Source organism: Paenibacillus sp. FSL R5-0713 (genome assembly GCF_037973325.1).
Classification (GTDB): Bacteria; Bacillota; Bacilli; order Paenibacillales; family Paenibacillaceae; genus Paenibacillus.
Genome location: NZ_CP150229.1, coordinates 173015 through 403700 on the forward strand (window position 1 = coordinate 173015; position 230686 = coordinate 403700).

Sequence of the window (230686 nt, forward strand, 5' to 3'; positions counted from 1 at the left end):
GCTTGAACAGGAACCAGGTAATCTGCATGCACTCTGTAATCTGGCCATTTTCCATCAAAACGAGAACCGGGCCGATCAAGTGCTGCTTCTGATCAAAAAATTGCGGGTCATCGTGCCATTCCAGCACGAACAAGTCTACAAACTCGCGACAACGATGGGAATTCTGGGCCAACACGATACGGCTTATGTTCACTTCCGGCGTTTGCTCAAGGATGAAGAGACAGCTGCTGATCCGGCACTTGCTCATTATGCAGCAGTGGCGGCTTATAATACAGAACGTTATGATGCTGCTGAGCGTCTATGGCATCATGTGTCCAAGCTTGATCCGGGTTCCGAAGTATCCCGTTATTATCTGTCAGGTCTTGAAGCTGTAAAACAAGGCGAGCAAGAACCAGAGAAGCTAAGTTATCACTATCATCTGCCTTTCGATGAACAGTTCAGACAGTGGGAGAACTATGGTAACGGTATACCTGAAGAAATGAAGAATGATCCACTGATTCGTTCATCGTTCTTCTGGGCACTGCGGCATGGTGATCGGGCAACCAAGCTACAGGTTATTCATGCGCTCGGAATGATCGGTGATTATGAGGTGCAGCAGGCTCTGCAATCCTTCATTGAAGAGCCGGGAGAAGAACAGGATCTGCTTGAGGCAGCACAAGCTGTACTGAACGGATTGAAATCGGCTGAACATGAGGATGGGAATACTCAGGTGGTTCGTCCCTTTTCTCCTGTTGCCTTGAAGTCCATTGGGAAGGTTCAATCCACATCAGAACAATTGGACACTGGCTCGACCTCCCATTGGCAGGCTGTTGTTGATCGTGCATTACAGATGTCTGAAGCAAAGGCTGAGTTGCAGCAAGAGATGGAACGGCTCTGGACGGATTATGTATCCCGTGTACATCCAGAGGTTCCGGGCACGAAACAGATTGAGGGTTGGGCTGCTGGACTTGAATATTTGGCAGCGAAGAATCATAGTCGTCCCGTTACCTATCAAAGCATTGCTGAGCGGTATGGGATATCGGCATCAACGGTTAGCAAGTATGCTAAACAGATTCATGCGGTGTGTAACAGCAATCCACCACTTGTATAGAAAGTTGGCCCTCACTCGTTTTCAGAAAGACATCATGAGGTGAAGGATACAACAACCGGGAAAACGGGTAAACTTAACGAATGAGCCTTGTAAATGCCTGTAGGATATCATCTTGGCAAGTTCATCGCTAGTACAACACATTCTCACCTTAATTAAGGAGGCTGTATCTATATGTCTAAATACAGAACGATTGTGATCGGAACGGGACCAGCGGGTCTGACAGCAGCGATATATCTGGCTCGTGCTAATCTGAAACCACTGGTTATCGAAGGTCTTCAGCCGGGTGGTCAATTGACGACGACAACGGAAGTTGAGAATTTCCCCGGTTTCCCGCAAGGTATCATGGGTCCGGAACTGATGGACAACATGCGTAAGCAAGCTGAGCGTTTTGGAGCCGAATTCAAAAATGGTTGGGTGGAAGAAGTGGATTTCAGCAAACCGCCTTTCAAGGTCAAAGTTGGAGGAATCGGTGAACTGGAAGCTGAATCGATCATTATCTCCACGGGTGCATCCGCTCGTTATCTTGGTATTCCGGGCGAGCAGGAAAATGTGGGACGTGGTGTAAGCACATGCGCGACATGTGATGGCTTCTTCTTCCGGGGCAAAAAGATCGTGGTTGTGGGCGGTGGTGACTCCGCCATGGAGGAAGCGAGCTTCCTGACTCGTTTTGCAACAGACGTTACATTGGTTCACCGTCGGGATGAATTGCGTGCATCCAAGATTATGCAGGATCGGGCTCGCAGCAATGAGAAGGTGAAGTGGGCGCTGAACCGTACTCCACTCGAAGTCGTACCGGAAGCTATGGGTGTCAAAGGACTGAAGGTGCGCAACAACGAGACGGGGCAGGAAGAGTTGCTCGAAGCAGATGGCGTATTCGTTGCCATTGGTCACACGCCAAATACCGGATTTCTGGGTAATGCGATCACACTGGACGAACATGGCTATGTTGTGGTTAAACCAGGAACGACGGAGACCAATATACCGGGTGTATTTGCCTGTGGTGATGTTCAGGATACGAAGTATCGCCAAGCTATTACGGCTGCAGGATCCGGATGTATGGCCGCGATGGATTGTGAGAAGTTCCTTGAAGGAAGCATTATCCATGATTGGAGCGAAACGTTGGATAAATAAGCATGACATGCGTGAGGTTGGGCATATGCTAGGAATAAGAGACAACGGGAAGTCTCATGTAATGAGAGAAGCCGGAAGGCTTCTCTTTTTTTGAAACTACAGTGGGCATGAGTTCGTATACATATGGGGCATATTAGCTGTGAGGTGAAGATTTTGGGGGAAATGATAAAAGATTGGCTACAGAATGCGACAGTGAGACGATTTTTGATCCTGCTCTTATTCTGTTTGGTTTTGTTCAGTATGGGGAGTATGCTGCACATGATTCTGCTGTTGTTCCTGGTGACGTATGTCATGAACAGATTACAGCATTTCATTACAGGTGGTTTGAATCGGTTGTTTCCGATCAATTATAAAGTTGTGGTTATCCTGCTCTATATGATTGTTATCGCAGTAATTGTGCTCGGTATCTCCAGATATTCACCACGGATCGTGGATCAGGTCGTTCAGTTAACGAACGAGATTATGAAATTTTTGGATAGTGCAGATGGAGATAATTTTGCTTCCAAGATTGCGGGTTACCTTCAGTCCTTCGATATCAAAAATTACACCAATGATGCATTGAAATATATTTTCGCTTTGAGCAAATGGCTGGAGTTTATTCTGCTCGTTATCATTCTGAGTCTGTTCTTCTTGTTGCAGAAGCAGGAGATATCCAAGTTCACGTCCAAGTTCAAAACAAGTAAAATTGGATGGTTCTATAATGAAGTAGCTTATCTGGGAGATAAGTTCGTCTCTTCTTTTGGTAAAGTCATTGAGGCACAGCTTCTGATTGCGGTGTTCAATACAGTGCTGACCATTCTGGGCTTATGGATTCTGGGTTTCCCATATCTGTTCGCGCTGACCATTCTGGTGTTCCTGCTCAGTCTGGTGCCCGTTGCGGGGGTTATCATCTCGCTGGTACCGCTCTGTCTGATTGGGTATCAGATGGGTGGACTGAAATTAAGCATTATTGTGATCATCATGATTATTGTAATTCATGCTTTGGAGACGTACTTCCTGAATCCAAAATTGATGGCGCACAAGACCAAATTGCCAATGTTCTACACCTTTATCGTACTGATTCTGTCGCAACACTTCCTGGGAATCTGGGGACTGATCATTGGTATTCCGATCTTTGTCTTCCTGCTCGATATTCTGGATGTGAACAAGATGGAGAAGACAGAAGAGCCGGTACGTGTGGAGTCGAAGTTGTGACGTACAGCTGAAAAATGGCTGAGTGCAATCCAATTGAAAAACATTGATTTTATAAAAGTAAGGCGCCTTCCATCTGTATCTGTGGAAGGCGCTTTTGTGTTGGCTGTGACGTCATTCAATGGTCCTCTGCGTGAGAATGACTGGTGGTTAGTGGAGTGAAATGGGACACCACGTTGAGGGGACGATGATCATCTTTTATGAATGGAACGAGGGGAGATGCAATATCATGAGTTGAGGCTTCCTCTGCTATGGAGGAAGGAACAAAGCGTGCGTTCATAAATGAAGGTGATGAGATTGTATACGTATTCATAAATGCTATGTGATGTGGTTCACAACCCTGTCAAAGCAAGATGTATCCGAGGTCTTATCGTCTTGACCCAGGCGTATCCTTCAATTATAGTTGGTACGTAGGACTTAAACTATTTTAGATAGATAAAGGTGGCTTGCAGCATGTCTGAGAAAATCTACGTTGGGGTCGATCTCGGCGGAACAGCAATCAAGGTCGGTATATGCGATGAACAAGGTCAGCTAATGCATACGTATGAAGGACCGACTGAAGTGGATAAGGGCGTAGACACGGTCATCGCCAACATCGAGAAGTATGTCCGACATATCGTAGCCGAATCACCATACAGTTGGGAACAGCTTGAGGGTGTGGGTGCTGGAGTGGCCGGTTTCACGAATGTACGCGAGGGAATTATCGTTCATGCCCCTAACATCGGATTTCGGAATGTGGCCATTCGTTCGATTCTGGAAGAACGTCTGGGCAAGCCAATCAAAATAGATAACGATGCAAACGTGGCAGCACTGGGTGAAGTATGGGCAGGTGCCGGCAAAGGCGTAGACAATTGTGTATGTTATACACTCGGTACAGGCGTCGGCGGAGGCTTGATCTTGAATGGTAACATCTATCAAGGCTTCTCGGGTATGGCGGGAGAGCTGGGTCATATCAGTGTGGTTCCTGATCTGGAGGCCATCAAGTGCGGCTGTGGTAAAATGGGATGTGTAGAAACGGTATCGTCTGCGACAGGAATTATCCGTATGGCGAAGGATGCCGTAGAACGTGGTGATCATACGTCACTGGCACTCGTCGACAAGATTGCAGCCAAGGAAGTATTCGATGCTGCTAAGGCAGGCGATGAAGTAGCACAGCGTATTGTAAACCGTGCAGCATTCTACCTGGGCAAGTCCATGGCTACTGTAGCGGCTGTCATTAACCCGGAGATGTTCATCATTGGTGGCGGTGTGTCCAAAGCGGGCAATTTCTTGTTCGATGAAATACGTACCGTATTTGCTAAGCTGACACCGGAACCGTTGCAAGATGGGGTTCAGATTCTGGAAGCTACACTTGGGAATAATGCAGGTATTGTGGGTGCGGCAGGTCTTCTCTTGCGTTCCTAGTAACCTCGTAACAATATATGAAGACAGCAATATGATAAGGAGGGGACATTTATGCTTGAAGGTGAAGGCTCACCAGGCACAGGCGCCACGCTCATTATCATTACGGGCATGTCCGGGGCAGGTAAAACCATTGCAGTACAAAGCCTGGAGGATCTGGGTTTCTTCTGTGTGGATAATCTGCCACCGGTATTGATTCCAAAATTTGCGGAACTAATTGAACAGTCTAACGGCAAGATTGGTAAGGTTGCATTGGTTATCGATCTGCGCGGGCGTGAATTCTTTACGGCTCTGTCCGAGTCTTTGAACTATATTAAAGATCATTTTACCATTCATTGCGAAATTTTATTCCTGGATGCTACAGATTCTGTGCTTGTTCAGCGTTATAAAGAAAGCAGGCGCAGACATCCTCTGGCTCCTGAGGGCATGCCGCTGGACGGCATCCGACTGGAACGCAAGATGTTGGAGGAACTCAAAAACTCCGCTACCCAGGTACTGAATACAAGTACAATGAAGCCTGCCCAACTGAAAGAACGCATCATATCCCGCTTTTCTCATCTGGAAAGCCAAATGCTGTCAGTGAATATAACGTCGTTCGGATTCAAATATGGCATTCCGATTGATGCTGATCTGGTATTTGATGTACGTTTTTTACCGAATCCGCATTATATTGATCATTTACGACCGAATACGGGACAGAATAGTGATGTGTACGAATATGTTATGAAGTGGCCAGAGACACAGGCGTTTCTGACCAAGCTGCTGGATATGCTGCATTTCCTGATTCCGCAATACCGGAAGGAAGGCAAAAGCCAGGTTATTATTGGAATCGGCTGTACCGGAGGCAAGCATCGTTCGGTAGCGATATCGGAATATTTGGGCAAGATGTTGGGAAGCAGCGAGACAGAAGCTGTCACCGTAAGCCATCGCGACGCCGACCGGGACCGTCATTGAAGAGGGTGAAGGGATGAAAGAGGCCGGACCACGAAGAGAACGTCCGAGAATAGTTGTAATGGGCGGCGGAACCGGATTATCCGTGATGTTACGCGGTTTGAAAGAGAAGCCGCTGGATATCACGGCCATCGTCACGGTTGCAGATGACGGTGGAAGTTCAGGCATCCTGCGCAATGAGCTACAGATGCCGCCTCCGGGCGACATTCGCAACGTGCTTACGGCACTGGCTGATGTAGAACCATTGCTTTCAGATATGTTGAAGTACCGTTTCAATACAGGCGCGGGGCTTGCAGGCCACAGCTTGGGAAATTTGATTTTGGCTGCAATGACGGATATTTCGGGCGACTTTGTGACCGCAGTGCGGGAGCTTAGCCGCGTGTTTGCCGTTCGAGGTGAGGTATTGCCAGCAGCCGGGCAGGCCGTTGTGTTGCATGCCGAGATGGAAGATGGCACAATTATTACAGGTGAGTCCAAAATCCCTGAGGCAGGCGGACGCATCAAACGTGTTTTCCTTGAACCGGATCACGTGGAGCCGTTGCCAGAGGCAGTAGAGGCTATTCGTCAAGCTGACGCCATTCTGATCGGGCCAGGCAGCCTATATACAAGCATTCTTCCCAATCTGCTTGTGCCTAAGCTTGCAGAAGCTGTGGTAGAGGCTGATGCGGTGAAGATGTTTATCTGTAATGTTATGACACAGCCGGGCGAAACGGATAACTATACGGTAAGTGACCACCTTAAGGCGGTACACGAGCATATAGGTCATCAGCTCTTCGACTACGTTATCGTAAATAATGGTGATATTCCGCTGCAAGTGCAGAATAAGTATGCGGAAAAAGGAGCAAAACCGGTTGTACTGGATATGAATGTACTCGAAAGTGCCGGCTATCAGGTGGTTGCAGATACCCTTGTTCTGTTCAAGACTTATCTGCGTCATGATGCCGACAAGTTAAGTCATCACATCTACCAGCTGGTACAAAATTGGATGTTACGGAAGAGGTGAAGTCCCATGTCGTTTGCAGCACAGACCAAAAAAGAGTTAACCATGATCGAGAGCGAACCGTGCTGCGAAAAGGCGGAACTTTCAGCCCTCATCCGTATGCTTGGTGCAGTGCAGTTATCGAATAAAAAAGTGATCTTGGATATTTCGACGGAGAATGCCGCCATTGCAAGACGGGCATACTCTCTGCTTAAAAAGCATTTTCAAGTGCATACGGAATTACTGGTCCGCAAAAAAATGCGGCTGAAAAAGAACAATGTATATATTGTTCGTATTCCAACTATGGTACAGGAGATTCTCAAGAGTCTTCATATTGTATCGGAAGGTTTTCTGTTTACACCAGGGATTAATACGGAGTTGTTTCAGCAGAACTGTTGTAAACGGGCCTATCTTCGCGGTGCATTTCTGGCCGGTGGATCGGTTAATAATCCGGAAGGCTCCTCGTACCATCTGGAGATTGCGTCCATGTATGAGGAGCACTGTCAGGCACTCGTTGATCTCGCCAATGAATTTCATCTGAATGCCCGGTGTATAGAACGGAAAAAAGGATTCATCCTATACATTAAGGAAGGCGAGAAAATCATTGAGCTGCTCAGCATCATTGGTGCTCATCAGGCCTTGTTCAAGTTTGAAGATGTACGGATTATGCGAGACATGCGTAACTCCGTTAACCGGATTGTCAATTGTGAAACTGCCAACCTGAATAAAACCATTGGAGCGGCTGTAAGACAAATCGATAATATCCGTTTGTTGCAAAAAGAAGTTGGTCTGGAGTCACTGCCTGAGAAACTTCGCGAGGTGGCGGAGGTTCGACTGGCTCATCCAGATATCAATTTGAAGGAAGTGGGCGAACTCCTTAAAGGTACAGTTAGCAAGTCTGGAGTAAACCATCGGCTTCGTAAAATTGATGAGCTGGCTGAGAAAGTGCGCACAGAACGTTATGGTTAAGACGTCGCAGGGTAAGTAACAAGGTCGGCTGTTTCTACTGAACTGAAACGGTCGGGAAGGTCACCCGTTAAGGATCTGGGAGAACTCACTTAGGTCATTGGATGCGCTCTGCAAAAGATGAAATAGGGCAAGATAATGTCCTACAAAAGACCCTTAGTTTTTTCTTCTAGTGTCCTGCACGGGTTAATGGTATAATGTTGTATAAATATAATTGTGTATTTAATGTCCAGATTTCATAATAGGGGGTAAGTTTCCATGACAAAGCACCCGGTAGTTGTCCGTTTGAAAACGGGTCTCCATGCCAGACCTGCGGCACTGTTCGTTCAAGAAGCGAATAAGTACTCGTCTGAAGTGTTCGTCGAGAAGGACGACAAAAAAGTTAATGCAAAAAGTATTATGGGGATCATGAGCCTTGCGATTAGCACAGGTACGGAAATCCAGATTAGTGCAGAAGGCGCGGATGCCGAACAGGCTGTAAACGCTTTAGTTAGTCTGGTAAGCAAGGAAGAGCTCGAAAACCAATAAGATATGATCAATCCAATGAAGAAGTCCCGAAAGGGGCTTTTTTGCGTTATTGAGGTATTTGCTATCGTCAAGTGCAACATTATGGAATTTGTCCCGTCTGTTAAGGTATCAAATCGATTAAAGTTTGAGATGTTAACACATAAGGAGGCTATCGTGATGGGTAAACAATGGATGAAACCGTTTGGTGCAGTGCTGGTGGCAAGTACGTTGCTTGTAGGAGGAACCGCTTGGGTTGCGCCAGGGAGCTATGCTTATGCTGCAGAGGTTCAAGGCGTACAACAGAATGTGATTAATGTCGTGGGGAAAGGTGAGATTCAGGTGAAGCCTGATATTGCTTATCTGTCCATTGGTGTGAACAGTACTGCAGAGACAGCTGCATCTGCTCAAAAAGCGAATGCTGCCAAAGTTCAAAAAGTATCCAACTTGCTGAAGAATACGTGGAAGATCAGTGCAGACGACATTCAAACCAGTCAGTTCTCTGTACAACCCAACTATACGTATAGCGAAAAAGACGGACAACAAATTAAAGGATACACAGCGCATCATACACTGACAGTCACGTATCGTCAGATGGACAAGATCGGCGAACTGCTTGATGCTGCTTCAGGTGCGGGTGCGAACAATATTGAGAACGTGCGCTTTACTGTAGAAAATCCGGAAACTTATGAGTCCCAAGTGATTGAGAAAGCTGTTGCCAATGCAGATGTAAAAGCTGGCGCCATCGCAAAAGCAGTTAAACGTCAACTGGGTGCTGTTCTTTCCGTAAGCCAAGGCGATGCGAATGTACCTGTGTTCTATGCGAGTGAGTCATTGATGTCCAAAGCAGCAGATACAGCAGGTGGCACTGAGATTGAAACAGGCCAGGTTAAAGTAAGCACAATCCTGAATATCACGTATGAAATGAAATAAATAAGATCGAACTAATGATTGTAAACTCAAGTAACACTTTATAAGTGTCATTTAAAGGGTACAACGAAATAATGACAAAGACTTTGTCCTGTGGACAGAGTCTTTTTTTGTTGGAAAAGCAAACTTTAATGAAGTTAGATAGAAGTGTACCTTTTTGAAGCAACGTGAAATGCTGTTTATTGGTATCTTTTTTGTATAGTTGTTCGTGACAAAAAGGTCATATCCCCTTATATTTTGCGTCTGATATTCATCAACATTGTAACTCGAGCTGTAAACCTTTCCGAAATTGGGTTAATTATAATAGAGAGGTGAGCGTATGAGATATGCGATCAGGTCAGGATTACATACGCAATGATACCTAATTGTGAATTCAGAGAGGAGTTTTATATATGACATCATGGAAAAAATGTACAAGTGCGTTGCTTGCAGCAGGAATTATTGTAGGTAGTGGTTCGGTATGGCAGGAGAGTTCGGTACAGGCGGCTTCTGTATCCTCGAAAGTGACAACCCCAGCTGAGGTAACGCTGAAATCGGGTGGGAAAACACTGACTCAAAAAGGACTTCTTCAAGGTGGATCGACTTGGGTCTCGCTGACAGCAGTCAAAGATGTAGCGGGTGGAACGTTGAAATATGATGCTAAAACGAAGTCATATACGGTAACAGCAGCCAACAATGCGATGACCGTTAGCCTGATGGATGGACAACCAAACGTCTATATTAACGGGTATTACCCTCAGGTGGAAGCAAAATTGATTCAGGGTCGATTATATATTCCATTCTCGGCAATGCGAGATTATCTGGGTGTACAGGGAAATTGGGATGGCAAAACCAAAACGTTGACACTCAGCAAAGTGAAGCAAAATAATGTGCAGGTAAAATCGACAAAAGTAAACGTGACTGTGAAAAATGCGGAGGTGGATGTACAATATCCGCAGGTGAGTGGACTTGCCAGCAAAGAAGCTGAAGCGGCCATCAACAAAGTGCTCAAAGATGAAGTGGACACGGCTGTTGCTGCTTTCAAAAAACAAACCACTGAATTCGGCGGAGCAACCGCAAAACGTCCATATGCTTTTGAAACTTCGTATGTCGTGACCTACAATGAGAACGGCGTGTTAGGTTTGATCACTCAACGTTATGAGGACTATGCAGGAGCACACGGCATGACAACCCGTACGGGACACACCTTTGCTCTGGACACAGGCAAGGAACTTACGTTAGATGATGTGTTGCAAAATAACAAAACCATGCGTGAGACGTTGGGTAAAAAAGTGGGCGAGCAACTGAAAGCCCGCGGTGGATACCTGGAAGGTTACAAAGGGTTAAATAAAGACCAGGATTTCTATGTGACACCAACAGGTGCAGTTGTGTTCTTCCAGTTGTATGAATATACAGCGTACGCGGAAGGTTTCCCTGAAATGAAGTTCACTTACAAGGAAATTCTGCCTAAGGGCACGGAACCGTTTAGCAACGTAACATCAGACAAGTAAGTTCGCGTAGGGTAACTTTTAAGCAAGAGCACTCATATCACATTCTTCTCATGAAAAATAATAACAAGAATCCCCCGTCATCCTGCTTTGACGGGGGATTCTTGTTTATCCAGTCAACGCACTCCACTAACGGGTGTGATATTTGCCTGTTTAGTTGAAAATAGCACAGGGCGGGCTCACCTTTATATCGGTGAAGCCCGCCCTGTGATGTTACCGCTAGTCTCCAGGCAGCATATTAGATGCCTTGGGAACCCACGTTTTCAATAACTTTATCAATGATACCGTAATCGGCAGCTTCAGCAGCACTCATGAAGTAGTCACGATCTGTATCTTTCTCGATCCGCTCCAGAGGTTGACCTGAACGCTCAGAGATGATGCGGTTCAAGGTATCACGCATTTTCAGGATGCGGCGAGCACGAATTTCGATGTCCGAAGCTTGACCTTGAGCACCACCAAGCGGTTGGTGAATCATGATTTCACTGTTAGGCAACGCAAAACGTTTCCCTTTTGCACCAGCATTCAGCAAGAATGCACCCATGGAAGCCGCCATACCTACACAGATGGTAGATACATCCGGTTTGATGAATTGCATTGTATCGTAAATGGCCATACCGGCTGTAATCGATCCGCCTGGGCTGTTGATGTATAAGTGAATGTCTTTCTCCGGATCTTCCGCAGCCAGGAACAACATCTGTGCCATAATGGCATTAGCCACTACATCATTAACATCGCTACCAAGGAAAATAATACGATCCTTCAGCAATCTGGAGTAGATGTCATAGGCGCGCTCACCCCGGTTGCTCTGTTCAACGACCATTGGAATAAAACTCACGTGAAAAACCTCCTCGGAATGTAAATGTTATTGGTGCTTATATTTAAACTGTTACCGTATTACCCACATAATAAACAATTCCAAACAAAAAGTCAAAGAAAGTCAAACTAACTTGCAAAAAAAAGAAACCTTTCCGGTTTCATTGGTTAAAAGGGTTATGAGCTGTTAAATAAAAGTGGCGCGCCCGCCAAGAATCGAACTTGGATCTCAGGCTTCGGAGGCCTACGTCATATCCATTGGACCACGGGCGCACATTATGTGACAGCAATAATGATTATAGCTCATGAAATATTTAATTGCAAGCAATTCGTGATGTGTATTGGTTTGGATTAACCTAAAAATGATCATGATGAAGAAGAGTGGATAAAGAGTGCATTTAAGTAAATGCTATTAGAGGTTTTGGACATGCCCGATGAAATGTATTCTGAGCGATATGTAGATGGAATTCACATGTTTCTTCTATATATGGTATGCGTGAGCTAGTCCTTGATCATGGAAGTCTAGGATTGTGAAAATAGGCGCGTACAATCGCTGAATGTGTGTCGAAATAACACGTTGAAACACTTGCATGTCACGTCAGTTTTAGGTAGAATAGACGTGGGACTTAAAAAGTTAACCCGGGACGTTTTAGGGCCACGAAAGAGAGCTTGGAACGAGAACTTGCGGGAGTGGAAAGCATGCGAACGATTTTAGAAGTACAAAAGCAGCTTCTGCCTGATCTCATGGATGTCTTGAAAAAGAGGTATACGATTCTGCAGCAGATCATGTTATCGGATGTGATCGGACGGAGAACGTTAGCTAATTCCATGCAGATGACCGAGCGGGTTCTGAGGGCTGAGACCGATCTGTTAAAGGCTCAGGGACTTATTGAAATTGACAGTGCAGGAATGAAGATCAGCGAGGCAGGGTATGATTTGCTGCAGCAGTTAGAGCCCGTAGCCAAAGAGTTGTTCGGATTATCCGAGCTGGAAGAGCGCATCAAGCAAGCCTACGGTCTGCAAAAGGTAGTTGTGGTTCCTGGTGATTCGGACGTATCTCCATTTGCCAAAAGGGAACTGGGCAGAGCCGGAGCGAAGGCTCTCGGCAATATCATGAGTGACAACGACGTTGTCGCCGTTACTGGCGGATCAACAACGGCCGAAGTCGCAGAGCAACTGACTCCGCCAACATCGCTCAAAGGTGTCTGGTTCGTACCGGCACGCGGTGGACTTGGAGAAAGCCTTGAAATTCAGGCAAATACGATTGCATCCACGATGGCAAAACGGGTAGGAGCGCAATATAAACTCCTGCATGTACCGGATTTGCTTAGTGATCATGCCTATGAATCATTAATCCAGGACCCCAGTGTTCAGGAGATTCTGCAGCTGATTCGAAAATCGCGGATTGTTATTCATGGAATTGGTGATGCCGTGGAGATGGCGACAAGACGTAAACTTGCGACGGAGATCATAGATGAACTTCAGGAGCAGGGAGCCGTATCTGAATCTTTCGGTTATTACTTTAACGATCAGGGTAAGGTGGTACATACCATGCTTACACTGGGGATGCGACTTCAGGATATTGAACGAACCGATGTTGTGATTGGAATCGCAGGTGGCAAAAGCAAAGCTGCTGCCATACATTCCGTGTTACGATTTGGTCAGGAAGATATTCTGATTATTGATGAGGCAGCTGCCGAAGTCATCGTTGCTGAAATGGAATAAAGTTTTACTCTGCAACACAACTATTGTTGTCTTGACGGACTTCACCGTCTGTCTTGAATATATAAGTTTCATAAAAAATTAATCAAAACTTGGGAGGAACTTACTCATGATTAAAGTAGGTATTAACGGTTTTGGACGTATTGGACGCTTGGCATTCCGCCGTATTCAAAATGTAGAGGGCATTGAAGTAGTAGCAATCAACGACTTGACTGACGCTAAAATGCTGGCTCATTTGCTCAAATATGATACAACTCAAGGTCGCTTCGATGGCGATGTTGAAGTACACGATGGCTTCTTCAAAGTGAACGGCAAAGAAGTTAAAGTATTGGCTAACCGTAACCCGGAAGAACTTCCTTGGGGCGACCTGGGCGTAGATATCGTTCTGGAATGTACTGGTTTCTTCACAACGAAAGAAGCAGCTGAGAAACACTTGAAAGGTGGAGCTAAGAAAGTTGTTATCTCCGCACCAGCTACTGGCGACATGAAAACCATCGTTTACAACGTAAACCATGAAATCCTCGACGGTACTGAAACTGTAATCTCCGGCGCATCTTGCACAACGAACTGCCTGGCACCTATGGCAAAAACACTGCAAGACAAATTCGGAATCGTTCAAGGTTTGATGACTACAATTCACGCTTACACTGGCGACCAAAACACATTGGATGCTCCACACCCTAAAGGTGACTTCCGTCGTGCTCGCGCAGCAGCTGAAAACATCATCCCTAACACAACGGGTGCTGCTAAAGCAATCGGTCTGGTAATTCCAGAACTGCAAGGCAAATTGGATGGTGCAGCTCAACGTGTACCAGTAGCTACTGGTTCCCTGACTGAGCTCGTAACTGTTCTGGGTAAAAAAGTTACTGCTGAAGAAGTTAACGCAGTAATGAAAGAAGCTTCCGACCCACAAACTTTCGGATACACTGAAGACGAAATCGTATCTTCCGACATCCAAGGTATCACTTTCGGTTCCCTGTTTGACGCAACTCAAACTAAAGTTCTGACTGTTGGCGACCAACAATTGGTTAAAACTGTAGCTTGGTATGACAATGAAATGTCCTACACTGCACAATTGGTTCGCACTTTGGAGCACTTTGCAAAAATGATTAAGTAATATCTGCAATAACATAGAGCGGAAACAGATGCTATATTGTTTCCGCTCTTTATATATCAATATTTTGCAAATTTCTCAAAAACACCAGGATTGACAAGGGATTTCAGCCCTTGATCGGTCCACCAAATACATGGGTGCGGAGGAAATACAGATGAACAAAAAAAGTGTACGCGATATCGAATTGACAGGAAAACGGGCTTTTGTCCGTGTAGATTTCAATGTGCCGCTCGAAGATGGTAAAATTACAGATGACAAACGTATTCGTGCAACGCTTCCTACAATCAACTTCTTGATTGAAAAAGGCGCTAAAGTCATTTTGGCAAGCCACATGGGTCGTCCCAAAGGCGAAGTGGTTGAGTCTTTGCGTTTGACTCCAGCAGCTGAGCGTTTGTCCGAATTGTTGGGTAAAACAGTTGTTAAAGCTGACGATTCTGTTGGTGACGTTGTTAAAGCTCAAATCGCTGAACTGAACAATGGCGACGTATTGTTGCTTGAAAACGTTCGTTTCCACGCAGGCGAAGAGAAAAATGATCCGGAACTGGCAAAACAATTTGCTGAACTGGCTGACGTTTTCGTTAACGATGCGTTTGGCGCGGCTCACAGAGCACACGCTTCGACTGAAGGAATTGCTCACTTGCTTCCAGCGGTGTCCGGTTTGTTGATGGAAAAAGAACTTGAAGTGTTGGGTAAAGCAATCTCCAACCCTGAGCGTCCTTTCACAGCCATCATTGGCGGATCCAAAGTTAAAGACAAAATCGATGTAATCGACAACCTGCTGAACATTGCAGACAACGTGATCATCGGTGGCGGTCTGACTTACACGTTCCTCAAAGCACAAGGACATGAAATTGGACAGTCCTTGCTGGATGACTCCAAACTTGATGTTGCGCTCGGTTTCATCGAAAAAGCGAAAAAATTGGGCAAAAACTTCTACCTGCCGGTAGATATCGTAGTGTCTGACGATTTCAGCGCAAAAGCAAACACACAAATCGTTGATATCGATGGCATCCCAGCAGATTGGGAAGGAATCGACATCGGTCCTAAAACACGTGAGATCTATGCTGACGTAATCAAAAACTCCAAATTGGTTGTATGGAACGGACCAATGGGCGTATTTGAAATCGAGCCATTCTCCCACGGTACTCGTGCAGTAGCAGAAGCTTGCGCTGAGACAGAAGCTTACACTGTAATTGGTGGCGGTGACTCCGCAGCAGCAGCTGAGAAATTCAAATTGGCTGACAAGATGAACCACATCTCTACAGGTGGCGGTGCATCGCTCGAGTTCATGGAAGGTAAAGTTCTTCCAGGCGTAGTGGCATTGAACGACAAGTAAGTTTTAGTAGTCTATAGCATGAAGGAGTTGAAACCCATGAGAACACCGATTATCGCAGGTAACTGGAAAATGTTCAAAACGGTTTCCGAATCCAATGACTTCATTCAGGAAGTTAAAGGAAAAGCGGAAGTTGAAGGCGTGGAAACTGTAATCTGCGCACCGTTTACGAATCTGCCATCCCTGGTAGAAGCCGTTAAAGGCACAAACATCAAAATTGGTGCACAAAATCTTCATTTTGAAGACAATGGTGCATTCACAGGTGAAATCAGCGGTGTAATGCTGAAAGACCTGGGTGTGGATTATGTCATCGTTGGTCACTCGGAGCGCCGTCAATATTTTGCGGAAACCGATGAGACTGTCAATAAAAAGTTGCATGCAGCATTCCGTCACGGATTGACTCCAATCTTCTGCCTTGGTGAAACGCTTGAAGAGCGTGAAGCGAACCAAACAAAAGATGTATGCAAAGTGCAAACAGAAGCTGCTTTGGCAGGTCTGTCTGCAGAGCAAGCGGCACAGGTTGTTATCGCTTATGAGCCAATCTGGGCGATTGGTACAGGCAAATCCTCCACTTCCCAAGATGCGAATGAAGTTATTGCTTACATCCGTACATTGGTGAAGGATCTGTACAACGAGACGGTTGCGAGTGCAGTTCGTATTCAATACGGCGGCAGTGTTAAACCGGAGAACGTAACAGAATACCTCGGACAAAGCGACATCGACGGCGCGCTTGTTGGCGGTGCCAGCTTGCAGCCGGCTTCGTTCATCGCGCTTGTTGAGGGGGCGAAGTAAGATGACAGCTCCAAAACCTGTAGCACTGATCATCATGGACGGCTTTGGTCTGCGTAACACGGTGGAAGGCAACGCGGTAGCGCAAGCCAAGAAACCGAACTACGACCGTTTTATGAGCCAATTCCCACATACAACACTCACTGCTTGCGGTGAAGCTGTAGGTTTGCCAGAAGGGCAAATGGGAAATTCCGAGGTAGGTCACCTGAACATCGGTGCCGGCCGGATCGTATACCAGGATTTGACCCGTATCTCCAAATCCATTCGTGACGGCGAGTTCTACGACAATGAAACACTTGTCAAAGCTGTTCGCGAAGCGAAACAAAGCGGTAAAAAGCTTCATCTCTACGGCTTGTTGTCCGATGGCGGCGTACATAGTCACATCGACCACCTGTTCGCTATGCTGGATCTGGCCAAAAAAGAAGAAATGAACGATGTATATATTCATGCCTTCATGGATGGCCGTGATGTTATGCCAGACAGTGGTAAAGACTTCATGCAGAAGCTGATCGCCAAGATTGAAGAAGTTGGTGTGGGACAAATCGCAACGGTTCAAGGTCGCTATTACGCGATGGACCGTGACAAACGTTGGGAACGGGTGGAGAAATCATACCGCGCCATCGTTTATGGAGATGGACCGAAATACACTGACCCACTCAAAGCGGTTGAAGAATCGTATGAGAAATCCGTATTTGATGAATTCGTTGAACCAACGGTTATCGTCAAAGCGGATGGTGAGCCGGTAGGTTTGGTAGAAAGCGGCGATTCCGTTATCTTCCTTAACTTCCGTCCTGACCGTGCAATCCAGTTGTCGCAAGTATTCACGAACCAGGACTTCCGCGGTTTCGATCGTGGTCCGAAGTTCCCAGTGGGCTTGCACTTTGTATGTTTGACTTTGTTCAGTGAGACGGTTGAAGGTTATGTGGCTTACTCGCCGAAGAACCTCGACAACACCTTGGGTGAAGTTCTGGTACAGAACAATAAAAAACAACTGCGTATTGCAGAAACGGAGAAATACCCACACGTTACCTTCTTCTTCAGCGGCGGTCGTGATGTGGAGCTTCCGGGCGAAACTCGCGTACTGATCAACTCACCAAAAGTTGCAACGTATGATCTGCAACCAGAGATGAGCGCGTATGAAGTAGCTGACGCATGTGTTCGCGAAATCGAAGCAGACAAACATGACGCCATCATTCTGAACTTTGCTAACCCTGACATGGTTGGACACTCCGGCATGCTGGAGCCTACCATCAAAGCGGTAGAAGTAACAGATGAGTGCATGGGCCGTGTTGTGGATGCAGTACTTGCCAAAGGCGGCGTTGTACTGATCACTGCGGATCATGGTAACGCGGATATGGTGTTCGATGAGCAAGGACGTCCGTTCACAGCTCATACAACGAACCCGGTTCCATTCATCGTTACAGATGCTAACGTTACCTTGCGTGAAGGCGGAATCCTGGCAGATATCGCGCCAACGATCCTTGACCTGATGCAGTTGCCTAAACCGGAAGAAATGACAGGTACATCTGTTATTGCTACCCGTAAATAATTCGTTTTAATAGGTTGTCGAATAAGACAGAGTGGAACCTGGAACGAAGCGGGCAGAACCAATCTGAAGAAGCGTTAGCGTTCGCCTTTATCACATGATTCCAACTTATAAAAATAAGTTCAAAGGAATCAGGGGATAACAGCGATCGGAAGATGGTACTGCGTGCGGAGTGGCCTGGTGAAACTGAACTATTCTGAACGTATTAAAAATAAATTCAAATTTAAAGGAGATTATCACAAATGACTATTATTTCTGACGTGTACGCTCGCGAAGTCCTCGACTCCCGCGGTAACCCTACAGTAGAAGTTGAAGTATACCTGGAGTCCGGCGCAATCGGACGCGCAATCGTTCCATCCGGTGCATCCACTGGTGCCCACGAAGCAGTTGAGCTTCGCGATGGCGACAAATCCCGTTACCTCGGTAAAGGCGTTCTGCAAGCTGTTAAAAACGTAAACGAAACAATCGCTCCAGAAGTTATCGGTATGGATGCATTGGATCAATTGGGTATCGACAAATTGATGATCACTTTGGATGGTACGCCAAACAAAGGTAAACTGGGTGCTAACGCAATCCTGGCTGTATCCATGGCAGTAGCTCGCGCAGCTGCTGACGCTCTGGACCTGCCATTGTACGTTTACCTGGGCGGATTCAACGCTAAAGCATTGCCAGTTCCAATGATGAACATCATCAACGGTGGTGAGCATGCAGACAACAACATTGACGTTCAAGAGTTCATGGTTCTTCCAGTTGGAGCACCAAGCTTCAAAGAAGCTCTTCGCGTAGGTGCGGAAATCTTCCACAACCTGAAATCCGTATTGAGCTCCAAAGGCTTGAACACAGCTGTAGGTGACGAAGGTGGTTTCGCACCGAACCTTGGTTCGAACGAAGAAGCAATCACTACAATCATCGAAGCGATTGAAAAAGCGGGTTACAAACCAGGTGTTGACGTATTCCTGGGTATGGACGTAGCTTCCACTGAGTTCTACAAAGATGGTAAGTACACTCTTGCTGGCGAAGGTAAATCTTACACTTCCGCTGAGTATGTTGACCTCTTGGCTTCATGGGTTGAGAAATACCCAATCATCACAATCGAAGACGGTATGTCTGAAGATGACTGGGATGGTTGGAAATTGCTCACTGAGAAATTGGGAGACAAAGTACAACTCGTTGGTGACGACTTGTTCGTAACGAACACGGAGCGTCTTGGCAGAGGTATCGAAGAAGGTATCGGTAACTCCATCCTGATCAAAGTTAACCAAATCGGTACATTGACTGAAACATTCGATGCAATCGAAATGGCTAAACGTGCAGGATACACAGCTGTAATCTCCCACCGTTCCGGTGAGTCCGAAGACAGCACAATCGCTGATATCGCTGTTGCAACAAACGCTGGTCAAATCAAAACGGGTGCTCCTTCCCGTACAGACCGTATCGCGAAGTACAACCAATTGCTCCGCATTGAGGATCAACTGGGTGAACTGGCTCAATACAATGGTCTTAAAGGATTCTACAACCTTAAAAAATAAGCTGGATATCCAGCTTTTACGGGCAAGCCGGGTAACCGGCTTGTCTTTTTTATTGATGCGGATTAATCGTATAATGTATGGAGTATGTAGATGGTCAAATTTAGGGTATTGTATGAACTGCACTACTTGTATCACAACAATAGCTATGTTACAATTAAAGTAACTGTTTTTATGGTGAGATGTTATGCCCACATGGGTAGGAGGTGGAAAGAATGGATATTGCTTTGAAATTGCTGCTCGTTGTCTTCTCGATCGGTCTAATCACTGTAGTATTGCTGCAGCACGGGAAAAGCGCTGGTTTGGCGGGTGCCATCTCCGGTGGTGCGGAACATCTTTTCGGTAAAACGAAAGCGCGCGGATTGGATCTCTTCCTGCAACGTGCAACGGTGGTACTGGGTGCAGGATTTATGATTTTGTCTATTATTGTTACGGTGTTTTCCAAGTAAAATTGGAACTGCTGGGCAATGAATAGCTTAAGCTAATCGCTTAATTGATGAACCTTCGTTTCGTGGAGAAACGGGGGTTTTTTAATAATTTTTTACGCGTCCAAACTTTACCAACAATAATCTAATCTATAGACTCCATGATTTCGGTCTTCTTCTCACTTCTGTTCGGTTTTCCTTCCTTAACATGCAACACAACCCCTATCATGTATGGATATGTCCCTCGCTTATTCGTTACGCGCGAACGCACTCCCTATAATGAATGTCATGTGTACAGAAAATTTTCGGATGTAGTCCTTTGGCAGATGCGTACAGCATGGGTATCGCATAAAATGTCTGTAGAGATACGTGAAAGCGTGATTTTAGAGGAGCGCCCGGCAACTGTGGTTTTTTTACGAGGTACGGATGGGCTGGATTGAATTCGTGTATACTAGGGTATGAGATAGTATGGGTGCGCGACTATACTCTTCCCGACAGTGATTGCATGAAAATGGTAAGAATTCCGATACATAAACAGATGAGATCCGATTACACTTTTATGTTTCCCGAGGTGAATATATTAATGATAACAGAACAACAATTGCTCGACTTCATGCGGGAGACCGCTTATAAACCGATGACTTATCAGGAGTTGGAACAGCACTTCGAGATCGAAGACGCAGCTGATTTCAAAGCCTTTTTGATTATGCTGAATACGCTGGAGGAATCCGGAAAAGTTCTGCTGACCCGCAACAATCGTTATGGCATGCCAGAGCGCATGGATTTGGTTCGCGGACGTCTACAGGCTCATGCCAAAGGATTTGCTTTCCTTATTCCTGAGGATCGAGAGCACCCGGATGTGTACATTCACGCCAATGACATGAAGAGTGCGATGAATGGTGACACGGTATTGGTTAAAGTCACGTCCCAAGGCCCTTCTGGCGGTCGCCTGGAGGGTGAGATCGTCCGTATTGTTACTCGTGCGGTGACACAAGTTGTAGGTGTGTTCCAAAGCCATGAGGTGTACGGCTTCGTTATTCCGGATGATAAACGGATTAATCGCGATATTTTCATCCCGCGTACCAATTTTGCTGGGGCGGTTGATGGACAGAAGGTTGTAGCAAAGATCGTCAGCTATCCGGAGGGCCGTGCGGCAGCCGAGGGTGAAGTGATCGAGATTCTCGGTCATAAGGATGAGCCGGGTATTGATATTTTGTCCGTTATTCGCAAGCATCAGCTGCCAGAAGCTTTCCCGGATGAAGTGGTCGAAGAAGCGGAAAAAGCACCAGACTCTATTACCGATGAAGAAATCGTTCAACAAGGTCGCCGTGATCTGCGTGGACTGAACATTGTCACGATTGATGGTGAAGATGCCAAGGATCTGGACGATGCTGTAAATGTAGAGAAACTGCCTAATGGTAATTACCGTTTGGGTGTTCACATTGCCGACGTTGGCTACTATGTACAGGAGAATTCCAAGCTGGATCAGGAAGCCTACAACCGTGGATGCAGTGTATATCTGGTGGACCGGGTTATTCCGATGTTGCCTCAGCGCCTATCCAACGGAATCTGTAGTTTGAACCCGCAGGTAGATCGCTTGACCCTGTCTTGTGAGATGGAATTCAACGATCAGATGAAAGTTGTGAAACATGACATTTTCACAAGTGTAATCAAAACCAAAGAGCGGATGACGTATTCCAACGTCCGTAAAATCCTTGAAGGTGAAGAGCCGGAATTGCTTGAGCGTTATAAGGATCTGGTGGATGATTTTCATCTGATGAAAGAGATCGCTTTGAAACTGCGGGCTATGCGTATGCGTCGTGGAGCGGTTGACTTTGATTTTGAAGAATCCAAAATCATTGTGGATGCAGAGTGCAAACCGATCGATATCGTGAAACGGGAGCGTTCGATTGCAGAGCAAATCATTGAAGAGTTCATGCTTGCAGCCAATGAGACAGTAGCAGAGCACTTCCACTGGTTGAAGGTGCCGTTTATCTATCGTGTGCATGAAGATCCAGATCAGGAAAAACTGCAAAATTTCCTCGCCTTTGCGGCGAATTTCGGACACCAGGTCAAAGGACGTGGCAATGCAATTCATCCACGGGCCCTTCAATCGTTGCTTGAGGATATCAAGGAAACAAAAGAACAAACCGTGATCAGCACGATGATGCTTCGTTCCATGAAACAGGCGAAGTATGATTCTGAAATGTCAGGTCACTTTGGCCTCGCGGCAGAATTCTATAGTCACTTCACGTCTCCAATTCGTCGTTATCCCGATCTCGTCATTCACCGGGTGATTCGCGAAGTCATTGAAAATAATGGCGCTTTGCCGGAGAACCGTCAGGAGTATTTGGCAGCACGTATGGCCGATATTGCCCAGCAGTCTTCGGAACGTGAACGTGTGGCGGTAGAAGCTGAGCGGGATACGGAGAAAATGAAGAAAGCCGAGTACATGCTCGATAAAGTAGGCGAAGAGTTCGAAGGCATGATCAGCAGTGTGACCAGCTTCGGTATGTTCATTGAACTGGAGAACACGGTTGAAGGTCTGATTCGTCTGAGCGCGCTTACGGACGACTATTACCATTTTGATGATCAGCATATGGCTCTGATTGGTGAACGGACTTCAAAAGTCTTCCGTATCGGGGATGAAGTGAAGATCCGTGTGGCACGTGTCAGCATGGAAGAGTATACGATTGATTTTGAAATGGTGGATATGAAACCTCGTGCTGAACGTCCTGGCGGCTTCGGTGGCGGACGTGGCGGCAAAGGTGGACGTCCAGGCAGCGGCGGCGGACGCGGCGGTGCCAAGGGTGGACCAGGTGGATTCAGCGGATCGCGAGGCGGCAAAGGCAGCTCAGCCAGTGCTGGAGGCAACCGTGGTGGCAGATCACCGGAAGACAGCAAAGGTGGACGTGGCGGTCGCGGCGGAGCAACGAGTGCAGGTGCGGGAGCAGGCTCATCCGGTGGATACGGAGGTAAAGGCAGCGGCAAACCGAAAGGTGAGCGTCGTGCTGGTGATGCTGGCGGATCGACGGGTCGGGGTAAAGGCGCGGTGAGCTTTGGTTTTGGCTCAGGTAAAGGCGGTTATAGCTCTACATCGGGTGGTTCGGATAGTAATTCAACTGGTGGACAAGGAAGTGGCCAAAGCAACGGCAGCGGTCGCGGTGAAGGAAGCTTTAAGTCCGGCAAGGGCGGCGGTAAAGGTGGCAAGGGCGGAAGTGGACGTAAAAACACTTCGCCGAGCGGCGTATTTATCGGAGAAGCTGCAACACCTGGTGGCACTCAGGAAGGTGGAGCACCACGACGTAAGCGGAAGAAGAGCAAAGGTGCAGCTGGTAACGGCACGGCAGCTTTTGTGCGGAAAAAGAAAAAATAAAACTAACGTAACTTGGAGAGAAGAATTACGATTCGTTCCTCCAAGTTAAGCGTTGGAGAAATAGTCACTTTCTGCGGTGTGTTGTTTCGCACTGTCTGGAAGTGGTGTAATGAGGAGGGGCGGCAGAGGTCGCCTCTTTCTTGATTTTAACAGCCGTACTTGCTACAATTAAGGTCTGGCACGTGGTACCTTGGTGCAACAATGGGTGCGCTGCTACAGAGCATGGTACCGGCTTATTTTACGGAGAAGGAGTGAGGACATGGGCAAGAATGATGGACAGAGTAAAGTGCTCGCACAGAATAAAAAGGCTTCCCATGACTACTTCATTGAAGATACGTATGAAGCGGGCATGGTGCTTACCGGAACGGAGATCAAATCTCTTCGTAACGGCCGTGCGAATATTGGTGATGCATTTGCCACGATTCGGAACGGTGAGATTCATATTCATAATATGCATATTAGTCCTTTTGAACAAGGGAACCGAAATAATCCACTTGATCCGACACGTACGCGTAAGTTGTTAATGCATAAAGTGCAGATTCACAAGCTGCTCGGGCTGTCGAAACAGGATGGGTACAGCATTGTGCCACTGAAAATCTATATCCGTAACGGTTATGCGAAGCTGTTGCTCGGACTGGGTAAAGGTAAGAAGCAGTTTGATAAGCGTGAGACTGCAGCCAAGCGGGATGCACAACGTGATATTCAACGCGCAATGCGCGAGAAGCAGAAGGTTGCACGTTAAGTGGAGCGCTGGGTGTGAAAGTTTTACTTTAGGTGCATAAGTTAGGTTTTCGTGATGGAGTTAGGAAGGTTGATGTTCGAGTTAAGGAGTCTCAAGGTTTGTCCTGTTATGGGCAAGATTGAGGCTTTTTATTTGAATTAGCGAAGGTAATAGATGAGGTTTGTTGAAATGTGCTATGAACTGAATTTTTGTGATATGTGTAAAAGAAGTAATTAGGAGCATGGAATATGGCGTAGTGATGAATCAAAATTACTCGCTCTTGCGTAGTTTGCCTGATTCGTGGGTAAAATACTTAGGTGCCGTTGATTGTGATCTGATCTGGGTAAACTTTACTTCCGAATGGTGACGCGGTATAATATGTAGACGATTGAGCCTGTGTATTGGATAATTTTGTACACGTGCTCAGCCTGCTGGAATGTCTTCCAGCAATCTGTACTATATCGGCTTGCTGCTCTATGTTATGATTACTCATGTAGCAGACAGGAATGCCGAGTTTGAAAGAAGCATCTTTTTACCTTGGAGGAAAAAGATGTGCAGCACCTTTGCTCCGTATTCACGGATTAATCCTGGAGCCCTTCTTATATGAGGGGGCGTTTATGGATTCGACGGGGATAGTTCGAGCATGGGTAGCGGGTAGTGGGGACGCGTCCGCTTCATCAACGCTAAAGCCTATTAAACGGCAAACAACAAACAAACTACGCTTTCGCAGCCTAAGAAACTGTGTGCGTGCTTCTAACCTGCATCGCCCATGTGACAGGATTAGGGGCTAACAAGTAGTGGGATACGCTGTCACATCTCCGCCTGGGGTGTGCTGAAGAAGACAATCAGGCTGACCCAACGTATAGCCGGTTACGGGGCGATACTCGGGTGACATCAAAACTGTGACTACACCCGTAGAAGCTTATGTGTCGTTATCTTCGGACAGGGGTTCGACTCCCCTCGCCTCCATTAGAGTCAAGAAACCATCAACCAGTAATCTGGTTGGTGGTTTTTTAGTTTATGATATAATAAACAGAAATTTAGATTGGGGGACTCAAGATGTTCGAAAATCGAGAACAGCTCCAAGGAATTCTAAAGAAGGCAAATCAACATGCACGGAAACAAGCTAAAGAATCAGGTGCCTCTATTTATTATATAAAGAATAACAAACGCGTTCGTGAAGATGCTTAAGGTAATAAATTCGAAATTATGTTTGATTCTACTGGGAAACGGCAGGAGTTTGAGTATCATAAGTGAAACCAAACCAGTCATGACTGTGTTTGCCGGAACCAATGGCCGTTATCTTCGAGTCAAAGGTTCGATACCTCCTCAACTCCATTAAAGTTAGCAAATCCACCAACCATTGTTCTGGTTGGTGGATTTTTATTTTATGATATAATAACCTAAATTATATAAATAGAGGAAATTGAGGTATATGTAGGTCGGGAGTAACTCCCGGAAAGTATATCAGGTACATTTAGGCTCTGAAACGTATATAGGTATCTATAGCCTGCTTTAGCTGGGCCAAATTATGATAATAGAAAATACATACGGATCATCCATTGTTATGGGGATTTTAATAGCTTGTGGATCCCACTTGTGTGGAGACTATGCTGACTTGGTACGCGAATTTAGATCTAAGAGAGTAGAGTGGATACATCCAAACGGAGACTACTCCCCGCAGAACTTTGGAAGAGGTCCGACTCTCAGGGTCTTTTATATGAAAAACTAATTTTTAACATTAAATATCATATTTTTTGATGCTAACAGAGTAAAGGAGTAGTTATTTTGGATCCATACTTATATTTGTTTTTTCATGTTCTATCACATGCTCTTCTAGGGGCGGTAATTGCATACTGCTTTTTGCCAAGGGATACATGGAAAAATCTTATGATATGTCTATGTTCGGGTGCACTGTGTGGAATAATTCCTGATATTTTTGGGGATAGAAGTGTAGCTCCTTGGTCCCATTCTATATTGTTTACACCCCTTTTAGCTTTTGGAATAGCATATTTGACAAAACTGTTCTATAAAAAAACAAGTTTCAAATTAATCTGGGGATCCTCTATTTTGTCTGTCTTGTTTGGACACTTATTTTTAGACTATATGGGACATGATTTACCAGCATTCTATCCCCTTAGCGATAAATCATATATTATGGGAGCCATTACATTGGGAGATCCCTGGATATGGTTTCCGTTAATTATTGGTCTTGGATTAAGTGTTTTTTTGAGGAACAAGCCTAAATTACCTGTAATTACTTCGATACTATTCATATTGGTATATTTAGTTTTTCGAATAATATCAAAAGAAATAATTGAGCACAAAGTTCAAGTTCAACACCCAGTTCCTGAAAAGTCATATATTATAGTGGAGCCCGATAATCATTATGAATTTCCTCTAGATCCCAGAAAATGGTTAGAGTTCAGGTTTCGAGTCATCAGTCCTCATTTCTCTAAAGGTGGTGATGCGGGTATACTGGGAGAGAAATCAGACAAACTATTCTGGTACGATTTTTATCCAGTAGCCTTTGAGATAAATTTATCAAGAGGAAAGTATGTTTCAATAAATTTACAGGATTCTAAAGTTGTGATATCTGTTACTAAGGAATGGAAAGAAGCGGGTTCTAACTTTATTCAGGGAAAGTATGATGGAAACCTTCTTACCTACAAAGAAACCACCAATGGTCAGTGGGAAGAAGTTATACCGCAATAGTTTTCTACAGTTACAGTTTCTATCCACCATCAACCAGCGGTCTGGTTGGTGTTTTTTCTGTTTATGATATAATCTTTGTGAAATAAGCTGATGCAGGCCCGATATACTCTGTAATCTCCCAAAGGAGGCAAAAAACATGAGCCAAACGCAGCAACAGATCCGTGAGTTTGTTGCAGGGATACAAGCATATGTCTCGCCCGTAAATGTGATTAATCCTTGGAGAGATTATGTGAAGGGCTATGATATCGGCCCAGAAGCGGTAAAGATTCGGTCGGAACATTTGGTCAGGTATTTTGAACCAAGAATGTGCAAGGCTCGGTACATTTTTATTGCTGAAGCGGTGGGATATCAAGGGGCGAGGTTCTCCGGCGTACCCTTGACGTCTGAGCGAATGGTTACCGGGAATCACTCGCTGGTGGATCACCAGATGATTTTTGCAGGCAAGCCGGGTGTCAGAACAAGCCTGCCCAATATTGCCAAACCTAATCGGAGTCAGGCACTGTATGGATTTGCAGAACCGACAGCGTCCATCATATGGGGCGAAGTGTTATCCAGTACAAGGTGGAAACCAACGGACTTTATATTTTGGAACATCTATCCCTTTCATCCCTATCAATCTTCTGAGAACAGGATGACGAATCGAACGCCGACTTTGGTAGAGTTGGAGGATGGTGTGAGATTCGCCAGACAGCTTATGCAACTGAATCCTGATGCTCAGATTGTGGCGATTGGCAGAAAGTCAGCAGACACGTTAAGCGCCCATCTCATTAAACATCACCATGTTCCCCATCCTGCGAATGGAAGGGCAGTACAATTCCAAAAAGCAGTAAGGTCAATAATCTAGCCCATTTGGAACTGGAGAACGTAAGGCTGACATATGCATTTCATATCGTCTAAGTGCTCGCACATAACGTAAGGCCTATCCTATAAAGATTGGTTGGTGAAGCTAAATGAGTGAAAAATACTGGCTTGTGGTGCAATATCCAATGAAGAGCGCGCAGGGGAGCAAACGAGATCATTGGTTGAAGGAAAAGGTAATGGAATATCTGGAAACCGTTCTGACCCAGGCGGAGTTGGGAGAGGTGGATGGATGTGATATGGGTAGCCGTGTAGCTGATCCGAAGGAATATGTAATGAACATTTTCTGTGTGGTAACGGATGAAGATCGGAGCATAGCGCTAATTAAAAAAGTGCTGAGGGAGAGCCGCCTGGATTACACCCGCATCCAAATCGCTACGATGCCATATGGGACAGAAGGAAGCTACACGCTGAAATATGCCTCCAAAAAAGGCGTTACCGAATTCTTGCTTTGATCACGATTCGCTGTTTCTTACCATAACGAACGGTACTTCTCTTGTCCGAGGGCAGTTTGCCTCCGAAAATTTATACGAGAAAATGATGATAGGACTCCCCAAACTTAACCACTCGATCAACACACGCCCCATAGTAAGATTTGTGCATGCTCGTACATATCGTAATTCTGCTCAAAAGTATGCACATTTCAAGGTAGATATTCATCAGCGTCTCTTAATATTCAGATCTTCCGCGTCCCCCGCATCACTCTCCATCCAGCACAAACCACAACTTATTATCTGTACCTCCAAAGGTTTATAAAGCAGTGCTCCTTGGGTTTCAAGTCAGGGCCCCCCATACCCGAAGTATTCACAACCATCTGCTCCCCTAATCCTCATTCTACTTCACGCAGTCATACCATCCCCAAGCGATAAAAAGAATTGAGCCTCCTCCATACACCGTCCTATAATATACAATTGTATACAATCCAAGAGAGTGGTGGATAACACAACCGGTCATCCGATCCAAACCGTTAAACCCATCACACTTCGGAACCAAAGGAGGGTCAGAGTGAAAAACAGAGCAAAGGATGCAACAACAGATGCAGGAGCAACAACAGAAGGTGATGCAACAATTGAAGTGGAAGTAACAGCAACAGCATCAGATGTCGAGACCAATGCAGAAGCAAACGAAAATACGAAAGCAAACACAAGAGCAAACACAAGAGCAAACACAAGAGCAAACCCCAGTGCAATGAAGAAGAAGTGGACTCCCCGTTTCAAAGAGTTCATTCAACGCATGCCCAAGACGTTGGCTTTTAAAATCCCGTTTGCCTACTTTGTCATTATTCTGCTAACGGTGGCGTTCAGTGCGTTGGTGTTGAATCGAATCTCGGAAAATGACGCACAGCGAAAGATTAATGAAGCATCACTGCAGACAATCACATCCATTGAGACCAATGTTAATCTGATGATCGGGAACGTGAACAATTATTCGAAGATGATTTTCTCTGATCCCAACTTGCAGAACCTGCTGCGGCAGGGCAATGTGTACTCCAATTTACAGACACAGTCCAAGGTCAGCGCGTATTTGACCAATCTCATGCAAGCGGTTCCAATTATTGATTCAGTCTATATTTATGATAATTCGGGTCACCGATTCTCTGTCGGTACACAGGAGTGGCCCACGTTTATGGAAGCGAATGTGAAGGAAGCGCCGTGGTACGAACAGGCTTTGAAGCACAACGGACGATATCTTCTCAGGCTGAATGGTGGCAACAACGATAGCGGAGTCTCGGCGACGGGGGAGAATAATGGGCAAGAGGTGGTCTCATTTATTCGCCTCATTCGCGATTTGGATGATACGTCTCCACTTGGCTTTCTGGTCATGAACATCAAGGGGGCATCCATCGCGCAAGCCTACGCCAACCTGTCTGCACCGGATTCATTTCAGGTGGCCATTCTGGATGAGCATCAGCGGGTGATCGCAACCAACGCAACCGATGGGAAGAAGGGCGTGCCTGCGGTATCCGACGCATTCATGTCTGCGGCTTCTGGACAGGAAGGCATGCACGAGATGTTAGAGGCCAATCAGGCCAAGTTAAAACAAACATTTCAAGAGCAGCCCTCCGGCTTCATCACCTTGCAATCGGGTGGTCAGGAATATGCGGTGACCTATCGTTCGGCTGGTGATGATCAATGGAAATTCATCAGCATGAGTCCATACCGGGCTACCGATACCCGTAATAAATCCATGGTGCTGCTCGCATTGATCCTACTGGCGGTGAATGGAACTGTCTTTTTTGTAAGTTCATTCATCATCTCGCGCAGTGTCATCAAGCCGATTCACAAGCTGCTCCGTGCCATGCAGAAAGCGCCCAGTGGCAACTTCCGTAAAGTGACGGTTGAGCTGAACAGCTACGAGTTCGAACAGCTATATGGAGGATACAACCAGATGATTGAGCAGATTGACCAGATGCTGAAACGAATCATTCAGGAGCAGCAGACGATCCGCCGTGCAGAGCTGAATACACTTCAGGCGCAGATCAAGCCGCATTTTTTATATAACACACTGGATTCCATCACCTCCCTGGCCATGTCGGGCATGAACGATAAGGTATGTGAGCTGTTAGAAGCGCTCGGAAGTTACTATCGACTGAGTGTCAGCAAAGGCCGTGAACTGATTACACTGCACGAGGAGGTTGAGATTGTACGCAATTATCTGACGATCCAGCAGGTACGCTACCCCGGTGTATTTGAGGTGCAGTACGATATCGATTCAGACTGTGAGCGGGTGATGATTCCCAAGCTCGTGCTCCAGCCGCTGGTGGAAAATTCACTGTATCATGGCATTCGCCCCAAAGGCAGCCCAGGCAAGATAAGCATTCAAGCACGTCGATTCAAGGAAGGGGTACTTCTAACGATTACTGATGACGGAGTTGGCATGTCCGAGGAAGAGATACAGCAGGTTCAACGCAAAGAAATAAACCGTTCTAACCGTTTTGACTCAACGAACTCAATTAACTCAATTAACTCACAGAACTCAATTAGCTCAACGAACTCATCTATCTCCTCTAGTTCATCTAATCCTTCTAATCCTACCTATAACTCTAAACAAAATCCAAGCTTTGGCTTATGGGGCACGATGGAGCGACTTCGTATTTTCTACGAAAGAGAGGATGGACTCAAGCTGGAGAGCGAGGTTGGAAAAGGAACCACCATTATGATAACGATCCCGAAGGGAGCCGATGAATCATGGAAATAACTGTGGAACCGTTAAAGGTATTGATTGTGGATGACGAGTACCTCATCCGGAATCTGCTGCGCATGCGTATCGATTGGGAGCAGCAAGGTATGACCATTATTGGCGAGGCCTCCGATGCCGCGGAGGCTTTGGATCAGGTGGAGCTGTTGCGTCCAGACATCGTCTTCACGGACATATACATGCCAAAGATGGACGGCATTGAACTGAGCCGTATCCTCATGGAGCGTTACCCGAGCCTGAAAATCGTGGTTGTGACGGGACATGATGAATTTGAGTATGCTCGTCAGAGTGTGAAGCTGGGCATATCCGATTTTATTTTGAAACCCATTCGTGCTTCTGAGTTATTACAGGTTACGGCGAAGCTGCGAACGGCGATCGAACAGGAGGTCGGACGTGAGTACGAGCTGATGAAGTTGCGGGAGGAGATGGAGCAGAGCTTGCCTTATCTCAGGGAGAGGTTTGTGAATCAATGGTTAAGTCATGTGGTGCCTGAGGATGAACTACAGGAGAAGGCGCGATTCTTCGGCATTCCTATCTCGTCTGGTGAACCGGGATTACGCATCGCAGTAATAGAGGTGGAGGTTGCTGTACCGCAAGCGAAGATAGCTGCACCAGAGGTTTATCCACATCTACCCGACATATCTCATCAAGTTCATGAAGCTCATCAAGCCCGTCAACCGCACCAACTCAGCCAAGTTCAAGGAGAGCCCCAACACGATCAAACCCATTTAAGCCAGCATCAGACAGAAGCCCATCCACAACCCGCTGAGGAAATACATATTCTGCTGCGAATGGTAGGCATGAAGCAGGTGCAGGCTTTTTATGCGCAGGATTCACAAACCGTTATTGTCATGGACCCGCATAACCGAGTCGTTGTGCTCTCGCTTGGTGCGGATACGGAATTTGCCAATCAGGTACAGCAGCTTCAGGAAGAACTTCAACAGACGCTTAAGCTCGAAGGGTGCGAAGTGGATGTGACTGTAGGGATTGGGCAATGGCAATCAAGATGGGGAAAGGCTTGTGTGGGCTACCGGGAAGCTTGTCGTGCAATCGATTATCAAGCGTTTGTGGGGAAAAATCAGGTCATTTGCTTCGAAGATCTGGTCATCGAAGGCGGAAAAAATCCCTACCACTCGGATGCTCAACTGCTCCAACAACTGCAATTTTACGTCAGTGTTGGTGCGCGGGAAGAAGCGGTATTATTGCTGGAGCGAATGCTGTCTGTGCCATTCTCGGACGTTTCACAGTTTCGGATGGCAGCCTTGGATGTGGTTACGGAGTGCCAGCGTGCTGCCATAGAGCAGCAGCTTGAGGGAGAGCATGCATTGAACAAGGAGGCCGTTGCGGCCATTTTTACAGCAAATCATCTGCCCGAACTAAAAAGTATGCTAGAGCAGCATGTCCGCACCATATCGGATGTCATACAAGCCAAGCGACAGGCCAATGAAGGCAATCTGATCGACCGGGTGAAGGCTTATCTTGAAGAGAACATGGGCAATGCGGAAGTGGGTCTTTCCAGCACCGCGGCTGCTTTTTACGTAAGCTCGGGCCATCTGGGGCGGCTGATGAAAAAAGAAACCGGGCAGACATTTGTGGAATATCTCACCCAACTCCGCATGAAGAAGGCTGAACTGCTGCTGAAACAGACGGATCTGAAAGGATATGAGATTGGGGAGCTGGTAGGCATCCCGGACCCACACTATTTCAGCGTCTTGTTCAAAAAACATATCGGCCGATCCATGAATGAATATCGAAATGTAAAAACCTGAAAAATGAGAATGTAGTCGGGCGTGTTGGGGAGTGTGGGGAGTGCGGCGAAGGTCTGAGTGTAAACCCGCTTCGGTTGTAATTCCACATATGTTCGAAAATTACAAATCGATGCCTGTTTTCTAAATGGAGAACAACGCACAGTTTGCCTAAAATATGGGCTAGAACCAACGAAAACACATAGGGAGGTCTGTAGATATGAAAGCGCTATTAAAAAAATCAGCAAGTCTAATTCTGACGTTGGGCATTGTAAGTAGTCTGGCGGCATGTTCATCTGGCTCGTCCGGCGGCGCACAGGGGGAAAGTAACGGCAAGATCAAGCTGACGCTATGGGATCAATCGGTCGGCAATACCGATCCTTCAGCCAAGCTGCTGCCCGAGATTGTGGAGAAATGGAATAGCGAGCATCCAGACATTCAGGTTGAACGTACGGGCACCACAGGAGAACAGTACAAAACCAAAGTCAAAACATCGATTGCAGCTGGTGAAGCGCCGGACCTGTTCTATGGCATGGGAGGCGGCAGCTTCATGCAGCCGTACATCAAATCCGGTAATGTACTGGAAATCTCAAGTTACCTGACGGACGATATTAAAGAACGGATGGGCCCGGGTATGGCTGAGGCAATCAATATGGACGGCAAAATCTACACGTTGCCCGTGTACACTCATATCGCCAACCTTTACGTGAACACGGAATTGTTCGAGCAGGCGGGTGCCAAGATTCCGACCACCTATAACGAACTGCTGGATGCAATCGAAAAGCTGAAAGCGGCAGGAATTACTCCGGCTGTGATTGGGGAAAAAGACCGCTGGCCGGGCATGTACTGGTACGACATTATTGCGATGCGCCAGGCAGGCAATGCTGCGGTGATGGAAGCTTTTAAAGATCCGTCAAAGTGGGATTCACCCGACTTTGTTGCCGCCGCGACCAAAATGCAGCAGCTTGCGCAAGCAGGAGCATTCAACAGCAGCATGTTCAGCATGAGCTATGACGAGATGCTTGGGGCTTTCAATGCAGGTAACGGGGCGATGATGTTCCAGGCCAACTGGGTGAATGCAGGAATTGAGGATCCGTCCTCCGCAGTCAAAGGCAAAGTGAAAGTGATTCCGTTCCCGGTGTTTGAGGATGGAAAAGGCACAAATACCGAAATCTTCGGCGGAGCTGTCGATGGTTTCTACATCAATCAGAATACCAAACATCCGAAAGAAGCCGTGGAATTCCTCATGTATCTGAGCGAACAGCTCGGTACGCAAGGTTTCCTGGCCGGAGCCGGTCTGCCAAGCTGGAAAACAGATGCACTCGACACGTCCAGTCTGTCCTCCCTGGATCTGTCTGCGGCAGACATTATGAAAACGGCGACCTCATTCATCGCGTGGTGGGATAACATTCTGCCGGCTGAGTCTGCCGAAGCGCACAAAAACCTGATTGCCCAGCTGCTTGCCGGCGATATAACACCTGAGGAGTTCTGCAAACAAATGGCACAGCTCAAACCAACAGAACTAAGTCTGTAGGTTAAACAGCTAAAACCCAAACAAGGCGTGGTCCGGCATATCCCGGTCACGCCTTTGAGAGGAGAACAACAATGAACTCTGTATTTTCCAATAAAGGCACCATAGCTGTCTTCGTACTGCCCACACTGATTCTGTTCTGCGGAATTGTGCTTATTCCAATCTTTGTCTCCAGTTATTACAGTCTGTTGGACTGGAATGGCGTAGGCAGGGGGACATTTATCGGTCTGGACAACTATGTGGAGATGTTTAAGGATACGCGTGTACTGAATTCGATCAAAAACTCCCTGTTATTTGCGGGAGCTTCGGTGTTCATTCAACTGCCGATCTCGCTGGTGCTTGCACTGATTCTGGCGTCCAACGTCAAGGGGGAAGGGTTCTACCGGACCGTGTATTTCATCCCGGTATTGATCTCAACGGTGGTTATTGCCCAGTTGTGGTCAAAAATCTACAATGCGGATTACGGTCTGCTGAACGTGCTGCTGCAAAATATCGGCTTAGCCCATCGGGCGCAAGATTGGCTGGGTCAGAAGCACACGGCACTTGCGGCTTCTTTTATCCCAACCCTATGGCAGTACGTGGGGTATCACATGCTGCTGATGTACGCAGGAGCGAAATCCGTCTCGCAGGATGTGCTTGAAGCTGCAAGAATGGATGGTGCTTCACGTCTTCGCACGGCTTGGTCCATTATGATTCCTTTAATGAAGCCGATCTTGAAGGTAAGCCTTGTATTTTCGGTTATTGGCGCATTCAAGGTGTTTGACCTGATCTATGTGCTGACGGGCGGCGGGCCGTTCTATACCACTGAAGTGCCGAGCACGCTGATGTACGCCACCATTTTTGATACGTTCCGGTACGGATATGGCAGTGCGATCTCGGTATTTATCATTGTGGAGTGTCTGGTATGTACGATCCTCATTAATTCATTGTTCAAAACGGAATAGAAGGAGGCATGAGGCATGAGTACCGTAGAAGTCATGTTGCAAAAAAAGCCCAAGCCAAGGTCCATCTCCGGACCAATCGGGAAAGTGTTCCTGCAAGCGTTTCTGATCCTCGTTGCGATTGTGCAGATCTACCCGCTCATCTGGCTGGCGCTGTTTTCCTTGAAGGATAACAGTGAAATCTTCAGCGGCGATGTTGCCGGATTGCCGAAGGCGTTTCTGTGGAGCAACTACACCAAAGCCATGTCCGATGGCCATGTGCTGACCTATTTTATGAATAGCGTGCTGGTCACAGCTGCCTCCATTGTCTTGGTACTGATCTTGTCTTCGATGACGGGATACGCAATTACAAGAATGAACTGGAAGCTCAGTGGGCTCACGATGACGATTATTTTGCTGGGCATGATGGTGCCGATTCATGCGGCGCTGCTGCCATTGTTTATTATTTTGAAGAATCTGAGCCTGCTCAACAGTTATTGGTCTCTGATCATTCCCTATGTGGCGTTTGGCATTCCGATGGCGGTATTCATTCTGGGCAGCTTTTTCAAAGGTATCCCGCGAGAGATGGAGGAGTCGGCGGTGATCGACGGCTGCGGTATCTACCGGACGTTTTTCTCTATTATTCTGCCTCTGGTAACTCCGGCTATATCAACGGTAGCCATCTTCACGTTTTTGTCGTGCTGGAATGAGCTGATGTTTGCGGTCACGTTTATTAATAACACGGCTTATCAGACATTGACGGTGGGCATGATGTCGATGGTGGGGACGTACATTACGCAATGGGGCATCATTGGTGCGGGACTGATGATTACGACGGTGCCAACGGTGATCATCTATCTGCTGTTGAATAAACAGGTGCAGAAGAGCATGATCGCAGGTGCGATCAAAGGTTAGTTGGAGGCTGGACTAGACCGCGGTCTATGAACATGGAATAATAAGGGGTATGTAGCCAGTCAGTTGCAGAGAGGGGTCATTATTTATGGTCAATATCGCGATGGTAGAGCAGGAGTCTGTTCGGGAAAAGGTTGTGGCGTTTACGTTTGATGATGGGCCGCATCCGGTGTATACACCTCAAGTACTTGAGATATTCCGTCGTGCCGGTGGGCATGCGACGTTTTTCATGATTGGCCAAGAGATAGAGGCTCATCCGGAGATTGCGGCGGAGGTATACCGTGAAGGGCATGAGATCGCAAACCATACATACACGCATCCGGACCTGACCAAGCTGACGCTGGAGGAAGCCGGGGTAGAGTTGCAACGCGCAGAATATCTTGTACAAGAAGTTACGGGGCAACCTGCCCGCAGCTTCCGACCGCCGTATTTTGGCGTAAACGATGATATATTGTCTCTGGCAGCGGAACGCGGATATCGCACGATTGGTGCGGTCAACGGTGATGCGAAAGATTGGGATAATCCTGGCGTTGAGCATATCGTGGAGCATACCCGGTCTGCGGTGAAACCCGGCAGTGTGCTGATATTCCATGACGGGTACGGGGATCGTTCCCAGACGGTGGAGGCGGTTCGTGTTCTGGTGGAGGAACTGGTCACAGAAGGGTATCGATTGGTGACGGTGAGTGAGCTGCTGGACATTTCTCGTGAGCAGGATGAAAAGATAACATAATCAAGTGGACCCATCATTCTTTGAATGACTGGGTCCTTTTTTATATATAATTTGTATAGGAAGAACGGAGCAGAGGTATAAACTTTGCTTGCCCTCTCAAACTACTTTATAATAATAGGCTAAACTAGATTATGTCAGGAGGAAACAATGGACTTTATCAAAAATCAACTAGAAGAACTCGGCATGAGTGGACCCTCCATTGGTTATCTTTCAAACATCATTATGATTATTTTTATCGCACTAATCTCGATATTGGCGAATGTGATTGCCAAGCGAGTGGTACTGAAGACGGTGCATCGTATTGTAAGTAATAACCGTTTCAAGTGGGGCCACATCGTGGTTCAGAAAAATTTATTTCAGAAGCTGTCGCATCTTGTGCCGGCTATTATTATCTATTATTCGGCTTATATTTTCCCGTCTTATCAGGGCATAATTGAGAAAGCAGCAATGACCTACATGATTGTCATCATGATTACGGTAATGAATGCTTTGCTTAATGTATTCGATGATATCTATCGTACCTATGAGGTGTCGAAGATTCGCCCAATCAAGAGCTACATTCAGGTAGCCAAGATCGTTCTGTTCATTATCGGGGGCATTATCGTCATCTCCAGCCTGATTGGACAAAATCCGCTCATTATCCTCAGCGGACTTGGTGCATTATCGGCGGTATTGATGCTCGTATTCAAAGACTCGATCCTTGGTCTCGTGGCTGGTGTACAGCTATCGTCGAACGATATGGTGCGTGTTGGTGACTGGATCGAGATGCCAAAGTATAATGCAGACGGGGACGTTATCGACATTACATTGAACACAGTGAAAGTGATGAATTTTGATAAAACGATTACGATGATTCCAAGCTATGCGCTCATATCGGACTCGTTCCGGAACTGGAGAGGCATGCAGGTGTCCGGTGGCAGAAGAATTAAGCGGAGCATCTATATCGACATCAGCAGTATTCGTTTTTGTACGGAAGAGATGGTGGCTGAATTTGAGAAGATTCATTACCTGAAGGATTATGTCACTTCCAAACTTAAAGAAATTCAAGCGTACAACATGGAGCATCAGGTGAATACTGAAAGCAACGTGAACGGCAGACAGCTCACAAATATCGGTGTATTCCGGGAATATATCCATCAATATTTGAGGAACCATCCGAAGATCAATAAAGATATGACGATGATTGTGCGACAATTAGCACCGGAAGATCGCGGGCTGCCTCTGGAAATCTATGCATTCAGTAATGATATCAACTGGGGTGTATATGAGAACGTTCAGGCGGATATCTTTGACCATATCTTCGCGGTGGCGTCAACTTTTGGACTGCGGGCCTTCCAGAATCCAACTGGACATGACATTGTGCAACTGAAAGAGGATAAACAATTGGTGCGAGAGTACTAGGGGCTCATAACAGCTCTATCCTTTTCCAATATACTATTCATTCATAAGCCATTAACTCATCTGGGTTGATGGTTTTTTGTCTGTGATATAATAGGCATATTTTAAGAACGAAGAAGTAGGGGGAACGTGTATGGATTGGGAAGCTCATATCGAACAGTGGAGCCGAACGGCCGTTAGATTACTGGATATTCGGTATTATCGTGCGGAGCATGGAACGGTTCCTGAACACGATGTGGCGCATAACAGCTTCTTCTTAATCACTACGCATGGAGAGGCTAGGATAAGGATATCAGGCGAGGTCTACCAGACTCATTCAGCATACATATTGCACGGGGGAGCAGATGCTGGGCTAAGTATTACACCGTTGGAACAGGACTTTGCCTGTTATCTGATTTTATATACAGCCGAGTGTGCATCGCCGGAAGATCGAAAGGGTTTCCAGATGACGTATGGGTTTGCACCGTATGCATTACTCCCTGTTCAGGAAAAGTGTGAAGCCATGAACCGTCTGTGGCAAGAACCCGCCTCCATAGACAAGCTACAGGCACAGTCAGTTTTTCTTCCGTTGGTGTACGAGATCATGCGGCAGCAGATTCAGACATGGGCTAAAAAGGAAAACAGCAAACCCAATATCGTCACTGACGCAATCCACTATATTCACGATCACTATAGCGAGCTGATTACAGCCGAGGAACTAGCCAAGAGATACCATTGCAGCGCCAGCTATTTATCCCGTTTGTTCAAAAACCAGATTGGACTAGGACCGATTGAATATCTTATTCATGTGCGGGTTCACAGATCCAAGCAGTACCTTCTAAGATCCGAAGCCCGGATCCAGGAAATCGCGAGCAATGTGGGTTATGCGGATATGTATTATTTCAGTCGCTTGTTCAAAAAGCATACCGGCTTATCGCCAGTACAATTTCGTACACAATATCGGAAACAGGTTCAGGTTCAGTATAATCCATTACGTGGGTTAGAATCGTCTATTGTAACCCCTAACTCCGGTTCTCATAATGAGAATGAGACTTATTATCAACGGATTGGGGAAGGGGACACATCCATGTTTAGATTTTCAAGACCAGCCTTTGGGGCGATGATGTTATTATGCACATCCTTGCTTCTAAGTGCTTGCCAGACCAGCAGTACTCCAGGAGCAACGGCTTCCCAGCCGGCTTCATCAGATACGAATACTGCTGTAGCTACAGACAGCGCAGCTGTGGAAACGCGGATATATAAACATCTGAAAGGCTCAACCGAGATTCCTGTGAACCCACAGCGAGTCGTCAGCTTCTATCACTTGGGCGAATTGATGGCGCTGGGGGTGAAGCCGGTTGGCACAACGACATATATTTTGGATAACCCACTTATAGATGATACTTCCGGTATTTCAGATGTGGGCGTTCCGCCAGATGCCGAGAAAATCCTGTCACTGGAGCCAGATCTGATTGTGACAACGGCAGCATTCGCAGAAGCTGTGGAAGGCGGGTATGATGCACTGAGCCAGATCGCTCCGACCATTGTTGTCGAGCAGTATAATGATCCGATTAAAGATGTGGAGATGTTTGGGGATATTCTCGGGAAACAAGAGGAAGCACGGTTATGGAATGAGCAATTCAAAGCCAAAATCGCAGCGTACAAAACGAAAATTAGCCCTTATGTTCGTGCGGATGAAACGTATTCTATATTAAACGTGCGTCCAGATGCTCTTTTTGTATACGGAGATACCAATATGGGGGGCAACATTATTTATAAATATCTTGGGTTGAAGCCAGCGCCCAAGGTAGAGTCGGACGTCATCCATGGAGAAACGTGGGAGATTTCCACCGAGGTCATTCCCGAATTTATCGGTGACCGTCTGTTCCTGGCCGTCAATGAGGGAGCTGAGGACAAGCTCAAGGATGTGCAAAAGTTGATTGATGCCTCACCAGCCGGGAAAGCGGGTCACGTATACTCCATTAACTTTGATCAGTTCCTTCCGAGTGACCCTATTGCGGTAGAGAAACAGTTAGACATCATCACAGATATAATTGTAGGAGATGGCAAATAGGTGTGTATGTCTGTGATAGGTCCACCGAGTTGAAGTGTTATTGGATGGCCTAGATGTAGAGGAGTTCGCATTGATTCAAGCCGGCGTGAAGGGGTAGAATAACGAGAGGACGTTTATTTTCTAACAATCTAATCTCGGAACGAAAATCTAACCTTTTGGCAAAGGAGAGTTCTCACATGAACCATCAGATTCCGGAATATACATTGAACGATGGCTTGAAAGTACCTGCAATTGGATTTGGTACCTATAGTCTGAAAGGTGAAGAAGGCGTTAAATCGATCGTGACTGCCATTGATGCGGGTTATCGATTAATTGATACGGCGTATAACTATGAGAATGAGGCAACCGTGGGCAGAGCAATTAAGCAAAGCTCCATCGCCAGAGAAGACCTGCTGATTTCCTCGAAGCTGCCGGGGCGTTATCACGCTCAGGATAAAGCACTCGTGGCGATTCAGGAATCATTGTACAGAGCGGATCTGGACTATTATGACCTGTATCTGATCCACTGGCCCAATCCGAAGAAGGACATGTATGTCGAGGCATGGCAAGCACTGATCGAAGCCAAAAAGCGTGGATATATCCGATCCATCGGCGTCAGCAACTTCCTGCCTGAGCACAATGAACGCCTGATTAAGGAGACGGGGGTAGCGCCGAGCCTGAATCAGATTGAGCTGCATCCGTTCTTTGACCAAGCTGGTCAGCGGGAACAGGATGCGAAGCATGGCATCGTGAACGAATCCTGGAGTCCGATTGGACGTGGCAATGATGCTGTACAGGATATTCTGAAGGATGAGAACATTCTTCGGATCGCGGAAACGCATGGCAAAACACCGACCCAGATCATTCTGCGCTGGCATGTTCAGCTGGGCTCCATTCCAATTCCGAAAGCGGGCTCCTTACAGCATCAGCAGGAAAATATCAATATATTTGATTTTGAGTTGAGCACAGAAGAGATGCAGGTCATTTCTGCATTTAATCGTCCGGATGGACGGTTGTGGGATCAGGACCCAAGTGAGTACGAAGAATTTTAAAGAAGGACAAGCAATATCTGCCCAACTTTACGAAGCAATATGAAAAACTGTTCGTGTCACTTGCTGCCAAGTATGGATCAATATGAAATTAAATGTGATCCAGACTGTAAGTACGATGTGATTAAATGCCATTATAACCTGCGCACCTTTTGGAATAATTATTGGTCCCTCTGGGTTACCAGTGAAATTCCAAAGGGTGTTTTTGAGTGAATTGTATCTAGTCATAGCCTGCCTTATCGGGCTATATTAATAACGATAAGAGCATACATCTGTGGAATTCTGGATGGCAAGCAGCATAGCAATGGGGTCATAAGCAGGTTGTTCAGGGGAGGGCGATGTTTAGTGGTGGCTAACTGGTGGTTCGCGCTGATTATTATGGTTGTGGTGAATGGGATTGTAGCCTGGAGTTTATGGACGGGGGAACAAACAAGTAGAAGGGCGAAAAAGTGGTTTTTTATTGTGGCTAATCTTATCGGGGTAGGGCTTGCCATCTCTCAATTTTTCTGGATGGACTTCAACTAGGATGCAGTGGTGGTATGAGAATATAACGTGTAATACATAGAAAATAAGGAAGGGCTGCTCCCATGTCAGATATGACAGGAGGCAGCCTTTCCTTATTGGAGCATTTTAAGGGTTGTTGCAGTTTTCCGCGTTGCGTAAGTTCTGCTAGTGTCTCGCAGGAATACGGAAAGTTAGAATCTCATACGGTTTGATATCAAAAGAAATCCGACCATTTTCCACAGCGCATTCCGCTTCGTTATTCTCAAGCAAATCACACGTGTACGCCGTGGCACCTGCTCCTTCAGGCAATTGCAGGGAAGCACGGCTGCGGCGGCCATGTGCTTCATAGAGACGGATGATCATATCATCGTTATTCTCGGCTTTTTTGATAACCTCCAGCACGACATTATCCTGATCAACCGATGCGAGTGACCACAACCCAGGTAACGTGCCGGTTTGCGATGCAATCTCACGAGCAACCAGCGGACGGTTGAGATCATAAGCAGCTTGGATGACACGTCCTTCACGGAAATCGCCCTGATGCGGATAGAGCGCGTAGGTGAATACGTGCTGCTCTTTGTCAGCATTTTCATTCGGGTACGTTGCGCTCTTGATCAGCGACAATCGCATCACCGAGTTATGAATATCATATCCATATTTGCAGTCGTTCAGCAGAGCAGCGCCGTACCCGTTCTCCGCCAGATCGGCCCACTTCTGTCCGCATACTTCGAACCTGGCTTGATCCCAGCTTGTATTCCGGTGAGTAGCACGCTCCACGTTGCCGTACTGGATCTCGTAGACCGCTTTTTCACTCCAGATATCCAGCGGGAAGGCTGCTTTCAGCAGCAAATGCTCCTGTTTCCAATCCACTAACGTGCGGAAATCAATTCGGCGTGTATGCGCGTAGAAGATAATCGTTTGTTCAACGACAGAGTCCAGGAACTGTCGCTTCACTTGCAACACGGAACGCACCGGCCCGCTTTCAACCCACTCCAGTGACTGCAGGTTGTTAATCTCCCACATATGCTGTTCATAATAGTCGTCAATGTTCCATGCCTCATATTCCGCAGGTCGATCCTCGAACACTTGCAGCACATTACCACGCTTGCCAGACTGAAGCAGCTCACGCCCCTCCAGCTTGTCCCATACGGATATGAACTCGGCACGTTCATTCAGTTGAATATCGAACCAAGGTGTATGGATGTGACGCTGATTGGCTTCCCACTGTGCAACCGATACGCTCGCGACAAGTTCGTCTGTCAGATCCGGTGTGATTCGGAAGGATTTATACCCGGATGCCGGCACGTTCTCTGCAAGGAACACAAGTCCGCCTTCAGGAGTACGCTGGCTTGGTACAGGGCGATCTCCATCATGGACGGTCACTTTTCTCGCAAAAGCAGGCAGTTCAACCACATCTGTTCGTACGAATCCGGTGGTGTTGAATACGACAATGGCTTCGCCATCAGATGTAATTTGGCTTGCAATGCCGTTCAGTGCGCTGTCTTTCAGCTCATCCGTGACACGCAGCACTTCTTCATATTGCTCTTTGGAATCCACATATACCTGCTCAATGGAGCTGCCCGGCAGAATATCATGGAACTGGTTCAGCATCGTCAGCTTCCATGCGTGCTCCAGTGCATCGGTTGGATAGGCTGCCTGGGCATTCGCCTGACGATGAATCATGGCATACAGCTCGGCATCAGCCAACGCAAATTCGCTATGACGGTTGTACCGTTTGTTGCGGGCCATGGAAGTGTAGGTACCGCGGTGATACTCCAGATACAGCTCACCCGACCAGCGGGGAACGGAAGGCACATCCACCAGATTTTGCTCCAACTTCTCGAAAAACTCGCGTACAAAGGTACGTTTCACCGCAGGCACACCCGGCAATCCAACATCAAGTCGTCTGCCATGCTCCAGCATCTCTCCGGTTGGTCCGCCGCCGCCATCCCCGAATCCGAAACATTGCAGAACATCTGCATTAATGTTTTTGTTCTGGTATCGCTGCCACGTGCCTTTGACTTGGGAGGCGTTGAATCGTCCATTATAAGTCGTCTCGAAGCGGCGTTGTCTGAAATCGGGATGCTTGTCATAGTCTGTCGCTGTGATGAAATGAGTTAGAACTTCAGAGCCGTCAATACCTCTCCAGTACATCGTGTCGTTCGGAATTTGGTTCGTATCATTCCAGGCAATTTTGGTGGTCATAAAATAATCAATGCCACTCTTGCGCATAATCTGCGGCATCGCTGCACTATAACCAAATACATCCGGCAGCCAGAGCACACGGTTCTCTACGCCGAACTCTTCCTTGAAGAAACGTTTGCCGTATATAATCTGACGGATCATGGATTCGCCGGAGATCAGGTTACAATCGGCTTCCAGCCACATCGAACCTTCGGCTTCCCAGCGGCCTTCGGCTACCTTTTCCTTGATTTTTTCATAGAGAGACGGGTAGTCTGCTTTCAGGTACGCATATAATTGGGGTTGCGAGGACATGAACGTGTATTCTGGGAACTTGTCCATGAGATATAGTACACTCGCGAAGCTGCGAATGACCTTCTCCCGGGTCTGATCCAATGTCCATAGCCATGCCACATCGATATGCGTGTGTCCGATACAGTGAACGGTTGGGATGTGATCACCCGCAGGGCGAGCTTCACCATAGACATGGTCTTGCAGATATCGACGCGCTTCCAGCACTGAAGCATGGAATTCTGCGCTGTTCTCCTGACGCAAATCTAGCAGATTCACGGCTTTATTCAGATGTTCGACCAAATTCAGCCGCTCCAGATCATCCTCACGCAGCAGATCCGCCGCATCGAGCGCAGCCTTAAGATCGTAATATAGATCGGTGACAGGCTGATGATGCTCAGCTACATAGACATTGAGAAAGACATCGGCTGCCGAAGTACTACAGTACGCATATAAAGCCAGTTCGAATTCTTCGCCTTTTGCCGCAGCAGGAGTCAGGTCAATTTCCGTATGGTTCACATCCAGACCACAGATCAGTTCCCCATTGAGGAATGCCAGAAATTGTGGATTATCATAGTTCCAGATATCATCCGCACCGGTGACGATGGTACATACGACTTTTTTTCCTTCCATATGATCCGGGATGCGAATCCGGGTTTTGAAGCAGCTGTGTACATCTTTACCGCCCCAGCCATCCCCTTTACGAAATACGTTCCAGGAGGAAGGGTCTTCATGCACCAGTTCCCAGGAGTGGTAACCACTTTCTTTATGATAAAGCTCCGGTATATATGTCTTTGAGGTCAGTCGTGCACGTTCCAAGTGTTTAACTATGGTATGGATCCGAGTATACAAGGAATTCATTTTCATGTTGGTTTCCCACCTTGGTTTGTAGTAAGTACAGGCTGTAGTCGTCGTTGGAGCAAGAATACTGCAAGCGCTAACATATCAACTCTATCATAACAAAGGGGAAAGGGAGCAAACTACGTAATGTATGCTGAAAAAGACGTATTTTTATTGCATTTCATGCTAAAATAAAATCATTAGTATCGGGATAGGAGGCATGTCCATGACAACATCCGTTTTGACATACGAGCAGGGATATGTAATCCATGTCAATCAGCCTGGAGACGAACTCTTTTATCATCTGGACTATGACGAGCGTTCTCATGATCTGAATATGGAGTTTCAGCACTTTCATGATTTCTATGAAGTCTGTATTCTTCTGGATCGTACGGCTGCGCATATTATTGAAGGCAGTTTATATGAGATTCAGCCATTGGATATCGTGCTGCTGCGACCTTCTTTGCTGCATAAGACGCAGTATCCGAAAGGTACACCGCCAAAACGGTTGATGATTAATTTTGCGATGCCTCGCCATATGCCAGGACTTGAGAACGGTTACAATGAACTATTCTCCATTTTTGATGAAGAGGTTCCGATTTTCCGCTTTCCGGAAGAAAGGCGCAAAGAAATCCTCGCGCCCATCAATGATATTTTTGCCATATCCCAGCAGCGCTCTACACTTCAACCGGTTGTGATCCATCATAAATTTGTAGAGTTTCTGTGTGCCATTCATCGTTACGCGGCAGAGAACGGGTATGTGCGAGAAGAGACAGGATCATCGATGTCCCGCCGCATGTATGCCATTGCATCCTATATTCACAGCCATTATCAGCAGGATTTATCTTTGGAAGAGGTATCCAGGCGGTTTTATGTAAGTGCCCACCACTTGTCCCGCCAATTCAACAGGGTCACTGGTTTTACCTTCACGGAGTATGTACAGATGACCCGTATTCGAAATGCCCAGCAATTGCTGCTGAATTCGAGTGAAAAAATTACGGACATTGCTGCACAGTGTGGGTTCGCCAGCTTTTCCCAGTTCAATCGCATCTTCAACAAACAGAGCGGTATGTCACCAAGTGCCTATCGACGGAGCAGACCATCGCAGAGCAAACATGAAATGATGCTTGTGGGTGAAAGACACGAGTGACGATGGCGCCTAGCGTGAGATAACAAGCGGAGTGATGGACAGGCTTCTAGTTAACGGGCTATTTTTCTGGACAGAAGATTTTTATGAAAATAATAGTTAACGACATGGATAGGATTCAGTCCATATCTTTATGATTTGGCTAGGGACAGACCGCCATCATACATCCGATAGACCTTGTCACAATATTCAAGCATACGCTCATCATGGGTAACCATAATGGCCGCTTTTTGGCGTGATTTCACTTCTTGCGCGATTAGACTAACCACTTCATGGGCTCGTTTGGTGTCCAAACTGGCGGTTGGTTCATCGGCCAAGATGATGTTGGGATTATTCATTAAAGAACGCGCAATGGCTGTCCGTTGTTTCTCACCACCGGATAACTCTTCGGGAAAACTTTTTAACTTCAAACCCAGCCCCAGTTCTTCCAGCAGCTTGGTGGCAAATGCCTTATCCTCTTTTTTGACCGTTCCCGCCATTCTTTTTACAACTAACAGTTGATCGAGAACATTTAGATAGGGAACTAGATTGGAAGATTGCATAATAAATCCAACTTCTTGCAGCCGTATATTAGATAGCTCTTTCTCCGTAAGCTTCGAAATATGATTTCCGTTTAGTTGAATATCTCCTTCGGAGGCTTTCAGCATGGCCCCAGCAATAGACAAGAATGTACTTTTACCAGAACCAGAAGGTCCAACGACAGCAACAAATTCCCCCGGTTCCACGGATATGGATACATGATCGAGCGCGGTGATCCGATTATTTCCTTCGGCATAATACATGGTGACTTCCCGCATGTGCAATCCCTTACTCATTATTCAACCCTCCCGAGCGCCTTAAGCGGATCAATCTTCGTAATTTTGCGAACAGATACCAGTGAACTTAACATAGCGATAACCAGCAGGATAATAGAATAATTGAAGACAAGACTGGTCTCCAGCTTAAATGGCATTCCTTTTGGCATAATTGCTGCTGTCCCATAAGTCAGCAAGATTCCAACAACAATACTAGTCAGGGAAAGGACAAACACTTGCGAGATAATGGCTTTTCCCAAGAAACGGTTGCTGGCACCGATCGCTTTCATAATGCCAAACTGGTTGGTCTTTTGCATCGTAATGACATAGAAGAATACCCCGAGTACAAATGCAGAGATCGCGAGCAGAAAGGCAAGCATCATCAGAATCGTTCCGTTCTCTTCTTTGTATCCTGGCATGCCTTGCACAGCTTCCGACCGGGTAACGGTATCCGTACTGGATAACTCTTTATTTATAGCTTCTGGATCAATATTCTCGCCTTGTAACATGATCGCATTAACCGGTCCGGCAATTCCTTTATCTGAACCTGGAGCCGCAAAGGCAATCTTCCGCCATTCAGCCATTGGCGTAAATACGGATGCAACGTGGTTATAAGTCTGATTCTCCACAAATCCGATAATGGTCAATGATTCCGTCGTACCATCCAGTTGAAAGGTGTCCCCGATATTATAGCCCTCATCTTTTAGGGTCGAATTCACAACTACCCCGGTGGGATTCTCGGAAGACAGGCTTTCACCTTCTACAATTGCTGGCTCCAGGAAGCTTCCTGGGTTAATTCCTATAATCGCTATATCGACTTTATCTTCATTCTTGGTACTCGTTTCTTTCATTGCTGTTGCCATTGAACTACCCATAGGTGATGCAGCATCCACATTAGGAAGTTGTTCCGCCTCCGCCACCAGTTGATCTGACAGCAGTGACTTGCTCATGGAAGACTGAGCCCCTTCTTCAAAGATGACATAATCAGCCTTCATGGTCTTGAATGTTGATGCGGCTAGTGTAGACAATCCATTTCCCAGACCGGATAAAATAAATACCAACCATGCCATGAGTACGAAGATTATGATAATCATTAAAAACTTCATTTTACTATGCATTAGCTCCTTCATCGCTAAAAACATGATCTGTTCAACTCCTTCTCTTTTTTTGACACATGTGTCAAATTAGATGCGCGGCCACGCGGTCTTCATCATTAAACGACATAAATGACACTTGTGTCAAATTAAATCCAAGAACAAAGTTAGCTCTTGGCTCCTCCGATCCACATTTGGAACAGCAGCTTTCCCCAATCAGGCGTAGGGATATTCATCATGTTAGGCGTATTAATCAAGTTGAAGAATACACCAACAAGTACAGGTAGAGGGATATCTTGCCGGAGGGCCTGATCCTGCTGTGCGCGTTCAAATAAGCGAGATAATTGAATTTTGAGGGTCTGATGTGCTTCCTCAATGAATTCAAGATCTCTCGCTGCCGCAGCAGAATTAGTCGTATTAATTTTGCTGGCATCTCCCAAAAGTTGATGGAGCGTCGATTCTTCTGCGTAGATCAGAAGCAGTTGCTCAAGAGCATCCATGGGATCAGTCTCATCAACGGCCAATGAATTCTCCAACACGGTTGCTATTACACGCTTCATACAAGCAGCAACAATCTCTTCTTTATTAGCGTAATATTGATATATCGTGCTTCGGGCTCCGGAGAGATGCTGTGAGAGCAGCTTGAGGTGAAAACCGTCGTAGCCATGCTCCAGAATTAATTTCTTGGTCGTATCCAGTAGCTCTGTTTCGGTAAAAGATTGTTTTCTTCCCATTGAATCTCTTCCTTTTTCTCATCTATAAAATCTGTATTGTATTCATAATACCTTATATATGTGATGCTTTGGATTTCGCTGATATATATTCAGTTTAGCATAACATAACATAAGCTCCTATGTGAGCTGTTGAACATAGATTCACCCCTGTCCCTGTCAGGGTAAAAATAATCACTTCCCATAATGCTTGTAACTTGTAACAAAGGAGTGAAGATAAATCGTTTATAAAGCAGCACCTTATCTACTTATGTTAGGTATTTTTATCGTCATTTTGGATGGGTTGTGGATCGTGGATGTAGCTGACTCTTATGATCTCTACCCTGGATCAGCATGGGCCCTTTTGGCAATCGGATTATGCATGATGATATTCGCTTATATCATGATTCAGCATAAACGGAAGCAAGAGGCTCCAATGAAGGATGAAGTTCAAGAAATACATGCTGAGAGGGTGCTAGCACAGCAATTCGTGAATCGAATGTGGAAAGACCGAGAGGCTGTAGGCGGCAGACTGATTTTGTCTCTCCTAATCATCCATGCAGTTATCGCTGTCTTTCACCTCGGTCTGGCTTTACGTATGGTACAGATCACTATATTCGTGGGCATCATTTGCTTCTCGTTTTTCTACATTATGAATGATGACAGGGGAGACCTGAAGGAGCAAGAGGAGGATTTAAAGCCTGAAAGTCATTTTATGCAAACCTTTATGCGTCTGATTGATTACAGGCAACATCCTTTTAGTCTAGGACTTCTTGTGTTTCTACTCATTGTGCTTACATTCCTGATTTCAAAATGGTTCGGGTGGGAGATCAGCTTTGATACAGGCGGGAATCCGCTCTATGTCATGAGTCTACCGACTTCTGCCGTTATATTATCAGGTCTAGCCTTTGCTTGCGGACTGATCTATATCAATCAGCATTGTGATTTCTTCGGGCTTCGCCAAACAGATCAGGGTGCGTACAGGCTGTTTCAGATTCATTTCTATGAAATTATTGCTTGCGGGGCTTCCTTTTTCATCTGGCTGGGAATTATTATTCTAAGTTGGTTTTTTGCCTAGATGGTTGGGGTTGGATACGGTGGGTGATAAAAATAAGCGTATGTTGTTCCCTTGAGATAGGTTGGCGTGGATGACACATACAAAAAGGCAAACCCATGAACTAATAAAGGGTTTGCCTTTTTCTTCCTATTTATCGAATACCAACGATATACCGATACATCTGCAATTGATCTTACGATCACGATCAGACTCACGCATGTACCGGATGAATCTTGGTGTTATCCCTGATCCTTCGGTGCCAGCTCGATGGCGGAGCGAATGGCTGCCAGCATGCTTTTGTCATCGGCGATGTTCTTGCCAGCGATATCGAAGGCTGTACCGTGGTCAACCGACGTACGAATGATTCCGCCCTTCAGACCAACGGTGATATTCACGCCTTCCTCGATGCCCATTACCTTAATTGGCGCATGGCCTTGGTCGTGATAGCAAGCTACAACGATATCGAAGTCGCCGCGGCCAGCGCGGAAGAAGAGTGTGTCCGCCGGGAGTGGACCAACAACGTTAATGCCTTCCTGCTGCGCACGCTCAATGCCGGGCTGCAGTTTCTCTTCTTCCTCTCCGTTGCCGAACAGTCCGTTCTCTCCGGCATGAGGATTGATTCCGCATACGGCTACGCGCGGATTCTCAAAGCCTGCTTTTTTCAACGTATCATGGGCAAGCTTCACAACGGTGTAGGTTCTTTCCGGGTTAATACTCGCGATGGCATCAATCAGACCCATGTGTGTCGTCAGGTGAATGACTCTCAGATTAGGCGTCGTCAGCATCATCGAGAAGTCCTGCGTATCCGTCAGGTCCGCCAGAATTTCGGTGTGGCCTGGATATAGGTGCCCTCCTTGATGCAGGGCTTCCTTGTTCAAAGGTGCTGTGCAGATGGAGTGAATCTGGTGTTTTTTGGCCAGATCAATGGCTTTGGCGAGAAACTGGAATGCTGCATCCCCAGCCACGGCAGATACTTTGCCGTATTCCAAGTCCGCAGGGACAAGGTTCAAATCAATCACATCTACAGTACCGAATTCATACTTGGCTTCGGAAGGCTCTTGAATCGCGTTAACGTTCAGACTTGAGCCGATGATCGGCAGTACGCGCTCCAGAATCTTCGCATCACCAATCACGAGTGGATTGCACTGATCATACATCTCTTGATGACCCAGTGCTTTCATAATAATCTCCGGTCCAATACCTGCTGCGTCGCCCATCGTAATTCCGATTGTAGGTTTCATACGAGAATACCTCCTTTTAATTTTTGAATCGCATGGATAAAGACATCTGGTTTGCCGAATCCGCCTGCTTTGGTAATCACATGCAGATCATCAATGCCTATAAACTTGGAGATCGGCACGCCGATTTCAAGCTCATCCAGCAGCTCGAAGCCGCTAATATTCCATTTCAGACAGATTTGTTTTGCCGTATCGCCACCAGTCATGGAGACACCCTTGAACAGTCCCTCTTCCAATAGTCTGGCACAGATCTCACCCATCGCGAGTACAATTTCATTGCTAACTTCGGTGTGATTAAGTCCCCGAACTTCGCCCGTGGCACGAGCCAATTCAATATCAATCTGTTCAGCGGTGGAGTAAAGGACGACATCTTGTCCTTCCAGCGCTTTGTCGCGGACCTCGTTATAGACACGTTCCATCTCTTCTGCACGGTCTGCGGTCGCGGATACCGCTTTGAAGGAGTGGAAGGAGACAGAAGCCACGCGGGATTTGCGCAGCAAGCGACTCAACTGCTCGCGCGAATTTTTGTTTACACTGCCCACCACCGTCAGGATTGGACCCGGATTCTCGGGTATGGTTAGCGCGGTAGACTTGGATTCAAGTGCAAAGTGAGCAGGGAGGTAGTTGGCAATACCCGCTGAGCCTGCCCAGGCAAAGGTATAATCCAACTCGCGAGTCATCTGTAGTACCAGCTCCAGATGGCTTTCCTCGGTGGAGTCCACCAGGACGTAAGGAGTATTGTTTTCCTTCAACTGTTTCAGCTTGGCACAAAGATGATGCTGGCCGGCTTCCAGATCGGCGACGGTGATCTCGCCAACTTCGTACTTGGTTTGAAGTTTCAATAAGTCCGGAAGGTAGGAAATCGTTACAGGTGTCTTCGGATCATGGGCAATTTCAGTATCTGCCAGTGGAACGCCATTCAGGTAATGAATTCCGTCCAGAATAGTCCGGTTATTTTTCGGATATCCTGGAGCAATCATCATAAAATCAGGCTTAACTACATCATACACAGCATCAATCTCGATGCCGATATTGCCGCGCATGGTGGAGTCCATCTTTTTGAAAATCGTCTCAAATCCATTATTCGTTAGCAACTCAGCAGCCCGATATACACGTTCATACGCTTCCTGCGGAGATATGGAACGACTATCTGTATCAAAGACGACAGCATCGTATTGTGTAAGAGGTTCTTCATTCATATTAAAAAGAACACTGGTTTTCAAGCCATGGCGGGCAAGCTGCACCCCGCTGTCATTGGCACCGGTCAAATCATCTGCAATAATGGCTAATTTCATGCAGTCATCCCTCCTTATAAGCACAATTTTATAAAAAGTCCGTTCGTATTAGATTGTCAATTAAATTCATCAGATCAGATCAAAATCATTTATGTGGTTGGTCGTTGATTGTATTTCTCGACGCCACCTGATTTCTCCAGTCGTTTGGAGAGGAACCCGATGAAGATCGGTAACAGGATAGCTGTCGTTACAACGCTCGCCGCAATTTGCACCGTAGCAATCTCCGCAATCGGGCCAAATGAAGCATTAGCAGCCACGATGGCAGCAGGTGTACCTACCGCATTGCCGGCTGTTGAACCTTCGGAAGCACCAACAATCGGGTTCCAGCCAATGGCTTTGAACAAGAAGTATCCGATTCCGCCTGTGAGAAGCACGGTTAGAACACCAAGCAGAATGCCACCTAGACCACCTTGGATGATGGAGGAGAAGTTGATTCCCATACCCAGGGAGAATGCAAAGAACGGAACAAGTTTGTCACTGCCTTTGTAAAGCCAATCCCCCAGATTACGGTCCAGATTACCAATAATGACACCAACGATGAGTGGAAGCAATACAGCAACGAATGCCATCGGGGAGAACATGCCGTTCGCAAAGCCCATTGCACCAAAGATCGAGAGCGCTACCATGGTCAGGAATGGACCATCACTGAGCGCGAGGAAAGGGTAAGCTGCCTTGTCATCTTCTTTACCGTATTGACCAGCGAGTGCGATGTAAAGACCACCGTTAGAGTTGGTCATCGCAGCGATAATGGCAAGTGGGGCCAGACCCAGGAATAAACCGCTTGAATCCGCAAACAAAATAGCGATAAAACCAAGGCCTGCACCAATCACCCATTTGAACGTAAGCAAGGTCAAACCTTTGCCGACAGATGAACCTGCCGTTTTGAACGTAATCTGTGTACCGGCAATTAAGAGGAACAGCGCAATCAGCGTACTGGCACTATTAACGAAGAGAGCTTCCGTGAATCCACCAATGCGCAGAGCATTCGGGAAGAATGTATTGATCGTTGCACCAAGCAGCAGGGGGACAACCATCATACCGCCAGGGATGCGATCTAAAGTTGCTTTAATGTTCATAGTAGTTAGCTCCTTATGAAGTAATCGTTTTTATGAAGCGCTTGCAGGGATTATATTATCCCATATCGTTTAATATAGCAACAATAAATTATTGTAAATTTTAAATAAGTATTATAGTGTTTAAAAATGCAACACAACAAGGAGATAAAAAAGACGCAAACTTAAAGTTAATCTTTAAGTTTACGCCATAATGTGGCCCGGTTAATCCCCAGACGCTCCGCAGCCTTCGATTGATTGTTGTTTTCCTCCTGAAGCACAATCTGAATCACTTCTTTTTCGATCTCCTTCAGCGTACCGTTCAACTTCATTGGACTTGAAGAAGGTTGCTGATCCAGCAAGCGGGATAAGGTAGCGGTGGAGATGACATACTCCTGCTCATTGAGTGCAGCCTGCTTGATCAGATGTTTCAGTTGGTTGACATTCATATGTGTGATCTGTTCTTGGATCAGCTGCAGTGCATCTTCTTTTATTCTAACCGCAGTAGTTCCGTACTTCTGGTAATATCCCGTAAGAAAATGCTGCATCAGTGGAGCCAGATCTTCTGGTCTATCCGCAAGATTTGGCATCATGATCGTATTAAGCTCCAGATCGAGTGACCAATGTGGGTTCAATGCCTGCTCCCCGAGTATAAACACCCCAATCCGGTTATGAAGGCAGCTCTGGATAAAGGAGAGCAACTCCGGATCTTCCATACGTGTCTCCATGTGGTTAATCTCTACATTTCGAACCTTGGCGAGTGGTATCTTGTGCAAATGACCGGAAGGCACTTGTGAGAGATCGATCTGTAATAACAGTCCGCCGGCAGAGTACATCTGATGAATATGTTTGACTAGAAAAGATTTACCGGAATCCGCTTCACCTAGCAGATAGATCGGTTCATGATTCTCGTAAAGTGCCCGAATGTTCTTTAATACCGCCTGCATGGCAGGGGATTCGGCAACGATAGGCTCCATCGATGCGTCCGTGAACGTTGTTATGCCGAATTGTGCAAAGGCATAGGGTTGTCCTTTTTCCAGCATGTATACCTTGTAGTTCTTGTTGTCCAGGGTCGTTTCATAGGCGTTAACCGTGAGCTGGTAATCGTCCACCATGAACACATTTTGGACCTGGGATTGGTGGAATTCCAGACTCGTGTTGGTCAGATACATGTGATTTTCGGTCAGCGGATTGTTCTCAAAGTCGGTCAGGCTCTCGAATACGACTTCATTCCGCTCATTTAAAATAAGCAAATTCGGATGTTCCCGTGTAACCAGGTCATTCAGTATGATCGATATCGCATGATTTTTGCTCAAATAACGGTAGACCAACTGCGCATCTGCCATCGCTCTAAGGATGGATTCCTGACCGGATTGGATTAACAATCCCTCCAGACCATAGGTCTTCGCGGTGTTGACGGTGATCACATCCCCGACAATCTGGCGGTACCCGGAAGCTTTCAACTCCAGGAGCAATCGTGCCACATCTTCCGAGCTATGTATGGTATAGACCTTGAGAGGCAGATCCATCAGATCAATAATCGATTGTGCACCAGAGGTGATGTTGGAGAAACCAACAATCGCTGTTTGGCCGTTAAACTGGCTTGCCAGGGTGAGTGAACGAATCATATCATAACCCGATAACTGCACATCGATGACGGGAATGGTGACTGCTTTTTTAATCAATTGGGCGGTACCGCCGCGGCTGATGATAATCTCTGCCCCATTTTTCTCAGCTTGGATTGCTAGCTCCACGCCTTTCGCCAAGTCGCCCACGTCTGTCTGAATGGTTAACTGGGGAAAACGGGGAATGCACTCTTGTATAATAGGAATCATCGATTCGTAGGGAGCAATAAAGTGAACTCGTGTACGCATAATTTTCCTGCCTTTATCGAAAACTTTGATCCCCTTATTATAGCCAACTTGCGAAGGAATGGCACCTATGGGGGGAATCAACACGGCTACATCTGAAAAATGGATATGGATATGGCTTAACTCACCAAGTGAAATGTGATGAAGTGCACTGAATCGAATCCTTAACTATTTCAAAATTAATGGATCATTGCACACGCTAAGTATAGAGAAATGAGGAGTTTTATATGGGAGACATTCATAAAGTAGCTGAGCCAGATCACATCATTAAGGATGTTGTCGCAAAGTTCCCGTGCAGAGTCCTGTGGAGTGAAGGCCGTCCATGTCTGGAGTATCAGCGGGAAGAAGAGTTAGCCCAGATCGAAGAATACATTCGTACAGTGTACAATGTTGAGCTGTTGGATGTGTTTTTCACCGCGGTGGAGAGCCTTCCGGTTGAGCTATAGGCTAGTTCTGAAGTTAGGGCGTGAGACGACACTACAGGTGCTCGTCTTTTCTTATTTTGCGCTATGATCGTGTGAATTTGGATCGTATGGACTCCAATTGCCATCGTGAAATGTGAAACGTATGTGGGCGTATTCATGTATTATAGTATACATATGAACTTTTCGGAGGAGGAACACGTAATGGGAATCTTATCGAGGTTTAGAGACGTGATGAAAGCGAATGTGAACCACATGCTGTCTCGGGCAGAAGACCCGGAGAAGAGCGTGAATGAGTATATGCGCAACCTGAGCAGTGATCTGGGGCAGGTGAAGGCCGAGACGACGGCGGTGTTGTCGGATGAGAGCCGGGCGAAGCGAGCACTGGATGAGTGCAGCGCCGAGGTCAAGAAGTTACAGCGGTACGCAGAGAAATCGGCGGAGTCCGGAGACGAAGACAAGGCACGTAATTTTCTGGAGAAGAAAGTGAAGCTGGCTGACAAATTAAACGAATTACAGGCTGCCTATGAACGTGCTTCCGCCAAAGCCAAGATGATGAAGCATATGAACGATAAGCTGGTTGCCGATCTGGGGCAACTGGAAGCGCGGCATGCCGAACTGAAAGGACGCATGGCAGATGCGAAGGCGCAGCAACAGACCAATGAACGGAATGCATCTGCGGGCAAGGCTGATGCCGCATTGAAGGCCATGGAAGACAAGGCCAACCAGGCATTGAACGAAGCAGAAGCGTTGGCAGAACTGCGTGCTGGAGCACAGGAAGATGATCTGGACGAATTAATCGCCCAGCTTGAGAGGGACATGAACGCAGATGCAGGTAATAATGAACATGCTTCGCCAAGTGCGGATGAAGAACTCGCAGCGATTCAGGAGAAGCTGAAGAATAAATAATACGTTACACCATTTCGTTAACATTGAGGTGAGCAGATGCCGGTTATTGAATATAAATGTCCAAACTGCGGCAGTGGTATGATCTTTGACAGTGTGTCAGGTGCACTATCCTGTCCCAGCTGCGGCCGCCAGGACAACATAGAGCAGATCCCCGATCCATTGAAGAGACAGGTATTCACCGAAGATGAGGTCAAGGAATACCACTGTAACAGCTGCGGAGCTGACATTGTGACAGAGCCGGAGACGAGTGCGACAACATGCAGTTTCTGCGGTGCAGCGGTTGTACTCAGTGATCGGCTGACGGGCAATCTTGCCCCCGCGATGGTGATTCCCTTTTCGATCAACAAGGATCAAGCCAAACAGGCTTTCAAAAAGTGGTGCAAAAACGGCTTGTTAACGCCAACTGGCTTCATGTCCGCCGATCGAATTCAGAGCATTACCGGCATGTACGTACCGTTCTGGTTGTATGAGTTACATAACAAGATCGAAGTGCATGGCCGTGGCACCAAGGTCAGATCCTACACCCAGGGCGACTACCATTACACGGAAACACAGCATTTCGATATATATCGCAGAATTCGGCTGAATTACGTGAATCTGCCCATCGATGCATCGGAGAAAATGAAGGATGAACTGATGGATAAGCTGGAGCCTTTTCCATATAATCAGCTGAAATCGTTCAAGACCCCGTATCTGGCGGGGTATATTGCGGAAAAGTATAGCTATACGGACGAGGAACTTTTTCCACGGGCCAAGGATAAGACGAGATCTTACATTGATTCTTATATTGCCTCAACCGTATCTGGTTATAGCAGCGTGAGCTATACAGATAAACAGATTGATACCACGCTCAAACATGCGGACTATGTGCTGCTCCCGGTGTGGATGGTCAACTATGACTACAATCGGGCACAGTATACCTTTGCCATGAATGGACAGACAGGTAAAGTGGTCGGTAAACCGCCGATCAGCAAAGCCAAAGTCGCTGGATGGTTCGCAGGAGTATCTGCCGTCTCGTTGCTGTCACTGAAGCTGGTTTCCTGGATGATGGGAGGTGGATTCTTATGAGAAAAAGAACCCCTCTGGTTGTCGTGATGGCTACACTCATTTTACTAATGGTAACGCTTGTCGCTCCGTTGGTTCCCATGTCATCTGCATCCGCAGCGGAGAGCAAAAATCTCATCTACGATGAGGCCAACCTGCTAAGTGAACAGGATAAGGTTGAGCTGAATGCACTTGCGAATCAGTATGGCGCGGAACGGCAGACGGACTTTGTTATATATACCTCCAATAACGAGGAGCATAAAAGTGAAATACTGCTTACCGAGGATTTTTATGACGATCAAGGATTTGGTTACGATAAAAAGCATGGAAACGCAGTTATTCTTACAATAGACATGTACAATCGGAAGATGTATCTGGCTGGTTTTTACAAAGGGGAAGAGTATATCGACAATGGTAGAGCCGATAAAATTACGGCCAAAATTGCCCCAGATGTATCGGACGGAAATTATAGATTGGCTTTTGAAAAATATTTGGAGCTCTCCTACGAATATATGGATCTTAAACCCGGGGTCAATCCGGATAATATCCTCTTCAATACGTGGTTTCAACTTGCTGTATCCGTGGCAATCGGAGGAATTGTAGTTGGTGTAATGACCTATCGTTCTGGTGGGCGAGTCACAGTCAATCGTGCAACGTATGAGGATTCCAGTAATTCCAGTGTAATTGATCGTCAGGATCGGTACATTCGTACAACAGTCACCAAACGCAAGATTGAGAAAAACAATAACAACGGTGGCGGTGGAGGGGGCGGAGGCACAACCCGGGGTGGTCATTCCCATAGCGGTAGCAGCCGATCTTTCTAGCATCACGGACATTCGCAATAACTTAATGCAGGCATGTTGGGTACACAATGCTTTCTAATAGAAGGGATGGGAACAAGTATGGGATTTTTCAGAAATCAGTTTTCGAATGTGGTGGAATGGGAAGAGTTTAGAGATGACATGATATTTTGGAAGTGGAGCAACCGGGAGATCAAGAAGGGGAGTAAACTTATCATCCGTTCTGGTCAGGACGCCATTTTCCTGAATAACGGTAAAGTGGAAGGGATTTTTGAGGACGAAGGATCATTTAATATCGATTCCGAGATCATTCCGTTTCTTTCTACCTTAAAAGGGTTCAAGTTCGGATTCAACAGCGGCATGCGAGTCGAAGTATTGTTTGTAAATACCAAAGAGTTTACCGTGCGCTGGGGCACGCAAAGTCCGGTATTAATTCCGACACCACAACTCCCGGGTGGAATGCCGATTCGGGCCAATGGTACGTTTAACTTCAAAGTGAGTGACTATGTGACCTTGATCGATAAGATTGCAGGCATCAAGCAGAGTTATCTGGTGGAGGATGTCAAAATCCGAATTACTTCCGTGCTGGATCAGCTTCTAATGAAGTGGATTAGCCGTGAAGGGAAGGATATGTTTAACCTGCAGGCCAATGCATCGGATATTGCCAAAGGGATTCAGGAAGATCTGGATATGCAGATGATGGACATCGGCATTGGGATTACCGGATTCCAGGTAATGAGCTTCAATTATCCAAAAGAGATTCAGGATATGATTACGAAGACCGCTTCCCATGAGATGATTGGTAATCTGCAAAAGTATCAGCAGGTCAGCATGACAGACGGTATCTCATCCGGTAAAGTACAGGGCGGCGGCGCGGCCTCGGATATGGCAGGCATGATGATGGGCATGAACATGGCCAATGAAATGATGAAGAACATGAACCAGAACCAAAACCAAAACAACAACAATGCCAATTCGTCTCAGAATCAGAACGCGGACCAGAAGCCAGCGGGCAATAGCAACGGTGATGCAGGTAACTCTCCATCTACAGAGGGCAACAAGAAGCCTAACTTCTGTCCGAACTGTGGAGCCAAAAATGAAGGAGCCAATTTCTGTCCAAACTGTGGTCAAAAGCTGGGTTAATAAAATAAACACAGGTAGGGGTTAGGTTCGCAGGAAGTGAAATTACTGCGGAGCTAGCCCTTTTTTTTTTGGATGCATAGTTATTACAACAGGGTGATGAGCGGCAAGCCAATTCATTTATTGTAGTTTAGATAAAACAGTTGACAACTAATCACAAATCATATATCTTTAAATTAAGATATTTAATTTGAATATAAAACCCAACACAAACAAATATCTTTAATCCATTACATGAGGAGAGATCAAGATGATGATCCCAACATTGACCAGAATTAATGAACTTGCAAGAAAAGCCAAAGAGGGCGGATTGACGGAGATGGAGAAAGAGGAACAGGTTAATCTTCGCCAGGAATATCTGCAAACTTTTCGCGGTTCGGTCAACGACATTCTCTTGAATGCAACCATCTATGATCCGAACGGCGATGACGTGACTCCTGATAAATTGAAACAAGAACAGGCCAATCAAAATAACAAATAGAAATCATTCACCAGACCATATATCTTAATTTAAAGATAATACAAACTTACTATAAATGAATCAACGATTTAAACTATCTCATTTATCAAATGATCTCTAACACCTAGCAGATTCCAAACATGCTTACCAAACCAAGGAGGAATTAATCATGACTATTCAAACAGCAGGTATTCACCATATTACAGCTTTCGCAGGGGATCCACAGGCCAACGTTGACTTTTATGCCGGAGTTCTGGGACTGCGTCTCGTGAAAAAAACAATCAATTTCGATGCACCTGATGTATACCACCTATATTTTGGAGACGAACATGGAAGCCCAGGTACCATCATTACCTTCTTCCCATCCGCTGGATCACCACGGGGCAAAATTGGCGGAGGACAGGTCGGTATCACTTCCTATGTCATTCCTCCTGGGTCGATTGGCTTCTGGCAGAACCGGCTGGAACAGTATAACATTGAGGTAACTCAGACAACTCGCTTCAATGAAGAGCTGCTTCAATTCGAAGATAGTGAAGGCCTGCGGCTTGAGCTTGTTGAACGGGAAGAGGGAGCAACCAGCACTTGGGCACACGAAGGAATTCCAACAGATAAAGCCATCAAAGGCTTTGGCGGTGCTGTCCTGTTCAGTGTAAACCCGCAGAGAACGATGGATGCGCTTGAGAAAATTTTGGGATTTGTCAAAGTGGGTGAAAATGAAGAGTATGCCCGTTTCCGGTCGAGTGGAGACATCGGTAATGTTGTGGATGTTCCGGTGACCCGTATACCTCTGGGCATGGGTGGAGCTGGAACGGTGCATCATATTGCATGGCGCGCCACTGATGACGTGGAACATGCACAGTGGAGTGAAGCTGTACGTGATTACGGGTATCAACCGACGCCAGTTCGGGATCGTCAGTACTTTAACGCGATCTACTTCAGAGAAGCTGGCGGTATCCTGTTCGAGATTGCTACCGATCCTCCGGGCTTTGCCAAAGATGAACCTGCGGATTCGCTCGGACAAAAATTGATGCTGCCAGAGTGGTTCGAGAAATACCGCGCTCAAATCGAGGACAATCTGCAACCAATCGTGGTAAGAACACTCGAACCTGCTACAACTGCGAAATAAGAAGAGTTCTATTACTATAAAATCTAAGGAGCAACGAAGGATGATGGAGAAAAAGGTTACATGGCTGGAGCTGTTTTACGATCTGCTCTTCGTAGCTGCGGTCTCCAAGGCGGGTCATGTCTTGTTACATGCCGAACACGGAGTAATTACGTTTGAATACTTAATGAAGTTTGTGCTTATTTTCATCCCTGTTTGGTGGGCATGGGTTGGTCAGACCTTGTTTATTAACCGCTATGGTCAAGACATCCTGATTCATAGAATATTTCTCATCCTTCAACTCCTGTCCGTGATGGTCATGACGGCGAGCCTGTCTACCCATTTTGACCAATACTACCTGTCCTTCTTCGTGGGTTATATCGGTTCACGGGCATTTACGGCCATTCAATATCTGACGGTTCACAAGTCGAAAAGTGAGCATCAACAGCAAGCGGCTCGTTACTTGGGCACCTGTTTCCTCATTGGTATATTGATCTCATCAGGTTCACTATTCTTCGATTCCTGGCTGCGCTACTTAATTTTGTATGCAGGAATTGCAGTGGACATTGTGCTTCCGTTGATCGGACGTAAAAATCTGGTGAAAGTACCGGTTCAGACTCATCATTTGTTGGAACGTTTTGCGTTATTTACACTCATCCTGCTGGGTGAATCGGTGGTAAGCATTATCGCTGTGCTGCAAGCCGACCATTGGGATATGAAATCCATCCTGTTTGCCGCATTTACGTCCATCTTTGTCATTGCGATGTGGTGGCAGTACTTCGACAACGTGGAGAAAAAGGTTAGCAAAGAGATTCAGACTGCCGGTCAAGCGATCATATACGGCCATCTGTTCATCTACATCTCTATGAGTATGATCGCTGCTTCAATTCAGCTGTTATATCAGAACCAGTTAAACTATGTGTTCATGCTAGGGTTTGTGTTTGGATCGGCGCTACTGTATTTCTTGTCGACCTCACTTGTGTTCCATCGTTACAGACACGCACATCTGCGACTGGGTCCACGCCATCTGGCGTTCATGGTAGGGTTACTGGTGGCATTTGTCCTTGTGGATCTGGTCTACCGGGTTCCGGGTTATGTCATCATGGGCGAAGACATGTTATTCTTCCTGGTGTATGCGAAACTTACGACTTGATATAGTGTTCCAAAATGAAGAAAAGTCACGGACAGCAGGTGTCCGTGACTTTTTGTTATGCCGTTCATCGTGGGCAAGCCTTAATAATATAAATTAAGCACAAATCTAGTTTAATTTCTGCGATAGAATCTGTTAATATGAGACTATGTACAAGTGAATCTACCAGATCATATGGAATGGTCCTATTCGTTCGTAGATATGGGGATGACAATCAGGAGGGAAATCATTGAGCACACATCAAATCGGAGTTCCATTGGAAGGGTTTGCAGAGTTTAGTCGTACGGTTGCTGCTGAAGGAGCCGTTTTACTCAAAAATGAAGGGCAAGTGCTTCCACTTCGTGAAAACGAAAACGTTTCAGTTTTTGGACGGATTCAAGTGAATTATTATCGCAGCGGCACGGGTTCAGGCGGTAGTGTCCATGTAGCCTACACAACCAATCTGCTCGATGGTCTGCGCAGCAAAAAGAATATAACGGTGAACGAAGAACTGGCAGCTGTCTATGAGAAGTGGATTGAAGAGAACCCATTTGATGATGGTGGAAAAGTATGGGCGGCCGAGCCATGGAATCAGAAAGAAATGCCTTTGACGGATGAACTGGTTGCACAGGCCAGAAGCAAATCCAGCAAAGCCATTATCGTAATTGGACGTACAGCAGGAGAAGATCAGGATAATGCGGATGCGCCAGGAAGTTACCAACTGACCGAAGATGAGAAAGCGATGTTGAAGCAAGTCACTTCGCAGTTTGAACATACAATCGTAGTGCTGAATGTCTCGAATATCATCGACATGAGCTGGTTAAACGAAACGTATCTACATCCAATCCAAGGCGTAATTTACTCCTGGCATGGCGGTATGGAGGGTGGCAACGCGATTTCTGATGTGCTGGCGGGCGACGTTACACCAAGCGGTAAACTGACAGATACGATTGCATATTCCATCGAAGATTATCCTTCGACAAGCAACTACGGCAATGAGTTCAAGAACCTGTATCAGGAAGATATCTATGTAGGTTATCGTTATTTCGAAACGTTTCGACCTGAGCGTGTTCAGTTTGAATTCGGTTACGGCCTGTCTTATACGACGTTTTTGGCTCAGCATGAAGAAGCGAAATCTGTGTCCAAAGACGGCGAAACCTACATTGAGGTTCGTGTCAATGTGACCAACTCGGGTACAACATATGCGGGCAAAGAGGTTGTACAAGTCTATTATGAAGCCCCGCAAGGCAAACTGGGACAACCGGTGAAGGCTTTGGTTGCTTTTGGCAAGACAGGATTGTTACAGCCGGGTGAGTCAGAAATTCTGACGATCAGCTTCCCGATCCATGACATGGCATCCTACGATGATGCGGGTGTTACAGGTCATGCTTCCGCATACGTTCTGGAAAAAGGCACATATCGACTGCATGTAGGAACCAGTGTGAAACAAGTGCAGCACGTTAGCATCGATGGTCAGGATGGATATGTGATTGAATCCCTTCAATTGGTGGAGCAACAGCAAGAAGCGATGGCCCCAACGGAAGATTTTACACGGATGAAACCAGGTGCGCGCAAGGAAGATGGATCATATGAACTGACTTATGCAGAAGTACCGAAACGTAAGATATCCATGGCGAACCGGATTGAGCAGAATCTCCCGCAAACGCTGGAGCAGACGGGGAACCAGGGCCACAAGCTGAGTGACGTTAAAGCTGGTAAAGTGAGTCTGGAAGCCTTCATTGCTCAACTGAGTGATCAGGATCTGGCAGCGATTGTCCGCGGCGAAGGCATGAGCAGTCCACTCGTTACTTCGGGAACGGCATCTGCATTTGGGGGTGTCAGCGACAGCCTGTTCAACTACGGTATTCCGGTAGCATGTACGGCAGATGGCCCGTCCGGTATTCGTATGGATAGTGGAGAGAAAGCAACCCAGGTATCCATTGGTACGTTGCTTGCGGCGACATGGAACAAGGAGCTTGTTGAAGAGTTGTATGTGATGGAAGGACAGGAACTGCTCAGAAATCAGGTGGATACCCTGCTCGGACCTGGACTGAATATTCGCCGGAGCCCGCTTAATGGCCGGAACTTTGAGTACTTCTCTGAAGATCCACTGATCTCTGGTGTATTTGCCGCAGCGTGTACAAAAGGCATTATGAAGGGTGGCTCCAATGCCACACTGAAACACTTTGCCTGCAACAACCAGGAGAAACACCGCAGTAAAGTGGATGCTGTTGTCTCCGAACGTGCACTGCGTGAAATTTACCTGAAAGGGTTCGAAATCGCTGTAAAAGAAGGCGGAGCGAACTCCATCATGACCTCCTACAACCCGATTAACGGACACTGGGCAGCATCGAACTACGACCTGAATACCACAATTTTGCGCGGCGAGTGGAATTTTGAGGGTATCGTCATGACCGACTGGTGGGCCATTATGAACGATGTGACCGAAGGTGGAGAAGCGGATCGCAAATACACGAACTGGATGATTCGTGCGCAGAATGATCTCTACATGGTTGTACCGAACTACGGCGCAGAGATCAACGGCTGGGACGATAACACGATTGAATCCTTGGAAAATGGAACATTGACTCGCGGAGAACTGCAACGCTCGGCAATCAACATCTGCAGATTCATCATGAATGCACCGGTGTCCGATAGAAAACACGAGATCGTGGAGAACGTAGCTTCGTTCCAAGCGAATGCCTCCCTATCGGCTGCACAGGCCCAGGTTCTGGTTGAGAATGCACAGGTGAAACCTGCGGTAGCTGAACCGGTTTATATGAAAGTGGACGAGCCTGGCCATTATCGGATTATTGTACAGATCATGTCCCCTGAGCCGGAACTGGCTCAAAGTGCATGTAACCTGCTCCTGAATGACCAGTTGGTAACCACCATTCAAACGAATGGTACGGAAGGCAAATGGATCAGACAGAAGCTTGTCAAAGTAGACCTTGAAGCAGGACTGTATGAATTGAAACTGGACTTCACCAAACCAGGTCTCCAGATTGATTGGATCGAATTCAAGCAGGTGTAGAGATAATCAGAAATATCTTGTGATAGCAGCAATCATAAGATTGTTCTTCATCCAAAGCAGAATACGTGGGTACATGACAAAGGACACTGCTCGCGGTGTCCTTTGTTGTAACACGGAATAGCTGCTGTTATGATAGTGTTATGGGATTTTGGAGTTCTGAACAATGGGGTCAGGGGTGTTGCGAAGAATGAGAAATTATAATTTTATGAGTCCGATCCTGTTAGTTGTGGTGGCGCTGATTGTAAGAGGTCTGGTGACTAACCTGGGCGTTCTTTTTGGCTTATCACAAGAAGTGGCAAGTAATATTGCCATGATTGCCATGATCATTGCGGCACTGATTATGTTTAATCGAATGACGAAGGCTCGGCGTAAAAAATAGAAAAGCTCGGATAATCTTAAGTTTATCCGAGACATGAAGACACCCTAAGGGTGTCTTTTTTTTGTATTGACGTTCTGAACCTAACGTTTTAGACTATTGCTAATTGATAATAACATTGTAAATAACAAAAATAACAAAAATAACAAAATGATTCAACGAAGCACTTAAAATACGTTGCACTCTCTATTTGCTAACCCATTCCGGTCCCCCAAAGGAGAATCCATTCATGAATATCATTGCGGACAAACAATTTATCTTTCAGGAAGGTCAGCCTTTTCAGAGCAGTCATGCGTCCACGGTTGCTGTGTTACCAGATGGTGATTTGCTGGTTGCTTGGTTTGCAGGTCAGCATGAGAAGGCGAGTGATGTAGCGATTTGGCTCGCAAGGCAGAGTGGTAACGGAGCGTGGTCTGTTCCATGCAAAGTTGCAGATGAGGAAGGTATAGCTCACTGGAACCCGGTGCTATATGCACAGAATGATTCACTGATGCTCTTTTATAAAGTAGGGCATGAAATTACGGACTGGCATACCCGCTTCATTCAATCAGTAGACGGTGGGTACACGTGGACAGCTTCTCGGGAGCTGGTGCCCGGAGATATTGGTGGCCGTGGGCCGGTTCGGAACAAACCTATTCAGTTGGCGGATGGAACAATGCTGGCTCCTGGATCGATTGAACGATTGGACCCTGAGGTATCAGGCAAGCAGATCTGGGAGTCATTTGTCGATATCTCTACAGATCACGGGGTCACATGGACGAAGAGTGCGCATGTGCCGATGGACCTGTCCACCTATGTTGGGTCTGAGCATTGGTTTGCCAAGGGGCTGATCCAGCCTGCATTATGGTCTTCTGGTGGAGAGCACGTTCACATGCTTCTGCGCAGTACGGAAGGGTTTATTTATCGCAGTGATTCGCTAGATGGTGGACGCACATGGTGCGAAGCTTACGCTACAGAACTACCCAATAACAATAGTGGGATTGATGCCATACGCATGGAGTATGGCTTGCTTGCGCTTGTCTACAATCCAATCCGTGGATACACAACGGAGAGTCCTCGAACCCCGCTGGTGATTACTTTTTCAAGGGACAATGGTCAGACCTGGAGTGATGAATATGTGCTGGAGAATGAACCGGGGGAATACTCGTATCCGGCAATCGTATCCAAGGGGAAGGTTCTATATGTCACCTATACATGGAAAAGGGATCGGATTGCATGTTGGAAGCTGACCGTCACTCATAACGATGAAGAAGGGCCGCAGGAGCGCTGATGATGCACTTTGTCGGTCCTATATGTCATGGAGAGATGCCATGTACCCGTACAATAATGTTCATGAATGGTGGAACGGTCAGATGAGAAAGAGGGCTAACCATTTCCAATGTGCGCATGTCCTACGAATACGTATCATCTCTACATTTTATATGAAAGAAGGGAGTGAACTTTATGAACAGACAGCCTGTATTGGAAGTCATTGCTGTGGATGTGGAAGATGCCAAGGCAGCTGAGGAGGGAGGCGCCGATCGGATTGAGCTGGTGTCTGCGATGTCTGAAGGGGGACTTACCCCCAGTTATGGCGTCATGGCGCATGTGTTGTCCCAGGTATCCATTCCGGTGTATGTCATGATCCGTCCCCATAGCCGCTCGTTCCGCTATAGCGCAGATGACATGCACGCCATGGCCCGCGATGTTCGGGTGGCGAAGGAACTGGGAGCCGCTGGCATCGTAATTGGAGCCCTCACGGGAGAGGGTGAAGTAGATCTCATCAGCTTGCAATCATGTATGGCTGAAGCTGAGGGTTTGGGCGTTACGTTTCATCGTGCAATTGATGTGAGCGCAAGTCTGACTGGGGCGCTCAAGGCCATTAACACATTGGGCAATGTGGAGCGTGTGCTTACATCGGGAGGGAAACGGACAGCACCTGAAGCCATACTGGAGCTGAAACAGCTTCAGAATTTGGGGCAAACCTTGAACATCGCTGTCATGGCAGGGTCGGGAGTTACTTTAGAGGGAATTGAAACGTTAGTGAGTCAGACGGGCATCACGGAGATCCATATGGGATCAGGTGTACGCCGTGAAGGAAGCTTTGACCATCCCGCAGATTCGAAGCTTATCGCTCAAGCCAAGCAGCAGTTATTACAGGCATCACTGCCATTTATGGACAGTAATGCGTAATGCAATCCGTAACGGTCCAAAAAGCAAGGGTGGTCCAGTGACATAGAAATGCACGAAATAAAAGGAGGGATAACACCATGAACCAGGATATGCAAGCAGCCGAATGGATCAAGTTCGCAGCAGAGGTCAGCCCATCCGAACGCCAGTTGAAATGGCAGGAGATGGAGTTTTACGCGTTTATTCATTTTACGGTAAATACATTCACGGATCGGGAATGGGGCACTGGGGAGGAAGAACCGTTGATCTTCAATCCTTCTGAACTAAGCGCAGCGCAATGGGTGCAGGCGTGCAAGGCTGCCGGGATGAAGGGGCTGATTTTGACGTGTAAGCATCATGATGGATTTTGTTTGTGGCCAAGCCAGTATACAGCGCATACGGTCGCGGCCAGTCCATGGAGGAACGGTGCGGGGGATTTGGTTCGGGAAGTCGCCGATGCCTGCCGTGAGGGCGGATTGAAGTTCGGCGTGTACCTGTCTCCTTGGGATCGGCATGAAGCCACTTATGGAGATTCCGAGAGGTATAACGAGTTTTTCCTCCATCAGTTACGTGAGCTGCTTACGAATTATGGCGATATCTTCTGTGTATGGTTCGATGGCGCGTGTGGTGAGGGTCCGAATGGCAAAAGGCAGGTCTATGACTGGGACGCCTATTATGCGCTTATTCGTGAACTTCAGCCCGATGCTGTCATCTCGGTATGTGGACCGGATGTTCGTTGGTGCGGCAATGAGGCGGGGCATACGCGGGAATCGGAATGGAGCGTTGTGCCCGCGCATATGCAGGATAATGAGAAGATTCAGGAGCAATCGCAGCAGGTGGATGATGGCGAGTTTGCCACAAGGATCAATACACAGGACCGTGATTTGGGAAGCCGAGAGGTCATTCGTTCCCAAGGTGAGCAATTGATCTGGTACCCTGCTGAGGTGAATACCTCGATTCGCCCGGGATGGTTCTATCATGCAAGTGAGGATGATCAGGTCAAAACATTGGAAGAACTGCTCGCCGTCTATTACGGCGCAGTGGGAGGCAATGCCACCTTTTTGCTCAATCTGCCACCGGATACGCGTGGTCTCATTCATGAACGGGATGTAGAGCGACTACAGGAATTGGGAGATTCGCTACGTACCATTTTTCAGGAAAATTTGGCCTTGCAGGCGCTGGTAAAAGCATCGGAGACGATGGATGAACAACATGCCGTATCAGAGGTGCTGACGGAACGACGGGATACGTATTGGTGTCCTCATGAAAGAACGGAGCAGGCTTGGATCGAGCTGGATTTGCAGGAGGAAACGACGTTTGACCGGGTGGTGCTGATGGAACATATCGAGACAGGCCAACGGATTGAGCGTTTTACACTGGAGTCACAGAGGGCAGATGGGGGTTGGGAGGCGTTCTACACGGGGACTGTGGTGGGGTATAAACGAATTTGCTGTTTCCCCCAGGTCACATTAAGAAGGATGCGATTAACCATTCATGAATCCAGATGGTATCCTACGTTGTCCGGGTTAGGCATATATCTGAGCGAGCAGGGAGGGATGCTAAATGGCGCTGCTAACGTATAAAGGTTCACAATTCATGTATGATGGCGAGCCCATTCGGATTTTGTCGGGTGCGATTCATTATTTTAGAGTGGTCCCCGAATATTGGGAGGATCGGCTACTCAAGTTGAAAGCCTGCGGCTTCAACACAGTAGAAACGTATGTGCCGTGGAATGTTCATGAGCCGCAGCCGGGGCAGTATTGTTTTGAAGGCATGGCTGATCTGGAACGTTTTATTCGTATTGCGGGAGATGTGGGTCTGCATGTGATTGTACGCCCAAGTCCTTATATATGTGCGGAGTGGGAGTTTGGCGGATTGCCTTCCTGGCTGCTTGCAGCTGATGATGTCCGTCTTCGGTGTAATGATGCAACATTTCTGGCAAATGTGGATCGTTATTATGATGTGCTTTTGCCCAAATTGAAACCCCTTCTTAGCACGCATGGTGGGCCGATCATCGCGATGCAAATTGAAAATGAGTACGGCAGTTTCGGCAATGACGCGAGTTATCTGCAATATTTACGGGATGGCATGGTAGAGCGGGGGATGGATGTGTTGTTATTTACCTCCGACGGACCGACAGACCCTATGTTGCAAGCAGGATCGGTGTCAGGGCATCTGGCTACAGTCAACTTTGGATCAGGGACGCAAGGAGCGTTCGCCAAGCTGCGTGAATATCAGGCAGAAGAACCTTTGATGTGCATGGAGTATTGGAACGGCTGGTTCGATCATTGGGGTGAGTCGCATCATACCCGGGAAGCCGCAGATGTAGCAGATGTATTTGAAGAGATGCTTCGGGCAGGTGCTTCGGTTAATTTTTATATGTTCCACGGGGGAACGAACTTTGGATTTTATAACGGAGCGAACTGTCAGCAGAAAGATCAATATGAACCCACCATTACAAGTTACGATTACGATTCACTGCTCAGTGAATCCGGGGAGCCAACAGCAAAATTTCATGCCGTACGTGATCTTATTGCTCGGTATAACGATGAAGATCTGGATGAGCTCGTGTTGCCTGAATCGAAGGGGGCATTCGCATATGGACGAGTGGAGTTGAACCAGCAGGCGTCATTACTGCCACAGTTGAACCGGTTATCAGCCCCGGTGCAACGCACGAATCCGGAACCGATGGAGAAGCTTGGTCAGGATTATGGCTTTATTTGTTATCAAACCCGAATATCCGGACCTAGGGAGCGACAAGAATTGGTGGTTCAGGAGGTGCGTGACCGTGCGCTTGTGTTTGTTGATGGGCAATTTCAGGGCGTGCTGGAACGGGGGAATACAGCAGTATCGATTTCGTTTGAAGTGCCGCCAGAGGGCGCAGATCTATTGATCCTTGTTGAAAATATGGGGCGAATCAACTATGGCCCGTATTTGAGAGATCCAAAGGGGATTACGGAGGGAGTGCGGCATGGCTTTCAATTTTTATTCGATTGGACAATTCATTGTCTGCCTTTAACCGACCTGTCGTGTCTAAAATTTAGCGAGAAATTTTCGGCAGGTGATGAAAAAGGAGAGAGAGCGGGGGGAGGGCCAGCCTTTTACCGGGGAAGTTTTCAAGTAACGGGTGCAAGAGATACTTTTCTGCGTCTGGATAACTGGACCAAAGGTGTTGTCTTTGTAAACGGATTCAATCTGGGTCGCTACTGGAATATAGGACCGCAAAAAACATTATACGTACCTGCCCCACTCCTTCGCGAAGGTGAGAATGAAATTACTGTATTTGAACTCCACGAGACGGCTGATCTGGCCGTTACGTTCGTGGATACACCGGATTTGGGCTAGGAAAAGGAAAATAGGTGAGCCATACGATTATTGGCAATTGTCGTGTCTGCCGGAAAAAGGTATACGTTGGGTATGGACAGCAACTACAGGAGAGGATGAGGAAAAATGAAAGTTGGACTCAGCACCTACAGTCTGCAACAAGCACTGGATCGTAAAGAATTAACCGTACCGGATGCCATTCGCTGGATCGCTGATCAGGGCGGGGAACATGTGGAGATTGTACCGATGGGATTCAGTCTGATCGAACATCCGGAGTTGATTGATGAGATTAAAGCTGTGGCAAACGAGGTCGGGATCGATATTTCCAATTATGCTATCGGCGCTAACTTTGCTGTACAGGAGGACGCCGAAGCATTAGAGCAAGAGATCCAGAATGTGATGCGACATGTGGATGTGGCTGCTGCATTGGGTGTAAAACTGATGCGGCATGACGTGGCTTTCCGTCCCTCACCGGAAGGAACCGTAGCACAGTTCGAGATCGACCTGCCTGTACTGGTGAAGGCTTGTCAGCGGATAGCCGATTATGCAGCGGATTTTGGGATTACAACAAGTGTGGAGAACCATGGGTACTATGTGCAGTCGAGTGAGCGAATTCAACGTTTGCTCCACGAAACGGCGCGGAATAACTTCAAAACCACCCTGGATGTCGGGAATTTCCTCTGTGTGGATGAAGATCCGGTGAGTGCGGTGAAAAATAATATTCCGTACGCGTCGATTGTGCATGCCAAAGACTTCTATTGGAGACCTTCCTACCGGAACCCCGGTGAAGGCTGGTTCCAAACCTCGCATGGCAATTACCTGCGCGGTGCCATTGTGGGCCATGGCGATATCAACATGCCTGAAGTTATCCGTGTGTTAAAACAATCCGGGTATGACGGATATATCTCGGTTGAATTTGAAGGCATGGAGGATTGCAAAACTGCCTCACGCATTGCCATGGATAACGTCCGCTGCCTATGGGAAGAGGCATAGGGCTGAGTATTTGTTTTAAATGAAATATGACTTGTTATGTAGGGCTCAAAAAGAAAGTTAATTCATTCAGAAAAAGTAGTGAAGGGGGCGAAATCGATTCTGAAGAAGCGAAGCGTGCGCCTTTATCCCCGGATTTCCCCTTTACAAAAAGGTGAGTGAAGAAATCTGGGGATAAGAGTGATCGGAAGAACGATTCGCAACCGGAACGTCTACTCTGCAGAACTTTAATTTTATTTATGGAGGAATCAACACTATGTCCAAATTGAAAGTCGCCGTCATCGGTGCCGGATCCATATCCGATTGCCACTTGCAAGCCTATGCCAGTAATCCTGACGTTGAGATATACGCTATCTGCGACCTGAATGCAGAACGTGCCGCAGAAGTCGCGAAGCAATATAATGCACCTCATGTGTTTACCGACTACATGGAACTGCTCGCAATGCCCGAGATTCATTCCGTTAGCATCTGTACATGGAACGACTCCCATGCCGAGATTAGCATTGCTGCGCTGGACGCAGGCAAAAACGTGTTATGTGAAAAACCACTCTGCCAGACGGTGGAGGATGCCCTCGAGGTAGAGAAGGCCGTTCATCGCAGTGGGAAGCTGCTGCAGGTTGGTTTTGTTCGCCGCTATAGTGACAATGCACAGATTCTGAAGAGGTTCATCGACGAGGGTGAACTGGGCGAGATCTATTATGCCAAAGCCTCAAGTCTGCGCCGTTTGGGTAATCCGGGTGGCTGGTTCTCCGATATCAACCGCTCCGGCGGCGGCCCGCTGATTGATATCGGGGTGCATGTAATCGACATTTGCTGGTATCTGATGGGCAGACCGAAGGTGAAATCCGTCTCCGCTAACGTGTCCAACCGATTGGGGAACCGCTCGAACATTAACAATCTGTCGTTCTACAAAGCGGCGGACTATGACGCGCAGCAGAATACTGTTGAGGATATGGCAAATGCCCTGATTCGTTTCGAGAATGGTGCGAGCCTGCTCGTGGATGTCAGCTTCACGCTCCATGCCAAAGCAGATGAGACCTCAGTCAAGCTATATGGTGACAAAGGCGGTGCCGAGCTGGAGCCGGAAATTTCGATTATCGGCGAGAAATTCAACACCATTTTAAACATGACCCCACAGGTGGATTTCAAATCATTCGACTTTATGGGCTCGTTCCGCAATGAAATCAACCATTTTATCGATAGTACACAGGGCCGCAAAGAAACACTTAGCCCAGTTGAGGATGGTGTCGAAGTAATGAAAATGCTCTGTGCCATCTACGAATCAGCCCGTCTGGGACGCGAAATTTCGTTGTAAATAGTGGTATTGTATCGCGTGGATGTGGGTGCTCCATGTAGCTACTTCACGTTGATACTTAATTACTCCCATGGCATTAAAGGTTATGAGCATTTCGCTCCCTTCTCAATGAAAAGCTCCACTCCGGGCGAGATTCGGAGTCGTCCTATCCGCTTGCATTTGGAGCAGAGAGCAGGGTAGGGAGCGAGTGCTAACGAATCTGATCCGTCTTATTTAAGGATATGGAGCGCGAGCAGAAACCTAAAGAACCTGAGACACGCTATATGAGAATAAACAGCAGTTTACAGCATTATTATCAGCTAATTTCGGGAAATAACGTGTCTGAAGTTCCTTACGATTTAAAAAGAGGATCAAAAGGCTGAATAAGGCGCCCTGAGTTCCTTAGAAAGTTTCCTGCGATTCGCGAAGGTGCCAGTTTATATTCCTCTGGAGGCAAGCGGAGAATGTGGGATTCATAGGAATTGAAGATGGCACCGCAATCGAAATAACAAAGTTACTACGCCCCATAATAGTTAAACATACCGTTTACGCCATAACGAAGAGTGCAGAACCAATCTGAAGAAGCGAAGAACTCATTCTTCTCCTCACGATTTTCCAGAGGAAAGAGGAGGAAGTAAGGGATTCATAGGAATTGAAGATGGCACCGCAATCGAAATAACAGAGTTACTACGCCCCATAATAGTTAAACGTAGCGTTTACGCCAAAACGGAGAGTGCAGAACCAATCTGAAGAAGCGGAGCGCTCGCCTTTATCCCCGGATTTTCCCTCTAGGAAAATAATCAAAAAATCTGGGGATAACAGCGATCGAAAGATGGTACTGCACTCGGAGTGACCAGGCGTAACATGCAAGGTTTATCTTTTATTCTAATCCGAGGAGATGAATCAGGATGAGCGAAACCAAAGAAACCGTACTGGAGCAGGAAGAGCAGATTGTTGAAGCCGGGGTGCACAATTTTAGCAAAGAGGAAGAGTGGATCAGACCGGAGGATCCGCTGCTGAATGAACGGCTGGAGTGGTTCAAGGACCAGAAGCTGGGGCTGATGATGCACTGGGGGCCGTATTCCCAGCTTGGTCTCGTCGAGTCCTGGGCGCTGAGTGACGAGGATGGCGATTGGTCGCGTGATGACATTGACTGGACGGATGACATGGAAGACTTTAAACGGGAATACTTCGATCTGAACAAAACCTTCAATCCGATTCGTTTCCAACCCGAGGAATGGGCACAGATGGCGGCAGATAACGGGTTCAAATACTTCCTGTTCACCACCAAGCACCATGACGGCTTCTGCATGTGGGATACCAAAACGACGGATTATCGGATTACGGGCAAGGATACCCCTTTTCATACCCATAAGTATGCGGACATCTGTCGAGCATTATTTGACGCTTTTCGGGCTAAAGGGCTGGGCATCTCAGCGTATTTCTCCAAAGCGGACTGGCATACCCCGTATTACTGGGCACCCGGTATGGAGCGTGGGCGCCATATGTGGCGCGGTCCCTCGTATGATCCCCATAAGTATCCATGGCTGTGGGAGCAATTCGTAGAGTTCACACATGAGCAGATCATGGAGCTACTGACGAATTACGGACGGATCGAGTGTCTGTGGCTGGATGCCGGCTGGGTGCGCGAAGGTCGCCATGGGCAGGATATCAGGCTTGGAGAAGTTGTGGAGCGGGCACGTCAGACCACACAACCGTGGCTCCTGTCCGCAGATCGCACCGTGGGTGGGCCGTATGAGAATATCGTTACCCCCGAGCAGACCATACCGGAACATCCGATGAACATTCCATGGGAGAGCTGTATTACCGTGGGCAACTCCTTTGCCTTCGGATTCGATGACCAGTACAAAACGGGAAGACAGCTGGCACATATTCTACTCGAAGTCGTGTCCAAGGGTGGTAACCTGGCGCTGAATGTAGGACCACAACCCGATGGGCGTCTGCCCAAAGGGGCAATTCGAGGCATCAAGGGCCTCGGTGAATGGCTGGGTACTCATGGAGAAGGGGTCTATGGAACCCGGATCTGCGGGCCATATTTTACGAAAGATTGGGCCTTCACACAGAAGGAAGAGATCAACACCGTATATGCCTTCCGTTTATACCGAAACGAACATGAGAGCGTACAACCACAGCTAGTCATTCCTTATCTGGAAAAGGTAGAGCGGGTCGAACTCATCGGTAGCGATGACGTACTTACGTATCAGCATACGGAAGACGGACTTCTCGTGGAACTTCCACAATCGGTTACAACCAGTGCATTACCCATCACACATACGTTCAGATTGATCACAAGCGCATAGAGATTGTTTCCGTGTGTTCCCCTTCTCGGTGCTGAATCGGTAACTTTTTGAACATGCATGCACAGAACGCCATGTCAATTCCGGGGGAGATCTAACCACCTCCGGGATTTTTTTATTCATACATAAGGAACATAATTTCCACCCAAAACAGCTCGTAATCGCTTGCTATACAAGGGTTTATGGAATAAAGAGAAGTCGGAGAAAATTGCAAATTGATAAAAGTTTACCGTGCGATGTACTATCAAATCAAGAAAGCGCTACCTGATATGAATGTTTACATCAATTATGTTTTACAAGGAAATAAGATCAGGAAAAAGGTTGTTTAAGGGATGTAAATGTAATGTATTATTACACTTGAGGTGTAGAAGGAGTGACGCAAATGAGTCGAGTTACGGAAAGCATACCCGCTAAGTTGGAACTCCAGCAGAGGAAACATGTGGAGCCCAAGCGGCAGCATCCATTCATCAAAAGCCTCAAGAAGCACTGGGAGCTCTACCTGCTCGTGCTGCCTCCCGTGTTGTATCTGTTGATCTTCAAGTACATCCCTATGGTGGGTGTCCAGATCGCCTTCAAGGACTTCAGTGTAGTCAAAGGAATCTGGGGAAGCCCCTGGGTTGGCTTCAAACACTTTGAAGCCTTCTTCCAGTCTCCAAACTTCTGGCTGTTGATCAAGAACACGATAGGCATCAGTTTCTATTCCTTAATTGCGGGTTTCCCCATTCCAATCCTGTTGGCGCTGGCGCTGAATGAGATTCGTACGGGTTACTTCAAGAAGACCGTGCAGATGGTCACCTACGCTCCGCATTTTATCTCCACCGTTGTCATGGTATCCATTATCATTCTGATGCTCTCCCCACATGTGGGCGTGGTAGACAAGCTGTTCACACTGCTCGGCTTCCCAATGACCAACTTCATGGGCATTCCGGAATACTTCAAATCAATCTACGTCTGGTCAGGTGTGTGGCAGGGCATGGGGTATTCATCCATCATATATATCGCAGCTCTTGCTGGTGTTGACCCATCCCTGTATGAAGCAGCGAAGATGGACGGCGCATCAAGACTTCGGAAAATCTGGCACATTGACCTTCCAACACTCGTTCCAGTCACCGTCATCATGCTGATTCTGAGTCTGGGCAGCATTATGGGCGTGGGCTTCGAGAAAATATACCTGATGCAGAATCCGCTCAACACAAGCGCTTCAGAGGTCATCTCCACGTATGTGTACAAGGTGGGTCTGATTGGTGCGAATTTCAGTTTCTCCTCGGCAGTAGGGTTATTCAACTCCATTATCAACCTGATTCTGCTGGTTATCGTCAACGGCATATCGCGCAAAGTATCCCAGAACAGCTTGTGGTAAAGGAGGAGCTTATTCATGTTCAACCTGATTAATCGGAACCGGATCAAGGACCCGCTCGGTGATCGCATTTTTATGACACTTAACTATATCTTTCTGTTTGCCATACTGCTAACGGTGTTTTATCCGCTCTTGTATATCATCAGTTCTTCGTTCAGCTCTTCACGGGCCGTCACATCCGGTCAGGTGTGGCTGTTCCCGGTCGATTTTAACATCAAGGCTTATATCTCCATATTCAAAAGCCAACAGCTGATGCTCGGTTTCTACAACACAATCATCTACACCGTGGTGGGCACGTTCATTAACGTGGCACTGACCGTCATGCTGGCGTATCCCTTGTCACGCAAGTCATTCTATGGACGAGGTGCCATTATCATTTTCATGATGATCACGATGTTCTTTGATGGCGGTCTGATTCCCACCTATCTCCTGATGAAGGACTTGCACCTGCTGGATACACGTTGGGCGATGTGGTTGCCCGGGGCGCTCGCGGTGTTCCAAGTCATTGTAGCAAGGACGTTCTTCCAATCTTCCATCCCGGAAGAGCTTGGAGAGGCCGCAGAGATGGATGGTTGCCGGGATATCCGGTATCTGATCAGCGTGGTTCTTCCTTTATCAAAGCCTATTCTGGCGGTCATGACACTCATGTATGCCGTAGGTCACTGGAATGCGTACTTTGATGCACTGATCTACCTGCGTTCTGAGAAATTGTTCCCTCTCCAGTACGTGCTGCGCAATCTGCTTATCCTGAACGCGGCTGATCCGGCGATGCTTGCCAATACCAGCCAACAGTTGCGGGATCAAGGGTTTGAGCAGGTGTTGAAATATGCACTGATCGTTGTCGCGAGTATCCCCATTCTGATCATGTATCCATTTGTACAGAAGCATTTTGTTAAAGGAGTCATGGTTGGTTCCCTCAAAGGTTAATCCTTGTGAGTTAAGCCCGGTTGCCTCTTGAAAGGAGGTGGAAGGAACACGCCGGCTTCCGGGAGTGATTGGATACGTGTGCACTACAACCAATGGTTTGCCGTTATGAACAAAAAGGAGGAGTCAGATTGAGAAAATCTTGGATTTCGATGTTGTTTCTGGTCTTTGCTTCGATGGCTTTGTTGTCCGCATGTAGTTCATCCGAGGAATCGGGTGGAAGTAGCGACGATAGCGGGGAGAGCGGCGGTCCTGTAACCATGACCTTCTTTGCTCCGCAAGGCAAAGCGTCCATGGAAGAGAATGAATTTACCCAATTTATCGAAGACAAGTTCGACGTTACCCTAAAATGGGATCTGGCCCCTACAGACGCCTTGCAGGATCGCAGACAATTGCTGCTGGCCAGTGGTGATTATCCGGAAGTGTTTCTTCACGGCAAGTTCACCACTTCAGACCTTCAAACCTATGGAAAACAGGGCGTGTTCCTTCCGCTACAAGATCTGATTAAGGAGTATGGTCCGAACCTGACCAAGATTATGGAAGAGAAGCCATATTTCAAAGAAGCCATTACAGCACCGGATGGCAACATCTATGCACTGCCGATCTTCAATGAATGTTACCACTGTACGTATGCACAGAAATACTGGATCAACACAGAGTGGCTCGATAATCTGGGTCTGAAAATGCCAACAACAACCGATGAACTGTATACCGTTCTGAAGGCGTTTAAGACACAGGATCCCAACGGTAACGGGAAAGCGGACGAGATTCCACTTACGGGTGCACCGAACAAGTATGTATGGAATGGCAACATTGATGCCTATCTGATGAATAGTTTCATATACAATGACAACGACAAATACCTGATCGTGAACGATGGCAAGGTGAGTTTTGCCGCCAATCAGGAAGGATGGAAGAAAGGGCTGGAGTACATGAACAAGCTGTATGCAGATGGCCTGATTGATCCAGCTTCCTTCACGCAGAACGATCAGGCGATTGGACAACTGGGCAACAAAGAAGGCGATGAGGTGGTCGGCTCCATTACAACGGCGCTGGTCAGCTATCTCGTAAATACCTATGACAAAGACATCACTCGTCACCAGCACTGGGATATTGTCCCTCCATTAAAAGGGCCGGATGGCGTGCAGACAACAGGCGCCACGCAGAGCGTCGGTGAGTTTGAGTTTGCCATTACCAACAAAGCGACAGAAGCACAGCAGATTGCCGCTATCAAAATTGTGGACTACATGTTCAGTGAAGAAGGTGCACTATACGCGGAGTATGGACCAACCGAAGGCAAGGGCTGGAAAAAGGCAGATGCCGATGAGAAAAACATCAATGGCGAGCCTGCCAAATACAGTTACTACAACCTGCCTGAACGTGATCCAAACGTTGTTGTGAATGAGAGCTGGTCACAGATCGGAGCGCATGACTTGTCCAACACATTCCGTAATCTGTTTGCCGAAGGGCAGAACCCTTTGGAAGCAGAGGGTTATGGTACACGTCTAGCTCAAGCTACCAATGTGTATGAACCCTATGCACCAAAAGAAGTATATCCTGCGAACGTGTTTATCCGTCCAGAGGATACGGAATCAGCTGCACAATTGACTACGGCCATCAAGGATTATGTGCAGACGAATATGGCACAGTTCATTATCGGTAGCAAGAGCATTGATAAGGAATGGGATGCATATGTCAAAGGTTTCGATGGTCTTGGGCTGAGTAATTACCTTGAGATCTACCAGCGCGCCATTGAGAAGAATCAATAATTGTTGAAGGATTCCATATAGAGGCTGTCCCGTCTGTCACCCGTGACCGGGACAGTCTTCTCCTATGACAACCCCACGTCATCCGATATAATGTACTGAATATTTATGGGAAATTAGCGATCAGCACAAATGATTGTCGTCATTCAGCATGAACAGTAATGGTGGGGGGATCTCGGAGATGAACAACAATTGGTTTAGACGTTTGCTGTTATCGTATCTGCCTGTTTTCTTTATTGTGACGACCATTCTATTCTTTATTTTTTTCCAGGTCTTCAATGAACAGAACCGTAGAGAAGCGCTTAAGGCCAATGAATTCCTGGCCTCACAGGTCACACAATATCTGGACAACTCTTTGCGCTCCATTGATTTTAAGGTACTGCGTGAGATTTTGACCAACCCTAACTTGAAGAATTATTTCTCGGTATCTGGCAGCGATGATGTGTATGCCGGCATTCAGGCGGTCCAGGTGGTTGATGAATTGAAAATAGAGTATCCGCTGATTGATTCGATATATCTCGTTCGATATGGAGATGGCACGGTCTTCAGTAACGGGAAGGCTGTTCCGATTGAAGAGTTCCCGGATGCAGACTTTATTGCAGATAGCCGGACGAGGGATGAACAAAAGTGGGCAGGGGCACGAGCATTCCGGGCTTTCCCTTCACAAGCAACGGAGCAGGTAATTACAATTGTGCGAAGTGTAGGGAACGGCAAAGGACTTGTAGTCACCAACGTAGATCTGAGTACCCTGAGGAAGTCCATCATGCAGATGTATGATCCGGAATTTACGTTTGTGAACATCTTCAACCGTTCGGGCGGCAATCTTTGGGATAGCAGCAGACCAGAAGGGATTACAGCTTCCACTAAAACCACGTCGGGAGAAGTCTTTTCTGAATTTACGTCGAGTTATAGCGGCTGGAAGGTGCAGACGGGACTCAATAACGGCAAAATCGTCAAATGGGCTCTGCAATTTTATAATATCTGGTTTGCCTTTGCTGTAGTGGTTGTGTTGATTGGCGTGGTGTGGGTGATCTATGTGACCCGCAGAAACTACAAGCCGATTCAGCAGATTGTCACGTTAATTCAGACCGTCTCTTCGCAGAAGCAATCCGGACTGAACTATGGCAAAGAGAATGAGTTCCGCTTCATCCATACCACGCTGGAACGCATGATTGATCAGACGAGACAATATCAGGAGGAGCATGAAGAGAATCTGATTTTGCAGAAAAGGATGTTCTTTCAGGAGTTGCTGGAAGGCACACGAGACTTTACGAGCACGGAACTGACAGCAGAGATGAAGAAGTTCAAACTGCCTGAGCTGGAGCATCGTTGGGCCGTCATGGTAATTGAAATGGATCGGTATGATGCATTTGCGACGGAGTATCATCATCAGGACCAATCCCTCCTGAAATTTGTGTTGTCCAGTATTCTGCAAGAGAGTGCACGCCATGAAGGAACGGAAGTATGGGCTGAATGGATCTCCGATCAGCGTCTGTACGCCATCCTCTGGATGCCGGATATGGAACAGGCCGAGGAGATGGAGCATCGATTGCTGGCTGGTTATCTGGATAGAATCGATCAGTATCTCAACTTCACCGTAACCATTGGGGTGGGTCGAGTTGCTGTCGATATTCGGGGATTGAGAGCTTCATTGAAAGAAGCTGTGCACGCGCTGGAGTACAAGGCTGTACTGGGGATAAATCGCATCATTCCGTGTAGCGATGTGCCGAATTCGACCAATGATGTGTATGAGTTCCTGAAAACCATCTCACTGCTGGTACAGGCAATGCGTTTATCGGACGATGTCTGGGAAAAGCATTTTGAAAGACTGTTTGAACAAATCAGTGAGTCCGTCTTGTCCCGCCAGGAGATTATGAATACGATCCAATTGTTATTTCAACATTACAATCGGGAGTTCGCCGAACTTCCACGGGAGTACCAGGATTCGTGGGCCGCTATATTCACCCCGCTTCTCCCAAGGCTTGAGGGCTGGGAGACGTTAGACGATTTGCGTGAGCTGTGCTGGGAAGGGTTCCGGGAACTGGCCCTACAGATGAAGACGCTGCAATGTTCGCGTAAACACAGATCTCATATTCTAGAGATTCGCAAATACATCGAAGAACATTACAATAATCCCGATCTGTCGCTGAACTACCTTAGTGATCGATTCGATATTAATCCGAAGTATCTGAGCAAGCTTTTCAAGGATGAGATTGGGGAGAAGTTCGTGGATCTGCTCATTAGTCATCGCATCGAAAAAGCCAAATTGCTCATGCAGGAGACCGATAAGGCTATTCAGGAAATCAGTGAAGAAGTGGGATATACCAACTATAATTCCTTCAATCGGGCTTTCAAAAACGTGGTGGGTGTAGCGCCAAGTGACTACCGTAAGGCCATGTGATGTAAGTGCACGAGCCTAACTAATTCCGAACGCATAAGGAGAATGTGCATATGGACTACAAAGATGCTTCGCTTCCCATTCAGGAGCGGGTTCAGGATCTGATCGGACGGATGACAACGGCAGAGAAGATTGGACAACTCATACAGCCGATGGGCTGGAAGACGTATGTGAAGGCAGCAGATGGCACAGTACAGGTCACGGAAGAGTTCGAAGCGGACATGGAACAGGGCGGAGTCGGTTCTCTGTATGGTGTGCTTCGGGCCGATCCATGGACTGAAGTAACGCTGGAGACAGGTCTGACACCACGACAAGGAGCCGTTGCCACGAATGTCATCCAGCAGTATGCCTTGGAGCATTCCCGACTGGGCATTCCCATTCTGTTCGGGGAAGAGTGCTCCCACGGTCATATGGCGATTGGGGCGACTGTATTTCCGGTGCCTTTAACCGTGGGCAGCACGTGGAATATGGAATTATACCGTAAGATGTGTGAAGCCATCGCTGTGGAGACCCGGAGCCAGGGGGGAGCGGCAACGTATTCCCCGGTGCTTGATGTCGTGCGTGACCCGAGATGGGGACGGACGGAGGAATGTTTTGCCGAAGATCCCTATTTAATCGGTGAATTTGCTGTAGAAGCCATGAAGGGACTACAGGGTGACCGCCTCGATTCCAACCAGACGATTGTAGCTACACTCAAGCATTTTGCGGCTTATGGCAGTTCAGAGGGTGGGCGCAATGCGGCACCAGTGCATATGGGATTACGTGAATTGCATGAAATAGATCTGTTGCCGTTCAAAAAGGCAGTGGAAGCCGGGGCTTGCTCCGTGATGACCGCTTATAATGAGATTGATGGCGTACCGTGCACGTCCAGTACGTATCTGCTAAATGACCTGCTGCGCGAAGAGTGGGGATTTGATGGATTCGTCATTACTGATTTTGGCGCCATTCAGATGCTGGTCCATGGACATAACACCGCCGAGAACGGGGAGCAGGCCGTAGCGCAGTCCCTTCAGGCAGGTGTGGACATGGAGATGTCCGGTTACATGTACCGCAAACATCTCGGTCAGGCGCTGGAGCAGGGACTGATCGAAGAGAAAGATCTGGACTTGGCTGTGTGGCGGGTGCTGGAGATGAAATTCAGACTCGGGTTATTTGAACAGCCTTTTGTAGATCCTGACTTTGCAGAACGGGTCATCGGATGTGAAGATCATGTGCGGCTGGCGAGGGAAGTTGCGCAAGAGGGGATTATTTTACTGAAAAATGAAGGGGCGACATTGCCACTCTCCAAAACTGGCACGAAGCTGGCTGTCATTGGTCCGAATGCGAACCATATCTATAACCAGCTTGGGGACTACACCTCGCCACAGCCGAGAGAACAGATCGTCACCGTACTGGATGGCATTACGCGCAAGCTTGGCGCGAATTCAGGTCAGGTATTGTACGCACCAGGTTGCCGGATTAAAGGCGATTCCAGAGAGGGCTTTGCACAAGCGCTCGCCTGTGCGGAACAGGCCGATGTCATCGTGATGGTGATGGGTGGTTCCAGCGCCCGCGATTTTGGTGAAGGCACGATCGACTTGCGGACAGGAGCGTCTGTGGTAACGGATGACCCATGGAATGATATGGAGTGCGGCGAGGGCATTGACCGGGCTTCCCTGAATCTCATGGGTGTTCAATTGGAGCTGGTGCAGGAGGTACATAAGCTGGGTAAACCGGTTATCGTGGTGTATATCAACGGTCGTCCCATTGCTGAACCTTGGATTGATGAGCATGTTCAGGCCATTGTGGAAGCATGGTACCCAGGGCAGGAAGGTGGTAACGCGATCGCAGATATTCTGTTTGGCAATGTGAATCCATCTGGCCGTCTTACGGTTTCCATTCCCAAGCATGTTGGGCAGCTCCCGGTTTATTATCATGCCAAACGCACGCGTGGCAAGCGGTATCTGGAGATGGATCTTGCGCCGCAGTATCCGTTCGGATATGGACTGAGCTACACCGAATTCACATATGAGCATGTACGGGTAGTACCGGAAGTGATCGGGCCAGAAGATGAAGCGCAAGTGATGGTTGAAGTCACAAATACCGGAATGGCTGCGGGAAGTGAGGTTGTACAGTTGTATATCACGGATGTGTCGGCTTCAGTCACCCGGGCTGAAATGTCATTGAAGGGTTTTCGTAAAATCCATCTGGAGCCAGGAGAGACCCGGACCGTTACATTCCCTGTACAAAAAGAACATCTCGCACTGATCGACTCCCGTCTCCAGTCTGTTGTGGAACCAGGTGAATTCAGACTCATGGTTGGCCGCAATTCTGCTGACTGGACCGCTTGCAGTCTGCACATTCAGAAGGTGGGGGTGGAGGTATGATTCGAATTCAACGATTCATTGAGGATATGAACCGGTCGCAGTGGCTGGATACGATCGAGCTTCCAACGTGGGAGATGCAGAAGGCCAGATACATTCGGCCAGGGGAATACGAGTATGAGCAGGCGGACAAGGCAATGCAGAGCTTGAATCCGCTGAACAGCGTACACGGAACGACGTATTTTCTGAGTAAATATGTGGAGATTCCAGACAGTTGGCAGGATCAAGCCATTGGGTTGATTTTTGAGACTGGAGGAGAAGGGCTGCTGAAGGTGAATGGCTTGCCTTATCACGGACTGGATCGGAATCACGGATTCGTACCTCTTCCGAGAAGTCGAGTAGGCAATACGCCGCAGTTGGAGATTGAACTCTACGACCCGATCCCGGAGCCACATGATCCACTCAATCGACAAGCCGTGATTCAACCGCCTATTCAGGGCATTCGCACAGCCCTGGTTCATATCAATCAGCCCTTGCAGAGCCTGATGTACAGCGTGACGGTACTCGCCGAGTCGCTCCGGGCATATAACGAGAAGGAGCCCAAGCGGATGGCACTTGTTCAGGCCATTCACCAGGTGATGGATGAGATGTACAATAATCCGGACCGCTGGACGGATGCGGCATGGATACAGAATTTTGAACATGGACTGGTACAGTCAGTGCAGCAGGAAGACCCGGAGGAGTATCGAAGTGGCTTCATGCATCTGGTTGGACAATCCCACATTGATATTGCCTGGCTGTGGCCTGTACGAGAGACGGTTCGCAAGTCCAGTCGCACGTTCTCGACCATGTGTACCTTGATGGACACGTATCCGGATTTTGTGTATTCCCAGAGCCAGCCGCAGCTGTATGCCTTCGTCAAGGAGCATTACCCGGAGCTGTACGAGCGAGTTAAAGCACGCATTGCTGAAGGTCGCTGGGAGTTGGTCGGGGGCATGTGGGTGGAGCCGGATCTGAACATTCCGAGTGGGGAGTCGCTCGTCCGGCAGATTCTGTATGGACAGAACTTCTACCAGGCGGAGTTTGGCAGACGCTCCAACATCGAGTGGCTGCCCGATACCTTTGGCTACTGTGCTTCCTTGCCGCAGATGTTAAAGCTTGCGAATATTCCTTATTTTATGACGACCAAGCTGAATTGGAATGACACCAACGCGTTTCCTTATGACCTCTTCGACTGGGTAGGCATTGATGGAACTTCAGTGCTGGCCTATCTGAATCATGGTGTGAATGAGCATACGCGGCCCAAAGATGTGGATGAACATTGGCAATCGTACAAACAGAAGGATGTGCATCCTGAGCAGATGTTGCTCTACGGACATGGCGATGGTGGCGGCGGTGTGACGAATGAGATGGTGGAGTTTGCGGAGCGATCCCATTTGATGGTCGGGCAGCCAATCAGCAAATTCAGCACGGCAGGTGCTTTTTTCGAAGACATATCGTCCAATAATCCAACGTTGCCAAAGTGGCACGGGGACTTGTACCTGGAGTTACACCGGGGAACCTATACGACCCATGCGAGGAACAAACGTAGCAACCGAAAGGCAGAGGTATTGTACCGGGAAGCGGAGATCTGGGGGCAATTTGCCGGAGCTTGCGCTGCACACACGAAGAATGATCTGGATGAAGGCTGGAAGCTGATCATGCTCAACCAATTCCATGACATTATTCCGGGAACATCGATTCCTGAAGTATATGTAACGTCTACCGAGGAGTACACGAAAGTATTTACATTAGGTACATCCGCCTTGCGGGAAACGCTGGATATCCTTGCGGAGAACATTGCAACCGATGAAGTTGAGGGTCTTCCCTACATTATATTCAACAGCCTCGGTTGGGAACGTGGAGAAAATATCACCATTACAGGCGATGCACACCTCGCCGGGATGGCTGCATTCGATCGTCAAGGAAACCGTCTGGCCAGTGATCTGGAGCAAAAAGAAGACAAGTATACGCTGCTTGTGCATGTTCCATCGATTCCTGCTTTTGGGTATACAACCATATGGCTGCGCGAGGCACCGGATGTTATCCTTCCAGGAAGGGAAGAAGAACCCTTCCCTTCCACATGGGAAACTGAATTTTACACGCTTGAGTTCAATGACTTGGGAGAGATCACCCGATGGTATGACAAAGCGGTAGGACGCGACTGGCTGAAGCCCGGTGATCGGGCGAATGAGTGGCAGTTTTTCCATGACAAACCGACGTACTGGGATGCCTGGGATATCGATCCGCGGTTTGAATCCCAGCGGGCAGGTGCGGTGCAGTTAGTCTCCAGAGAGGTTGTACAGCGTGGAGCTACGCGAGATGTGCTGCGTTATGTGTGGAAGCTGAATCAATCGGAGATCAGCCAGGATATCATTTTGCATCACCACCAGCGGCGTGTTGATTTCCATACGAAAGTGAACTGGAATGAGAGCCATAAGCTGCTCAAGGTGGCATTTCCGGTGGATCTGGTGGCAGCGAAAGCAGCCTATGAAATCCCGTTTGGGGCGTTGGAGCGTCCAACCCATAACAACACCAGTTGGGAGCAGGCGCAGTTCGAGGTCTGCGGGCATCGCTGGGCGGATATCTCAGAAGGCAATAGTGGTGTCAGTTTGCTGAATGATTGCAAGTATGGATACGACATCAAGGATCGGACGATTCGCCTGTCCCTGCTTCGTGCCCCGAAATGGCCGGATGAACATGCTGATCAGGGCAACCATGAATTCACATATTCATTCCTGCCACATCAGGGGGATTGGCGACAAGCTGCTGTCGTTCGCCGCGCAATGGAGCTTAATCATCCGGTGGAAGTTGTTGCAGTGAGTCCGTCTTCGGGTCACTTGCCGTCTGAACACGCTTGGGTTCAGTTCCATAGTGAGCATGTCATTCTGGATGCAATCAAACCCGCGGAAGATGGCTCGGGAACGGTGCTGCGTTTCTACGAATCTTCAGGAGGTCGGGAAACGGTACATGTCGAATGGGTTAAAAGGGAAATTAAGGCGTCTGTCATTAATCTGCTGGAGGATGAGATCCATCCGTTGGCTTGTCCGAACGGCACATTCGAACTGACATTTAAACCGTATGAAATTAAGTCAGTGAAACTTGTTCCAGTGAATCCAAATACGTAATCTTCAGGAGGTATGACATGAAATTAACGAATAAGATCGGTGTCATCGTGGATAGCTTTGGCGTAGGTGTACGGGAAGGGTTGAACAAGGCGAAGGACGTAGGTGCAGAAGGTGTGCAGATATACGCCGTCAAGGGAGAGATGGACCCTGAAAATTTGTCACCTGCGGCGCGCAGGGAGCTGAAGAGTTACATCGATTCATTGGGCCTCGAAATTTCAGCCCTGGTTGGTGACCTTGGCGGACATGGTTTTCAGGTCAAGGAAGATAATCCGTGGAAAGTGGAAAAATCGAAGCGGATCGTGGATCTGGCCCTTGATCTGGGCACCAACATCGTCACGACACATATCGGCATTGTTCCACATGACCCTTCATCGGAAGTCTACGCTACGCTGCATGCTTCTTGTGAGGAACTGGGTCAGTACGCCAAAAGTGTTGGCGCTTATTTTGCCATTGAGACAGGTCCGGAAACGGCAGCTGACTTGAAAGGGTTCCTGGATACACTGTCGACCAACGGGGTATCGGTGAATTTTGACCCGGCAAATATGGTGATGGTGACTGGAGATGATCCGGCGCAGGGCGTTCGTCTGCTTAAGGATTACATCGTACATACCCATGTGAAGGATGGTGTGCGGTTGAAGGAAGTCGACCCACGAGACGTATACGGAGCGGTCGGTTATGCGCCTATGGATCACGATAAGATCGCTGAGATGGTCTCATCCGGGACGTTCTTCCGTGAAGTGCCACTGGGCGAAGGTGGTGTTGATTTTGACGGATACTTTGCAGTGCTTCAGGAGATTGGTTACACCGGTTATCTGACGATTGAGCGTGAGGTAGGCAATCAACCGGAGGAGGATATTCGCAAGGCGGTTCGATTCATTCAACAATATCGATAGGGAGCTGAGCAGATGAAAGTGGGCCTGAGCACGTACAGTTTGTTGAACGATTTGAATTCCGGTGAGATGACGGTGCTGGATGTGATTGACTGGATTGCGGCAAACGGCGGAGAGCATATGGAGATGGTACCTTACGGTTACACCGTGGAGGACAATCAAGATCTGGCGGATACGATTCGGGAACGGGCAGCGTCTGCAGGTATTGAACTGTCCAACTATTCGATGCCAGCCAATTTCGTTCAGGAGACGGAAGAGGCGTTTGAAGAAGAGATGGCCCGTGTCAAAAGGCATGTGGATGTCGTACACCGGATGGGTGTCAAACATATGCGTCATGACGTCACGGCGTTTACTCTGCCAAAGGAGAAGATGACCATCGCCTGGTTCGAGGAGCATCTGCCTCTGATGGTACGGGGAAGCCAGATCATTGCGGACTATGCAGCGCAGTTTGGGATCACCACAACCATTGAGAACCATGGCTTCAGTGTGCAGGCGAGTGACCGGGTGCAGCGTGTACTGCATGCGGTGGATCGTCCCAACTTCAAGACAACACTCGATATTGGCAACTTCATGTGTGTGGATGAGAACCCGATCATTGGCGTCATGAAAAATCTGCCGTACGCTTCTCTGGTTCATTTCAAAGATTTCTACTTCCGTCCTTATGATGAGCATCCGGGTGAAGGGGAATGGTTCACGACAGCTTACGGTAACTTCCTGCGAGGGGCGATCGTTGGGCAAGGGGATATTCCGATCCGCAAAATTGTAAAGCTGATCAAAGACTCCGGTTATGATGGCCACATTACGGTGGAGTTCGAGGGCATGGAGGAATGCAAATCTGCATCCAAAATTGCCATGGACAACCTGCGTCGCTTCTGGGAAGAGGCGTAACGAACATTATGGAGAGCAATCAAGGGCCGCGTCCAGACGTGGCTCTTTTTCTCATACTACAGCAAGTGAAAAAGCCTATCAGAATATGGTTCTGCGCAAGGATTAAGTTACGAGCATCCCAAGTGTGGTATACTGAATATATTCAGCCTGATAATAACTGGCTATGGATAGGAGAGGTCACTGATCTATGCAGGTATTCGAGGACTGGAATCAGAAGGTAAAGAAGACGTTTAATGCTACGAACCCAGAGGTAGTATTGACGGTATCGGAAGCTGGAAGTTTGCTTGGATTGACCAAAGACCAGATGAAACTGTACGTGGACAAGAACAAACTTACGAAGGTCCCGATCATGAGAAGTGTTCACCGATACCTCTTATTGAAAAGTGAAATAGATAACATCGTTCAAGCACGATAACTTCATAGGATTGAACACAACCATTTGACCGACAGGCTTCGGGAGAGTGGTCTTTTTTTTATCGGAAAGGGGACAGAACGTGCTGAAGAAAGTGTCAGACTGGTTCTATCAGAGGGTAAACTGGTTTTGGGTTGTAGCTGCGGTTGTTGTATTTGCCTGCTTTATTGCATTTATACTGCCTTGGCAGGCGGCAAAGTGGGAGGAAGCCACAGGTGGCGGGCAGTCCCCGGATTCCTCTTTTTTGTACACGGCGGATGATCTATATCAGATGGCTGAGCAGTATGGTGAAGCAGGGCGGAGCGCCTATATCCATGCACGGTTCACATTTGACCTCATATGGCCGTTGGCCTATCTGTTCTTATTGGTCGTTCTGTTATCCGTACTCTATCGGGTGCTTCCGGTAAAGAGTCGCTGGCGCTGGGTGAATCTCATTCCAGTCTTAGGTTGGGCTATGGACATGTTTGAAAATGTAGGTGCATCCCTGATCATGTATCGTTATCCTGAACGTACGCCTGTGGTTGCTGAACTCACTCCGATATTTACCTTGTTGAAATGGTGTCTGATCTATGCCAGTTTTGCAGCACTGGTTCCGGGTGTTCTGATCCGTGTTCTCTACTATATACGCAAGCGAAAGAACTAGTGGAGAGAGGGATGGATTAAGAATATGTTGGTAACCCTAATCGTGTAAAAGTCGCCAGAGATGAGTGCAGAAATATACGCTTGTCAAAGGACAACCTGTTCATATATACTCATGTCGCAAGTGGCGTGAATTGTATAATTACATGAGCCCAAGGAGATGAAGAACGCATGTCGATCAGCTTGAATGTGTATGTGATAACAGACGGTAATGGACGTGAAGCGGTAGATTTTTATCAAAAGGCATTTGGAGCGGAAGTGCTCGCACTTCAAACATTTGGTGACGGTCCATCTGACCCGAATCATCCCATCCCGCCAGAAGCGAAAGACCGTATTATGCATGCTTCTTTGCAGATTGGCAGCTCGGTATTAATGTTGTCTGACACATTTCCAGGCATGCCGTACACTATAGGTAATCATGTTAGTATTACTGTGAACACGGATACCGTGGATGAAGCCAAAGCTATTTTCAGCCAACTGGAAGATGGCGGCGTAGTGGAAATGGCGATACAAGAGACGTTCTGGAGTCCAGCCTACGGCACGGTTGTCGACAAATTCGGCGTACATTTTCAAGTCAGTGCTAAACCGGGACAAGCTTAAGGGCGTACTCTTCGCTAATATAGCCTACAAACGGCAAAACCTCCGCGATCTGCTTTGAGCAGTTCTGGAGGTTTTTTGTTTTTCCCTATACGGCGTAGGATTACCCTTCCTTCTGAATCTTGGAAGGGTTGTTGATTTTATAAGGAACCGGGTTACGTGTCAGCTTCTTCTTGATGATTTTGGCTTCAAACGTGATAACGTCTCCCACTTCGAGTTCTTGTTTCTTAACGGTGGCACTGTGGCTCGACCAGGCTTCTCCAACGTCAATGACGTCTGGCTCCGTGATGGTAACTGCTTCATAGATGATGACTTCATCGTCATTGTCAGAGAAGTGATTCGGCACAGTGGTGAATTCTTTGACAACGGCGCTCATCTTCACTTTGCCTTCTGGCAGATCAATCTTAACGGTCTTGGCCTTGCTCGCTGTTTTGGTCTTGGGTTTGGCTTCACCGGATGCCCCGGACTGAGGTCCAACATATGCTTCTACTAATCCATCTGGATCACCCTTCATCCCCGAGGAGAAATCATCGGTGTCCGTGTCGTCCGAATCATCCAGATTAGCCGGAATTTCATCCGGGTTAACCAGCGTATCTTCTGGAGTTGGCGTAACATCAGCAGAGACTGGTGCGATTGTATCCGAAGTTGACGATTCTGTGCTGCGATCTGACCCCGCAGTACTTACGCTTCTGGCGCTGTAACTGGACGCTTGCATTTCCTTTAGATACGACGGGTGAATGCAATGTTTTTGTCCATTATCCAGTTGAATGACGGCTGCCATGTGATCGACATATCCAATGATGGTGCACGGCATATTTAATCCGTTTCCTTTATAATAGAACGTTTTGAGTTTGGTTGCTTTACCGGAAAGCAGGCCCCACTCCTGACATTTCTCAATCAGTTCATCTTCATTATCCAGCGTGATAAAATCCTGTGGTTCAATCATAAACGCGTATGTCATATGGAATTTCCGCCCTTCCAATCCATTCTTCATGTTCATCGTTTCCAAATTACAACCAGTGTATCACAAATGAGCATTTTGCTTAAATCCAATCACTGAAATCTGTACCTCGGAGACGAAGATTATCTACGCCTGCTCACAGAGGCCTATGCTATAATTTGATCAGAATGTAAGGTGGGAAGGTATAGCCTTGATATACATATTTCGTGAAGGGAAGATCTGTATGGATAAAAAGGTAAATCATCAAGCCGTATGGCTTGCTATAGGTGTTGCCCTGGGAGTCAGCATTGGTACGGCTACACAGCAACTTGGACTTGGGATTGCTTTTGGCTTGGCGCTTGGCATTGTCATTGGTTCGGTGGTTAGCAAACGTGCGGGTTCGGACCAGGAAGATATGCTCAGCGAACATGTTCGAGAATTGCACAAACCGGGTGATTGGCAAGAGGCCCTTCAACGCTCGCAGGATCATCCGGTGCTTATCCTGAAGCACAGCACAACGTGTCCAATAAGTGCGAGAGCGTACAGAGAATTTATCGCGTTTGTAGGCACCAATGCGTCAGATCCCAAACATCCCATGGATTACCGCATCGTCAAAGTGATTGAAAATCGCTCTTTGTCCCGCCATATTGCGGAAGAGACAGAGATTCACCATGAGTCACCACAGGTACTTCTGCTCGATCAGGGGCAAGTTGTTAAACATACCTCCCATGGCAAAATCACGAAAAAGAGATTATTGCAGTGGGCACAGCATCCGTTTGGATAAATAGATACCCTTCAAAGACCCGTTCTTTTCAGCCCATAGCTGAGAAGTGCGGGTCTTTTTTTACGCTTTTTTTACACCTGTGAAGGCAATTCTTTACCCCTTTTTTACAGCGTTTCATATTACGATTTTACATGTAGCAGGTGCAGAGAACGGTAGAGAGAGGGAGGGCGCATGGTGAATGATGCCACGATGATTGGATTGGTTGTGCTGCTGTTTGTGGTGTTCTGGGGATTTGTGAAATTCTGCGAAAAGGCTTGAGGGTAGAGGGGGGAACGGAATGATTGCCATCGGCATAATTGTGCTCGCACTGGTGATGTATCTCGGTTATGTGCTGGTGAAGCCAGAGAAATTCTGATGCTGACACTGTACGTAATGCGGAACAAGGGAACGTCGAATAGGGAGGAAATGCGGATATGGGTATCGGTGTAGTGCAAGTAGCGGTAACGCTGCTGATCATCCTGCTGCTGGTGAAGCCGGTGGGAAAATATGTAGTAAACGTGTTCGATGGACAGCGAACGGGAATGGATCGGTTTTTTGGCCGGCCGGAGCGATTGCTCTATCGCGTGATAGGGGTACGGGAGAATGAGTCCATGGGGTGGAAAAAATACCTCACGGCCGTTCTCCTCTCCAACTTCGTAATGTTGATATTGATGTTTTTGGTACTGCGACTGCAAAAATATTTACCGCTCAATCCGGATGGGATTGACAATATGCCAGCGGCGCAGGCATTTAATACAGCCGTTTCGTTCATGACCAATACGAACTGGCAGTCTTATACGGGCGAGAACGCCATGTCGTACCTGTCACAGATGCTGGCCGTGACATTCCCGATGTTTACGTCGGCAGCGACGGGATTCGCGGTAGCCATTGCGTTCATTCGCGGGCTGGTAGGCCGCCGGGATGAACTGGGGAACTTTTACGTCGACCTTGTACGGTCGATTACACGTGTTTTTTTACCGTTGAGCTTTATCGTGGCCTTGTTCCTCGTGTTCCAGGGTGTGCCTCAGACGCTCGCGGGAGCAGTGAACGCAACAACGCTTGAAGGCGCGCAGCAGACGATCACACGTGGACTGGTCGCCTCACTGGAGTCGATCAAACACATTGGCACCAACGGTGGTGGCTGGTTTGGAACCAATGCTGCACATCCATTCGAGAATCCAACGGCTCTGAGCAATCTGGTGCATATCGTCTGTATGATGCTGCTGCCAACGGCACTGGTATACGCCTTTGGCTTGATGGTCAATAACCGGAAGCAGGGTTGGGCCTTGTTCGCAGCGATGAGTTTTCTTTTCCTTGTGATGCTGACCACGGTATTTGTCTCGGAATATCGCGGTGTACCTGCGCTGGATGCAGCGGGTCTGCAGGGCAATATGGAAGGCAAAGAGGTCAGGTTCGGCATACCCGAGTCTGCTTTATTTACGGCAGTAACGACAGCGGCTACTACAGGTTCAGTCAACAATATGCACGAATCGCTCACTCCACTTGGAGGCATGGTATCGCTGGCCCAGATGATGCTCAATAACGTGTTTGGCGGTAAAGGGGTAGGGCTAATCAACGGACTGTTGTATGTGATTCTGGCTGTGTTTATCTGTGGATTGATGGTGGGGCGTACACCGGAGTTCCTGGGCAAAAAAATCGAGGGCAAAGAAGTGAAGCTCGCATCCATCGCCTTGCTCATTCATCCTTTGATTATTCTTGCGCCAACGGCAATCGCGCTTATGCGGCCTGAAGCCATTGTGTCCATCTCGAACGGGGGCATGCATGGCCTGACCGAAGTTCTCTATGCTTTTGCCTCGGGTGCAGCCAATAATGGATCGACCTTTGCCGGACTGAATGCCAATACAGACTTTTACAACATCGCGATTGGTATCGTTATGCTGCTGGGAAGGTACGTTTCCATGATCGCCATGCTCGCTATTGCCGGTTCGCTTGCCACCAAACGAGTTGTACCGGTAACCACAGGTACATTGCGGACACACACACCTCTCTTTGCGGGCATTCTGGTCATGATGATTGTTGTTGTCGGCGCACTCACGTTCTTTCCGTCGCTTGCCCTTGGACCGATTGCAGAGCATCTGGCGATGATTCAATGAGGGATATGACAGAGGGATTACAGCGGAATTGGTGTAAGGACGTAACGTATGGAGGTGGCAATGCACGATGAATGCAGTCGAACGAAAGAAGGAGCAGAAGATGCAACACATGGATACAGAAATGCTTAGATCGAAGGGCAATGAGCCGGATAACAATCGCGGTCATATTCAACGTGATCCCGGATCGAAACGGTCGCTAAGCAAGGATATGATACTTCAGGCTTCACGGGATGCGTTCAAGAAGCTTAATCCAGTGGTCATGATCAAAAATCCGGTCATGTTCATTGTGGAGGTTGGCACGTTCATCACGCTCTTATTGTGTATCAATCCGGATCTCTTCACCGCATCCGAGGCGGGGCGCGGGTACAACATCGCCGTGTTTTTCATTTTGCTGTTCACGCTGCTGTTTGCCAACTTCGCGGAGGCACTAGCTGAAGGTAGAGGTAAAGCCCAGGCGGATACGTTACGCAAGACGAAGTCGGACACCATGGCCAATCTGGTACAGAAGGATGGAACCATCCGACACGTGTCTTCGACCCAATTGAAAAAAGGCGATATGGTACGTGTGGAATCTGGTGAACTAATCCCGACGGACGGTGAGATTATAGAGGGCTTGGCCTCCATTGATGAATCGGCTATTACGGGAGAATCTGCCCCGGTCATCAAGGAAGCGGGAGGCGATTTCTCATCGGTTACCGGAGGTACACGTGTCGTATCGGATTACATCGTCATGCGTGTTCAGACCGATCCGGGGGAGTCATTCCTTGACCGGATGATCTCTCTGGTTGAGGGTGCACAGCGCCAGAAAACACCTAATGAAATCGCGCTGACAACCCTGCTCGCCGTATTAACCCTGATCTTTCTGATCGTTATTCTGACAATGGTTCCGATGGCGAATTACTTGGGTATTCGACTGGATATGGCGACCCTGATCGCACTGCTCGTCTGCCTGATCCCAACCACCATTGGTGGGTTACTGTCTGCCATTGGTATTGCCGGGATGGACCGTGTGACGCAGTTCAATGTGCTCGCCATGTCGGGTAAAGCGGTGGAAGCGGCAGGGGATATCGACACGTTGATTCTGGACAAAACAGGAACGATCACCTACGGCAACCGCATGGCATCTGAGTTTATTCCCGTTCAGGGCATTACTTCGTCAGAGATGACGCAAGCTGCTTTACAGGCCTCTGTGCGAGATGAGACCCCGGAAGGGCGTTCTGTTGTAGAACTGGCAGGCAGACAAGGCCAGAGCTGGCCGGAGACGGAGTATGCACACGCGGAAAATGTGGAATTTACGGCAGAGACCCGGATGTCCGGTCTTAATCTGAGTAGCGGAATGAAGATACGCAAAGGCGCGGTAGATGCGATCAAAAGATATATCGCTTCCGAAGGAGGCCGTATACCGGGGGATCTGGATGAGATCGCAAATCGAATTGCAAAGGCCGGAGGTACGCCGCTTGCTGTAGCCATCGATGATCGCATCTATGGTGTGATCTATCTGAAAGACACTGTGAAGCCAGGGCTGAAAGAGAAGTTCGCTGAGATGCGCGCCATGGGCATCAAGACCATTATGTGTACAGGCGACAATCCGTTAACCGCAGCGACCATCGCCCTGGAAGCGGGTGTGGATGATTTTATTGCCGAAGCAAAGCCCGAGGATAAGATTACGGCGATCAAAAAAGAGCAGCAGGAAGGCAAACTCGTCGCCATGACCGGCGACGGTACGAACGATGCTCCTGCTCTGGCGCAGGCCGATGTGGGCCTGGCGATGAATTCGGGCACCATGGCGGCCAAGGAAGCGGCTAACATGATTGACCTGGATTCCGACCCGACCAAGCTATTGTCGGTCGTCTCCATTGGCAAGCAGCTGCTGATTACACGCGGTGCACTTACAACCTTTTCGATATCCAATGATATCGCGAAATATTTTGCCATCATCCCAGCCATGTTTATTCTCGCCATGCCGCAGCTTCAGGCGTTAAATATTATGAATCTGGCTTCACCGCAGTCCGCAATCCTGTCGGCGCTCATCTTCAACGCCATTATCATTCCGCTACTCATTCCTATCGCAATGAAAGGGGTCAAGTATCGGGCGATGTCAGCCGAGAGACTGCTTGGGCGCAATGTGTTCATCTATGGTGTAGGTGGTGTAATTGTCCCTTTTATCGGCATTAAGCTGATTGATATGGTTCTTTCGGGGATTCTTTGAGCAGACGATGTGATCTTGAAACCCTGAACTAAAGAGTGATACACCGCAACGCTTATCAACATTATTCTTTTATCCTAATGAATTCAGGAAGTGATCTGTATGAACATGTTCTTACCCGCCGTACGGCTATCCGTCGTGCTGATGCTGATCTGCGGTCTAATCTACCCGCTTGTAACCACTGGCGTAGCCCAACTTCTCTTCCCTGCGCAGGCGAATGGCAGTCTGATTACGCAAAATGAGAAAATTATTGGCTCGTCACTGCTGGCGCAGGAAATTCAATCACCGGGGCTGTTCCAGCCCCGGGCATCAAGTGCCGGTTATGACCCAACGGCTTCAGCCGGTTCGAATCGCGCTGTAGCTTCAGAGGAGTATATTAGCGAGATGAAGGAAAAGATGGCTAAGCTTCAGCAGGAAAACCCCGGATTAAAGCAAATTCCTGCTGACCTCGTGACGGGTTCAGGCTCTGGACTTGATCCGGATCTCTCTCCCGAAGCCGCTGAGGCACAGATCCCGCGTATTAGCGAAGCTACTGGGCTTAGTGAACAGCAGCTTGTACAACTTGTACATGAGTATACGGAAGGCCGTCAGATGGGTATATTTGGGGAACCTCGTGTGAATGTAACGGCTCTGAATCTGGCGCTGACAGCCGAACTGAACTAACGAGTTAACATATTAGCCTGCTCACGACATATCGTGAGGGGCTTTCTCCGTTTTTTTTTTTAATCCTATTATAAAGGGAAGGGGAAGAGAGACGGATGGAAGACAGCTTCAAGCGCAAGTCACCGGAAGAGATGCTGAAGATGATTAAGAAGCTGCAGCAGGGTACGCTCAAAATCTACATCGGACCCGTCAGTGGATCGGGCAAAACGTATCACATGTTACGTGAAGGAAATGCGTTGCGCGAGCAGGGCATTGATGTGGTCATCTGTGCCGTATCAACGATGCGCAGACCGGAAACGGTAGAGCAGCTTGGCGCACTCGAACGAATTCCAAGCATTCACTGGTTGCGCCAGAGTGATGATGCAGAGATGAAGGATCTGAACCTGGATGCACTGTTGGTGCGTAATCCTGAGGTTGTGCTGGTAGATGGTTTGGCACATCACAACCGGGAAGGCGCCCGGCATGCTACCCGGCTGGAGGACATTCAGTTTTTGCTCCGACACAATATCAGTGTCATGACAACGGTGAATGTGTATGAGCTGGAAGGGTATACCGAGCTGGCACGGCAGCTCACAGGTATCGCAGCAGAACATACCGTACCCGCGGATACACTGGAACTTGCGGATGAGGTCAAGCTGATTGACGTCACGCCGGAAACCATACTGAGCCGTTTGGCAGAAGGTCATTTGAAGGGGCATGAGGGAGAAGCTGTATTTCGCCAAGGCAATCTGGGTATTCTGCGCGAACTGGCCCTGAGACTGGTTGCAGAAGGGGTGAATGAATCCCTGCGTGAGCATCGGGAGGAGATGGGAATTACCGTCACAACAGGCATTCTGGAACGTATTCTGGTGTCCACGCAATATCATTGGAACGGCTCCATCTATATCCGGCGTGGGCAACAGATTGCCAAACGGCTGAATGGTGATCTGTCCGCGGTGGTTTTTCGGAATATGAAGCAGCCATTAACCAAGGAGGCAATCGTATTTCGGCGCAATATGATCAAGCTGGTGGAGAAGTTTGGCGGCCATATGGAGGAGTTGTCTATATTACACCGTCGCAACATCCCATCTACGCTGGCGCGTTACGCAATGGAGCACCAGATTACCCGGATTGTGATGGGACATTCCCGGCATACGCGCTGGCAGGAATTGTGGCAAGGGTCCGTTGTTAACTCACTGCTACGCAGATTACGTGGTGTGGATCTGTTTCTGGTTGCTGATCGAGCGGCCCGCGAGGGTGAACGTGTGGTCCCGGCCAAAGTAAACGAAGTGGAGTCACTGACATATCGCAGACTAAGTGAGCAGGAAATGAAGGAACAGATTGGCCAGATTCAGCGCGGCACATTCAAAATATATATTGGAGCCGCACCAGGTGTAGGCAAAACCTACATGATGCTGCGGGAAGGCAATGATTTGCTCCGAAAGGGCATCGATGTGCAGATCGGCTTGCTGGAGACACATGGACGGGCAGAAACCGTGGAGCAGATGGGCAACCTGTCTGTGATCCCTCGCACGAAGCGCGTTTATCAGGAAACTCGTCTGGAAGAGATGGACACAGAGGCCATTCTGCATCTTTGCCCAGAAGTGGTGCTTGTGGATGAACTGGCACATACGAATATACCCGGGAGTGTCCGGCAAAAGCGTTATGAAGATGTCCTGCTCCTGCTGAATGCAGGCATCTCGGTGATTACCACAATGAACGTACAGCATCTCGAAAGTCTAAATGATGCCGTTGAACATATTACAGGTGTTCGTGTCCGCGAGACCGTACCTGATCGGATCATTCAGATGGCGGATGAGGTGCAGCTGATTGATGTGGCGCCCCAGGCCTTGCGGCAGCGCATGAGGGAGGGTAAAATCTATGCAACTGCCAAGGTCGAGCAAGCCCTTGTGAATTTCTTCAAAATCGGTAATTTGATTGCCTTGCGGGAACTTGCCCTGCGGGAACTCGCGGACGATGTCGATGAACGGCTTGAAACACAGCAAGCTAAAATTGCACTTCGAGGACCTTGGCGCAGACAGGAAGCGGTCTTTGTATGTGTAAGCAGTGATCATCATGCCGAGCGGCTGATCCGGCGCGGATTCCGCATGGCTTTCCGTCTAAAAGCCATCTGGCATGTACATCATATCCACATCGGTGAGTCCATGAGTGACGAAGTGAAGTGCCATCTGGAAGTATTGGAACAGCTGACGATTCGGCTTGGTGGTCAATTTCATATTCATCATAGTCCGAGGCTGCGGAATGTACCTGAAATTCTGGCAAGAAAGGCATCGGAGGCGAGAGCAACCCAGTTGGTGGTCGGGCAGGCAAGACGGGTGTGGTGGCTGAATGGCTACCGCGGCTCAGGTTCGGTGGTCAGCCGACTTGTACGGTTGTCGCGGCATCTGGATGTATTAATCGTTGCAGATTACGATTATGAACGGAACGGGATGTGAATAGATGTTGTCTGAACGAATAAAAAAAGAAATGCAGGCATCCCATGGAAAACGGGTTCCGGCATATGTATGGGTGACCCTTGGGGTGACGCTGCTAACTTTGCTGCTTCATGCCATTGGCATGAGTGGTGATCTGGTTAACGTAGCGCTTGTATACCTGTTTCCCGTTCTGGTGAGTGCTGTGTATTGGGGAATGGGTCCTGCTGTATATGCCGCGAGTTTTAGTGTCATTATGTTTGACTTCTTTTTTGTACCGCCATATCTGAGCTTTACGGTCGAGGATTTGAGATATCTCATCTCTTTTGTCGTGTATCTTGCGGTGGCGATCCTGACAGCAAGTCTTGCAGGTCGGTTGCGACAACAACTGGAGATGGTAAAAGCACGTGAAGCCACAACTAACTCCCTGTACGCATTGAGTCGTCAGATGACAGCCATTACCGATCTGAATACGCTACAGGTGAATATAGCAACCCAGGTTTCGCTCACCTTGGGCAAACCAGCAGCGGTGTATCTTCCCGATGGTCAGGGGGACCTACTGGTTACAAGCTCTTCTTCACCCGCATTAGAAGGGGAAATGGATAGCTGGGGGGGTGGAGAGTCGGAGATTGCCATTGCCAAATGGGTGTATCATCACGGACAGATCGCAGGTAAGGGATCATCCGCTTTACGGGAATCTCCCGGACTATATGTGCCGCTGCGTACAGAGGAGCAGATACATGGCGCGCTCGCCGTGAGCATGGACGCTGGCGAGTCTCATGAGCAGCAAGAACAGCTTCGTCTGTTGGAGGCATGCGGTGGACTGGCGGCAAGTGCCATTGCCCGAGTGAAGCTGGCGGAAGAGGCCCGATTGGCGCAGATCACTGCTGAATCAGAGCGTATACGCACAGCGCTGCTGGACTCTGTCTCTCATGAATTGCGTACGCCCCTAACTGCCATTATCGGTTCGGCTACGGGATTGTTGGAGAATGATACTCTATTTACACCCGAGGATCGGAGAGAATTAACAGGCAACATTCGGGATGGGGCCTTGCGCATGAATCGTCTTGTCACGAATTTGCTGGGTATGGTTCGGCTGGAGAGCGGCATGTTGCAACTGAACCGGAAATGGTGTGACGTGGGAGACATAATTAGCGTTGTACTGACACAAGTTCGGGAATTCAGTCCACATCGCAACATTCAAGTTGAACTGCCTGATGATCCGGCCTTCATCTACGGAGATGAAGTCTTGCTGGAGCAGGTGCTGGTCAATATCGTCAGCAACGCCATCAAATATTCGCCCGATGAGAGCCAGATTGTTATCACTGTGACGAGTAATAAGAGTCCAATTCAATTGACGATCCGGGTAGATGATCAAGGTGTCGGTATACCGGAAGCGGAAAGAATACGTATATTTGATAAGTTCTATCGCTCAGAGTCTACTCGGCATGTCACAGGAACAGGGCTTGGTCTGGCGATCTGCAAAGGCATTGTGGAAGTCCACGGAGGTACCATTGTGGCAGAGCCGAATCCGGGCGGGGGAACGAGAATGCGCATAGAACTCCCCATGGAGGCCCACGGATCGCGGTTTCCCTATTCAGAACAAGGAGAGGTTGAAGAATAACATGAATGCACCACTAGGGGCTCGCATACTGGTGATCGATGATGAGCCGCAGATTCGCAAATTGCTCAAGGTCACTCTTCAGGCACATCAATTCGAACTCCACGAGTGTGGAGAGGGTGAAGAGGGTGTTATTCAGGCAAGTATTGTACATCCGGATCTGATCATCCTTGATCTCGGTTTGCCAGGCATGTCTGGCATGGAGGTACTTCGCCGCATTCGCGAATGGTCGCAAGTGCCCATTATCGTGCTGACAGCGAAGGATCAGGAGGGAGACAAAATTGCCGCGTTGGATGGTGGTGCAGATGATTATGTGACCAAACCATTCGGGATGGGTGAGTTGGTCGCCCGTATTCGGGTGGCGCTACGTCATGTAGCCAAAACGACAGATGAGCCGATACTGCGCTTCGGATCACTCACAATTGATCTGGCCCAAAGGCAAGTCGAACTGGAGGGGACTTTGGTCAAATTAACCCCAACGGAATATGAGATGCTGAAGGTGCTCGCCTCGAATGCGGGGAAGATCATCACCCAGCGTCAGCTTTTGCAGCAAGTATGGGGAGGGCATCATCATGAGTCCGATAGCCATTATCTTCGGGTATATGTGGGACATCTGCGCAAGAAATTAAATGAAGATCCAACCAAGCCCCGGTATATTCAGACGGAGCCTGGCATTGGTTATCGCTTTTTGCTTCCTGCCGAATAAGGTTTAAGGGGGCGAGACATTTCATAATAGTGATGTGATGCACGCCTCAGTGGATGAGCGTTATTGAAGAGCAAAACACCGTCCCCTTTGGCTGCAAAGGAACGGTGCTTTTATATTATGACGTGTATTTTGGCAACCAATCGCCGTGAGCTTCAATCAGCTCATCACACATCGCTACGATGTCATCGATAGACAGCTCGGCAGCCGTGTGTGGATCAAGCATGGCCGCATGATAGATATGTTCCTTTTTGCCGGTGATTGCCGCTTCAATGGTCAGCAGTTGCGTGTTGATGTTTGTCCGGTTCAATGCCGCGAGTTGTGGAGGCAGATCCCCAATGTAGGTAGGACTGATTCCTGATCCATCGACCAGACAAGGTACTTCGACACATGCCTCAAGCGGCAGGTTCGTAATCAGTCCGTTGTTCATGACGTTGCCGCCAATCTTGTACGGGTTATTCGTCTCCATGGCTTCAATAATATGCGATGCGTACTCACGGCTGCGGGTATGTTCAATATTTTCGCTGGCAAACAGCTTGCTACGCATTTCTTTCCAGCCTTCAATCTGGTTCACACAGCGGCGTGGATACTCATCCAGTGGAATGTTGAAGCGTTCAATCAGCTCCGGGTAATTCCGCTTGATGAAATAAGGGTGGTATTCGGCATTGTGTTCGGAGGATTCCGTTACATAATAGCCAAAACGCTGCATCAGTTCATAACGAACCATGTCATCATGCTGTTCTTGCTGTTTTTCCTTCGCCAGTCGTTTAATCTCAGGGTACAGGTCCTGCCCGTCTTTTGTAACTTCGAGCAGCCACGCCATGTGGTTGATCCCTGCAATTTTAGCGACAACACCTGTCTGATCGATCCCCAGTGCATCAAACAGATGTGGTACACATACCTGCACACTATGACACAAACCTACGGTTTTGATCCCGCCATGCACATTCATGACGTTGGTAAGCACGGCCATCGGGTTGGTGTAATTCAGGAACCATGCATCCGGACATACTTCCTGCATATCCCGAGCAAAATCCAGCATAACCGGAATCGTCCGCAAGTTACGGAAAATTCCACCAATACCGAGTGTATCTGCAATCGTTTGACGTAGTCCGTATTTCTTCGGAATCTCGAAGTCCGTAATGGTACATGGATCATATCCACCGACCTGGATGGCGTTGATGACATATTTGGCCCCGCGCAGCGCTTCTTTGCGGTCCTGATATACGTTCACGACGCAACGACTTCCGAGTGAACGGGCCAGACTGGTCAGCAAACGCTCTGAATCGCTCAGACGTTCAGCATCGATATCGAACAATGCCAGCTCAAAATCCTGAAGTGCTTCGGTCATCATGACATCACCCAATACATTTTTGACAAAGACGGTGCTTCCCGCACCGAGAAACGTAATTTTGTTCATCTTAAATTCAGCCTCCCTGAAAAATGTTGTACCCCAACTATAGGCCGATTCGGCACATATAACTATGGCTCAACCCCTCTCAAACATGGCATAATCCCATTTTTGTTTCCGTTTTCAACTAATATTTATGTCCTTTAGCTGTTATAATTTAATTAGACATACAGATGGTGAGCCTCGGAAGGAAACAAGGAGGGAGGGCATAAAATGAGAAAAATAGAGATGAATGTGGTAGCCACGGACTGGACACAGATGGAACTTGTCTTGTTGTTCTTCGGGTGGGAGGCGTGTGAACCCGCCCATTATTGGGGACCGGGTGTACGTGATTCCTATATTGTGCATTACATCCATGAAGGACGGGGCATCGTGTACATGGGGGACCAGGAATACAAGCTTAGCGAGGGACAGGGTTTTATCATTTTCCCGGATACGCTTATTCATTATGAGGCAGATCCCAAGGAGCCCTGGACGTATTCGTGGTTCGGCTTCAAAGGGGTACAAGCCAAAGCATTCATGCAACGTGCCCAACTGAGCCCAGAGCGCCCGATATATGATGTCCATGATACGATTACGATGGAACAGTTGTATACGGAGATGGTCCAAGCTTCCACGCGACCGGAAGGTGATGTGTTGAACCAGAGTCTCTTGTACCGCTTGATGGCAGAATTAATCTCTTCTTCACCTGTGAAGGAAGAGGTCGGGCAGCTCCTTTCAAACAAAGAAACATACATCCGGCAGGCGGTGCAATTTATGGAGAACAGGTACAGTCAGCGAACTTCCATACTGGATATTGCCCAAGCCGTGGGGCTGGATCGCACGTATCTATCGGGATTATTTAAAGAGCGATATGGCATGTCGCTACAGTCATTTTTTCTGGAGTACCGTATGAATCGTGCTGCCCAACTTCTTCAGAATCCAGGGCTGTCGGTCAGTGAAGTGGCCCATTCTGTCGGTTATACGGACCCATTATTGTTTTCCAAGATGTTTAAGCGTGTGACGGGCGTATCTCCGAAGGGGTCGAGAATTCGCGATTAGACGCACCTAGTGTTTCAAATTTGAAAGAAAAGTTTTGATCATTAAACGTTGTCCCGCTATACTGATACAGAAGTGTAATTGAATATGTGGAACTTGGTGCTTTGCCCGTCAGGGTGAAAGCTTAATAGGGAAGTCCGGTGTAATACCGGCGCGGTCCCGCCACTGTAACAGAGGAGTCAGGTAGCGATAATCCACTGGTTTAGACCGGGAAGGAGCTGCAAGTGACGATGATTCTGGAGCCAGGAGACCTGCCAGGTTTAACAAACACAGTAGTACCCTACGGGAGATAGGAAGGTGTTTAGAGAGCATGATTTTTTCTGAAAATCTGTTTATTTAAGGCGTCCTCATCCAGTAACACGGAGAGGGACGCTTTTTTTGTTATGGACGAAGAACATCATGACACATACATAGAGTTTTGGGGAAGGACGTTAGAGCAATTGAGCAGATATATCGTTAAACGATTATTACAACTGGTAGTTGTGTTGTTCGGCATCACGTTCCTGACGTTCCTGCTAACCTACCTGTCTCCTGGAGATCCAGCCAGACTTATGCTTATGTCTACAGGGGTAACGCCATCCGATGAGCTGGTCAGGCAGGTGAGGTCTGAGCTTGGATTGAATGAGCCTTTTTTCTACCGATACGGGACATGGTTGGGACAGGTGGTAACTGGAGACTTCGGTACATCATATAAATACAATCGTCCAGTACTGGACGTGCTGATGGCACGGCTCCCGGCAACGCTTTGGCTAACAGGAAGCGCTATGCTTCTGGTTATTCTGGTGTCCTTTCCACTGGGGATGCTGTCGGCTGTCTATCGTAACCAATGGCTTGATCACGTCATTCGTCTGTTCTCTTTTGCCGGATTATCGATGCCCAGCTTCTGGTTGGGTATGCTGCTCATGTTGGTCTTCGGTGTACAGCTGAAGCTGCTGCCGGTAATGGGCAATTCCGGATGGTACAGCCTGATTCTGCCTGCATGTACTCTCGCGATTCCACTTGTTGCCCAGTACAGCAGACAGATTCGTGCGATCCTGCTTGAGGAGACAAGCCAGAACTATGTGATCGGAGCCAGATCCAGAGGTGTGAAGGAATCGATCATTATTTTGCGTCATATTCTTCCCAATGCCCTGCTGCCGATCGTTACCCTTATGGGCATGACGACAGGTGCATTGTTGGGTGGTGCAGCGATTGTGGAAAGTTTATTTGTGTGGCCGGGCGTTGGACAGATGGCTGTAGATGCGATTTTCACAAGGGATTATCCGCTGATTCAGGGGTATGTCATCTGGATGGCGATCATATATGTCACCCTGAATCTGCTGGTTGATATATGGACTCATCTTCGTGATCCCCGAATCCGACTGGATGTGGATATATAGATGAGAGCCTTCAGACTGGTATTACTGCAGAATCGCTGGTTCACCTTCCTGCTGTCTCTGACCGCCTTCTGGATTATTCTTGCCATGGTTGCACCGCTGCTTGCACCACACGACCCACTTGCAACGAACTTTGCCAAAGTGTTGCAGCCATCCAGTGCCGAGTATCCTCTTGGAACCGATCAACTGGGCCGCTGTGTATTATCTCGTCTTCTGTACGGTGCACGTACCTCGCTGCTGCTCACCTTTATGATGATTGGCATCGTGTTTGTGTTAGGTGTAACGATTGGAGTCATCGCCGGTTTCGCTCGGGGGGTGACGGATATGGTGCTCATGCGCCTGTCTGATACATTAATGGCATTTCCGGGGCTTATTTTTGCGATCGCTGTGGTGGGGATGCTTGGGCCGGGATTGTTCAATACGGTTCTGGCACTGTCGGTTGTCTGGTGGGCGAAGTATGCAAGAATGGCCAGAAGCCTGGTGATTTCCCTTCAGCAAAAGGAGTATGTCGCTGCCGCTGCTTTCAGCGGAGCACGTAAAATACAGATCATCGGCAGGACGATCCTGCCCAATATGATGTCTCCAATCATCGTCATGGCGATGATGGATGTGGGTGGTATGATGCTGTCCATCTCGGGATTGTCCTTTCTTGGGCTTGGCGCGCAGCCTCCGAACCCCGAGTGGGGGGCCATGTTAAATGAAGGCAGAAGATATCTGCAGACTGCACCATGGCTGTTGATATATCCGGGTCTGGCGATATTCAGCACCGTCATTATTTTTAATTTACTGGGAGACAGTCTGCGAGATGTGCTTGATCCCAAGAAAAATACTGCATAACTGGAGGAACCAGAATGAAGAGGAATTTTCAAAAATCAATGTTGCTCACCCTCATATCCATGTTGGTTGTGTTCTTGCTTGCAGCTTGTGGCACCGCCAATAATCCATCGACCTCGTCTGGTGCAACGGAGAAGTCGGCGGGTACGGACAAGGGTACGACAAGTACACCAACTCATTTGAATGTGGCTCTGTTCTGGCTTGGTAGCAGTATGGACCCGGCAGAAGAATGGAATGGCTGGACGCTGACGCGTGCAGCGATTGGGGAGACACTGATCCAGTTTGACGAGAATATGAAGCTGGTCCCTAAAATTGCAGATTCTTGGGAACGAGTGGATGACATGACTTGGCATTTTCATATTCGAGAAGGTGTAACTTTTCATAACGGAAATAAGGTAACTGCCGACGCGGTGAAAAAATCGATAGAACGTTCCATCGCGTTAAATGAAAGAGGACAAGCAACTGTGCCAGTGGCCTCAATGACTGCTGAAGGACAAGATCTGACGATTAGAACGAAAGAGCCTTATGCGTCCCTGCTTGGTAATATTGCCGAGCCACTGTTTGTCATTGTGGATACGAGTGCAGATACATCCAAATTCAAGATCAAGCCTATCGCCACGGGGCCATTTATGGTGACAGGTTATACGCCGGATCAGGAGATCCAGGTGAAAAAGTATGACGGGTACTGGGGCGGTGCGGCAGATGTAGACACATTGACGTTGAAATATATTAAGGATGATAGCACACGTGCCCTTGCCCTGCAGTCTGGAGAGATTGATGTAGCCAGTAACGTGGGACGTAGCAATTTGACGTTATTCCAGGACAAGAGTCAATACACCATTGATGAGATTCCTAGCCTGCGTACCCAGTTTGTATGGTTTAACACAACCAAACCGCTACTGAGTGATCAGGAGGTTCGCCGAGCGATTTCTTATGGTGTAGACCGGGAGATGTATGCCAGTACGCTGGTGGGAGGTCAGGCGGCCAAAGGTCCATTTACCTCGGCGCTGCCTTTTGGATATGACAAGATCAAAGGATATGGTTACGAACCGGAGAAAGCCAAACAGTTGCTGGATGGGGCTGGCTACAGGGATGCAGATGGCGATGGCATTCGTGAAAAAGATGGCAAGAAGCTGTCGCTACAGCTGATTCTGAACTCCGCTTACGAGTCTGATTCGATTGTGGCTGCTGCAATGCAGTCCCAGCTTAAAGAGATTGGCGTTCAAGTGGAGATGACCTCCTATGAGGACCTAACCGATCATCAGAAGAGCGGAAATTACGACCTCGCTTTAACAAGTATCAATACAGGCATCACGGGTGACCCGCAGTATATTCTGGATTTCTACTTCATGACGGGTGCGGAATGGAATGTGGGCGGATATAGCAATCCGAAGCTGGATGAGGTAATTACTCGCCTTCATTCCGAGTTTGACGTGGAGAAAAGGTATGCCCTTGCAGCAGAGGCCCAGCAGTTGATTCTGGATGATGCAGCCTATATGTTTTTGACCTATACTCCAATTAATATTGTAAGTAAAAGTACCGTGCAAGGCGCGACGATGTATCCCATCGACTTCTACCTACTGGATCGTAATATTAAGGTTGGGCAGTAATGGAGCCCTTGCTTAGTGTCAATCATCTGTCCGTAACCTACAAGGGGGATTCTCTGGCTCTACGGGACCTGTCCTTCTCCATGAATAAGGGAGAGATTATAGGGATTGTAGGTGAAAGTGGTAGCGGAAAGTCGACCCTTATTCGGGCTTTGCTTGGCTTGTTACCTGAAGGTGGTCAATACACCGGGGGAGAGATCTCTTTTCAGGAAAAAGTGCTATTGCGTGATTCACAGTCTGATTGGGGCGGAGTACGCGGAAAGCGGATTGCTATGGTGTTTCAGGACAGTGGTTCCTATCTTAATCCCATTCGCAGCATCGGCAGTCAGTATATTGAAGCGATTCGAACTCATTTTACCTTGTCCAAAAAAGCAGCTTATACTCTGGCTGAGAGTATGCTCGCGGACATGGGACTGGATGATCCCGAACGGATTATGCGTTCCTACCCTTCGCAGCTTAGTGGAGGCATGAAACAGCGCACAGCGATTGCCATGGCGGTTACGATGGAACCAGAGCTTCTGCTTGCGGACGAGCCGACGAGTTCGCTGGATGTGACGACACAGAATGAAGTGATGAACCGATTGAGCGAACTTCGTTCCCGTCAAGGGACAGGCATGATTATCGTAACACATAACATTGCCGTTGCAGCGCATATGGCAGACCGAATTGGTGTGATGCAGGACGGTATATTGGTTGAGATGGGACATACTTTCCGCGTCATATCCGATCCTCAGCATGAATACACTCGCAAGCTGCTGAGTGCTGTACCTGAATTGGAGGGAAATGTTCATGGCTCATAAGGGGTTACCGATTCTGGAACTGAGAAATCTGTGCAAAACCTATGAGTTAAAGGGACACAGGGAAGTGGATGCACTGAAATCTGTTCATTTGCAGCTGTATCCCGGGGAATGTCTGGGAATTGTCGGGGAGAGTGGTAGCGGGAAGAGCACACTGGCGAGATGTGTAACCCATTTGGAGCGAGTGACTTCAGGGCAGATTCAATATCGTCAACAGGATATTACTCGATTGAATGGGAATGCGTTACGCCAGCAACGAAAGCAGATTCAGATGGTCTTTCAGGAGCCTTCGGCTATCTTTAATCCGCGAATGAAGATTGGAGCTTTTATTCGGGAGCCACTCATTAATTATAAAGTAATGAAGGGCCAACAAGCGGATCGGGAAGTGTTCAGGCTGTTGGAACGGGTAGGATTATCTGCCGCTACGGCGGATAAATATCCGCATGAACTGAGCGGGGGAGAGCAGCAAAGAGCAGTCATTGCTCGTGCGATTGGAGTAGAGCCGGACATCATCCTGTTTGATGAAGCCACCTCCGCATTGGATGTTTCCATTCAGCAGCAGATCCTGGATTTGTTGGTGGAGTTGAGAAAGGAAACAGGAATCTCATCTATTTTCATATCGCATGATCTTGCAGTGGTGCAACAGATCAGTGATCGGATTGCCGTGATGTACCAGGGTGAAGTGGTTGAGGTTGTGGAGAGTTCACAGCTGACCAGTTCAGCGAATCATCCCTATACCCGGAGCCTGATGGCCTCGGTGTTGTCTGTGAGAGAAATGAAGTATAAGATTCAGGAGCGGGACGAGGAACGGGAGCAAGAACAAGAGCAGGAGCAGGAGAAGGTGGAGGTTTTTCAGAAGGTTCTTTCAGGATAATACCAATGGCTGCTTTCGTTATGGGCTGATTAGATTATATCAATAGAATGATGCGAAAAGGGTTACCCCAGAAGTCCACAGATGACTTTTAGGGTAACCCTTTTGTGGTATAACAGGAACGTTGGGTGTAGTTGGGACGTGATTGTTTTTTATTGGGTGATCCCGAACTAGTGTGGTACCTGGGATTGGAAATCGTTCCGGCTGGACTGATCAGCATGGTAAAAGACAATATCACCATCTTTCAGAGGCCAGGTTCTGCCTTGGACGTCTGATGGCGTTTTGTTGAAACCTTCCATCTGCCATTGATTCATCAGTGGTGCATGAATGTATTGCAGATGGGGTGTCTCTGTATTTCCATTTCGAAGGCTCTCCATGTTGAAGTTGACCACGATATAACCATTCTTCAGAAAAATATTTGATTTCTCATCCAGTTGATTCTGTCGGGCGAGGGGCTCCAGAGCAGTACCTTTTGGTACGGCATATACATCCGCAGGCAAGCTGTACTCCCCGTACCAGCGCTGGATTGCTGCATTAGCCCGGTCTACATTGACCCCGGAAGGAATGTCCGTTTTGGGTCCAATGAGTGTCCGAATTGGAGCAGACAGGATCATCCAGTCATAACGACCCACCCATGTTTTTTGATGGGAAGTCTGATCGACCAGTTGAACCATATGTTCCGCCAACGTACGCTGGTTGCGTTCTTCCGCTGACAGTTCATAAGTATACTGATAACGTGCGGTATCGCCTAACTCTGTGCCGGGAACATTCCGAAGACGTGAGTTCAGGACAACAAATCGTTTCTCCAGATCCTGTGCCGATCCAATGCGAATCAGGCGTTCCTGGCCACGATGATAGTACAGATCTACTTCTTGCCGGGAAGAACCGTCTTTACTCACAAAAGCAAAAGTGGGTGTAATTCGAATACCATCCTGTTTGCCAAACATATTGCCCTTGGTCTTCAGATCGAACTTGAAATGGTACCCTGTTTTTACAGTTGCGTTAGCGAATCCCTGCACCGGATGGCTTCCTGGTCGAATGGGTAATACAAATGGAGCCAGGTTACCCCGTAGATCACCATCGATGCTATTCATTCCAGCCCAGTAGCTAAGGCCCGTCGATTCGGGACTGCCCAGTCGCTTGCGAAATACATTTTCCCAGTTGTAATCAGAGATATCCGTGACGTGAAAATCATATATCCTTCCGATGACATCTACCGGCACGGTGTCTGCTGCAACATGATGCGCCAGATTAGTATTGGCATCCTGTTGCTCGGTAAAGTTTGCAGGTGCATTCTCTGCAATATTGCGGAATGTAATATGATATTTTCCTTCGTCTACCCACACAGGGAGATAGAATGTGGTATCCAGTTGATTGACCGGAATATCGACCCATGTCTTGGCGGGAATAAACTGACTCCGGTCTGCGTTGTAGACATCAAACGGGAATTGTACCTGTTTGATTCGAAAATATTTGGCATAGTCCCGATTCCCATATCCAGGATAACTTGCTGCGTCCAAGTGCTGCCCAGATGTGGGAATTCGCACAATGAACGGACGTTCCAGAATGAGTGCAGCGCTGGTTGGGTCCGGTACGGTTTTCTGATTATGCGGCTGATCATCCGATACCCAGGCGTAGTTAATGACAGGGGTATGTACGGTGACGCTGTTGATGCCGTTAATCGGTAATATTTTATTGGCACCTCCGTTCACGTTACCTGGTAGCAGATCATAATAGATCTCACCAGAGCTTGTAGTATTAGCTTTATTCAGCAGGGAATTGCTGATCATATTACCCGATTTGTACAGCACATCGCGACCGATCGTTGTTGGATTAGGGATTTTGGATGGTGTTGGGCCATCCTTGGTTGCTTCTACATCATTCATAATGGTTGTACTATTGAATTTCACTAAATCATTATTCACTTTACTTTGAGGTGTGTTGGATTCAGCCATCCCTTTTAACCGTGATGTATCATCAGGCACACTGGGAGGTTGGTTCAAACCACCTGTTAATTTGGGTGGAGTATATGAGATAGAAGTGGTTTGCCCTGGTCGTACATGGCTTTCTACGGATTCATCATTTTTAGACTCCAGTGTTGGTGGTGTGTAACCTGATGGATTCATCGTAACGGTCTCACCGGGCAAAGCGTAATTGTTCATGGTTGCTTTAGCGATCTTGTATACTTCCAGGTTATTAATTTTCCAGTAGGAGTAGTCTCTTGTGATTTGGAAGTTGTATGGCTTGGGTACCGTGTCGTTCGCAGGTACAGGTGTCCCTGGTCTACAACCATCATCATCACATTCCTCTGGTCCAGGTACTGTCCACTCTCTGTCGTACGAGATGGTGACATTACAGTTGTATGTAACTTTACCGCTCATTTTCGCCCAGGCTTGTTTAAATAGATAATTGTCAGTAAAGGCATTTGTGTAGAGTGATTCGGAAGTTGGGATTCCTTTTAACACATCGAATGTCTCATTATCTCTGTTATCTGACTTTATAACACCGTTGGTATTTGGATCGAGATCATTCATGCTCATGATGGTTCCAGCTGAAGGTGGTCCAATCGTTGGTGTGCAACCTCCACCACCGCCTCCATTACCGTTCTCACCACCAGGACCCGGCTCTTCTTCAACGCCAATGTTGGTTGTGGTAGTTAAGGTGAAATCGTCTTTTTCCCACAATACGGTGATGGTTGTTGTTCCTCTGCTGACGGCTTGAACTAATCCGGAGTTACTAACGGTAGCGACACCAGGATTGGATGATTCCCATGTCGTTGTACCCCCGCTGCCGGTGTTTACATTGGTCTCCGCTCCAAAGTTTCCATCACCATTTTTCGTTTTGACGGTTGCATTCAATTGTTTAGATTGGTTCAAGCTAAGTTGCCCGCCAGCGGAGAGGTTGATCTCTTTGGTTATTTCGGCAACGGCCCGCCAATATAAATCTGTGTTGAATTGATAGTCAGCATTCCATTTGGAAGGGTAATATTCTTCCGTTTTGATAGGTGGAATAGCACCACCAATTTGAGTGGTGAATTTTGTATTACGACCTGTAAATGATTCAACAGAAACCAAGATGGGCAGCCCTGGCTCATAGTAAGCTGTATTATCCATGTAGTGAGGTTCTTTAGATTTATCAGTTATTTCCGTAGAAGAATGTGCTTCACCTCCTTTATCAAAGTACTCAGTCGGAATATAAACATCTTTATTCAAATCAAGGTCAACACAGATTGTTGAAGATACCGGAAGATTTTTGGTGGGATCGTTTTCTAGCTCGATGTTATTGCACTGGCCATCAACCTTCCATTTTAGATTGTCAATTTGGTAAATATATACACCTATATTGGTTTTCTTTTTCCCTTCAACAGGGATCACCTTTTTTTGTGACTTCGCTGGTGTAGAAGGCTCCATATGGAATGTGTTTATTTCCGGTTTAATTCCAGGTCCTCCACCTGCAGAGGCCTGAGTTACTGATGATACAAGTAATACGAGTGATAACACGAACAACGCCATTTTTTTAACAGCTTTTTTTCCCTTCAAATATAATCCCTCTAATCTGTGGCTATTACGCTGTAAGCGGGTCCTTCTTTGGTCACAAGACTGACAGCAAAAGTAAGTTCTTTATCAAAATGTAAGAGTCCTCTACTCCAGTAGACTGGATTATTAACAGCGAATACACCTCTAGTTTTTGTGAAATCATTAATTACGGGCCCAGCATATGCAGCAAAGGCTTTCGAAGTTGGAGAATTCATAGGATTAATTGTTGCTGAATTAAGTAAACTTCCGGCTTGTAGTGCATTCATGGTAGTACTTTTCACGTTCAATTCAAGTTCCGCAAAAGAATAATAAGCTCCTCGTACCAAGGTGTATCCCTCATCTACAAAAACAGGGTAATATATACTCCTTTCAGAACCCTTTGCAAAGGTATTAACAATAATCCAATTTTTTATCTTGAGATCGGCATATTTAGTATCTGTAATAATATTTTTATTACGAACTTTCGAGAAGTCGTCTGTAACCTCACTGTAGTCAACGTCGGGTCCAACCTTTTTCTCAGGCGTTTTTTTGTAAGATGGCGCAATAATACTCAGATTCGTTCCCGTCAAGCCCACCGCTCGCAGCTCATTCAGCCCCTGAAAATCAGCAGGTTTTGTCTTCATAACTGCTGCATAACGTGCGATCAATACAGCTACTTCAGCTCGTGTTGTCGTACGATCGACGCCAAATGTTTTATCGTTGGCTACACTCATCAGTCCTGTTCCCAGAGCAACGGCAACTGCATTTTTTTGAGCGCTTGCGAGTTTGCCTGTGAAATATTCCTTTGCAGGCACAACGGTGTTGGTCACATCAGAGAGTGCTTGCTTGTACTCGGGATCAACCACCGTTAGCCCTTGTGTCAGCCAAGTTGCCATCTCGCCTCGTTGAAGAGCGCCCTGTGCATCCAGTTTTCCCTTGTAACTGGAAGGGTTGATAAAGCCTTTCGCGATAGCCGTAGAGACACCACTTTTTGCCCACTCGGGTATATCTGTAAAATTGTTTGATTCTTGTGTCGATGCATTAGGCTGATCGGATAAACGGCCCAGGATACTTGCCATTTCAGCTTTGGTGACCGGTGAACTTGGTTTAAATGTCCCGTCAGCATACCCCTTGAAATAACCTTGTTCCACGGCCGAATTAATCGCTGACGATGCCCAGTGTGTAGCCGGAACGTCTTTGAATTTAGTTGTAGCTTGTGCAGCTTCTACAGGATTGCCAATGGCTCCAAAACCTACGATCCCCCCTGTTAATATAGCCAATGCCGTTACGCCGGAAATCATCATTTTTTTCATGAATCTTACTCCTCTCCATTGTCGTTTGTTGTCTTTGGTATGTACGGTTTAGGTTACTAGATACTAAATTTGTAATATTAATGAATATTCTACCATGTAATACTAGGCTGTTGGTATGATTTATCAATATGTTTTCTCCTCTCCACACCACTCTTACTAATTCTCCAGACCTATATTCCCTCAAAAAAACACAAAAAAAGGCCACGAATCCGCAGATTCATAGCCTTATGCTTTAAGGTCTCTAACATATGTAGTTCCTTCATCAATCATCAATACATCAAGAATACTCGATTTCCAAACATTTGAAAAGCCCATATTCTTCTTATTCAATATTAAGTCAGGCTATCGGTGTTCCATTAGGCAATGTGCTATCTGGTGTGAGCAAGACTACATCGCCTTCACCAGGCACGCCGCCCAGCACAAGTACTTCAGAGACAAAACCGGCAATCCGGCGAGGTGGGAAATTAACTACAGCAACAACCTGTTTGCCGATGATCATGTCAGGCGTATATCGTTGGGTAATCTGAGCACTGGAGCGTTTAAGACCAAGTGGTCCGAAGTCAATTGTCATTTTAATAGCGGGTATGCGAGCCGTGGGGAAGGGTTCGGCTTCCACCACTGTACCAACCCGGATGTCATGCTGCATAAACTCTTCAAAAGTAGCCATAGGGAGAGATCTCCTTTCAATTATGGGATTATTATAAATGAATAATTAACAAAAAATCCAGATTACGCGGTATCGTAACCTGGATTTCTGTTGTGCTGTTTTGCAGCAAATTAAGCGCCGTTCCAATTTTCCCCAGTGAGATATTTCTCGGTGAGGATGGATAACATCTGAATACCTACTTCATTATGTCCGCCTTCTGGAATAATGATATCGGCATACTTTTTGGATGGCTCGATAAAAGCATCGTGCATCGGTTTTACCGTTTCGAGATATTGTTTGTACACGGATTGGATCGTGCGTCCGCGCTCTTCAATGTCCCGCAGTACTCTGCGCAGAATGCGCACATCGGAGTCGGTATCAACAAATACTTTGATGTCCATCAGACTGCGAAGATGTTCGTCAATCAGCACATGCAATCCTTCTACAATGACAATATGGTTCGGTGCCAGTTCAACCGTCTCATTGGCAGCACGATTATCTATGGTGAAGTCATATACGGGAGCATACGCCGCTTGGCCTTTTTTCAACAAAGTGAGATGCTCAATCAACAGATCATTATCGAATGCAAATGGGTGATCGTAATTGGTGAGTCGGCGTTGCTCAGGTGTGAGCTGCGACTGGTCTTTGTAATAATTGTCTTGGGATATAAACGTGACTTTACCTGATCCCAGACGGTCGATGACGGAGCGAGCTACCGTCGTTTTACCGGAGCCGGTTCCTCCGGCGATACCAATAATGAGCATGGTTGTTCCATAAGCCTCCCTAAAATGGCAGCATGATGAATGGATAAAAGCGCATCAGAAATCCTTCGTTCATGGCCTTTATCCACATGTCTGTCTCTGAATACACAATTCCTTCATTGTACCATAGCAGACGGCTTTTTTCATCTTGGTGTATGGACCATGTTTTGCCTTCAGGGGCTTTATGCTTGTTCATATTCATTTTACTGCATATCTTTGGATGATACTCCCCGTGGTGACTCCCATAGGGCCAGCAGGCGCTGTCCGATGGAACTTTTTGTTAACATATTCAGGATGACATAACCAAGAACACATCCTGTTGTATTGGCTATCAAATCGTTCAGATCGGTGCTGCGACCGTTGCCTAAGGTTGCTCGGAGCAGCAACTGTGTTATTTCGATGAGGAAACTTACGCTCAATCCTGCGAATGCTGCTGTTCGTATCGAGTGAATCCAAGGCTTGATGAAAGGAAGCATGAACCCCAGTGGCATAAACAGCACAATGTTGAGGAGAAAGCTTGGTGCATCTGCAGTCAGAAGCGGAATCCATTGAATGCTCTGATACCATGGGGTCTGATTGGCATAGATTCCGATGTTCACGTCGATAGGGAAAAATACAAAGTGCATAACGCTCAACATATATATGGAAAATGTGAGCATCGACACATATTGTCTGACCGTATATCTGGTTTTGCTCACCCTGGCATGGAGCATCAGGGCGAGCAGGACCAGAACGAATAGTGGACCAAGTACGATGGGAGATGAGATTGAATATTGGATGGACATGCGATGGCTCCTCCACAGAAATGAGATCAGGCTATTGAAGCTGAATCTTCATTTCCATTCCCTTGATGAATTGAGTGTCTTTAACCTCTTCCGTAAAATCATCCTTGATCTTGAAAGGTTTCACTATCAGATATTTTACATCCTTGGCAGTTGTGGCATATATGCGTTCCGATTTCAGTTGGTTCCCCTCGTATAGGCCTTCGCCGCTGAGAGCGGTTAGCTGCCGCCCCTGATCATCATAGACGGCGAATCCGATGTGACGCAGCTGTTCTTCCTCTTTTGCCGTAAGTGTACTCTTATCGTTCAACCCAATCACGGTAGTTAAGCGGGTGGTGACAGGGGTAACCTCCGCTTCCGTAACAGCGGCTGTATACACATCGTTGGTCATGGCTGTGTTAGGCAGAACCTGATGAACGTTTTCTGTTGATTTGGCAAAAGGAACCGTCAACTCGAACTCATGATCGATGCCTTGCAACGTCAATTGAACCTTCGCCTCGAACTGATCCGGCAATTGTGCCGTTCCCTGATCGGAGGAAATGACCTGCTCAAAGAGCAGTGTATTCGGCTGCGTTTCTCCTACCGAACTATAGAACATACCGCTATCCGAGAGGGACCCGTCGACTTTGAAAAAGACATTCTCAATACCACTGCTCAGTTTCACAATGTCCTTGCCATTGTCATATTCACCCTGATTCAGATTCGGCGCAGTGAAATGGACCAGGAATGCAGCACGGGTACCATCATAAACCGTTTCAAGGACTTCCAGCTTCACATCCTGGTAAGCGACCTTGCTGTTAACAGGGGTAGTCAAGCCGTCGTTGCCCGCCGTTCGCAGACCCATATCGGCTTCGATTGAGCTGAAGAGGCTTCCTACAAGTGGGATGTTGCGCAAGGAGGCGGCCATGGCCGGTGACACAAAGCCGGATGCAAATACGGTCACGCCCAATACTCCGGCTGCGATCGTCGCAGCTGCAGCCTTGTTCCATCGCTTGTTCCGGCGACTGGAGCGCAAATTTTGTTCGGTTTTTAATGTGTTTGGGGAAGCCGGCAGAGAGTCCAGTGTGGCATCAATCCGGTTACGCACAAGTTCAGACATCAGAGGACGCTCCTTCGCTTGGTTCTTTAATTCCTGATCGATATTAAACGGGTTTGACATGTAAGTTTACCTCCCGAAAATTTTTGAATTTTTGATATAACTCCTGCCTTGCCCGAGTAAGTCTCATTTTCACTGCACTTTCGGAAATATTCAGCGCATCGGCGACTTGACGCAGGGATAGGTCCTCAAAATAATGCAAAACGACTACAATTCGTTTCGATTCCTCCAGTCGGTCTACTGCTTCTCGCATATCGACCTCATCGTAGGGACTAGAATGCTCCCGCTTTTCTGAAGGTACCTCCGCATAAGCGGTGGATAGAGAGCGGCGGGACAGGATCGTGTTGCATTCATTGATGAGGATCCGAAACAGCCAGGTTTTGAAATACCGGGGTTCCCGGAGCGTGGGCACCGATTTATATGCGTTCAGAATGGTCTCCTGAATGGCATCGGCCACGTCCTCCTCTTTTCGCAGCATGGATTTTGCTGTATTGTACAAAGCGTTCTCAATGTCTCGAATAAGCCGGATAAAGGCTTCACGATCTCCTTGGATGGCCTGGTTAACGAGATCGGTTGAATCCATGGATAACAGCTCCTTTCGTATTGGGAGGAATGAAGTCAGCACTTGGCTGGTTTTGATATGAATTAGACTGGCGGGCGGGGCATATGGTCACATTTTCTTTTTATAATTTTTAAAAAAGAGCGTTGTTATATATGACGTATCGGTTCTCTACGATCCCTTCAATGCTAAGAAAGGTTGATTTATCCTGAAGATTGCATGATTGACTTTTTCAAAAACAGCACTATAATAAACTTATATTCATAACACGGACTGTTACTGGGGAAACCAGGCATGACCGAATTCGATTGCTTAACTGTAATCGCTTTCGGTCTTTTTTTATTTTTGTTGGGGGGTGAGAACATTGAAGGTTATCAAGAAAGTAAACAATAACGTGGCCATTGCTATTAATGAACATAACGAAGAGGTATTTGTTGTAGGTAAGGGTGTAGGATTTCTGAAAACGCCTTATGAGCTGACGGAGACGGACTTGGTGGAGAAAATATTCGTAGCTCCGAAGAACATTCGGATGTATGATCTGCTGAACAGTATCCCAATTGAGGATATTTATCTCGCGGAGGAAGTCATCAAGCTGGGCAGTCAGATCCTGAATAAAACATTTAACCCGAATCTGCTTCTCACCCTGTCTGACCATATCAGTTTTGCATTAACCCGGACCAAAGAAGGCATACGTATCAAAAACCCACTGGAATGGGAAGTGCGGACACTCTATCCGGACGAGACCCGGGTGGGAGAGGCTGCGCTGAAGCTGATTCAGGAAAAAACGGATATCGCTCTGCCGACAGCCGAAACAACACTGATTGCTCTGCACTTTGTCAATGCACAGGTGGGCTCTGGAGAGATGAGTGATACCACCAAGGTAACCACAGTTACGGGCGAGATCCTGTCCGTGATCAAGTATGCGCTCAAAATTGACTTTCAAGAGGATTCCATCCATTTCATGCGCTTTGCCACACATATCCGGTATTTCATTCTGAGGCAGATGAGCGGTAAATCGCTCAAAGACGAGAATGAATCGCTTTTCCTGATGGTGAAGGAGAAGTTTCCGAAGGAACTCGCTTGTGTGGAGAAGATTGCGGATTTTCTGAAAAATAACTATGGCTGGACCTGTTCGGATGATGAAAAATTATATTTGATCTTGCATATTCAACGATTGATCTCAAATGAACCAACAGAATGAACTAGTGAAGGAACTAACCGAATAATCCATATTGGACTGTTACTGATTCGATCAGGCATGACCAAGCGTAGGGAATGACGATTCCCCGGCTTGGTCATTTTTTATATATCCAATTTATTGATGTAGAGGAGAAGGGTCATGAACAACAAAGAATTGGCTAAAAACGTACTTGAACTCGTTGGCGGCGAGCAAAATATATCGGGTCTGACACACTGTGCAACCCGTTTGAGATTTGTACTGAAGGATGATCACAAAGCAGACCTCAAGGCGCTGGATCAGCTCGAAGGCGTGCTTAAGGCACAGAATTCCGGGGGGCAGATTCAGGTTGTCATCGGTGCCAGGGTAGATGCAGTCTACAGTGAAATGAAAAATCTTACCTCTGACCATATTGGCGAACTTATGGAGTCTGCAGATAGTGGACCGAAAAAGAGACGTAACCCCGTCAATGTCGTGCTTGAAACCATCGCAGGTATATTCACGCCTGTTCTGCCAGCGCTCGTTGGTTGCGGGATGATCAAATGTGTGGCTACCGTTATAACTGCCATGGGTTACTTGGAAGGCTCTGGATTCCTAACGATCATTAACATGATCGGGGACTGTATTTTCTACTTCATGCCATTCTTCCTGGCAGTTAGTGCAGCAAACCGTTTCAAAACGAATCCCTATTTGGCGGTAGCTCTCGCTGCGGGACTCATGCATCCAACCATTTTGAACGCTGCGGCTCAGATTGCTGAGACGGGTGTAAACCGTATTGATTTTCTCGGCTTGCCGATTCTGTTGATGAAATATTCCTCTTCCGTCATTCCAATCATTTTGGCGGTATGGATTATGAGTTATGTGTATCCAATCGTCAATCGAGTGATTCCCAAGTTTCTACAGGTCCTGCTTACCCCAATGATTGTTTTGTTCATTATGATTCCAGTGGAACTAATCGTGCTTGGTCCAGTAGGTTCATATATCGGTGACTGGTTGACCAATGGCATTAATTCATTGTTCTCAACCGCAGGTGTCCTTGCTGGTGCGATTCTTGGATTTTTCAAACCGATTATGGTCATGTTCGGTATGCACTATGCCATCATGCCTATTCAGGTTCAACAAGTGGCTACACTGGGTGCAACCGTGCTGTTACCAACGGCACTGGCAGCGAATTTGGCTCAGGCTGGAGCAGCCTTCGGTGTGTTTGTACTGACGAAGAGTAAAACGATGAAATCAGCGGCTGCTTCGAGTGGATTCACCGCGTTGTTCGGAATCACCGAGCCGGCGATCTATGGGGTAACACTCAAATATAAAAGTCCTTTTTTCGCAGGTTGTCTTGCAGGTGGATTAGTCGGTGGATTCTACAGCTTGGTGCATACCACAGCGAATGCTATTTCACTTCCAGGTTTATTGGCAATTGGTACGTATTCATCGGATCGTTACATGTATGTTGTTATTGGTTGTATTGCTGCTGTTGTACTCGGTTTTGTCTTCACGCTGATGGCAGGCATCAAGGAAGATGCAGAAGGAGCCAAGTTGAAGCAGCAAACCACTGGTGGAGTAAATAGCACTCCAACCGTTACTGCCACAGAGGTAACTCCAGAGTCAGTATTATCACAGACATTCACTTCTTCTGACATGCTTATCGTTAGTCCGATGACAGGGGAAATCAAACCGATCTCTGAAGTGGAAGATCAGGCATTTGCCCAAGAGTTAATGGGTAAAGGTATTGCGATTGTTCCGACAGATGGCAAGGTATATGCTCCATTTGACGGAGTAGTCGAGGCCCTTTATCGTACCAAACATGCCATCGGATTGAAGGCGGCGAATGGTGTCGAGATCCTCATTCATATCGGGGTTGACACCGTCAGCCTCAAAGGCAAATATTTTACCGCCCATATCGAACAGGGACAGACCATCAAGGCTGGCGATTTATTGGTAGAGTTTGATCCAGAGGGCATTACGACAGCAGGTTATAACACCATTACATCCATTGTGGTGACCAACATGCAACAGTATGGGGACGTGCTGACTACAGCGACCAGCGGCCCGATCCGGGAGAGTGAAGCTCTGATCAAGCTAATCCCATAGAACGTTAAATAAACCATTTAAACAACACGTAATAACAGGAGGAAACTAAAATGACTCATTCTAATTTTCCAAAAGATTTTTTGTGGGGCGGGGCGCTTTCTGCCTGTCAGGCTGAAGGTGCTTATAATGTCGATGGCAAGAGCCTAACCATTCCAGAAGTGATGAAGTTTAATGAGAAGAACGACCGCAAGGTGACCAAGCAGATCAGGGTGAATTGGGAGATGATTGAAGAGGCCCGGAACGACCCGGATACGGTTAAATATCCAAAGCGTCGGGGGATCGATTTTTATCATAACTTCCGTGAGGATATCGCCTTGTTCGCCGAGATGGGCTTCAAAGTATTCCGTTATTCCATTTCATGGGCCAGAGTATTTCCAGGTGGCGACGATGCTGCTCCGAATGAAAAGGCACTGGAGTTCTATGATCAGGTTATTGATGAATGTCTAAAACAGGGCATGGAGCCCCTGATTACCATCAGCCACTTTGATACACCGATTGTACTGATGGACAAGTTCGGAGGATGGTACAACCGCAAGTTGATTGATCTGTATGTAAACTATTGTGATGTGCTGTTCAAGCGCTACAAGGGCAAAGTGAAATATTGGGTGACGTTCAACGAGATCAACATGAGCGTGAAAGCATCGGCCAAAACGCTGGGAATCATTGATTATGATGCTACGAATTATGAGGAAATGCTGTTCCAAGGGCTGCACCATCAATTTGTAGCTGCGTCCAGAGCAACCAAGATGGCTCATGAGATTGATCCGAATAACCAGATCGGAAGTATGGTGGCTTATTTTACAACGTATCCGTACACATGCAAGCCGGAGGATGCACTTCAGATGCAGCAGGATGATCAGATGAAAAATCAATTCTATCTGGATGTGCTCAATAAAGGCGAGTACCCTTACTATAGTAAAACGTATTTCAAAAACAAGGAGATCCAGTTGAACATCGAGGACGGCGATCTGGATACCATTCGCGCACATACGGCTGACTTCGTGGGGATGTCGTATTACAACTCCATGATTTCCAGTAGTGATACCGAACAACTTGAATTAACAGCCGGGAACGTACACAGTGTCTACAAAAACCCGCATTTGCCTGCAAACGAGTGGGGTTGGCAGATTGATCCGATTGGCCTGCGGTATACGCTTAATCTCGTCTATGATCGGTATCAAAAACCGGTCTTCATTCTGGAGAACAGCTCAGGCTTCTACGACAAGCTGAATGAGGACGGAACGATCAACGATCCCTATCGGATTGATTTCCTGAGCAAACATATTGAACAGATGGGACTCGCCATTGCGGATGGGGTCGAAGTGTTGGGTTACACCATGTGGGGGCCGATCGACATGATCAGTTCAGGGACTTCCGAGATGAGCAAACGGTACGGATTTATCTACGTGGATCAGGATGACTATGGCAGTGGTACGCTGCAAAGATATCGGAAAGATTCGTTCTTCTGGTATCAGAATGTGATCCGTACCAACGGAGCAGAACTGTAACAGGTCATGAATATTCTGGGCCGAATCAAAAAAATTCCCGGCGGCTTGCTGATTGTTCCCATGCTTGCCGCCGCGGTCGTCAACACGGTGTTTCCATCGTTGTTTCAGATCGGAGATCCAACGACAGCACTATTCACATCGAAAGGTACCATGGTGCTGATTGGCATGATTTTGCTCGTGTCCGGAACACAGCTCAATCTGTCACAGCTTCTGGTGACCTTGAAAAGAGCAGGGGTACTTTGTATTTCACGTATTCTTATCAGCTGTCTGTTCGGCTGGGCGTTTGTACACTTTTTTGGCATTAGTGGGGTTGGAGGCGTGTCTGCGGTAGCTTTCATTGCTGTTCTGACCAGTTGTAATCCGGGATTATATCTGGCCTTGATGAATACGTACGGGGATGATGTGGATCGTGCTGCGTTTGGTATTCTGAACCTGATTGCCGTTCCGGTTATTCCGGTCATGATATTGAATTCGGCAAGCGGTGTCGGTATCGATTACCTCAGTGTCCTTGCTACCCTGGTGCCTTTCTTCATCGGCATATTGCTTGGCAATCTGGACAGTAATATACAGAAGATGTTCGCTCCGGGAACACTGATTCTGCTGCCTTTCCTGGGCACAAGCTTTGGGTCCAATATTGATCTGCGCATTGCATTTCAATCCAGTCTATCCGGTTTGCTGGTCACGGTGTTATTTTTGCTGATCTGCATGCTGCCGCTCATTGGAATCGATCGTGCGTTATTAAGGCGGCCCGGTTATGCAGCAGCTGCGACATGTTCGGTTGCTGGATTGTCTATGGTGGTACCTTCAATGGCTGCTGGGTTCAATCCGGCATATGCGCCCTATGTGGACACAGCCATCGCTCAGATTGCGTTTGCCGTGATCCTGACATCGGTGACCGTGCCTTATATCGTGAAGCGACTGGCTAGAGGAACTGCGACGGAAGCTTCGACACAAGCAAATCATTAAAAAAACAGCATGTGTTCTGTCAGGTCATGACGGATCACATGCTGTTTTGCTTTTACATCTATATAATCTCCTGGGGGGAGTAGAGGGATTGATCGGTTTATTTTACAGACCCAGCAGTTGTTTAACACTTTCAGCTACTGCTTTGCTGGATTGCGGATTCTGTCCTGTGACCACGCGGCCATCTGTTGTGACATAAGAGCTGAAGGCAGCAGCTTTATCGTACTGTGCGGCACGTTCTCTCAAAGCATCTTCCAGCAGGAAAGGAACATATTCGGTTTGTTGTGCCAATGCTTCCTCTTCATTCGTGAAGCCGGAGACGGTTTTGTCTTTGATCAAGAGTAAGCCGTTGGACAACTTCACGTTCAGCAGGGCTGTAACCCCGTGGCACACACCGGATACAACGCCACCTTTTTCATAGATTTCACGAGAAAGCTCTTGGAGTTCCGCATTGTCCGGGAAATCCCACATGGTACCGTGACCCCCTGTGAAGTAGATCGCATCATAATCACTTGCATTCACTTCGCCAGGTTTCAACGTGTTCTTCAATTGGTTCATGAATGTTTCGTTCTCGAAATAGGCTTTGGTGCTTTCATCCAGGGATTCACCCAGACTTTTCGGATCAAGAGGTACGTTACCCCCTTTAGGGCTAACCAGATCGATCTGAACATTGTCATTATGGTCAAACTCTTCAATAAAGTGAGTTGCTTCGCTCAGCCACAAGCCGGTAGGTTCGTCCTTCGTTGCGTATTTATCTACATTTGTTAGAACAACCAGTATCTTTTTCATATAAAAACCTCCCGTAAAGTGTATAACATTCATTTATATTAAGTATCACAAAATTAAATTGTGTAAAATATATTATTAAACATAACATAACCATGTTCTAAAGTAAAATCATGAACGTATCTTCGATCTCCATTGTTACTTTCAAGCGTAGGCGTAAAGAACAATCTAGTCGTAGTTAATATGCCCTTTGAGAATGCACGTTTACTTATAATGCGCTGTTTAATTTACTCAATTTGTAAGCGGAGGTAGGCATGTGTAAGGGTTATCAAAATTAATTCAATTTTGATGTTAATTTGATTGTACAACTAGTTCTTTTGATTTAGAATGGCGGAAGATACCAACAAAAAACTGGTACATATTACATAGGGACTCGGAGGAACACAAATGAAACGTTCAGGTAAATTTTTCGCTTCAACAGCAGTTGCTGTTGTCGCTGCAGTCTCCATCGTCTCTTCAGCCTCGGCAAGCACAATCTCTAATTCGAATATCTCTAGTATTTCTATGGCTAATATTCAAAGTATGGATATCGAAACTGCTTTGATGTTGGTTCAACAAGAACGCACCAAATTATTGGATGCCCAATTGCAGACACAAATTCAGGAAGTACAGAACCGCAACAATTATATTGCAGATTTGAATGCACAATTGTCGATAGCTCAACAAAACGGGGATGAAGCAGCTATTCAGAAGCTGAAAGGCCAAATTGATGCTGCAAGCAATTCCCAACAGATGGACATGCTTCGTCTGCAGTCCCTGTCCAACAAGCGTAATGAAGCATTTGACGTAATGACAAACTTTATCAAAAAAATGCAGGATTCAAGATCATCCATCATCGGTAACATGCGTTAAGAACGGATGATTAACTGCAACAATACAAAAAGAGCGGAGCCGGAATTTTAATTCCGAAACTTCGCTCTTTTTGTGTATTTTATTTGTTTTATCTCTCTGGAATGCGGGTTTGGCCTGTACTATAAATCTTCTGCCAAGTTAGCCAGACCAGTCACGACGCCGAGTGAACAGATCCTTCAGCTCGTCCGTCGACAGTTCCGTAATCCAGTTCTCGGAGCTTGTGATGATGTTATCGCTAAGTTGTTGTTTGCTCTCCAACATCTCGTCGATCCGCTCCTCCAATGTACCGAGAGAGATGAACTTATGCACCTGTACATCTTTGGTCTGACCCATCCGATAAGCCCGGTCGGTGGCTTGATTCTCCACAGCCGGGTTCCACCAGCGGTCAAAGTGGAAGACATGATTGGCTGCGGTCAGATTCAATCCCACGCCGCCTGCCTTGATGGACAGAATGAAGACGGACGGCTGCTTGTCCTCAGGCAGTGTTCGGGATTGGAATTCCTCAATCATGCGGTCCCTTGCAGTCTTAGAGGTGCCCCCGTGCAGATACAGCACAGGTTCCTGCAACTCCTGACGCAGTACCTGTTGCAGCATCTGTCCCATACCGATGTATTGGGTGAAGATCAGGCATCGCTCGCCCTCATCCCGCAATTCACGGACAAGCTCCATCAGTCGTTCCAGCTTCGCGGAACGGCTGATCAGCATCGCCATATCCTGCTGGCTGTACACATCATAAGAAGATGTTAATGTGCCGTCCTCGGGCAGTTCCTCCGGCAAAGCTTCTTTTGTCAGCAGCAGAGGGTGGTCACACAATTGTTTAAGCTGAGTTAGTGCCGACAGAATCGCACCTTTGCGTTTGATACCTTCCAGCTCTTTCATTTTATCCATCAGGGCTTGCACAGACTGGTCGTATAATGCACTCTGCTCACCCGTAAGGTGAATGTATGTCTTCATCTCGTTTTTGTCCGGCAGATCAAGCTGGATATTCGGATCTTTTTTCTTGCGGCGCAGCATGAACGGTTTCACGAGCTGTTGAAGATCTTGCATCCGCTGCTCATCCTTGTCTTTCTCGATGGCACTGATAAAGCGAGTCTGGAATGCCCGTGCACTACCCAGATATCCTGGATTGGTAAAATCATAGATTGACCACAGCTCGGACAACCGATTCTCGATTGGTGTGCCTGTCATGGCAATGCGGTGTTTTGCCGGGAAGCTGCGGACGGCCAAGGACTGTTTGGTCTGGGCGTTTTTGATATTCTGCGCTTCATCGAGGCAGATGCATGACCACGTATATGTCTGCAACATTTCCTGATCGAGTGTAGCCGTAGCAAAGGACGTGATGATAATGTCCACTTGTTCCGTTTGCTCCCGGAATTCTTCCCCGCTTAATCGGCGTGCTCCGTAATGCAGGCTGACATGAATGGAGGGTGCGAAGCGGCTAATCTCCTTTTGCCAGTTGCCCAATACAGAAGTTGGACAGATCAGAAGTGCCGGAGCCTGTCCCGGCTTACGTGGTTCATGTTCTTTGATGTGTAATAGATACGTAATGAACTGTATGGTTTTCCCGAGACCCATATCATCGGCAAGACATGCCCCAAGGCCGAATCTGCGCAGGAAACCAAGCCATGCAAAACCTTCCTTCTGATACGATCGCAGCTCGGCATGAAGCCCTGTAGGAATGGGCAGGGAAGGCGCACCGCCTTGTCCGCCTCCCAGTTGTGCAATGACCTGATTCAGGTGCTCATTCAGTTCCACTTCCAGCCGAATGTTCTGATCATCCTGTGGTTGCTGCTCATCCTCGGCTTGTTGTTCTTCCTTCCATTTCTGGTTGCGATATTCCCGCTGTTCATTGTGCAGCAGATGCAGGTGCAGAATATCCTGAAATGAGAGTCCTTGTTCCCGATCTACACCGCCCATGGCACGACGTATCTGTTCCAGCAGGTCGGGGTCGAGAGGAACCCATTCTCCACGGAAGCGAACCAATCGTTCATTACGGGCCACAAGATCGGCGAACTCATCTTCGCTGAGATCCGTGTCACCAATCGCAATGCGCCAGTCAAAATGAATAATTGAGTCCAGTCCGAAGAAGGACTGTCCCCGCTCACTGCCTTCCTCTGGCTTCACCTTGGCGCGCAGCTTAGGCTTCTTCTTCCGGGCTGCTTCCCACCAACCCGGGAGCAGGACTTGCCAACCCGCTGCCAGCAACCTGCCGCTATCCTGTGTAAGGAACTGCCAGGCTTCCTGATCTCCCAAAGGATCACTCAGCACATCCCGTCTGCCGCTAATGGAGCTTGCAAGACGTGGCAAATGTGCGCGAAGCTGATCCAGCCATCCGGCGGAGCGATCCAGAATGAACGGTGTCCATACCTCTGGCCATTCGCCTTCAAGTCTGCCGCGTGAATCCAGCATGACGGGCACCAAGATGGCGGCATCCAGCTTGTTCTGCAACACCAGTCGCAGCCGCCAAGCTGGCTCATCCTCGTCCGGCTCCTGCAATTGCAGCATAGGTCTGAATGGTGCGGCATCCGCTTTCCAGCCAATGGATACAAGCCAGGACTGAGCGTCCATTCCGGCTGTCTTGGGTAGAGTACCGCGCTCTGGGAACAACTGCGGAAATTCACGCCGCAGATCGGTCGCAGCTTCCTCCGAACTGTACCAGCGCTGGAAAACGAAGGCAGAGTAAGCCGCCCCTAGCCCTTCCGCGTAGCTCTCGTCCGTCTGTTGAATCGCTTTGGTAAGCGATGCCCGATCCTGCTTTTTCAAGCTGTCCGGGTCCCAGGTCCACTGAAGTTGTCCTGCGCGATAGGCCTCAAAGCTGGGTACGTATTTACGTTTCTCAACAGATGCTGCGAATGCCGGAGCCAGTCGAATCAGATGTTCCGCTTGCTCATCCCATTTCCATTCAATATGAAGCAGCGTGTGCATCTCGGCAAAGAAGGGAATGACTTCTTCTGCAGGCAGAACAACCAGCTCAATCTCCTCGATCTGCCGAACTTCCAGTTCGGTGCCGTAGAAGGAAGGTGCATGCCAAGCGAACAATCGCTGCTTAAGCGACTGTCCCGATACAAAGTGGTGTGTGTTGAGCGCTCCGTAAAACAAAGCATCGCCATATCCGGTTAAAGCGACGTGAACCTCAATCGTTTCAGTGTATGGATGAATTAAGCTCATGAGATCAGTTTACCTTTCCGAAGCTCTTCCTGCAGGGCGCGCAGCCGACTGTTACGAACGGCGAGTGTGGTGATGAATTGCTCCCAGTGCGCTTCTTGCTTCAACTTTTTATAGATTTTGGACAGGCGTTTCAGCAGCTTCACCGCGGCCTTGTATCCGTCCCTGTTCTTATGTCCGATATAACGCTCCACCGCCTGATGATAGAAGGGCAGCAGCAGTTCAGGTGCATCTTTTTCAATCGGTTGCAGCACCGCTACGCGGAATTCGAGAGGTTCCGTCCCTGTACTTAGCTGAAAATCAATCCACCTGCGCCACTGACCACGAGAATGCATGGCATCCTCATAGGCTGGGCGAGAGTGGGGGAGCATGCTGACAAGTGTGTCCCACATGCGGTTCTCTGTATCCGGCAGATGTTGAATGGCCGTGTCCCACAGATGCATGTAATCATTCAAAGGCGTGTTACGCCGATTCGCCAGCAGGGGACCAAGTTGTACCAACCAATCTCCGAGCCGCTTCCATTCAGCTGCATCTGTGAGCACGTGGAGAAAATGCAACAGATGTTCTGGCGGGATGCCATAGGCGGAGCTTCCATGGACGAGTCGTTGCCAAGCCTGATCATCCTGCCCCAGATGGAAGTGTATCCAACTCTGCGCGAGCACCAGAGGTAAGGGCAGTGTTAAGGCTCTACGTGGTCTATCGTTACTACCTCCATTACTTGGAGCGCCACCACCCAAGACACTTTCACCTGATTGGGAAGGTGCCGAAGTCGCTGTTAAATTGCGCTCTATATCATTTAAGATGGCCTGTTCCGACACTAACATGTCCCGTGACCCTTGAGGCTCAGGTACGATCCAGTTCAACCACAGTTGCCGATAGATCGGAGTGAAGAACATCATGCTTGCTGTCTCAGGCATCATCTGTTTGCGTAAATAGGCTGAGGTTTCAGACAATCTGTTCCAAAGTTGCTCAAGCTTGTTTCCCTTTAGACCGGACAAGTCTAGCGGATGGCTAAAGATCCGTTCAATGTCTTTCAAAAGTGCATCCACCGCGAGCTGGGCAGGGTAGATCATGTACACGGGGGTATGCGTAATCGAGTTACGAGCCGGCGGTACGCAGAATCGGATGAGGTGCAGCTGCACATGTAGTTCAAAAAGTTGGTCCATCGCCGCGGTCAGCCTTGGCTTAATGGCATATAACTCGTCCGTTGCTTCCTGCACGTAGGATGTGCTTGCTGTGCCGGTACCCAGCCGTCTCAGACAGGAGTGGAATAGCTCATGCCATTCCGAGATTTCGAGATCGGCAAGCTCTGTTGCACGCTCCTTGATCTGACTGTATTGGTTGTCCTGAATGTCCATATCCTGTTGTTCATCAGCTTCGGCGTAGCTGGATCGTCCTGCGGACATGGCCCCGACGGGTTTGGTCGTTTGTTTGAGCGCAGTACTGGAGTGTGCATTCACAATCGCATGTACAGGTCGCTCCAGTTGCTCGGCATAACTCATCAAGACTGCCGTCATATGTTTGCATACGGATCTCACCGGGCAGGTACAATGACTGGTAGACAGGGATTGCATGCTCAGGGTGACCTCATATTCTTCCGATCCTTGTACAACGGCCGAGATCCTTTGTTGTTCGGAATAGGTTAATGGTCCGACACGTTTCTGTTTATAATATTGGAATCCGCGCATGATCGTCAGGTTATTAAAATGCTCTGCAACCTGCCTGATCAACTGTTGCCACTGCGCATCAGCCATCCTCATGTTATTCGGTATGTTCATCATTCCATCTCCTGGGGTAAACATAGGTTCAGTAATCACCACGCCGATGACGTGATGTTGTAAAATCGTTGTATCCATCATATCAGTTATGAGCCAATCCGTGCATGGGTTATAAGAATATGAAGTTCTTTTTGGACAAACATGAATTTGGATGAATACGCAGGTGCCGTGAGCGAGTGGCATGCATGATTGCCTCATATTGTGTATGCTTATCGTATGTATTCCTTTCAGGAACGATGCAGGCCGGGGAAACGGTCCTATTACAAACAACAGGAGAGAGCATATGAAAATACTGACGTTAAACACACACGCTTGGGCGGAAGAGGATCAACTGAACAAGATCAGTCAGCTGGCTGATTTTATAAATACACATCAATTTGATGTAATCTCCATGCAGGAGGTTAACCAGTCCATGCAGGAAGCGGCGCTTTCTGAAGAAGAACTGAAGCGGTATTATGCGACTGAATCGGATGCTGTGATTAAAAAAGACAACTACGCCTACGTCCTGCTTCAGCAGCTGACAGAGCAATATTACTGGACGTGGATTCCCGCACATGTCGGGTTCCAAAAATACGATGAAGGACTGGCGATCCTTAGCCGGACGCCGATCACACAGGCTTTTGGAGAATACGTTTCCCACATGCGGGATTATAACAATTACCGGACCCGTAAGATTGTGGGAATCCAGACGGTCGTCCAAGGTGAAGCAACCTGGTTTGTGAACGGACACTATAACTGGTGGGATGATGCGCAGGAACCGTTCAAGGGACAGTGGGAGTTGACAGAGAGCAAGCTTGCCCCCTACATGGATCAGCCGTTATATATAATGGGTGATTTCAACAATGTCGCGGAAGTGCGTGGAGAAGGCTATGACTATATGATGAGCAAAGGCTGGAACGACCTGTACACCACAGCATTGCAAAAGGATGAAGGAGCAACCGTGGTGAAGGCCATTGCCGGCTGGGCAGATAACAAACGCGATCTTCGGATCGACTATATTTTCTCCAATCGTCCCATTCAGGCCAAATCTTCAACTGTGGTTTTGAACGGTAAAAACGGGCCGGTCGTGTCCGACCATTTTGGTGTTGCTGTAGAGATCTAACAGCCATGTGGCTATAAATGGGATATCCTCTCAATTAAAGAAACAAAGCCTCCGCTGACTTCCTGTTAAGGGAAGTGTAGCCGGAGGCTTTGTTGCATTCAAACATCATTTCCTATGTACATGTAGTATGGTTGTTCTTCATTTTGTTGCGGAACTGGCCTACTATTCTAACGCCAGCATCTGATGTACGAACTTTTTCAGATTCTCGCTTGTCTCGCTAAGCTGTTCAATGCTTTCCATAAACTCGCTAACGAGCTTGGCTTGATCTACTGTTGCGGTTGTAATTTGACCGATCTCCTGCTCCATATGTTTCATGGAATCCTGTACACTACCGAGAGAGGTTTCGATATCAGCCGCTGCTTGTTTCGTATGATCGGACAGTTTGCGTACTTCACTGGCAACCACACCGAATCCGGCTCCCTGATCGCCCACACGAGCTGCCTCGATCATGGCGTTCAGTCCAAGCAGATTGGTTTGTTCCGATACTTCACGAATGACGTTTGTTACTTTAGACACACTAACTGAGTTCTCTGAAGCTTTTTTGGAGTTGCGCAGAATCTCCTCTGAGGTTGCAGAGAGTTCTTCCGAATGTGCCGCAATCTGCTGAATGCCACCGACAAGCGCATGAATAGTTGTTTCATTTTCACGGATCAGCGTCTCCAGTGTCATATGACTATCCAATGCGTAGTTCACACCCAATATGCCCACGACCTGATCGTTTTCCTTGATGGGAATAAGGATGGCGTCAAAAGGTCTGCCTTGCAGATCACCAGGCATGCGTGCCACGGTACGCGTATCCTTGTTGGTGAGCATTTTGAAATCTTTGTAATCGTCATGCAGCTCATCTCCGACCTTCACGCCAATCTCCAGACTTTTTGCTTCGGAAAAATACAAAACTTTCTCATGATCATTAATGGATATGGATATGTCATCACGGAACATTTGGCTAACAAAAGGCATAGCATTTACCAGAGATTCAAGAGTATTCAATGTGCATCTTTCCTTCCCGATACAAAAAGTGGAATTTTTCGACCTACTATCTATATCGGTAACGGTTTCTGTTTTTTTAAACGAATGTTCAAATATAAGTTCAACGGGCGAGACATAAAGTAGCGCTTCGAATTTATTTGTAAGCGTAAACAAAAATCTGTAGCCACCATAGAACATGTCAGTTATACTGGGATTATTAATTGGTGCCTGAGTAAAATAGAATATATTAACGTTCAGGGCAAGGGCGTTCCTTACAAAGGTTAAGCGCTATATCTACAGATCCTGCCACAGCAGAATATGGGTCTGAGCCGCCCGGTTGGACGTTTTATTTCGGATAAGATTTTATTTCAATGTGAGAGGGATGTGTGCGATCAATGACGACCTATTTCAGCGAACCGCAGAGCATGTATTACCGATTTGGAGAAGATCAGGATCAGGTGCTGAAGGTGCTGGCCGAGAGGTATATTGGGGCCAATGCGCAGGCTGATTTTGTATATCGGGTATTCCAGAAGTCTGGTATTTTGCAAAATGAGAAAGGGCTTTATGATCTGAATTTAGGTAAACGCTTTCCTGGCGCTCCCAAAGATCATATATCTTACGCAGCTGCGCTGGTCTGGGGGGACGAGGACCGGAATCTGGATGTGTTGGTTCGCTGTTATGGACCTGTTCGCTTTTATTTTAATGAGCAGTTGGTTTATCGCTCTACCGTAATGGATGAGATCAGTCCTGATGCAACGGTGAAGCTCAGCATCGATATCAAGCCCGGTTGGAACACCATTTGGCTGGAAATGAAAAATACCCCTGCCGGCTTCGGTTGCCAGTTTGGCTCAGATGAAGGTAAAGTGCGTATTCTGAACGTATTTGCGCCGTTTCATGAGAGACAGGGACAAGCGGGTTGGGTGTTCTCCCAACCAAACCTTGCTGCGAGTAAGCAACCAGACCTGCTTGGAAAAGAAGCAGATTACAGTTTGAAGTGGCTGCCTGAGACAGGCTGGTCTAATGAAGAGATAACCAAGCCGGCTCTCGAACGAATATACGGACATCTCCCTGGACGGCATGTGTATGCTTGGACGCATCTGAACAATACCGATTCAACCGGGAGTCAGGTACGATTGTCAGGTCAATCCTCCGGTTCTTTAAGCATATGGATTAGCGGCAAACCTGTGGCACAAGTGAAGGAGGCAGGTCCGTTTGAGGTGGAGGTAGCAGCCTCTTTTGGGCGGAGTGACCTGCTCGTCCGAAGTGAATGCAATGATGCGGCAGGACCGTGGCATTTTAATTTGAATGCAACCGTTTCGGGTAAGCCACTTTCATTGGAACTTCCTCAGCGTGTCCACGGTGCTTCCGGAGAGTCCTGGTTATATGTCGGTCCCTTTGAGTCGGAGATTGAACCGGATGTGCAGGATCTTACCCGAACAGACCGAGTGTACCAAACGGGGCAAGAACAGACATATTGGCGTTTGGATCGACCGGATGCCTGGATTAGACCTTATTATGAAAACGCCATGTTAAGCAACAAATGGACTGTGGGTAGTGTGACCAATTATGGTCGCTGGGATTATCCATTAGGTGTCACTGTATATGGTCTATTACGAACTGGGCGTTATTTGCAGAGACCGGACATTACACGTTATGCGGCGGAGCATGTGCAGGCATGTACCCAGATGTATGAGTACTCATTATGGGATCGGGAGCAGTATGGTTTCCCGGCAGTCAATCAACAATTGGTCATGCTGAAAATGCTGGATAACTGTGGTTCTTTTGGTTCGGCCATGCTGGAAGCGTATTCAGAGTGTCATGAACCAACGTTTCTTCCGATTGCTGAACGGATTGCAGATTTTATGCTCTCCCGCCTGGAACGGCAGGAGGATGGGGCATTTTATCGCACATGTGTAGGGGAGTATGCTGAGAATACCATGTGGGCAGATGATCTATATATGAGCACGCCGTTTCTCGTTCGTTATGCACGGGTGACAGGCAACTCCGCCGCATTGGATGAAGCCGCCAGACAATTTTCACTGTATCGGAAGTATCTGTTCATGCCTGAGTTCAAGATCATGTCCCATGTGTATGATTTCAAATACGGACAGGCCACGCAGATTCCATGGGGACGGGGAAATGGCTGGACACTGTTTTCCTTGACGGAAGTACTGGAGGCTTTGCCAACAGAGCATCCCGAACGCCCGGCTTTGATTAATTTTTTCAACGAGCTGTGTGAAGGGTATGCGGCACTTCAAGGGGAAAGTGGGTTGTGGCATCAGGTATTGAATGATCCGCAGACGTATGAAGAAGCCTCCTGTACGGCGATGTTTGCCTATGGTTTTGCGAGAGGTGTGCGCTTTGGCTGGTTCAAAGACCCTGAAGTTTACGTCACAGCCGCCGAGCGGGCTTGGAAGGGACTCATCTGTAAAGCGATTGATCGTCAAGGTAATGTCCATGGCGTGTGCAGTGGATCACGATATGCATTTACGGCAGAGTATTACGATCAGGACTTGCGTACCGTCACCAATGACAATCACGGAATAGGCATTATGATGCTGGCAGGAACCGAGGTGGCCAAAATGAAGAAACATCTGGCCGAACACATGGTGTCTTCACCTGCAGTCTCACATTCCTGACACACCATATCTGAGACGGGAACACGACCGCCGGGAATGTTATTCCCGGTGGTTTGTGATTCTTTCAACTCCTTACTTTTTTGACAGGAAAGCTTACTTTTGTTTATGTCATGTCCAGCAATGGACCGATACAATAGGTTTTGTAAGCGATTCCACAGAAGTGAAAAGGGGAGGAAATTCATTCATGATGATCACGAAAAAGTGGGTAACCCTGTTCTGCCTGTCCCTGTTATTGTTCGCTACAGCCTGTTCGGGAGGAGCCACGGATAAGCCAGCTTCTTCTGGCGAAGCAAGTGAAAGTGAAGGAGACTCTTCAGGCAAGATTGAACTGCGCATGACCTGGTGGGGATCACAGACCAGACATGATCTGACGACCAAAGTCATTCAACTATTTGAAGAGAAACATCCGGGAATCACCATTAAACCTGAATACTCCGGTTGGGATGGTTATTTTGACAAATTAACGACACAGGTAGCCGGTTCAAATGCACCGGATATCATCCAGATGGATTACGCATTTCTGACTGACTTTGCCCGGCGTGGTGCCTTGCTTGATCTGACCCCATTTGCAGAGAGCAAAGAGCTGCGAACAGAGGATCATGATCAGAGCATGATTACAGCCGGATCCATTGACGATAAATTATATGCAATTACCCTCGGAGTAAACGCACCAGGTGTCATCTATGACGCCACCGTATTTCAGGAATTAGGGATTGAAGAACCGCAAGAGAGCTGGACATGGAAGGATTTTGGGGATATTGCAACCAAGATTGCCGCAGCCAAAGGTGATGGGTTCTATGGATCTGCAGACATTTCCGGCACAACCAACATGTTTGAAGTATTTATCCGACAATCCGGAAAAGGTTTGTTCGACGGTGGCACAATGACCGCTACCAGCGAGGAGCTCCAGCAGTGGTTCGATATGTGGGGTGCACTGCGCGAGAATGGTGGAGTGACCACAGCGGAGATCACGGCATCCACAACCAATGCACTGGAGACCCGCCCGATCTCACTGGGTACAGCTGCCATGGATTTTGCATGGTCCAATCAATTGCTGACATTCCAGCAGGTGAACAAAAACCAGGATCATAAGCTTGGGATACAAGTACTCCCGCATGGTGTCAACGAGCAGCAAATTGGCGAATACCTGAAACCAGGCCAGTTCCTCTCTGGTTATGGCAAAACCAAACATCCGAAGGAAGTTGCCATGTTCATTGATTTCATGGTCAATGATCCAGAAGCAACCGCTATTCTTGGTTCTGAACGTGGTGTGCCGGTTAACTCAAGCATTCGTGAGCAGATGCAGCCAACGCTGCCAGAAGCGGAGCAAGTCATTTTCCAATTCATCGACACCGTATCGAAGCATTCCAGTGAGATTGACCCACCATACCCGCAAGGATTTGCTGAAGTGGACACAAGTTTCAAGAGCGCAAGCGAGCAGATTGCCTTCGGTCAAGGCGATACTCCAGATGTCATTGCCCAGTTTATTGAAGGAGCCAAGGCTACACTTGGATCAAGTCAATAACGATTGGAACTGTCTCAGACTTCTAATACTGCGGGGAGGTTGCGAAGATGAACACATCACAGGTCAGTCAAGCCCGAATCGAGCGTATAGCTACCCGGCGGGTCAAACGGAGATATGCGCATAATGGAGCCGCGCTTCTGTTCCTCGCCCCATGGCTTGTGGGATTGTTATTTCTCACCTTGGGTCCAATGTTGGTATCGTTATACATCTCATTCACCGATTACAGTATCCTGGCCGCCCCTTCTTGGGTCGGTCTGGATAACTACACCACGATGTTTACATCGGATAAACTGTTTACCCAGTCGCTCAAAGTCACCTTCACGTATGTCGCTGTATCGGTGCCGGTCAAGTTGATCTTTGCACTGCTGGTAGCCATGCTGCTCAATAAAGGGATTCGAGGACTTGGTATTTACCGGACCGTGTATTACATTCCGACATTGCTTGGAGGCAGCGTTGCGATTGCAATGCTGTGGCGTAAAATGCTGGGCGGTGACGGGCTGCTCAATAGTGTGCTTGCCATGGTGGGCATTAAGGCGCCCGATTGGGTTGCTAATCCGAAGTATGCCCTGTACTCCATCGTGCTTTTATCGGTATGGCAGTTTGGATCATCCATGATTATTTTCCTGGCAGGCTTGAAGCAGATTCCACCTGAATATGATGAAGCCTCAGCGGTAGATGGAGCAGGTCCTCTGCGGAGATTCTTCTATATCACGTTGCCGATTCTGTCACCCGTCATTTTTTTCAATCTCGTGATGCAACTGATTACGTCCTTTCAATCGTTCACACAGGCTTTTGTTATCAGTAATGGTAGCGGAGGACCAGTGAATTCAACCTTAATGTACTCTCTGTATCTGTACAAAAAAGGATTCTCTTTCTTTCAGATGGGCTATGCTTCCGCGATGGCTTGGGTGCTGGTCATCCTGATTGGCGTATTTACATTGCTCGTATTCTGCAGCAGCAAGCTGTGGGTGCACTATGAGGATGGTGGGAAATCATGATTGGACAACGAAACTCTAAAGCATGGGTCGTCAGCAAACATGTGTTGATCTCAGGCATCGCCTTTGTCATGCTCTACCCGATCCTCTGGATGTTGGGCAGTTCATTCAAACCGGGACATATGATCTTTACAGAGACCTGGTTCTGGCCACAGGAATGGAATTGGCAAAATTACATGAATGGCTGGTCTGGAATTCAGGGCAATCCGTTTTCCCGTTTCCTGACCAACTCTGTCATCCTGTCACTTGGTGCCGTGCTGGGCAATGTCATCTCCTGCTCTATGGCGGCATATGCCTTCGCCCGACTGAATTTTCGCTTCAAAGCCATCTGTTTCGGCCTGATGCTCATGACGATTATGCTGCCCCATCATGTAACGCTGATCCCGCAGTATATTCTCTTCAACCACCTGGAGTGGGTGAATACGTATCTGCCGCTTGTGGTGCCAAAATGGCTCGCGACCGACGCCTTTTTCATTTTTCTCATGGTACAGTTCTTCCGGGGATTGCCCAAAGAGTTGGATGAGGCGGCTACCATTGATGGTTGCGGTCCTGTGAAAATTTACACCAAAATCATCATTCCACTTGCGTTTCCAGCACTGGTTACCACGATGATCTTTACGTTCTTGTGGACATGGGACGATTTCTTCAGTCAGTTGATCTACTTGAGTGACGTTAGCAAATACACCGTGCCGCTAGGTCTGCGTCTGTTCCTTGATTCGAGTTCTCAATCCGATTGGGGTCCGATGTTTGCCATGTCGGTGTTGTCGTTGGTGCCATGTTTCATTGTATTTATCGTGTGTCAAAAGTACTTCGTGGAAGGAATCGCGACCTCTGGGCTCAAAGGGTAATTCCAAGACGAAACGAGTTGATTTTTCCATGGGGAAAGGCAGATGGTCTTCATTCATTAATCAAAAGCTGCAACAAAGCAAGCTCTCCACGTTGATGGTGACTTGCTTTATTGCGTTTAACCTGTTGCTCGTCTCGGTTGTTGTCTGGTTGGCATATCAGTCTTTCTCCGCGGTCACATTTGCCGAGATTAGCAAAGCACGTCTGGCTCTTCTGAACGAGAGCACACGTCGGGGATTTGATTTCATTACAGGGGTAACAGGAACCGCCTATGGTTTGGCAAGCAATCGGGAACTGTCCCATCTGCTTGAAACGGCCGATACGGGCAGACTTGCACAGATTCACCAGCGGAGAGAGGTCTCTCGAATCCTGGATCATACCATGGTCGTGAGTGACGGCATTACTTCCATTGAACTGTATACGGATGTCTTTAATGAAGTGACAGTGACTATGGCTGATCGCATATTTCCGGTGGACACCATCGCACACGACTCTTGGTTTGCAACGCTGGAAAAGGCTGATGCGGCTTGGGTACCGCTGCGTGAGAACGAATCGGGCCAATCTCTGGTCGGATACGCCCAGCGGATTTTCGACAGTCATGGCGGAACGGTTGCCTATGTGCTCATTCGACTGAGTAGAGCGGACATCGTACGCAGGTTCGCTGATGTACCCATGGTGCTTGATGGAAAAGTCTTGTTGGTAGATACGGCGGGTAATGTCGTAATGGAGATGGGGAAAGCTGATCCAGCAGGGGAGAATGTACAATCCGATCATGCTGAAGGTGATGCATTGGACGAACAGGAACGATCGAATAGGAGTAATGAAGTGAGTACAGCTCCAGAAATGGATGATGCCGTAAACGCATCTTCTTCTATTATAGATAGTGCATGGATTCAGGAGCATGTCCAGCCTGGCGCAGACGGATATGAAGTCGTTTCCGGCCAATCCGGAGGTGCGCAATTGGTACTCTACTCCAGACCAGCCATGCTCCAGTGGCGCCTCGTACAGACTATTCCGGTGTACACACTGCTATCTCCGGTCAGACAGGCGGGCTGGCAGATCCTCGGCATCGCCGTGCTGGGACTATTATGCTCGGCTGTTCTTGCGTACTTGTTTGTAAGGCAGATCATCCGCCCTCTGAGACAATTGATCAAGCGAATGAGGCAACTGGAGAAAGGGGACTTCGATACCCGGGTGCACCTTTCGTTCACGGAGGAATATGCCCACTTGGCTTATGGCTTTAATCATATGGCTTCACAACTCACAACGCTGATGGAACAGGTGAAGGAGGAGAGCCGGGCCAAGCGTGAAGCCCAAACGGGCTTGCTTGAGGCCCAGATCAAACCCCATTTTTTATACAACACCCTCGACATGATCCACTGGCGCGCACTCGATTATGAAGCCAAGGATATCAGCCGCATGATTGTGCAGCTTAGCAAGCTGTTACGGATTGGACTGAGTGGAGGAAGATTGTTTATTCGGGTTCGAGATGAGTTGGAGCATGCCCGTTGCTACGTTAATATACAGTCAGAGCGGTTACCGTTCTCCATTCATTATCAGGAGCAGATCGATCCACGTATTCGCGGTTGTTACATTCCGAAGATCATTTTGCAGCCCTTTATCGAAAACGCTGTTATGCACGGGCACCCTGAAGAGGGTACACTTCGAATTCAAGTGTATATGCACGAAGAGGTTGGCCCGCATGAGGATATCGTCATTCGTATTACGGATAATGGACAAGGTTTGCCGGAGGGATGGGAACTCGAAGAGACATGTGGCATCGGTGTACGGAATGTGCATCAACGGATTCAGTTGTATTGTGGAAAGAGGTATGGCGTTCAACTGAGCAATAGAGATTCAGGTGGCGTGGAAGTGACCATTACGCTGCCGCGTATTGAGACCGACGAGCAATTAAATCTATGGCTGGACGGTGAAAAATGATGAAGACCATTATGCTTGTTGATGACGATCCTCATATTGTAAAGGCATTAACTGATCATATCGATTGGTCTTCACTGGGCCTCAGCATTGCGGGTACGGCTTCCAATGGCTTGGATGCGCTGGAACTGTTCCACCGTATGAATCCCGATGTCGTTATGACTGACGTCTATCTACCGGGGATGACGGGGCTTGAGATCACCCAGACGTTGCGACGTGATCATCCCTACCTGCCGATTATCATTCTTAGTGGATATGACGAATTCGAGAACGCCAGGGCAGCCATGCGCTGGGGGGTGAATCACTTTTTGCTGAAGCCGGCTGAGGTTGAGGAGATTGAGTCTGTGCTGCGAGAGGTACTACTGGAACAAGATGTGCGAGAGCGGCATGAGCGGCTGGAGCGGACGTATAAGCAGGAGGTTGGACGGGTACTTCCGTATTTGCGCAAACAGTTTCTTCACGAATTGCTGACTACGCGATATCGGGCAGATGAACTGCCTAAAGAACGCATGGACTATATAGGCATTCATATGTCCTCACAGACACGCGCGATTAGTCTGCAGCTGAATCGCCCCGTATTTTTGACACGGATGAAAGAACGAGATTGGCAGCTTCTCCGCTATGGGGCGGCTGATATTATTCAGGAGACGGTGAAGGATCAGGCAGCGCGCATGAATGGTCAGGTAGAGATTGTTGATTATTCGGATCAGGTATTTGTGTTACTTCTATTAGGTGATAAAGATATATTGGAGGAATGCCTGCCACTCATAGAGCGGATGATTGATCAGATCTTTACGTATCTGAAAATTGAAGTGAGTGCTGGAATCGGAAGATCCAAAAGTCACCCATGTGAGGCAATAGATTCTTATCTCGAGAGCAGAGAGGCAGTGGAAACAGCAGAATTTCAGGGTGGAAGTCGTATCTACCACTACGAGGCATCTGAGGATACAGAAGCAAGTGTGACTGATTATTCATTATTGCTTCGTCAATGGAATGAGGCTTGGGCGGATATTCGACCTGATCTGGCGGAAGAGCTATGGCAGGACATTCACCTTTTGCTGAAAGAGGGTAACTGTGTTGGGATACAGGATGTACAGGTGGTGGCCGTCAGTCTGTTTGACACGTTGATTCATAGCTGGAACCGACTTCATCCCATGTTAACGCCACCGCTGGCGATGAGTGATTTTTTACGTGAAATTCAATCGAAGTATGCGTTGCATGATCTGGTAAGCTGGATGGACCGTATTATCTGCAACTGGCTTGAACAGATACGCAAGGAGATGGGCGAGAAAAAAAGCAATAAACTCATCGAGCAGGTGAAACAGTATGTGGAGCTTCATTACGCTGAAGAGATTAGTTTTGAAGCGATAGCCAAGGGACTATTCGTACACCCGAAGTATCTGAGTCAACTGTTCAAAAGGGTGACAGGTGAGAATTTCGTGAGTTATTTGAACGGGTACCGAATTCAGAGGGCGCTGGAACTGTTGCAGTCGGGACATTACATGGTATATGAGGTGAGCGAGATGACGGGTTTCCGTAATGCGACGTATTTCAGCCAGGTATTCAAAATGCTTACGGGCAAGAGTCCGTCTGAGGTGGAGTAGAGCCATAAGGGTAAAGTATTTTAACAAAGTGAAGAGGCGGAATGGTTCTTATGATTATCGATCAACAGGAATATTACATTAAAGGCTTATCTTACTCAATTCGATCCGCAGAGGAAACAGATGCTGAGGCCTTGTCTTCACTTCGTGTACAAATGGACGGGGAAACCGAGAACATGGATCGGGAAGAGGGCGAAGCGTATATCGACGCAGCCGGGTTTAGGCGGATCATCCATTTGGATACTGATAAGTCACGGAATCTGTTCCTTGTTGCTGTAGTAGCGGGCGAAATTGTGGGGTATTCCCGATGTGAAGGCAGAGAGTTGAAGCGCTTTTGGCATAAGGTTGAGTTCGGCGTGTGTGTAGCCAAAGCGTACTGGGGACATGGGATTGGCAAGAACTTGTTAGCACAGTCGATTGAATGGGCAGACCAGACAGGGGTAGAGAAGATGACGTTAAACGTAGTGGCATCCAACGAAAAGGCAATTGAGTTATACCAAAAGAGTGGCTTCGAGATCGAAGGTATTTTGAAAAAGGATCGGCGACACGTTAATGGAAAGTATCACGACACGATAGTGATGGGCAGGTTCAAAGACTAATAGTAAAAAAGTGAAGATCACAATTCTATCTTATATACAACTCATGGAGTTCAATTATTAGATTCGGTATCCACATAATAGATAGCAGTGTTATAGAATAGAGATATTGTGTTTCGTATTTTATATAACGAATGTAATGATGCTGGTTGATTAGATCATAACCTATATTGAGAGAGATTCGACCGGTGAGCGTATATAGGATATAGTAAGAGGATATTGCCATAGGAAAAAGAGATTAATAAAAGATTGAATTAGGTTAAACCATTCGTTTGCTGATGGGATATTTTACAAGTAGTAATTGTGTTGTGTATATGATATATTCTATTTCCGGCCAAAAAAAACACGAGAAACAAAGTGTCGCAGGCAAATCAAATAAGCTTCGAAAGAAACTTGAAAAAAAGGCTTGCTAAGTTGGTTCGGAAGTGTTATGATATAAAAGTTGCTGAGGAGAACGACGCTCGGTAACGAAACAAGTTTGATCTTTGAAAACTGAACAACGAGTGAGTAAACATTCTGCTTGCAGAATGAACGCGAAAGTTGAAACAAGCCTTGGCTTGAATTGACTGGAGCACAATTGAGATTTTTAATCTCGTCAGATTCAAAATGAGCTTATCGCTCTTTTCAATACTTTATTGGAGAGTTTGATCCTGGCTCAGGACGAACGCTGGCGGCATGCCTAATACATGCAAGTCGAGCGGAGTTGATAAGAAGCTTGCTTCTTTGATACTTAGCGGCGGACGGGTGAGTAACACGTAGGCAACCTGCCCTCAAGTTTGGGACAACTACCGGAAACGGTAGCTAATACCGAATAGTTGTTTTCTTCGCCTGAAGGAAACTGGAAAGACGGAGCAATCTGTCACTTGGGGATGGGCCTGCGGCGCATTAGCTAGTTGGTGGGGTAACGGCTCACCAAGGCGACGATGCGTAGCCGACCTGAGAGGGTGATCGGCCACACTGGGACTGAGACACGGCCCAGACTCCTACGGGAGGCAGCAGTAGGGAATCTTCCGCAATGGGCGAAAGCCTGACGGAGCAATGCCGCGTGAGTGATGAAGGTTTTCGGATCGTAAAGCTCTGTTGCCAGGGAAGAACGCTTGGGAGAGTAACTGCTCTCAAGGTGACGGTACCTGAGAAGAAAGCCCCGGCTAACTACGTGCCAGCAGCCGCGGTAATACGTAGGGGGCAAGCGTTGTCCGGAATTATTGGGCGTAAAGCGCGCGCAGGCGGTCATTTAAGTCTGGTGTTTAATCCCGGGGCTCAACCCCGGATCGCACTGGAAACTGGGTGACTTGAGTGCAGAAGAGGAGAGTGGAATTCCACGTGTAGCGGTGAAATGCGTAGATATGTGGAGGAACACCAGTGGCGAAGGCGACTCTCTGGGCTGTAACTGACGCTGAGGCGCGAAAGCGTGGGGAGCAAACAGGATTAGATACCCTGGTAGTCCACGCCGTAAACGATGAGTGCTAGGTGTTAGGGGTTTCGATACCCTTGGTGCCGAAGTTAACACATTAAGCACTCCGCCTGGGGAGTACGGTCGCAAGACTGAAACTCAAAGGAATTGACGGGGACCCGCACAAGCAGTGGAGTATGTGGTTTAATTCGAAGCAACGCGAAGAACCTTACCAGGTCTTGACATCCCTCTGACCGGTACAGAGATGTACCTTTCCTTCGGGACAGAGGAGACAGGTGGTGCATGGTTGTCGTCAGCTCGTGTCGTGAGATGTTGGGTTAAGTCCCGCAACGAGCGCAACCCTTGATCTTAGTTGCCAGCACTTCGGGTGGGCACTCTAAGGTGACTGCCGGTGACAAACCGGAGGAAGGTGGGGATGACGTCAAATCATCATGCCCCTTATGACCTGGGCTACACACGTACTACAATGGCCGGTACAACGGGCTGTGAAGCCGCGAGGTGGAACGAATCCTAAAAAGCCGGTCTCAGTTCGGATTGCAGGCTGCAACTCGCCTGCATGAAGTCGGAATTGCTAGTAATCGCGGATCAGCATGCCGCGGTGAATACGTTCCCGGGTCTTGTACACACCGCCCGTCACACCACGAGAGTTTATAACACCCGAAGTCGGTGGGGTAACCGCAAGGAGCCAGCCGCCGAAGGTGGGATAGATGATTGGGGTGAAGTCGTAACAAGGTAGCCGTATCGGAAGGTGCGGCTGGATCACCTCCTTTCTATGGAGAATCGTTTCCCGAGCGGAAACATTCAAATACAAAATCTAGCCAGGTCGGCTAGTTACTCACTCGTTGCTCAGTTTTGAGAGCTCAAACTCTCAAACAGCTTGCTTTTGCATGGAGCTTGTTCTTTGAAAACTAGATATCGAAACGAAACAAACGCGAGTTAGAACATTCCTTTTTAGCTGAACTTGTGCATAACAAGTTTCAATAAAAACGGTAGTTAATTGCTGTTGCGATGGTATCGAGTGGGAGCGACTTTTGGCTTTGGACGCAGTCCAAAACAAGGGAAGCGAGCAATCGAAACCGGAGCAATTTGGTTAAGCTACTAAGAGCACACGGAGGATGCCTAGGCGCTAGGAGCCGATGAAGGACGTGGCGAACAACGAAACTGCCTCGGGGAGCTGTAAGCAAGCTTTGATCCGGGGGTGTCCGAATGGGGAAACCCAGCTGGGGTAATTTCCAGTTACTCATAACTGAATACATAGGTTATGCAGAGGCATACCAGGGGAACTGAAACATCTAAGTACCCTGAGGAAGAGAAAACAATAGTGATTCCGTCAGTAGCGGCGAGCGAACGCGGAGAAGCCCAAACCAGAGAGCTTGCTCTTTGGGGTTGTGGGACGTCTCACATGGAGTTACAAAGGAGTCAGTTAAACGAAGAGGTCTGGAAAGGCCCGCCAAAGAAGGTAAAAGCCCTGTAATTGAAAGTTGATTCTCTCCGAGACGGATCCCGAGTAGTGCGGGGCACGTGAAACCCCGTATGAATCCGGCAGGACCATCTGCCAAGGCTAAATACTTCCTAGCGACCGATAGTGAAGCAGTACCGTGAGGGAAAGGTGAAAAGCACCCCGGAAGGGGAGTGAAATAGAACCTGAAACCGTGTGCTTACAAAAAGTCAGAGCCCGTTTTAGGGGTGATGGCGTGCCTTTTGTAGAATGAACCGGCGAGTTACGTTCCCGTGCAAGGTTAAGGTGAAGAGCCGGAGCCGCAGCGAAAGCGAGTCTGAATAGGGCGAATTAGTACGTGGACGTAGACCCGAAACCGGGTGATCTACCCCTGTCCAGGGTGAAGGTGCGGTAACACGCACTGGAGGCCCGAACCCACGCACGTTGAAAAGTGCGGGGATGAGGTGGGGGTAGCGGAGAAATTCCAATCGAACTCGGAGATAGCTGGTTCTCCCCGAAATAGCTTTAGGGCTAGCCTCGGAAAACAGAGTCGTGGAGGTAGAGCACTGATTGGGTGCGGGGCCCGCAAGGGTTACCAAGCTCAGTCAAACTCCGAATGCCATAGACTTACTTCCGGGAGTCAGACAGTGAGTGCTAAGATCCATTGTCAAAAGGGAAACAGCCCAGACCATCAGCTAAGGTCCCCAAGTGTGTGTTAAGTGGGAAAGGATGTGGAGTTGCACAGACAACCAGGATGTTGGCTTAGAAGCAGCCACCATTGAAAGAGTGCGTAATAGCTCACTGGTCGAGTGACTCTGCGCCGAAAATGTAACGGGGCTAAACACACCACCGAAGCTATGGCTTGATGCTTGCATCAGGGGTAGGGGAGCGTTGTATAAGGGTTGAAGGTGTACCGTAAGGAGCGCTGGACATTATACAAGTGAGAATGCCGGTATGAGTAACGAAAAGATCAGTGAGAATCTGATCCGCCGAAAGCCTAAGGGTTCCTGAGGAAGGCTCGTCCGCTCAGGGTAAGTCGGGACCTAAGGCGAGGCCGAAAGGCGTAGTCGAAGGACAACAGGTCGAAATTCCTGTACCACCGTAAGCCGTTATGAGCAATGGGGGGACGCAGTAGGGTAGTGACGCGGACTGATGGATGTCCGTCTAAGCAGTAAGGCTGATGTGTAGGCAAATCCGCACATCATTAAGGCTGAGCTGTGATGGGGAGCGAAAATTGTAGTAGCGAAGGTCATGATCTCACACTGCCAAGAAAAGCCTCTAGCCAGGTGAAGGTGCCCGTACCGCAAACCGACACAGGTAGGCGAGAAGAGTATTCTAAGGCGCGCGGAAGAACTCTCGTTAAGGAACTCGGCAAAATGACCCCGTAACTTCGGGAGAAGGGGTGCCCCGGTAGTGTGAATAGCACGAGGGGGCCGCAGTGAAAAGGCCCAAGCGACTGTTTAGCAAAAACACAGGTCTGTGCGAAGCCGTAAGGCGAAGTATACGGGCTGACGCCTGCCCGGTGCTGGAAGGTTAAGGGGAGTGGTTAGGAGCAATCCGAAGCTGTGAACCGAAGCCCCAGTAAACGGCGGCCGTAACTATAACGGTCCTAAGGTAGCGAAATTCCTTGTCAGGTAAATTCTGACCCGCACGAATGGCGTAACGACTTGGGCGCTGTCTCAACGAGAGATCCGGTGAAATTTTAATACCTGTGAAGATGCAGGTTACCCGCGACAAGACGGAAAGACCCCATGGAGCTTTACTGCAGCTTGATATTGAATTTGGGTACGATCTGTACAGGATAGGTGGGAGCCTTTGAAGCGTGAGCGCCAGCTTGCGTGGAGGCAACGTTGGGATACCACCCTGATCGTATCTAGGTTCTAACCTGGTACCGTAATCCGGTGCGGGGACAGTGTCAGGTGGGCAGTTTGACTGGGGCGGTCGCCTCCTAAAGAGTAACGGAGGCGCCCAAAGGTTCCCTCAGAATGGTTGGAAATCATTCGAAGAGTGCAAAGGCATAAGGGAGCTTGACTGCGAGACCTACAAGTCGAGCAGGGACGAAAGTCGGGCTTAGTGATCCGGTGGTACCGCATGGAAGGGCCATCGCTCAACGGATAAAAGCTACCCTGGGGATAACAGGCTTATCTCCCCCAAGAGTCCACATCGACGGGGAGGTTTGGCACCTCGATGTCGGCTCATCGCATCCTGGGGCTGAAGTAGGTCCCAAGGGTTGGGCTGTTCGCCCATTAAAGCGGTACGCGAGCTGGGTTCAGAACGTCGTGAGACAGTTCGGTCCCTATCTGTCGTGGGCGTAGGAAATTTGAGAGGAGCTGTCCTTAGTACGAGAGGACCGGGATGGACGTACCGCTGGTGTACCAGTTGTTCCGCCAGGAGCACCGCTGGGTAGCTATGTACGGACGGGATAAACGCTGAAAGCATCTAAGCGTGAAGCCCCCCTCAAGATGAGATTTCCCAGTATGTAAGACCCCTTGAAGACGACGAGGTAGATAGGCTGGGGGTGGAAGTGCAGCAATGCATGGAGCTGACCAGTACTAATCGGTCGAGGGCTTATCCAATAGCAAGTCTAATTCGCATACTTTCGTTTCGAATCTAGTTTTCAGAGAACAACAACTCTGAAATGTAAGCTATGCGTTTGGTGGCGATGGCGGAGGGGTTCCACACGTACCCATCCCGAACACGACCGTTAAGCCCTCTAGCGCCGATGGTACTTGGACCGCAGGGTCCTGGGAGAGTAGGACGCCGCCAAGCGAAACCCCACTGGGGTATTTTTTTTCGAAAATTGATAAGGGCCCTTAGCTCAGTTGGTTAGAGCGCACCTCTGATAAGGGTGAGGCCGGTGGTTCGAGTCCACCAGGGCCCATAGCAAGACCACTACAAGAAACAAACCAGAGTATGGGGCCATAGCTCAGCTGGGAGAGCGCCTGCCTTGCAAGCAGGAGGTCAGCGGTTCGATCCCGCTTGGCTCCACCATTCCCTGATAGCTCAGTTGGTAGAGCACTCGACTGTTAATCGAGTTGTCACAGGTTCGAGTCCTGTTCGGGGAGCCATTAAGGCCCGTTGGTCAAGGGGTTAAGACACCTCCCTTTCACGGAGGTAACAGGGGTTCGAATCCCCTACGGGTCATAGCAATACCTATTGCTTTAACAAGGGATGAGAATCCCAAAGGTTCGTCGGAGGATATACCTCGTGAGCAACTGCTTCGCAGTCTCGAACGAAGTGAGAGTATCCCCTACGGGTCATATTATGGAGGCTTAGCTCAGCTGGGAGAGCATCTGCCTTACAAGCAGAGGGTCGGGGGTTCGATCCCCTCAGCCTCCACCATATTATCTTTTAACGACGCGGGGTGGAGCAGCCCGGTAGCTCGTCGGGCTCATAACCCGAAGGCCGCAGGTTCAAATCCTGCCCCCGCAATTCACTTTCCTTGAGAAAGTATTATGGAACCGTGGTGTAGTTGGCCTAACATGCCTGCCTGTCACGCAGGAGATCGCGGGTTCGAATCCCGTCGGTTCCGCCATTTTATATATGCTTCAGGGATGAGAATCCGTTTTTGGGTTCGTCGGAGCATTCACTTCGAGAGCATAAGCTTCGCAGTCTCGAACGAAGTGAGAGTATCCCGTCGGTTCCGCCATTTTAATTTTATGAGGCTCGGTAGCTCAGTCGGTAGAGCAGAGGACTGAAAATCCTCGTGTCGGCGGTTCGATTCCGTCCCGAGCCACCATTTTTCACACCATGTAATACGCCGGTGTAGCTCAACTGGTAGAGCAACTGACTTGTAATCAGTAGGTTGGGGGTTCAAGTCCTCTCGCCGGCACCATGTAATCCTGGAGGATTAGCGAAGTGGCCAAACGCATCAGACTGTAAATCTGCTCCCGTACGGGTTCGGTGGTTCGAATCCATCATCCTCCACCAGTTTTTCTATGAGTCATTAGCTCAGTTGGTAGAGCACCTGACTTTTAATCAGGGTGTCGAAGGTTCGAGCCCTTCATGACTCACCATTATATGCGCGTGTGGCGGAATTGGCAGACGCACTAGACTTAGGATCTAGCGTCTTTGACGTGGGGGTTCAAGTCCCTCCACGCGCATTCTTTATTTGCGGAAGTGGCTCAGCGGTAGAGCATCGCCTTGCCAAGGCGAGGGTCGCGGGTTCGATTCCCGTCTTCCGCTCCAATATTTGCGCCCTTAGCTCAGCTGGATAGAGCGTTTGACTACGAATCAAAAGGCCGGGAGTTCGAATCTCTCAGGGCGCGCCATTATAACTTCATATTTTGCCGGCGTGGCGGAATGGCAGACGCGCTCGACTCAAAATCGAGTGGGAAACCGTGGAGGTTCGAGTCCTCTCGCCGGTATAGATAACGGGATGTAGCTCAGCTTGGTAGAGCACCTGGTTTGGGACCAGGGGGTCGCATGTTCAAATCGTGTCATCCCGATTTTTTTATTTGCGGGTGTAGTTCAATGGTAGAACTTTAGCCTTCCAAGCTAATAGCGTGGGTTCGATTCCCATCACCCGCTTACATATTGAAAAGAAAGAGATGGTCAATACCATCTCTTTCTTTTTTTGCATTTATAGGCATATGGATCATGAATATATACAGAGATTTCAGATGATATGAGTATGTATCCCGACCTCTTGATATATTCCCCACATTTTTAGACCTGTTCTTAGTAATTCTTGAAGTGTTCCAATGAAGAGGTTTAGTGCATCTTCGAACACTTGAATATTTTTTCTGTATCATATTTATAAAAACGCTTACAAAAATAGCTTGCGTAAATCATTAACCTGTAATACCATATCAATTAAGCGCTTAACCTTTAGGGGTAAGGCGCTTAAACTTAACTTAGATTAAGCGCTTAACCCGTAAAGGAAAGGAAGGCGATCAAATTCATGAATACAATTAGATTAACGATGGCTCAGGCACTGCTTCGATATCTGGATCAGCAATATATCTCGGTTGACGGGGTGGAAACCAAGTTCGTGAAGGGAATCATCGGTATTTTTGGACATGGCAACGTAACAGGCATTGGAGAAGCGCTGGAGCGCAGTCCGGGAAGCCTGAGGTATATGCAAGGCAAGAACGAACAAGGTATGGTGCATACGGCAGCAGCCTATGCCAAGCAGAAGAACCGTAGACAGATCTATGCATGTACAACATCCATTGGACCTGGTGCTTTAAATATGATTACAGCGGCAGCTACCGCAACGGTGAACCGGATTCCGGTTTTATTGCTGCCTGGAGATAACTTTGCTACGCGGGAACCGGACCCGGTACTTCAGCAGTTGGAAGTGAGCAGTGATTACACGATCTCAGCCACTGATCCATTCAAAGCCGTAAGCAAGTATTGGGATCGTATTGTTCGTCCCGAACAGTTGATGATTGCTGCTACACAGGCCATGCGTGTACTAACTGATCCAGCAGAGACAGGAGCGGTAACACTCGCACTGCCGCAGGACGTACAGGCAGAAGCGTACGATTACCCGGAATCATTCTTTGCCCGCAAAGTGCATTATCTGGACCGTCGCCCCCCGGTCCAAGCAGCGATTGAACGGGCAACGGAGCAGATTGCCCGTGGCAGAAAGCCGCTTCTCGTTGCAGGCGGCGGTGTGTTGTACTCTGAGGCGTCCGTTCAACTCGTGGAGTTCGCCGAGGCATTTGGCATTCCGATCGCCGAGACGCAGGCGGGCAAGAGCGCAGTCTCTTGGGACCACCCACTGAATGTGGGGGCCATCGGGGTTACCGGCTCTCTGGCAGCTAACAGGCTGGCGAGAGAAGCGGATGTGGTGATCGGCGTCGGTACTCGTTTCTCCGATTTTACGACGGCGTCCCGCTCTGCTTTTCAGCATCCGGAAGCTTCATTCATCAACATCAACCTGAACGGTATGGACGCCGCCAAGTTAGGCGGAGAAGCCATTCTGGCAGATGCACGCGAAGGATTGCATGCTTTGCAGAAGGAATTGCAGGAAAGACAATACCGTAGTGCATATGGCGCATCCGAAATCGCTGATCTCCGTACTGAGTGGAATGCAGAAGTAGATCGGCTGTATGGAGCACAGCATGAAGCAGGGCTGGCACAGACCACGGCAGTTGGCATAGTTAATCGGACCATTGATCCATCTTCCGTTATTGTGTGTGCGGCAGGCAGTCTGCCAGGAGACCTGCATCGTCTGTGGCGTGCGGCTGAACCAAAGACGTATCACATGGAGTATGGATTCTCCTGCATGGGGTACGAGGTGAGTGGAGCGTTCGGAGCAGCACTTGCCGAGCCAGATCGTGAAGTATACGCCATGGTCGGTGATGGCAGTTATCTGATGTTGCATTCAGAGTTTGTGACCAGCTTGCAGGAACAGAAGAAGATGACCGTTCTATTATTCAACAACAATGGATTCCAGTGTATTCATAATTTGCAGCGAGAACATGGTAGTGACGGTTTCGGCAATGAGTTCCGTTATCGGGAATCCGAGAGTGGACGACTAACCGGGGATTACATGCCAATAGACTTTGCTGCACATGCCCGAAGCATGGGAGCCAAATCCTATAGAGCGGAGACAGCAGAACAGCTGGAACAGGCACTTCGAGATGCGAAGAACGAAACGGTGAGTACGTTGATTGAGATTCCGGTCGTGCCTGGAACCAACGCAAGTGGATACGAGTCTTGGTGGAATGTAGGAGTGCCAGAAGTATCTGCCGAAGAAAAGGTAGTTCATGCTCATCACACCATGCAAGCCAACCGAGCCAAAGCAAGACTTATTTAATCTGATTTAATAGAGCATTTTTTCAGAGCATTTTTCTAAAATAAAGCATTATTTGTACTCCTCACGGTATAAATCGGTGGACGTATTTATCTATATATTGAAACTAAGAGCACTGCATTCCAAGTGAACCATACATGCTGAACGACAAAGGAGACGTGGAGCAATGAGCAAGCTGCCATTCCAGCTTGGGATACATCCGATCAATTGGGTCGGTGAAGATGTGAAAGAGCATGGTGATACGACAACGTGTGCGCAGATTCTGGATGACATTCAGCGCCTTGGGCTGACAGGTACAGAGATGGGACGTAAATATCCAACTGATCCCGCTATACTGCGTGAGGAATTGAGCAAAAGGAATATCAAGCTGATCTCTCAGTGGAAATCCGTACTGTTCTCCGACCCGGCATATCGTCAGTCGGAGCTGGACAGTTATCGCAGACATGCGGAATTTCTTCAATCTATGGGCAGTAAGGTGATCAGTACGGCAGAGGTAGGTGGGTCACTTCATTTTGATCCAAGACGAACTCCGCATGAAAAAGAAGTGCTTAGACTCAGCGAATCGGAATGGCATATTCTTGCTGAAGGGTTGAACGAGGCAGGAGCTATCGCCCATGAACACGGGTTGAAGCTTACGTACCATCATCATGGAGGCACAGTGGTCGAGCAACCGGATGAGATTGATCGACTGATGGAGTTGACGGACCCGTCTCTCGTATATCTGCTCTATGATACAGGTCATGCCTACTATGGCGGAGCCAATCCGCTGGAACTGCTGCGCAAACATTATGATCGGATTGCCTATATCCATCTGAAAGATATCCGCCCTCATGTGCTGGATGAAGCACGCGCGGAGCAGTCTGACTTTGTCGGTTGTATTCGCAGAGGCGTGTTCACCGTACCAGGGGATGGATGCATTGATTTTGAGCCAATTCTGCAAGAACTGATCACACGAGGGTACGATGGTTGGGCGATGCTTGAAGGAGAGCAGGACCCTGCGATTCATAACCCGTATGAGTATGCCAAGCGATCCTTGAGCTATATGGAGTCCTTATACCAACACAGCTAATACAGAAGTAGCGATGGGGAGAGGACCATACTCATGAAGTGAAAAGGAAGAAGGTTAGCAAGAGTATAACGTTCCAATTGGAAAATAAACCTGACCTATTCTAGATGTTTACGAGTCCTCACCAATGGAATGAGTAACTAGTCTAGATATCCATATGCAACAAGTAATATCCCACCACAGAAAGGGGCTCACATGCAATGACTTACGTATCCTTTCCGGTATCCAGGAAGAAGGATTTCACCGCGATTGGTCGCTTGTGCATCGACTTGAACGCCAATGAGATCAATCGCCCGATGGAAGAGACGATGACGTTCACGAAGTATGTTGGCGGATCGCCGGCCAATATTACGATAGGCATGTCTAGACTGGGTATGGAGACAGCTTTTATCGGTAAGATCGCGAATGACCAGATGGGTCGATTCATCCATAGCTATCTGGAGAAGAACGGCATCGACACATCAAACGTGGTCACGGATGATACCGGAGCGGTGACAGGGCTTGCTTTTACCGAAATCAAGAGCCCAACCGATTGCAGTATTTTAATGTACCGGGACAATGTAGCGGATCTGTTATTACGGGCACAAGAGGTGCAGGAACAGTTAATTGCTGACTCTAAAGTGCTGCTAATCTCAGGCACGGCCCTCGCGCAGAGCCCATCCCGTGAAGCCGTATTACAGGCACTAACGTATGCGAAAAAACATGGAACCGTTATTGTGTTTGATCTGGACTATCGCCCATACACCTGGACATCGGACGAAGAGACAGCGGTCTATTATAACCTTGCAGCCGAGAAATGCGATATCATCCTGGGCACACGCGAAGAGTTCGACATGATGGAGACATTTGACCATAATCCGGATCATAGTGATCAGGTGACTGCACAGAAATGGTTTGATTTCTCAGCGAAGATCGTTGTCATTAAACACGGTAAGGAGGGGTCCATTGCTTATACGCGTGAAGGGCTTTCCCACCGTGCGGACAGCTATCCGGCAAAAGTAGTCAAAACGTTCGGGGCAGGCGACTCCTACGCAGCCGGGTTCCTGTATGGGTTGATGCAGGGCTGGACGATTGAGCGCAGTATGGCGTACGGCAGCGGCGCAGCAAGTATCGTTATTTCGAGCCATAGCTGTTCGGATGCGATGCCAACGGTAGAACAGGTGAATGATTACATCGAACGTTGCAATCGGGGCGAGATTACCGCGCTCTGAAGCAGATTGCAATACTTTGAATAACACGCTCATACAGATCAACATCACTAATATCAGTTGAACATAAGGGATCACACATAAGCGAAGGGAGACAGGGCTATGGGAAAAGGGATTTCTGAAGCGTCTGCAACAGCCACAATGGTAAAAAACTGGATTGGGGGTGCCTGGGTGACCCCAGCGGCAACCCGTACCGAGCCGGTTGTGAATCCGGCTACAGAAGAGGTCATTGCACATGTGCCACTGTCTGAACAAGCGGACGTAGATCTGGCTGTACAGACGGCACGGGAAGCGTTCAAGTCCTGGAGCGGCACACCGGTTCCACGCCGTGCACGTATTCTGTTCCGATACCAGCAGTTGCTGGTCGAACACTGGGAAGAGCTCGCCCGCCTGGTAACGCTGGAGAACGGCAAAAGCTACGCCGAAGCGTATGGTGAGGTACTGCGTGGCATTGAGTGTGTCGAGTTCGCGGCAGGTGCCCCGAATCTGATGATGGGTAAACAACTGCCTGATATCGCGACAGGACTGGAGTCAGGCATGTATCGTTACCCAATCGGAGTTATTGGGGGAATTACCCCGTTCAACTTCCCGATGATGGTGCCGTGCTGGATGTTCCCGCTGGCTATTGCATGCGGTAACACCTTTGTCCTGAAACCGTCCGAGCGTACACCGCTCCTTGCAGGCCGCCTGGCAGAGCTGTTCAAGGAAGCAGGGCTTCCGGATGGCGTGCTCAACATTGTACACGGTGCACATGATGTCGTGAACGGTCTGCTGGAACATAAGGATGTTCAAGCGATCTCCTTTGTCGGATCACAACCTGTAGCTGAATACGTCTATACCACTGCATCCAAGCATGGCAAACGGGTACAGGCACTCGCGGGTGCCAAAAACCACTCCATCGTTATGCCGGACGCCGATCTGGATCTAACGGTAAAAGAAATTACGAGTGCAGCCTTTGGCTCAGCAGGGGAACGCTGTATGGCATGTTCAGTTGTTGTGGCTGTGGGTGATGTGGCTGATGAACTGGTACAAAAACTGGTGGAAGCAGCAGATCGTATTACCATTGGTAATGGTATGGATGAGGGCGTGTTCCTCGGTCCTGTTATCCGTGGACCACATAAAGAGCGTACACTCGGTTACATTGAATCCGGAGAGCAGGAAGGTGCGGCATTAATTCGGGATGGACGTAAGGATCAGGCGACAGATGGTTCGGGTTATTTTGTAGGGCCAACGGTATTCGACCAAGTGGAGAGTAATATGAAAATCTGGCAGGATGAGATCTTTGCTCCAGTGCTTTCGGTGGCAAGAGTATCTACCCTGGAGGAAGCCGTTGAGCTGGCAAACCGTTCCGATTTTGCTAATGGTGCGTGTCTGTTTACCCGCAGCGGGGCAAGTATGCGTCAATTCCGTGAGACAATTGATGCGGGCATGTTGGGTATTAACCTGGGCGTACCTGCACCAATGGCATTTTTCCCGTTTTCCGGTTGGAAAAAGTCCTTCTATGGTGATCTGCATGCCAATGGTACGGATGGTGTTGAATTCTACACTCGCAAGAAGATGGTAACGGCGCGCTGGTAACAACCAGAGCATAACTCGGGCTAAGGGGAACGCTCAGCCCATATGGACGCACATAGGGAGGATAACGTAATGGGCAAGGACAAAGTGAGAATTGGCATCATCGGTGCTGGACGGATCGGCAAAATTCATGCAGACAATCTCCTGCGTAACCCGCATGCCGAGATTGTGGGAATCAGTGACTTGTTTGCAGGTCCTGAATTGGAGGCATGGGCCTCCACACGTGGCATCCCTGTTGTAACAACGGATAGCAGTCAGTTGATCTCGATGCCTAATGTAGACGCGGTGCTGATCTGTTCTTCAACAGATACACATGTGCCGCTGATCGAACAGGCCGCCAAGGCAGGCAAACATATCTTTTGCGAGAAGCCAGTCAGTATGAATCTGGCACAGACCCAAGCGGCTGTAGCAGCGGTTCAGAAGGCGGGCGTGAAGCTGCAAATCGGGTTTAACCGCCGTTTCGATCACAACTTCAGACGGGTACGTGCTCATGTGCAGGATGGTACGATTGGTGATCCGCATATTATCAAAATTACGTCTCGCGACCCGTCTCCACCACCTGCGGAGTATATCCGGGTGTCTGGCGGGATCTTCATGGACATGATGATCCACGATTTTGATATGGCCCGTTATCTGTCAGGAAGTGAAGTGGAAGAAGTCTACGCTCAGGGCAATGTGTTGATCAATCCGGTCTTTGCAGAACATGGCGATGTGGATACGGCAATTGTAACGATGACGTTTGCCAACGGGGCGATTGGTGTTATTGATAACAGCCGTCAGGCTGTATACGGGTATGACCAGCGTGTAGAAGTATTTGGTTCAATGGGCAGCGCCGCAGCGGCGAATGACCATCCGAATACGGCTGAGATCAGTACAGCGGCCGGGCTAATGCGCGACAAACCGTTACACTTTTTCCTGGAACGTTACAATGAAGCGTATGTGCAGGAGACAGCTCTCTTTATCGATGCGATCATCCACGATACACCCGTTATCGTAGATGGCCACGATGCAGTACAGGCAGAGCGAATTGCGCTGGCAGCAAAAATGTCCATGGAGCGGGGAAGACCTGTGAAGCTGAGTGAAGTCCCTGGGTTGTCCCTGGAATCGCAAACGGCAACGCCATAAGTGGATGATTAAAGTCACTTTTTCTGGATAGAGCGCATGAATAAGTCCAAGTTTTGTTTTTTTATAAGGTTCAGATTGTTGTGGATGACTACAGAAAGGAGTGGATAGCAAGATGTCAGAACGTATTGTGAAACCCGTGGTCAACCCGGAGGGAGACGGTACACTTATCAACGTAACACCGGAGTCGGCCGGGTGGGAATATGTTGGATTTCAGGTAGCGAAGTTGGCAGAAGGGGAGACGCTAACCCGTGAGAGCGGTGATCAGGAACTCTGTGTGGTGCTTCTCAGTGGTTTCGCCAATGTAAGTACCCGCGAGCATACATGGGATAATATCGGAAAAAGAATGAGTGTTTTCGAGAAAATTCCGCCGTATTCAGTCTACGTCTCAACTTCCGATCAAGTGCAGATCACAGCACGTACCGAACTGGAAATCGCTATATGTGTTGCACCCGGTAAAGGCACGTACCCGGCTCGTCTTATTGCACCTGAAGATGTAGGGGTAGAGGCGAGAGGGTATGGCAATCTGGAACGCCAGATTCATAACATTTTGCCGGAACAAAAGGAAGCGGACAGTCTGCTCGTTGTTGAGGTGTTCACACCAGATGGGCATTGGTCTAGTTATCCGCCACATAAGCATGATCGGGACGCACTTCCGGATGAATCTTTGCTGGAAGAGACGTATTATTTCCGTGTACAGCCTGAGCAGGGGTTTGCCATTCAGCGCATATACACGGATGATCGCTCTGTAGATGAGACGTTGGCAGTGAAGAATGGCGAAGTGGTGCTTGTTCCAGACGGATATCATCCGGTAGGTGCCCCTCCGGGGTATGAGGTCTACTATCTGAACGTTATGGCTGGCCCAACCCGAACTTGGAAATTCCATAACGACCCTGACCATGAGTGGTTGATGAAAAAGTAAAACAGTTCATGCTACGCAGATTGTGCTCACTTCAGGTTGCGTATGCAGACTTCCCCCTGCATAATGAGAAGAGAACAATGATGTATGCGAATCAATTTCATAACTCACTAAAAATGGATTTCTGTAACTTAGCCTTGATTGAAGCAGCTAAAGGTATCATGAAATTGACTCATGTATAACGCAATTTATATATAGCAAAAATGGGGAAAAAACAATGAAAGCAACCATATACGATATAGCACGCGAGGCGGGGGTATCCATTGCAACCGTCTCGCAGGTCATTAATGGCAAAGGCAAGATCAGCGAGAAACGGCGCGCGGAGATTATGGAGATCATGGAACGCCTTCACTATCAACCCAGCGCAATCGCAGCTGCACTTACAGGCAAGCAGACGTATACATTGGGGCTGCTCGTACCGGACATCTCAAATCCGTATTTTGCAGAACTCGCCAGAGCGGTGGAGGATCGTAGCCGTCAATTGGGCTACAGCGTGGTCATCTGCAGTACGGATAATAAGGACGAGCGGGTAGAGCGTTACCTGAACCTGCTCCAGCAAAAAAGGGTCGATGGCATGATGATCGGAACCGGGATCGATAATGCCGAAATTTTATCTCCCCTCCTGCAACAATCGATACCTGTTGCTCTGATTGCCCGTCATATGCCATCCCTGTCCGTACATACGGTCACCATTGACGACATACTCGGCGGGGCACTCGCAGCGGAGCATCTGCTTGAACTTGGGCACACCCGTGTAGCGGTATTGTCGGAACCGTCCAAAGTCAGCAGCAGTCAGGAACGTGTACGCGGATTCCGTGAAGCATTGATTAAGGCAGGTTATACGTTGGAACCGACTCAGATCCGAGAATCCGCAGCTGACTTGAGTTCGGCCAAAAAAGAGGCGCTACTGCTGCTCCGTGAGGACGATCACCCAACAGGTTTGTTCTGTTGTAATGACATTCAGGCCATCGGTGCTCTTCAGGCAGCCAAAGAGCTGGGGCTACGTGTGCCAGAGGATGTGTCGATTATCGGGTTTGATAACACCATTCTAGCCTCGGTAACCAGTCCACCGCTTACGACTGTAGCCCAACCAATTGAAGAACTGGGGCATCGCGCTGTAGACCTGTTGATAGAAGAGTTAAAGGATGAGCGTAAAGAACCGCAGAAGATTGTGCTGAAGCCTGAGCTGGTTATCAGAGACTCGGCAGGCCGCGTATTGCGCTGATAAAATTAGGTTGTTTCGATGTAACCTAACAAGGCGTCAGTCCAAGTTGATATGCGTCATATCCCTGTGTGGAGATCCGGATATCGTTTGACCTCACATTCTGAACATGTACGGTAACAAAATAACAGATAAGCCGCGCTCGCCCTATGGGTGAACGCGGCTTATTGACGTACATTTTAAATTATTATTTTAGCTACTAGTGGTATTGAGAGAATAACATAGTATAACAAAACATTATCGATTGCATAGCAGCAGTAAATAAGAATAACTATGGAAGAGAAGAAGTATGATGATATACTGGAAAGTATCATTAATTACCATTTTATATATGTTTTGTGGTGTGTGGAGGGAGAGTTATGATTAAAAGAATTAAGATAATTATGGGTGTCGCTGCAATTATTGTTGTTGCAGCTATTGCGGCGCGTATGTATACCTCTGGTCAATATGCGATGTACATCCCCAGTAAACATACGACGTTTCGAGCTGAGGTGACAGATCATATGAGCATGCTGGATCGCTTGGATCGACTGACCATTAGAAAAGTTTCAAGTGCAGATCCGAATAATGATGAGGATGAAGTGACGATCACAGATCCCAACGAGATTAGGGATATGCTGAAGTTGTTAAAGGATGTTGAACTTAAAAAGGTTCGGGAATTGCACGTTTCCGAAAGGAATCCGCATTACTACGAGTGGCGAGTTACCATTAACAAAGAAGGTCGCTTTACCGATCGATTCGGACTGACCTTCTATAATGAACATTCCCTCTCAATCTACAGCGAGGCGAAAACAAGAGATAATCTGGAAGAATACGAGATTACTAATGAGTTTAGCCTGAATGAGATGGAACGCCTATTTGAAAAACTGAAGGAGGAGCAAACAAGACCGTGACCAACTATCATGTCCGTCCGATTGAGGAAGAAGATATCCCTTTTCTGTGGGAGATGTTATACGCATCCCTGCATACACGAGAAAATGATGAACCTCTCCCAATCGAAAGTGTTCATACACCTGAACTGTCCAAATACGTTGAAGAATGGGGAAGGGAAGGAGACTTCGGATATATTGCAGTTGACCAACATAACCGAAGATTAGGTTCAATAACATTACGATTCTATACGGATCAGAATGCGGGATACGGTTATGTGAATGCAGCTACGCCAGAGATGGGGATGGCTGTAACACAAGATGCACGTGGAAAAGGAGTAGGTACCTTACTGCTTCAGAGCGCATTAGATGAGGTGGAACGGAGGGGAATTGAAGCAATCTCCCTCAGTGTTGATCCCGATAACCAAGCGATTCGCTTGTATAGGCGGTCAGGGTTTGTGGAGAAAGGCCTCTGTGGTACATCGGTAACGATGGTACGAGTGAGTACTTCGAAATCTTAAAGGATAAGCGATCGTTCTATAAAGTAAGAAAACAAGGGTAAGCAAAGTATTCCTGCATAATAAAGGCGCTTCCTCATGGGAAACGCCCTTTTTTTACGTGAAGCACATACATATTACATATTTCTTTGAACTCACGTTGTAATACCTCAATTTATTTCAACAAAAATGCCAAAGCCTCGTCATACGTTTCCCATTGGAATTCCGTCTGATGCGCTGATTCCTTGGAAATTCGATTCAATTGCATTTTGGCGATCGCACCGCCTACAGCCACACTAGCCCGCTTCATACCCCAATCTAGCAGTAATTTCTGATGCTCCACAATTTTTTCTTTGGTATCCTGAGGAAATGCCTTCATCGTTCTCATGTCCACGAGCACATCAAACGAATTTCCCAATTGCGCCGCTATTCTCTGAATTTCTTTATTCGCTTGTTCGACATGTTCAGGAGTAACAATACCTTCCCAGATAATTTCAATAATAGGTTTAGTTGAATCCAAACGTCTAACAGACATGTAGGCAACTCCTCGATTATAAAATAATATGTAATATATGAGACTATAAGCCTATTAATTATACCCTTTTATAACGAGAATGAAAACTGAAATCATAATATAGTGGTTCTTATGGACTACTTTTTCCTAGCGAAGTTAAATTCAGGGATTGTTCTCATATCGTCATTGGCAGGAGATTGAATAGCTAAAAGCCATCCAGAGGATGAACTCCGGATGGCTTCAATAATTGTAACATGATAAAGTGAAAATCCTGCGTCAGTTAGAAGCCAATCTTCAAACTGTTACCTTCCGTTGCTACACCTTTGGATAGGGAAATGCTTAGCTTTTGTTCTGCCGAGAAACCGAGTGTCTCCCCATCATGCAGTGTGACGTCGTTTTCAACCACATACGTTGTGGTCATGAACATCATCTCAAATACATCGCTTAAGGCTTCAGACGATTGTATAATCTCCATCTCTTCTTTTCCAAAGTTACGTAGTCCGTAAGTATAAGCTGAAGCGCCTTCGGCATTTTGAAATAATCCGATGAAAATCCAGAGCGAGACGGGCAACTCATCATGTTTGATCCCACGGCTGGTTTCGACATACTGACTGGCTTCCACGACAAGGGGGGCCATGTATATTGCCAGCGCGTGATCCAACTGTAACAAGGCACTCGCTGTTTGAGTGAACAGAACATGTCCTTCAATTGCATTGGTTGCGTTCAGAACCGAAACAATAATCTGAGACTGATGCCGTGAGGTAACTTGCTCCGCTTCTCGCCAAAGGATGTTTAGCCTGGCATTCTCCTCAACTTCACGATCTGGTACAGGCACGGCAATATGAGCGCATACCACCTGCATTCCATTCACTTCGAAAAAAAGATTGCCCTCCTCCGGTCGTTCCTCAATCTCAATATTCCATTCGTTCTTCATATTTCTGATGAAGAGGTCAAAATCACAATCGTCACGCTCCAGCAGGACAAAACCCACGATGGTCTCACTGTAATTCGTGGATTCGACAGCACCACTTGCAGGCACCTTTTCCTTTTTGCGTCGCCGAAGCTTATCAAACAATCCCATGACATGTTCTCCTTCCGATCCCAGATTGATTCTGGTCATTGTACACTGCTATCTATTCACCACCTTACCATAACGGAGTTAAGATGAATCGCAGCAATGCACCTATCGACAGGAAATTACAGGAACAGGACCAGCAACAATGCAATGATCGCAGGCAATCCTTGTTTGATGATGATCGACCGTGAAGACGTTGCTCCTCCATACAGAGCCGCGATAATCACACACGCCAGGAAGAAAATCTGAATATGCTGTCCAACGGCAGCATCCGGATATACGAGTCCCCAGATCAGACCTGCCGCAAGAAATCCATTGTAAAGGCCTTGATTGGCCGCGAGCGATTTGGTGGATTTGGCGAATTCCGGCGTGAGATTGAAGGTTTTCATTGTGCGTGGTCGAGTCCACATGAACATCTCCATCACCATGATATAGAAGTGTTCGACAGCTACAAGAGCTACAAAAATGATGCTAATCAATGGAAACACCTTGCTTTCTATATGTAATTTATTTACTTGTCCATCCTAGTATAAATGTTTGCAACGAGAACGGAAAGAGTAAAATTAATTTATAACAATTTAATTGTGTATTATTTAAAATGCGTATCATTTTCCAATTGAGTTATAATGTTAAAAATAAAGATTTGTACAAAGGTAAGCATACGCCGATTGTCGGCAATCCATTCACTGGGTAATAATGAACAATAAAGAAAGTGATATTGCTGAGGAAAGGGAGGAGATTACTATGGGAACGGTTCAATTTGTCTTGCTGGCTGATGATCCATCCACATTTTTGACCCGAGTTGTCCCCTTTATCGATATTGAGCTTGCGGGAATTCCGGGTGACCGTCATTATGGTCTGCTTCGTCCAGCGGACTCACGTCAGAAAATCTACAAGCGCGGTACACCCATTGCGAATCGCCGCCAGATCAGTATTGTGTCCGAAGAAGAATGTGCTCTTATTGCAGAGAAAATGAATATTCCTGAAGTGCGTCCAGAGTGGCTGGGTGCCAACATACTGGTCCGTGGCATTGATCGATTGACGGAACTGCCTGCTGGAACGCGGCTTTTATTTCCGAACGGGACAGGGTTAATATGTGAAGGGGAGAACCTCCCCTGTGTACATCCGGGGAAAATGATTGAACAATTCTACAAACAGGACGGTTTGCGTAAAAAATTCGTGCCTGCGGCTCGCAAAAAACGTGGGATTGTGTGCTCGGTTGAGCGGGAAGGTGTAATCCATACGGGGGACACCATAGAGGTCATTCGCCTGTCCTGATGTTCAGGACAGGTCCTATTTGATCAGGCCCCGGCGCTCACCATTCGGATGTCTAGAGTGGTAGTACTCCTCTGGTGTACTGCCAATAATAGATTTGAAATCTCGGATAAAATGGGATTGGTCATGATATCCAAGGTCCTGGGATAGCTTAATCAGGTCACAGTGAAGACCGCGGTCCATCAATTCCGCAGCATTTTGCAGACGATACAACTTAATTACGGTTTTGGGTCCGATGCCCACATACTGATTGAACAGGCGTTGAAGCTTTCGGGTATGCATATTCCAATAGGAAGAGAGATCATTTACTCTCAGCATCTCCCGGTTCTGTTCAATCTGTTGCACAATATCGTTAACCATTCTTGCTTGAGCATCTTCAGCAGGAAGGTGTGTACATAATAGCTGGTCAATGTAACTGGTTTTATCCGCATCATCCCCCGCCCCAAGAAGCCGGTCTTCCAAGGATTCCGCTGTGACGTCAAGAATATTGGATACATTCATCGGCTGTCCGTACAAGGATGAGACAGGAACCCGGAGGAAGGGATAAAAGCCTCCTGGCTTGAATTTCACGCCAAATACACGACCTTTCCCACTCACAAGATAGGAGAATTTACGTCCGGATGGACCGAAGAAAAACGTATGGTTCCGTTCCACAACCAGATTGACACAGGGGTTAGGCACGACATGTTGGGGATACGGTTCAAGTCCCGTCAGATCCCAGGATACGATCCAGTAATGTTTAACAAAAGGGCGAAGTGCTTCGGAAGGAGCATGGCGTGTCAGTTGATACTTATGATCACCTTCATTCAGATTCAGCAGGCCCATACTTGGTCTGTCTCCTTGTTCTACCTGTTTCATCCGAATCATTCCTCCTGCTCATCTCACATTATTTAGGTTCTCGGAACAACAATGCCCGCACTGCAAAACGGGGTAAAATGAGTTGCCTGCGCCATCTTGAAGGTTGACTGAGAAGGCGATAGAGCCATTCCAGGTTAAGCTTCTGCCATATCGCAGGGGCACGTTTGGTTTTGCCAGCGAGGATATCGAGACTGCCCCCAACACCTATGGCTACACGAGCGTTCAATTGATGGCGATACTTGTTAATCCAGTGTTCTGCTTGGGGGGCGCCAAGAGCAACGATAAGAAAGTCTGGTTGAGCAGTACGAATCTCTTCCACAATCTGTTGTTCCTCATCTGCCTGGAAAAAACCATGGTGTCTGCCTTTTACGACGACTCCCGGATAACGCTGAGCAATGACTTTCACGGCCTGTTCACTTACGCTTTCCTCTGCTCCTAGCATATAGAATGACCAGCATTTTTGATCACCTTCCTCCAATAAACGAAACAGCAGATCACAACCGGTTACCCGTTCAGTCAATTGTCCGCCCCGCAAACGGGATACCATCACAATGCCAGCACCGTCAGCTGTAACCAACCCGGCTTGATCGACGACTTGGCGAAGATAGGCATTTTTCTGACAGGACATCACAATCTCGGGATTGCCTGTGATGACATGGAATAGTTCATTTCTTTCCTGACCTACGACTTCACCTAGGATTGCAACAGTTTGATTCATCGTTACATTGGGAAAGGGGATACCCATGATATTCGTTGATTGGCTCATGTTTCAATTCCTTTCTGCATCCTATTACATTGAACAAAACCTGTTATTTCATTCCAGTTTAGTATATCTGATCTTCTGGAAAAGGACTATATATGGGCGAAACCCGTTTTAGTAATGATATAAAAATTCCATGAGTGATAAATATCTTTATCGATATGACCTGTTGTCGCGTTTTTACAATACGGCCTTTGGGGTATAACGGTAGGATAGGAGTGCGAGGTGGGTAGATCGCGTGTCCAATACTTAAAGGGAGTGAGTCCATGGAACTGAAATATGAATTCTATATCAATGCAGGACTTGAAGATGTGTGGAATGCTCTAATATCACCAGACGGCACACGGAACAGCTTTTTCGGTAGTGAACTTCGCACTAATTTCCAACCAGGTCAGCCATTTGCTTATGTAGGGCCGGGTAATGATGGTGCGGAGACTGTACATGTGTACGGAGATATCTTGGAATTTGAACCACTGTCCAGACTTAGTTATCAAGAGCATCCTGGACCGTCGTACCATGCCAATCATGCCGATCTTCAATCCAGGGTGGTCTTCCAGTTGGAGACTGTGGGGGAGTGTACGAAGCTGACACTGATTAATGATCAATTTACAGATAACCATCCTTCCTTTGCGAATGCACAGAGCAGCTGGTGGATGATTCTAAGCAGCATCAAAACATGGGTGGAAACGGGGAAAACATTGAATTTTGGCTGGTAGCTGGTATGAGACATCATTTGAGATTAATTATCATAAAAAAATAAAAGCAATCTAATATAAGAACCGGTGCTGATTCAGCAATGGTTCTTGTTTTTTTATACAAATTTAAGACTATTGCTCTACATTTAATGTCTGATAATGTCGAAATATATATCATATGACCTAAGAGGAGAAATGAACATGTTTCGTAAACGTACTGAATCTACCAAACCAATTCGTATAGATGCACATCAAAAGTTACTGGAGTATAGTCGTAAACTCGTAGCAAATGCAGAAAAGGGCGATTATAACGCATGGATTGAAGATGGCATTGAATTTCCGGAAAATGATGAAATAGCTAGTAACATCAAAAAAGCAGTACATATGATGAAAGCACAAAACGAAGCCGTGGAAATGCGTCTTAGAATGCTGAATCAGGCAATGAATGTAGGATTATGGGAATCTGACATTGTTGCCGGTGATCCGCTGGATAACAATAATGTCGTGGCATTTTCGAATGAATTCCGCCAAATGTTAGGATTTGATAATTCCAAGGATTTCCCTAATACATTTGCAAGCTGGGCCAAATCGGTATATCCGGATGACAGACCCCAACTGGTGCAGGAGATTATGAGTCATGTGAATGACAGAAGAGCAACAACTGCCTATAATGTCATCAGCCGTATGATTACAAAAAGTGGAGAAATTCGCTGGTTCAGATGCCTTGGACAAGTCATCCGAAATCAGGCTGGCGTTCCGGTCAAACTTCTGGGCATCATGTTTGATATTCATGACGAGAAGAGCAAGTCTGATGAGCTGGAAGCACTCGTCACCCGATATGATCTTGTTAACCGTGCCTTGGTGGAGGCACCATGGGATATGACCGTTGTGGCTGGCGATGTGGTGAATCCGAATAATGAATTTTGGTGGTCACCCCAGTTCCGTAGAGAATTAGGGTTTAAAGACGAGCAGGATTTCCCGAATGTGTTCAGTAGCTGGAGCAGCAGACTTCATCCGGAGGACCATGATCGGACGATCAATGAATTCGCCAGACATATGAACGATTACAGTGGTCGTACCCCGTACGATCTGGATTATCGTCTGCAACGCAAAGACGGGGAGTATCGCTGGTATCACGCGGGTGGGGAGACCATTCGGGATCAGGATGGAGTACCGCTCCGTGTAGCTGGAACCATTCGAGATGTAACACATGAGAAGAATAAGGAACAGATCATGGAAGCCATGAATCTGAAAACCAAACAATTATCCGAGTCCATTGGCGAGATGGTACGTGGAATCAACTCAATCACCGATCAGGCACAGGATCTGGTTACTGCACAGGAGTTGTCTGCCGATGCAGCCATTCAAGTGAAGAGCAGTGCGGATGATACACAGAATATCACTGCGTTTATACGAGAGATTGCTAGTCAGACCAATCTGCTGGGGTTGAATGCAGCGATTGAAGCTGCACGTGCGGGAGAGCTGGGACTGGGATTTGGCGTCGTTGCGGGGGAAGTCCGGAAACTGGCTGATCACAGTTCAGAGGCCACAGTCAATATCGAAGACAGCATGCAGAAGATGAAAACACTGATTGATCAGATTCTTGAACATATCGGTAATATGTCTACGTTAACGCAAAATCAGGCTGCCCTGACACAGCAGGTGAATGCTTCAATGGATGAGATCAACACCATGTCACAGGATCTGGTTGATTACTCGCGAAATCTATAATCTTGAAGCCGTTTGTTGTAACATCACGATCATTGGCACACATCATCAACAAAAAAAATCCACCGGGATGCATTTCTGCCCTCGGTGGATTTTTTGCATATCTATATATAGCGAAGATGTATAGCTCCAGTTTCAGTTAGTGAATTTAGACTTGTTGAACTTTGATCAGGTTTGTATTACCGGATTGACCGATTGGAACACCAGCGGACAATACAATGATGTCGCCTTTTTCGATGTAACCTGTTTTGATTGCGTTACGTGTAGCGGACTCGAACATTTCATCCGTAGTGGTTACTTTGTCGCCCATAACCGGAATGACACCGGAGAGCAGGCAGATTTTCGCCAGTACTTCTTCATGTTGCGTAACTGCGATGATTGGCGCTTTTGGACGATATTTGGAGATCATACGTGCTGTGAATCCACTCTCAGTCGAAGTGATGATTGCTTTTGCATTCAGTACGAGGGAAGAACTTACTGCGCCCTGACTGATAACTTCAGTAATATCAGCGATCTGTTGAGCCGATTTTTGTGCGAATTGCTCTTTGTAATCGATCATTGTTTCAGCACGGCGTGCAACTGCAGCCATCGTGCGCACGGATTGTACCGGATATTTACCAGCAGCCGATTCACCGGACAACATCACAACGTCAGCACCTTGAAGTACAGCGTTAGCTACGTCACTTACCTCGGAACGAGTAGGGCGTGGGTTCACTTGCATGGACTCCAGCATGTGAGTAGCTACGATAACTGGTTTACCCGCACGGTTACATTTGTCGATCATTTCTTTTTGCATCATTGGCACATCTTCGATCGGTACTTCAACCCCGAGGTCTCCACGAGCAACCATGATACCGTCAGATGCTTCAATAATATCGTCCAGGTTCGTCATACCTTCCTGGTTTTCGATTTTGGAGATGATCTGTACGTGCTCTACACCGCGTTCTTTCAAAATGCTGCGGATTTCACGGATGTCGTCGCCTTTACGAACAAAGGATGCTGCGATAATTTCGATATCGTTTTCAATCCCAAATCCGATGTGCATAACGTCACGCTCGGTTACACCTGGCAATGTCGTTTTGATTCCTGGCAAGTTAACTCCTTTGCGTGGTTTGAGAATGCCGCCACTGATGATTTTACAATGGATATCGGATCCTTCCACAGACAGTACAGTCAGATCTACGAGACCATCATCGATGAGGATACGATCGCCAGGTTTCACAACGAGGTTCAGTTCTGGATAGTTTACCGAGATACGCTCAGCGTCACCGAGAATTTCTTCGGTAGTCAGGATCAGCTCTTTACCTGCTTGCAGATGGCAAGATGCTTCTTTCAGTTTGCCAATACGTACTTCAGGCCCTTTGATGTCCATCATGATCGGTACATAGGTGTTCAGTTCGGAAGCTGCTTTGCGGATATTGTTAATCCGTGTAACGTGATCTTCCAGTTCGCCATGAGCCATGTTCAGACGAGCAACAGTCATACCTTCCTGAATCATTACTTTCAGCAATTCGATTGAGTCACAAGCAGGTCCCATGGTACAAATAATTTTTGTTTTTAACATGCTAATTTCCTCCTCATATTTAAGCTTATATGTGTATTGTAGCGTTTTCTGTCGAATCAGGGTATGAACTATAGTACAATGATTAGAGTATAGTCCGATAATGAGGTGTGTTATGTTCACTCCACTTGAAGTACGGCATATTAATGGTGTTGGTTGGTACGAAGAAGCTGTGCAATCTCAACAAACCTGGCGACTTAGCTTGGTTACTTATGGAAAATGTGTATATTGGGTGAACGGTGATAAACAGATCATGGAAAAGGGGGAATTGCTCCTCATTCCAGGTGGCGTCCCATATTACGGCAAGAGTATTCCAACAGTAACGCACACACAGATTGTAATTCAATTGCAACGAAATCATTCAGAAACTCTACCTGCGCTCGAACGGTATGAGGCTTTGCGCCATAAACCTGGATGTTACGAACTGATCCATCAACGCATGAGCGCTATTCATCAACAATGGCAGGAGCGTCCGTCTTATTATGTCATGATGAGTCAAGCCTTATTGATGGAAGTGTTGATTTATATTAACAGGGAGTTAGATCGGGGAGTCATTACGCCGGAGAGACATAATCATGTTGAACGGATGAAGCGGTATATTGAGCGGCATTATCGGGAGAAAGTGACAAAGGAAGAACTCGGGGACGAGATCAACAAGACTCCCAATTATGCTGCTGCATTATTCAAAAGCATGACGAATCAGACCATCAGTCAGTATGTCCATGATCAGCGGATGAAACGAGCCATATACCTGCTCACGGAGTCACAACTCTCCATCCAGGAAATTGCCGAATTTCTAGGCTACCGGGACCTGTCTTATTTTTACCGCATATTTAAGCGTATAACGGGAAGTCCACCATCCGATCTGCTCCATGAACGCCCGCCTATAATATGAAACGTGTAGCCCAACCCTAATAAGTTCTTCTATATAAGTAGGTTTAATTAAATGAGTACAAAAAAAGAGGGCTCAGGCCCTCTTTTGCTGTATAACAGAATTATCATCCCACCTGCTACATATATAGATGCTGTTAAACATGACTGCTTGAATTAGATGCTGTGAGTGATTGCTTGCCCTTTTTTCGTGCCTGCCCAAGACGAAGAGCAAAGACATGTACAGTCCAATACGCGGCCTCCGCAAACAAAATGCCTCCGGCGATGTCCAGCAAGGAATGCTGCTTTACAAACACCGTTGAAGCAATAATCAACCACAGCCACACTGACCAAGAGATGCGTGCCAAAGGTTTGAAGTTCAAGTGTCTGTTAATCATAATAAACAGCAAGTAGCTGGTCAGAACGTGAACACTTGGGAAACAATTGAAAGGCGCATCGTTGGTATAGATAAACTGTACTAACACGCTGCTTAGATCGGTTCCGCCGATCACCGGGCGTGGCACATGAGTGGGGAACACCGCAAAACAGACATTGGCAGCCATCACCCCAATATTATAGGTAATTAACGTGCGCCAGAATAGCGACTTGTTTGTCAGACCCAGATAGAGAAATCCGAGATACAGAATGGGCATCCAACTAATGTATGGATAAATAAATTCTTTGATAAAAGGAATCTGTGTGTCAATCCAAGCATAATTGTAGAATACATCACTACCCGTGTTGCTACCTAAAAAAACGTAAATTGAGCCTTGGAGCGGTATGCACAGAATAGCCAGTAAATGCCCCCAGCGCTGAAAGAATGCTCTCATAGTATCCCCCTGATTTCATTATGCATTGTGAAACTATCGGTTAATGGATGCTTCATAGATATATGACGTTGAAGAGTCGCCGCACCCCTGCAGCTTTAAACTCTTGTAATACTATAATGGACAGATGAAGGTATAAGCCATACCTGATTTTAGGGGAAATGCAGTCAGGATAAGTCTCTTTTTTGTTACTTTTATATTTTTATCCATGATAGGAATATTCATTGTGCTCGTGATATGTTACAACTACATTGGCATATATGTTCATATAAAGACGAAAAAAAGCAAATGAAATGAGGTAGGCAAATGTATGGTTAACCCGCAATCCGAGCCAAAACATTCCTTTTCTGAGCGAAAACCTGTGCTCACCGTCGTGATTATTGAGCTACTTCTCCTGTTAGCCGTATTTGCTGCAGGGGCCATTGCCACGATAAAACAACTCGACTACACTTCTCCCGTGCTCATTTCCTTTACACCTATCGCAATTGTGCTGATCATCTATCTGACGTTAAGACGCAAGTGGGGAGAGACCGGATTTCGATCTTTGAGAAGTATCCCAGCTGGGCACGCAAAGTATTATATTCCACTACTCCTTGTACTGGGTACAATTTCTCTGAAAGGATTTGGAGAGCTGAGCTTGTCACGGGTGGTCTTTTTTATCTATTTTACCTTGCTCGTGGCCTTTGTTGAAGAAACGATCTATCGGGGGCTTATTTTCAAAACATTGCTTCGAAAAAGTGCAGTGGCCGCAGTCGTCACCTCCAGCATCTTGTTTTCAATTACACATTTGCTGAATGCATTGTCTGGTCAAAATATGACGGATACGATCATGCAATTGGTCTATGCGCTGCTTCTGGGAGCTGCACTGGCATTATTAATGCTGAAGAACGGAAATATCGTACCGCTTATTTTGTTTCATTTCATACATAATCTGATTCAATTCCTCGGGAATGACCTGGAGGACACAGGAACACTTCCCTATGATCTGTTTATACTTGCAGTACTGATTGCATATTGTGCCTGGTTAGTATGGAGCAATCGAACCCATTCGACGATTCCTTCCAATACAAGTGAGCAGGACAATACGGTTGTTCACTAAAGGTATTGCTTGGAAGTAGTATCCTAACGTTTCCCGTCAGCAGTGAGATCATGGTATACTTCAGTCTGGCGGGAAGACAGTTATGTTCGTGATACGAGGTCTGCCTATCCGTACATTAGATTCAAACAGTAGGTGATATAGTGGAGAAGACAGCACAAGGCGTAGCAGAATGGATGGTACAGGAGATTAAATTCACAGGAACACTTCATCAGGAAGCTGCCATAGAATATGTGAAGACCCATTTTGGCGAAGAGTTTGTTTTTGTGAACGAGAACGGCAATGCATCCTTGTCCAAGGAAGTGAAGAAGGCCTTCCGTAAGCTTCATCGTGGGCAGATCGCCTGGGATCGGGATGCATTTATGTGGGCATGGACCTAATGTGTTAAACTGTAATGATATGAATCATTGAATGTGTTGGATATGCATGTCAGAATATTATATAAAAAATGTATAAGATGGATTAGATCTGCATATCCTTTCATAAGACCGTACACAAGTGACCAGTCACATAAGCGTGATAAACCCTGTTGCCACGCGAGTTAATAACATGTATTTCCAAAGCTGTTTGAAAAGAAAATACAAAGATTTGCTTTTTGGCTGAAATGGAGTTATAATAAAAACAAGTTGTAGAGAGTGGAAAACCTAATTCATATATTGTAAAGGGCGATCACTTATAGGTTTATGACTGGTACCTTTTTCAATGTGTGAATTTTTATTTGCTTGCTGCAAAGAACAAAGGAACATGTTAATCTTTATTTGGAGGTGTAATTCACATGCAAAACGGAACAGTAAAATGGTTCAACGCTGATAAAGGCTTCGGTTTCATCGAAGTTGAAGGCGGAGAAGATGTATTCGTACACTTCAGCGCTATTACAGGCGAAGGCTTCAAAACGCTGGACGAAGGTCAACGCGTGCAATTTAAAATTGTACAAGGAAACCGTGGTCCTCAAGCAGAAGAAGTTGTAAAACTGTAATTAAAGCATAGCTGCCTTTAACATGTTATAATGGTAAAGGCAGCTTCTTTTTTTTGATTAGTTATATAAAAGTCGACCCAATAGTTGTCGAGGCAGAAGTTCGGTGGTACGTAAAACTTCCGCTAAGTGTAGGCTTCTGTGAAATAACGTCGGTTAGATGTTTTTCCATAACAAAGGGGGTAGAAGTCATGTATAATCGCAAAAAACCGTTGGAAGAGATTCCACAAGCTGATGCGGCAATCTGGGAATGTACGAGTGATACGTGCAAAGGATGGATGCGGGACAATTTTGCGTTTGATAACGTACCTACTTGTCCGATATGTGCTTCTGAGATGGTCAGCACGACTAGGATGCTACCATTGCTTGAGAATTCGAATAGTAATCTAAAAACGATGCCTAAAGGAAATCGGATTTAACATAGCTTACCCGCCTCTAACGAGGTGTTTTTTTTTTAAGATCAAATAGACACCCTCTGCGAAGGTAAGGGTATTAAATATGAAGTTCCCGGCATTCGTTTTAGCGAATGCCTTTTTTTGTCTCTTCATTTACAGAAAGTATACTGTAATTGACGTGTATCGTATGAAAAAGATAAAGACCCTTTTCGCTATAAGCAAAAAGGGTCTTTGTTATGCTACAAATTTACCATGATCAGATTTGAGTTTAGATGAACAGGAATGGCAGCAGGAACAGTGTTGCTACCAGAGCCAGTTCGATCCCTGCTCCATAGCCATAACCCCGACCGTATCCATATGGACCGTATGCCGAGGATTTAACTTTCTTTGATGCAACAGCGTTTTTCTTGCTGCCTTTTACCAACTGCTGTTTGGACTTGACTGAACATAGCCGTGGTCCCTCGAAACATCCGTTCAAATAAACTTTGCCATCACGACATTGGCTGAGTGTACCATACATATGCTTACCGTCTTTCATAACAAGACAAACGGAACGTCCAACGTGCGGAGAAACCGTTTCTTCACATACCCGATTAATTCTGTACATGCAAATCCTCCTCATTAGATGCGGTTGCCGCTTGAATTCAACGGTTTGTATATCATAGTAGAGCGAAGAGGAATTGGTATGGACGAGTACCCGGAAAATCGAATAGGGAGGAGCCGTTTTTAAGTCTGTTCCATACACTGGGAGAAGTGAGGAGGGGATGTTGCGTGGATTATCATGACATGCTAGCTCGTTTAGGGGAAGGGAGTGCCCATCCTGGAGGATTTTTGGCAACACTGAAGTTGCTTGATAGCTTATCTCTGCCATTGGGTAGTCATATTCTTGAGATAGGATGTGGCACTGGGAGGACTGCGTGTTACCTGGCTAAAAGTGGATATCAAGTAACAGCCATTGATCTTCATCGCAATATGTTGGATAAGGCAGTTCGGCGAGCAAGACGAGAGCGAGTGGATGTTCGATTTATTCAGGCTGATGTAACATCGTTGCCTTTCCCGGAAAACCATTTTGATATGGTATTTGTGGAGTCGGTTACGATCTTTACCCCATGGCGGAGTGCACTTAATGAGTATAGAAGAGTGTTGAAGCCCGTTGGACTTTTGGTAGATCGGGAGATGGTTCTATCCGGCCAGAAGACCGAATTGATGTTTCGCAGACTAAAGCAATTTTACGGTATACGAACCTTGGTAACGGCGACAACATGGAGAAAACGCCTAAAACAGTGTGGCTTCACTAAGATAGAGGTCAAAGAACATTCACGTTCTATGGGAAAATGGGGCGTAGATCATGATCCACATCGTGAGATCGATATGAATTGGTTCGAGGATGAACAAATGCAGCGAATGAGCCAGACCAATGATCGGTTGCTCGCGAAATACGGCAAAAAGTTGGGGTATGCCGTTTTTCAGGCCAGAGCACCGTTGGAGATCGAAAAGGAAAAATAGGAAAAAGGCAACTCCACAATAGTTGTGGGTTGCCTTTGGTTTGTTACAGACAGGACGTACTACAGCATATCATTATCGATAATGCGCCAGTGGTGTTTGAGCAGGGCTTCCAGTTGGTTCTTATCTTTGGCTCGAAAAGCACTTAAAATTTGTCGGTGCTCTTCATTAACTTCGAGCAGTACCTCAGATAGCTTTGGTTTATTATCACTAACATACGACTGCCGGATGAAGCTGTTCTTCAATGTGTTTAACATCTCGATGACTGTGGCGTTACCACATCGCTGAATGTACAGGTTATGAAACTGATATTGGTTCTTGTTGTAGGCAGCAAGATCGAGCTGGCTGATATCTTCATCCATTCGGACAACGAGAGTTTCCATTTCCAAAAGTTCAGAGGGTCTGAGATGGTCTGCTGCAAGTGTGGCAGCAAGTGCCTCCAGCACACCAATCGCTTGGGAAAACTCCAGTTTTTTGCCTGCATCAAAAGGAGTGACAATAAATCCCCTGCGTGGGATGTATTGCAGCAGATTGTCTGAAGCCAGCTGGAAGAGGGCCTCCCGAGTAGGTGTCCGACTGATGTCCAGCTTTTTGCATATTTCAGCCTCGTTGATCTTCTGGTTGGGAAGCAGCGTTCCGTCCTGAATCTTCTGGGCAATGTAATCGTATACGTGATCTTTCAAGGACCGGTATTTGGGTACCTCCATACCGAATCCTCCTTTCTATGTAAAGTTAATAATTAGATGGGTGTGAGGCCGTGCTGGGTGCGCCGTTCAGGAGTTTCAAGTTTTAATCATCTTAACACCGAGGGGGAAGTTGGGCAAGCAAACTTCATATTTCAGAGGATGTAAGTGTCGTGTTATATATATCACATTTTATGGAATTAGAGCGTATAAATGTTTAAATAATGATTGTGATAACTCAGAATGTTTGTTAGTATTACTTACATATAAGTCCATATATTGTCTTATGTATATTGTATACAAATTGATCTTTATGCTACTAATTCCAAAAATGAATAGGGGTATGATTTGTGAAAAAAGTACTATTGCCATTGATGCTGCTGTTACTGGTTGTAATCATGTCCGCATGTGGTCAAGAAAAAACGACAGGGAACGGATCAGATGCTACATCGTCTTCTGGAAGTAGTTCTGCGGAAAAAAAAGTAATTGTACTTGGGACCAGTGCGGACTATGCACCCTATGAGTTTCATAAGAACATTGATGGTAAAGATACTATCGTAGGTTTTGACATCGAGATTGCCAAGGCAATTGCGGCTGATCTCGGGGCTGAGCTGAAGATTGAGGATATGGACTTTGATGGCCTTCTTATGGCCCTGGGTACAGATAAGGTTGATTTTGTAATATCGGGTTTAACCCCTACCGAAGAACGAAAGAAAAATGTTGATTTTACTGATATCTACTATTACGCAGAGCAGGCTGTACTTGTTAGAGAAGGAGACGATGCGGCATTAAAGTCAGTGGATGATCTATCGGGTAAGCAGGTTGGTGTACAGAAGAGTTCCATTCAGGAAGGGATTGCTCAGGAAATAGAAGGAGCAAAGCTAACATCTCTGGCCAAAATACCTGAACTGATCTTGGAGCTGCAGACGGGGCGCGTAGAAGCGCTCATTTTGGAGAAACCGGTAGCTGAACAGTATGTGAAGAACCAGGAGGGGCTTGTTGTTGCGGGTGTGGAGATTGAACAGGCAGAAGATGAGGGTGGTTCGGCCATCGCGGTGAAGAAGGGTAATCAGAAGCTGCTGGATCAGATCAACACTACATTGGAAAAGCTCAAAACGAATGGAGATATTGAACGTTTCGTCGTCGAAGCTAATGAGATGCTGGGTGAATAAACCGGACGAGTGAGGGATATGCCGTGAATTTAGATTTTTCATTTCTATTAGATCATTGGCAGGATTATGCACGAAGCGCGTGGGTTACGCTTGAGCTTTCCTTTTTCGGTGTTCTGTTTGGGACGTTGCTTGGTGTGATCATGGCATTAATGCGATTATCCCGAATATGGCCAATTAAATTGGTGGCTTCGGCGTATATTGAACTCATTCGAGGCACGCCGATGCTGGTACAGATTCTTATTATCCATTATGGCCTGACAGTTGTAGGTGTGAACTTGCCGGCATTTATGTCGGGGGTGGTAGCTCTAACGATGAATAGTTCGGCTTATATGGCGGAGGTATTCAGGGCCGGGATTCAAGCGATTGATAAAGGGCAGACAGAGGCTTCGCGCTCCCTTGGCATGACTCATGGTATGACACTTCGCTATATTATACTTCCACAGGCCTTTCGTAACATGCTTCCAGCTATCGGTAATGAATTCATTATTATCATTAAAGATTCTTCGCTTGTCTCCATGATCGGCATCGCTGAAATTATATACACAGCCAGAACGATTCAGGGTGTTACGTTCCAGCCGCTTGCTCCGCTGCTTGTTGCCGCTGGCCTCTACTTTATAATCACATTTACACTGGCCAACTTGCTCTCTTGGTTGGAACGTAGACTGTCTGCTTCCCGATAACTATTGATGGAGGATTCGGTTCGAAGAAAGGCTGGGAGTAGGCTACTGTGGAAATAGTGGGATATAGTCGTAAATGGTGGTGGTATCGCATACATTGATATTGTATTTTGTATACAATATTTTGGAAAGGTGTTGGGTATGTATGTCAGATTCCAAAATGTTAATAGATTGGTCGGAGCGTTATGCTGCACCTAATTATCATCCACTCCCTATTGTGATTGAACAGGCGGAAGGGGTATGGGTGGAAGACCCAGAAGGCCGCCGTTATATGGATATGTTAAGTGCATACTCTGCATTGAATCATGGTCACAGACACCCTGTAATCATACAGGCGCTCAAGGATCAGGCGGATCGGGTCACGCTGACATCACGGGCATTCCACAGCAGCTCAGCTTCTCTATTTTATCAGAAACTCTCACAATTCACGGGGAAATCCAAGATTCTCGCCATGAATACAGGAGCGGAAGCGGTGGAGACTGCGGTAAAGGCGGTACGTAGATGGGCTTATCGTTGCAAAGGTGTACCGGAGAATCAAGCCGAAATTATCGTATGCTCTGGTAACTTTCATGGAAGAACTCTGACGGTTACGTCATTTTCTTCTTCAGCGGAGTATAAAAAAGATTTTGGACCGTTCACACCTGGATTCCGGATTATTCCCTATGGAGATATTGAGGCGCTGAAAAAGGCCATTACGCCAAATACGGCTGGTTTTCTTGTAGAGCCTATTCAGGGCGAAGCTGGAATCGTTATCCCGCCTGATGGATATTTGGCTGAAGCCTTTGCTCTGTGTAAGAACCAGAAGGTGTTGACTGTGGCTGATGAGATCCAGACCGGATTTGGAAGAACGGGTCGCCGTTTTGCCTCCGACTGGGAAGGGGTTGAGCCGGACATCTGGATTATGGGCAAAGCACTGGGGGGAGGGGTAATGCCAATCTCGGCTATCGCTGCTGATGCGAAGATACTGGATTTGTTTGAGCCGGGCTCTCATGGCTCTACGTTTGGAGGGAACCCACTCGCCTGCGCCGTGGCTATTGCGGCTCTGAATGTTCTTGAAGATGAGAAGCTTGCGGAGCGATCGGAGCGTCTGGGGAACTATTTTATGAAAAAGCTTCGTGATATTCGCAGTTCGGCCATCCGGGACATCCGGGGTAAGGGTTTATTTATTGGTGTTGAACTGCATGAATCAGCACGACCTTATTGTGAGCGATTGATGTCTGCGGGTCTACTGTGTAAAGAAACCCATGAAACAACCATTCGTTTTGCTCCACCGCTGACAATTGAAGAGTCCGAGATTAATTGGGCGCTGGAGAGAATTGAGCAGGTTCTGATCGATAATGAAGGAGCTGACCTACATGAAAAATGATGATGATGTCTATGGTGGAATAAAAGATACTTCTATTGTTGCGGATAATACGGATCAGAAAACTGCGCGGCGTAATGTAACCATCATTAAGGTTCCTTTTGGACTCGGGGGAGCAAGAGGCGGCGCGGAGTTGGGGCCGGATGAATTGATTACAGCTGGACTGAAGAGGGAGATCACGAGTCTTGGGCTAGTTCTTTCCAAAGAAGTACGAGTAGATTGTCCTTCCGAACCGGCTGCCCCTACTGAGCGGAATCGTGTAAAACACTTGAATGAGGTACGTCAGGTTAGTGAGAAGGTGTGTCATGAAGTGTCGACTGCGGTAGAAGAGGGGGTCTTTCCCCTTATACTTGGAGGAGATCATAGTGTGGCGATTGGCACTTTGGCCGGATTAACAGCCCACTATTCCAATTTGGGTGTGATCTGGTTTGATGCACATGCAGACTTGAATACGGAAGAACGCAGCTTGTCCGGTAATATGCATGGGATGAGTGTGGCTGCTTCCTTAGGGCATACTGCATACAATCTGTCGCACATTGTTGGAGCAGGCGCGTTTATTGATCCGTCCAACTTGGTCTATATTGGTCTACGTGATCTGGATGAGTATGAGAAAGAGCAGATTAAAGGATTGGGAATCCAAGCATTTACGATGCATGATATTGACCGTATGGGAATACAACAGGTTATTGAACAAGCGATAGCTACAGTGGGGAAAGGGACAGATGGTATTCATGTCAGCTTTGACATGGATTGTCTGGACCCGCGGGAAGCTCCAGGTGTAGGCACCCCAGTACCGGGTGGCTTGAATTACCGAGAGGCACATTACGCATTGGAGATACTTGCTTCCACCAATCAAGTTACGTCAATGGAGCTGGTTGAGGTGAATCCGTTGTTTGACCACAATAGACATACGGCAAGACTTGGTGTGGAACTAATCGCTTCTCTGCTGGGTAAGCGCATATTATAGGTACTAAGAAGCGAAGCGGAGTGTGTAAGCAGTGCCTAAGAAATGAGTTTCTTATTTATATAGAAGGAAAAGAAAGCTGGGATCTCCGAAAACCAGGGCTATCCACAATCAATTGTTCACTGCATCGCAGTGGAAGTGGCTTCCCTGGTTACGTTGAGTGGGTAATTATATAAGAAGCTGCCTAATGAGGATGCTTAGAATCATTTCTATAGTTCGGGAGCGCTTCAGATTACACATTGTGTCGATGGGGTAGGTGATTATCAATTTTCAAAAAAAGCTTGCAATGTAAAACTGTACATGATATATTCTAATTCCGGCCAAGAAAACACGAGATACACGGTGCGGCAAGCGAATGAAATGAGCTTCGAAAGAAACTTAAAAAAAGAGCTTGCAAAGTTGGTTCGGACATGATATTATATAAGAGTTGCTGAAGAGAAAGACGTTTGGTAACAAAACAAGTTTGATCTTTGAAAACTGAACAACGAGTGAGTAAACATTCTGCTTGCAGAATGAACGCGAAAGTTGAAACAAGCCTTGGCTTGGATCGACTGGAGCATAAATGAGATTTTTAATCTCGTCAGATTCAAAATGAGCTTATCGCTCTTTTCAATACTTTATTGGAGAGTTTGATCCTGGCTCAGGACGAACGCTGGCGGCATGCCTAATACATGCAAGTCGAGCGGAGTTGATAAGAAGCTTGCTTCTTTGATGCTTAGCGGCGGACGGGTGAGTAACACGTAGGCAACCTGCCCTCAAGTTTGGGACAACTACCGGAAACGGTAGCTAATACCGAATAGTTGTTTCCTTCGCCTGAAGGAAACTGGAAAGACGGAGCAATCTGTCACTTGGGGATGGGCCTGCGGCGCATTAGCTAGTTGGTGGGGTAACGGCTCACCAAGGCGACGATGCGTAGCCGACCTGAGAGGGTGATCGGCCACACTGGGACTGAGACACGGCCCAGACTCCTACGGGAGGCAGCAGTAGGGAATCTTCCGCAATGGGCGAAAGCCTGACGGAGCAATGCCGCGTGAGTGATGAAGGTTTTCGGATCGTAAAGCTCTGTTGCCAGGGAAGAACGCTTGGGAGAGTAACTGCTCTCAAGGTGACGGTACCTGAGAAGAAAGCCCCGGCTAACTACGTGCCAGCAGCCGCGGTAATACGTAGGGGGCAAGCGTTGTCCGGAATTATTGGGCGTAAAGCGCGCGCAGGCGGTCATTTAAGTCTGGTGTTTAATCCCGGGGCTCAACCCCGGATCGCACTGGAAACTGGGTGACTTGAGTGCAGAAGAGGAGAGTGGAATTCCACGTGTAGCGGTGAAATGCGTAGATATGTGGAGGAACACCAGTGGCGAAGGCGACTCTCTGGGCTGTAACTGACGCTGAGGCGCGAAAGCGTGGGGAGCAAACAGGATTAGATACCCTGGTAGTCCACGCCGTAAACGATGAGTGCTAGGTGTTAGGGGTTTCGATACCCTTGGTGCCGAAGTTAACACATTAAGCACTCCGCCTGGGGAGTACGGTCGCAAGACTGAAACTCAAAGGAATTGACGGGGACCCGCACAAGCAGTGGAGTATGTGGTTTAATTCGAAGCAACGCGAAGAACCTTACCAGGTCTTGACATCAGCATGACCGGGCTAGAGATAGTCCTTTCCTTCGGGACATGCTAGACAGGTGGTGCATGGTTGTCGTCAGCTCGTGTCGTGAGATGTTGGGTTAAGTCCCGCAACGAGCGCAACCCTTGATCTTAGTTGCCAGCATTTCGGATGGGCACTCTAAGGTGACTGCCGGTGACAAACCGGAGGAAGGTGGGGATGACGTCAAATCATCATGCCCCTTATGACCTGGGCTACACACGTACTACAATGGCCGGTACAACGGGCTGTGAAGCCGCGAGGTGGAACGAATCCTAAAAAGCCGGTCTCAGTTCGGATTGCAGGCTGCAACTCGCCTGCATGAAGTCGGAATTGCTAGTAATCGCGGATCAGCATGCCGCGGTGAATACGTTCCCGGGTCTTGTACACACCGCCCGTCACACCACGAGAGTTTATAACACCCGAAGTCGGTGGGGTAACCGCAAGGAGCCAGCCGCCGAAGGTGGGATAGATGATTGGGGTGAAGTCGTAACAAGGTAGCCGTATCGGAAGGTGCGGCTGGATCACCTCCTTTCTATGGAGAATCGTTTCCCGCGTGGAAACATTCAAATACGCAGCTTAGCTGCAAACTACTCACTCGTTGCTCAGTTTTGAGAGCTCAAACTCTCAAACAGCTTGCTTTTGCATGGAGCTTGTTCTTTGAAAACTAGATATCGAAACGAAAGTAAATGCGAATTAGAACATTCCTTTTTAGCTGAACTTGTGTATAACAAGTTTCAATAAAAACGGTAGATTGCACGTACGATGGTATCGAATGGGAGCGACTTTTGGCTTTGCGCAAGCAAAACAAGGGAAGCGAGCAGTCGAAACCGGAGCACGAGGTTAAGCTACTAAGAGCACACGGAGGATGCCTAGGCGCTAGGAGCCGATGAAGGACGTGGCGAACAACGAAACTGCCTCGGGGAGCTGTAAGCAAGCTTTGATCCGGGGGTGTCCGAATGGGGAAACCCAGCTGGGGTAATTTCCAGTTACTCATAACTGAATACATAGGTTATGTAGAGGCATACCAGGGGAACTGAAACATCTAAGTACCCTGAGGAAGAGAAAACAATAGTGATTCCGTCAGTAGCGGCGAGCGAACGCGGAGAAGCCCAAACCAAGGAGCTTGCTCTTTGGGGTTGTGGGACGTCTCACATGGAGTTACAAAGGAACCGGTTAAGCGAAGAGGTCTGGAAAGGCCCGCCAAAGAAGGTAAAAGCCCTGTAATTGAAAGTCTGTTCCCTCCGAGACGGATCCCGAGTAGTGCGGGGCACGTGAAACCCCGTATGAATCCGGCAGGACCATCTGCCAAGGCTAAATACTTCCTAGCGACCGATAGTGAAGCAGTACCGTGAGGGAAAGGTGAAAAGCACCCCGGAAGGGGAGTGAAATAGAACCTGAAACCGTGTGCTTACAAAAAGTCAGAGCCCGTTTTAGGGGTGATGGCGTGCCTTTTGTAGAATGAACCGGCGAGTTACGTTCCCGTGCAAGGTTAAGGTGAAGAGCCGGAGCCGCAGCGAAAGCGAGTCTGAATAGGGCGATGTAGTACGTGGACGTAGACCCGAAACCGGGTGATCTACCCCTGTCCAGGGTGAAGGTGCGGTAACACGCACTGGAGGCCCGAACCCACGCACGTTGAAAAGTGCGGGGATGAGGTGGGGGTAGCGGAGAAATTCCAATCGAACTCGGAGATAGCTGGTTCTCCCCGAAATAGCTTTAGGGCTAGCCTCGGAAAACAGAGTCGTGGAGGTAGAGCACTGATTGGGTGCGGGGCCCGCAAGGGTTACCAAGCTCAGTCAAACTCCGAATGCCATAGACTTACTTCCGGGAGTCAGACAGTGAGTGCTAAGATCCATTGTCAAAAGGGAAACAGCCCAGACCATCAGCTAAGGTCCCCAAGTGTGTGTTAAGTGGGAAAGGATGTGGAGTTGCACAGACAACCAGGATGTTGGCTTAGAAGCAGCCACCATTGAAAGAGTGCGTAATAGCTCACTGGTCGAGTGACTCTGCGCCGAAAATGTAACGGGGCTAAACACACCACCGAAGCTATGGCTTGATGCTTTGCATCAGGGGTAGGGGAGCGTTGTATAAGGGTTGAAGGTGTACCGTAAGGAGCGCTGGACATTATACAAGTGAGAATGCCGGTATGAGTAACGAAAAGATCAGTGAGAATCTGATCCGCCGAAAGCCTAAGGGTTCCTGAGGAAGGCTCGTCCGCTCAGGGTAAGTCGGGACCTAAGGCGAGGCCGAAAGGCGTAGTCGAAGGACAACAGGTCGAAATTCCTGTACCACCGTAAGCCGTTATGAGCAATGGGGGGACGCAGTAGGGTAGTGACGCGGACTGATGGATGTCCGTCTAAGCAGTAAGGCTGATGTGTAGGCAAATCCGCACATCGTAAGGCTGAGCTGTGATGGGGAGCGAAAATTGTAGTAGCGAAGGTCATGATCTCACACTGCCAAGAAAAGCCTCTAGCCAGGTGAAGGTGCCCGTACCGCAAACCGACACAGGTAGGCGAGAAGAGTATTCTAAGGCGCGCGGAAGAACTCTCGTTAAGGAACTCGGCAAAATGACCCCGTAACTTCGGGAGAAGGGGTGCCCCGGTAGTGTGAATAGCACGAGGGGGCCGCAGTGAAAAGGCCCAAGCGACTGTTTAGCAAAAACACAGGTCTGTGCGAAGCCGTAAGGCGAAGTATACGGGCTGACGCCTGCCCGGTGCTGGAAGGTTAAGGGGAGTGGTTAGGAGCAATCCGAAGCTGTGAACCGAAGCCCCAGTAAACGGCGGCCGTAACTATAACGGTCCTAAGGTAGCGAAATTCCTTGTCAGGTAAATTCTGACCCGCACGAATGGCGTAACGACTTGGGCGCTGTCTCAACGAGAGATCCGGTGAAATTTTAATACCTGTGAAGATGCAGGTTACCCGCGACAAGACGGAAAGACCCCATGGAGCTTTACTGCAGCTTGATATTGAATTTGGGTACGATCTGTACAGGATAGGTGGGAGCCTTTGAAACGGGAGCGCAAGCTTCCGTGGAGGCAACGTTGGGATACCACCCTGATCGTATCTAGGTTCTAACCTGGTACCGTAATCCGGTGCGGGGACAGTGTCAGGTGGGCAGTTTGACTGGGGCGGTCGCCTCCTAAAGAGTAACGGAGGCGCCCAAAGGTTCCCTCAGAATGGTTGGAAATCATTCGAAGAGTGCAAAGGCATAAGGGAGCTTGACTGCGAGACCTACAAGTCGAGCAGGGACGAAAGTCGGGCTTAGTGATCCGGTGGTACCGCATGGAAGGGCCATCGCTCAACGGATAAAAGCTACCCTGGGGATAACAGGCTTATCTCCCCCAAGAGTCCACATCGACGGGGAGGTTTGGCACCTCGATGTCGGCTCATCGCATCCTGGGGCTGAAGTAGGTCCCAAGGGTTGGGCTGTTCGCCCATTAAAGCGGTACGCGAGCTGGGTTCAGAACGTCGTGAGACAGTTCGGTCCCTATCTGTCGTGGGCGTAGGAAATTTGAGAGGAGCTGTCCTTAGTACGAGAGGACCGGGATGGACGTACCGCTGGTGTACCAGTTGTTCCGCCAGGAGCACCGCTGGGTAGCTATGTACGGACGGGATAAACGCTGAAAGCATCTAAGCGTGAAGCCCCCCTCAAGATGAGATTTCCCAGTATGTAAGACCCCTTGAAGACGACGAGGTAGATAGGCTGGGGGTGGAAGTGCAGCAATGCATGGAGCTGACCAGTACTAATCGGTCGAGGGCTTATCCAATAGCAAGTCTAATTCGCATACTTTCGTTTCGAATCTAGTTTTCAGAGAACAACAACTCTGAAATGTAAGCTATGCGTTTGGTGGCGATGGCGGAGGGGTTCCACACGTACCCATCCCGAACACGACCGTTAAGCCCTCTAGCGCCGATGGTACTTGGACCGCAGGGTCCTGGGAGAGTAGGACGCCGCCAAGCGATTTCCCTTTGGGGTATTTTTTTTGCCCCCCTTGCCAAGGAATAAGGGATATATATTAGGGCCCTTAGCTCAGTTGGTTAGAGCGCACCTCTGATAAGGGTGAGGCCGGTGGTTCGAGTCCACCAGGGCCCATAGCAAGACCACAACAAAAAAAACCAGAGTATGGGGCCATAGCTCAGCTGGGAGAGCGCCTGCCTTGCAAGCAGGAGGTCAGCGGTTCGATCCCGCTTGGCTCCACCATTCCCTGATAGCTCAGTTGGTAGAGCACTCGACTGTTAATCGAGTTGTCACAGGTTCGAGCCCTGTTCGGGGAGCCATATGGAGAGGTGTCCGAGCTGGCCGAAGGAGCACGATTGGAAATCGTGTAGGCGTCACAAGCGTCTCGAGGGTTCGAATCCCTCTCTCTCCGCCAGATAATTTTTTTAGCAAGGCCCGTTGGTCAAGGGGTTAAGACACCTCCCTTTCACGGAGGTAACAGGGGTTCGAATCCCCTACGGGTCATAGCAATACCTATTGCTTTAACAAGGGATGAGAATCCCAAAGGTTCGTCGGAGGATATACCTCGTGAGCAGCTGCTTCGCAGTCTCGAACGAAGTGAGAGTATCCCCTACGGGTCATATTATGGAGGCTTAGCTCAGCTGGGAGAGCATCTGCCTTACAAGCAGAGGGTCGGGGGTTCGATCCCCTCAGCCTCCACCATATTATCTTTTAACGACGCGGGGTGGAGCAGCCCGGTAGCTCGTCGGGCTCATAACCCGAAGGCCGCAGGTTCAAATCCTGCCCCCGCAATTCACTTTCCTTGAGAAAGTATTATGGAACCGTGGTGTAGTTGGCCTAACATGCCTGCCTGTCACGCAGGAGATCGCGGGTTCGAATCCCGTCGGTTCCGCCATTTTTAATTAAATATACACCATGCCGGTGTAGCTCAACTGGTAGAGCAACTGACTTGTAATCAGTAGGTTGGGGGTTCAAGTCCTCTCGCCGGCACCATTTTTAGTACTTACATCTGAATTTGTAATTGAATGTATATTATAGATGCAGTTGTTAATACTAAGATACTCTTAGTGGATGAATGGCTTACTCTATGGCGATCGTGGCGAAGTGGTTAACGCACCGGTTTGTGGATCCGGCATTCGGGGGTTCAATTCCCCTCGATCGCCCCATGATTTTTTTAATGGGGATTAGCCAAGCGGTAAGGCAACGGACTTTGACTCCGTCATGCATAGGTTCAAATCCTATATCCCCAGCCATTTCATTATTTTGAGTCATTAGCTCAGTTGGTAGAGCACCTGACTTTTAATCAGGGTGTCGAAGGTTCGAGCCCTTCATGACTCACCATTATATTTTGCGGTCGTGGCGGAATTGGCAGACGCGCACGGTTCAGGTCCGTGTGGGCTAACCCCCCGTGGAGGTTCGAGTCCTCTCGACCGCACCATATGTTTTGCGGAAGTGGCTCAGCGGTAGAGCATCGCCTTGCCAAGGCGAGGGTCGCGGGTTCGATTCCCGTCTTCCGCTCCATATTTGCGCCCTTAGCTCAGCTGGATAGAGCGTTTGACTACGAATCAAAAGGCCGGGAGTTCGAATCTCTCAGGGCGCGCCATTATTTTCATAAGTATCGGGATGTAGCTCAGCTTGGTAGAGCACCTGGTTTGGGACCAGGGGGTCGCATGTTCAAATCGTGTCATCCCGATTTTTTTTATTATGCGGGTGTAGTTCAATGGTAGAACTTTAGCCTTCCAAGCTAATAGCGTGGGTTCGATTCCCATCACCCGCTTCCTAGATATATTGAAAGAGCCCTTGCTTATTGCAGGGGCTCTTTTTGTATTAGTCATTTACACTCTTAATTAGTGAACTCTAAATTAGCTTACTGTATAAGTATCTTAATTCACTTAATTCAAGGAACGACAAAAGCTCCGCTTTCTACGATGAACGCAGGAAGAGGAGCTTGTGATGTTTCATTAGTACGATGACGAATAATTAGTATCTTTCAAGAATCGTCTGTGTCTTCAAGCCATCGGCCGGAATCAGCCAGTTGTTGTTCTCCAGCAATTGCAGCAGTTGGGTACGCAGCCCCGATACGGCTACAGCATCATCGGTTTTGAAAGAGACCTCTACGATATTTTCAGTACCTGTACCTGCTGCATTACGGATCGGCCATACTTCGAGTGTAAGTTCTTGACCATTCCATGTACCTTCATAACGTTGGAATGTGATCGGGCCATATGCACGGGATTGCGTCAGCTGCTGCTTGCCCCAGTTGGAGGCAGACCAGTTTTTCAATTTGCCAGGGAGCTTGTCCAGTAACATGTTCAAGGCTTCTTGCTCTGAAGGAAGTTGAACACCTGTTGCGTTGTTATCGACCTTTTTCGTGTTGGAGAAGCTTAGTGTTTGTTTGCCATATCCCCAATCGATCTCAGCCTCGTAATTATCATCCGATTTATCGAATCCTTCTTGGTTAGCCAATGTCAGCGCTGCGTTGATATCACCATTGATGACAGGGTATCGTTTTTTGTAGGTCAGTTCGTAGTTGTTTTTATCATCCTTCTTGCGAAAACGAACATTCCATCCTTGCTCATCCAGTCCGAGCGCATTGGTGTCAAAGTACTCTACGTTAATGTTTCTTGGCGTGGAACTCAGGCCGAGGGTCTGAATGACTTCACTGCGTGGTGTCCCATCTGTATTCAATACGAGTTCCGGCTTGGCTAGAAACTTTACTTCATAAGCAGGAACAGCATTGGCAGCAGCTGAAGCCTGGGGTGCTCCCAGAAACGTCAATCCACTTCCCAATGTTACGATGCTCAGCATGAATGAGGCAGTTACCTTTTTCCACTTTTTCAAAACCAATCACTCTCCTAATCTGGATTAACGTACAGCTCCCACTTTATCGTCCGAGTATCTGAACGCGATTAACGGGGAACGCACATTGCGTTAACCCTGCATAGATTTGATGAATGGCAAACGATAGTTTATAGAGGATCAGGGGAATTCGCTATGGAAACAGGGAAGCCGTAGCTCACCTCTCGCAGCACTTCTTTGAAGCGATTTACTTGAACTGAAGGATGGCGGTCCTTGTTATGTACGGTATATATATGGCGCGGTGCCTGCTCTCCCGGAATGGGAAGAACCTGAATGAGCCCGTGCTGCTCCTCCCACTGTACTGCCATTCGTGACATGAACGAGACATGCCCCCTAATTAACACAAGCTGTTTGATGGCTTCCAGGGAATCCATCTCCACCGTACTCCTCAAACGAATGTCATGTTGCGCGAGCCATTGGTTGGTTAGTCGCCGAGTACTGGATTCGTTGCCATGTAGGGCAAATGGGATCTGAGCAATATGCTCAGGCGTCAATGGTTCCTTCTGGGCCAACCCATGCTGTGGAGAGCAGATTAATACCAAGTCATCCTCACATAACGTCTCAGCTTGCAGCGCGGGTCCGACAAACGGCTCAGAAGAGATCACCCCCAGATCAATCTGATGCCGAATTAACATCTCGCGAATAACGGGTGATGGTTTGACGGATAAGACGATACGAATGCCAGGGAATTCTTGAGAAAAGGTATTGAGTATAGCGGGCAGCAGATATGTAGCTGGTACATAGCTTGCCCCAATGTGCAGAGTGCCCCGATATAGACTGTCATATTCTTTTACTACCCGCCTTGCCTCTTGGGTCAGGGCATTGATTTTGACGGAATAGTGGAGCAGGGCTTGTCCGGCCTCGGTTAGAAAGGTCTTTCCGCTGCGCGATTCGAATAATCGCACGCCCATCTCTTCCTCCAATGACTTCATATGAAATGTAACGGTTGGTTGTTTGATCCCCAGTAACTCTGCCACGCTTGTCATGTGATGATGCTTATCGATTAGTTCAACAATTTGCAGTTTGATCAGATTCAATGTCCCAACACTCCTCTCACTTCTACTAACCCCAATATATAAGATGATCTAATATTTTTCATAAAGACGGAGAGTACAGAACCAATCTGAAGAAGCGAAGCCAAAAGCTTTCTGGAAGAAAGCTACTTCGGAAGCATATGCTTCGCCTTTATCCCCGGATTTCTCCCTTTAAAAAGGGAGTATAAGAAATCTGGGGATAACAGCGATCGGAAGATGGTGCTGTAATCGAAGCGAAAACATGAAAATTAATTTAGTTCACCTACTATAGATTTAATCTATGAACATCAACAGAATTCATCTAAAAAGTTAATTCCAATTTTACATACAAGACATACAACTCGCGAAAGCGGACGTTAGACTGAGAACAGTGCAAGAGATGAAGTAACAAAAGAGATCAAGTAACTGAAGACAGGCAGGGATGCTTATGAAATTAGAGATAACGGGAATTCAAAAATCATTTAATCAAACACCCGCACTGTTGCCGACAGATCTAACGCTTGAACATGGCAAGTTCACGACACTGCTTGGCCCATCAGGCTGTGGCAAAACAACACTACTCCGCATGTTGGCCGGGCTGGAACAGCCGGATGCGGGGGAGATACGTGCAGATGGTGAGTATATCTACTCTGCGGCGAAGCGGATTGATATACCAACACACAAGCGTAATCTGGGCATGGTGTTTCAGGATTTTGCATTATGGCCGCATATGACCGTATATGAAAATGTAGCGTTTGGCCTAAAGGCCGGAAAACAGAAAGCCGATCTTCGGCAAAAGGTGAACGAAGCCCTTGGTATGGTTCGCCTGCAAGGCATGGAAGATCGATATCCTCATCAGCTGTCTGGTGGACAGCAGCAACGGGTTGCTTTTGCCAGAGCCGTAGCCGTCAGACCTGGTGTGATCCTGTTCGATGAGCCACTAAGCGCATTGGATGCTGTACTCCGGGAAGAGATGCGGATTGAGATGATGTCCTTAGTACGGGATATGGGACTGACTGCGCTGTACGTCACGCATGATCAGATTGAAGCGATGTCGATGTCGGATGAGATTGTGGTGATGCAGAAGGGGCGGATATTGCAAAAAGGAAGCCCGGAAACGATCTACTCGGCGCCAAGTGATCCGTATGTCGCTTCGTTTATCGGAAAGTCCAACTGGCTCACGCCTAATCAATCGATGGTGCGTCCAGAGCATGTCACCTGGAACAAAACAGGTCATGACGATCTGTGTTATCCGGGAACTGTACTCAGCGTCAGCTATGTAGGTGAACGCTATGAAGTGCGGGTGCAGATGGAAGGGCTCGGCGTATGGACAGCCTATATGAACCATAGAGTACGCGTAGGCGAGAAGGCTCAGCTCTATGTTGCTCCCGAGTGGATATGCCGCATGGATGGACAGGATGTCGAAACAGTGAATCACCGTGAAGTGATCGCAGCAGCTAATTAGGGATGAATTGATGTGTGAATGCAATCAAAAGCACTACAGATTGAACAACTTAATCGGAAACCAGGGGAGATGGATGAATATGTTGGGGATGAAAACACGGAAAAAGAGTGCAATGCTGTTATTAACTGCGGTAATGAGTATCAGTTTGTTCGGATGTAGTACGGGGAACACAACCACAGGCAATGCGGCACAACCCGCAAGTGAGGGAAACACAGCAGCGGCGGCGGAAACAACGAAACCGGCTGGCGGCAAGTTGGTATTGTACAGTGCTGGCCCACAGAAACTGGCCGATAACATCGTGAGTGGATTTACAGACAAAACAGGGATCGAAGTTGAAATGTTCCAGGGAACAACAGGCAAAATCCTGGCTCGTATGGAAGCTGAGAAATCCAATCCGGTAGCAGACGTTGTAATCCTGGCCTCCTTGCCTTCAGCACAGGCTTTGAAAGCCGATGGTTTGACGATGCCTTACCCCGAAGCAGCCAATGCGGACAAGCTGAACAAGGACTGGTCGGATGCAGAAGGCAACTATTTTAGCAGCAGTGCTTCCGCACTGGGTATTGTGTATAACACCAAACTGGTATCTACCCCGCCAACAAGTTGGGCAGATCTTGCTACGCCTGCGTGGAAAGATGCCGTGAACATTCCCGACCCTACATTATCAGGCTCAGCACTCGACTTCATCACAGGATACCTGAGTGCGAATGGTGAAAAAGGATGGGACCTGCTCAGTGCCTATAAAGCCAATGGTGTAGCGATGGCGGGAGCCAATCAGGAGGCACTTGATCCCGTTATTACAGGTGCCAAAAGCATCGTAGCCGCAGGTGTGGACTACATGGCGTATTCCTCCAAGGCAAAAGGTGAACCACTGGATATCGTATATCCGGAAGAAGGCACGGTAATCAGTCCAAGACCGGCAGCAATTCTAAAATCCAGTCCGAATGTAGAGAATGCCAAAGCGTTCATTGACTACTTGTTGTCTGACGAAGCACAGAAGCTTGTTACAGATGCTTATCTAATCCCGGGCCGCGAAGATATTGAAGCGACTAACCGTGCCAATGTGAAGGATATCCCACAACTTAAAGTGGATTGGAACTGGATGAGCGAACATGGCGAAGAGACAGCAGCGCGTTTTTCCGAGACGTTTAAATAAGAGTACTTTTGCATAAATCCAAAGAACGTCTTTCAATAAGCAAGGTATAGATCGAAATACTTCATTCTATTCGTCTAAATCATACCTGCTGTCTGTGGAAAGTCATGTGAGGTGAACGTAGTGAAACCTGTTGTTATGGACAACAACCGTATTTTTCGGAGAGTGGGCGTGATTCTGGCCCTCTTTCTGCTGACCATAAGTATTGGCGTGCCGCTCTTGCTGATTTTCTGGCAAAGTGTCTATGTGGACGGACAATGGGACTGGATGGCACCGATTCGCACGATTACGGGACATCATCTGTCGGGTGTACTGCTGAATTCCGTCTGGCTTGGCATCTGCGTGGTGGCGGTAACCACGCTGCTGGCGCTGCCGCTGGCCTGGATGATGGCGAAGACCCGCATGGGTGAGCATCGCTGGGTGGATGTCATCCTGATGATTCCATTCATGACCCCGCCGTATATCGGCTCGATGGGCTGGATTCTTTTTATGCAAAAAGGGGGGTATCTCCAGCAGTGGGTACCCTCATCTGTAGGCTGGAGTGAGCTTTTCTTCAGCTTCTGGGGCATGGTGCTCATCATGAGCCTGCACCTGTTCCCATTCCTGTATCTGCTGCTTCGTGATGCATTGATCCGCATCGGCGGAAATCTGGAAGAAGCGGGGGCTGTGCACGGTGCACGTGCAGGGTACCGTTTCAGACGCATTATTTTACCCTTATTGTTGTCGTCCTACGGCATGGGGATCATGCTGGTCTTTGTCAAAACGATTGCGGAATTCGGTACACCGGCAACCTTCGGGCGCAAGATTGGCTATTATGTCATGACCTCTGAAATTCATAAGTACATCTCCAGTTGGCCGATTGATTTCGGCAAGGCGACTTCGCTGGCATCTGTGCTGCTGTCCGTCTGTCTGGTGATGTGGTATATGCAGTCTGCCATGAGCCGGAAGTTCACGTATCGTCTGGTGGGTGGTAAAGGGCAACGTTCGAAGCGATATTCTCTACGCGGCGGAGCCGGATGGTTGTGCGGGGTGTATCTTGCGATCCTGTTGATCCTGTCGGTAGGTATCCCGTATTTCTCCATCATTGCCGCTTCGACCATGAAGCTGCGGGGATCGGGAATTGCTTTTGATAATCTCACCTTGGATCATTACAAAGAGCTCTTATCTTGGGGATCAGTGAGTATGAAGGCCATCGGGAACAGTCTCGGTCTATCCCTCGCGGCTTCAACCGTTGCTGTTGTTATTGGTACGGGTTTTGCGCTCGCGATCGGCAGATCATCTTCATTCATGCAGCGTGTGATTGACTTGTTCAGTCTGTTGCCTAATACGGTGCCGGGTATCGTGATGGTAGTGGGTCTGATTCTCTTCTGGAACTCACCCTGGATGCCTGTCACGTTGTATAACACCTATGGCATGGTTGTTCTCACGTACGTTGTTCTCTTCTTGCCTTACACCGTGCAGTATGTAAAATCGAGCTTTACCCAGATTGACGGAACATTGTTCCAGGCTGGGCAAGTGTTTGGGGGGAAGCCGCTGTATATTCTGCGGCGAATCCTGATCCCATTGATTCTGCCCGGCATGCTGGCGGGCTGGATGATGACCTTTACGATTGCTACCCGAGAGCTGGTAGGTTCGTTGTTGATTCTCCCGCCGTCCATGCAGACGTCGGCGACGTATATTTTTGCCCAGTTTGAACAAGGTCAGGTATCACTCGGAATGGCGATGGCCGTTGTGACTGTAGGCATGACGGTGCTCATGCTGCTTGGAATCGAACTGCTGAATTCAAAGAGAAAGTGGAATGCATCATGATCAAACTGAACGTATGGGGCGGTGCAGGCGAACATGGACGTTCCGCCTATCTCCTGAGCGGGAGCCGGTTTCGCATTTTGCTGGATTGTGGTGTCAAAAAAGAAGGCACGGGCCAGTATCCGCTGATTGAGCCGGAGATTGTACCACAACTGGACGCGGTCCTCTTGTCTCACGCCCATGAGGATCATTCGGTCGCTATCCCTTTGCTGTATAAGATGGGCTACCAGGGTGAAGTGTGGACGACAAGGGAGACGAGGGAGCAGCTGGGTACGTATTTTCGGGCATGGCGCAGCAGCATGGAACGTGCAGGACATGTAATACCATATGATAAAGCTGATGAGCAGCGTATTCGATACAGGTTTCTGGAAAACGAAGCAGACCGGGGCCATTGGTTTGAAATCATACCTGGGGTGGCGGCAGTCTGGGGGCGTAGCGGGCATCTGGCGGGTTCGGTCTGGTTCGGTCTGGAGATGGAGGGCAAGCGGATTCTGTACTCCGGTGATTATACGTCCGAGTCCATGCTTCTACAGGATGACGATGTGGCTGACGGATTCCGGTGGGCAGACCTGAATCGCGATAGCTGTGTATGGGTTGTTCCTGCTCCGGTTCAAAGCCTTCAGGATATGTCCAACTCCAACGCGCCCAATGTAAAAACGGATGCGAACAGCGAACAGGTCAGCGAAATGGTACTTGGTCAAGCTATGGGACAGATACTGGTTGATCAATCAGCATATGCTCAGACCCTTGCTGATACAGGATCTACCGGATCAGAGACAGCACTAGGCTCATCTGCATTGTTACACAGCCACAACCTTACCGAACAAATGCACATGAGAGAGCGTATGGATGCCATAGCATCCATGTCTGACTCATCCCAGGTTAAGCTTGATCTGGCGATCGTAGATGCTGCCTATGGTACGGACCAGGATACGCAGGCCGATAAACTGCAGCAACTGGAGAGCGCGATCAGCAGTACGCTTGCTCGGGGTGGCAAGGTTTTATTGCCTATGCCTGCGGTGGGCCGCGGCCAGGAGATTATTCTGTGGGCGCAGCAATGTTTTCAGGACATCCCCATGATTGTGGAACAGAAACTGGTGCATGGGATGACACAGTTACATCGTGTTCCCTATTGGCTCAGGACGGAAGAGCGGATTGGGGAAGTTTCGCCTGCGGACAGCATCGATCATTTTCTGAGCGGAGAAGGTTGGGCAAAGACATCTACCGAAGAAGAGCGTCTGCAGTTGCTGGAACAACATCATGTTTCCCTCTGGTTTGTGCCGGACGGCATGATGCAGTCCTCGCTTGCACGTTGGTACTATGAGAAATGGGCATCGGATGAGAAAAATCTGATTCTGCTCACCGGGCATGTTGCCGCCGGAACATTTGCCGATGAGTTATTGAAAAATCCAGAGGCACATGGCGAATGTGAAGTTAGGAAATTGCGTTACAAAGTTCATCAGGGTTGGAGGGATGTGGAGCAGATGTTGGGCCGGATATCGGCACGGCATACCGTGCTTGTGCATACTGACCTTGCGGAGACGGAACGGTTGAGACAAGGTTTGCTTGATGAATATTCATCTGCGCAAGCTGATATCCAGGCGTTGTCTCCAGGAGATGAGTTATCCTTTTAATAGTTGCACATCTGATTTTAGTACATCCGAGGCGCCTTTGTGCGCCTCTTTTTGTCTTTTCAATTGAAATGTATTGGAAGATAGGCATGTCTTATTGAATCGATATATTACCTGATTTGGTGCGGATATGGACTTGATATTTCCCTTGCCCTGTAGTGCCTTTGGAGGTGTGTTTGTTATCACTAATCTGCTGCAAGTCGAAGGAGTGAGAACGTCTTCCACTTCGAGATTCCATGGTCCAGTTCACATTCGGATTTTCTTCCATTACGTTCAGTGTTATATTACCGCTCGTTGAAACAAGGTGAATGTTGGAGAGAATACGGTCCGCATTTATGTCAATCGAGCCACTAGTCCCGTTAACCCACAAGTTGGATTGGATATGGTTGATCTGGACTTTTCCGGATGAACTGTTAATACGCAAATCACCTTCATAATGAAGTGGGACTCTAACCGTGATTACAGGTGTGTTCGCCAGATTAAAGATCCGAACCATATGTTTACTTGCAGAGATCCTTACGTCTCTGTGTCCGCGGACCATATTAAAAACGGGTTTATGATCATATGCGTTACTTGATACTTCCAGAGAGGTAATATCGGGTACAGTCTCCACGGTTATTGGAGTACTCCCATTATCTATTGAGATGAGGTCAATGGAATTCAGGGATGCCTTTTGTGTGTCGGTAATGGCGCTACTGGATAAGCTACAGGATGTTAAAACAAAGAGCAGACAGAAGCATAAGGAAATAACTTTTGTCATCAGATCACCTCCGGTATGAATTTGAATTTTGTATGACTTCATGTTATATGATGACGTAACGTCAGGATCAAGGTGTTTTCCGAAAAAAAAGGGGTTGAAGTTGACGTAACGTCATTATGTATAATGGTCACGAATTCAGTTATATAGGGCAAAGGAGGGTAATAATCATGAAAACGGAAGATATTTTCATATATAGTTGCGTTATTATCGGGGCAGGTATAGGACTAATCATGAATCATGTATTTCCAGGTGTGTTAATTGGGCTGGGGGTAGGCTATCTGTTGAAATATACGATGATAGACGGGAAAAAGAAAAATGATATATGAGCTGTAGGAGGTGTATAACGCATTGTATATTCATATTCATGAACTCGCGCACAGAACGGGAATGACAGTGAGAACATTACGATATTACGACTCGATCGACCTCTTAAGTCCTTCCTCCAAAACGGAAGGGGGGCACAGATTATATGTAGAAGACGATTTAAAGAAGCTACAGCAGATTCAATTTTTCAAAAATATGGGCTACTCGCTAAAAGAAATTCGGGAGATGCTCACCGATGAGTCATGGAATTGGGAACAGTCTCTAAGGAATCAACTTTCCTATATTATAGAAGAACAACAGCGGTTGAATTCTATGGCCTCATCTCTGAGAGAAATGTTAAACAGCCTTATAATGGAGCAAGGTAATAAGCAAGATACGCTTGAGAAGCTGATTCAGCTCTCCAAGCCAAATATGGACAGGCTACGATCATATAAAGAAAACAGCTTTAGCCATGATGAGCTGGAATTATGGGAGAAACTGCCCCGTATGCAAGGTAATGATCCCGATTCTCTGGAATGGATTGCACTGATTGGCCAGTTGAAAAGTCAGATGAATAATGCCCCTAATGACGATAAAGTCCAGAATGTAATTCGTCGTATGCTGGAGAAGCAGCAGGAACAGTTTGGGGGAGAGGACGCTTTTTTGGATAAACTGTGGGATGCCAGAAAATCTACTCAAGCATCCAATGAGCTTGGATTTTATCCGTTGGAGCCAGAACTGCTCAATTACATGGAAGCGGCTTATGATATTTTTATGGAGAACAAGAGTGGACCTACTCATGAAGGCTGAATTACTGTTTTATATTGGGGGACTTGCACTACTGGATACATTAAGTCCTGCGCTGATCGGTGTAACGTTATATTTAATGATTCAAGAGAACCGGCGTTTTGGCTCACGGCTCATGATCTACGTAGTGACCGTCATGTTTTTATACTTGGTTCTGGGCGGTTTACTGATGGTAGGATTGGAGCTGTTACAAGCAATCTTCACGTCATTTTTTCAACATAAAGTTGTGAGCTGGGCCCTTTTGATCGTAGGAGGAATACTCTTTACAGGGAGTTTCTGGGTCAAACCGAAGGCAGGTGGAAGAAAGAAATATCAAGTTCCCCGTTCCACGGGGTTCAAGGGATTACTTGTCATGGGCATCTCTACATTTTTGTTGGAAGCAGGAACCGCTCTTCCCTATTATACTGCGGTAAGTCTGATGATCACGGAGGGACTTCCAATAACGGGATGGATACTCATTCTTATTGGATATAATCTAATCATGATCACGCCACCCCTTGTGATCTATGTGTTGCATACATGGCTGGGTTCCAGGATACAGGGGATCGTGGAAAAGCTGCAAAGAAAACTGGAGGAACAGTCCGGGTCAGTTCTCTCCTGGATGATGTGCATTGCAGGGCTGGTTCTGATCTTTAGTGTGCTCGATTATATATAGTGTCTACTGACGAATGAACAGGTTTTCGCTGAGGGCGAGAGCCTGTTTTGGCGTGCCGATCTGTCTACAAATCGGAAAACGTAGGAAAAGATACATAGAGAGTGGTTAACCTTTATCGTATGTAATTTAATTTCACATATAGTTTGACTTGTGAAATTTTATATCATATACTGGGTAAAATGTTGGCAGATGACGTGATCATCGGGTCTTGCAGGAGGTTGGAAATGGATGGATACAGGCAGCTATCCGATGTGGGAGAAGTATCGTTTGAAGCAGGAGCATCTGGTCATCGGACTAATGTCAGGGACATCTCTGGACGGAACGGATGCAGCGCTGGTGCGTATTCAAACCGATATGAGCGGTGCATTACAGGAGATCGAGCTGGTTGATTTCGTCTGTGTGCCGTATTCGAATGAATTAAGAGACGTACTGATCCGGTTATGTTCACCGGGGACTGCTCGTGTCGACGAGCTGACAGCCGCGCATTTTGGTGTATCGGAGTGGTATGCGCATAGTGTTACGGAATTGATGCAGTCCGCCGGTATCTCAACGCAGCAGGTGGATGTGATTAGCATGCATGGACAGACGGTATGGCATGCTCCTGTAGCATCTGCGTTTCCAGGTCCATCGGGAGCAAGTATTGATGTGGTATCGACATTGCAGATCGGTGAATGTGCGGTCGTTCGAGAACGGACAGGACTGCCAGTGATTGGCAATCTGCGAGCAAGGGATATGGCGGCTGGTGGGGAGGGTGCTCCGCTTACGCCTTATGCGGATGCTCTGATGTTCCGCAGTCCGACGGAAGGGCGGCTGGTGCAGAATATCGGCGGCATTGGAAATGTAACGGTGCTTCCATGCGAGTCATCTACCGAAGGTATTTCGGCTTTTGATACGGGACCGGGCAATATGGTGATGGATGCCATTGTGCGGCAGGCAACGGACGGGCGGCAGCATTATGATCCGAGTGGAAGCATTGCCGCACAGGGGAAGGTCGATCAGGGTCTGGTAGACCTGTGTTTGGAGGATGAGTATTTCAAACGACTCCCGCCGAAAAGTACCGGGCGGGAAGTATATGGCGCCGCGTATGCAGTGAGACTGATGGAGATGGCCGCAGCACGTTCCTTAACGCTGGAAGATACGCTGGCTACTGCCACCTGTCTGACCGCAGAGACCATCGTACGTGCAGTGAAGGATTTTATCCTGCCCAAAGTGCACATATCGGCCATGCTCGCCTGCGGTGGTGGCACTTCAAATGCCACCTTAATGGAGATGATCCGTCATAGACTTCCAAAGGAGATCCGTTTGGAACGAACAGCAGATTACGGCATACCGGATGATGCTCGGGAAGCCATTGGATTTGCTTTACTTGGCCATGAGGCACTTATGGGCAGAACCAACACACTCCCGGCAGTAACTGGTGCGAGACACGCCGTAATCTCGGGCAACCTGACGCTCTAGTGAGACCTGACTTCGAATGGAGTTCAGTTAGGGAAAGACATGCAATTCAATTAGACGCGAGTGAAATTATAAGATAAAATGCTTGTACATGAATGCAGTATGGAAAGGAGGAGCGAATGGAGAGCATGAAAGGTGGACTTGTACGTTTACGCGCATTAATGGATGACCTGACCCCATCGGAGCGGAAGATCGGAGCTTATATTCTCGATCACCCACAAGAAACCGTCCAGTCCTCGGTGGCACAGTTATCCGAACGTAGCGGGGGCAGCCCGGCAGCTATTATTCGTCTCTGCAAATCGCTCGGGGTAGCAGGTTTCCAGGAACTGAAGCTTAAGATTGCTGGAGATTTACAGACGGATGAGCAATATAATTATACGGAGATTCGTCCCCAGGACTCCATGGAGAGCATTATTCAGCATGTGTCCGCAAATAATATTCAGTCAGTGAAGGATACGGTTCATATTCTGGACCCACGTCTGGTGGAAAAGGCTGTGGACGTGCTTCATCGGGCAAACCGGATTTTTTTCTATGGGGTAGGGGCCTCGAACCTGATTGCGCTGGATGCACATTACAAGTTCATGCGAATCAATCGCACAAGCTTTTCGTTTGCCGATCCACATATGCAGATTTCGTCCGCAACGACGCTCCGCGAAGATGACGCGGTGGTATGTATCTCGTATTCAGGAGAGACATCGAATGTAATCTCCTGTCTGAAGCATGCTCACGAAGGCGGTGCAGCGACAATCAGTATTACCAAGTGGGGCAGCAATACACTCAGCAGTATGGCGGATGTGCCTCTGATGATTACGTCCACCGAAAGTGATATTCGGAGTGGAGCAACATCGTCACGGATTGCCCAGTTGAACGTGATCGACATTTTGTATCTGGCGATTGCCAGTCGCGACTACAACCAGTCGGTGGAATATTTGGAGAAGAGCCGACAGGCTATACTGGAGCATAAATGAAGTAGAATCATATGAATCCCCTATCTGTCATACAGGAGGGGATTTTTTGATGCCAATAATATCTGCTTTTCGTATAAAAAAAGCCCAAAAAGAGCCCAGACTGATGTCAGGCTCTTTCAACTTGAAGGACTATGCGCCCTGCTTGGTTCAGGAAGGACCGGCAATGGCGCTGCGGACAAATCCGTCAGCCAGATCCAGTCTTCGCTGTGCTTCCACGGCGTCCACACCAGCCATCAGCATGACGATTGCCGTTTTTACATGACCGTCTGCACCGGCAAAGGCCTGTTCAATGTCCGCCTCATTCGCTCCGGTTGCCAGATGGATCATGCGTTTGGCCCGATGGACAAGCTTTTCGTTCGAAGGATTCAGATCGACCATGAAATTACGGTAAACCTTGCCCAGACGAATCATGGCAGTAGTGGTGAGCATATTCAGTATCATTTTCTGGGCGCTGCCTGCCTTCATACGTGTTGATCCCATGACAACCTCCGGGCCGACAACGGCCTCGATGCTCACATCAGCCAAAAGGGTCATCGGCGTACCTGCGTTGTTACTCAGGCTGATCACCGTAGCTCCGATCTCCCTCGCGTGTCTCATCGCACCTAGCACATATGGCGTTCGCCCACTGGCTGCAATGCCAACTACGACATCGTTTTTGTCTAATCCATGTTCATCAAGGTCCGCCGCTCCCAATTCCTCACTATCTTCAGCACCTTCAACGGGGTCCTTCACTGCCCGGAATCCCCCTGCAATAATACCCTGCACCATGGAGGGTGGGGTTCCGTAGGTAGGCGGACATTCCGAAGCATCAAGTATCCCCAATCGTCCACTGGTGCCTGCACCTACATAGAATAGCCTGCCGCCAGACTGAAAGGCCTCCAAGATCCGATCCGCCGCTTGGGCAATGACCGGAATCAGGGGCTGGATAAGCTCTGCAATCCGTTGATCTTCCTTATTGATCAGTTCCATAATTTCTGCCGATGGCAATTCATCTATATGATCCGTTAGTGGATTGGGTTGTTCCGTTACTAATGAGTTCAGCATGTGATTCATCTGTACGGCCTCCTTCTCTCTTTTAGAATGATACATTCAGGGAACGGCATCTTCTTGCCAATAGTGCTGCACCTACCGATGGAGCAGGGGCATCTTCACGATATACAAATTCCAACTCTCCATAATATCCCGATAACTTCTGGATAAATGTATTTCGGAAAAGGGCTGCATATCGAAACAGCGACCCGGACAGGACAACCTGAGTAGATGCAAATTCGGGATGACGGGCAATCAGCGCTTTGGCGGTATCCGCCAATTGTGCGGCCTCATCGATGATCAGTGCCTGGGCAGCCTCGTCTCCAGATTCAGCTGCCTCTACAGCAAGGCGGGCGATGGATGCTGTCTCGCTTTTGCCCCAATTCGTCTGATAGACCAGCGACTTTAGCTCCGATATATCCCGAAGGTTCAGTTTCTTTAGAAGAAGCGGGGTTAAACGGGTTGGAGGAAGAACACCATCATAGCTCTGCATGACCACTTGGAGTGCACGTTGTCCAATACGATAGCCGCTCCCTTCATCTCCTAGCAGATGACCCCAGCCTCCTGCACGGTATCGTTTTCCTTCTAGCGTAAATCCGTACACGATGGACCCTGTTCCAGAGATGCACAATACACCGTGAGTATGTCCGAGAGAGGCCATCAGGGCAATCTCTCCTTCGGATACAACCCAGACAGGGCAGCTTTCTGATCCCTGTCGATTACGACTCTTCATATAGTTATTTACTGCGTCGGCTATAAGTTGCCGTTCTTGCACGGTATCTACACCTGACATACCGAGGCATATACCTTCACAATTTGTCGATAGATCACTTTTTAGATTGAATAGCTGTTCCAGCACTCGTTGCAGTTCGGAAAGGGCCTGTTCCAGGGGTACGCTGTGAGGGTTCGTGGGACCTCCGCTGAGCCGGGCGAGAATCTCGCCAGATTCAGAAATGATTGCTGCATCAGTATTGGTACCGCCTCCATCTACGCCAACATATACTCGCAAAGTGGCTCACCTCGATTGCTTGAGTTTTCTTTTTACATAGTATAGAGGCATAAAATGAAAAAGTAAAATTAAATTTTATATTAAAAAATAATGTTGAATTTTTATTTCAGAGCTCATATAATGAACTCAATCTACAATTTTGGAAGGAATTAATACTGTTAATGTCAACTAAGTTGACGTTATATTGCATTTAAGAGATTAATCCTGCGTATGTTCAGGTCTAATCCATAAGGGAGGTGCATTTTCCTTACTGCCACGCTCAGTAGTCTGTTAAGCCGTTTAAGGATGGATGATTCCAAAAGGGGTAGCATGGTTAGGCAATGCAATTATCGGGAGACGACACGCGAAGGAGATGAAGGGATGAAAAAGAAGGGTCTAGTGTGGGCAATGTTGTTGATGATGGTCATGGTTACTGCCTGCGGGAATAGCGGGGGCGCTGCTTCAGATGATCCCAATGCAGAAGATACGGTGACCGTATGGACGTATCCAGTACATGGAACATATGAAGATGAACTGAAGGATCTAATCGTTGATTTCAATAAGGAACACCCGAACATTACCGTGAAGACGGAAATGCTCTCCTGGGCGGAAGGGCCCAAAAAATTCGATGTCGCTCTGAATGCCGGGAACCCGCCGGATCTTTACTTTCATAGTGTAGACGGCACGTATGTGAATACAGGATTGGCACTTGAGCTGGACAGCTACCTGACACCTGAGATCAAGGACGATTATCTGCCAGGAACGCTTGAGTTAGGCCAGATTCAGGGGAAACAATATGGACTGCCTTTATATCAATTCCAATGGGCTTGGGGTGGTAACAAACGGATCCTGGAGGAAGCGGGCATTGACTGGAAATCGATTCAGCAAAACGGCTGGACCTGGTCCGAATTCAACGATGCCGCAGCCAAATTGACCAAAACGCTCGATGGCGGGGCTAAGCAGTATGCATTGGTTACGGATGGTACTTCGCTCGATTTCATTGAATTGTTATCCAGGAACAACGGCATGATCGATGTTCTTGATAAAGACGGCACGTTCCAGTGGAATGATGGTCGCATTCTGGATACTCTCTCTTTTATCAAAAACCTGATGGATCAAGGGTATATGCCGAAGGAAACAGCGGCTCTCGCTCCAGCGAAACGGACGGATATGTTCTACGCAGGGGAAACGGCGATCATCTCCAAAGCGATTCCTTATTATGATGTGATGATTCAGAACCGCAACAAGGATATTGATGATGGCAAGGTACAGGGGGAAAAGATTGATTTTGTCCTGTTGCCTGTACCGCATAACGATGATCAACCTGCGGCAACAACGATGGGCGGCGAAGGGTATGTAGCCTTCAAACAGAAGAAGGACAAAGGCGAGCAACATGCCAAAAATACGTTCCTGGTGATGGAAGCGCTCAGTGGTGCCAAAGCAGGGAACTCCGCCAATGAATTGGCTCTCCCATTTGTAAGACAGTCCCAGGTGGATCTGTTTAAAGGAAAAGAACTTGGTCAAGCCGATAATCTGGCTGCTGCGAAAGTCATGGCAGAGGATATTGCGATGCCGGTTGTACTGGAACTGGATATCGACAAAGCATCACAGCAAAAACAATTCAAGGAACAGGTAGTGAAGCCTAACATTCAGGCGCTGTTCTCAGGTGAGAAAACGCCGGAGCAGATCGCAGAAGACTTCAAGAACAAAGGCCAGCAGATGTTCGGACAATAACGTGGACAATCAAGCATAATGTATAACCACACTGATTAGGAGAGGAGGATTCGCCATGCAGACCGCCCTTGCGCCAAAACCGTCTGCGCCCCGGACTTCCCGGGCTGCCCGGTTTTGGCGAGATTACGGGTGGGCGTATTTGTTCATTTTGGCGCCTGTCCTGCTGTTTCTCATTTTCACACTGTATCCCGTACTAACAGCTCTCGTGATGAGCTTCCAGAAATACAACATTATGAATTCGACGTGGGTTGGATTGGATAACTACGAGCGACTGGTGAAGGATGAGACTTTCTGGAAGTCGATTAAAAATACGGTGATCTTCACTGTAGGTACAGTCCCAGTCAATATTCTCATTACATTTGTACTGTCCTATTTCATCTATCAGATGAAAAGTAAATGGCAGACTTTTTTCAAAGCTACGATGTATCTGCCTGCGGTAGCCTCCGGGGTAACGATCTCCATTGTATGGCTGGCGATCTTTGATCCAACCGATTCGGGACTGCTGAACCGCTTCCTCAGCCTGTTCGGCCTTGACCCGGTGATCTGGCTGGGCCAGTCGGGAACGGCACTCTTTTCCCTCATTCTCATGAACTGGCTCGGATCGCACGGGGCGGGCATTATTCTGTATCTGGCAGCCATGGGCGGTATTCCGAAATCGCTGTACGAAGCGGCGGATATTGATCATGCCAGCGGCTGGACCCAGTTCAGCAAGATTACATGGCCGCTACTCAAACCAACAACGCTGTATCTGCTCGTTACAGGTGTGATCACGTCTTTCCAGGTGTTTATCTCGGTATATCTGATGACACAGGGTGGACCAAACTTTGCGACAACAACGATCGCTTATCTGATCTACGAGACGGCATTCAAATTCTATGAATTTGGATTGGCTTCGGCACAGTCGTTCGTATTGGCGATTATCATCATTGTCATTTCCGTCATACAGTTCAAATATTTCTCCAGCGATATTGAGTATTAGAGGTAGTTCAACTGAAAACCGACCTTTTTGAACACGTACGATTAGAGCACGTTGCATTAAGCATCCGGGGGTGAATGAAATCCATGAAATCAACACAGAAAAAGACACTGCTCGTTGTTGCATCCATTCTGCTGGTCGTCTGGGCGCTGGTGACGGTCATTCCGATGTACTGGATGCTCGTCGGTTCGGTGCAGGATAGCGCGATGTCGGCGTCGTTTAAACCACAGATGATCCCGGAGCAGTTGTCGTTATCGCCATATGAGCGCTTTTTTGCCAAAACTGATGCCTGGCGCTGGCTGTACAATTCGCTGCTCATCTCGATCATACTGACCGTAACCAATGTATTCTTCGCCTCCCTGGCGGGATATGCATTTGCCAAACTGAAGTTTCCGGGTAGTCAGGCGGTATTCTGGACCCTTCTGGGGACCATGATGATTCCAGCACAGGTGACGTTAATTCCTTTGTACATTCTGATGGTCAATGTGTTTGATCTGGGGGATACGTATACAGCTATTATTCTGCCTGCTGCCGTCAGCGTAGGGAACATATTCCTAATGAAACAGTTCATGTCCACGCTGCCCACATCACTGATTCATGCGGCGCGTATTGATGCATGCAGCGAGTTCGGCATCTTCTGGAAAGTGATCCTGCCGATGGCGAAGCCGGGGATCGCGGTGCTGGCGATTTTCACGTTTGTCGCTTCGTGGAACGAATTCTTCTGGCCGTTCCTGATTACCAATTCGAATGAGATGCGTACGATTCAAGTGGGACTGGCCTCGTTCGTGTTTGCCGAATCAACCGATTTCGGCGCGATGATGGCGGGGGCAACAATAGGTGCCCTGCCCATGATCATTCTATTTTTCTCACTGCAACGTTACTTCTTGCAGGGCATTACAATCGGTGCGGTTAAAGGTTAATTCCTATATATGTTCAACTAGACATTTACACAATAACAGAGAGGACAGAAATAACCTGAAGAAGCGAAGGCGTTCGCCTTAAAGCTTTCTAAAAGAAAGCTACATCGGAAGCATAAGCTATCGCCGGATTTCCCCTTTCTATAAAGGAATTAAAGAAATCTGGGGGTAACAGCGATCGGAAGGTTGTTCTGTCATCGGAGTGCCAGTCTAAGGATTCTTTAGTTGAACTTATATAGTTCAGGACAAGCGACAACGTAAAGGGGGATCTACCTATGGCACGCGTGGAGTTTCGACAAGTGCGCAAAGAATTCAAAGACGATCATAAAGGAACGTTCACGGCTGTGGCCGGCTCAGACTTTGTTATAGAAGATAAGGAATTCGTAGTGTTTGTGGGTCCTTCGGGCTGTGGCAAGACAACGTCACTGCGGATGATTGCCGGACTTGAAAAGCAAACAAGCGGTGATATTGTGATTGGTGACCGGCTCGTTAACGATCTTCATCCGAAGGATCGGGATATCGCGATGGTGTTTCAGGACTATGCACTCTATCCGCATATGACCATCCGTGAAAATCTATCCTTTGGCCTGAAAAATCTGAAAAAGCCAAAGTCCTATATTGATGAACAGGTACAGAATGCGGCCTCCATTCTGGGACTGGAAGCGATGCTGGAACGCAAACCACGTGAGCTGTCTGGTGGTCAGCGCCAACGTGTGGCAGTGGGACGTGCGATCGTCCGTGATCCACAGGTGTTTTTATTCGACGAGCCACTGTCCAATCTGGATGCCAAGTTGCGGGTGCAGATGCGAGTGGAATTGGGAGAACTGCATAAACGTCTTGGTGCGACGATTGTGTATGTGACGCATGATCAGGTGGAGGCCATGACACTTGGAGAGCGCATCGTGGTTATGAATCATGGCGATATTCAGCAGGTGGCTTCACCGAAAGAACTGTACGCGAGTCCGCGGAATATGTTCGTTGCCGGATTTATCGGTTCCCCGGCAATGAACTTTATTGATGCACGGATTGACGGTACACAGGTTGTCATCGAGGGGGCCTCATTCACTTTGCCAGCGGATGTACTTGCTCGTCTTGAGAGTTATCAAGGCAAGCCGGTAATTATGGGGCTGCGCCCAGAGCATATTTTTGGTGATGATGTCGCTCCGAATATCCCGACAGACCATATGCTGCAGGCGCGGGTTCAGGTTGTAGAGCATCTGGGCTCCGAGAATTTGGTGTATTTCCATTCCGGTACCCGTACGGTTACGGCCAAGGTACACCCGGAAACACATGCTTATGTAGGAATGGACAAAAATTTTGTGCTGGACTTGCGTAAGGCACACTTTTTTGATCCAGAGACAGAGCTTGCGATTGGACGGGAGTAAAAGACCGGGCCGGGTGAAGAGGAACGGTAAGAAAGGGGAGAACAAAGAATGCGTAAGCTGAGTGAAGTGTTGGTCAAGTCAGGCGCAGAAATCTATCGAGACATTATTTCAGTGGCTCTGTACAGTGTCGTTAGCTCCATCGTATTGGTTCCCATTCTGATGTTTGCTCCGCTACCGATTGCGGTGCTGCTTCTGGCCTTGATATATATGCCCCTCCTGTTCGGGGTCTGTTATGCCATGCATCACAGGCTGGAACGCAAGGAACGCCGCAATGGGCTTAAGGATATCTGGCTCGGAACGGTGAAGGGAATAATCCCGGGAGGATCAGTGGGTGTGCTTTTCGCAGTGCTTGGTTTCATTCTATGGTCAACCTGGTGGTATTACGGTGGACAGGGTGGGGTTACAGGTACAGCGGTAGGCGTATTCCAGACGTTCTTTGTTCTCATGGCTGTGATGTCACAGTTCTATACCTGGCAGCTTGTTTTACAAAAAAACATGGGCATCCTTCAGGCGATGGGGGAAAGTGTCAAGCTGTTCTTCCGTCACCCGGGATACACGATGAGTGCCTGTTTTCAGGCCATGTGCCTGACTGCTTTGCTGATGCTGACTGTTGTTGGTTTCGGAGCACTGTTTGGAGGTATGTTTGCCATCTATCAGCATAAGGTGGCTCTCAATGTGCTGGAGCCTGAAGAGGAACCTGTCGTAACAGGCGGTAATGATCACCAGCATACAGGGTGGATCAGCCAGGGGAATGTGTAATGAGCCAGATGAATGGAACCGGGCAGATGCCGGCTGTAAAAACGGGGGTTGACCTTCTGTCGAGAGGGTTATCGCATCCATGGTTAACAGGTGCTCGAATCGGTCTAATTACGAATCCGACTGGAATTACAGCGGATTTTGTATCGACCATAGATGTGTGCGCGGGACTGGCTAATGCCGAGCTTACAGCGCTCTATGCCTGTGAGCACGGACTGGATGGAGAACTTCAGGCGGGTGTCAGATTCGGAGACATGCATCATCCACGTCTGGACATTCCGGTGTTCAGTCTGTATGGGGATCACAAGAGACCTACGCCTGCAATGCTGGCAGGAGTCGATACGGTCCTGTTTGACATTCAGGATGTGGGCGTCCGTTATTACACGTATGCCTCAACCTTGTTCCATATGATGGAAGTATGCGCTCGATCAGGCAAACGAATGCTGATTCTGGACCGTCCCAATCCATTGGGAGGGGACGTCGTGGAGGGCGGTGTGCTGAACGCTGGGTATGAATCACTCGTGGGTGCCTGGCGTTTACCTATACGTACCGGATTGACGGTAGGTGAACTCGCCCTGATGGTCAACAGCGAGATGGATGTACCTTGTGAATTGGACGTGGTTGCCATGGAAGGATGGCAGCGCGCTATGGAGTTTGCGGATTGTGGGCTTCCCTGGATGCTGCCCTCTCCCAATATGCCCACGTTGGACAGTGTGAGGGTATATGCGGGTACGTGCCTGTTCGAAGGCACGAATGTATCGGAGGGCAGGGGCACGACCCGCCCATTCGAGTGGATTGGGGCACCCTGGGTTGAGGGGAAGCGTTTGGCGGAACGATTTCGGGAATACGAGCTGGAAGGTGTGCATGTGCATCCAGTGTACATGTCGCCAACATTCTCCAAACATACAGGTGAGCTGTGTGGTGGCGTAAGGATCTTTGTAACGGACAGCAGGAAATTCCGGGCGGTAGAGACGGGGCTAGTGCTTTTGCATGAACTGGTGTCACTCTATCCGGAGCAATTCTGCTGGCTGGAGCCGCCTGAGCCGGGTTCGAGGTACTTTATCGACCTGCTGGCAGGAGGGAAGGCCGTCAGGGAGACCATTCATGACCGTACGGAATTCATTTGTTTAATGGAAGCGTGGAAGGTACAGGCAGCAGAATGGAAGGAGCGGCGAAAGCCGTTTTTGTTATATCCATAAACGGATGTTGGTTATCGGAGGGAGGCATGAAATGATTGGGCAAAAAAAGTTATACCAGTCTCGTCTGAAACAGATGACCTTGCGTGAGAAAGTCGGGCAAATGCTGCTTTGTGGCTTCAATGGCACTGAAGCTACTGGCGATGTGGAATCCTTTCTCAGAAAGTATCCCATTGGTGGGGTGATCTATTTTGCACGAAATGTTGAGTCGCCAGAGCAGGTAGAACGGTTATCTTCGGGGCTACAACAGATTGTCAAAAGCAGCGGACATGTGCCGCTCTGGATATCCATTGATCAGGAAGGTGGCATGGTTGCTCGAATTACCGAAGGAATCGCTCTGATGCCTGGACAAATGGCTATCGCCGCTGCCGGTTCCATCGACGATGCGTATCAGGCGGCATATATCAGTGGGTTGGAGCTGAAATCCATGGGCATTAATATGAACTTTGCTCCAGTACTGGATGTGAACAATAACGCAGTCAATCCGGTCATCGGTGTACGATCATTTGGTGAATCTCCACAATCCGTTGCAGAATATGGGGCCAGAACCATTGCGGGAATACAGGACGCCGGGATTGCAGCGACAGCCAAGCACTTCCCGGGGCATGGGGATACGGACACCGATTCTCATCTGGACCTGCCGATCATCACTCATGATCGTGATCGGGTAGAGCGCCTGGAGTTGATTCCATTCCGCGCCGCCATCGCCGAAGGTGTCGATGCCATGATGTCAGCGCATATTTATTTCCCTGCATTGGAGCCAGAAGGTCTGCCCGTAACGCTATCCCAAACCGTATTAAGCGGTCTGCTTCGCCAGGAACTGGGTTATGAGGGTATGATCGTGACAGATTGTATGGAGATGGATGCCATTGCGGTGAACTATGGCACGGTCGATGCAGCTGTGATGGCGGTAGAGGCCGGAGCGGATCTGGTATTAATTAGCCATACGTCCAAACTTCAGGCAGAGGCATTTGAAGCGTTGCTAGCAGCTGTGGAGAGCGGACGGATTAGCGAAAGTCGTATCGATGAATCAGTGACCCGCTTGCTGATGTACAAGGCGAAACATGGGTTGCTGGAGAATGAATTGCACGGTGCAGGCGATGAGGAAGTGATTAGTACATTCTCAAATATGACCTCCCCGGATTCATCAAAGGATCTTTCACATTCCAGCGGGTCTGAGCGCAACAGTTCATTACACCAAGAGGTTGCCCGCCGAATTAGCGAGAACAGTATTACGCTGGTACGCGATCAGCTGAATATGCTGCCTTTGAAGCCGGAACGCACGCTGGTCATAACGGTTGCCACGTCCGTGACGACGATTGCAGACGAACAGCTGAGTCAGACGTTCACCTTGGGCTCAGCTTTATCCAAGTATGGTCTGGATGTTGTTGATCGGGTGGTTACGCCCGAGGAAGTTGCCATTCGTTCCGCACGTCTGCTTCAAGCAGCGGAAGAGGATGGGGTTCGACAGATTGTGGTAGGTACCTACAATGCGGGAAGTCCTTCCGGTGATCCACAGTGTCGACTGATCGGCTGGTTGCAGCAACTGGGCAAGCCATTGGCAGTGGTGGCATTGCGAAGTCCCTATGATCTGCTCGCGATTCCGGGTGCACAAGTCTATGTAGCGGCTTACGAGAGCCGGCCACTTGCCATGGATAGCGTTGCTCAGGCGCTGATGGGACACATTCCTTTTGCAGGGAAGCTTCCTGTGACGATAAAGTAGACGGATGTTGAACGAACGAACGGATGGATGGATGCCTGGCAATGATGAGAATACGAGTTGCTCTGCCTTTTGCAGGATGGGAAAGAGATGAATGCTGGTTGAGTGAAGTGGAATCATGGGCCGTAAAAATAAAAACATATGCAGAGCAAAGAGACGATCCTTGATAGGACCGTCTCTTTGTTATGTGTATACAAATAATTATACATTATTGCAATTGCAGTGCTTGGGCTGTCTTGGCTTCAACTTCATCCAAAAGTGAAGTCATGTCCATACCTGCGTGGTTACCGAGCAGGATAATCGTGATATCATCGGACAGATTACGTGAAAAGGCTGTAGCGAACCCACCGCCACTACCGTTATGGAAGACGGTACGGTTGTTGCCGTTCTCTTTGAGAATCCAGGCGTAACCATAGTTTTTATCGGAGTATGGCTCATACATCTGTTCAATTGTATCCTGGCTTAGAATCTTGTCCGTATACAGTGCACGGTCCCATTTCAGCATATCGTCTACTGTGGAATAGATGGTGCCCGATCCGGATTGAGAAACATAATAAGGAGCAGTTACCCAGGCGTTATCTTGTTGAACAAAACCACTAATCGTATGCACTTTACGGGAAGCCTCTCCCGAATTTTTCATGCCAAGTGGCTTCAGTATCGTCTGCTGCACATAATCGGCGTAACTCATGCCGGATACCTGTTCTACGACGTATGCAAGCAGAACATACCCGCTGTTGCTGTATAGATATGCACTGCCTGGTTCAAACTTCAGCGTTTTGTGGCGAATCTCTTCTACAGTCTCTTCCATGGAAGTTCCTTCACCCCGACCAAATGCGGATGGCAGACCTGAAGTCTGGGATAACAGCATATGCAGTGTGATCTGATCTCCCTTAGGAATGCCGGAGATATACTTGGAGATTGGATCTTGCACATTAATCTTACCTTCCTCCACGAGACTCAAAATGGACGCGGCCGTGAAGGATTTGCTCAGCGATGCGATTCGGGTCTTCTGATCCGGACGATTCAGCGTCTGTTCATCGGCAAGGCCGTAGCCTTGTCTTAACAGGACTTCACCATCGCGGGCAATCAGCGCCATACCTGGATAGTTGATCTCGCGCAGATACGTATCTACGCTGGCAACTTCGCTGTTCAGCAGGCTGACTTGATCCGTGACCATATTCACGCTCATCTGACCCGTGGCTGTTCGTTGGACCTTAATGTCTGCCTTGATTGCATTGGCCATGGCCCGGACAGGCACCATCAACGTACCGTTAATGGTACGTGAATTCACACCTGTAGCAAGATCAACCTGATTTACCCTAATGGAATTACTGCCAGCCTGATGTACCAGCTTGTCTCTGCCAACGGTAATGGTAGCTGTCTTGGTGTGATTATCCCATTTCAAGGTGCCTTTAACGGATGTGACGACATCCCGCAATGGAACAAACGTTGAGCCTTTGATGATAAGTGGTGCGTTCCTCCAGGATTGCTGCTCACCATTCACTTCAATGTGAACTGCTTGCGTTGTCTGGGCTGCGGCTGCCGTGATACCGGCTTGTCCCAGAATCGGGCCTGCGCACAGGATGAACGCTAACAGGATACGAAACATGGATGAATATACTGTGGAAACAGGTTGTTGCATGTGTGACTTACGTAAGATGTGAATCCTCCCCTTCCAATCGTTTCATGAATAGACAACTTATGAGCATTGTAAACGATCTCGCCTGGAGGGTCAAAACGATTAAAGGATATAATTCATATCATCTGATCAGATTATTTAGATTAAATTTGTACCAATTTAGTATATATACATAATATTTTTACAGCGATTGTCCGATAAAAGGATGGGTGAAGATTATGATGGGGGATAGTTAAATGAAGAAAAGGATTCGAAACTGGTTTACTTTAACCGTAAAAAAACGCCTGATCGCTGCATTACTCCTGTTCCTGATTGTACCGAGCATTACCGTCGGTTGGTTGTCTTATCAAAAGGCTGCTGACCAGGTTAAGCAGGAAATTATTCGTTCCGCTCAGGCCAAAACGGAAATGCTTAGTCTGCAGATAAATCAAATGTTGGAAATGGAGAAGGATAACGCGGCACAGATGGCGGCGGGTATGACTTCAAACGATATTATTAATCAATCCCCTGCGCTGCAAAGGCAGATGGATCGGATGTCTCAGAGTCATAAGGAATTGGGGGTACTCACCGCAGGTGCGGAAGATGGCAGCTGGATGAAATCCCCACAATCCGAGGAACAGAATTATGATCCTCGTGAACGTTCATGGTATAAGATGGGCATGTCTCAGGATGTACCTGTAATCTCGGATACCTTCCAATCGGCTTCTACGGGTGAATGGGTTGTGACCGCAGCGGTCAAGCTGGCTGACGGCAAAGGGGTATTCGGGGCCAATGTCAGTCTCAATCATCTGAAAGAATCCGTTGATCAGATTCGCATCGGTAAAGAGGGAAAACTGTACATGCTGGATAACGGGGGTAAATTCCTGTTCCACTACAATGTAGAATCCGGTACACAATCAGATGAAAGCTATATTAATGAAATGTATACGAAAGACAGTGGAACCGTGAAGTATACATATGAGGGTCATGAAGTGGAAGCAGTGTATTTCACCAATCCGGTGACAGGCTGGAAAATTGTTGGCGAGATGGTTCCTTCGGAAGCAACGGAAGCCGTCATGCCTATTCTGATCCGGTCAATTACGATCGTGGCATCTGCAATGGTTATCGGGTTGATTCTGCTTGTTTTTATTATCCGCAGCATTCATCGGCCATTACTACAACTAACACAGGCAGCATCGCAAGTAAGTGCAGGCGACCTAACCGTTCGTGTAGGCTTGCAGCGCAAGGATGAGTTCGGACAGCTTGGAGAGAGCTTCGATATGATGACGACTTCACTGCGTAGTGTACTTGGAGAGGTGCATGATACTTCAAGCCAGCTGGCAGCATCTTCTGAAGAGCTCATGGCAAGTTCCGAGCAGACATCCAAAGCTACAGAGCAGGTTGCTGAACTGATGCAGGATGCAGCTGCAGGAACAACTTTGCAGAACAATAGTCTCGCTGCTACAGGCCAACTCGTTGGAGAAATGTCCATTGGAGTCAAAGAGATCTCATCCAGTGCTGAGGACACCGCTCGTATCGCTCTTGATGCTTCCACCAAGTCGGAAGCGGGTATGGTTACCGTGGAAGAAGCGGTTACCCATATTCAGCAGGTGAATGACGAGAGCAAGGCCATGTCTGTGGTCATTGAGGATCTGCGCGCGAAAAATGAAGAGATTCTTGTGATTGTGGCCGAGATTACGGCCATTGCCAAGCAGACGAACATCCTCGCATTGAATGCGTCCATTGAAGCTTCAAGAGCTGGCGAGCAAGGAAGAGGATTCGCTGTTGTAGCCAACGAAGTGAAAACATTGGCTCACAGTTCAGGCGCTTCAGCAGAGCGCATTAATGAGCTTATGCACGAAATGCAGGAGAAAACCAATGCAGTGCAATCGACCTTTGCCCGTACGGGAGAAGGTATGGTGAAGAGTTCGCAGATGGTTACCGAAGCGGGCGAAGCATTCCAGAACATTCGTACTGCGGTTCAGTTGGTGGCTGCACAAGCTGGAGAAGTATCCGCGGCTTCCCGTCAGATTGATGGCGGCATGAGTCATATCAACAAGGCGGTAAGTGATACAATGGTTCTGTCGGACAGAATTGCCTCTGGAACGGAAGATGGATCGGCGGCAGCTCAAGAGCAACTGGCCACCATGGAAGAGGTTGCAGCATCTTCGGCAGCATTGTCACGTATGGCTGAAGATCTGCAAAGCATGATTGAACGGTTTAAGTTGTAACAGTGATGATACTGGAAAAATAAGTGAAGATACATGTTTAGGGAAGGAGCTAAAATGCCCTTTCTGCGATGAGACTGCAGGGTTACGACCCTGCGGTCTTTTTTTGTTAAACAAGGGGTGACCGTGATGTCCTTAAACACAGTGTCCTTTTCAAAAATGTTGACATATTACAAACAAAATAATAATATGTCTATAAATGAACAAACATAAATATATTAAGTTAAATATTATTCGGTTAAAATGACCATAACAATAAAAGGAGTTTTACCATGAAATCATCAGAAACCTGGTTGCAAACCGCTTCATTGGAAGAGATCAAGCGTGGTTATCTGGAGGAAGGTCCCGTCTATGTATGCGTCTGCTGTGGATACAGGACGGAAGCGGGGATTATCTACCCCGAAGAAGGGGTGCTCTATGAGGCAGTCCGTTATATGCGTGTGCATATTGAAAAGGTGCATGGGTCAGTATTTGAGTACTTGCTGGAGCTGGATAAAAGCGTAACCGGATTGTCTGATGTCCAGCGTGGTTTGCTGGCTCAGTTTCATGAAGGCAAGAAGGATGCTGAAGTACAGAAAGCCCTTGGTATTGGGAGTGCCTCCACAATCCGGAATCATCGGTTTGTATTGAAGGAGAAGGAACGGCAGGCCAAGATATTCCTGGCATTAATGGAACTTCTCAAAAGCAAGGATACCCAGGCTCCAGCCGAATGGGTGTCACCGGTGACAAGACATGAGCATACGATCCATCCTGGCTCATTTGATATTACAGAACAGGATCGGCAGAAGGTGCTGAATAAATATTTTCCGGAGGGTACTGGTGGTCCACTGACGACGTTTCATATGCAGCAAAAGCATAAATATATCGTGCTCACCGAGATAGCCAAACGATTCGATCCAGAGCGCCAATATTCCGAAAAACAGGCCAATGAGCTGCTGAAGGAAGTTCATGAGGATTACGTGGAAATACGGAGGTATCTCATCGACTATGGTTTGCTCAAGCGTGAGTCAGACGGCAGTCAGTATTGGTTGGGAAGCCGCACAGATGAACAGAGTGCCGGAGATGGAAAACAGGAACGCAAAGAAAAGGGGGAGCAGGAGAAGATGAATCGTCGCAAAGAATTGCAGGAACAGGCGAAGGAAGTCAAAACGGAAGCAGGTGTCTACCAGATTCGGAATGAACGTAACAACAAAGTCTATATCGACAGCACGCTTAACTTGAAAACCATTAACGGACAACGGTTTATGCTACAGATGGGTAGCCATCTGAATCGGAGGTTGCAGGCTGAATGGAATGAATATGGAGAAAATGCGTTTGTGATCGAAGTCTTGGAGACATTGAAGCCAGATGATAACCCATATTACGATCCCAAAGATGCACTCGCCAAATGTCTGAACCGTTGGTTTGAACAGTTAGAGCCCTATGGAGATCAAGGGTACCACGGAGATAAAAAGCCATCTGCTGAATAAGCGGGACAGGTTCCTCTTTAAAATGCCTGACCTATTGTAACCCAAAGCCCCTTTGCCAATATGATGGCAAAGGGGCTTTGGGTGTTACAGACTACCTATTATATAAGTTGAACTAATCTTTTACACGATAACGATTACAGCTTGAATTGTTCCACCAGCTTCTGCAGCTTGTGAGCCAGATGAGCAAGGGAATCAGCAGAGGAAGATATCTCCTGCATGGAAGCCACTTGCTCCTCCGTAGCAGCGGAGATGTTCTCTGTTCCATCGGCATTGGTTTCAGATATCGCGTGGATCTGATGAATGGATTGCACTACTTCGGCTGTACTTGCAGACATCTGCTGTGAGGCGGCTGCAATGTTCTCAAGCTGATGATTGACGACCCCGACAGCCTGACTAATCTGGGCAAAAGCTTCATCTGCAAACTGAACAGCACGAATGCCATTGCTTACATCCTGTTGCCCGATCTGTACATTGTGATTGGCCAATGAAATCTCCTGTTGAATCGCTCCAACCATCTCTACAATCTTCTGGCCGGACAGGCTGGATTGTTCTGCGAGCTTGCGAACTTCGCTGGCAACAACGGAGAAGCCACGTCCATGCTCACCTGCACGTGCTGCTTCAATAGAAGCATTGAGAGCAAGCAAATTGGTTTGTGCAGCGATATCTGTAATGACAGATACCATCTCACCAATGGATGTGGAATGCTTTCCAAGTCGTCCAGCAGTATCTGCCATACCTTGTACAAAGCGACTAACGGAACTCATCTCGGATACGGCCGTCTGCATGGTTGCATTCCCTTTATCCGCGAGCTCACTTGCTTGCATGGCAGCTTCGGATACTTGCTGTGTGCTGTTCGTTACCTGCCCCACACCTCCAGCAAGCTCATTCATCTGCTGTGCCGTATGCTTCAGGCTGCTGGTTTGTTTCTCAAGTCCAGCTGCAGATTCTTCCGTGATCAGGGCAACTTGCTCTGTGGCTTTGGTTGTCTCGGATGAATTGACTGCCAACTGTGTGGAAGAGGTGGTTAACTCGTCAGCCGTGTGTCGCACGTCCTGAATAACGGTTCGCAAGGATTCACTCATCTTATTGAAACTGGTGCTCAGCTTGCCGAATTCATCCTGTCCCAATACAGCAACCTCGATGGTCAGGTTACCATTACTAATCTCGTCAGATGCCTTCACCAAGCGGTTCAGCGGTTTGGTGATGGATTGCACAATCCAGAATATAATGATGGAGCTTACAGCGATCGCAATCGCAATAACGATAAGTGTGGTGTACAAGATAGGCCGGACAGATGCCGTTACTTCACCACTATCAATGACACCGACCACGGTCCAGCCTGTCGTTTCATTAGTGGAGAAAAAGGCGTGTTCCTGGTTTCCGTTTAGCGTATAAGTCAGACTTCCGTTCTTCTGTGCAAAAATATCTTTATAGGGTTCCATGGTTCCTTCGGTTCCCGGTTTTTCGGTAGGATGTACAATGATTTTGTTGGCATTATCAATGATATAGACATAACCCTTCTCACCGATCTTTGTGGAATTAACCGTCTGGGAGAGGGCCTCAAGCGAAAGACTTACAGAGACGACACCGTGTCCATCTGCCGAGGTCTGAGCTACCGAAGCAACAACATTGCCGGTATTGCTTGATATGTAAGGGGTGATTACGGTAGGGACATCCTTGTTCTGCGTAGCAGCCTGATACCACGGGCGTTCGCGCGGGTCGTATCCTTCTTTGTTCACCGCAGTTACAGGGGAGTTAATATACACGCCTTGATCTGTGCCGATGGAGGCAAGTTCCACGTCATCATGGGTTTCCTTATACGCGTCAAGCAAGGTACGTATGGTATCCGTCTCGTCACCTTGGTTCGGTCCAACATTGCCTGCATCCAGCTGACTTGCCAAGAAATCAACATTCTTACGTGTTGCGCCAATGATCTGATCAATGGTCTGGTTGAGCACAGTAACATTGCTAATTGCGTTCTCATACATTTTCTCTTCGACCTTGGCCTCGGCAGTTTGGAACGAGATAATGCCCAGACTGATTGTGGGAATGAGTAGAACAATGGCAAATGACAGAATCAGTTTCTCTCTCATCTGCAGCGTTCTTCTGGCCCTTTGTTTATTAATCTTCTTCATACACATTCCCCCTCTGTGTAACCCATCCCTATGTCTGGTGGACAAGTCAATCTGGTAAAAGATAGTTCATTCCATCCTTTCCAGATGTTTCTGGTGCTATCGTATGACAAAATTCGAGTTTATTCAACATTATTTATGAGTTTTATGAAAATATTTTTCGGTTTTATAGGTATTTAGGATTACATCTGTTCTATAAAAAAGAATCTGTCTCTCCCTTAGTGCACATCTTGTGGTATATTTCTAAATTAATGTGAAATGAAATTTTGCAAATTGCGAAATCCACAAGGCATGTAACTGATCATGTTGAATACACAAAGAAGTTGTTTTCATGAAAAATGGACCTGGATGGATCTACATCCATATATATCGGTTGATGGAGACAAAAATTGGAGAGGGGTTGTACCGCAGTTGGACCAAAGTACACTACAGATATCTGGACAGGAAAACATGAAAGAGGCCCAGGATCATGCTACATTCATGCAGGGGGTCAAAGATTGTATCCCAACCTTGCTTGGTTATTTGAGTATTGGTTTTGCAGCGGGTGTCATTGAAATGACCGCAGGTCTGAGTCTGGCGGAAACGGCGCTGCTCAGCCTGATTCTATATGCAGGATCGGCCCAGTTCATTGCGGCGGGCATGCTCGCATCGAATGGGTCAGCAGTAGCTATCATATTCACCATATTTTTTGTGAATCTTCGTCATTTGCTACTCAGCGCAGCTGTATCACCGTATTTTCGGCATCTGACCCCGCTTAAAAATATGTGGATCGGTTCATTGCTTACGGATGAGTCTTTCGGCGTGGCGATGACACGGGCGATTGGTAGGGAAAGGCTTAGCGAACGGTGGATGCACGGTCTGAATATTACCGCATATCTGAACTGGTTCGTGGCTAATATGGCGGGAGCGTACTTTGGACGCTGGATCACCAATCCGGAACGACTGGGTCTGGATTATGCCCTGCCTGCGATGTTTATTGGACTGGTTGTACTCCAATTGGTGCATCGTAAAAACAAAAAAATACATATCAATGTGGCGATCATCGCTGTGGTCTGTGTAATCTTCGCCAGCATGGCTTCACTAGGCAGCATGAGTGTCATTGTGGCTGCGGTCATTGCGGCAACGTTGGGAGTGTTCATGGAACGATGGAAGTAAGATGGGATGTATTCTGGATTATTATGGGGTCGGCGCTGTTAACATTTATCCCGCGTGTACTGCCACTGATGCTGTTCAGCAAGATACAGATTCCCATGTGGTTGTTGCGTTGGCTGGAGTATGTACCCGTAGCGGTCATGGCAGCATTGATTGGTCAGGAACTGTTCATGTCGGACAACCAGTTGGTGCCGATTACGCATAATGCAGCTCTGTGGGCTTCCCTGCCGACGATTGCAGTAGCGATCTGGACACGCAGTCTGCTTGGAACCGTACTGGTCGGTATTGTGGCTATGATGATTTTGCGATATTGGATCGGATAATAGCTTGGTTGTATTATAACATCCGGTAATTTCCTCCCCTGATCGGTTAATACTGTTCTATAAAGGACAGATAGCCTATCTGAGCGAAGGGAGCTGGATTCATGAGTAAACTGAAGCGCAAGCTGTTAATTACGGGAGCTGCCGGAGTCATTGGTCGCAGTCTGTTGGAGGGGCTGAGAGCCAAGGGGACGTATGATACCGTTGCAGCGGATCTGCGTGAGGATGAGGAAGCTGGCATTGTAGCCATGGATGTGACAGACGGGGAACGTCTTAAAGAACTGATGCAGGGGGTTCACACCGTTCTGCACATTGCATGGGCTAAGGATGAGGAAGATTTTCTGGGCAAAGTTCTACCGATCAACGTAACCGGGGCCTACCATGTGTATGAAGCAGCACGGTTGAACGGTGTTCAGCGAGTGATCTTTGCAAGTTCCAATCATGCGACAGGATTCTATCCTACAGGTGAGGATATTGAAGTGGATGATCCGTACCGACCGGACAGCTTCTACGGACTTAGCAAATGTTATATTGAACTGCTGGGACGTTATTATGTCGACAAATATGATCTGTCCTCCTTCAATATTCGGATTGGAAACTTCTCTGGTGATACATACCCGCACTCGCAGCGCTCGGCTCATATTTGGATCTCACCAAGAGACATGGTTCAGCTCGCTGAATGCTGTATTGAAGCGGATTCGGATATGAAGTATTTGAATCTGTATGGAACCTCGGCGAATACAGACAATTACTATGATATTGGCTATCTGGCTCAGAAGATTGGATACATTCCACAGGATGATGCGGCCGAGCTGTGGGAAGAGGCAAAACTTAGGGGCGTACCCGATAAACAGGATGAGACCGCCTTTCAGGGCGGAGGCCACGTGGAGAAGGAACCGAAGGATTCTTAAGAAGGCCACACTTTGTGATGAAAACGCTATTTTCTATTGTAGCCGAAAGGGATAAAATGGAGACTGAGGTGTTCAGTGTTTCCATTTTGCACAAGAGGAAGGAACGATTTCAATTATGAGTACAAGTCCATCCGTTATATTGTTTCAGGGAGACTCGATTACAGATGGGGGAAGATCACGCAATGATGATCCGAATCATTTTCTCGGACACGGATATGCGTATCTGATCTCCAGCAAACTGGGTATGGAACTGGCGGGCAAACATAAGACCTTCTATAACAGAGGCATCAGTGGGGATCGGGCATCTGATCTGTACGCACGCTGGAATGAGGATACCATTAGTCTAAAACCGGACCTGATCAGCATCCTGATTGGGGTGAATGATGCTTGGCGCACGATGAATGGTGAACCTAGCGGGGTAACGGATCGTTTTGGACGGGCGTATCGCCATTTGCTCGAAGAAACACGGGAAGTGATGCCGGATACGGGGCTGGTTTTGATGGAGCCGTTTATTCTGAGAACCGGAGCGACCGCGGAGAAATGGGATGCCTGGGAAGCGTATATCGGTCAATATCAGAAATTGGCTCAAGGTCTTGCGGAAGAATTCGGAGCGGTGTGGGTGCCATTGCAGCAGACGTTTAATGATGCTCTGGAGCAGGCGGATGCAGCGTACTGGTTATGGGATGGCGTACATCCAACTGCGGCAGGTCATGAGCTGATTGCACGCCAATGGTTGTCTGTTGTACAGAATTCTCCGCTTGCGATTGTGTAACAACAGACAGTTGCGATATGGGCAGCAGCGTTAAAGGGTTTCAGAATTAGTTGATGATATAAAATAGTTAAGAACATGAGATAGCCATCAAAAGCCTGTGTTGACAGGCATAATGCAACGGAGGACCTGACGAAGGTTCTTCGTCTTTTTTCGTTGGGAAGGAGAAGGACGTAACGTGGTGGAGGGTTCTAATGGATAATTCTTCAAAAGTGCTATTATATCCGGTAAATTGAAATCGATTACATTATAATATAGGTATGACAATCCATTAACGAAGAGTGGTGAATCCAGTGGAAGATTCCATTCACGAAGTCGAAAATGAAAACATAAACCAACGTGGAAATGAAAGAAAAGCAGCAAGCTTCCTAGATGCCGACAGACTCCGAGAGAAGTTGCTCCGGCCTGAATTGGCTACGTTATACACGGACTTGAAGGCTTATGGTGAACACGCCTTGAACGAACCCTTGCCTTCCTTATCGTTCCGTCTATATCGCCAGTTCAGCGAGACGGGTGAGCGGAAAGCCTATGAGCAGGCTTATTTCGATCGAAGGGGCAGGTTGGCTGCTGTGGCGATGCTCGCATTGGATTCGGCTAGGCTGGATGCGCTGCAAGTGCTGGAGGAAATGCTGTGGGACGTGTGTGGTGAGTATACGTGGTGTTTGCCCGCACATCTGGGTACAGGAGAGGTCGATCAGGTGAATGGAAACATTGATCTGTTCGCCGCAGAGACAGTACATATGCTGGCAGAGATGGTGACCATTCACGCCGATCGGCTGGATCGTCTTGTCACAGAACGGATCAGGTTTGAAGCAGAGCGGCGAATCTTCGCCCCGCTTTACCGAGATCAACGGAAGTTCCACTGGCAGACAGCGGATCATAACTGGTCAGCAGTCTGTGGTGGCTGCTGTGGTATGGCCGCATTGTTGCTACTTCAGGATGAATCTACATTACGGGAATCGATCTCCCATACGGTCAACTGTATGAATGCATTCCTGAGCGGATATGGCGAGGATGGCGGCTGTGCTGAAGGCATTGGATATTGGGTATATGGCTTCGGTTATTTCACCTATTATGCCGAGATGCTTCGTGAGTACAGTGAGGGCGAACTGGATCTGCTGATGGGTTCCAAAATCGCAGCCATCGCAGCCTTCCCGCTGCGAGTTCATCTGTCGGGCGGCACATTCGTGAATTATTCGGACAGCGCCGAGCAGGAAAAGATTCCTTCCGGATTACTCTCCCTGCTCGCGTCCCAGGTGGGATTGCAGGTAGATCTGCCGCTTCACATTCCACTGCTTACCGATGATCCCTGTCATCGCTGGGCTCATCTGTTGCGGAACGTGATGTGGAGCGATCCGGCAGTATACGGTGATGAAGGAGTCTCTGGACAGGTTGAACGTGGATTTATTTTTCAAAATCTGGGCTGGATGATGGCGAAGGGGGTGCTTCATTCTCCGGGTAATCAACGTTCCAGCGGCGCGCCCCTTCATGTGGCGGTTTCCGTTAAAGGTGGGCATAACGATGAACCTCACAACCATAATGATCTGGGTCAGTTCATTATCCATTGCGGTGGTGAGAATATTCTGTGTGATCCAGGAGCAGGGTTGTATACCCAAGCGTATTTTGCACCAGGCAGGGAGCGCCTGTTCCACATCTCGTCATCCGGGCATAGTGTTCCGCTCATTGAGGGCCAGGAGCAAAGCTCGGGCCGGCAAGCGCAAGCCCATGTGTTAGAGGCAAAGCTGGCAGAGGATGGCGGTGAACTGGATACAACTTTGGATCTAACTTCGGCATATCCTGTTGCTTCACTGGCTCGTTATACACGTCAATTCCATTGGAAGATGGCTTCTGGCGGTAGCAGTAATGGAGCAGAATTGCGTCTCATTGACCATTTTCAATGGAAGAGCAGGAGGGAGTTTCCAGCAGAACCGTTCTCTTCGGCGGATGAATCAGATGCAGGCTATTCAAGCATTGTGGAGCGGTGGATGAGCAGAGTGCAGCCTGAGGTGGTGAAGAGCGGTAATCTTCGCTGGCAAGGTGTACATGGAACGGTCCATATGGCGTATGATGCGAACCACTGGCAAGTCTTTACGGAGGCAATGGACACAGTTGATCATGACAATGTTCCCGTCACATTCTATCGGACGTCACTATCATGGATAGGGGCAGTGGGCGACAGCGATCATCGGATCGAAGGTTATGACCCACTTGAAACGGTATGTGAGGTACGCTTCATCATTGAACCGAAAAAGGGAGAAACCGAGGTGAACATGCATGAGTGAATATACATCTGCATCCACATATCCATGGAAAGATGAACTCAAACGTTACCGGACGTTGGCAGAACAAGCGGGCCCCGCTCCGGCAGACGGCTGGAATCAGGATCGCAAACTGGAACTTGTGGAGAGTATTGTGCGCGCTTACACCCCGTATCAGGACAGTGATGGTGCAATCATCGATCCGTTCTCGGGTGTCGAGAGATATTACTCTACACCAGCGTATGCGATGGCTGCGGCGGTTCTGGTTGACGCCGGACGTACAGATCTGCTTGACTCCGCAGCAGCAGCCCTCTCTCAGAGCATTGATGCCTTGGTCAAACGTAGCGCACCTGACAATCACCCTGATTTTTATCCGGTACTCATGATGAGAGCTTACATGTTGTTGAAGTCACATCTGCCAGAACAAGCCGAGATATGGGCTGAAGCACTCCAAACGATTAATCCTGAACAAGATTATGTATTTACAATGAGCAACATGAATAATCCCAATCGCATGATTAACTGGAACGCCATTATGATCTCTGGTGAATATCTGCGGTGGCATGAACAGCTGGCAAGTGAAGATACAGCGTGGATGGATCGCTATCTGGAAGCCTATCATATCCCCCGATTTACGGCACTCGGATTGTATCAAGATGGACCGCTGGACCGTCCGAATTGTCCATTTTCCTATGATATTGCCACCCGTTATCACCTTGGAGTGATGCTTGAAGCGGGTTACGAGGGAGCCACTGCCGATAGGTTAGGTGAGCAGCTGCGCCATGGTGCCTTCAGCTCGCTACTGACGCTCTCGCCGCTTGGTGAGATTCCACCGCGTGGTCGCAGCTCCCAGCACCAGTGGAATGAAGCGGCAGCAGCTTATGTATGTTCTACACATGTAACGCAGGCTCTGGAGGCGGGAGATCCGGTGATGGCTGGTGCTTTTGCACGTGCGGCTAATCGGTGTTTTGCCGCTGTAGAGCGTTGGAAAATGGATGATGGGCGCCTGAAAATCGTGCGCAATGAATACGCGCCAGAAGATCGCCACGGGTATGAGATCTATACCAACCACACGTGTTACAACCTGTGGACAGCAGCAGCACTGGCCCACGCCTGTCTCAGTGATCCGGGAGACCAAGTGAGCCAAGTGTACCTTCCTTCCGAGGTGGGCAGCCGAGTGTTGCAGACCGATGGGTGGTTCGAAACCGTGATTGCATCCGTACCTGGTCAGCAACTGGTAGTACACACAGCGATGAATGATCCGTATACGATCCCTGGTTTGGTACGAATTCAGCAGACGGGGTTACCTGGTCTGATTGGTCCGTCCGCTGCCAGCCATGTGCAGGCCGGATTCACGGAATTTGCCGAAGGGGTGGTTCGTCCGCTCAGTTATTGTCCTGCCTGGAAGACACCAGATGGGGTATGGCATAGCCTTGCAGAGGGTATTCCATCGGGTGGTGCGTATGATCGGGATGTTGGATTAGACCCTGCTCAGGGAGGTGGGTCAATCGTGTATGAAAAAGTGGGGAAGAATACGTCGAATCAAGTAGAGGGACATTTGGCGGAAAGATCTGCGGAAGAGGGGATAAACGCCTCAGAGAATTCTTTTGCTGTGACATGGGTTGGTCCCTTGCCTGGTGTTGAAACCTTGCGCACTCATTATGTGCAGCAGGCAGACTTGCTGACCATAACGTATGAATTCCAAGGGGAAATTGTGGCGGCAGGTGCACTCATTCCGTTGATGTTCCATGATGGTCGTGAACAGGCGGTGATTACCCATACGGATCAAAGTGTGCGCACTACGTATCGGGGGGCATATGTCGAATCTACAGCGCTGGATCAGGAAGCCATTATTCATCTGGAGGATCAGGTCGTGGCTTCCCGTAATGGGTTGCTGAAAGAAGCGCGGATTGAAGTGAACGGAGCACGTAGTCTGACCTTTACGGTCCGATTGGGTGAGGTTACACAGGAAGGCGTTTAGGTCGAGGATCATTAGATCTGAAACATCGCAAAACACTCGAAGCATAGTTAAACGTGTTATTCGTGGATGATTGGTGATATTTAGCTGATCGATATTGTAGTGACGGCATAAGACACTAGAGATAAGTTGAGATCGATCTGGAGCATCAAGCAGAGATGTCCGGTATTGAATCGGGGAGGGATATGTTTATGAACACATCAACGTCGGTAAAATGGCTGGAGGAAGCGTGGCAACAGGGAGCTGCCAAAACGATTCGGAATGCAAAGCGGATCAAGGATACATTTCCGCACATTGCCCCGCAAGGGACTTATGACCAGAATGATCCGGAATGGTGGACAGCAGGTTTCTGGCCTGGCCTGTTATGGTTGGTCTATGGGGATGCACCGGAAAGTGAAGCGGTCGCTCCGATGCATCGCATTGCCGAAAGTTGTGAGCGGCAGCTGGAAGGTTGTCTGCGTGATCCCGAATCGGTGGATCACGATCTGGGGTTCATCTGGCTGCTTAGTGGCGTAGCCAACTACCGCCAGACGGGCAGCATGGATGGACGGCGGCGCGGCATGCTCGCCGCCAACCTGCTCGCTGCCCGGTTCCATGTGCGCGGTGAGTTCATCCGCGCCTGGAACTTCAGCTCGTCAGCAATGGATACGCGCGGCGTAGCCATCATTGACAGCATGATGAACCTGCCGCTGCTCTACTGGGCATCCGAGCAGAGCGGCGATCCTCGCTTCCGCTGGCTGGCGGAAGCACATGCGGACACCGTGGCGCGCGAATTCATCCGCGCTGACGGGTCCATCTGCCACGTGGTGGAGTTCGATCCACACACGGGGCAGAAGCTGCGTGAGCATGGCGGACAGGGCCATGCTCCAGGTTCCGCCTGGGCGCGGGGCACCGCCTGGGCGCTGCACGGGTTTGCGCTGTCTTTCCGGTATACGGGCGAAGCCCGATATCTGGAGACAGCGGAGCGTGCGGCCGATTTCTTCCTCGCCATGCTTGGCGAAGAGATCGTGCCGGTGTGGGATTTCCGCGCACCTGCGGAGCATCAGGTGGCGTGGGACTCGTCCGCTGCGGCGATTGCCGCAAGCGGGCTTATAGAGCTGGCGAAGCTGTCGCCACGCGGGGAAACCTATGCCGCCGCGGGAGAGCGAATCGTCCGCGGCTTGCATGAGCACTACAGCTCCGGTGACTCGGCAGCGGAAGAAGGTCTGATCATGCAGGGAACGGTGCATTACCCGGAAGGGCGAGGGCTGAATGTGCCGATTATATACGGCGATTATTTCTATATGGAAGCGCTGGCGAAGCTGCGTGGGCGTGAGGGGTTATTTTAAAAAGAGGAATGGAGAACTGAGAATGTTGTAATCCATCATCACCTGTCCGCATAAGGTTGTCTCCAGTACCAGGAAAGCTATCCCTTCTATTGGAGACGGAGTATACCCAAGCTTGAGCTTTGAATAGACAATCGAGGTGAGCGGACAGGCGGATGGTGTACATAATCGAAGGAAAACAAATGAATATCTGGCGTATGAATATCTCATTCATACGGGTCCGGTTGGGGTGCAGAATTAGCTATGCTCTACTGAAAGAATCACTTTTCACTTCGAAGATGTGCGTCTCAGGATAACAAAGTCGGCAGATGATTGATCCGGATATCGCTGCGGAATAATCTCATACACCTTGAAATCCGGGTAGTCGTAGAGATAATGGAACAGATTACGATCCTGGATGGTATCGACCCCGGGGGTGCCGTTTTCTTTCAAACGGGTGTAAAGCACCACCCATGCCGTTGAAGAGTGCAGAATATCATACAGGGTATTACGAAAATCGGTTTCATCCGTGATGTGATATAACACATCCAGACAGACCGTCAGATCGGATTGCAGAAAACCACGGTTAATCCACAGGCCTGGTGTATACAGCATGAAGCTCTTGGACGGATCTTTGGCAAACTGGGAAGCACAGCGTTTTATCGAAGAAGCGGCGACATCAACGCCCAGGTAGTCCTCATAATTCATGTATTGCAACTGGTTGCCATCCCCGCATCCAAACTCAATGACTCGATGAATACCTTCACGTTGAATCAGTCCATTCACGACTTCGGCCTTGAATTCAGCCAATACTCCGTATGAACCTCTCCCGGAAGTTTCACCTGAGCGATATGTTTTCTCCCAATACCCGATGTAATCAAAAGGTTGAGGCATAGGTTTCCTCCAATTCTGTTAAAAGAAGTTCAAGACAGTCGATATACATAGGTTATGCACGTTAATCGAAGGTATGAACGGTTCAAACCGGAATAGAAGAAGAATTAATTCCCATAGAATTTCCTGAAAATTCCCTGAAAGTCTAAACATCTGGAAAGGACTTGCCGACATTAAACATAAGGAAAAAAATGATGATAATCGGGGGGAAATGATGTTAAAGCCAAGATTGACCAAGTACATGGTTATGATGCTGGTGTTGATGCTGAGTATTTCCAACGTAGGCTTGGCCGCTGCGGCAGATAAAGAACTGTCCAAAATTGTGGTTTCCAAGAATGAGATGTCGCTCGAAGTTGGTGATTCCAGTTCCGTTACGGTAACAGGTGTGTATTCTGATAATACGTCGGCAAACGTAACGATCAGTTCATCCTGGAGTACCAGTGATACTTCGATAGCAACTGTATATAATGGCGCAATTACAGCCAAAAAAGAAGGTACAGCAACGATTACCGCAGCGTACCAGGGCCAGAGTCAGACCGTTCAAGTGAAAGTAACGAAGAAGGTCAAAGCCCTCTCGAAGAACGTACAAAGTCTGGACTTGCGTACGGGAGACACGAAAGAAATTATTTTGACAGCAACGTATAGTGATAATGAAACAAATAATACAGCAGCAAGTACCGCAGAATGGTCTACCAGTGATGAGAAGGTTGCTACCGTTGTGAATGGTAAAGTAACTGGACAAAGCGCGGGTACAGCTGTGATCACAGCCAAAGTTGGCAGCCAAAGCGTGACGGTGGATGTTAACGTTGAAGTGGTTAAACGTGTAGATGTGGATAAACAGCAGGTTAACCTGTTGTTGAACAAAAGTGAAAGTGTAAAAGTGACGGCTACGTATCCGGATGGTACAACCAAAGATGTAACCGATCTGGCGGAATGGACGTCCAGCAATGAGAAGGTTGCAGACGTTCTCAAAGGTGAAATTACAGGATACTCGGCAGGTTCTGCCAAGATTACAGCCAAATACGGTACGAAGTCCGTATCCGTTGATGTGGATGTGGATCTGACCAGCAAGCTGAGTGTGGTAAATCAAAGCATTTTCTTCCGTTTGAACGAGACAACCAAAACGGCTAATATCGTTCTTACGGCTTCGTATCCAAATAGCAGCGATGTGAATGTAACGGATCAAGCGACTTGGACATCCAGCAACGAGAAAGTTGCTACGGTATTCAAGGGACAAGTTACAGCCATTAGTGCAGGTTCAACAACGATTAAGGCAACCTATAGTGGCAAAACTGTAGAAGTTGCTGTAGATGTTGATACGGCAAGATATCTGGATATTAAAGATGTAAATGACAAACTCGCCATGAGTGTTACGGGTGATAACAAGTCCAAAACATTGGTAGCCAATGCAGAATATATTGATGGAAGCACAGAAGTGGTAACGTCCAAAGCAACGTGGACTTCAAGCAATGCCGATGTTGTATATGTATCGAATGGCGAGCTGATCGCATACAAATCCGGTACTGCGACGATCACTGTAGCTTATGGCGGTAAAACAGCCAAATTTACAGTAAATGTTGACGTTCCGGACAAGTATGAAATGGATAAGAAAAAAGCATCAGTAGCTGTGGGTGGAACGACCAATGCCAAAGTACTGGCGATTTACGGTGAGACATCCAAGGATGTATCCGAAGATGCAACCTGGAGCAGCAGCAGCGACAAAATCGCTGAGGTAGATAGCAAAGGGGTTATCACAGGTGTTGCTACAGGTAAAGCAACCATCACAGCGAAGATTGAAGGCAAAACACTGACCATGCCTGTTGAAGTAGGTATGGCTAGTGGACTGGAAGCCGATGTGAA

At 47.8% G+C, this 230686-nt stretch carries 177 protein-coding genes, 35 tRNA genes, 6 rRNA genes, 1 other RNA gene and 1 riboswitch (2 of these 220 cut by a window edge); of the genes, 178 read left to right on the top strand and 41 right to left on the bottom strand.

Annotated elements, in window-relative coordinates:
* The 10 genes from MKZ12_RS00850 to MKZ12_RS00895 form a co-directional block, all read left to right on the top strand.
* A protein-coding gene (locus tag MKZ12_RS00850) for a tetratricopeptide repeat protein (protein WP_339258239.1) crosses the window boundary here: on the top strand, positions 1-1090 show its 3' portion. Its footprint begins 644 nt before the window's first position; the window shows 1090 of its 1734 coding nt (coding positions 645-1734); the start codon falls outside the window, past its left edge; it ends in the stop codon at positions 1088-1090.
* 171 nt (positions 1091-1261) lie between these two features.
* Entirely contained in the window at positions 1262-2221 is a 960-nt protein-coding gene (trxB, locus tag MKZ12_RS00855; RefSeq protein ID WP_339239014.1) for a thioredoxin-disulfide reductase, read from the top strand.
* A gap of 162 nt (positions 2222-2383) precedes the next feature.
* Complete coding sequence (locus tag MKZ12_RS00860; RefSeq protein ID WP_124118318.1) at positions 2384-3415, top strand: AI-2E family transporter; 1032 nt, start codon at positions 2384-2386, stop codon at positions 3413-3415.
* Positions 3416-3865: 450 nt separating this feature from the next.
* On the top strand, positions 3866-4816 hold the full coding sequence (locus MKZ12_RS00865; protein ID WP_017691252.1) for an ROK family glucokinase: 951 nt from the start codon (positions 3866-3868) through the stop codon (positions 4814-4816).
* Positions 4817-4867: 51 nt separating this feature from the next.
* Entirely contained in the window at positions 4868-5767 is a 900-nt protein-coding gene (rapZ, locus tag MKZ12_RS00870; protein ID WP_017691251.1) for an RNase adapter RapZ, read from the top strand.
* Between the two features lie 13 nt (positions 5768-5780).
* Positions 5781-6767 (top strand): YvcK family protein, encoded by a 987-nt coding sequence (locus MKZ12_RS00875; RefSeq protein WP_017691250.1) that lies wholly within the window; start codon positions 5781-5783, stop codon positions 6765-6767.
* A gap of 6 nt (positions 6768-6773) precedes the next feature.
* The gene (gene whiA / locus MKZ12_RS00880) at positions 6774-7712 is read left to right on the top strand and encodes a DNA-binding protein WhiA (protein WP_253429043.1); all 939 of its coding nucleotides are present in this window, start codon (positions 6774-6776) and stop codon (positions 7710-7712) included.
* A 255-nt stretch (positions 7713-7967) separates the two neighbouring features.
* Positions 7968-8237: an HPr family phosphocarrier protein gene (locus MKZ12_RS00885; protein WP_017691248.1), complete on the top strand. Its 270-nt coding sequence runs from the start codon at positions 7968-7970 to the stop codon at positions 8235-8237.
* Positions 8238-8393: 156 nt separating this feature from the next.
* Positions 8394-9146 carry an SIMPL domain-containing protein gene (locus tag MKZ12_RS00890; RefSeq protein ID WP_339258241.1) on the top strand — a complete coding sequence of 251 codons (753 nt, stop codon included), beginning with the start codon at positions 8394-8396 and terminating at the stop codon, positions 9144-9146.
* A 389-nt stretch (positions 9147-9535) separates the two neighbouring features.
* Positions 9536-10633 (top strand): DUF4163 domain-containing protein, encoded by a 1098-nt coding sequence (locus MKZ12_RS00895; RefSeq protein ID WP_339258243.1) that lies wholly within the window; start codon positions 9536-9538, stop codon positions 10631-10633.
* Positions 10634-10868: 235 nt separating this feature from the next.
* On the opposite strand, the gene clpP is transcribed toward MKZ12_RS00895, so the two are convergent.
* Both clpP and MKZ12_RS00905 read right to left on the bottom strand, forming a co-directional pair.
* Entirely contained in the window at positions 10869-11465 is a 597-nt protein-coding gene (clpP, locus tag MKZ12_RS00900) for an ATP-dependent Clp endopeptidase proteolytic subunit ClpP (protein ID WP_017691245.1), read from the bottom strand.
* Positions 11466-11641: 176 nt separating this feature from the next.
* Positions 11642-11716: transfer RNA gene (locus MKZ12_RS00905), tRNA-Arg, on the bottom strand.
* A 426-nt stretch (positions 11717-12142) separates the two neighbouring features.
* On the opposite strand from MKZ12_RS00905, the gene MKZ12_RS00910 reads away from it, so the two are divergent.
* The 24 genes from MKZ12_RS00910 to MKZ12_RS01025 all read left to right on the top strand — a co-directional run bounded on the left by MKZ12_RS00910 (position 12143) and on the right by MKZ12_RS01025 (position 41608).
* Positions 12143-13168 carry a sugar-binding domain-containing protein gene (locus tag MKZ12_RS00910; RefSeq protein WP_124118313.1) on the top strand — a complete coding sequence of 342 codons (1026 nt, stop codon included), beginning with the start codon at positions 12143-12145 and terminating at the stop codon, positions 13166-13168.
* A 106-nt stretch (positions 13169-13274) separates the two neighbouring features.
* Complete coding sequence (gene gap, locus MKZ12_RS00915; RefSeq protein WP_056695277.1) at positions 13275-14282, top strand: type I glyceraldehyde-3-phosphate dehydrogenase; 1008 nt, start codon at positions 13275-13277, stop codon at positions 14280-14282.
* A 151-nt stretch (positions 14283-14433) separates the two neighbouring features.
* Positions 14434-15615, top strand: coding sequence for a phosphoglycerate kinase (locus MKZ12_RS00920; RefSeq protein WP_339258244.1), 1182 nt, complete (start codon positions 14434-14436; stop codon positions 15613-15615).
* A gap of 36 nt (positions 15616-15651) precedes the next feature.
* Positions 15652-16404, top strand: a complete 753-nt coding sequence (tpiA, locus tag MKZ12_RS00925) for a triose-phosphate isomerase (protein WP_253429049.1) — start codon at positions 15652-15654, stop codon at positions 16402-16404.
* Between the two features lies 1 nt (position 16405).
* Positions 16406-17950 (top strand): 2,3-bisphosphoglycerate-independent phosphoglycerate mutase, encoded by a 1545-nt coding sequence (gene gpmI, locus MKZ12_RS00930; protein WP_339258246.1) that lies wholly within the window; start codon positions 16406-16408, stop codon positions 17948-17950.
* A gap of 239 nt (positions 17951-18189) precedes the next feature.
* Positions 18190-19476, top strand: a complete 1287-nt coding sequence (gene eno, locus MKZ12_RS00935) for a phosphopyruvate hydratase (RefSeq protein WP_076291983.1) — start codon at positions 18190-18192, stop codon at positions 19474-19476.
* A 212-nt stretch (positions 19477-19688) separates the two neighbouring features.
* A complete protein-coding gene (gene secG, locus MKZ12_RS00940; RefSeq protein ID WP_339239022.1) occupies positions 19689-19922 on the top strand; it encodes a preprotein translocase subunit SecG in 234 nt (77 codons plus the stop codon).
* A 559-nt stretch (positions 19923-20481) separates the two neighbouring features.
* Positions 20482-23274, top strand: a complete 2793-nt coding sequence (rnr, locus tag MKZ12_RS00945; RefSeq protein WP_339258248.1) for a ribonuclease R — start codon at positions 20482-20484, stop codon at positions 23272-23274.
* 259 nt (positions 23275-23533) lie between these two features.
* The gene (smpB, locus tag MKZ12_RS00950; protein ID WP_062837738.1) at positions 23534-24016 is read left to right on the top strand and encodes an SsrA-binding protein SmpB; all 483 of its coding nucleotides are present in this window, start codon (positions 23534-23536) and stop codon (positions 24014-24016) included.
* A 586-nt stretch (positions 24017-24602) separates the two neighbouring features.
* Positions 24603-24967, top strand: a transfer-messenger RNA (tmRNA) gene (ssrA, locus tag MKZ12_RS00955).
* A gap of 87 nt (positions 24968-25054) precedes the next feature.
* Positions 25055-25186 (top strand): hypothetical protein, encoded by a 132-nt coding sequence (locus MKZ12_RS00960; RefSeq protein ID WP_339258250.1) that lies wholly within the window; start codon positions 25055-25057, stop codon positions 25184-25186.
* A gap of 597 nt (positions 25187-25783) precedes the next feature.
* On the top strand, positions 25784-26710 hold the full coding sequence (locus MKZ12_RS00965; protein ID WP_339258252.1) for a metal-dependent hydrolase: 927 nt from the start codon (positions 25784-25786) through the stop codon (positions 26708-26710).
* 136 nt (positions 26711-26846) lie between these two features.
* Complete coding sequence (locus MKZ12_RS00970) at positions 26847-27554, top strand: uracil-DNA glycosylase (RefSeq protein ID WP_339258254.1); 708 nt, start codon at positions 26847-26849, stop codon at positions 27552-27554.
* A 106-nt stretch (positions 27555-27660) separates the two neighbouring features.
* A complete protein-coding gene (locus MKZ12_RS00975) occupies positions 27661-28023 on the top strand; it encodes a hypothetical protein (RefSeq protein ID WP_339258256.1) in 363 nt (120 codons plus the stop codon).
* Between the two features lie 550 nt (positions 28024-28573).
* A complete protein-coding gene (locus tag MKZ12_RS00980) occupies positions 28574-30766 on the top strand; it encodes a sensor histidine kinase (protein WP_339258258.1) in 2193 nt (730 codons plus the stop codon).
* Positions 30757-32535, top strand: a complete 1779-nt coding sequence (locus tag MKZ12_RS00985; RefSeq protein WP_339258260.1) for a response regulator — start codon at positions 30757-30759, stop codon at positions 32533-32535. Before MKZ12_RS00980 ends, MKZ12_RS00985 begins: the two co-directional genes overlap by 10 nt.
* 196 nt (positions 32536-32731) lie before the next feature.
* On the top strand, positions 32732-34045 hold the full coding sequence (locus tag MKZ12_RS00990) for an extracellular solute-binding protein (RefSeq protein WP_339258262.1): 1314 nt from the start codon (positions 32732-32734) through the stop codon (positions 34043-34045).
* Between the two features lie 71 nt (positions 34046-34116).
* Entirely contained in the window at positions 34117-34986 is an 870-nt protein-coding gene (locus MKZ12_RS00995) for a sugar ABC transporter permease (RefSeq protein ID WP_339258264.1), read from the top strand.
* Between the two features lie 15 nt (positions 34987-35001).
* Positions 35002-35877 carry a carbohydrate ABC transporter permease gene (locus MKZ12_RS01000; protein ID WP_192136213.1) on the top strand — a complete coding sequence of 292 codons (876 nt, stop codon included), beginning with the start codon at positions 35002-35004 and terminating at the stop codon, positions 35875-35877.
* 85 nt (positions 35878-35962) lie between these two features.
* Positions 35963-36604, top strand: coding sequence for a polysaccharide deacetylase family protein (locus MKZ12_RS01005; protein WP_339258266.1), 642 nt, complete (start codon positions 35963-35965; stop codon positions 36602-36604).
* 147 nt (positions 36605-36751) lie between these two features.
* Positions 36752-38005: a mechanosensitive ion channel domain-containing protein gene (locus tag MKZ12_RS01010; RefSeq protein ID WP_339258268.1), complete on the top strand. Its 1254-nt coding sequence runs from the start codon at positions 36752-36754 to the stop codon at positions 38003-38005.
* Between the two features lie 130 nt (positions 38006-38135).
* A complete protein-coding gene (locus MKZ12_RS01015; protein ID WP_339258271.1) occupies positions 38136-40055 on the top strand; it encodes an AraC family transcriptional regulator in 1920 nt (639 codons plus the stop codon).
* Positions 40056-40231: 176 nt separating this feature from the next.
* Positions 40232-41086: an aldo/keto reductase gene (locus MKZ12_RS01020; RefSeq protein WP_339258273.1), complete on the top strand. Its 855-nt coding sequence runs from the start codon at positions 40232-40234 to the stop codon at positions 41084-41086.
* A gap of 345 nt (positions 41087-41431) precedes the next feature.
* Entirely contained in the window at positions 41432-41608 is a 177-nt protein-coding gene (locus tag MKZ12_RS01025; protein ID WP_339239042.1) for a hypothetical protein, read from the top strand.
* Between the two features lie 144 nt (positions 41609-41752).
* On the opposite strand, the gene MKZ12_RS01030 is transcribed toward MKZ12_RS01025, so the two are convergent.
* On the bottom strand, positions 41753-44926 hold the full coding sequence (locus MKZ12_RS01030) for an alpha-mannosidase (RefSeq protein ID WP_339239043.1): 3174 nt from the start codon (positions 44924-44926) through the stop codon (positions 41753-41755).
* Positions 44927-45125: 199 nt separating this feature from the next.
* Here MKZ12_RS01030 and MKZ12_RS01035 point away from each other — a divergent pair, with 199 nt between their 5' ends.
* Positions 45126-46049 carry an AraC family transcriptional regulator gene (locus MKZ12_RS01035; RefSeq protein ID WP_339258275.1) on the top strand — a complete coding sequence of 308 codons (924 nt, stop codon included), beginning with the start codon at positions 45126-45128 and terminating at the stop codon, positions 46047-46049.
* A 128-nt stretch (positions 46050-46177) separates the two neighbouring features.
* Here MKZ12_RS01035 and MKZ12_RS01040 read toward each other — a convergent pair whose 3' ends face one another.
* From MKZ12_RS01040 to MKZ12_RS01050, 3 genes are all read right to left on the bottom strand, one after another.
* Positions 46178-46861: an ABC transporter ATP-binding protein gene (locus MKZ12_RS01040; protein ID WP_124118298.1), complete on the bottom strand. Its 684-nt coding sequence runs from the start codon at positions 46859-46861 to the stop codon at positions 46178-46180.
* Entirely contained in the window at positions 46861-47982 is a 1122-nt protein-coding gene (locus MKZ12_RS01045) for an ABC transporter permease (RefSeq protein ID WP_339258278.1), read from the bottom strand. Before MKZ12_RS01045 ends, MKZ12_RS01040 begins: the two co-directional genes overlap by 1 nt.
* A 119-nt stretch (positions 47983-48101) precedes the next feature.
* Complete coding sequence (locus tag MKZ12_RS01050; RefSeq protein ID WP_192136206.1) at positions 48102-48668, bottom strand: TetR/AcrR family transcriptional regulator; 567 nt, start codon at positions 48666-48668, stop codon at positions 48102-48104.
* Between the two features lie 247 nt (positions 48669-48915).
* Between MKZ12_RS01050 and MKZ12_RS01055 the strand changes: the two genes are divergently transcribed.
* Positions 48916-49722, top strand: coding sequence for a hypothetical protein (locus MKZ12_RS01055; RefSeq protein WP_339258281.1), 807 nt, complete (start codon positions 48916-48918; stop codon positions 49720-49722).
* Positions 49723-49940: 218 nt separating this feature from the next.
* Here MKZ12_RS01055 and pdxA read toward each other — a convergent pair whose 3' ends face one another.
* The 4 genes from pdxA to MKZ12_RS01075 form a co-directional block, all read right to left on the bottom strand.
* Positions 49941-50942, bottom strand: coding sequence for a 4-hydroxythreonine-4-phosphate dehydrogenase PdxA (gene pdxA, locus MKZ12_RS01060; RefSeq protein WP_192136204.1), 1002 nt, complete (start codon positions 50940-50942; stop codon positions 49941-49943).
* On the bottom strand, positions 50939-52234 hold the full coding sequence (locus MKZ12_RS01065; RefSeq protein ID WP_339239050.1) for a four-carbon acid sugar kinase family protein: 1296 nt from the start codon (positions 52232-52234) through the stop codon (positions 50939-50941). Before MKZ12_RS01065 ends, pdxA begins: the two co-directional genes overlap by 4 nt.
* 89 nt (positions 52235-52323) lie before the next feature.
* Positions 52324-53310 carry a 2-keto-3-deoxygluconate permease gene (locus MKZ12_RS01070; protein ID WP_339239051.1) on the bottom strand — a complete coding sequence of 329 codons (987 nt, stop codon included), beginning with the start codon at positions 53308-53310 and terminating at the stop codon, positions 52324-52326.
* A 167-nt stretch (positions 53311-53477) separates the two neighbouring features.
* Complete coding sequence (locus tag MKZ12_RS01075) at positions 53478-55160, bottom strand: PrpR N-terminal domain-containing protein (protein ID WP_339258283.1); 1683 nt, start codon at positions 55158-55160, stop codon at positions 53478-53480.
* 224 nt (positions 55161-55384) lie between these two features.
* Here MKZ12_RS01075 and MKZ12_RS01080 point away from each other — a divergent pair, with 224 nt between their 5' ends.
* From MKZ12_RS01080 to MKZ12_RS01215, 28 genes are all read left to right on the top strand, one after another.
* Entirely contained in the window at positions 55385-55603 is a 219-nt protein-coding gene (locus MKZ12_RS01080) for a hypothetical protein (RefSeq protein WP_339258285.1), read from the top strand.
* 180 nt (positions 55604-55783) lie between these two features.
* The gene (locus MKZ12_RS01085) at positions 55784-56488 is read left to right on the top strand and encodes a PspA/IM30 family protein (RefSeq protein WP_339258287.1); all 705 of its coding nucleotides are present in this window, start codon (positions 55784-55786) and stop codon (positions 56486-56488) included.
* Positions 56489-56524: 36 nt separating this feature from the next.
* On the top strand, positions 56525-57556 hold the full coding sequence (locus MKZ12_RS01090; RefSeq protein WP_339239055.1) for a TFIIB-type zinc ribbon-containing protein: 1032 nt from the start codon (positions 56525-56527) through the stop codon (positions 57554-57556).
* Positions 57553-58356 (top strand): TPM domain-containing protein, encoded by an 804-nt coding sequence (locus tag MKZ12_RS01095; RefSeq protein ID WP_339258289.1) that lies wholly within the window; start codon positions 57553-57555, stop codon positions 58354-58356. Before MKZ12_RS01090 ends, MKZ12_RS01095 begins: the two co-directional genes overlap by 4 nt.
* 78 nt (positions 58357-58434) lie before the next feature.
* A complete protein-coding gene (locus MKZ12_RS01100; RefSeq protein WP_339258291.1) occupies positions 58435-59475 on the top strand; it encodes an SPFH domain-containing protein in 1041 nt (346 codons plus the stop codon).
* A gap of 250 nt (positions 59476-59725) precedes the next feature.
* Positions 59726-59953 carry a DUF896 domain-containing protein gene (locus tag MKZ12_RS01105; RefSeq protein WP_339242865.1) on the top strand — a complete coding sequence of 76 codons (228 nt, stop codon included), beginning with the start codon at positions 59726-59728 and terminating at the stop codon, positions 59951-59953.
* Positions 59954-60101: 148 nt separating this feature from the next.
* A complete protein-coding gene (locus MKZ12_RS01110) occupies positions 60102-61058 on the top strand; it encodes a ring-cleaving dioxygenase (protein ID WP_339239059.1) in 957 nt (318 codons plus the stop codon).
* Positions 61059-61098: 40 nt separating this feature from the next.
* Positions 61099-62187 (top strand): low temperature requirement protein A, encoded by a 1089-nt coding sequence (locus MKZ12_RS01115; protein WP_339258292.1) that lies wholly within the window; start codon positions 61099-61101, stop codon positions 62185-62187.
* A gap of 226 nt (positions 62188-62413) precedes the next feature.
* Positions 62414-65197, top strand: a complete 2784-nt coding sequence (locus MKZ12_RS01120) for a glycoside hydrolase family 3 C-terminal domain-containing protein (protein WP_339258293.1) — start codon at positions 62414-62416, stop codon at positions 65195-65197.
* A 187-nt stretch (positions 65198-65384) separates the two neighbouring features.
* Positions 65385-65576 carry a hypothetical protein gene (locus MKZ12_RS01125; RefSeq protein WP_339239064.1) on the top strand — a complete coding sequence of 64 codons (192 nt, stop codon included), beginning with the start codon at positions 65385-65387 and terminating at the stop codon, positions 65574-65576.
* Between the two features lie 226 nt (positions 65577-65802).
* Positions 65803-66843, top strand: coding sequence for a sialidase family protein (locus tag MKZ12_RS01130; protein WP_339258295.1), 1041 nt, complete (start codon positions 65803-65805; stop codon positions 66841-66843).
* Between the two features lie 173 nt (positions 66844-67016).
* Positions 67017-67745, top strand: coding sequence for a copper homeostasis protein CutC (locus MKZ12_RS01135; RefSeq protein ID WP_339258297.1), 729 nt, complete (start codon positions 67017-67019; stop codon positions 67743-67745).
* 77 nt (positions 67746-67822) lie between these two features.
* Positions 67823-69304 (top strand): alpha-L-fucosidase, encoded by a 1482-nt coding sequence (locus MKZ12_RS01140; protein WP_339258299.1) that lies wholly within the window; start codon positions 67823-67825, stop codon positions 69302-69304.
* Positions 69285-71066 (top strand): glycoside hydrolase family 35 protein, encoded by a 1782-nt coding sequence (locus MKZ12_RS01145; protein ID WP_339258301.1) that lies wholly within the window; start codon positions 69285-69287, stop codon positions 71064-71066. The genes MKZ12_RS01140 and MKZ12_RS01145 overlap by 20 nt, the downstream gene beginning before the upstream one ends.
* Before the next feature lie 105 nt (positions 71067-71171).
* On the top strand, positions 71172-72038 hold the full coding sequence (locus tag MKZ12_RS01150; protein ID WP_339258302.1) for a sugar phosphate isomerase/epimerase: 867 nt from the start codon (positions 71172-71174) through the stop codon (positions 72036-72038).
* Positions 72039-72291: 253 nt separating this feature from the next.
* Positions 72292-73350: a Gfo/Idh/MocA family oxidoreductase gene (locus MKZ12_RS01155; RefSeq protein ID WP_339258304.1), complete on the top strand. Its 1059-nt coding sequence runs from the start codon at positions 72292-72294 to the stop codon at positions 73348-73350.
* Between the two features lie 887 nt (positions 73351-74237).
* Positions 74238-75650, top strand: coding sequence for an alpha-L-fucosidase (locus MKZ12_RS01160; protein ID WP_339258306.1), 1413 nt, complete (start codon positions 74238-74240; stop codon positions 75648-75650).
* A 379-nt stretch (positions 75651-76029) separates the two neighbouring features.
* The gene (locus MKZ12_RS01165) at positions 76030-77007 is read left to right on the top strand and encodes an ABC transporter permease subunit (protein WP_339239074.1); all 978 of its coding nucleotides are present in this window, start codon (positions 76030-76032) and stop codon (positions 77005-77007) included.
* 15 nt (positions 77008-77022) lie between these two features.
* On the top strand, positions 77023-77931 hold the full coding sequence (locus MKZ12_RS01170) for a carbohydrate ABC transporter permease (RefSeq protein WP_339239075.1): 909 nt from the start codon (positions 77023-77025) through the stop codon (positions 77929-77931).
* 128 nt (positions 77932-78059) lie between these two features.
* Positions 78060-79697, top strand: a complete 1638-nt coding sequence (locus tag MKZ12_RS01175) for an ABC transporter substrate-binding protein (protein WP_339258308.1) — start codon at positions 78060-78062, stop codon at positions 79695-79697.
* 178 nt (positions 79698-79875) lie between these two features.
* Positions 79876-82095: a helix-turn-helix domain-containing protein gene (locus tag MKZ12_RS01180; RefSeq protein ID WP_339239077.1), complete on the top strand. Its 2220-nt coding sequence runs from the start codon at positions 79876-79878 to the stop codon at positions 82093-82095.
* A gap of 50 nt (positions 82096-82145) precedes the next feature.
* Positions 82146-84458: a glycoside hydrolase family 3 N-terminal domain-containing protein gene (locus MKZ12_RS01185; RefSeq protein WP_339258309.1), complete on the top strand. Its 2313-nt coding sequence runs from the start codon at positions 82146-82148 to the stop codon at positions 84456-84458.
* A complete protein-coding gene (locus tag MKZ12_RS01190; protein WP_339258311.1) occupies positions 84455-87562 on the top strand; it encodes an alpha-mannosidase in 3108 nt (1035 codons plus the stop codon). The genes MKZ12_RS01185 and MKZ12_RS01190 overlap by 4 nt, the downstream gene beginning before the upstream one ends.
* 17 nt (positions 87563-87579) lie before the next feature.
* Positions 87580-88455 carry a sugar phosphate isomerase/epimerase family protein gene (locus tag MKZ12_RS01195; protein ID WP_339258312.1) on the top strand — a complete coding sequence of 292 codons (876 nt, stop codon included), beginning with the start codon at positions 87580-87582 and terminating at the stop codon, positions 88453-88455.
* 12 nt (positions 88456-88467) lie between these two features.
* A complete protein-coding gene (locus tag MKZ12_RS01200) occupies positions 88468-89340 on the top strand; it encodes a sugar phosphate isomerase/epimerase (RefSeq protein ID WP_339258314.1) in 873 nt (290 codons plus the stop codon).
* A 187-nt stretch (positions 89341-89527) separates the two neighbouring features.
* The gene (locus tag MKZ12_RS01205) at positions 89528-89755 is read left to right on the top strand and encodes a hypothetical protein (RefSeq protein ID WP_062837704.1); all 228 of its coding nucleotides are present in this window, start codon (positions 89528-89530) and stop codon (positions 89753-89755) included.
* Positions 89756-89834: 79 nt separating this feature from the next.
* A complete protein-coding gene (locus MKZ12_RS01210) occupies positions 89835-90395 on the top strand; it encodes a hypothetical protein (protein ID WP_339258315.1) in 561 nt (186 codons plus the stop codon).
* 167 nt (positions 90396-90562) lie between these two features.
* Positions 90563-90991: a VOC family protein gene (locus MKZ12_RS01215; RefSeq protein WP_339258317.1), complete on the top strand. Its 429-nt coding sequence runs from the start codon at positions 90563-90565 to the stop codon at positions 90989-90991.
* 100 nt (positions 90992-91091) lie between these two features.
* Here the strand turns inward: MKZ12_RS01215 and MKZ12_RS01220 are convergent, their stop codons facing one another.
* Complete coding sequence (locus tag MKZ12_RS01220; RefSeq protein ID WP_339258318.1) at positions 91092-91949, bottom strand: hypothetical protein; 858 nt, start codon at positions 91947-91949, stop codon at positions 91092-91094.
* A gap of 223 nt (positions 91950-92172) precedes the next feature.
* Here MKZ12_RS01220 and ytxJ point away from each other — a divergent pair, with 223 nt between their 5' ends.
* The 7 genes from ytxJ to MKZ12_RS01255 all read left to right on the top strand — a co-directional run bounded on the left by ytxJ (position 92173) and on the right by MKZ12_RS01255 (position 102412).
* Positions 92173-92712, top strand: coding sequence for a bacillithiol system redox-active protein YtxJ (gene ytxJ, locus MKZ12_RS01225; protein ID WP_339239087.1), 540 nt, complete (start codon positions 92173-92175; stop codon positions 92710-92712).
* A 413-nt stretch (positions 92713-93125) separates the two neighbouring features.
* The gene (gene kdpA / locus MKZ12_RS01230; protein WP_339258320.1) at positions 93126-94805 is read left to right on the top strand and encodes a potassium-transporting ATPase subunit KdpA; all 1680 of its coding nucleotides are present in this window, start codon (positions 93126-93128) and stop codon (positions 94803-94805) included.
* A 208-nt stretch (positions 94806-95013) separates the two neighbouring features.
* Entirely contained in the window at positions 95014-97014 is a 2001-nt protein-coding gene (kdpB, locus tag MKZ12_RS01235; protein ID WP_339261270.1) for a potassium-transporting ATPase subunit KdpB, read from the top strand.
* 99 nt (positions 97015-97113) lie between these two features.
* Positions 97114-97674: a potassium-transporting ATPase subunit KdpC gene (gene kdpC, locus MKZ12_RS01240; protein WP_339258323.1), complete on the top strand. Its 561-nt coding sequence runs from the start codon at positions 97114-97116 to the stop codon at positions 97672-97674.
* A 95-nt stretch (positions 97675-97769) separates the two neighbouring features.
* Positions 97770-100109, top strand: a complete 2340-nt coding sequence (locus tag MKZ12_RS01245) for a histidine kinase (RefSeq protein ID WP_339258325.1) — start codon at positions 97770-97772, stop codon at positions 100107-100109.
* A 4-nt stretch (positions 100110-100113) separates the two neighbouring features.
* Entirely contained in the window at positions 100114-101709 is a 1596-nt protein-coding gene (locus tag MKZ12_RS01250; RefSeq protein ID WP_339258327.1) for an ATP-binding protein, read from the top strand.
* A gap of 1 nt (position 101710) precedes the next feature.
* Complete coding sequence (locus MKZ12_RS01255; protein ID WP_339258329.1) at positions 101711-102412, top strand: response regulator; 702 nt, start codon at positions 101711-101713, stop codon at positions 102410-102412.
* Positions 102413-102527: 115 nt separating this feature from the next.
* On the opposite strand, the gene MKZ12_RS01260 is transcribed toward MKZ12_RS01255, so the two are convergent.
* The gene (locus MKZ12_RS01260) at positions 102528-103829 is read right to left on the bottom strand and encodes an alpha-glucosidase/alpha-galactosidase (protein ID WP_339258331.1); all 1302 of its coding nucleotides are present in this window, start codon (positions 103827-103829) and stop codon (positions 102528-102530) included.
* 204 nt (positions 103830-104033) lie between these two features.
* Between MKZ12_RS01260 and MKZ12_RS01265 the strand changes: the two genes are divergently transcribed.
* From MKZ12_RS01265 to MKZ12_RS01290, 6 genes are all read left to right on the top strand, one after another.
* On the top strand, positions 104034-104861 hold the full coding sequence (locus tag MKZ12_RS01265; RefSeq protein WP_339258333.1) for an AraC family ligand binding domain-containing protein: 828 nt from the start codon (positions 104034-104036) through the stop codon (positions 104859-104861).
* A gap of 77 nt (positions 104862-104938) precedes the next feature.
* Positions 104939-105132: riboswitch (cobalamin riboswitch) on the top strand.
* Positions 105133-105298: 166 nt separating this feature from the next.
* Positions 105299-106237, top strand: a complete 939-nt coding sequence (nikB, locus tag MKZ12_RS01270; RefSeq protein ID WP_339258335.1) for a nickel ABC transporter permease — start codon at positions 105299-105301, stop codon at positions 106235-106237.
* On the top strand, positions 106238-107071 hold the full coding sequence (gene nikC / locus MKZ12_RS01275; protein WP_339258337.1) for a nickel transporter permease: 834 nt from the start codon (positions 106238-106240) through the stop codon (positions 107069-107071).
* 14 nt (positions 107072-107085) lie between these two features.
* Complete coding sequence (locus MKZ12_RS01280; RefSeq protein WP_339258339.1) at positions 107086-108678, top strand: ABC transporter substrate-binding protein; 1593 nt, start codon at positions 107086-107088, stop codon at positions 108676-108678.
* Positions 108678-109475: an ABC transporter ATP-binding protein gene (locus MKZ12_RS01285; RefSeq protein WP_339258340.1), complete on the top strand. Its 798-nt coding sequence runs from the start codon at positions 108678-108680 to the stop codon at positions 109473-109475. Before MKZ12_RS01280 ends, MKZ12_RS01285 begins: the two co-directional genes overlap by 1 nt.
* The gene (locus MKZ12_RS01290) at positions 109465-110346 is read left to right on the top strand and encodes a dipeptide/oligopeptide/nickel ABC transporter ATP-binding protein (protein ID WP_339258341.1); all 882 of its coding nucleotides are present in this window, start codon (positions 109465-109467) and stop codon (positions 110344-110346) included. The genes MKZ12_RS01285 and MKZ12_RS01290 overlap by 11 nt, the downstream gene beginning before the upstream one ends.
* A gap of 167 nt (positions 110347-110513) precedes the next feature.
* Here MKZ12_RS01290 and MKZ12_RS01295 read toward each other — a convergent pair whose 3' ends face one another.
* From MKZ12_RS01295 to MKZ12_RS01330, 8 genes are all read right to left on the bottom strand, one after another.
* Positions 110514-113456 carry a DUF5704 domain-containing protein gene (locus MKZ12_RS01295; RefSeq protein ID WP_339258342.1) on the bottom strand — a complete coding sequence of 981 codons (2943 nt, stop codon included), beginning with the start codon at positions 113454-113456 and terminating at the stop codon, positions 110514-110516.
* A gap of 437 nt (positions 113457-113893) precedes the next feature.
* Positions 113894-115171, bottom strand: a complete 1278-nt coding sequence (locus MKZ12_RS01300; protein WP_339258344.1) for an S-layer homology domain-containing protein — start codon at positions 115169-115171, stop codon at positions 113894-113896.
* A gap of 337 nt (positions 115172-115508) precedes the next feature.
* Positions 115509-115838 (bottom strand): chaperone CsaA, encoded by a 330-nt coding sequence (csaA, locus tag MKZ12_RS01305; protein WP_339258346.1) that lies wholly within the window; start codon positions 115836-115838, stop codon positions 115509-115511.
* Positions 115839-115948: 110 nt separating this feature from the next.
* Positions 115949-116581, bottom strand: a complete 633-nt coding sequence (udk, locus tag MKZ12_RS01310) for a uridine kinase (protein WP_017691162.1) — start codon at positions 116579-116581, stop codon at positions 115949-115951.
* A 19-nt stretch (positions 116582-116600) separates the two neighbouring features.
* Positions 116601-116774 (bottom strand): hypothetical protein, encoded by a 174-nt coding sequence (locus MKZ12_RS01315; protein ID WP_339258348.1) that lies wholly within the window; start codon positions 116772-116774, stop codon positions 116601-116603.
* Positions 116775-116781: 7 nt separating this feature from the next.
* Complete coding sequence (locus tag MKZ12_RS01320; RefSeq protein ID WP_339258349.1) at positions 116782-117363, bottom strand: VanZ family protein; 582 nt, start codon at positions 117361-117363, stop codon at positions 116782-116784.
* 31 nt (positions 117364-117394) lie between these two features.
* Positions 117395-118519: a DUF4179 domain-containing protein gene (locus tag MKZ12_RS01325; RefSeq protein ID WP_339239106.1), complete on the bottom strand. Its 1125-nt coding sequence runs from the start codon at positions 118517-118519 to the stop codon at positions 117395-117397.
* Positions 118503-119039, bottom strand: coding sequence for a sigma-70 family RNA polymerase sigma factor (locus MKZ12_RS01330; RefSeq protein WP_339239107.1), 537 nt, complete (start codon positions 119037-119039; stop codon positions 118503-118505). The genes MKZ12_RS01325 and MKZ12_RS01330 overlap by 17 nt, the downstream gene beginning before the upstream one ends.
* A 331-nt stretch (positions 119040-119370) precedes the next feature.
* Here MKZ12_RS01330 and MKZ12_RS01335 point away from each other — a divergent pair, with 331 nt between their 5' ends.
* From MKZ12_RS01335 to MKZ12_RS01350, 4 genes are all read left to right on the top strand, one after another.
* Positions 119371-120216, top strand: a complete 846-nt coding sequence (locus tag MKZ12_RS01335) for a PRD domain-containing protein (RefSeq protein WP_311768645.1) — start codon at positions 119371-119373, stop codon at positions 120214-120216.
* Between the two features lie 138 nt (positions 120217-120354).
* Positions 120355-122283 (top strand): beta-glucoside-specific PTS transporter subunit IIABC, encoded by a 1929-nt coding sequence (locus MKZ12_RS01340; protein ID WP_339258351.1) that lies wholly within the window; start codon positions 120355-120357, stop codon positions 122281-122283.
* A 50-nt stretch (positions 122284-122333) separates the two neighbouring features.
* The gene (locus tag MKZ12_RS01345) at positions 122334-123791 is read left to right on the top strand and encodes a family 1 glycosylhydrolase (protein WP_339258352.1); all 1458 of its coding nucleotides are present in this window, start codon (positions 122334-122336) and stop codon (positions 123789-123791) included.
* 6 nt (positions 123792-123797) lie between these two features.
* Entirely contained in the window at positions 123798-124757 is a 960-nt protein-coding gene (locus MKZ12_RS01350; protein WP_339258353.1) for a 2-keto-3-deoxygluconate permease, read from the top strand.
* A 102-nt stretch (positions 124758-124859) separates the two neighbouring features.
* Here MKZ12_RS01350 and MKZ12_RS01355 read toward each other — a convergent pair whose 3' ends face one another.
* Positions 124860-125543 carry a type 1 glutamine amidotransferase domain-containing protein gene (locus tag MKZ12_RS01355; RefSeq protein ID WP_339258355.1) on the bottom strand — a complete coding sequence of 228 codons (684 nt, stop codon included), beginning with the start codon at positions 125541-125543 and terminating at the stop codon, positions 124860-124862.
* Between the two features lie 384 nt (positions 125544-125927).
* On the opposite strand from MKZ12_RS01355, the gene MKZ12_RS01360 reads away from it, so the two are divergent.
* Complete coding sequence (locus MKZ12_RS01360) at positions 125928-126392, top strand: hypothetical protein (protein ID WP_339239113.1); 465 nt, start codon at positions 125928-125930, stop codon at positions 126390-126392.
* Positions 126393-126530: 138 nt separating this feature from the next.
* Here MKZ12_RS01360 and MKZ12_RS01365 read toward each other — a convergent pair whose 3' ends face one another.
* Positions 126531-129551, bottom strand: a complete 3021-nt coding sequence (locus tag MKZ12_RS01365; RefSeq protein ID WP_339261272.1) for a DEAD/DEAH box helicase — start codon at positions 129549-129551, stop codon at positions 126531-126533.
* Between the two features lie 5 nt (positions 129552-129556).
* Positions 129557-131338, bottom strand: a complete 1782-nt coding sequence (locus MKZ12_RS01370; RefSeq protein WP_339258356.1) for an SWIM zinc finger family protein — start codon at positions 131336-131338, stop codon at positions 129557-129559.
* Between the two features lie 280 nt (positions 131339-131618).
* On the opposite strand from MKZ12_RS01370, the gene MKZ12_RS01375 reads away from it, so the two are divergent.
* Positions 131619-132437, top strand: coding sequence for an endonuclease/exonuclease/phosphatase family protein (locus MKZ12_RS01375; protein ID WP_339258358.1), 819 nt, complete (start codon positions 131619-131621; stop codon positions 132435-132437).
* 162 nt (positions 132438-132599) lie between these two features.
* On the opposite strand, the gene MKZ12_RS01380 is transcribed toward MKZ12_RS01375, so the two are convergent.
* Entirely contained in the window at positions 132600-133427 is an 828-nt protein-coding gene (locus MKZ12_RS01380; RefSeq protein WP_339239116.1) for a methyl-accepting chemotaxis protein, read from the bottom strand.
* A 374-nt stretch (positions 133428-133801) separates the two neighbouring features.
* On the opposite strand from MKZ12_RS01380, the gene MKZ12_RS01385 reads away from it, so the two are divergent.
* From MKZ12_RS01385 to MKZ12_RS01560, 36 genes are all read left to right on the top strand, one after another.
* Positions 133802-136045 carry a glycoside hydrolase family 88 protein gene (locus MKZ12_RS01385; protein WP_339258360.1) on the top strand — a complete coding sequence of 748 codons (2244 nt, stop codon included), beginning with the start codon at positions 133802-133804 and terminating at the stop codon, positions 136043-136045.
* Positions 136046-136229: 184 nt separating this feature from the next.
* Positions 136230-137570 (top strand): ABC transporter substrate-binding protein, encoded by a 1341-nt coding sequence (locus MKZ12_RS01390; protein WP_339239118.1) that lies wholly within the window; start codon positions 136230-136232, stop codon positions 137568-137570.
* A 47-nt stretch (positions 137571-137617) separates the two neighbouring features.
* Positions 137618-138568 carry a sugar ABC transporter permease gene (locus MKZ12_RS01395; RefSeq protein WP_339258362.1) on the top strand — a complete coding sequence of 317 codons (951 nt, stop codon included), beginning with the start codon at positions 137618-137620 and terminating at the stop codon, positions 138566-138568.
* Positions 138565-139413, top strand: a complete 849-nt coding sequence (locus MKZ12_RS01400) for a carbohydrate ABC transporter permease (protein WP_339258364.1) — start codon at positions 138565-138567, stop codon at positions 139411-139413. Before MKZ12_RS01395 ends, MKZ12_RS01400 begins: the two co-directional genes overlap by 4 nt.
* Before the next feature lie 28 nt (positions 139414-139441).
* On the top strand, positions 139442-141352 hold the full coding sequence (locus tag MKZ12_RS01405) for a sensor histidine kinase (protein ID WP_339258366.1): 1911 nt from the start codon (positions 139442-139444) through the stop codon (positions 141350-141352).
* On the top strand, positions 141349-142953 hold the full coding sequence (locus tag MKZ12_RS01410; protein WP_339258368.1) for a response regulator: 1605 nt from the start codon (positions 141349-141351) through the stop codon (positions 142951-142953). Before MKZ12_RS01405 ends, MKZ12_RS01410 begins: the two co-directional genes overlap by 4 nt.
* A 50-nt stretch (positions 142954-143003) precedes the next feature.
* Positions 143004-143549 (top strand): GNAT family N-acetyltransferase, encoded by a 546-nt coding sequence (locus tag MKZ12_RS01415; RefSeq protein ID WP_339258370.1) that lies wholly within the window; start codon positions 143004-143006, stop codon positions 143547-143549.
* A 629-nt stretch (positions 143550-144178) separates the two neighbouring features.
* Positions 144179-145730: ribosomal RNA gene (locus tag MKZ12_RS01420) — 16S ribosomal RNA — on the top strand.
* A gap of 318 nt (positions 145731-146048) precedes the next feature.
* Positions 146049-148974 (top strand): 23S ribosomal RNA (locus MKZ12_RS01425).
* Positions 148975-149050: 76 nt separating this feature from the next.
* Positions 149051-149167: ribosomal RNA gene (gene rrf / locus MKZ12_RS01430) — 5S ribosomal RNA — on the top strand.
* Together the 16S, 23S and 5S rRNA genes with 17 tRNA genes alongside form the textbook arrangement of a ribosomal RNA operon.
* A 38-nt stretch (positions 149168-149205) precedes the next feature.
* Positions 149206-149279: transfer RNA gene (locus MKZ12_RS01435), tRNA-Ile, on the top strand.
* Between the two features lie 34 nt (positions 149280-149313).
* Positions 149314-149389: transfer RNA gene (locus MKZ12_RS01440), tRNA-Ala, on the top strand.
* A 1-nt stretch (position 149390) separates the two neighbouring features.
* Positions 149391-149466: transfer RNA gene (locus MKZ12_RS01445), tRNA-Asn, on the top strand.
* A 4-nt stretch (positions 149467-149470) separates the two neighbouring features.
* A tRNA-Glu gene (locus MKZ12_RS01450) sits at positions 149471-149542 on the top strand.
* Between the two features lie 122 nt (positions 149543-149664).
* Positions 149665-149740 (top strand) — tRNA-Val (locus MKZ12_RS01455).
* 16 nt (positions 149741-149756) lie between these two features.
* A tRNA-Met gene (locus MKZ12_RS01460) sits at positions 149757-149830 on the top strand.
* A 25-nt stretch (positions 149831-149855) separates the two neighbouring features.
* Positions 149856-149933 (top strand) — tRNA-Asp (locus tag MKZ12_RS01465).
* A gap of 128 nt (positions 149934-150061) precedes the next feature.
* Positions 150062-150137, top strand: a tRNA-Phe gene (locus tag MKZ12_RS01470).
* A 20-nt stretch (positions 150138-150157) separates the two neighbouring features.
* A tRNA-Thr gene (locus MKZ12_RS01475) sits at positions 150158-150233 on the top strand.
* A gap of 9 nt (positions 150234-150242) precedes the next feature.
* Positions 150243-150328 (top strand) — tRNA-Tyr (locus tag MKZ12_RS01480).
* Positions 150329-150338: 10 nt separating this feature from the next.
* A tRNA-Lys gene (locus tag MKZ12_RS01485) sits at positions 150339-150414 on the top strand.
* A 6-nt stretch (positions 150415-150420) separates the two neighbouring features.
* Positions 150421-150501: transfer RNA gene (locus tag MKZ12_RS01490), tRNA-Leu, on the top strand.
* 10 nt (positions 150502-150511) lie between these two features.
* A tRNA-Gly gene (locus MKZ12_RS01495) sits at positions 150512-150586 on the top strand.
* Between the two features lie 6 nt (positions 150587-150592).
* Positions 150593-150669: transfer RNA gene (locus MKZ12_RS01500), tRNA-Arg, on the top strand.
* A gap of 17 nt (positions 150670-150686) precedes the next feature.
* Positions 150687-150765: transfer RNA gene (locus MKZ12_RS01505), tRNA-Leu, on the top strand.
* Positions 150766-150772: 7 nt separating this feature from the next.
* Positions 150773-150846: transfer RNA gene (locus MKZ12_RS01510), tRNA-Pro, on the top strand.
* Between the two features lie 11 nt (positions 150847-150857).
* A tRNA-Gly gene (locus MKZ12_RS01515) sits at positions 150858-150928 on the top strand.
* 373 nt (positions 150929-151301) lie between these two features.
* A complete protein-coding gene (gene iolD / locus MKZ12_RS01520; RefSeq protein WP_339258372.1) occupies positions 151302-153167 on the top strand; it encodes a 3D-(3,5/4)-trihydroxycyclohexane-1,2-dione acylhydrolase (decyclizing) in 1866 nt (621 codons plus the stop codon).
* A 163-nt stretch (positions 153168-153330) separates the two neighbouring features.
* Positions 153331-154233: a myo-inosose-2 dehydratase gene (iolE, locus tag MKZ12_RS01525; protein ID WP_339258374.1), complete on the top strand. Its 903-nt coding sequence runs from the start codon at positions 153331-153333 to the stop codon at positions 154231-154233.
* Between the two features lie 197 nt (positions 154234-154430).
* Positions 154431-155441: a 5-dehydro-2-deoxygluconokinase gene (iolC, locus tag MKZ12_RS01530; protein ID WP_339258375.1), complete on the top strand. Its 1011-nt coding sequence runs from the start codon at positions 154431-154433 to the stop codon at positions 155439-155441.
* Positions 155442-155540: 99 nt separating this feature from the next.
* Positions 155541-157016, top strand: a complete 1476-nt coding sequence (locus MKZ12_RS01535; RefSeq protein WP_339258377.1) for a CoA-acylating methylmalonate-semialdehyde dehydrogenase — start codon at positions 155541-155543, stop codon at positions 157014-157016.
* A 69-nt stretch (positions 157017-157085) separates the two neighbouring features.
* Positions 157086-158138: an inositol 2-dehydrogenase gene (gene iolG / locus MKZ12_RS01540; protein ID WP_339258378.1), complete on the top strand. Its 1053-nt coding sequence runs from the start codon at positions 157086-157088 to the stop codon at positions 158136-158138.
* A 112-nt stretch (positions 158139-158250) separates the two neighbouring features.
* A complete protein-coding gene (gene iolB / locus MKZ12_RS01545; protein WP_074093115.1) occupies positions 158251-159057 on the top strand; it encodes a 5-deoxy-glucuronate isomerase in 807 nt (268 codons plus the stop codon).
* A 214-nt stretch (positions 159058-159271) separates the two neighbouring features.
* Complete coding sequence (locus tag MKZ12_RS01550) at positions 159272-160279, top strand: LacI family DNA-binding transcriptional regulator (protein ID WP_339239131.1); 1008 nt, start codon at positions 159272-159274, stop codon at positions 160277-160279.
* Positions 160280-160635: 356 nt separating this feature from the next.
* Entirely contained in the window at positions 160636-161169 is a 534-nt protein-coding gene (locus tag MKZ12_RS01555) for a hypothetical protein (protein ID WP_339239132.1), read from the top strand.
* Entirely contained in the window at positions 161166-161666 is a 501-nt protein-coding gene (locus MKZ12_RS01560; protein WP_339239133.1) for a GNAT family N-acetyltransferase, read from the top strand. The genes MKZ12_RS01555 and MKZ12_RS01560 overlap by 4 nt, the downstream gene beginning before the upstream one ends.
* A gap of 151 nt (positions 161667-161817) precedes the next feature.
* Here MKZ12_RS01560 and MKZ12_RS01565 read toward each other — a convergent pair whose 3' ends face one another.
* The 3 genes from MKZ12_RS01565 to MKZ12_RS01575 all read right to left on the bottom strand — a co-directional run bounded on the left by MKZ12_RS01565 (position 161818) and on the right by MKZ12_RS01575 (position 163710).
* Positions 161818-162177, bottom strand: coding sequence for a hypothetical protein (locus MKZ12_RS01565; RefSeq protein WP_339239134.1), 360 nt, complete (start codon positions 162175-162177; stop codon positions 161818-161820).
* Positions 162178-162436: 259 nt separating this feature from the next.
* Entirely contained in the window at positions 162437-163237 is an 801-nt protein-coding gene (locus tag MKZ12_RS01570; protein WP_339258380.1) for a DUF4261 domain-containing protein, read from the bottom strand.
* A 116-nt stretch (positions 163238-163353) separates the two neighbouring features.
* A complete protein-coding gene (locus MKZ12_RS01575) occupies positions 163354-163710 on the bottom strand; it encodes a DUF1304 domain-containing protein (RefSeq protein ID WP_036608019.1) in 357 nt (118 codons plus the stop codon).
* Between the two features lie 265 nt (positions 163711-163975).
* Here MKZ12_RS01575 and MKZ12_RS01580 point away from each other — a divergent pair, with 265 nt between their 5' ends.
* Entirely contained in the window at positions 163976-164509 is a 534-nt protein-coding gene (locus MKZ12_RS01580; protein ID WP_339239136.1) for an MOSC domain-containing protein, read from the top strand.
* A gap of 15 nt (positions 164510-164524) precedes the next feature.
* Here the strand turns inward: MKZ12_RS01580 and MKZ12_RS01585 are convergent, their stop codons facing one another.
* Both MKZ12_RS01585 and MKZ12_RS01590 read right to left on the bottom strand, forming a co-directional pair.
* Entirely contained in the window at positions 164525-165364 is an 840-nt protein-coding gene (locus MKZ12_RS01585; RefSeq protein WP_339258382.1) for a helix-turn-helix domain-containing protein, read from the bottom strand.
* Between the two features lie 28 nt (positions 165365-165392).
* Positions 165393-166130: a WecB/TagA/CpsF family glycosyltransferase gene (locus MKZ12_RS01590; protein ID WP_339258384.1), complete on the bottom strand. Its 738-nt coding sequence runs from the start codon at positions 166128-166130 to the stop codon at positions 165393-165395.
* A 260-nt stretch (positions 166131-166390) separates the two neighbouring features.
* On the opposite strand from MKZ12_RS01590, the gene MKZ12_RS01595 reads away from it, so the two are divergent.
* Both MKZ12_RS01595 and MKZ12_RS01600 read left to right on the top strand, forming a co-directional pair.
* Positions 166391-166840 (top strand): SRPBCC family protein, encoded by a 450-nt coding sequence (locus MKZ12_RS01595; RefSeq protein WP_339258386.1) that lies wholly within the window; start codon positions 166391-166393, stop codon positions 166838-166840.
* Positions 166841-167020: 180 nt separating this feature from the next.
* A complete protein-coding gene (locus tag MKZ12_RS01600) occupies positions 167021-168550 on the top strand; it encodes a PAS domain-containing protein (RefSeq protein ID WP_339258388.1) in 1530 nt (509 codons plus the stop codon).
* 145 nt (positions 168551-168695) lie between these two features.
* Here MKZ12_RS01600 and pyk read toward each other — a convergent pair whose 3' ends face one another.
* Positions 168696-170111: a pyruvate kinase gene (gene pyk, locus MKZ12_RS01605; RefSeq protein WP_339239141.1), complete on the bottom strand. Its 1416-nt coding sequence runs from the start codon at positions 170109-170111 to the stop codon at positions 168696-168698.
* Between the two features lie 112 nt (positions 170112-170223).
* On the opposite strand from pyk, the gene MKZ12_RS01610 reads away from it, so the two are divergent.
* Positions 170224-171003 carry an AraC family transcriptional regulator gene (locus MKZ12_RS01610; protein WP_339258390.1) on the top strand — a complete coding sequence of 260 codons (780 nt, stop codon included), beginning with the start codon at positions 170224-170226 and terminating at the stop codon, positions 171001-171003.
* 133 nt (positions 171004-171136) lie between these two features.
* Here the strand turns inward: MKZ12_RS01610 and MKZ12_RS01615 are convergent, their stop codons facing one another.
* Entirely contained in the window at positions 171137-171808 is a 672-nt protein-coding gene (locus MKZ12_RS01615) for a phosphatase PAP2 family protein (protein ID WP_339258392.1), read from the bottom strand.
* Positions 171809-172115: 307 nt separating this feature from the next.
* On the opposite strand from MKZ12_RS01615, the gene MKZ12_RS01620 reads away from it, so the two are divergent.
* The 4 genes from MKZ12_RS01620 (at position 172116) to MKZ12_RS01635 (ending at position 174293) form a co-directional block, all read left to right on the top strand.
* The gene (locus tag MKZ12_RS01620; RefSeq protein ID WP_339258394.1) at positions 172116-172904 is read left to right on the top strand and encodes a CPBP family intramembrane glutamic endopeptidase; all 789 of its coding nucleotides are present in this window, start codon (positions 172116-172118) and stop codon (positions 172902-172904) included.
* A gap of 140 nt (positions 172905-173044) precedes the next feature.
* Complete coding sequence (locus tag MKZ12_RS01625) at positions 173045-173281, top strand: hypothetical protein (protein WP_339258395.1); 237 nt, start codon at positions 173045-173047, stop codon at positions 173279-173281.
* Between the two features lie 395 nt (positions 173282-173676).
* Positions 173677-173877 (top strand): cold-shock protein, encoded by a 201-nt coding sequence (locus MKZ12_RS01630; RefSeq protein WP_024633772.1) that lies wholly within the window; start codon positions 173677-173679, stop codon positions 173875-173877.
* Positions 173878-174065: 188 nt separating this feature from the next.
* Positions 174066-174293 carry a cold-shock protein gene (locus tag MKZ12_RS01635; RefSeq protein ID WP_017691121.1) on the top strand — a complete coding sequence of 76 codons (228 nt, stop codon included), beginning with the start codon at positions 174066-174068 and terminating at the stop codon, positions 174291-174293.
* Between the two features lie 244 nt (positions 174294-174537).
* Here MKZ12_RS01635 and MKZ12_RS01640 read toward each other — a convergent pair whose 3' ends face one another.
* On the bottom strand, positions 174538-174876 hold the full coding sequence (locus MKZ12_RS01640) for a hypothetical protein (protein ID WP_339239146.1): 339 nt from the start codon (positions 174874-174876) through the stop codon (positions 174538-174540).
* 164 nt (positions 174877-175040) lie between these two features.
* On the opposite strand from MKZ12_RS01640, the gene MKZ12_RS01645 reads away from it, so the two are divergent.
* On the top strand, positions 175041-175775 hold the full coding sequence (locus MKZ12_RS01645) for a methyltransferase domain-containing protein (protein ID WP_339258398.1): 735 nt from the start codon (positions 175041-175043) through the stop codon (positions 175773-175775).
* A 59-nt stretch (positions 175776-175834) separates the two neighbouring features.
* Here the strand turns inward: MKZ12_RS01645 and MKZ12_RS01650 are convergent, their stop codons facing one another.
* Positions 175835-176479: a GntR family transcriptional regulator gene (locus MKZ12_RS01650; protein WP_036671927.1), complete on the bottom strand. Its 645-nt coding sequence runs from the start codon at positions 176477-176479 to the stop codon at positions 175835-175837.
* 326 nt (positions 176480-176805) lie between these two features.
* Between MKZ12_RS01650 and MKZ12_RS01655 the strand changes: the two genes are divergently transcribed.
* From MKZ12_RS01655 to MKZ12_RS01770, 24 genes are all read left to right on the top strand, one after another.
* A complete protein-coding gene (locus MKZ12_RS01655; RefSeq protein WP_339258400.1) occupies positions 176806-177627 on the top strand; it encodes a transporter substrate-binding domain-containing protein in 822 nt (273 codons plus the stop codon).
* Between the two features lie 23 nt (positions 177628-177650).
* Positions 177651-178307 carry an amino acid ABC transporter permease gene (locus MKZ12_RS01660; protein ID WP_339239150.1) on the top strand — a complete coding sequence of 219 codons (657 nt, stop codon included), beginning with the start codon at positions 177651-177653 and terminating at the stop codon, positions 178305-178307.
* A gap of 142 nt (positions 178308-178449) precedes the next feature.
* Positions 178450-179670, top strand: coding sequence for an ornithine--oxo-acid transaminase (locus MKZ12_RS01665; protein ID WP_339258402.1), 1221 nt, complete (start codon positions 178450-178452; stop codon positions 179668-179670).
* A complete protein-coding gene (rocF, locus tag MKZ12_RS01670) occupies positions 179660-180634 on the top strand; it encodes an arginase (RefSeq protein WP_339258404.1) in 975 nt (324 codons plus the stop codon). Before MKZ12_RS01665 ends, rocF begins: the two co-directional genes overlap by 11 nt.
* A gap of 614 nt (positions 180635-181248) precedes the next feature.
* A 16S ribosomal RNA gene (locus tag MKZ12_RS01675) occupies positions 181249-182800 on the top strand.
* Between the two features lie 306 nt (positions 182801-183106).
* A 23S ribosomal RNA gene (locus tag MKZ12_RS01680) occupies positions 183107-186032 on the top strand.
* 76 nt (positions 186033-186108) lie between these two features.
* Positions 186109-186225: ribosomal RNA gene (gene rrf / locus MKZ12_RS01685) — 5S ribosomal RNA — on the top strand.
* A 59-nt stretch (positions 186226-186284) separates the two neighbouring features.
* Positions 186285-186358, top strand: a tRNA-Ile gene (locus MKZ12_RS01690).
* A gap of 32 nt (positions 186359-186390) precedes the next feature.
* Positions 186391-186466, top strand: a tRNA-Ala gene (locus tag MKZ12_RS01695).
* Between the two features lies 1 nt (position 186467).
* Positions 186468-186543, top strand: a tRNA-Asn gene (locus MKZ12_RS01700).
* A gap of 3 nt (positions 186544-186546) precedes the next feature.
* A tRNA-Ser gene (locus tag MKZ12_RS01705) sits at positions 186547-186638 on the top strand.
* A gap of 17 nt (positions 186639-186655) precedes the next feature.
* Positions 186656-186727 (top strand) — tRNA-Glu (locus MKZ12_RS01710).
* A gap of 122 nt (positions 186728-186849) precedes the next feature.
* Positions 186850-186925: transfer RNA gene (locus MKZ12_RS01715), tRNA-Val, on the top strand.
* Between the two features lie 16 nt (positions 186926-186941).
* Positions 186942-187015, top strand: a tRNA-Met gene (locus MKZ12_RS01720).
* Between the two features lie 25 nt (positions 187016-187040).
* Positions 187041-187118: transfer RNA gene (locus tag MKZ12_RS01725), tRNA-Asp, on the top strand.
* A gap of 22 nt (positions 187119-187140) precedes the next feature.
* Positions 187141-187216, top strand: a tRNA-Thr gene (locus MKZ12_RS01730).
* A 97-nt stretch (positions 187217-187313) separates the two neighbouring features.
* A tRNA-His gene (locus MKZ12_RS01735) sits at positions 187314-187389 on the top strand.
* A gap of 12 nt (positions 187390-187401) precedes the next feature.
* A tRNA-Gln gene (locus MKZ12_RS01740) sits at positions 187402-187476 on the top strand.
* A 12-nt stretch (positions 187477-187488) separates the two neighbouring features.
* Positions 187489-187564 (top strand) — tRNA-Lys (locus MKZ12_RS01745).
* 9 nt (positions 187565-187573) lie between these two features.
* Positions 187574-187661: transfer RNA gene (locus MKZ12_RS01750), tRNA-Leu, on the top strand.
* Positions 187662-187669: 8 nt separating this feature from the next.
* Positions 187670-187744: transfer RNA gene (locus MKZ12_RS01755), tRNA-Gly, on the top strand.
* Between the two features lie 5 nt (positions 187745-187749).
* A tRNA-Arg gene (locus tag MKZ12_RS01760) sits at positions 187750-187826 on the top strand.
* Between the two features lie 16 nt (positions 187827-187842).
* Positions 187843-187916 (top strand) — tRNA-Pro (locus tag MKZ12_RS01765).
* A gap of 13 nt (positions 187917-187929) precedes the next feature.
* A tRNA-Gly gene (locus tag MKZ12_RS01770) sits at positions 187930-188000 on the top strand.
* Positions 188001-188203: 203 nt separating this feature from the next.
* On the opposite strand, the gene MKZ12_RS01775 is transcribed toward MKZ12_RS01770, so the two are convergent.
* Complete coding sequence (locus tag MKZ12_RS01775) at positions 188204-189064, bottom strand: hypothetical protein (protein ID WP_339258406.1); 861 nt, start codon at positions 189062-189064, stop codon at positions 188204-188206.
* Between the two features lie 128 nt (positions 189065-189192).
* On the bottom strand, positions 189193-190119 hold the full coding sequence (locus MKZ12_RS01780; RefSeq protein WP_339258408.1) for a LysR family transcriptional regulator: 927 nt from the start codon (positions 190117-190119) through the stop codon (positions 189193-189195).
* Between the two features lie 424 nt (positions 190120-190543).
* Between MKZ12_RS01780 and MKZ12_RS01785 the strand changes: the two genes are divergently transcribed.
* The 4 genes from MKZ12_RS01785 (at position 190544) to MKZ12_RS01800 (ending at position 196150) form a co-directional block, all read left to right on the top strand.
* Positions 190544-191560 carry an ABC transporter ATP-binding protein gene (locus MKZ12_RS01785; protein WP_339258410.1) on the top strand — a complete coding sequence of 339 codons (1017 nt, stop codon included), beginning with the start codon at positions 190544-190546 and terminating at the stop codon, positions 191558-191560.
* 79 nt (positions 191561-191639) lie between these two features.
* A complete protein-coding gene (locus tag MKZ12_RS01790; RefSeq protein WP_339258412.1) occupies positions 191640-192713 on the top strand; it encodes an ABC transporter substrate-binding protein in 1074 nt (357 codons plus the stop codon).
* A gap of 135 nt (positions 192714-192848) precedes the next feature.
* The gene (locus MKZ12_RS01795) at positions 192849-194519 is read left to right on the top strand and encodes an iron ABC transporter permease (protein WP_339261274.1); all 1671 of its coding nucleotides are present in this window, start codon (positions 192849-192851) and stop codon (positions 194517-194519) included.
* Positions 194516-196150, top strand: a complete 1635-nt coding sequence (locus MKZ12_RS01800; protein ID WP_339258414.1) for an MBL fold metallo-hydrolase — start codon at positions 194516-194518, stop codon at positions 196148-196150. Before MKZ12_RS01795 ends, MKZ12_RS01800 begins: the two co-directional genes overlap by 4 nt.
* A 91-nt stretch (positions 196151-196241) precedes the next feature.
* Here the strand turns inward: MKZ12_RS01800 and MKZ12_RS01805 are convergent, their stop codons facing one another.
* Positions 196242-196907 (bottom strand): DUF4097 family beta strand repeat-containing protein, encoded by a 666-nt coding sequence (locus tag MKZ12_RS01805; protein ID WP_339258416.1) that lies wholly within the window; start codon positions 196905-196907, stop codon positions 196242-196244.
* Positions 196908-197074: 167 nt separating this feature from the next.
* On the opposite strand from MKZ12_RS01805, the gene MKZ12_RS01810 reads away from it, so the two are divergent.
* The 5 genes from MKZ12_RS01810 to MKZ12_RS01830 all read left to right on the top strand — a co-directional run bounded on the left by MKZ12_RS01810 (position 197075) and on the right by MKZ12_RS01830 (position 201095).
* Positions 197075-197233, top strand: a complete 159-nt coding sequence (locus MKZ12_RS01810; RefSeq protein ID WP_339258418.1) for a hypothetical protein — start codon at positions 197075-197077, stop codon at positions 197231-197233.
* A 22-nt stretch (positions 197234-197255) separates the two neighbouring features.
* Positions 197256-198020, top strand: coding sequence for a MerR family transcriptional regulator (locus MKZ12_RS01815; protein WP_339258420.1), 765 nt, complete (start codon positions 197256-197258; stop codon positions 198018-198020).
* A complete protein-coding gene (locus MKZ12_RS01820; protein WP_339239162.1) occupies positions 198010-198672 on the top strand; it encodes a GAP family protein in 663 nt (220 codons plus the stop codon). Before MKZ12_RS01815 ends, MKZ12_RS01820 begins: the two co-directional genes overlap by 11 nt.
* Positions 198673-198900: 228 nt before the next feature.
* Positions 198901-200130, top strand: a complete 1230-nt coding sequence (locus MKZ12_RS01825) for an anhydro-N-acetylmuramic acid kinase (protein WP_339258422.1) — start codon at positions 198901-198903, stop codon at positions 200128-200130.
* A gap of 125 nt (positions 200131-200255) precedes the next feature.
* Positions 200256-201095, top strand: a complete 840-nt coding sequence (locus MKZ12_RS01830) for a MurR/RpiR family transcriptional regulator (RefSeq protein WP_339242872.1) — start codon at positions 200256-200258, stop codon at positions 201093-201095.
* 147 nt (positions 201096-201242) lie between these two features.
* On the opposite strand, the gene murQ is transcribed toward MKZ12_RS01830, so the two are convergent.
* Both murQ and MKZ12_RS01840 read right to left on the bottom strand, forming a co-directional pair.
* Positions 201243-202148, bottom strand: a complete 906-nt coding sequence (gene murQ, locus MKZ12_RS01835; RefSeq protein ID WP_339239164.1) for an N-acetylmuramic acid 6-phosphate etherase — start codon at positions 202146-202148, stop codon at positions 201243-201245.
* A gap of 22 nt (positions 202149-202170) precedes the next feature.
* The gene (locus MKZ12_RS01840; protein WP_339258426.1) at positions 202171-203133 is read right to left on the bottom strand and encodes a BadF/BadG/BcrA/BcrD ATPase family protein; all 963 of its coding nucleotides are present in this window, start codon (positions 203131-203133) and stop codon (positions 202171-202173) included.
* A gap of 360 nt (positions 203134-203493) precedes the next feature.
* Between MKZ12_RS01840 and MKZ12_RS01845 the strand changes: the two genes are divergently transcribed.
* The 7 genes from MKZ12_RS01845 (at position 203494) to nagZ (ending at position 211799) form a co-directional block, all read left to right on the top strand.
* Positions 203494-204846: an extracellular solute-binding protein gene (locus MKZ12_RS01845; RefSeq protein WP_339258427.1), complete on the top strand. Its 1353-nt coding sequence runs from the start codon at positions 203494-203496 to the stop codon at positions 204844-204846.
* Between the two features lie 55 nt (positions 204847-204901).
* A complete protein-coding gene (locus MKZ12_RS01850; protein ID WP_339239167.1) occupies positions 204902-205825 on the top strand; it encodes a sugar ABC transporter permease in 924 nt (307 codons plus the stop codon).
* An 83-nt stretch (positions 205826-205908) separates the two neighbouring features.
* Positions 205909-206742 carry a carbohydrate ABC transporter permease gene (locus tag MKZ12_RS01855; RefSeq protein WP_105601619.1) on the top strand — a complete coding sequence of 278 codons (834 nt, stop codon included), beginning with the start codon at positions 205909-205911 and terminating at the stop codon, positions 206740-206742.
* Between the two features lie 272 nt (positions 206743-207014).
* A complete protein-coding gene (ugpC, locus tag MKZ12_RS01860) occupies positions 207015-208124 on the top strand; it encodes a sn-glycerol-3-phosphate ABC transporter ATP-binding protein UgpC (RefSeq protein ID WP_339239168.1) in 1110 nt (369 codons plus the stop codon).
* A 48-nt stretch (positions 208125-208172) separates the two neighbouring features.
* Complete coding sequence (locus MKZ12_RS01865) at positions 208173-208883, top strand: hypothetical protein (RefSeq protein ID WP_339258428.1); 711 nt, start codon at positions 208173-208175, stop codon at positions 208881-208883.
* Entirely contained in the window at positions 208883-210079 is a 1197-nt protein-coding gene (locus MKZ12_RS01870; RefSeq protein WP_339258430.1) for a DUF1343 domain-containing protein, read from the top strand. Before MKZ12_RS01865 ends, MKZ12_RS01870 begins: the two co-directional genes overlap by 1 nt.
* A 31-nt stretch (positions 210080-210110) precedes the next feature.
* Entirely contained in the window at positions 210111-211799 is a 1689-nt protein-coding gene (gene nagZ, locus MKZ12_RS01875) for a beta-N-acetylhexosaminidase (RefSeq protein WP_339258432.1), read from the top strand.
* Positions 211800-212004: 205 nt separating this feature from the next.
* On the opposite strand, the gene MKZ12_RS01880 is transcribed toward nagZ, so the two are convergent.
* The gene (locus tag MKZ12_RS01880) at positions 212005-213438 is read right to left on the bottom strand and encodes a serine hydrolase (protein ID WP_339258435.1); all 1434 of its coding nucleotides are present in this window, start codon (positions 213436-213438) and stop codon (positions 212005-212007) included.
* A gap of 233 nt (positions 213439-213671) precedes the next feature.
* Here MKZ12_RS01880 and MKZ12_RS01885 point away from each other — a divergent pair, with 233 nt between their 5' ends.
* Positions 213672-215645 carry a methyl-accepting chemotaxis protein gene (locus tag MKZ12_RS01885; protein WP_339258437.1) on the top strand — a complete coding sequence of 658 codons (1974 nt, stop codon included), beginning with the start codon at positions 213672-213674 and terminating at the stop codon, positions 215643-215645.
* Between the two features lie 269 nt (positions 215646-215914).
* A complete protein-coding gene (locus tag MKZ12_RS01890) occupies positions 215915-217111 on the top strand; it encodes a DUF2087 domain-containing protein (RefSeq protein WP_339258439.1) in 1197 nt (398 codons plus the stop codon).
* Between the two features lie 134 nt (positions 217112-217245).
* Here the strand turns inward: MKZ12_RS01890 and MKZ12_RS01895 are convergent, their stop codons facing one another.
* The gene (locus tag MKZ12_RS01895; RefSeq protein ID WP_339258440.1) at positions 217246-219246 is read right to left on the bottom strand and encodes a methyl-accepting chemotaxis protein; all 2001 of its coding nucleotides are present in this window, start codon (positions 219244-219246) and stop codon (positions 217246-217248) included.
* A gap of 447 nt (positions 219247-219693) precedes the next feature.
* Here MKZ12_RS01895 and MKZ12_RS01900 point away from each other — a divergent pair, with 447 nt between their 5' ends.
* The 7 genes from MKZ12_RS01900 (at position 219694) to MKZ12_RS01930 (ending at position 227959) form a co-directional block, all read left to right on the top strand.
* A complete protein-coding gene (locus MKZ12_RS01900; RefSeq protein WP_339261277.1) occupies positions 219694-220398 on the top strand; it encodes an AzlC family ABC transporter permease in 705 nt (234 codons plus the stop codon).
* Positions 220389-220718 (top strand): AzlD domain-containing protein, encoded by a 330-nt coding sequence (locus tag MKZ12_RS01905; protein WP_062837141.1) that lies wholly within the window; start codon positions 220389-220391, stop codon positions 220716-220718. The genes MKZ12_RS01900 and MKZ12_RS01905 overlap by 10 nt, the downstream gene beginning before the upstream one ends.
* A gap of 110 nt (positions 220719-220828) precedes the next feature.
* Positions 220829-221626: an NAD(P)-dependent oxidoreductase gene (locus MKZ12_RS01910; RefSeq protein WP_339261279.1), complete on the top strand. Its 798-nt coding sequence runs from the start codon at positions 220829-220831 to the stop codon at positions 221624-221626.
* Positions 221627-221741: 115 nt separating this feature from the next.
* Positions 221742-222398, top strand: coding sequence for an SGNH/GDSL hydrolase family protein (locus MKZ12_RS01915; RefSeq protein ID WP_339258442.1), 657 nt, complete (start codon positions 221742-221744; stop codon positions 222396-222398).
* A 290-nt stretch (positions 222399-222688) separates the two neighbouring features.
* Complete coding sequence (locus MKZ12_RS01920; RefSeq protein ID WP_339258443.1) at positions 222689-224677, top strand: heparinase II/III family protein; 1989 nt, start codon at positions 222689-222691, stop codon at positions 224675-224677.
* Positions 224670-226634 carry a glycosyl hydrolase gene (locus MKZ12_RS01925; protein ID WP_339258445.1) on the top strand — a complete coding sequence of 655 codons (1965 nt, stop codon included), beginning with the start codon at positions 224670-224672 and terminating at the stop codon, positions 226632-226634. The genes MKZ12_RS01920 and MKZ12_RS01925 overlap by 8 nt, the downstream gene beginning before the upstream one ends.
* A gap of 188 nt (positions 226635-226822) precedes the next feature.
* On the top strand, positions 226823-227959 hold the full coding sequence (locus MKZ12_RS01930; RefSeq protein WP_339258446.1) for a glycosyl hydrolase: 1137 nt from the start codon (positions 226823-226825) through the stop codon (positions 227957-227959).
* Between the two features lie 264 nt (positions 227960-228223).
* Here MKZ12_RS01930 and MKZ12_RS01935 read toward each other — a convergent pair whose 3' ends face one another.
* Complete coding sequence (locus tag MKZ12_RS01935; protein ID WP_339258448.1) at positions 228224-228829, bottom strand: class I SAM-dependent methyltransferase; 606 nt, start codon at positions 228827-228829, stop codon at positions 228224-228226.
* A gap of 208 nt (positions 228830-229037) precedes the next feature.
* On the opposite strand from MKZ12_RS01935, the gene MKZ12_RS01940 reads away from it, so the two are divergent.
* A protein-coding gene (locus tag MKZ12_RS01940; RefSeq protein ID WP_339258449.1) for an Ig-like domain-containing protein crosses the window boundary here: on the top strand, positions 229038-230686 show its 5' portion. It continues 727 nt past the right edge of the window; the window shows 1649 of its 2376 coding nt (coding positions 1-1649); the start codon lies at positions 229038-229040; its stop codon lies beyond the right edge, outside the window.

Bases quoted from the DNA above. Each gene is read 5' to 3' on its own strand.
- trxB (WP_339239014.1), top strand. From the start codon at position 1,262: ATGTCTAAATACAGAACGATTGTGATCGGAACGGGACCAGCGGGTCTG.
- MKZ12_RS00860 (WP_124118318.1), top strand. From the start codon at position 2,384: ATGATAAAAGATTGGCTACAGAATGCGACAGTGAGACGATTTTTGATC.
- MKZ12_RS00865 (WP_017691252.1), top strand. From the start codon at position 3,866: ATGTCTGAGAAAATCTACGTTGGGGTCGATCTCGGCGGAACAGCAATC.
- rapZ (WP_017691251.1), top strand. From the start codon at position 4,868: ATGCTTGAAGGTGAAGGCTCACCAGGCACAGGCGCCACGCTCATTATC.
- MKZ12_RS00875 (WP_017691250.1), top strand. From the start codon at position 5,781: ATGAAAGAGGCCGGACCACGAAGAGAACGTCCGAGAATAGTTGTAATG.
- whiA (WP_253429043.1), top strand. From the start codon at position 6,774: ATGTCGTTTGCAGCACAGACCAAAAAAGAGTTAACCATGATCGAGAGC.
- MKZ12_RS00885 (WP_017691248.1), top strand. From the start codon at position 7,968: ATGACAAAGCACCCGGTAGTTGTCCGTTTGAAAACGGGTCTCCATGCC.
- MKZ12_RS00890 (WP_339258241.1), top strand. From the start codon at position 8,394: ATGGGTAAACAATGGATGAAACCGTTTGGTGCAGTGCTGGTGGCAAGT.
- MKZ12_RS00895 (WP_339258243.1), top strand. From the start codon at position 9,536: ATGACATCATGGAAAAAATGTACAAGTGCGTTGCTTGCAGCAGGAATT.
- MKZ12_RS00910 (WP_124118313.1), top strand. From the start codon at position 12,143: ATGCGAACGATTTTAGAAGTACAAAAGCAGCTTCTGCCTGATCTCATG.
- gap (WP_056695277.1), top strand. From the start codon at position 13,275: ATGATTAAAGTAGGTATTAACGGTTTTGGACGTATTGGACGCTTGGCA.
- MKZ12_RS00920 (WP_339258244.1), top strand. From the start codon at position 14,434: ATGAACAAAAAAAGTGTACGCGATATCGAATTGACAGGAAAACGGGCT.
- tpiA (WP_253429049.1), top strand. From the start codon at position 15,652: ATGAGAACACCGATTATCGCAGGTAACTGGAAAATGTTCAAAACGGTT.
- gpmI (WP_339258246.1), top strand. From the start codon at position 16,406: ATGACAGCTCCAAAACCTGTAGCACTGATCATCATGGACGGCTTTGGT.
- eno (WP_076291983.1), top strand. From the start codon at position 18,190: ATGACTATTATTTCTGACGTGTACGCTCGCGAAGTCCTCGACTCCCGC.
- secG (WP_339239022.1), top strand. From the start codon at position 19,689: ATGGATATTGCTTTGAAATTGCTGCTCGTTGTCTTCTCGATCGGTCTA.
- rnr (WP_339258248.1), top strand. From the start codon at position 20,482: ATGATAACAGAACAACAATTGCTCGACTTCATGCGGGAGACCGCTTAT.
- smpB (WP_062837738.1), top strand. From the start codon at position 23,534: ATGGGCAAGAATGATGGACAGAGTAAAGTGCTCGCACAGAATAAAAAG.
- MKZ12_RS00960 (WP_339258250.1), top strand. From the start codon at position 25,055: ATGTTCGAAAATCGAGAACAGCTCCAAGGAATTCTAAAGAAGGCAAAT.
- MKZ12_RS00970 (WP_339258254.1), top strand. From the start codon at position 26,847: ATGAGCCAAACGCAGCAACAGATCCGTGAGTTTGTTGCAGGGATACAA.
- MKZ12_RS00975 (WP_339258256.1), top strand. From the start codon at position 27,661: ATGAGTGAAAAATACTGGCTTGTGGTGCAATATCCAATGAAGAGCGCG.
- MKZ12_RS00985 (WP_339258260.1), top strand. From the start codon at position 30,757: ATGGAAATAACTGTGGAACCGTTAAAGGTATTGATTGTGGATGACGAG.
- MKZ12_RS00990 (WP_339258262.1), top strand. From the start codon at position 32,732: ATGAAAGCGCTATTAAAAAAATCAGCAAGTCTAATTCTGACGTTGGGC.
- MKZ12_RS00995 (WP_339258264.1), top strand. From the start codon at position 34,117: ATGAACTCTGTATTTTCCAATAAAGGCACCATAGCTGTCTTCGTACTG.
- MKZ12_RS01000 (WP_192136213.1), top strand. From the start codon at position 35,002: ATGAGTACCGTAGAAGTCATGTTGCAAAAAAAGCCCAAGCCAAGGTCC.
- MKZ12_RS01005 (WP_339258266.1), top strand. From the start codon at position 35,963: ATGGTCAATATCGCGATGGTAGAGCAGGAGTCTGTTCGGGAAAAGGTT.
- MKZ12_RS01010 (WP_339258268.1), top strand. From the start codon at position 36,752: ATGGACTTTATCAAAAATCAACTAGAAGAACTCGGCATGAGTGGACCC.
- MKZ12_RS01015 (WP_339258271.1), top strand. From the start codon at position 38,136: ATGGATTGGGAAGCTCATATCGAACAGTGGAGCCGAACGGCCGTTAGA.
- MKZ12_RS01020 (WP_339258273.1), top strand. From the start codon at position 40,232: ATGAACCATCAGATTCCGGAATATACATTGAACGATGGCTTGAAAGTA.
- MKZ12_RS01030 (WP_339239043.1), bottom strand. From the start codon at position 44,926: ATGAAAATGAATTCCTTGTATACTCGGATCCATACCATAGTTAAACAC.
- MKZ12_RS01035 (WP_339258275.1), top strand. From the start codon at position 45,126: ATGACAACATCCGTTTTGACATACGAGCAGGGATATGTAATCCATGTC.
- MKZ12_RS01040 (WP_124118298.1), bottom strand. From the start codon at position 46,861: ATGAGTAAGGGATTGCACATGCGGGAAGTCACCATGTATTATGCCGAA.
- MKZ12_RS01045 (WP_339258278.1), bottom strand. From the start codon at position 47,982: ATGTTTTTAGCGATGAAGGAGCTAATGCATAGTAAAATGAAGTTTTTA.
- MKZ12_RS01050 (WP_192136206.1), bottom strand. From the start codon at position 48,668: ATGGGAAGAAAACAATCTTTTACCGAAACAGAGCTACTGGATACGACC.
- MKZ12_RS01055 (WP_339258281.1), top strand. From the start codon at position 48,916: ATGTTAGGTATTTTTATCGTCATTTTGGATGGGTTGTGGATCGTGGAT.
- pdxA (WP_192136204.1), bottom strand. From the start codon at position 50,942: ATGAAACCTACAATCGGAATTACGATGGGCGACGCAGCAGGTATTGGA.
- MKZ12_RS01065 (WP_339239050.1), bottom strand. From the start codon at position 52,234: ATGAAATTAGCCATTATTGCAGATGATTTGACCGGTGCCAATGACAGC.
- MKZ12_RS01070 (WP_339239051.1), bottom strand. From the start codon at position 53,310: ATGAACATTAAAGCAACTTTAGATCGCATCCCTGGCGGTATGATGGTT.
- MKZ12_RS01075 (WP_339258283.1), bottom strand. From the start codon at position 55,160: ATGCGTACACGAGTTCACTTTATTGCTCCCTACGAATCGATGATTCCT.
- MKZ12_RS01080 (WP_339258285.1), top strand. From the start codon at position 55,385: ATGGGAGACATTCATAAAGTAGCTGAGCCAGATCACATCATTAAGGAT.
- MKZ12_RS01085 (WP_339258287.1), top strand. From the start codon at position 55,784: ATGGGAATCTTATCGAGGTTTAGAGACGTGATGAAAGCGAATGTGAAC.
- MKZ12_RS01090 (WP_339239055.1), top strand. From the start codon at position 56,525: ATGCCGGTTATTGAATATAAATGTCCAAACTGCGGCAGTGGTATGATC.
- MKZ12_RS01095 (WP_339258289.1), top strand. From the start codon at position 57,553: ATGAGAAAAAGAACCCCTCTGGTTGTCGTGATGGCTACACTCATTTTA.
- MKZ12_RS01100 (WP_339258291.1), top strand. From the start codon at position 58,435: ATGGGATTTTTCAGAAATCAGTTTTCGAATGTGGTGGAATGGGAAGAG.
- MKZ12_RS01105 (WP_339242865.1), top strand. From the start codon at position 59,726: ATGATCCCAACATTGACCAGAATTAATGAACTTGCAAGAAAAGCCAAA.
- MKZ12_RS01110 (WP_339239059.1), top strand. From the start codon at position 60,102: ATGACTATTCAAACAGCAGGTATTCACCATATTACAGCTTTCGCAGGG.
- MKZ12_RS01115 (WP_339258292.1), top strand. From the start codon at position 61,099: ATGATGGAGAAAAAGGTTACATGGCTGGAGCTGTTTTACGATCTGCTC.
- MKZ12_RS01125 (WP_339239064.1), top strand. From the start codon at position 65,385: ATGAGAAATTATAATTTTATGAGTCCGATCCTGTTAGTTGTGGTGGCG.
- MKZ12_RS01130 (WP_339258295.1), top strand. From the start codon at position 65,803: ATGAATATCATTGCGGACAAACAATTTATCTTTCAGGAAGGTCAGCCT.
- MKZ12_RS01135 (WP_339258297.1), top strand. From the start codon at position 67,017: ATGAACAGACAGCCTGTATTGGAAGTCATTGCTGTGGATGTGGAAGAT.
- MKZ12_RS01140 (WP_339258299.1), top strand. From the start codon at position 67,823: ATGAACCAGGATATGCAAGCAGCCGAATGGATCAAGTTCGCAGCAGAG.
- MKZ12_RS01145 (WP_339258301.1), top strand. From the start codon at position 69,285: ATGGCGCTGCTAACGTATAAAGGTTCACAATTCATGTATGATGGCGAG.
- MKZ12_RS01150 (WP_339258302.1), top strand. From the start codon at position 71,172: ATGAAAGTTGGACTCAGCACCTACAGTCTGCAACAAGCACTGGATCGT.
- MKZ12_RS01155 (WP_339258304.1), top strand. From the start codon at position 72,292: ATGTCCAAATTGAAAGTCGCCGTCATCGGTGCCGGATCCATATCCGAT.
- MKZ12_RS01160 (WP_339258306.1), top strand. From the start codon at position 74,238: ATGAGCGAAACCAAAGAAACCGTACTGGAGCAGGAAGAGCAGATTGTT.
- MKZ12_RS01165 (WP_339239074.1), top strand. From the start codon at position 76,030: ATGAGTCGAGTTACGGAAAGCATACCCGCTAAGTTGGAACTCCAGCAG.
- MKZ12_RS01170 (WP_339239075.1), top strand. From the start codon at position 77,023: ATGTTCAACCTGATTAATCGGAACCGGATCAAGGACCCGCTCGGTGAT.
- MKZ12_RS01180 (WP_339239077.1), top strand. From the start codon at position 79,876: ATGAACAACAATTGGTTTAGACGTTTGCTGTTATCGTATCTGCCTGTT.
- MKZ12_RS01185 (WP_339258309.1), top strand. From the start codon at position 82,146: ATGGACTACAAAGATGCTTCGCTTCCCATTCAGGAGCGGGTTCAGGAT.
- MKZ12_RS01190 (WP_339258311.1), top strand. From the start codon at position 84,455: ATGATTCGAATTCAACGATTCATTGAGGATATGAACCGGTCGCAGTGG.
- MKZ12_RS01195 (WP_339258312.1), top strand. From the start codon at position 87,580: ATGAAATTAACGAATAAGATCGGTGTCATCGTGGATAGCTTTGGCGTA.
- MKZ12_RS01200 (WP_339258314.1), top strand. From the start codon at position 88,468: ATGAAAGTGGGCCTGAGCACGTACAGTTTGTTGAACGATTTGAATTCC.
- MKZ12_RS01205 (WP_062837704.1), top strand. From the start codon at position 89,528: ATGCAGGTATTCGAGGACTGGAATCAGAAGGTAAAGAAGACGTTTAAT.
- MKZ12_RS01215 (WP_339258317.1), top strand. From the start codon at position 90,563: ATGTCGATCAGCTTGAATGTGTATGTGATAACAGACGGTAATGGACGT.
- MKZ12_RS01220 (WP_339258318.1), bottom strand. From the start codon at position 91,949: ATGACATACGCGTTTATGATTGAACCACAGGATTTTATCACGCTGGAT.
- ytxJ (WP_339239087.1), top strand. From the start codon at position 92,173: ATGGATAAAAAGGTAAATCATCAAGCCGTATGGCTTGCTATAGGTGTT.
- kdpA (WP_339258320.1), top strand. From the start codon at position 93,126: ATGGGTATCGGTGTAGTGCAAGTAGCGGTAACGCTGCTGATCATCCTG.
- kdpB (WP_339261270.1), top strand. From the start codon at position 95,014: ATGATACTTCAGGCTTCACGGGATGCGTTCAAGAAGCTTAATCCAGTG.
- kdpC (WP_339258323.1), top strand. From the start codon at position 97,114: ATGAACATGTTCTTACCCGCCGTACGGCTATCCGTCGTGCTGATGCTG.
- MKZ12_RS01245 (WP_339258325.1), top strand. From the start codon at position 97,770: ATGGAAGACAGCTTCAAGCGCAAGTCACCGGAAGAGATGCTGAAGATG.
- MKZ12_RS01250 (WP_339258327.1), top strand. From the start codon at position 100,114: ATGTTGTCTGAACGAATAAAAAAAGAAATGCAGGCATCCCATGGAAAA.
- MKZ12_RS01255 (WP_339258329.1), top strand. From the start codon at position 101,711: ATGAATGCACCACTAGGGGCTCGCATACTGGTGATCGATGATGAGCCG.
- MKZ12_RS01260 (WP_339258331.1), bottom strand. From the start codon at position 103,829: ATGAACAAAATTACGTTTCTCGGTGCGGGAAGCACCGTCTTTGTCAAA.
- MKZ12_RS01265 (WP_339258333.1), top strand. From the start codon at position 104,034: ATGAGAAAAATAGAGATGAATGTGGTAGCCACGGACTGGACACAGATG.
- nikC (WP_339258337.1), top strand. From the start codon at position 106,238: ATGAGAGCCTTCAGACTGGTATTACTGCAGAATCGCTGGTTCACCTTC.
- MKZ12_RS01280 (WP_339258339.1), top strand. From the start codon at position 107,086: ATGAAGAGGAATTTTCAAAAATCAATGTTGCTCACCCTCATATCCATG.
- MKZ12_RS01285 (WP_339258340.1), top strand. From the start codon at position 108,678: ATGGAGCCCTTGCTTAGTGTCAATCATCTGTCCGTAACCTACAAGGGG.
- MKZ12_RS01290 (WP_339258341.1), top strand. From the start codon at position 109,465: ATGGCTCATAAGGGGTTACCGATTCTGGAACTGAGAAATCTGTGCAAA.
- MKZ12_RS01295 (WP_339258342.1), bottom strand. From the start codon at position 113,456: ATGGATAATACAGCTTACTATGAGCCAGGGCTGCCCATCTTGGTTTCT.
- MKZ12_RS01300 (WP_339258344.1), bottom strand. From the start codon at position 115,171: ATGAAAAAAATGATGATTTCCGGCGTAACGGCATTGGCTATATTAACA.
- csaA (WP_339258346.1), bottom strand. From the start codon at position 115,838: ATGGCTACTTTTGAAGAGTTTATGCAGCATGACATCCGGGTTGGTACA.
- udk (WP_017691162.1), bottom strand. From the start codon at position 116,581: ATGCTCATTATTGGTATCGCCGGAGGAACCGGCTCCGGTAAAACGACG.
- MKZ12_RS01315 (WP_339258348.1), bottom strand. From the start codon at position 116,774: ATGAACAAGCATAAAGCCCCTGAAGGCAAAACATGGTCCATACACCAA.
- MKZ12_RS01320 (WP_339258349.1), bottom strand. From the start codon at position 117,363: ATGTCCATCCAATATTCAATCTCATCTCCCATCGTACTTGGTCCACTA.
- MKZ12_RS01325 (WP_339239106.1), bottom strand. From the start codon at position 118,519: ATGTCAAACCCGTTTAATATCGATCAGGAATTAAAGAACCAAGCGAAG.
- MKZ12_RS01330 (WP_339239107.1), bottom strand. From the start codon at position 119,039: ATGGATTCAACCGATCTCGTTAACCAGGCCATCCAAGGAGATCGTGAA.
- MKZ12_RS01340 (WP_339258351.1), top strand. From the start codon at position 120,355: ATGAACAACAAAGAATTGGCTAAAAACGTACTTGAACTCGTTGGCGGC.
- MKZ12_RS01345 (WP_339258352.1), top strand. From the start codon at position 122,334: ATGACTCATTCTAATTTTCCAAAAGATTTTTTGTGGGGCGGGGCGCTT.
- MKZ12_RS01350 (WP_339258353.1), top strand. From the start codon at position 123,798: ATGAATATTCTGGGCCGAATCAAAAAAATTCCCGGCGGCTTGCTGATT.
- MKZ12_RS01355 (WP_339258355.1), bottom strand. From the start codon at position 125,543: ATGAAAAAGATACTGGTTGTTCTAACAAATGTAGATAAATACGCAACG.
- MKZ12_RS01360 (WP_339239113.1), top strand. From the start codon at position 125,928: ATGAAACGTTCAGGTAAATTTTTCGCTTCAACAGCAGTTGCTGTTGTC.
- MKZ12_RS01370 (WP_339258356.1), bottom strand. From the start codon at position 131,338: ATGATGAACATACCGAATAACATGAGGATGGCTGATGCGCAGTGGCAA.
- MKZ12_RS01375 (WP_339258358.1), top strand. From the start codon at position 131,619: ATGAAAATACTGACGTTAAACACACACGCTTGGGCGGAAGAGGATCAA.
- MKZ12_RS01385 (WP_339258360.1), top strand. From the start codon at position 133,802: ATGACGACCTATTTCAGCGAACCGCAGAGCATGTATTACCGATTTGGA.
- MKZ12_RS01390 (WP_339239118.1), top strand. From the start codon at position 136,230: ATGATGATCACGAAAAAGTGGGTAACCCTGTTCTGCCTGTCCCTGTTA.
- MKZ12_RS01395 (WP_339258362.1), top strand. From the start codon at position 137,618: ATGAACACATCACAGGTCAGTCAAGCCCGAATCGAGCGTATAGCTACC.
- MKZ12_RS01400 (WP_339258364.1), top strand. From the start codon at position 138,565: ATGATTGGACAACGAAACTCTAAAGCATGGGTCGTCAGCAAACATGTG.
- MKZ12_RS01405 (WP_339258366.1), top strand. From the start codon at position 139,442: ATGGGGAAAGGCAGATGGTCTTCATTCATTAATCAAAAGCTGCAACAA.
- MKZ12_RS01410 (WP_339258368.1), top strand. From the start codon at position 141,349: ATGATGAAGACCATTATGCTTGTTGATGACGATCCTCATATTGTAAAG.
- MKZ12_RS01415 (WP_339258370.1), top strand. From the start codon at position 143,004: ATGATTATCGATCAACAGGAATATTACATTAAAGGCTTATCTTACTCA.
- iolD (WP_339258372.1), top strand. From the start codon at position 151,302: ATGAATACAATTAGATTAACGATGGCTCAGGCACTGCTTCGATATCTG.
- iolE (WP_339258374.1), top strand. From the start codon at position 153,331: ATGAGCAAGCTGCCATTCCAGCTTGGGATACATCCGATCAATTGGGTC.
- iolC (WP_339258375.1), top strand. From the start codon at position 154,431: ATGACTTACGTATCCTTTCCGGTATCCAGGAAGAAGGATTTCACCGCG.
- MKZ12_RS01535 (WP_339258377.1), top strand. From the start codon at position 155,541: ATGGGAAAAGGGATTTCTGAAGCGTCTGCAACAGCCACAATGGTAAAA.
- iolG (WP_339258378.1), top strand. From the start codon at position 157,086: ATGGGCAAGGACAAAGTGAGAATTGGCATCATCGGTGCTGGACGGATC.
- iolB (WP_074093115.1), top strand. From the start codon at position 158,251: ATGTCAGAACGTATTGTGAAACCCGTGGTCAACCCGGAGGGAGACGGT.
- MKZ12_RS01550 (WP_339239131.1), top strand. From the start codon at position 159,272: ATGAAAGCAACCATATACGATATAGCACGCGAGGCGGGGGTATCCATT.
- MKZ12_RS01555 (WP_339239132.1), top strand. From the start codon at position 160,636: ATGATTAAAAGAATTAAGATAATTATGGGTGTCGCTGCAATTATTGTT.
- MKZ12_RS01565 (WP_339239134.1), bottom strand. From the start codon at position 162,177: ATGTCTGTTAGACGTTTGGATTCAACTAAACCTATTATTGAAATTATC.
- MKZ12_RS01570 (WP_339258380.1), bottom strand. From the start codon at position 163,237: ATGGGATTGTTTGATAAGCTTCGGCGACGCAAAAAGGAAAAGGTGCCT.
- MKZ12_RS01580 (WP_339239136.1), top strand. From the start codon at position 163,976: ATGGGAACGGTTCAATTTGTCTTGCTGGCTGATGATCCATCCACATTT.
- MKZ12_RS01585 (WP_339258382.1), bottom strand. From the start codon at position 165,364: ATGAAACAGGTAGAACAAGGAGACAGACCAAGTATGGGCCTGCTGAAT.
- MKZ12_RS01590 (WP_339258384.1), bottom strand. From the start codon at position 166,130: ATGAGCCAATCAACGAATATCATGGGTATCCCCTTTCCCAATGTAACG.
- MKZ12_RS01595 (WP_339258386.1), top strand. From the start codon at position 166,391: ATGGAACTGAAATATGAATTCTATATCAATGCAGGACTTGAAGATGTG.
- MKZ12_RS01600 (WP_339258388.1), top strand. From the start codon at position 167,021: ATGTTTCGTAAACGTACTGAATCTACCAAACCAATTCGTATAGATGCA.
- pyk (WP_339239141.1), bottom strand. From the start codon at position 170,111: ATGTTAAAAACAAAAATTATTTGTACCATGGGACCTGCTTGTGACTCA.
- MKZ12_RS01610 (WP_339258390.1), top strand. From the start codon at position 170,224: ATGTTCACTCCACTTGAAGTACGGCATATTAATGGTGTTGGTTGGTAC.
- MKZ12_RS01615 (WP_339258392.1), bottom strand. From the start codon at position 171,808: ATGAGAGCATTCTTTCAGCGCTGGGGGCATTTACTGGCTATTCTGTGC.
- MKZ12_RS01620 (WP_339258394.1), top strand. From the start codon at position 172,116: ATGGTTAACCCGCAATCCGAGCCAAAACATTCCTTTTCTGAGCGAAAA.
- MKZ12_RS01630 (WP_024633772.1), top strand. From the start codon at position 173,677: ATGCAAAACGGAACAGTAAAATGGTTCAACGCTGATAAAGGCTTCGGT.
- MKZ12_RS01635 (WP_017691121.1), top strand. From the start codon at position 174,066: ATGTATAATCGCAAAAAACCGTTGGAAGAGATTCCACAAGCTGATGCG.
- MKZ12_RS01640 (WP_339239146.1), bottom strand. From the start codon at position 174,876: ATGTACAGAATTAATCGGGTATGTGAAGAAACGGTTTCTCCGCACGTT.
- MKZ12_RS01650 (WP_036671927.1), bottom strand. From the start codon at position 176,479: ATGGAGGTACCCAAATACCGGTCCTTGAAAGATCACGTATACGATTAC.
- MKZ12_RS01665 (WP_339258402.1), top strand. From the start codon at position 178,450: ATGTCAGATTCCAAAATGTTAATAGATTGGTCGGAGCGTTATGCTGCA.
- rocF (WP_339258404.1), top strand. From the start codon at position 179,660: ATGAAAAATGATGATGATGTCTATGGTGGAATAAAAGATACTTCTATT.
- MKZ12_RS01785 (WP_339258410.1), top strand. From the start codon at position 190,544: ATGAAATTAGAGATAACGGGAATTCAAAAATCATTTAATCAAACACCC.
- MKZ12_RS01790 (WP_339258412.1), top strand. From the start codon at position 191,640: ATGTTGGGGATGAAAACACGGAAAAAGAGTGCAATGCTGTTATTAACT.
- MKZ12_RS01795 (WP_339261274.1), top strand. From the start codon at position 192,849: ATGGACAACAACCGTATTTTTCGGAGAGTGGGCGTGATTCTGGCCCTC.
- MKZ12_RS01800 (WP_339258414.1), top strand. From the start codon at position 194,516: ATGATCAAACTGAACGTATGGGGCGGTGCAGGCGAACATGGACGTTCC.
- MKZ12_RS01805 (WP_339258416.1), bottom strand. From the start codon at position 196,907: ATGACAAAAGTTATTTCCTTATGCTTCTGTCTGCTCTTTGTTTTAACA.
- MKZ12_RS01810 (WP_339258418.1), top strand. From the start codon at position 197,075: ATGAAAACGGAAGATATTTTCATATATAGTTGCGTTATTATCGGGGCA.
- MKZ12_RS01820 (WP_339239162.1), top strand. From the start codon at position 198,010: ATGAAGGCTGAATTACTGTTTTATATTGGGGGACTTGCACTACTGGAT.
- MKZ12_RS01825 (WP_339258422.1), top strand. From the start codon at position 198,901: ATGGATACAGGCAGCTATCCGATGTGGGAGAAGTATCGTTTGAAGCAG.
- MKZ12_RS01830 (WP_339242872.1), top strand. From the start codon at position 200,256: ATGAAAGGTGGACTTGTACGTTTACGCGCATTAATGGATGACCTGACC.
- murQ (WP_339239164.1), bottom strand. From the start codon at position 202,148: ATGAATCACATGCTGAACTCATTAGTAACGGAACAACCCAATCCACTA.
- MKZ12_RS01845 (WP_339258427.1), top strand. From the start codon at position 203,494: ATGAAAAAGAAGGGTCTAGTGTGGGCAATGTTGTTGATGATGGTCATG.
- MKZ12_RS01850 (WP_339239167.1), top strand. From the start codon at position 204,902: ATGCAGACCGCCCTTGCGCCAAAACCGTCTGCGCCCCGGACTTCCCGG.
- MKZ12_RS01855 (WP_105601619.1), top strand. From the start codon at position 205,909: ATGAAATCAACACAGAAAAAGACACTGCTCGTTGTTGCATCCATTCTG.
- ugpC (WP_339239168.1), top strand. From the start codon at position 207,015: ATGGCACGCGTGGAGTTTCGACAAGTGCGCAAAGAATTCAAAGACGAT.
- MKZ12_RS01865 (WP_339258428.1), top strand. From the start codon at position 208,173: ATGCGTAAGCTGAGTGAAGTGTTGGTCAAGTCAGGCGCAGAAATCTAT.
- MKZ12_RS01870 (WP_339258430.1), top strand. From the start codon at position 208,883: ATGAGCCAGATGAATGGAACCGGGCAGATGCCGGCTGTAAAAACGGGG.
- nagZ (WP_339258432.1), top strand. From the start codon at position 210,111: ATGATTGGGCAAAAAAAGTTATACCAGTCTCGTCTGAAACAGATGACC.
- MKZ12_RS01880 (WP_339258435.1), bottom strand. From the start codon at position 213,438: ATGCAACAACCTGTTTCCACAGTATATTCATCCATGTTTCGTATCCTG.
- MKZ12_RS01885 (WP_339258437.1), top strand. From the start codon at position 213,672: ATGAAGAAAAGGATTCGAAACTGGTTTACTTTAACCGTAAAAAAACGC.
- MKZ12_RS01890 (WP_339258439.1), top strand. From the start codon at position 215,915: ATGAAATCATCAGAAACCTGGTTGCAAACCGCTTCATTGGAAGAGATC.
- MKZ12_RS01895 (WP_339258440.1), bottom strand. From the start codon at position 219,246: ATGAAGAAGATTAATAAACAAAGGGCCAGAAGAACGCTGCAGATGAGA.
- MKZ12_RS01900 (WP_339261277.1), top strand. From the start codon at position 219,694: ATGAAAGAGGCCCAGGATCATGCTACATTCATGCAGGGGGTCAAAGAT.
- MKZ12_RS01905 (WP_062837141.1), top strand. From the start codon at position 220,389: ATGGAAGTAAGATGGGATGTATTCTGGATTATTATGGGGTCGGCGCTG.
- MKZ12_RS01915 (WP_339258442.1), top strand. From the start codon at position 221,742: ATGAGTACAAGTCCATCCGTTATATTGTTTCAGGGAGACTCGATTACA.
- MKZ12_RS01925 (WP_339258445.1), top strand. From the start codon at position 224,670: ATGAGTGAATATACATCTGCATCCACATATCCATGGAAAGATGAACTC.
- MKZ12_RS01930 (WP_339258446.1), top strand. From the start codon at position 226,823: ATGAACACATCAACGTCGGTAAAATGGCTGGAGGAAGCGTGGCAACAG.
- MKZ12_RS01935 (WP_339258448.1), bottom strand. From the start codon at position 228,829: ATGCCTCAACCTTTTGATTACATCGGGTATTGGGAGAAAACATATCGC.